Genomic DNA, 230,686 nt, shown 5'->3' with positions numbered 1-230,686 from the left:
CTGCGAAGTGCCGTATTCGAAAATGCCGGAAATTTTGGTTAGGCCGTCGATGATCTTCGCGATCTTCGGTCCAAACATCCGTTCAATATCCGCGATAGTGGCATCGGTATCTTCAACGACATCGTGCAGCAGGGCCGCCACGATGGCGGTGGTGCCTAAACCAATCTCCTCAACAGCAATCTGAGCCACCGCCAACGGGTGGTAGATGTATGGCTCTCCTGACCGCCTACGCATGTTCTTGTGGGCGTCTAGGGAGGTATTAAACGCTTTTTTTATGAGTTTGGCGTCGTTGTCTTTCAGTAGAGGTTTGGCGGCCCGTAACAGGCGCCGGTAGCGTTTCAGTATTTCTCTGCGCTCCTGTTCAAGATCAATAACGGGTTCCGCAGCTGCATTCATGGGGTAGGTCATTCGGACAATACGTCTCAGTTGTACTCATTACTAATATAACAAATAAATCATAGCCCCAATTACTAAACGGTAAAAAATAAAAAGGTATAGGCTGATGCTTTGCTCTAATCAAACTTCTTTTTACTTTTGCACTCCGAAATTTAGTAGGCAGTGCTCAGTAGGCAGCCGGCAGTCTCCAGTGGGCAGATTGCAGAAGGCAGTCTACCGAAAAATGCAGAGAAGCAATTGCCGACTGCAACCTGCCCACTGCCAACGCAAAAAGCGGGCGTGGCGAAATTGGTAGACGTGCCAGACTTAGGATCTGGTGCCGCAAGGCATGGGGGTTCGAGTCCCTCCGCCCGTACGAAGTCTTTGAATGGTTGAATGATTGAATGGTTGAATTGAGTCCGTCGATTGATTCAATCATTCTATCACTCAATCATTTTTTTATTTAAAACGGATACGATTGTGGATATCGCACTAGAAAAAGCCAGCGAAACCAATGCTTCGCTGAAGATCAAACTGACACCGGAAGACTACAAACCGGAAGTCGATAAAAAGCTGAAAGACTATGGCCGTAAAGTGGCCATGAAGGGCTTCCGTCCCGGCAAGGTGCCCGCTTCGCTGATTCAGAAAATGTACGGCAAGAGCATCCTGGTTGATGAAATTAATAACCTGCTCAGCCGGACGGTCAGCAGCTATATCCGCGACAATAAATTACAGGTGGTCGGCGACCCGATCCCGAACCGTGAGCAGGCCGACGCCATTGACTGGGATAATCAGTCAGAATTTGAGTTTAAATACGATCTCGGTCTGGCTTCTGATTTCGAGGTGTATTTTGACCAATTACCAGCTGTCCCTAATTACCAGATTGAGGCCGGTGATAAGGAGCTGAACGAAACCATCGAGAACCTGCAGAACCAGTTCCACGGCCACGAACATGCCGAAGAAGCCGCCGAAGGCGACATGCTGTACGGTGAGCTGACCCAGGAGCGGGCGGAAGGCGAACCCTTCTCTACCAAAACCGCGCTGCCGCTGAACAAAGTAGCCGAAGATGCGCTGCCGCAGTTTATCGGCAAGAAAAAAGGCGACACGCTTACATTCGATATTCAGGCTGCGTTTCCGGATGAAAAAGACCGGGCGCTGGCTACGGGCGTAAAAGGTGAAGAAGCTGCTGAATTACAGGGCGAGTTTACCTTCACAGTGGAAGATATCACGCGTAACAAACCCGGCGAACTGAACCAGGAGTTCTTTGATAAAGTGCTGGGTGCCGGCAATGTTGAGAATGAAGAGCAGTTCCGGACGAAGGTGCAGGAAATTATCGGTGGCAACTACGAGCGCGAAGCCAATACGCTGCTGCGCTTTACCATTGAAAAGACCCTGCTGGAGAATATTCCCATCACGTTGCCAGACGAGTTTCTGAAGCAGTGGCTGCTGGAGGTAAACGAAGGTAAATTTACACCGGAGCAGGTTGAGGAGCAGTATGATGACTTCACCCGCTCGGTGAAGCTGCAACTCATCAAGAACAAAATTGCCGAACAGGCCGACATTAAGGTTGATTTTGAAGAGGTAATGGGCGTAACCCGCCAAATGGTACGGGAGCAGTTCGGTTTCTACGGCGATGATAGCCAGATGAGCGAAACCATCGACCGCATCGCCCGCAATTACCTGATGGACGATAAAAACAATGGCCAGAACTACACCAATATGTTCAACCGCGTGTACGACGACAAGGTGATTGAATACGCCAAGACCCAGTTGGACATTCAGCCGCAGACCGTAACGCTGGAGGAGTTTAAAGAACTCGCAGCCGCCAATAACAATCGCTAATTGTGAGGGCCAGCAGTAATGCTGGCCCTTTCTTTTTTAAGTCTTTTTGTTTCGGAGAACGTTTACTGGGCAGAAGTCTGGATGGTAATTCGTGTGGCGTAATTTAGTATCTTTAAGTCTAACTCAACCGGAAAAAGCCATGATCTCAAATCCAACCGCCAACCCCGCCCTGCCGACGCACCTGCAAACCGTGGAGGAGTTTGAGCAGTGGCAGAAGCAACCTGGCAATGATGGCAACTTCGAGTTCGTCCGGGGGCGTATCATTCCTAAATCCATGAAACAGGACGAGATTGACATTGTAGCCTTTCTTCAGAGTCAGTTTTTAAGAACTTCTGCTGCCCAGGCCAGACACCTGCTTATGCCTGAGGCTGATTCGTATGTGGACGCCACCCGTAAGCGCATTCCCGACCTGACCTACTTTACCGCTGAGCAACGGCAGGCGATCCGGCGCGGTGAGCGCGTCAACACGCTTTTTGCCATTGAGATCCTTTCAGACTCGGAGAGCCACCAGGATGTGCTGGACAAGATTCAGGATTGTTTCGACGGCGGAGCGCAGTTGGTCTGGTACATCGTTGTTCCCAAACACCAGAAGATTTACGCGTACACTTCACCCGACAACGCCACTGTGTTTAAAGGTCAGCAAACGATCTCGGCCGCGCCTGTGCTGCCGGACTTTCAGTTTACGGTTGCCGACCTGTTTGCGTAAGCATTCAGTGGTTTGACTGGATTACTTGAACCCAATCCGTTCCCGTTCGCGGGGCAGCTCCACGTCGGTGCCGATAGCCCGGACCAGGTCAAGCATAACCCGCTCCTCGTATTTGCGCTTCCAGTGCTCAGCATCCAGCCGCAATTTATCCAGTTCAATCTGTTGTTTTTCCAGTCTTAAGCGCAGGGTTTCCAATTCGTGCCGTGTCTCGTTATCGAGTACCTCTACCGGCTGCGCGGTAATGGCTTCTTCGGTCAACAGTTCGGTTACCGACAGGTTCAGCACATCCGCAATTTGCTCTAAGCGGCTCAGGGTCAGTTCGGTTTTACCGCGTTCAATGTCGCCGTAGGCAGTGGTGGACAGATTCAGCAGATCTGCCATATTCTCCTGAGAATAACCCCGTTGCAGGCGCAGCAGCCGGATGCGTTCTCCTGGTAAGCGGTGGGTAGTTTTCGTCTTCATCTCAAGTCCAGTCGATAAAATCTTAACTCATACCGACAAGCATTTTTGTCAGGATCATGCATTTTTGTTGAAACTATATGTTTAACCAACATTTGTCTATTTTCGTTGCCAAATAAACAGAGAACTCAAGCATGAATTACGGACAGGAATTCCGCAAATACGCCGTTCATCACCTCGGCATGAACGGCCTGACGGTGGACGGTTACGTAAACCACACCGTTGAAAACATGACCCGCGCCGTGATCGAAGAGCGGCCGATGAACTTCCGGGAGGTTGACGTTTTTTCGCGTCTGATGGCCGACCGGATCATCTTTATGGGTATGGGTGTCGACGATAACATCGCCAACATTGTGGTGGCGCAGTTACTTTTTCTGGAGTCGGCCGACCCGAAGAAAGACATTCTGATGTATATCAACAGCCCCGGTGGCTCGGTATATGCCGGTCTGGGTATTTATGATACCATGCAGTACGTCCGGCCCGACGTGGCTACCGTCTGTACCAGCTTAGCGGCCTCTATGGGTGCCGTGTTGCTGGCGGGTGGTGCAGCCGGCAAGCGGTCGTCGCTGCCGCACGCCCGGATCATGATTCACCAGCCTTCTGGTGGTGCGCAGGGTCAGTCGGTCGATATTGAAATTACGGCCAAGCAGATTGTCCTGCTGCGTCGCGAGTTGTACGACATTCTGGCACAGCATACCGGCAAAACCTTCGAGCAGATCGAAAAAGATTCCGACCGCGATTACTGGATGAAAGCCGACGAAGCCAAGGAATACGGCCTGATCGATGAAGTACTGCGCCGGGATCGGCCGGCAACTACGTAATCGGTTTGGTAAACTGTTAGCCACATAATAAATTTGCTCTTCCGATACGACCTGGGGAAACTCAGGTCGTATTTTTTTGTTATATCAACTGCAACAATAGATTGCAAACGGGGTTTATTTTTGCATTTCGAACCAGCTTATTAATCCTATATAGAATGCCACAAATCAACTGCTCGTTCTGCGGACGACGTAAAAATGAAGTAGTCCTGCTGCTGTCGGGTATCGACGCCCACATCTGCAACTACTGCATTGAGCAAGGTCACCAGGTAGTGCTGGAGGAAACAAAGCCGCGTCAGAATGAAACTACGGCCGAGGCCTCGTTTAATCTGATCAAGCCTATTGAGATGAAGAAGTACCTGGACCAGTACGTCATTGGACAGGACGAGGCCAAAAAGGTGATGACCGTGGCGGTGTATAACCACTACAAGCGCCTGATGCAGCCCAAGACGGATGATGAGGTAACGATTGAAAAGTCGAACATCATCATGGTAGGCGAAACCGGAACCGGTAAAACCTACCTGGCCCGGACCGTCGCCAAAATCCTGCAGGTACCCTTCTGCATCGCCGATGCAACCGTAATTACCGAAGCCGGATACGTTGGGGAAGATGTTGAAACCATTCTGACCCGGTTGCTGCAGGCGGCCGACTACAACGTAGAAGCGGCCGAGCGGGGTATTGTGTATATTGATGAGATAGACAAGATCGCCCGCAAATCGGATAATCCATCCATCACCCGCGACGTCAGCGGAGAAGGTGTTCAGCAGGCTCTGCTGAAACTGCTGGAGGGCTCCGTCGTGAATGTGCCGCCCCAGGGAGGCCGCAAGCATCCCGACCAGAAACTGATTGCGGTGAATACCGAAAATATTCTGTTCATCTGCGGGGGAGCCTTCGACGGCATCGAACGGCATATTGCCAAGCGGATCAACACCCGGCCGATTGGTTTCTCCGGCGACCGTCGCCTGAACGAAACCTTCGAGAAAGGTCACCTGATGCGGTACGTGTCGGCGCAGGATCTGAAGTCGTTCGGCCTGATTCCGGAACTGATCGGCCGTCTGCCGGTCTTGACCTACCTGGAGCCGCTGAGCGAGAACGCGCTGCTCCGCATTCTGACCGAACCGCGTAACGCGCTGACCAAGCAGTACGAAAAACTCTTTAATATGGAGGGGATTAAGCTGTACTGGGATGATAGCGCGCTGGAGTATATTGTGGACCAGGCGATGCAGTACAAACTGGGTGCCAGGGGTTTGCGGTCTATTTGCGAATCGATCATCACCGATGCCATGTTTGAGCTGCCTTCCGACGAGAATACCAAAGAATTTACTATCACGCGGCAGTATGCCATGGACAAATTTGGTAAGTCAACGTTACACCTCTTAAAATCAGTAGCTTAACTGAAAGTTTGATCAGGTAAATACCGAAAGAAGATGAAAAAGCCTACCTGCATACAGGTAGGCTTTTTCATTGGCTCAGATTTTTATCTGTTTTTTTCATTTGTTTCTAACAAAGTGTATGTTTAGGCGTTCATGCAAAAAACCAATGTCCAACCAAAAAACCATGTGTAGCATGAGAACCTTGACTAAGAATGCTTTTTTTGCTCTCGCCACAGCCGCTTTACTGAGTGCCTGCAGCCGTCCGTACGCTACGTTCCAGAGAACACAGCACGAGAACTTCCACGCGCAGAAAGTAGAAGCCGTGGCTGCTCCGGTGCAGGCTGAGGTACAGGTTGCCCAGGTAACGGAATCGGCTACGGTCGCTGCTCCGGTACAGGCCGAGGTAGTACAGCCTGTCGCAGTCCAGCCTGAAGCGCTGGCGTCGGTAGAGAATAAAGCCGTTGCCAGTAAGAAGCTGGAAAAGCGGATGGCAAAGGTACAAAACCTGCTGGCCGTAGCCGCTGAGAAACAGGCCCTGTCGCCAACAGCAACCAACGCTCCCCAAAAGTTGAATATGGTGGAGAAGATGCTGCTGAAGAAGATCGACAAGAAGATCAAAGACAAAATGGGCCCGGATGCGACCAACGCACTGAACTCTAACATCCGTATTGGTCTGATTCTGCTGCTTGCGGCAATCGTACTGGCGCTGATTCCGGGTCTGTGGTGGCTGTCGACCATTGCCGGTGTAGCGGGCGTTGTATTTATCGTACTGGGTCTGATCAATATGGCTTAGCGACCTAAGCGTATGCCGGACAAACCAGTACTGGTATTGATTCACGGACACGGCGTAGATGCTTCCCTCTGGGACGGCCTCTACGCCGTTCTGTCTTCTGAATACCCCATCATCAAGCCGGATTTTTCCGGGCTGACCAGTCACGACACCGTTGAAGCCTATGCCGAAGAGTTGTATAGTCTGCTGATGGGGGCGGGGGGTAAGCAATGTGTCCTGATTGGTCATTCCATGGGCGGGTATATTGCCCTGGCGTTTGCCGACGCTCATCCCGAGATGCTGCTGGGCCTTGGGCTGTTTCATTCGACGGCGTTTGCCGACGATGAAGACCGGAAAGCTAAACGGCAGCAGGCAATTGAGAAACTGGAAAACGAAGGTAGTCGGGCCTTTATTGAGGATGTCGTGCCTAAGATGTTTGCCGACTCGAATCAGGAACGGATGGCCGATACGCTTCGTCAACTGGTCAACAAAAGCAGTGCGATACCGGCTGAGGCTCTGGTTGCCGGTATCAAAGCGATCCGCAGCCGTCCTGACCGGACGCATGTGTTGAAAAACGCCCGCTATCCGGTACTGCTGATTGTTGGACGGCAGGATAACCTGGTGCCGTTTGATAAAAGCCAGGCGTTGTTCGATATGCCGGCCGATGCTGAGACGCTGGTCCTGGAAAACTCCGGACACCTGGGTATGATTGAGCAGCCGGCAGAAACCACTCAGGCTATTCAGGAATTTTTGAGGAGAGTTGAACCGCAATGACCAGGAATCAGACACTGGGGTTACGCCGACACCGAAAACTGAAATACCGACAGAGGCTGTATGGCCTCTTTTTTCGTTTTTGAACAACCTAATTGCGGGTTATTGACTAAACTTGCAACATTATTCGACAGTCGCTGCCATCTTTTTAAACGGCGAAAGCTACGTAACGCATGTCACAATTATTTAATGTATATCCGCTGTACGATATTGAGCCGGTAAGGGCGTCAGGGAGTTATCTGTGGGACAGCAAAGGCGACCGGTATCTGGATCTCTACGGAGGCCATGCCGTCATCTCCGTCGGCCATACACATCCTCATTACGTACAGGCGCTGACGGAGCAGCTAAACCGGATTTCTTTCTACTCCAACTCGGTTCACATTCCGCAGCAGCAGGAACTGGCCGACAAACTGGGATCGCTATCGGGGTATCCTGATTTTGCCCTGTTCCTGTGCAACTCCGGTGCCGAAGCCAACGAAAATGCGCTGAAGCTGGCGTCGTTTCATACTGGCCGGACGCAGGTCGTCGCTTTTCGCAAAGGCTTTCACGGCCGTACCGCCGGGGCGGTAGCGGCTACCGACAACCCGGCCATTGTTGCGCCGGTCAACTTTAATCAGCATGTGACGTTCCTGCCCTATAACGATGTAGAAGCGGCCAGAGCAGCTATTACCGATCAGACCTGCGCGGTAATTATTGAAGGTATTCAGGGCGTGGGTGGTATTCATGTAGCTACCGATGCTTTTCTTCAAATGCTGCGGCAGCGCTGTGACCAGACCGGGGCGGTGCTGATTCTGGATGGGGTGCAGTGTGGCTATGGCCGGTCGGGGCGGTTCTTTTCGCACCAGTTCAGCGGCATTGAGCCGGATCTGATCACGATGGCCAAAGGCATGGGTAATGGTTTTCCGATTGGTGGCGTGCTGATTTCACCGAAATTTAAAGCCAGCTACGGGCTGCTGGGGACTACCTTCGGCGGCAATCACCTGGCCTGTACGGCGGCTATTGCGGTGCTGGATATTATGAGGGATGAGAACCTGATGGAGAATGCCACCCGGATGGGTAACTACCTGATGGATGGTATCGGGCAGCTTGGCGGTTATAAAGAACTGCGGGGCCGGGGACTGATGATTGGCATTGAGTATGATTTCCCGGTGGAGACGTTGCGGAACACGCTGTTGTTTGAGCATCATATCTTTACGGGCGTGGCGGGTAAAAATACAATCCGGCTCCTGCCTTCACTGGCTATCGGGAATGAGGAGGCTGATTTGTTTCTGGAGGCATTGAGCAAAGAGGTAAAGGTTACTCTTTAAATTAACCCGTTAACCCAGTCACATGTCATCTGTTTCTTTGCGCCTTTGCTGTATACAATGACCAACTTCATTTCACTTTCCGACGTCACCGATCTGAACGCCCTCATCCAGGAGGGGCTCTCTGTCAAAAAGAATCCCTTTGCCGATCAGGCGCTGGGAAAGAACAAGACCATTGGTCTGATCTTCTTCAACTCCAGCCTTCGCACCCGGCTTAGCACCCAGAAAGCGGCTCAGAACCTCGGCATGAACGTCATGATCATGAACGTTGGGCAGGACAGCTGGGGGCTGGAGATGGAAGAGGGTACCGTCATGAACGCCGATAAAGCCGAACACGTCAAAGAAGCAGCGGCCGTGATTGGCCGTTACTGTGACATGATTGGCATCCGGGCGTTTGCTGAACTGAAAGATCGGGAAAAAGACTACCGGGAGCAGGTGATGACCCAATTTCAGAAATACGCGGGCGTTCCTATCGTCAACCTCGAATCGGCTACCCGCCATCCGCTGCAATCGCTGGCCGACTGCATCACCATCGAAGAGTTCAAAGTGAAACGGCGGCCGAAGGTGGTACTGACCTGGCTGCCCCACTTTAAACCGCTGCCGCAGGCCGTGGCAAACTCATTCTGCGAGTGGATGAATCGCATCGATGTTGACCTGGTCGTGACGCATCCGGAAGGGTACGAGCTGGCACCAGCCTTTGTTGGTAACGCCTGCGTAACGCACAACCAGGAGGAGGCCTTTGAAGGTGCCGATTTCATTTACGGCAAAAACTGGTCGTCGTACACGCACTACGGACAGGTGCTGACGCAGGACCCGTCCTGGATGATGACCATGGAAAAATTGCAATTGACCGACAACGGTAAGTTTATGCACTGCCTGCCCGTGCGACGGAACATGAAAGTAACCGATGAGGTACTGGACAGCCCGCAGTCGCTGGTCATTGAGCAGGCTGCCAACCGGGAGTGGTCGGCGCAGGCCGTTTTGAAAACGATCCTGACAAATTTATAACGACTGAACCGGCTTTCGTACCACCTTTATGCATAACCTGACCGTTATTAAGATCGGAGGAAACGTCATCGACAACCCCGACGCCCTGAAACAATTTCTGACCAGTTTCGCCCAGATCAGGGATCACAAAATTCTGATTCACGGAGGAGGCAAGGTAGCGACACAAGTGGCCGACAAACTGGGGGTGCCTACGACCATGGTCGACGGCCGGCGCATCACCGATCAGCCCATGCTTGATGTCGTGACGATGGTGTATGGCGGCCTGGTAAATAAGCAGATTGTGGCGAAACTACAGGCGCTGGAGGTTAACGCCATCGGCCTGACAGGCGCTGATGCCAGTACTGTGCTGGCGAAGAAGCGGGCGGTAGGTGAAATCGACTACGGTTTTGTGGGAGATATAGTCGAAGTTGACTCCGGGCAGATTCAGTACATGCTGCGTCAGAAACTGGTACCTGTTTTTGCGCCGTTAACGTATGATGAGGAAGGTAACCTGCTCAACACCAACGCGGATACCATGGCTTCGGCTATCGCCGTCGATATGGCACACAAGAACACGGTAACGCTGGTGTACTGCTTCGAGAAAAAAGGTGTGTTGTCGGAGCCGGCCAACGACGACAGTGTAATTACTTCGCTGACCCCTGATCTGTACGAAACGCACAAAGCGGCCGGGGTCATCAACAAAGGCATGATTCCCAAGCTCGACAATGCCTTTAATGCCCTGCGCAATGGCGTCACTAAAGTCATTATCTGTCATGCCGATCAGGTGGTACAGGCCGTGACACAGGGTGGGGCCGGTACCACACTGACACTCTCCTGAACTATCAGGCCCTGATAACCCGGCGAATACCCAGCAGACGCTTCTGGTAATAACTCACACTTAGCCAGTCGTACCGGACGCCTTTGTGGGTAATGGAGTGGATGAACCGGATGCGGCCTTTTTTTACTTCTGTGACGATGCCTACGTGCTGAATCTGATTTCCCTTATTGATCTTCCCCCGAAAAAAGATCAGATCACCCGGTCTGGCCTTTTCTTTTTTTACCGAAACTCCCACTTTCCCCTGCTGCCAACTGGCGCGCGGGAGCCGGATGCCGAAGCGCTGGAAGCAGTATTTGGTGAATCCGGAGCAGTCGAAGCCCCTGGGTGTAGAGCCGCCCCAGACGTAGCGGACAGACACATACTTGTGGGCAAATTTAGTAACGTGGGGCGTCGTTGGCTTAGCCTGAATAGACGCGGACAAACATACAGCCGCAAAGGCTGACAAGAGAAGTTTTCTCGCCTTCAATGATAGATTAAGTCAAGTTACGGTGCCCAAAAGTAGGCCCTGAATCCCGGCAGGCCAAACACATGAAGACTTAATTACTCAGGGGCGCGATGAGGATTTTCGCTTACCTTTTGTTTGTGCAGCTTTTTGTGTCTTGATTTTCAGGATGTTATGTCGATATGTGGAAGCAGAAAAATTGTTTAAAAAATTTCGATAAATCTATAGGCTAAAAGGGGTTTTGCGTTGGGCTGACTGGCCGTATGGGCCACTTAATAGGTAAAACGCTATGCTCAACACCCGGAGGGGTTATACCGGAAATCTCCAACGCGACAAGATCTGTGAAAGCATTTGACGTAATCATTGTTGGCAGCGGCATCAACTCCCTCACCGCCGGGGCCATTTTATCAAAACAGGGTAAGAAAGTTGCCATTTTCGAACGCAATCACTGGCTCGGTGGTAATATCCTGACGGACGAAACGGTATTTCCCGGCTTCAGGACCGATGTGCTCTCCGCGTATCATACCTTGTTTGTGACCGGACCGGCTTATCAGGAATGTAAAGACGACCTGACGGCCCATGGATTGCGCTATCGGAATACCCCGGTTCCGACGGCGTCTATTGTTCCGGGCCGCGCTGCCGGCGATGCCAGAAGCATACTCTTTTATACGGACCGGCAGCGAACTATTGAGGAAATCAACCGGCATACCCCCGGCGATGGCGATTTGTTTGGTACACTGCTCGACGAATTTCAGGAATTGTACGCCGACCTGGTTATAAATACCTTAACCAGTGATGTCAGAGGCTGGGATGCGGTCAAACTGGGTACGAAGGGTATGTTTTCATTGGGGCCGTCCAACTCACTGGAACTGCTGGGGATGGCCATGCGGTCGGCGCGGATATGGCTGGATATGAATTTTAAGGGTGAAATGACCAAAGCATTGCTGGCACCGTGGGTGTTACACCTGGGTCAGAGTCCCGATGATGCTACCTCGTCGCTAATGATTCAGGTCGTTTTCTCATTGCTGGAGAAAGTTGGTCTGCCTATGCCCGAAGGCGGGGGTAGTCGCATGGCCGAAGCCTGGATAAAAATCATCCGGGATCACGGTGGGGTATTGTTCACCCGGGCCCAGGTGGATTCGATTACCGTCGAAAACGATAAAGTAACCGGTGTATTGGTCAATGGCGAACGGGTTGGCGCCGACTATGTCCTGGCCAACGTAACGCCTACCCAGCTATACGGCCAATTAATCCACAAAGACCTGGTGCCGGCCGCTATCAGTCGCGAAACCCGGGAGTACCGCTATGGTCGGGGCGATTTTGTCATTCATCTGACACTCGACGCTCCTCCACACTGGCCTGATGATCGCCTGCTAGAAGCGGGGGTGATACACATTACTGATGGGCTCGACGGTTTAAGCCAATCCTGTGTTGACGCATCCCGGCAGGTCCTGCCACACTGGCCAACGCTGACGCTTGGGCAGCATATGGCAGTAGATCCTTCCCGTGGTCCCCAGGGAACGTGGATTCTGTCGGTTCAGGCGCAGACGGTACCCAACGTACCCGTCGGTGATGCGGCCGGGCAGATTACCATTACCAACGGCTGGACTGATGACGTTAACGAAGCCTATGCCGACCGGATCATTGACCAGATTGAAGCGGTGGCTCCCGGATTCAGGCGGCAGATCACTGACCGGCTGATTATGTCGCCTACCCGGCTTAACGAACTGAATCCGAATATGGTAGGCGGAGATATTTATTCAGGAGCCTGCACCATTGACCAGTTTCTGATCTGGCGGCCGTTTAAGCGGATGATGCCGCACGAAACACCCTTTGCCAACCTTTTTCACATTGGAGCCTCCACGCACCCTGGTCCCGGATTGGCCGGCACATCGGGCTATCTGGTGGCAAAAGGCATACACTGAGAAACGATATTATCAGTAATCTTCAGCCTGACTTAGGTATGTAGGACTGCTTTTTGTCTTTACTGAGTATAAGCAGTCCGTTCAATGAATCAGTTATCAGAAAAAACGTCAGGTAACCAGGTTGCAAGCCTCTTCAGTTTAACCGAAAAAGTAATTGTAGTAACAGGGGGCACCGGCATTCTGGGTGGGTCGTTTTGCCAGGGCATCTGCGAGGCCGGCGGTCGCGTTGTGCTGCTGGGCCGCAACCGTGAAGTGGGCGAGGAGCGTACGGAGCAGCTGCGCCAGGCAGGGGGCGATGTCCTGTTTATCCAGGCCGATGTACTTAATGAAGACGAACTGAACCAGGCCTGCGAGGAAGTGCTGCAAACATACGGCCGCATTGATGGGCTGGTCAACGGAGCCGGTGGTAATATTCCGCAGGCAGTTATTGGCCCCGACCAGGATATTTTTCAGGTAAACCTGCCCGCGCTGAGGCAGGCATTCGACCTTAATCTCTACGGCACTATTCTGCCTACTGTCGTCTTCGGCAGGCACCTGACCGAAAAGGGGGGCAGCATCGTTAATATTTCTTCCATGGCGGCTCAGACGGCTATTACCCGGGTTTTGGGGTACTCCATGGCTAAAGCGGCCGTCGATAATTTTACCCGCTGGATGTCGGTGGAGCTGGCGCAGCGGTACGGCGACAAAATCCGCATGAATGCCATTGCCCCCGGCTTCTTTGTCACGCACCAGAACCGGCGGCTGCTCACCAACGAAGACGGCACGTATACCGCCAGGGGTGAGGCCGTAATCCGCAATACCCCCTACAAGCGATTCGGCGAACCAGACGAACTGATCGGAACACTGATCTGGCTGCTGAGCGATGCATCGCGGTTTGTCAGTGGCGAGGTGATCTGCGTTGATGGCGGCTTTCATATTTTCTCCGGTGTATAGGCCGGTCCGGTAAGTCTCTCTGTCTCTTTACAATAATTATTACGTAACCAACCTCTATTTATGACATCACAATCTATTGGCCGTTACCGCTGGACGATTTGTGGTCTTATCTTTTTTGCGACGACCATAAATTACCTGGACCGGGTTGTTATCAGCCTTTTAAAGCCAAATCTGGAGAAAGACTTTAACTGGACCGAAACGGACTATTCCAACCTGGTCGTGGTGTTCCAGGCTGCCTATGCCTTAGGGATGCTGGGGATCGGCCGGATTATCGATAAGGTGGGTACAAAAACCGGATACGCCATTTCACTGACTTTATGGAGTATTGTGGGCATGGCTACTGCTCTTGCCAAGACGACTTTTGGGTTCGGTATTGCACGGGCGGCCCTTGGCTTAAGTGAAGCCGGGAACTTCCCGGCCGCCATCAAAACGGTTGCCGAGTGGTTCCCCAAGAAAGAGCGGGCACTGGCTACGGGTATCTTCAACTCCGGCACCAACGTGGGGGCTATCCTGGCTCCGCTGACGGTGCCGTTTATTGCCGATAACTGGGGTTGGCAGTGGGCGTTTATCCTGACCGGGGCGACCGGTATTATCTGGCTGGTACTCTGGCTGACGATTTATGATACGCCGGCCCGGCACAAAAACGTGACAACCGAAGAGCTTAATTACATCAACAGTGATGTTGACGAGCGGGCCGAGGAAGAAGCTTCAGCCGGTGAGAAAGTTTCCTGGTTCAGGCTGCTGACCTTCCGCCAGACCTGGGCTTTTTTCTTTGGTAAGCTGCTGACCGACCCAATCTGGTGGTTCTATCTGTTCTGGCTGCCGGCCTTTCTGAAAGCCGAATACGGCCTTCAGGGTACAGACATGGCCCTGCCCGTTGCACTGGTCTATACTATTGCCAGTGTGGGGAGTATCTTTGGTGGCTGGTTGCCGCTGAACCTGATTAAGAAGGGCTTTCCGGTATTTCGGGCCCGGAAGACGTCTATGTTTATTTACGCTTTGTGTGCGTTGCCTGTCGTTTTTGCCCAGTGGCTGGGTAGCATGAACCTGTGGCTGGCGGTGCTGATTATTGGCTTTGCGGCCTCGGCTCACCAAGCCTGGAGCGCTAATATTTTTACGACGGTGTCGGATATGTTCCCCCGCCGGGCCGTGGCTTCGGTAACGGGTATCGGTGGTATGGCCGGAGCGTTTGGTGGTATTTTCATTGCCCGCTTAGCGGGGCAGTTATTTGACTATTACAAAGGCCAGGGCCATATTGAAACCGGCTATTATATCATGTTTATTATCTGCGGTTTCGCTTATCTCACGGCCTGGACCGTTATGCATTTTCTGGTACCTAAGTTTAAGATTGTGAATTTTTCCGGAGCACCAACGCCGGAGCCGGTTTCCTAAGTAGCCTGATGCAAAAGGGCTGAAGAGTAGATTACCGACTTTTCAGCCCTTTTTTATACACTGAGCGGAACTCCCTAACATCCTGAACCATGCAAGACAATAAAAAAACTGGTGTTTCAAGAAGAGATTTTCTGAACACAGCCGCCAAAGGAGCCTTGTCGACGGCAATCCTCAGCGGGTTCCCAACTATAGTGCCAGCCTCGGTATTTGGCAAGAATGCGCCCAGCAACCGGATTAATGTGGGGGCCATCGGTACCGGCCGGATCTCCCGCGACCACGATATGCCGGGCGTGTGGCAGTACGACAATGCTCTGATTATGGCGGTATGCGACGTAGACAGCAATCGCGCAAACGACGCTAAAAAGCTGGTGAATGGAGTCTATGCCAAGAAAACCGGCAAGGATTATGACGGTGTTCGGGTGTATACCGATTACCGGGAGTTACTCCAGAACAAAGATATTGATGCCGTACTGATCAGTACGCCTGATCACTGGCACGCACCCATCGCTATTCATGCGGTAGAAGCCGGGAAGGATGTTTACATGCAGAAACCGGCGTCACTAACGATTGCCGAAGGCCGGGCTATGGCCGATGCCGTGAAGCGGTCGGGCCGGATTATGCAGATTGGAAGCCAGCAGCGTTCGTCTCCGCAGTTCCGGTATGCCGCCGAACTGGTGCGTAACGGCCGCATAGGGCAGTTGAAGAAGGTCTACGTGGGTCTGCCCGGTGATCCGGCGGGCGACGAAGAGCCTCAAATGCCAGTTCCGAAGAACCTCAATTACGATATGTGGCTGGGTACCACACCGGAGGTATACTATACCGAAAAACGTGTGCATCCGCAGGTCGGCTACGACCGGCCGGGCTGGCTGCGCTGCGAGCAGTTTGGCGCGGGCATGATTACCGGCTGGGGCTCACACCATATCGACTGTTCGCACTGGGCCATGAACACCGAGTATACGGGTCCGGTTGAAATATGGGGTAAAGCTGATTTTCCGAAAAAGGGACTTTGGGATGTCCATGGTATCTTCCAGACCGAAGCCCTGTACGAAAATGGTGTCCATATGATCGTCAGCAATGAACTACCCAACGGCATTAAGTTTGAAGGTACAGAAGGCTGGATATTTGTGACCAGAGGGAATTACTCGGTAACCGCCAGTGATCCGGTGGCCAAGCAGGGAAACACCAAATCCCTGACGGCAAGTGATCCGAAGATCATTACCTCGGTTATCGGACCAAACGAAATTCATCTGCCTGTCAGCAAAGAGCACCACGGAAATTGGCTGGAGAGCGTTATCAGCCGTAAGGAGCCGATTGCACCGGCCGAAGTCGGTCACCGCTCATGCTCAGCCTGTCTGCTGCACCACGCAGCCATGAAGCTGAACCGCAAGCTCCACTGGGACCCGAAGAAAGAAGTGTTTAAGAATGACCCTGAAGCGAATAAATTACTGACTCGGACGCAGCGGGCCCCGTATGCGATCAAAGCCATTGCCAGTAGCAAAGTGAAGTAAAACCAACAACCTATGAAGTTTTTGTCTGTTGCGGCTCTTTTGGTTATGCCGGTAGTTTCTACAACGCTGTCTGTGCAGGCCCAAACCAGGGCAACCGGGAAGCCTGTCAAACTTATCACGCTCGATCCTGGGCATTTCCACGCGGCTCTGGTGCAAAAGAGTATGTATCCGGACGTCGATCCGGTGGTGCATGTATACGCGCCGGCCGGACCCGATCTGCAACTGCACCTGGATCGGCTTCAGACCTACAACGGTCGCCGGGAAAGTCCGACTACCTGGCAGGCGAAGGTATACACGGGTAAAGACTTCATGGAGAAAATGCTGGCCGCTAAGGCCGGTAATGTGGTCGTGATGGCGGGCAATAACCGGCTGAAGACGGATTATATTCATAAGGCGGTATCGGCTGGGTTCAACGTGCTGGCTGATAAGCCCATGGTGATCAATGCCGGTAATTTCGATAAGCTGAAGGATGCCTTTGCGGTAGCCGCCCGAAATAAGGTAATGCTGTACGACATCATGACCGAGCGCTTTGAGATTTCGACTATGCTCCAACGGGAGTTCTCCATGCTGCCGGATGTGTTCGGAACGCTGGAAAAAGGAACGCCCGATAACCCGGCCGTGACTAAGGAAAGCGTACACCACTTCTATAAGTACGTCTCCGGCAGCGTGCTGACGCGCCCGGCCTGGTTTATGGACGTAACCCAGCAGGGCGAAGGGATTGTCGACGTAACCACGCACCTGGTCGACCTGATCCAGTGGGAGTGCTTCCCGGATCAGATCATCGACTACAAAAAAGATATTAAGCTGACCGATGCCCGCCGGTGGACCACCGACATGACCCGCAGCCAGTTCAACGCCATTACCAAGCTGAACGGTTTTCCGGATTACCTCAAAAAAGATGTGGTGAAGGATAGTGTACTGAAGGTCTATAGCAACGGGGAGATCAACTACCAGGTTCGTGGCGTCAACGCTAAGGTATCGGTAGTCTGGGCGTACCAGGCACCCGAAGGGGCCGGCGACACCCACTACTCGATCATGCGGGGTACCAAAGCCAACCTGATCATTCGCCAGGGAGCCGAGCAGCAGTACAAACCGACGCTGTACGTGGAGCCGATTGCGGGCGGTGCGGCTTTCGAGTCCAGACTGATGGCTTCGCTGAAGACCGTTCAGCAGAAGTTTCCTGGTGTAGACCTGAAAAAGCTGGACAAAGGCTGGGAGGTTATCATTCCCGATTCGTACAAGGAGGGCCACGAAGCTCACTTTGCCCGGGTAATGGAAAATTTTCTGTCCTACCTGAAAGCGGGTAAGCTACCCGAATGGGAAGTGCCCAACATGATTGCCAAGTATTACACCACCACGCGGGCGCTGGAACTGGCGAAGCAAAACCAGCCTACGGCGAGTGGGAAGTAAAGAGACCCCCAACCCCCTGACCAATCTAAAAACATGAAAGAAGATCAAGCTAACCGGCGCGATTTTTTGAAGCAGTCCGTTGCTTCGGCCGCTGGTCTGGTCGCTATGTCAGCCCTGCCCGGTGAGGTAACGGCTACCCCCAAACTCTACAGTGGTAAACCCCTTGTGCGCAACATCGGTCGAAACGTCAAAGCTGCCCGCATCCGGTTCGGTGTTATCGGCATCAATCATGGACACATCAACTCGCAGGTGGAAGCGGTACGGCGCGGGGGCGGTGAGTTTGTGTCTTTCTACGCCAAAGAACCCGACCTGGCGGCTGCCTTCGCCAAGCGTTTCCCCATGGCGAAGCAGGCCCGGAGCGAAAAGGAAGTGCTGGAAGATAACAGCATCCTGCTTATCCTGAGCGCCGGCATTCCGGATGAGCGGGCTCCGCTGGGTGTCCAGGTGATGCGCCATGGCAAAGACTACATGGTCGATAAGCCGGGTATCACCACGCTCGAACAACTGGCGCAGGTACGGAAGGTGCAGAAAGAGACCAAACGCATCTACTCGATCATGTACAGTGAGCGGCTGGAAAACCGGGCTACCGTTAAAGCCGGCGAACTGGTCAAGGCCGGAGCCATCGGCAAAGTTATTCAGACCATCGGCACCGGTCCGCACCGGATGAACGCCAAAACACGGCCCGAGTGGTTCTTCGACCGGCAGCGTTTCGGCGGTATAATCTGCGACATTGGTTCGCATCAGTTTGACCAATACCTGTTCTTTACCGGAACAACGAAAGCCGATGTGGTCGCGTCGCAGGTGGGTAATGTGCACCACCCGCAGTACCCGAAGTTTGAAGATTTTGGTGATGTTATGCTGCGCGGCAACGGTGGTATGGGCTACATCCGCGTCGACTGGTTTACCCCCGACGGACTCAATACCTGGGGTGATGGCCGACTGACCATCTTGGGTACCGATGGCTATATAGAACTGCGCAAGAACATAGATATTGCCGGCCGGAGCGGAGGAAATCACCTTTTCCTGGTGGATAATAAGGGTACCCAGTACATCGATTGCAGCAAAGAGCCGCTGCCCTACGGTGAGCAGCTTGTGGATGATGTGGTTAACCGGACCGAGACGGCCATGTTGCAGGAGCATTGTTTCCTGGCTACCGAACTGGCGCTGAAAGCGCAGCAGCAGGCTCAGAAAGTTAACCTTAAGGTGTAAGAAGCGATGACTAGAATTTTCACGACGTTACTGTTGGGATTTTGTCTGCTGACGATGGTCGCTAGCCGGCAGAAGCAGGCACCGGTTAACTGGAAAAAGGTAAAAGTGCTGGTATATACCAAAAACGGCAAGGGATACGTCCACGACAATATTCCATTTGCCGCAGCCGCTATCCAAAAGTTAGGACAGACGCACGGCTTCAGTGTGGATGTTTCGGACCAGCCGGCGGTATTTACCGAGGGCAATCTGAAGCAGTACACCATGCTGGTATTTCCCAGCACCAATAACGATGTATTCGACACCAACGACCAGCGGCTGGCGTTCCGGCGCTACATTGAGGCCGGCGGTGGCTTTGTCGGTATTCACTCCGTGATGGGCACTGAGCGGAACTGGACCTGGTTCAAACGGATGATGGGCGGCACCTTTGCCTGGCACCCCCGCTTTCAAAAGCTGAAAATTCACGTGCTCGACCCCAGTCACCCGTCGATGGAAGGCTTACCTAAAGTCTGGGAGAAAGAGGATGAGTGTTATTTTGCCAAGGAGATGTCGCCTGGTCCTACCGTGATCATGGCCCATGACCTGACGGTGCTTAACCCGGCAGATGCCGAAAAAATAACTCAGAATCGGGGATCTTATACCGAGTTATACCCGGCGGCCTGGTATTACAATTACGACGGTGGCTATACCTGGTGTACGGCGCTGGGACATCACAAAAACGACTACCAGGACCCGACATTCGTGCAGCATATTTTTCAGGGTATGCGCTATGTTGCCAGTCAGGTAAAGAAGGTGGATTTCGGCAAAGCTTACGCTACCTCGCACGAGATGGCTATTCAGTAGTGGTGGTCTGGCTTGTCTGGCTTAGCAGCGATACATGCTTTACCTTCATTTCCATGACACCGGCAATGGCGTGGGCGCGCATTTTGAGTTCATCGGCAATCTCACCCGTGAACAGCTCGTCAATGGTTTCGTAGAATAACTCTTTCCACCGGCCGAAGTGCTCGGCCGTCAGTGGATGCTTACGGGTCAGTAGCATGTGTACGCCCATCGGCTGCCCTTTGTAATTGCCGGTTCCCCAGACAATGTTCTCCCAGAAGTCGACCATATGGGGCAGGTGGGTATCCCAGTCGATATGGGCTACATCGTTGAAGATAAAACTGAGTTGCGGGTCCTGGCGTACCTTATCGTAAAAGCGGTATACCAGCCGCTGAATATCATCTCTGCTTTGAATCGGGACAGGCATAATGGCTATTGTTAAACGTAAATGATCGGTTGCCAGGCAACCAATACAAAAATACAGCGGTGGCTGGCCAAAAAAACTGACAAAAATCAGGTGCCGACCTGACGACACTCATTTTCTCCGGCTGCGGGCCTGCTGTTCCAGCCGCTGGTATACGTCCTGAAAATCGTCGCCCTCCGCCACGTCTGCCGTCAACTGGGGTATACTCTGCCGGCCGACGCGCATTAGCCAACGGGAGACCTCCATACCGGCCGTCATATACGCCAGCATCACCTGCCGGTAACTACCTGAAAAAAAGTCCCTTGTGCTTTCCAGATTGGTTAATTTCACTACGCGCTGGCGGCCGTGGGTATAGTAAAGCCACTCATCGCGAAAGTCGCGGTAGCGCTGCACACTGTCCAGCGAACCGGAGTGGTTCGGGGGCGTAAACCGGTAATCGACCATCATGGCCAATCCTTCGTTGAACCACTGCGGAATCTGCCGTTTTACGGTTAGCCAGCCCAACCGGGCAAACAATTCATCGTGGCAGAGTTCGTGGGCAATCACATCGATGTTATTACCATCGGGGCCCAGCACCAGAAACGACGTACCCCAGGGGGTTCCCAGGCTGCAGCCGGCCCCTTCGCCCCCGACGCAATACTGGTTATAATCTTCCGGTGTGCGGCAGTAGATCAAAACGGCCCGCCCCTGTAGTGGGCTCCAGTACCGGCGCAGGCGTTCGTGCGCCAGCTTTACGTTTTCGCGCAGTTGCTGCTGCTGGGGTGCTGGCGTCCCTTCGCTGATGTAGATTGTGCGGGTAGTGTCGGCCAGCGGCACAAACCGGGGCGAATAGCCAATAAGGTGACAGCGGAGAATCTCCGGGTATAGCAGTACATAAGCGAGGGGGATAACAATAAGCAGGGGTAAACCATACCGGGTCAGTTTATTCTGTCGCATGAAAACAGTAACAATCCGCTTCATCAGGTTGTTGACCGTAAAAATAAGAGTTTCCATAACGCACTCCTATGCCGGCCGGATTGCCGGCCATTTTCTATGACCTCTGTACTGATTATCGGAGCAGGCCTGGCCGGGCTAACGGCTGCCCGCGAATTAACCCGTCATTACCGTAACGTAACGCTGCTGGACAAAGGACGTGGCGTAGGGGGCCGGCTGGCCACCCGCCGGATCGAGCAAAGCCGCGCCGACCACGGTGCCCAGTATTTCTCCGCCAAAACACCACCATTTCAGAAGCAGGTAAATGAGTGGATGCAGGCTGGTTTGGTCAACGAATGGCCCCTCCAAGAGGGCTCAACTGAGTTTCAGCACCCGCGCTATGTGGGTGCCAACGGTATGAACGCCATTGCCAAGCACCTGGCCCGCGACCTGGACATCCGAACGGGCGAACGGGCTGTTCGGCTGGTGGCCCAGGATAGCGGCTGGCGGGTTGAGACCGAAGTGGGCACCACTTATCAGGCCGATGCGCTGCTGATTACCATACCGGCTCCGCAGGTGCTGGCGTTGTTGTCGGAAAGCGGTATTGACCTGAATAGTACCGGGCTGTCGGTGCTGAAGTCGATTGAATACCAACCGTGCATCGCCGTAATGGCGCTGCTGAATCAGCCCAGCCACTTACCGGCACCGGGGTACTTGAAGTATGAGGAGGGGCCGGTGGCCTGGGTGGCCGATAATCAGCAGAAAGGCATTTCGCCCAATCAGCCGTCGGTGACCATTCACGCCAGTCACCCGTACAGCGAGGCACATCTGGAGGAGGATATGAACGCAGTGGGCCGGGAACTGGTGAACCACCTGGCCGACTGGATACCCGCCGGCAGCGTCGACTCCGTTCAGGTACACCGGTGGCGCTACAGCAACGCCGAACGCCGGCACCCGGAAGCGTATCTGGCGGCTGCTACATCCCAGCCGTTGCTATTCGGGGGCGATGGGTTTGGCATCGGCAATGTTGAAGGAGCGGTTTTGTCGGGGTTGGCCATGGCGGAGTCGCTGGTGAGTCGGTTACTGCCAACCTAAACGGGAGCGGGCAAGCCAGATCGGACTAGCGGGGCACAAGCGGCAAAACCAGTATAAGGTTAATGCCGTTCGGTCATTCTTTAGTACCTTTCGCGCTGGGCGGTGACGGTAGCCGTTACTTCCCTAACCCACACCATGATCCGATATCTTTACCTGCCTGCTTTATTGATTGCATCGATAACGGCAATGGCTCAGCCCCGCCACGAACTGCGCGGGGTAGTGCTGGAGTCGGTATCCGGCAAACCGGTCCGGGGCGCTAATCTGTACGTCAACCAGACCGGGGCCGGAACGACAACCGATTCACTCGGTCAATTTGCGCTTCAGCTGCGTGCCGGTACGTTTAGCCTTGATATTACGGCCGTTGGCTATGCTATGGGCCGCGAAAACATCACCCTGTCCGGTGACCGCGCCGTTACGTTCCGCATCGCCAGCCGGGTGTTTGAGCTGGATGAAGTGGAGATCCGGGCCAGAGAACCTGGCGGAAATTTTCAGGATGTGCGGATGAGCCAGATTCTGCTCAGTATGCCGCAACTGAAAAAGATGCCGGTGGTGCTGGGAGAGCCGGATATCCTGCGGGCGCTCACCCTGCAGGCGGGGGTATCTACCGCCGGAGAGGGCGCCGGGGGCTTCAACGTGCGGGGCGGCCGGGCCGATCAGAACCTGGTGCTGCTGGACGGGGCTCCGCTGTTCAATACGTCGCATTTGCTGGGCTTCTTTACCAATGTCAGCTCCGATGCGGTGCAGGATGTGACTCTTTTTAAGGGTGGATTTCCGGCGCAGTATGGCGGCCGGGTGTCGTCGCTGCTGCTGATGAACACCCGCGCCGGTAACCGGGAGGGCTGGCGGGTGTCGGGGGGCGTAAGTCCCATCAGCACCCGGTTGCTGGTCGATGGGCCGATCTCCCGAAAGCTTACCCTGCTGGCCGGTGGGCGCATTGCGTACCCCACCTATATCATGCGGCTGTTCCCGACCAACAGCGTTCAGCAAAGCCGGGCTTTTTTCTACGATGGCAATATAAAGCTGCAGTACTCGCCCAACGAGCGAAATGCTGTGTCTTTATCGGCTTACCGCAGTCAGGATAGCTTTCAGTTTCCGGGCGATACACTCTACGGCTGGCAGTCGAACGTAGCGTCGCTGAAGTGGAGCAGCCTGATCCGGCCAAATCTGCAACTCAACGTCAATGCCCTGTACAGTGGTTTTGCTTACCATATCGATGGCCTGGATGAGGGGCTCACCTTCCGGCTCAACTCGTACATTCGTCACCGCGAGGTAAAAGCGGATCTGTTTTATACCCTGGCCCGGAAACACCGTATCCAGGTCGGAGCCAATGGCATTCTGTATCAGGTGCAGAAAGGGGATTTACAGCCCATCGGTAGCGAGTCAAATGTGAATCCCCAGCGGCTGGAGCCGGAAAACGCCAGGGAGGGGGGGCTGTACCTTCAGACGGAGTGGCTGGTGAGTCCAGCCCTGACAGTGCAAGCCGGACTGCGGTATTCATTGTATAGTCAGGTGGGTCCGCAGACGGTTTATAAGTATGAACCCAGCGTGCCCCGTTCGCCGGAGACAATTACGGATTCCGTGCAGTATAAGGCAAACCAGCCTGTTCAGCCGTATGGTGGCTGGGAACCCCGGCTGGGCATACGGCTGCAACTCGGAGCGGCTTCGTCGCTGAAGGTAAACTACAGCCGCATGCGGCAGTACATTCACCTCATCTCCAATACCACCGCCATTACGCCCATCGATTTCTGGAAGGTCAGCGACCGGTACGTACCCAACCAGATTGCCGATCAGTTTGCCGTGGGCTTATTCCAGAACCTGCGCGACAATGCCATTGAAATGAGCCTGGAGGCTTATTATCGCTCGCTCAATAATCTGGTTGAATACCGGAACGGAGCCACGCTGCTGCTGAACCGCACCCTCGAAACCGACCTGTTACCCGCCAAAGGCCGGGCTTACGGTATCGAGTTCAGCATCAGCAACAGCCGGGGGCGTCTCACGGGGCAGTTCAACTACGCCTACGCCCGGTCGCTGGTAGCGGTGCAGACGACGTTCAGCGAGCTACAGGTTAACCGGGGAGCCTATTACCCTTCCACCATCGACCGGCCGCATATCCTGAACCTGCAGACCCGGTGGGCGCTGCCGTACAACTGGTCTTTCTCGGCCAATTTCGTGTACAGCACGGGCATTCCGGCCACCTATCCCGACGGGCAGTATCTGTTCAATGAGGAGCCGGTCCTGAATTATTCCCGCCGTAATGCCGACCGGGTTCCGGATTACCACCGGCTTGATGTGTCATTCTCAAAAGACACCCGGCGTAATAACCGGCAGACCCGGTATAGCATCTGGAACCTGGGTATCTATAACTTGTACGCCCGCAAAAACCCGTATTCCATTTACTTTACCCGGAATTACGGACAAACGCGTTCGTACCGGCTGGCGGTCTTTGGTACGCTGATACCGTCTGTCACCTACAACTTTTATTTCTGAATCCGGCCATGCAAAAATGGATAGTTATAGGACTAATGTTGGCAGGAATCCTGGTATCCTGCGTAGACGAGGTGCAGTTGCCTATCCGGCAGGAAGCGCCGAAACTGGTGGTAGCCGGGCTCATCACGACGGCTCCTCCGCCGTATACGGTCCGACTCTCGTATACCGGCGATTTTCAGTACATTGGTTTGCGGCCTAAAGAAACGCTGATTTTGAACGCCACCGTCCGGATTCAGGATGATGCGGGGCGGTCAACCCGGTTGACAACGATTACCGGTCAGCCAGGCTATTACCAAACTATTGACACCGCTTTTGTGGGAGAGATTGGCCGGACATACACTTTATCGGTCACCTTACCCGATGGAAAGCAGTATGTATCCCGTCCCGAACGGATGGTACCTGTTCCCGCTATTGATACGGTGTATTCCGAATTCATTAGCACGGATAATATACAAAACCCTTACCGTTATCGGGTATATGTTGATACCAAAGACCCGGCTGACCAGCAGAATTTTTACCGGTGGGAGGGCCTTTTTTACAGCCTTAGGCCTTCTACAGGTTCTCCGTGCACCCCTTTTAGCCGGGATATCTGCAACGACCGCTGCTGGGTGCCCGTTACTACCCGGACTGTCAATATCTTTTCTGATCAGCTTATCAACGGCAATACGGTGCAAAAACAGCCGGTTATGGAATCGCTGGTGTTTGCTACCGGACCGCAACTTTTTGAGATAAGGCAATATTCGTTGACTCGTGAAGCCTACCAGTTCTGGAAGCGCTTTGGCGAACAGCAGACCCGCGTCGGCACTATCTTCGACCCCCTACCGGCACCTATTCAGGGGAATATGGTCAACGCGGCTGATCCGGGCGATCTGGCGCTGGGCTATTTTGGTGCATCGGCGGTCGCCGTAGTCCGCAGCCGGATACAGGGCGAAGAAACTTACCAGCCGCGTGTCCAATCATTTCTCAACTCTATCATTGTCCCACCAGGGGACTGCCGGCTGGCATACGCGCCTATTGGCCGCTTGTTCGCCGACATTCCGGAAGGCTGGCGGTGAAGGAGTTAAGAATTGAGATTGGGCGGCAACTCTTAACTCATAATTATCCTCTCTGCTACTTCCCGGCCGGTCTGCATGGCGGCATTCAGGGATGGGTAGGCGGTGCGGTCGCCACATTGGTAGAGGTTTTCGGCGAGTTGGAGCGGCAGGTGAACAGAACCGGGACCGTAGTCGGGGAGCGCGTGTGGAATGTGATAGGTTTTCAGGTGACGCCAGGATTTAACGTCTTCACCAAACCACTCCAGCAGGTCTTTCCGGATGTTTTCGGTTAACAAGGCGGCATCCATCATCTCCAGACCCTGGGTGCTGACCGAAATCAGCGTCTGGCCTTCCGGAGCGTAGGCCGGCGCTACATCACTCATGATGGCAATGTTATGCACCGGCGATGCCCGTTTGGTATTCAGAATCAGCAGCCGTTCGCGGTTGGGCGAGTGATCGGCGGCAAAATACGTACAGGTGGTATGATTAAACGCTTCCTCCTCCGGATCCGGCTGGTTGAGGAGCCGCGCAACCTGAGCGGCATCAACCGCTAATACGACGGTACCTGCCTGTACCGTTTCTCCGGAGGCTAACGTGATCTGGTTTCCGGCAATCCGGTCAACAGCGGTGTTAAGCCTGATCTGTTCCGGTTTCAGTCTGCCGGCCAGTTGCAGCGGTATCTGTTCCATCCCCAGAGCCGGCACGGCCGCGTCGCCGGAGTAGAACATCTTGAAGCAGAACTCAAAGAAATTGCTGGAGGTATGAAGGGCATCTTCCAGAAAAATACCCCCGAAGAAGGGCCGGAAAAACCGCACGATCATTTCGTCCGAAAAACCAAAGTCAACCAGATAATCAATGGTAGTTGTGGCCGACTGCTGGAAAAAGTCGTGGGTAGACAGACCATGTACCCGCCGGATCAGTTCCACTATTTTCAGCTTGTCGGAAAGCGTACCCACGGGAGAAGCCAGCATCTGAAAGATGCTTTGGGGTTCCCGCAAGGGATTAATCATTCGCATCCAACGGTTCTCGTGGTGAATCAGTGCCCCTGACCGGAACGCCCGAAGGTTAAGCTGGCTGTAGTTGAGCAGGTGTTTCGTCTCAGGGTAAGCCGTCAGCAACACCTGAAAACCCCGGTCGAGCCGGAACCCTGCTACCTGATCCGTCCGGACGCGTCCGCCCACACGGTCAGCCGCTTCGAGGACAAGGGCTTCAATACCGGCTTGCTGCAGGTAAACGGCACACGTTAAACCGGCCATTCCGGCACCTATAATAACCACAGGGTGTTGTTCAGACATGAGAAAAGGGCTTGAATACAGCACCAAAAATAAGGACTTCCGGGTAAGCTGCCATAGCAACTAAAGATCAAATGAACAATTTGGTACTTTTTTTAGAAAAATTAAATTTTTCTAATTTAACAAAAAAATAATAGCCTGTAAAATAGATGGTTATGATTTTTGATGAATTCTTTTTCTTAGATTTTGTTAGTTTTACAGCGGGTTGCAACTAATTTGGCCTTTGAAACTGCTGTTGGTAGACAATCGGGATTCTTTTACCTATATGCTGGCAGACTACCTGAGGCAGACAGGAGCCGAGTGCTCCGTAGTACGTAACCAGGTGCCACCCGTTTTGTTAGACCGTGAGCGTTTTGATGCGGTAGTGCTGTCGCCCGGACCAGGTGTTCCCCGGCAGGCCGGCTACCTGATGGACATCATTGCCCATTACCACCAGAAGCTTCCCATGCTGGGCGTTTGTCTGGGACACCAGGCATTCGCCGAGTTTTTTGGAGCCCGGCTAACAACAGCCACCAGGCCCATGCACGGAAAGCTGTCGGCCATTCAGGTGCTAACCGGTGACCCGCTGTTTCAGGATTTACCCCGGCAATTTGCCGTTACCCGCTACCACTCGCTGGTGGTAAAGGATTTGCCGGAACAACTGCTTACGCTGGCCATCAGCCCGGACGAAGAGGTAATGGCGTTTCGCCATGTATCCTTGCCGCTCTGGGGCATCCAGTTTCACCCCGAAGCGGTTCTGACCGAGTTTGGTTTTGAATTGCTGGCTAATTGGATTAATTTGTTAAAAATTAGAACCTTTGAAATAGGTTCAGGTTTAAAGGAAACAACACTGTAAGTCTTCGAGCATTATGAATTATCAGGTTCGTGAGGAAGCGGGTTTTCGCTACGTAGATGAAGGGCAGGGTGACGTGCTGTTGCTGTTGCATGGCCTGTTTGGTGCATTGAGTAACTGGGATGAGGTAATTAAAGGCTTCTCAGACCGGTATCGGGTGCTCATTCCGGTTATGCCGATTTACACAATGCCCATTAAGGAAGCAGGTCTGGAGGGACTGGTTGCCTTTATCGAAGACTTTATAGCGTTCAAAAACCTCAATAACCTGACCCTGCTGGGTAATTCGCTGGGCGGTCACGTGGCGATCCTGTTCACGTTGAAACATCCGGACATGGTAAAGCGGCTGGTCCTGACCGGTAGCTCAGGGTTGTTCGAAAACTCAATGGGTGGGTCATTCCCGAAACGCGGCAGCTATGATTACATTGCCGAGCGGGTGGCGTATACCTTCTACGACCCTAATGTGGCTACCAAAGAACTTATTGACGAGGTATTCGAGATTACGAGCAGCATTCCCAGTTGTATGCGTATCGTAGCCATTGCCAAATCGGCTCAACGGAACAATGTGGCCAAACAAATTCCGGAGATCACTATTCCGACCCTGTTGGTCTGGGGACTGAATGATACCATTACCCCACCCGAAGTAGCCTATGAGTTTGATCGATTAATGCCGAATACGGAATTGCACTTTATTGATAAGTGTTGTCATGCTCCCATGATGGAACATCCGGGCCGGTTTAACAAACTCCTCCGAAACTGGCTCGAAAAGCACCCTATGTACGAAAGTGCGCTTACGACTGCCTGACGAAGTTGATCGATCGTATTTAGGCAGTAGTGAGAATTTTGGATAATATTTGTGAACTAAGGTAAATATTTCTTAGTTTTCTGACATACTAAAACTTACTGTCGAAGTGTATGCTTGCTGCCGAACTCATTGATCCGATGTTACCGGCTCTGAAACTGACCGATACGGTCGGGCAAGCGCTGGAATGGATGCAGGAACATCGCATCGGGCAGCTGGCCGTGACCGATCAGGGAGAGTATAAGGGACTGGTGAGTGAAGACCTGTTACTGGATGTTGCCGACGAGGAGCAGCTTCTGAGTGATGTCATGCGCCTGTACGAGCAGGTGTATGTATACGAGAATCAGCATTTACTGGAAATGCTGAGTTTGCTCCTGCAGAACCCGCTGGAAGTGCTGGCGGTGGTCAGCGACGTTAAAGAATTTCTCGGTAGTGTTTCTGCCAGCGAATTACTGAAACAATTTGCCCAGGTACTGGGCGTCCAGGAGGTAGGCGCTATTCTGATTCTCAACATCGACGAGCGGGACTATTCCATGGCGGAAATCAGCCGTCTGGTTGAGTCTAATAATATCAAAATTGTGGGTAGTTACTTTTCCAGTGCCGCCTACGGGATGCCCGACCGCTCGCGGCTGACCCTGAAACTCAACCGCCGGGATATTACGCCCGTGGTGTCGACCCTGGAACGGTTTGGTTACCATATCGAAGCGGCCTTTGCCAACACACCCATTGAAAGTATCGACCAGGAGCGGCTCGACTCATTGCTCCGGTATCTGAATACGTGACGAGTCGGGGCTAGACTGAAAAGCGGCTTAGCCCCGACTGATAACTATCTTATGAAAATTGCCATTCACGGACGAACCTTCTCCGAGCCGGCAAAGCCGTTTATCCAGGAAATGTTTGATGGACTGGCCTCCCGACAGGTAGAAGTACAATTATCCCACACCTACCGCCAGGTCCTCGAATCGGCCGGAATCCAACACAGCAGCCAGCATACCTATTATACACCCCAGGGCGTTTTCGACGCCGACTTTGCTTTCAGTCTGGGCGGGGACGGCACCCTGCTGGAGGTGGTTACGCACGTAGGAGCCCGCCAGACGCCCATTGTCGGGATCAACACCGGAAGGCTGGGCTTTCTGGCGACGGTCTCGCCCAATGAGATCAGTGCCATGCTGCACGCCCTCTTCAATACGCAGTATTCCATTGATGAGCGTTCCCTGGTAAGTGTGCAGTCTGACCGGGATGTGTTCGATGGGCTGCCGTTCGGCCTGAACGATTTCACCATTACCCGCACCGAAACGTCTTCTATGATTACGGTGCATACCTACATTGATGGTGAGTTTCTGAACTCTTACTGGGCCGATGGCCTGATCATATCCACGCCAACGGGCTCAACTGGGTATTCCCTGAGTTGCGGAGGACCGGTGCTGCTGCCGCATACCAACAACTTCATAGTTACGCCGGTGAGTCCGCACAACCTGAACGTTCGGCCAATGGTGGTAATGGATACCTGTCGGTTATCCTTTGAGGTAGAGAGCCGGAGCGGAAGCTTTCTGGCTGCACTGGACTCACGGTCCCGTACGGTTGATGTGTCGACGCGGCTGAGTGTGCAGAAAGAGACATTCTGTGCCCGACTGGTAAAACTAAACGCCGACAATTTCCTGAACACCCTGCGCAGTAAACTCAATTGGGGTTTCGACATTAGAAATTAAGTTCTGACTAATTTTACGGGCGCTGTTCCAATAAATCAAAAACTCAGCCGTTTCGTGAATAGGCCGGTTCTATAATCGGTCTTACGTTACGGAAACAGGATCTACCAATTTTTATGAAACATACTCACCTTGTTGCATCGGGTGTTCTGACGGCACTGCTGTTGGGTGGAAGTCTGCAGGACGGATTTGCGCAGCGCCGGATGAATAAGCAATTTCTACCATACTCCAAAGTAGGATTGGGCGTTGGAACGTCGCATTATTACGGAGATCTGGCGGGATACCGGAAGGTAATCAGATCCACTTACATTATGCCCCGCTGGAATGCCAGTCTGGCGTATACCCGGCAGTTTACGCCGAATTTTGCGGCCAGAGCTTCCTTTACTTGGGCCAGAATAGCCGGCGATGATTACACGTTTAACAAAAATAATATAGATAATGGGGCGGTTCAGTTTGTTCGGAACCTGCACTTTCGTAATGACCTGAAGGAGTTTGCCCTTACGGGAATTTACCAGGTTTTTGGCGATGGCCGCACCGCCAATCTGCGGACAAAATGGTCTCCTTATCTGTTTGCCGGTCTGGCCTTACTGGCTCATAGCCCCGAAGCCCGCACCCCGGTGGGTGGTGGAACGAATCCGGATGCAGAAGGTCAGCAATGGGTGAAATTACAGCCACTCGGAACGGAAGGACAGGGACAACCGGGTTATCCCAAGCCGTATTCGCTGGTGACGCTGGCGATTCCGGTTGGGGTGGGTGTGCGTTATAAATTCAACGATAATTTTGACATCGCGGCTGAGATTGGGTACCGCTATACCCCAACCGATTACCTGGACGATGTGGGAGGGCCCTACCCTGATCCGTCGATCCTCCAGAACCAGGTAGCAAGAGATATGTCAGATCGCCGTCTGGAGCCGATTGCCGCCCGTAAGAACAGAGACCGTAGCGCTGAATTGGCACAGGCATTGGCGGCTGGTGGAAACCCCCCAGATGTGCCACGTGGGGTGAAGGGCATGTTACAGGATTCGTACCTGCTGACCAGCATTCAGATTCATTACATAATTCCGGGTCGGATCAAATGCCCACCCGTCAAGTAAGGGACCGGAGGACAGCGATCCCGGAATAGACAGGAGTTGCTAATCAGCCTATATAGGTGTTATCTTTGAAGCAACAGAATAAACAAGCGTGAAGTCATATCCGAAATTTACAGCCTGGTTTCTTATAGCCGGGCTTTTTGTCAGTGTTACCACAAAAGCACAGAAAGTGGAGCTGGGAGGGAGTTTGGGCGGAATCCTGTACAAAGGTGACGTGGCACCGGCCTTGAACCCGCTATTTTATCGGCCTGCCGGCCAGTTATTCTTCCGGTATAACGCTACGCCCTCACTGTCGCTGCGGGCCAGTGGTCTGATTGGTCAATTTGGAGCCTCTGACAGCCGGTCGAATGATCCGTTTCAGCAGGCCAGAAATTATGATTTCAAGACCAGCGTGGGTGAGGCATCCATTGATCTGGAATACAATTTTCTGGACTACAAGCCGCTTCGGAAAATTAAAAACTGGACGCCCTACGTGTTCGGTGGCGTAGCACTGTACAACGTAAACCCCCGGGATCGTGTTGACCGGTCCAAAGGGATATCCGGCAAGATTGCCTATCCCCTGGGCGTGGGCATCAAATACGAATTTAAGCTTCCCTGGAGCGTGGGCTTCGAGTTTGGCACGCGTTTTACCAACAACGATTACCTCGACGGCCTGGGCGATGCAACCAACCGGGATAAATTTCAACAAGGTAACCCGTCGCTTAAAGATCATTATACCTACACGGGTATAAGCCTCTTCTATACCTTCTATCGCATCACCTGTCCGGACGGCAGCCAATTTTAGGTTAAAAACTATTTCTCTTTTCCTGAGGAGCCATGCTTTACATTAAGGCCCATCTTTCTGTATTTTTGGCCCTAAATACAGTAAATGAGTGAAGGCAGATTCATATTTGGTCAGGCGATGTGCAGGTCTCTTGTGTTTACTCTGGCTGCTGAGCGGAGGTGACCTTGCCGCTCAGGTCAGATTATCAAATAATCCCGAGGAAACCGTCTATAATTTGTGTCAGGATTTTCAGGCCCTGTACACGCATATTCGGGAACAGAGTATCTCACCCGATTCGGCTCGTACCCGCTTCAGTGCCATTATGCGGGCGCTGCGGAGCCGCTTCCCTTCTGTTGAATCTTTGCAATCGGATAGTTCAGTTGTCAACTCAGACAGCCTGCACAAGCCGGTTTCTCCCTTTGTGTTTCCATTACGGGGGCATTCGGCAAGCTCTATTGGCGGAAGCCGGGGAGAAGGGTACCGGGCCCGCGGCTTCGATCTGTTCGACTTCAACGTGCAGGGAAGCCACCCCGCCCAGGATATCTTTGTTCGCGACCGGGATCAGGATAGTATCGAAGACCGGACCGGTCAGCCTGTGGACGTACTGGCGATGACCAGTGGGCTAGTTATCGGTATTGAAACGGCGTGGCTGCCGGGGAGTGAGTACCGGGGTGGCAACTGGATCTGGCTATACGATCCGCTGCAGCACGGCCTGTTTTACTACGCCCACAACAATGCCGTTGAGGTCCTGCCGGGGCAGTGGGTAAAAGCCGGACAGAAAATTGCGGAAGTGGGGCGCACGGGGTATAATGCCTTCAAAACCCGATCCCCCACCCATCTCCACCTGATGTATCTCCGGATCTTGCCGAATGGGCTACCCGAACCGCGCAATACCTACGACTGGCTGGTGGTGGCTCAGGTAATGCCCTAACTATGGCTTTACAGCTGCCGGATCAGGTTGATGCCGGAGAGCAGGAAAACCAGCCCCACAAAAAAAGGAAAGAGCGACTCCCACTTGGTAATCCGCATACCCATAATCGGATTATTGTCGGAAAGGAATGCCACGCAGGCAAAAAGAACCACAATCGTACCTAAAATTGTCAGAAGTGCGCCAAAAAAGCGCCGGAAACTGCTATTATCCATTATCAGAAGTTAAAAGACTGCTTTTGTTTTTACTAACTAATGCCCGCTGTTGACTGAGAACTGCCTGCTGCTAACTCCCAACGGCCAGCTTCTTCACCACTGCCAGCCCCCGCTTCCGGCCTTCTTCAACCATAAACGGGTAAGCCGCTTCGAGCGTGTTCGGCACGGTTCCCTCCAGAATGGCTTCGCGAACGGTTTCTTTGATCTCACCAACTTCGCGGGAAGGCTTCAGGCCAAAGGTCTCCATGATGAGTTCCCCCGTGATTACGGGCTGGAAATTGCGTAGTTTATCGCGTTCTTCCAAATCATGCAGTTTTCGCTCGACCTTATCGAAATTCCGAAGGTGCTTTTGCACTTTTTCGTAATTCTTCGAGGTAATATCGGCGCGGCAGAGGGCCAGCAGGGGTTCCAGATCCTCACCAGCTTCCACCAGCAACCGCCGGAGTGCCGAATCGGTGATGGTTTCTTTAACGAGCGCAATCGGGCGCAGGTGCAGCCGCACGAGCTTTTTTACAAACCGCATTTTTTCGTTCAGCGGCAGTTTCAGGTTGCGGAAGATCGTCGGCACCATACGGGCTCCCAGGTCTTCGTGGCCGTGGAAGGTCCAGCCCACTTTCGGGTCAAAGCGTTTGGTAGCCGGTTTGGCAATATCGTGCAAAATGGCAGCCCAGCGGAGCCACAGGTCATCAGAGCGAGTGGCTACGTTGTCGAGCACCTGCAGCGTATGGTAGAAATTATCTTTGTGCCCTTTGCCTTCAATGGTTTCCACGCCTTTGAGTTCCAGCAACTCCGGAAATATAGATTCCAGCAGACCGGCATGGTACAGTAGCTTAAAGCCGTACGAGGGGGTCGGTGACAGAATGATCTTGTTCAGCTCGTCGGTTATCCGCTCTTTTGATACAATCCCAATCCGCTCTTTCATCTGGATGATGGCATCAAAGGTGTTGGGTTCTATATCAAAGTTGAGTTGCGACGCAAACCGGATGGCCCGCATCATGCGCAACGGATCGTCAGAAAACGTGATGGTGGGCTCTAAGGGTGTCCGGATTAGTTTCCGTTTCAGATCGGAAATACCATCGAATGGATCGAGCAACTGCCCAAAACTACCTTCGTTGAGGCTGATGCCCATAGCGTTGATGGTGAAGTCCCGGCGGTTCTGGTCGTCGGCCAGACTGCCGTTTTCCACGATGGGCTTCCGGGAGTCAGCGCGGTATGATTCCTTACGGGCACCGACAAATTCAACTTCCCAGTCATCGACCTGGAGCATGGCCGTCCCGAAGTTTTTGAACACCGTCACCGGCACGGCAAACGCCTGCCCAACTGCTTCGGCCAGTTCGATGCCGCTGCCGAGACAGACAACATCAATGTCTTTGGAGGGGCGTTTCAGGACCAGATCGCGCACAAAGCCGCCGATCACATACGCTTGCACGTTCAGCACGGCCGCCTGCCGGGCAATCTGCTCAAAGATTGGGTTGGTATGTAACGTATCTGCAAAATTCATTATTTCCTGATAAATTCAATTTCTCCGTTGAAGCCCAACCGCATAATGCGGGGCTTACGGAGCGAGGTGGCCGGTGTGCCGTAGGTGCCGGCGGTCTGTTCAGCTGCTGCCGGGGGCAGGCTGGCCGCTTCGAACGGCAGGGTCAGCAGGCCCCGGCCAAAACTATTGATAAGGCGCTGTACCTCCGTGCTCAGTACCCGTCGAACGGCAACGGTGGCCTGTTGGTTCAGCAATACCGGCGACAGATTTTTGCCCTGCTCATACCACACCAGCAGCGGGTTTTCCGCAAACTCCACAATATCCCAGGCTACCTCCGGCACCTTCTGTACATACATGCCTAAATGGTCGGCTTTGTCTATGAGCACGGTCAGGGGTAACGAGCCGGGCGTATGTTGGTGCAGTTGCAGAAGGCGTTCCACGGCAGCGTCGCTGATTGGATCGGCCGCTACCGACCAGCCGGTTTCGTCGGCGAGTCCAATCAGTTTTCCCTGCCGGAGCAGAAAGGCAGTATCGCGGGGAGTTGGCATCATAGGTTTATAACCCGCAAAGGTACGGCAAGTTTTGAAAACTCAGGTTGGGAAACTCAGTTTTAGGTTTTGCAATACGTCTCACAGAGAAGGACAACTTACGGGCTAACAAAACCAGGTTGCTTTTGTCGCCGTTACGTCTTAGATTACATCTGGTAAATATCTGTTACGGCTATGGATTATATTGCGAATCGGATCACTGTTGATGAAAACCTATGTAATGGAAAGCCTACAATTAGAGGCTTGGGTATAACGGTAAAAACAATATTGGAATACTTATTTGCAGGAGAAACCCGTGAAGAAATCCTGTACCAGTACCCGGATTTAGAGCCTGAAGATCTGGACGCCTGTCTGCAATTTGCCCTCCAAATGGCAGATCGGAAGCATACTATACAACCAGTAGCGGCCTAATGTATGCCTACGTATCTTATAGACACTAACCTCCCTTATTATTTTTCAATCTGGAGAACCGAGGAGTTTTTACACCAGCGAGACAGAAGTCCTACTGCTTCCGATACAGAAATCTGGAATTATGCCAGGAACAATAATTTAACCATTGTTACAAAAGATCGCGACTATTCTGACCGAATGCTTCTGGCGTCCCCTCCTCCCAGGGTAATTCACCTGAAGATAGGGAATATGAAAATGCGTGAATTTTATACGTTTATTGGTGATAACTGGAGTAGTATTGAAAAACTAAGCCGTACCCATAAATTGGTGTATGTCTTCCGCGATAAACTAGAAGGAATAGATTAAAACGCACATCCTAGCTCCTGCCCAATGGCCTCTTTTCAGCGGCTGAGCGATATTGATTTTGCTCAGCTCACCAACCGTCCCTTTTACCCGTCGCCCCTCGCCTGGGAAGATCAGGTGCTGTACTTTCTGATGCTCGACCGCTTCTCCGATGGTAACGAAAGCGGTTACCTCGATAATGAGGGAAATCCCGTTGCTGCCGGAACTACACCCCTGTTCCGCCGGTCTGACGATTACGAAAATGCCATAGGCACCAGGGCGGAGGCCGAGACCTGGCGGGATGCGGGCGGGCGGTTTGCCGGCGGCACACTGAGAGGGCTCGAAAGCAAAATTGGTTACCTGAAGCGGCTGGGGATCACGGCCATCTGGATCAGTCCGGTCTTTAAGCAGGTCGTTTCCCAGGAAAGTTACCATGGCTACGGCATTCAGCACTTTCTGGACGTAGAGCCTCGTTTTGGCACCGCCGATGAGCTGCGCCGGGTGGTGCAGACCGCTCATGACCACGGCATCTACGTTATTCTGGACATTATCTTCAACCATGCCGGTGATGTGTTTGGCTATAATGCCGACCGCTACGATACTTTTGACGAACACCGTAACATCACCTATATAGATCCGCGCTGGGATGGCCGTCCTTATGTCGTTGCGGGATACCGCGATAGCCGCGGAGATACGTCACTGCCGTTTCAAACCATCGATCTGGCCCAGCACCCGGATGCCTGGCCTGACGGAGCCATCTGGCCCGCCGAATTTCAGACTCCGGACACGTTTACCCGCAGAGGGCGTATCAACAGCTGGGATCATGATCCGGAATACCTGGAGGGTGATTTCTTCACCTTAAAGGACATTCTGCACGGTAGCGGTCAACTGGATGACTATCAGCCATCGCCTGGCCTGAAGGCCATTTGTGAGGTGTATAAATACTGGATTGCCTTTGCTGATCTGGATGGCTTCCGAATCGATACGGTTAAGCATATGGATCTGGGAGCCAGTCGCTACTTTACGGCCGTGATCAAGGAGTTTACCATGAGCCTTGGTAAAGAGAATTTCTACCTGATCGGGGAGATCACCGGTGGCCGGCAACGGGCCTTTACTACGCTGGAACTAACGGGGATTGACGCGGCTCTGGGCGTCGACGATATTCCCGATAAAATGGAGTACCTGGTAAAGGGTTACCGAAACCCGACCGAGTATTTCAGTCTGTTTCGTAATTCAGAGCTTATCCAGAAAGAGTCGCACATCTGGTTTCGGAATCGGGTGGTCACTATGGTTGATGACCACGATCAGGTGCGGAAAGGGGAAAACAAAGCCCGTTTCTGTGCCGCTGCCGGAACAGACCAGCAACTGGTAGCGGTTGTCGCCCTAAACGTGACAACCCTCGGTATTCCCTGCCTGTATTACGGGACCGAACAGCGCTTCGACGGGCATGGTAAAAACGACCGTTATCTGCGTGAAGCCATGTTTGGCGGAGAATTCGGCGCGTTTCGGAGCCGGAACCGCCATTTTTTTGACGAAGACAACGAAGCCTATCGAAAAATTGCCGACATACTGGCGGTGCGGAGGCAGCACCTGGCCCTGCGACGCGGCAGGCAGTACCTGCGGCCGATTTCCGGCGACGGCCTGTCGTTTGGTTTACCTCAGATGCTAGGCGGTCAAATCCGGTCTGTAGTACCGTGGTCGCGGCTGTTCAACAACCAGGAACTGCTCTGCGCCATTAATACCGATGCGGATCAGCCCCGGACTGCCTGGGTGACCATCGACAACGAACTCCACCGGGCCGGCGAGCGGTTACGCTGTATTTACTCGACGGACCTGACCGTAAGCGCACCGGATGTCGAGGTGGAAGCCCGCAACGGAAAAGCTATCCGGATAACCGTACCGGCAGCGGGCTTCGTGATTTACGGATAATAACGGTTTACCGGCCATAGCATACACATGCCAGTAAAACCAGGCGGATAAATTTGAGGTAAGCAAGTCAGAACGTGAAACGATTCAGCTTCTTTGCTGTTGACGACATAGAAGCGTATAAAGCTAACGTATGAATCCGTCAACTGGCAAACTTATTATGCTGATCGGTGCTGGTGTTGTGCTGATTGGTGTTGTAATCTTTTTCTTCGGTGACAAATTAGGCTGGTTAGGCCGGTTACCGGGCGACATCCGGATTGAAGGCCGCAACGGCGGTGATTTCTATTTCCCGATTGTCACCTGCATTGTGCTCAGCATTCTGCTGAACCTGATTATCGTTCTGATCCGGAAATTTTTCGGGTAGACTGCTGGCTGGAGGTTCCGGGCTGGCTGGACCCGCGATCTTTGGGCGGCAGGGCGTCGGTGGTGGAGCCAGCCGGCAGATCATTCAGGCTGTAGTTCAGCTTTGTGATATAGAATACCTCCCTGGGTGGACCGCTGTATCCTTTCTCTCCGATCTTCTGAAAACCGCAGGCCAGGAAATAATGATCGTACCAGGCGGCCAGGTTATCGTGCGTGGAGTAAAGAACTTTCTCGTTGTCAGAATTAGGCTTCAGCGTATAATTTTCGCGGGGTTTCAGCACTTTACTACCCCGGATTACCTCCGTATGAATTTCTCCATCCTGCGGATAAGCCAGAACCATCAGGTCGCCCTGCTGCGATACCTGCACCATCTCTGTCAGTTCCGGGCTATTCAGGTTTTGTATGGCCAGGCAGTTATCCCACAGGAGCTTGCCCTGCTTATCGAAACCGCACAAAAAGGCGTGCGTGTAGCGATACCCTTCGAAATAGCGGTCGGCCGAGCGCATCATGCCTGCTTGGTAGGGAAGCGTAGTACCCCGGTATTGCGGATAATATACTTCGGCCAGCAGCGTCAGGCCGTCTTTGGTCGGGATAGGATCGTGGACCAGCAGCCGGTAGCGGAACTTAACGTCCTTGCCTTCTTCCTTTTTTTTCAGAATCCGGGCCAGCAGCCGCTCCTGACGCTTGGGCTTCAGGTAATTGAAAAAATTCTGTAGCTGCGAAAATTCGATATACCGGATGTCGTTAGTATGCACCGTTATGGCATCGGGCCGGGGCGTATCGACGGGCTTGATCCGCGTAATGTAAATACCCTGCGAATACGGGGTGCAGTCGGTCGAGTAGTTTCCTACCAGCAGTAGTTCATTATCGGTGGCCGGTACCAATTTTCCCGAGATCAGACTGTATTTGGAGCCGTCGAAGTTGACGGTCCGCAGCGGCTTGCCTTCGTAGGTATAGGACCGGATAGAGAACTGGCAGTTTCGCTTCAGGGAATGGGCCAGCACATGGACCTCCTGGCGGTTTTCGTCAATCTCCAGGCTGTTGATCTCCATATGATTCACGTACAAACCCGGCAGTACCCGGTTGGTACGGTCGAAAAACGAAAAGGTCATCACCACCGGCCGGTTGCGGTAATACCCCCCTACGTAGGCCGTATTGCCCAGAACCTTGAAGTGCTGCATATCCATCTGATTGAGCAGATCGCCGGTAAACTGCTCGGTCAGCCCATCTTCCATACTCACCCGGATGATCTGGATGGCCGCCGACTCTTTTTCCCGGAACAGCCAGTACAGGTGGTGGTCATTATGGTAAGACAGGACCGGCTCGAAGCGCGGGTCCTGCTTGAACTCGTTGGTCCAGACGGGTTTCAGGTCTGTGTCGTATTTGCTGAAATGAAACCGGGCGGGGCTTGTATCGTAAAAATCGCCCCGGCGAACGGTGACCAATACACCCCGGTCGGCCAGCGGGGTTACGTCAAACGATTCTTCGATATTCTGGTTGGTGGTCAGTTCAAGCCTCACGGAGTGGGCCAGTTGTGCCCGGGCGGGTGCCAGCAGCGTGCTCAGCACCAGCAACCACCCGATGACCTTGGATGAATACATAATGTAATCTGAATGAGTGGCTTAAATCTACACAATGGCCAGTGATTTACAAACAGGATTGTCTATCCTTTCAAACGGTAAAACGGCATAAAGGTTGTGCAATTCCGCAATCAATTTACCGGAGTTGCCGGTTTTCAGCTACTTTTGCAGCCGGAAAACAGGCTATAGCCGAATGGATATACAAGCGCAACTGAAACAGGATATACAACAGGCAATTGCTGGCCTTTTTAGGGTTGAACAACCAGAAGAGGTAGCGTTGCAGCCCACCAAAAAAGAATTCGAAGGACTTTATACGTTCGTTACCTTTCCGCTGACCAAAGCGCTCCGTAAATCACCCGTTGAGATTGGGCAGGCGATTGGCGCGTATCTGCAGGAACAGTCGCCGGTCGTCAGCCGCTTCAACGTGGTACAGGGCTTTCTGAACATCAGCATTGCCGATTCGGTATGGCTCAATGTACTCAACACCATGCTGGGTGACGCGTCTTTTGGTACGCTACCGGCAAAAGAGCAGTCGGTGATGGTGGAGTTTTCGTCGCCCAACACCAATAAGCCGCTGCACCTGGGCCACCTGCGCAATAATTTTCTGGGTGCCTCGGTCGCCGAAATTCTGAAGGCCAACGGCTACGATGTGGTAAAAACCTGTCTGGTCAACGACCGGGGTATCCACATTTGCAAGTCAATGCTGGCGTACCAGCACTTCGGCAACGGCGAAACGCCAGAGTCGGCCGGTCTGAAAGGTGACCACTTTATCGGCAAATATTACGTCATGTTCGACAAGGCCTACAAGCAGCAGATTGAAGAGCTGGTAGCCGGCGGAATGGCAAAAGAAGAAGCCGAAAAGAAAGCGCCCCTGATACTGGAAGCTCAGGCGCTGCTGCGGAAATGGGAGCAGAGCGATGTCGAAACGGTAGCGCTCTGGAGACAGATGAACGAGTGGGTGTATGCCGGCTTTAACGCAACGTATCGCACGATAGGCGTGAGCTTCGACAAGACCTATTACGAGTCAAATACCTATCTGCTGGGCAAAGATGTTATTGAAGAGGGGCTGCAGAAAGGTGTTTTCTACCGGAAAGACGATGGCTCGGTCTGGATTGACCTGACTGAAGAAGGCCTGGATCAGAAACTGGTGCTGCGTTCCGACGGCACATCGGTCTACATGACGCAGGACCTGGGCACCACCGACCTGAAATTTCAGGATTTCCACAACGACCGGTACATCTGGGTGGTGGGCAACGAGCAGGACTACCACTTTGCGGTATTGTTTGCCATCCTGCGCCGGCTGGGCCGCTCCTACGCCGACGGCCTGTACCACCTATCCTACGGCATGGTAGACCTGCCCAGTGGTAAGATGAAATCGCGCGAGGGAACCGTTGTGGACGCCGACGACCTGATTCAGGAAATGTATGACACGGCCGAAACCCGCACGCGTGATCTCGGCAAAATTGAAGACTTTGAAAGTGAAGAAGCCCGCACGCTGTACCATATGCTGGCAATGGGCGCGCTGAAGTACTTTCTGCTGAAGGTTGACCCTAAGAAGCGAATGCTCTTTAACCCCCAGGAATCTGTCGATTTCCAAGGGCATACCGGACCCTTCATTCAGTACACCCACGCCCGGATCTGTTCGGTGTTGCGGAAGGCTGAACAGCAGGGTATTCATCCGGCAGGCTCATTACCTGCGGTTGACTTACATCCCACCGAGCAGCAACTGATTTACCTCCTCAGCCAGTACCCGCAACGCTTAGCCGAAGCCGGAGCCGATTATGCCCCTTCGTATCTGGCACAGTATGCGTATGAACTGGCAAAGACCTACAACCAGTTTTACGCCGACGTATCGATCCTGTCGGAGCCGGATGCGCAGAAAACGGTAACCCGCGTAGCGCTGTCCAAAGTTGTGGCGGAAACGATTCAGAAAGCGATGGGGTTATTATGCATCGACGTGCCAACAAAAATGTAGGACAATTTGTTGATGCAACTGAGCGAACGGTATGCTTAACTGCCGTAAACTTTATCTGATCACAATTTTAACCTAAAAGAGATGAAACGAGCCCTGTTGCTTGTATCGGCTGTACTTATGATTTCCACCTTACTCGGCCATGTCTTTGGCAACAAAAAAGAGGCTTTAGCGCGTCCGGTGGATGTGAATGCGCCGGCTAAAACGCTGCATGACTTCACTATGACGTCTATTGACGGTAAACCGGTGTCGCTGAGCGGTTTCAAAGGAAAAAAAGTAGTTATTCTGAATGTGGCCTCCAAGTGCGGCTACACCCCCCAATACGCCGATTGGGAGAAGTTCTACAAAGAACATGGCAGCAAGGTTGTGGTGCTGGGCTTTCCGGCCAACAATTTTATGAGTCAGGAGCCGGGCAGTAACGAAGATATTGCGGCCTTCTGCCAGAAGAATTACGGCGTAACGTTCCCGATGTTTGAGAAGGTTGATGTAACTGGCGACAGCCAGCACCCGCTGTACAAGTGGCTTTCGACCAAGTCGCTGAACGGCTGGAACGATAAAGCGCCGAGCTGGAACTTCTGCAAGTATGTCGTTAATGAAAACGGTCAGTTGACCCACTTCTTTGCCTCCGGTGTAAAACCCAATGATCCGGAGTTTAAGAAAGCAGTAGGGATTTAATTTGTTTCAAGTTTCAGGTTCCATGTTTCAGGTTTACGCCCCTTAGAACATGGAACCTGAAACTTGAAACTTGAAACATTATGAAGAGTTGGATTGCGGCTGCGCGGCCGCGCACGTTGCCGCTGGCGCTGGCCAGTATTATTCTGGGAAGTTTTCTGGCGCTGGCTGCCGGGCAGTTCAGTCAGCGGATTTTCATGCTGGCGGCTCTCACGACGATCTTCCTGCAAATTCTCTCCAATTTTGCCAACGACTACGGCGACGCTATTTCCGGTAAGGATACTGCCGAGCGCGTAGGCCCCCAACGAGCGGTAGCAACCGGTCTGATTACCCGAAAGGCCATGCTGTGGGGAATGATCATCACGGCCTTGCTGGCGTTGGGGTCTGGTATCTGGCTCCTGATCGAAGCTTTCCGCGACGCTTCGCCCGAAACGTTCTACCTGTTTTTAGGGCTGGGCTTTCTCAGCATTGGTGCGGCTGTGGCGTATACCAACGGCAAGCGTCCCTACGGCTATAGTGGTTTAGGAGACATTGCCGTGCTGATTTTTTTTGGCTGGGTGGGGGTGCTGGGTACTTACTTTCTTCATACCCTTTATTTCGACTTTGCTACCATATTACCGGCCACTAGCGTCGGCTTGTTTGCAACGGGTGTTCTGAACGTAAATAATATACGTGATATTGAAACCGACGCAAAAACCGGTAAGTACTCGATTCCGGTGCGACTGGGCCGGGAGCGGGCTACGGCCTACCACTGGGTGTTGTTGATTGCCGGCATGGTCTGCGCCGTTGCCTATACGCTGTTGGTGGGCTGGGACAATTACCTGGACTGGCTTTATCTCCTGAGTTTCCCGCTGTTTATCCTGAACGGCTACAAGGTAGCCACCCACCGGCAGCCGGCTGAACTGAACCCCCGCCTGGGTCAGTTGGCCATGACTACGCTGCTGTTTGTGCTACTCTTTGGCGCTGGTATCATACTTTAATAATCCCGATCAGTCTCTACTATTCTTTTGAATACCTGTGCGTCTTCAGTCATGTAGCTATTGTTGAAGAAAACGTAAGCGCGCCTGTCCGGTGGCAACAGCTCGGCCAGGTCCGATAACTCCTGAGGTTCATACTTATAACGCCAGCCATTCCGGCCGTGTAAGCGAAAGTAACACTGCTCAGGCGTCATGGTTGTGCTGACAAACGGATCGACAACATGCCATAAGTTCAGATCCTCGCACAAGGCTTTTACCACTTGCCTGTCCCACGGTCCGCGGGGCTCCCAACAAAGTGTTAGCCCATTACGCTCAATCCCTGAAAAGAACCGGACCATGTTTGAAATGTGCTCCCGTGTCTGATCAAAGCTGGCAGGGCATTGAAACAAAATAACGTTTGCCCGCAACGCATCCGCGCACGCACGAGTGGTTTGCCAGGCTTCTTCCACAATCGGTGTGGGTTTGAAAAAACCGGTCCCGGTCCGCTCCTGATCAGACAGATTTCGTTTCAGGCGTTTATACGTGGGACTTTTAGCCTCATGGGTAATAAGCTGCCAGGCTTTCAGCGTAAACTCGAAATCGAGTGGTACTTCCGTGCGCCAACGCTCCAGGGTAGGCACTCGTGGCGGCTGATAAAAGGTTTGCTGTACCTCAACGCTTGAAAAAAGCGCAGCATACCGGCTTTTTGTTCCGTTAAACCCACAAGTGCCAATCCTGACGTCGCGCTGCATCGTTATTTCTTCACGATGGTAAACTCGTCGCGTACAACACCGTCGCTGCAAACCCAGCGGGCGTTCAGCCGTTTGCCGGCCACATCGATCAGCATGGAGCCGCCTTCGGTATTGTTGGAATAGACCATCGCCGGGTGAGGATAGCCGTTTGCCTTGCCACCCAACTGTCCGCCGGAGCCGGCCACGATGTAGATGATACCCTGCTTCTTCCGGCCTAGCCTGTACTCATTGTGCTGATCCGACGTCGCTGCACTGACCACATGCTTATTCTTATCAAAAGTTTGCGCTAAGCCATAATGCCCCACCAGCGGAAACGTGCGCTCATACACATGACTGTGCCCGCCCAGAACCAGGTCAACGTTGTAGCGCTCCAGAATGGGCAGCAGGTTCTGGCGAATTTTAACCAAAGCCGTTTCCTTATCTGAGTCGTGAGAGCCTTTGGTGTACGGCGGGTGGTGGAAGAACACAATTGTCCAGGGCTGCTTATTGGCGGCCAGATCCCGCTTCAGCCAGTCGACCTGTCGGCCGGTAGTGTCGTACAGCCAGTGCTGCCCGTCGAGTTTGCCGTAGGAGTCCAGCGAGACAAAGTGAATGTTACCGTAATCGAATGAGTAGTAGGATTCGCTGCCGGAGGGTACGCCACCCGCTTCCGCTTTCTCGGGCATTGTAAAACTTTTGAAATACGGGATGTCGAACTGGTCGGGTTTGCCGCCATAATCATGGTTGCCGGGCGTGGCGTAGGAGGGCGTATTGGGTAGAAATGAATTCTGGTACTGCGCAAACAGATGCCGCTGAAATTCATCGTCGAAACCTTTTGAATAGGCGTTGTCGCCCAGCATGAGCCACACATCGGGACGGTGATCCGTCGTAGCTTTCAGAATCTGATCCCGGCCGTTGATCTGGTTATCCGAGCTGTTGCCAAAATCGCCAATAGCCCAGATCCGCACCTTTGTTTTAGCTCCCGTTTTGGGAGCCGTATGAAAGAACATATCTGAGCCTACCGCCAGAGGTATATTATCTGTACCAATTGCGTAATGATAACTGGTGGCTGGTTTGAGGCTGCTCAGGGTTATTTCGTGTTCGGTGGTCAGGTTGGCGCTGGTAGCCGTGAGGTTTAGCTTATCCTGCTTTTGGCCATACAGGACTTTGCTGCTAGTAGGCATATCTGTACGCCAGCGCACAATTATAGATGAAGGGGTAACTACCTGTAAGTAAGGTCCTCGGGTAATTTTAGGCGTTTGGCCCAGGAGAGAACTCCAGCCGGTTACAAAAAGAATAAGCGCAAAGAATCTAATCTTAAAAAGCTTCATGGGAACAGGAAGTACAGTAGCGTTACAGCACCAAAGTTACCGCCTTAGCATTAAAAGTCATGCTGCTTTACCAGTAGTTTTAACTGTCTGAGAGCACTCATGCGGTAATTGCCTCAACGGCGCATTACGGTTCGGGTAATCGTATGCGGTCCGAGTTGAACCGTAATCAGGTACAGTCCGGCCGGCTGCGGTAGTGCAATCGGGTAGCGGGTTTGGGTACTCTGTTTATACGCTGCCTGATAAACCTGTCGGCCGGTTGGATCTGTCAGACGCAGCATGACATCTTCCGGGCGGGTCAGTTTCAGTTGAACGGTAATCTGATCGGTGGCAGGGTTTGGATATACAGCGACCTGCTGCTCCAGGATTGGCTCCAAACCAGTAGGACCAGTCACGTTTACCGTATAAACGTCCTGCAGACAGCCTTGTTGATCGTTAACGGTATAGCGATAAGTGCCGGGTGCGTTTGGCCGGACAGAAATGGAACGGCTCGTTTGTCCCTCAGACCAGCTATACTGACCCGGCCACGAGGCTGTCAGGCGCAGGGTGTCACCGAATGAGATTGTTGATGTTGAATTCTTATTGACATTCTTGAGCAGCGTAAACTGATCCCGGACGACTCCGTCGGTGGCCAGCCATTGGGCAGTAAGCCGGTTGTCATTAACGTCGAGAATAAGTGAACCTCCAAGGTCCCGGTTCGCGTACACCGTAGCCGGATGCGGATAATCGGTGGCTTTCCAGCTTAGCGCACCACCCGAACCGGCTACAACATAGACGGTTCCCTGTCCTTTAATTATAGGGCAGGAGTTAGCAGAACCATCGTAACGGCCCGTCGTGTTCGACACCATATGCCGGGCTGGATCAAATGTATTCGCAAAGCCTGTATGCCCCTTGATCAAATACGTTCTCTCATAAATATGACTGTGTCCGCTGAGCACTAGATCCACATTATAACGCTCCAGAATAGGCAGCAGATTCTGACGAATCAGCACTAGCTCCGCTTCTGTATCGGAGTCACGGGAGCCTTTGGTGTAGGGCGGGTGGTGGAAAAACACGACGGTCCAGGGCAGTTGGTTAGCGGCTAAATCCCGCTTCAGCCATTGAACCTGGGTGCCGGTGGTGTCATAGAGCCGGTGTTTGCCGGCCTCATTGCCAAAGGAGTCCAGAGAAATGAAATGGACGTTCCCGTAGTCGAATGAATAATACGATTGGGAGGCAGAAGGAACTCCACCAGCCTCGGCCTGGCGTGGCATGCTAAATAGCTTGTAGTAATCAATATCGAAGGCATTGACATCACCGTTGTAATCGTGGTTACCGGGGGATGGCCAGACAGGCGTAGTAGCAAACAGTGATTTCGGATAAATATCGAATACATACCGTTGAAATTCATCATCCTTTCCGCAGCAATAGGCGTTATCTCCCAGCCATAGCCATATATCCGCTGGCCGATTTTTTGTGAAAGTCAGGTATTGATCCCGTACAGCCATTTGGTTTTCGCTGCCGATGCCAAAATCGCCGAGTGCCCATACCCTGAACGGGGTGGTACTCCCTTTCGGGGGAGCTGTTGCGAACTGGAAGGTCGACCAGTCTCCGGCTTTATTATTGGCATGCCCTACGCTGTATGCGTAAGCTGTTGCGGGTTGTAAGCCCGTAAGGGTAACGATATGCTCCCGGGTCAGTACCGGGTCGGTTGTTTGCTGGTTAATTGGGCCATTAGCCCGCCCGAAGAACACCCGGCTGTCGGTAGCAACATTCGTACGCCAGCGGACGATAACCGATGTTGGCGTAACTACCTGAAGGTACGGCCCCCGGATTAAGGCCGGCTCCGACTGGCCGATTGCCTGAAGGCTAACGAGTAGGAGAAAGATTTTAATCCAATAAACAGGTTTCATAGGTGGTGATTATGCCGTTCGGGGTTGTAAAGGTATCTAATGTCCCAAATCAGCAAACGATACACCGGCAGATTACTCTCTGTTTCGCCGTATTTTATTCTTTTAAGCACCATAAACGATTTATCGACAAACGGTTTTGTCTAGTTCCTGCAACAATATACATTTATCCGGTTATTAGTTACTCTAAATCAATTCATTTGGTGATATGCTCTATCTATCCACTCATTTACGGTTAACGGCCACATCCGGTACTTTAGTCCGTCTGCTTTTTCTCTTTTTGGTTTGCCATGGAACGCCCTCCGTCTGGGCGCAGGCGATTACCCAGCAGATTATTGTGGATCAGTTTGGCTGGCGTACCAACGCCCGAAAAACTGCTGTTTTTGCCAATCCGGTCAGCGGGCAGAACAGCGGTACCCCCTATACGCCAGGAACTCAGTATCAGGTGCGCCGGTCATCGGATAATAGCGTGGTCTTTACCGGCAACACGGTGATCTGGAACAGCGGCAATACGCATACCGACTCGGGTGATAAGGCCTGGCATGGCGACTTTACCAGCGTAACCACACCCGGTACGTACCATATCTACGACCCGACCCGCAACCTGCGTTCGTACGATTTTGAGATCCGGGATAATATTTACGGCCCGGTTTTGCAGGCGGCTGTGAAGGTATTTTATTACCAGCGCAGCGGAACGGCCATACCCGCGCAATACGGCGGTAACTGGAACCATGCACTGGCCCACAGCCAGGATGCTAATGCCTTGTTGTATACCTCGGCAGCCCAGCCAAACACTACCCGCAACGTGACCGGAGGCTGGTACGATGCTGGCGATTATAACAAATATGTACCATTTCTGGTCAGCCCAATGTGGGATCTGCTGATGGCGTATGAACTGCGCCCGAATGCGTTCACCGATGCCACCAATATCCCGGAATCCGGCAATGGCGTACCCGATGTGCTGGATGAACTAAAGTGGGAACTGGACTGGATGCTGCGCATGCAGGCAGCCAACGGCGGAGTACACAATCGCGTAGCCGTAACCAGCTACAGCAATGGCACCGACGATCCGTCGACGGATACCCAGCCCCGCTATTACACCAACATCACTACCTGGTCGACGGCAACGTTCGCGGCTATCATGGCGCATGCTTCGCGGGTGTTCGGCGCCTATGGTACGCAGTTTCCGAATTATGCCAATACCCTCCGCACGGCAGCCGAAAGTGCCTGGACGTTTCTGGAAGGCAATCCGAACATGAGCCCATCCACCGGCACAGACGGTGCGTCAATGGCCGCTGCCGATGCCGGTTCCAATCCTAACCAGGACCGGCGACTACGTATTCTGGCGGCCGCTCAGTTGTTCCGCACGACTGGTACGGCTAAATACAAATCCTACTTCGAAAGTAATTACAGCAATACGAGTGCGACAAGTGAGAACGGATTTCACCCCCTGACAAACTTCATGGACCCCTCGCTATGCTGGGATCTGAACCAGGCGTTTATCATCTATTGGAGTACACCCGGTGCCGACGCTACCATTGTATCGAAGTTGAAGGCAACCCTCAAAACAACGATGGACTGGTTCCATGATCCCTATTATGCACAAAAAAGCGACCCGTACCTGGCGTATATGTTTTCGGGCCACTATACCTGGGGCTCCAATCAGTTAAAAGCCCGATGGGGGCAACTGGCGGTTATTGCCCTGGAGGCTAATGTAAATTCGGCGAAAAACAGCCTTTATCGTGAGATCGCTGAGGAGTATCTGCATTACTTCCACGGCCGCAACCCACTGTCTTGGGTGTACCTGAGCAATATGGGTACACGGGGTGCCAATGTGGGTGGCGATAAGAATATTGAAGAGTTTTACCATAGCTGGTTCCGCCATGGCTCCGCCCGGTACGATGGTCCTGCTTCTCAGTTTGGTGGCGCACCCGGTTATGTGGTCGGTGGTCCGAACCAGAACTATACGGGTACCACTTCTCCTCCAAAGAACAACCCGCCAATGAAAGCGTTTGCAGCCTGGAACAGCGACTGGCCTGACCCGTCGTGGGAGGTTACCGAACCGGCCATTTACAACCAGGCAGCTTATGTGTTTCTGTCCTCGTATTTTGCGGAACCCGCCAGCGTACAGCCTACGCTGAGTGCATCCAGTAACAGCCCCGTTTGTATCGGTCAAACCGTCAATCTGGCGGCTACTCCCACTAATCTGAGTGGCACCATTTCTTACGCCTGGAGCGGACCAAACGGATTCTCATCAACGGCCCAGAACCCAGCTATTCCGAATGCGACCACGGCCCTATCCGGCACGTATTCGGTAACGGCTACCAGCAACGGCAGTAGTTATATCGCCAGTACGTCTGTTTCGGTCAATCCGGCACCAACCGCTTCGGCATCAAGCAATAGCCCGGTGGCGGCCGGACAGACGCTGAACCTGTTTGCCACCAGTGCCGGTTCGGGTGCCAGCTATACCTGGAGTGGACCGAACAATTTTAATTCGACGGTACAGAACCCGTCCATCACCAACGTCACTACATCTGCTTCGGGTACGTACACGCTTACGGTGGGCCTGAATGGCTGTTCGGGTACTGCCACAACCAGTGTAACGATAACCGGCGTCTCGGCCAGCACGTACATCATTTATGACGATGCCTTACAGGCCGGCTGGGAAAACTGGTCGTGGGGCACAACCGTTAATTTGAGCAATACGTCGCCAGTGCAGAGTGGTACCCGATCAATCGCGGTGAAATACAATCAAGGGTGGGCCGGCTTTTACCTGCATACGGCATCGCCCGTGAACCTGAGTGGACTTTCGCATCTAAAATTCTGGGTAAATGGGGGGAAATCGGGCGGACAAAAGATTACGGTGAAGATGAATGGGGACAATACCAACATTTATTCACTGACTATTCCTAAAAACACCTGGACGCAGGTTACTGTACCGCTGACCACCTTTGGCAGCCCGACTACGCTATACGATCTGTACTTCCAGGAGGGTATCGGATCGACCAAGCAGGCGGTGTACTATCTCGACAAAGTTTATCTGGCCAATTCGGCTACGGCACGGGCGGGGGCAGAACTGGCGTTGGGCACAACTACTGAGGTGAAGCCGGAAGTACGGGTGTATCCGAATCCGGTAGACGGGCATCAGGGAACGCTTACGCTTCAGTTCATCGGATTTAGCCCTAATGAGGAGGTTCAGCTTACACTTACAGATCTTCAGGGGCGGTCCCTGAAGCACATGCAGCTAACGCTGACCACACCGGAAAAAGATGTACCGCTGGGGCGGCTGTCGCCGGGTCAGTACTTTATACGGGTGCTTGGCGAACGGGGACAGCAGATTAAGAAGGTGCTGGTAAAGTAACGGGAAACCTGTTTCGTATTGTCGGGTCGCATGGAGTCATTCCGTGCGGCCCGACATGTTTTTGGGCCACCGAACTGCCAGAAAATTGCCGGTTTTGCTAACCATTTTGTGTTTAGCGAGTAGTATAAATACTTGATATTAAACGAAAACCGGCCATGAGAAGTGTATGGATACTAATGGTGTTGGGTTGGCTGTTGGGCGTATCCTGCCAACGTAAAGAGGACGTAGAGCCGCAACGTGTCTCCTGTGACGATTTTGTGAAAAGCGGAGATGAGGCCAACCGCCTGATTCTGGGTCGCTGGCAATGGGAGCAGACGTTTACCCAACTGCGGGGAATGACCTCACCCAAAATCGAAACACCCCAATCAGAAGGTTATTCGGAAGAACTGGTGTTTAAACCGGAGGGTATTGTGGAAGTTTACCGGAACGGACAGCTTGTGGAGACACGCCGGTATATTATTCAGGATGTTCCGGGCGAAATGACGTTATATATCCATTTTACGGAATTGAACGGAACCGCTATGCCCCGCTCCGTTGATTTACCGTTATTACGGCTCTGCACCGACCGGCTCACGCTGAATCATACCTACAATGACACCGGCGGAGATATAACGTACAAGCGTATCTGACAAAAAAAGACCCTGACCGTTGAGGTCAGGGTCTTAATAATTTATAAGTTGTTTACATCAGGCTACATCAACCTTCACCTTCAGCAGAAATTCATCCATTTCTATTTCAGTGGCATTTCCGTTCAGATCGCTGACTAAGTCGAGAGACAGCGCCTGAACTTCCTGGCAGATGTACGGCTTGTTGGCTTCAATGGCTTCGGCCAACTCGGCACTATTGTTCTCTAATTGAATGTTGATTTTATCGGTTACCTCAAAGTTCTGGTCTTTGCGCAGGTTCTGGATGCGGTTGACAAAATCGCGGGCGATCCCTTCACGACGCAGTTCGTCGGTGATGGTGATGTCAAGTGCAACCGTAATGCCGCCTTCACTGGCTACAATCCAGCCCGGCACATCTTCTGTCATAATCTCTACGTCAGCCAGTTCAATGCTTCCTATTGGTAACTGCAGACTGCCCGCTTGCTCTAACTGGCGGATGTCGTCGTCAGACATCGCCGTAATGGCAGCGGCTACGTCTTTCATCTGCTTGCCGAACTTAGGCCCAAGCGCTTTGAAATTGGGCTTTATTTTCTTCTTCAGAATGCCCGACGTATCGTCGATAAACTCAACCGCCTTTACGTTTACTTCCGACTGGATAATCGGCGCGACGTGCTCAATCTGCTGACGAGTCGTTTCGTTCAGCACCGGCACCAGAATACGGGTCAGCGGCTGACGAACTTTAATCTTATGTCCTTTCCGCAGTGAGTGAACCAGTGAACTGATCGTTTGACCCAGTTCCATAGACGTCTCCAGATTACTGTCGATCAGGGCACGGTCGGCCCTGGGGAAGTCTGTCAGGTGAACCGACGCGGCTGCCTGACTATTGTTGGCGTTCAGGTTACCGTACAGCCAGTCGGCAAAGAACGGTGCAATCGGTGACATCAGTGTGGCAACCGTAGCCAGACACTCGTGCAGCGTCTCGTAAGCGGCTTGCTTATCAGCCGTCAATTCACCTTTCCAGAAACGCCGGCGTGACAGGCGGACGTACCAGTTCGATAGCTGGTCGTTCACAAAGTCCTGTATGGCCCGGCCCGCTTTCGTCGGGTTATAATCGTCCAACTGCTGCTCTACTTCCAGAATCAGCGACTGAAGTTTCGAAAGAATCCAGCGGTCCAGTTCCGGCCGTTGCTCAACCGGAACAGTTCTTGTGCCTGTAGTCGTAAACTTGTCGAGGTTGGCATACAGCGCAAAGAAGTTGTACGTGTTGAACAACGTACCAAAGAACCTACGCTGCACTTCGCCGATACCGTCGATGTTGAACTTAAGGTTGTCCCAGGGCTCGGCATTGGTGATCATATACCAGCGCGTAGCGTCGGGGCCATATTTATCCAGCGTCTCAAACGGATCAACGGCATTGCCCAGCCGCTTCGACATTTTGTTGCCGTTTTTGTCCAGTACGAGGCCCGTCGACACCACGTTTTTGAACGCCACCGAGTCGAACAGCATACCGGCAATGGCGTGGAGCGTAAAGAACCAGCCACGGGTCTGGTCAACACCCTCGGAGATAAAGTCAGCCGGGAAAGCCTTCTCAAAGGTCTCCTGTCCTTCAAACGGCCAGTGCCACTGGGCGTACGGCATGGCTCCGGAGTCAAACCAGACGTCAATCAGGTCCGGCTCGCGCTGCATGAGTTTGCCGGATTCCGAGACGAAGTATACCTCATCGACGTAAGGCCGGTGCAGATCAAATGTAGAGTTATTGAATGAATGAATGAATGAATTATTCTTGTCGAGGTAAGCCTGCCAGCCTGTATCACCTTGTCGAACAAATTCAATCATTCTCTCATTCGATAATTCAACCTTCTTCTTCAGTTCCGCTACCGAGCCAATGCAAATTTCCTCACCCGTTTCGGAGCGCCAGATGGGCAGGGGAGTACCCCAGTAGCGGCTGCGGCTCAGGTTCCAGTCGACGAGGTTTTCGAGCCAGTTGCCGAAGCGGCCCGTACCAGTGCTTTCCGGTTTCCAGTTGATGGTTTTGTTCAGCTCAACCAGTTTATCTTTCACGGCCGTGGTGCGGATAAACCAGCTATCGAGCGGGTAATACAGCACCGGCTTGTCGGTACGCCAGCAGTGGGGGTAGGGGTGTTCGTATTTCTCCACCCGGAACGCTTTGCCCTCTTCTTTCAGCTTGATGGCGATCAGCACATCCGTTGGCTTGAAGTCCGGGTCGGCCTGCTCTTCGTCGGTGTAGTACTGCTCCTTGACATAGCGTCCGCCAAACTCACCAATCTCCTTTACAAAACGCCCCTGCCGGTCAACAATCGGTACTTCTTTGCCTGTTTCGTCCTTGACCATAATGGGCGGTATACCGTTAGCTTGAGCTACCCGGAAGTCATCGGCACCGAAGGTAGGGGAGGTATGCACCACGCCCGTACCATCTTCAGTCGTTACGAAGTCGCCGAGGAGGACGCGGAAGGCCGGTTGGTCTGGCTGAACGTAAGGCAGCAGTTGTTCGTATTCGATACATGCCAGGTCAGACCCCTTAAATTCCTGTACAATCGTCCAGGGCAACAGCTTTTTGTCACTGGCTGCATACCCCTTAAAGTCGCCCTCTTTGCCCTTCTCCGAAAACCAGCGGCCGACCAGCGCCTTGGCTAGCACTACATGCACCGGTTCGTGGGTGTACGGATTGAAGGTTTTTACCAGTGCGTAATCGATGTTGGCACCGACGGTCAGCGCTGAGTTCGCAGGCAGTGTCCAGGGAGTAGTCGTCCAGGCCAGCACATATACCGGCGTACCGTCGCTCTGGCTGGTGAGGAACTCCGCCTTGCCGGTATTTTTCACTTTAAACATCGCTACAATGGTCGTGTCTTTTACGTCCTTGTAGGTGCCGGGCTGGTTTAGCTCGTGCGAGCTAAGGCCGGTTCCGGCTTTCGGCGAGTACGGCTGGATGGTGTACCCTTTGTAAAGCAGGCCTTTGTCGTACAATTGCTTCAGCAGGTTCCAGAGCGACTCGATGTAGTCGTTGTGGTAGGTAACGTACGGATTGTCAAGATCGACCCAATAGCCAATGCGCGTGGTAAGGTCGTCCCACATACCGGTGAACTTCATCACCGCTTCGCGGCACTTCTGGTTGTACTCTTCAACCGTAATGGTCTTACCAATGTCTTCTTTGGTGATACCGAGTTCTTTCTCCACCTGCAGTTCGATGGGCAGGCCGTGGGTATCCCAGCCTCCTTTGCGCTTCACCTGAAAGCCCTGAAGGGTTTTGTACCGGCAGAAAATATCTTTGATGGCCCTGGCCATGACGTGGTGAATACCCGGCTTGCCGTTGGCCGACGGCGGGCCTTCGTAAAATGTAAACGTAGGCTTCCCTTCGCGGAGGGCAACGGACTGCTCAAACGCCTGTATGTTATTCCAATGTTGCAACACCCCGGCCGCAACCTGTGCGTAGTCGAGGTTTTTATACTCTTTGTAGTTCATCTGGATGGCCTCCCGCTGGTAACAGGGACAATAATTGAGGGGCAAAGATACGGAATTTTGATGGTCTGGTGAACGCTAAACAATAAGGTCACACAGCCGCATAGGCTATACCGGGCAGCCCCACTACTATAATCTGAACAATGCCTGCCCGACGATTAGTTTCCATTCCCGCGCCCGCAACCGTAAACTGGATTAGACACTACCCGAGCATCCGGGACGCGGATTTATTTGTGTTTCTATTAACTTGCCACGCGTTTAACTGCGCTGAAAAACTCATAGTCAAACCCAGTTACTTTATGAAATTCAAACGCTATGCAACTGCCCGCTGGGAAGGGTCCGGCAAAGATGGCAGCGGTAAACTGACCTCCCAAAGTACCGTTCTACAGGATACCCAGTATTCATTTAACACCCGTTTTGCCGATGGGGTGGGCACTAATCCGGAGGAACTTGTGGCGGCCGCCCATGCCGGTTGTTTTGCCATGCAACTAAGCTTCAACCTGAGCGGCATAAACACCCCACCCGACTACCTCGATGTGCGTTGCGACCTGACCTTCGAGGATGGCAGCATTACCAACTCCCACCTTACGTTGAAAGCCAGCGTACCGGGGGTGAGCCAGGAGCAGTTTGATGAGCAGGTAGCGAATGCTGAGAAGAACTGCCCTATCTCTAAATTGCTGAACACCAAAATCAGCGTGGATGCTTCTTTAGTTTAACCCAGGCGTATACAGAGTTCTGTTGAGCTTTGGACAACAAAAAAGACCTGTGCAGCACAGGTCTTTTTTGTTGAAAGGGGGTTGTTATTGCTGTTTCTGGCTATTCAAAAACTTAATGGTTGTTACCGACATCAGCGGCTGTATGGCTTTGGTCTGCTCATTTTTGAAGACGAAATACACGTCCTGAACGCCTTCGGTGGGTTTCAGCGAAATAAAGACGGGCGGCCGGGCAAACGGACTGGCCGGTGGTGTGGCAGGTTTTGGTGCCTGACCAGCGGGCGCTGACGTGCCAGGAGTCGAAGCACTGGGTGCCGAAGTACCGGCTGCCCCCTGGGCTCCACCTGCCGGAGTGCCGGATTCCATCTGGGCCATCAGCTTCGCCATGTCTACCTCCGGAGCCAGCGGAACAGCCACTTCACCAATGAGCGGTCCCGTTGGCGAGCCCAGCCGGACTTCAATGGTTCCGCCGGCGCTGCCTTCCCGGCGCTGAGCTGCGGCAGCCAGTTCGAGTTGTTTTACGCCCGTCAGGTCAAACTGCCGGAAGGCTATATGCGAATTCGGATACGCCATGATCTTCTCGCCCCGGTCCGATTTTACATCTACGCCCTGCTTCACAGGAGCCGACGCGGCATTGACCTGCGGACTGCGGAGGATCAGGAGGTGTTCGGCCGTTTGCGCCGGAACGCCTTTGCCACCACTCACCGCGCTACCCCGGTCGGTATAGGCCGCCCGCACCAGCACCGAGCCCCGGCCGTTATCCCCCGCCGGGATCTTTACCGAATGCTCACCCTGCAGGGGCAGGCTGCTGAGGGTTTTGTCGTTGACGTGCAGGATATAGTCCACAATGGCGCGGGCGTCGGTCACCGACATGGCCGGGTGGCCGGGCATGGCTACTTCACCCCAGACACCGACACCGCCCTGGCGGACTTTACCGATCAACCGGTCGATTGCCCCGGCATCGCCTTGGTATTTGGTTGCGATGGCTGCAAACGCCGGACCCACTGATTTTGTCGCTGTCTGGTGACATACCTTACAGTCGCTCTTGCCGATCAGTGATTGGGCCACGGCGTACTGAGTAGTGGCATCGACGCTGCGCTGGCCCTGTTTTACTTCGGCATAATCAAAGCCTTCTGAGGTATAGTCGATGCTCATGGCGACACGGTCGGCCGGAATGCTGCCTTTTTTCAGGTTGCCGTCTTCTTTATCATCTACCTCTACCGTGTACCGGATCGGCTGATCAGGAAAGAAGAAAGTCTGGTTTCCGGCTACCTGTACGCGCACCGCCGGTGCTTCGTTGCCCGCAATGATGCGCACCGACTGGCTGTTGGCGGCTCCTTTGGCATCGGTAACCGTCAGCGTAGCCGTATAGACGCCAGCTTTGTCAAATTTTACCGTCGGATTGGGGCCGCTGAACGCCCGGGCGGGCAGACCAGCACCGGCCACCGACCACTTATACGTCAGCGCATCGCCGTCGTAGTCTTTACTGCCGTCTGCCGACAAGGTCAGTTGCAGGGGCACGCTACCGCCGGGTTTGCTGGCCGATGCCTGCACAAGAGGCTTCCGGTTACCGCCATTGTATTCAATGCGCACCAGTTGTGAGTTGTTGCTCTTCCGGAACCAGTTGTTGCCGTACTCTAGTACGTAGAGATCGCCGTCCGGACCGAATTTCATATCAATCGGTTCTACCGGCCGGTAACTGGGCAGGAAGCGTTCCATAGATTTGTAGTTCCCCTGGCTGTCCATAGAGATGAGCATGATCCAGCCCCGCGAGAAGTCCGTAGCGATCCATTTGCCTTCAAAATAAGCCGGCCAGGAGCGTTTGGCTCCTTTAAAGTCAGCCTGCCGGAATACCGGTCCACCCGTAGCGGAACGAGAGCCGGTACCCACCAGCGGAAACTCTTCGGAAACGCCGTACGGATAGTAGATAAACGAAGGCGCTACCGGCGGAAGCTCCCGCAGACCCGTGTTGTTGGGTGAGGAATTGACGATCTTGTCCGGATCCTTTTTCTCCAGGGGCTTCTTGTTTTCGTAGTCAAAGACCGGGAAAGCCTGCCGGTTGCCGACAAACCACGGCCAGCCGAAGTTACCGGGCTTGCGGGCCTGGTTTAGCTCGTCGTAGCCGCGTGGGCCAATTTCGGTATCGCTGGTTGCATCCGGCCCAACTTCACCCCAGTAGAGGTAACCGGTCTGGCTGTCAATGGAAATCCGCCAGGGGTTACGGTGGCCCATCGAGTAGATTTCGGGGCGGGTTTTGTTGGTTCCCTTTGGGAAGAGGTTACCGTCCGGAATGGTGTAGGTACCATTGGGTTCGGGGTGGATGCGCAGGATTTTTCCCCGCAGGTCCATGGTGTTACCCGCGTGTCCCTGGTCATCCCAGCTGCTGCGGCCGGGGCGCTCGTCGGTCTGGGCTGCCTGCTGGTTACCGGTATTATTCCCAACGGTCAGGTACAGGTTACCGGCCTTGTCCCAAACCATGCCACCACCGGTATGGCAGCAGACTTCGCGCTGGGTATCTACGGCCAGCAATACTTTTTCTGAGCTTTTCACCAACTGTCCGTCTTTCAGCTCCCAGCGCGTCAGCAGGTGCTTCGACTCGGTCGGGTGGGCGTAGTAGAGATAGACCCAGTGATTTTTTTCAAAGTTAGGGTCCAGTGTCAGACCCATCAGCCCCTCTTCGGCCTCTGTCACCTTACCTTCTTTAGAGGTGTATTTGGTGTTGACGGGAATGGTGGCAATCAGGTCGACAGATTTAGACGAAGGATTGTACGTCTTCAGAGCCCCCTTTCGTTCGATGATATAGACGATGCCGTCTTTGGCTACCTCAAAGGCCATCGGCTCGTCCAGATCCTGCGCCAGCACAACGGGCGTAAAGCGGGTTTCGTCCAGTTTCGACGGATCATCCTGCATCACAAACGATGCAAGACCAACGAGGAGCGTTACCGGCAGGATCAGCGCCGGCCACCGCTTCCCCGACAAACGGGTAGTTATTTTCATAATAGGGTAAAAACAGAATTAGCAAACAATACTATAAGTTTATTAACTGGTTATCAAATCAAATCGACTGTTGACGGGGTTATCCCGACCAACAGTCGATTTTAGACGATGATATATAGTTTATTTATCGTCACCGCCACTTTTTACGTCGTCGTTGTTGACCGACCGGCTTTTCTTACGGGGGGCGTCGAAGCTCATTTTGCCGATGCGGTAGGCAAACGTCACTTTTACGTTTGAATTGTGCAGGTTGTTGACGTATTGCTGCGACAGTACCGGCGACTCTAGGCTGGTGCGCATGGTTACCCCACCGCCGAGGAAGTTTTCGGCCGCCAGCCCGATGCTACCCCGCTTGTTGGCGAATTCTTTGCGCACGCCCAGCGAATACATATAGAAGCTGCTCATGGTGCCCTGCAACTGCGGCATTGGCCCCCGGAAGAAGCTGAACGCCTGGGCACTCCAGCCTTTGTTGAGCTGCAACTGGCTCATCAGCCGCCCGCCGACGCTTACACCCGAATTGCTGATCAGCGTGGACTTACCATCGGCACCGGCCGCCATGCCCTGCATGTATACGTAATAACTGTCCAGTCCTCCGTTGACACTCCATTTCGGCGTCAGGTTGGTGTTGAAGAACACATTGGCTCCTACGGTCCGCTGCACTCCGATGTTCTGGAAGGTGGTAATAATACCGCCGATGAGGGAATCAGAGGGTAACCGTACCATGGTGATAGCGTTGTTGGTCAGTCGCCCAAACAGTGACGCATTCAGGTACGTCTTTTTGATGCTGGTACTCAGGCTCAGTTCAACGTTGTCGGTCAGTTCCGGTTTCAGCGTGGGGTTACCCACCATGATCATCTGCGGATTGGCTGCGTTTACGTTCGGGTTCAGCTGCTGCAGACCCGGCCGCTGGATACGGCGGTTGTAAGCGGCTTTCAGGGTTGTTCCGCCCGACAGGCTTTTCGAAACGTTTATGCTTGGTACCAGGTTGCTGTACGACGGGATATTCAGACTGACATTTTCGTTCGACTGCGCCGTAATATCTGTATGCTCATAGCGGGTGCCCACTTTAAAACTGTACTTGCTGGGTGTCACGTAAGTGTACGAAATATACCCGGCTCCGATGTTCTGCTGATAGTTAAGCGATCCTGAAGGGTTGAACGGATCGAACAGGTAGCCACCCGTCGGCGACGCTATCTGGTACTGAAACCGGCTGTCGACCTGGCGCATGATGGCTTTGCCGCCAAACTCAAGCAATTGATTTTTACTGATGGGGGTCTGGTAATCGGTCTGAAAGGTCAGCTCACTGTTGGTGTTGTTGTTGAGGTTACGCTGGCGGTTGGTTAACTCACCGGTACCATTCAGCCAGTCGGCGTAGAAGTTGTTGGTCAGGCCCGTACGGCTGTACTGCGTGGAGATGCTCCATTCCTGCTGGGGTTTGAACGTGCGGATGTAGTCAACGTTCACGTCTACGGAGTTCGACAGGTCCCGGCGGTTTACATCCCGGTTCGTTACCCGCAGCAGGGAGTCACCCAGATAGGTACTGGTCAATTGATTCTGCTCCTGAATGAAATTGCGGGTACCGAAGCGGACGTTAGCCGACAGTGACTGGTTTTTTGCCAGATCATAATCAAAGCCCAGGGTGTACTGCCCGAACATCGGGGTATCGAAAGCGGTGCCCTGCTGGCTGGTCCGGAGCAGTTGGGAGCCAACCAGGGTGGTTTGGTTCAGTGTGGAGGAGGCCCCATTGTACATCGCCCGCCCGAAACCGCCGAGGGTAATACCTAATTTGCCCTGCCGGTACGAGCCGTTCAAGCCCAGGTTGGAACCGCGAATACCGGCTCCGGCATCAACGTTCAGCGTCAGGCCGTGCAGGGTGTTTTTCTTGGTAATGATGTTGATGATACCCGCGGCACCTTCAGCATCGTATTTAGCGGAGGGGCTGGTAATTACCTCTACCGATTTGATCATGTCGGCGGGCAGCTGTTTGAGGGCATCGGCCACGTTGGCGGCTACGATCGTTGAAGGCTTATTATTGATCAGCACCCGGATGTTGCTGCTACCCCGCAGGGACACGTTACCGTCCAGGTCAACCGAGAGCATCGGTACGCGCTTAAGTACATCGGAGGCATCGCCCCCTTTGGTTGTCATGTCTTTGTCGGCGTTGAACACCAGCCGGTCTACTTTCTCTTCGATCACGGCCGCCTGACCGGTTACGACCACTTCGCCCAGCATCCGTACATCAGGTGCCAGTTGAACCGTACCCATATTCAGTTCCGTACCTTTACCGATAACGAAAGCGCGGGAGTCGCTGGTCTTGTAACCGATAAAGGAGTATTGGAGCCGGTATTCGCCGGGAGCCAGTTTGGCAATGGAGAATTTACCTTTGTCGTCCGACGTGGTGCCGTCGACCGGTTTACCGGTGTTGACGCTGATCAGGGCGACCGTGGCAAACTCAACAGGCTTGTTAGTAGTAGAGTCCATCAGCAGGCCGGCGATTTTACCGTTGCCTTTGGGGGTTTCTTCCGCAACGCCCGTAAATTCTTTTTTCTGTTTTTCCTGCGAAGCGCCGAAACCACCCGGCCCACCGGGACCGAACTGGGCGTATCCGGTTGAGAAACTACCGGCCAGCAGGAGGGCGGTCAGTAGATTCCGGGAATGGGTAAGGGCTGTATGTGTGTTCATGGCTCAGTTTGCGTTGTGATTTGATGAACCAAAGTTACAGCCTGCTCCAGGGTGGTCTAAATCAAGGTTGGCGAGTGCCGGTTTTTCGTGGGTAAATCCGGCGAATCGGGTGGTGAATGCCCGCCCGCAAACCCCGCTTATTTACCCAGCCACTCCTTAAAATCGGTGATGCGGTCGCCACTGACAAACACCTCTTCGCGGGGATTCGGTTTAAGTTCTACTTTGAGCTTGCTGCCCGAATACGTATGGATGTTCTTAATGGCCATCAGCGAAACCAGAAACGCCCGGTTCACCCGGAAGAAGTCCTTCGGGTTGAGCAGGGGAATCAATTTGTCCAGGCTGTACTCTATGGAGATGTGCTGCCCGTCGTAGGTAGTGAGCCAGGTGGCTTTGTCTTCGTAGGAGAAATAGGCAATATCGATGGTGCTGATGCTGCGGATTTTGGTGCCAATGGTGACCATAAACCGGTCTTTGTAATCCTGTTTACCGGCGCTGTTGAGCAGACTCATCAGAGCGGAATAGTCCGGCTGACCGGTTGCTGCGGTCGAAGTGGTCTGCCGAAGGGCCTTGAACTTGTCGATGGCCGCAGCCAGTTCGTCTTCATCGATGGGCTTCAGCAAATAGTCGATACTGTTGGCTTTAAATGCCTGGAGGGTATAGGTATCGTAGGCGGTGGTGAAGATAATGGGTACCGTCAGTTTCGATTGTTCAATAATCCGGAAGGCAATATCGTCTTCCAGGTGAATATCCATAAAGACCAGATCAGGCGGATTAGGCTGGCCGGTGAACCACTGGACTGCTTTGGCGACGGAGGGGATTTTGGCAATTACCTGAATAGTGGGATCATAATCAGCCAGCAGTTTTTCCAGCCGCTGGGCGGTCAGCGATTCGTCTTCAATGATTACAACATTCATGAAAGCAGTGGTAGTTTAATGACAAAACTGTTGTTCTCTTCCCCGATACTGACCGGACGGTCGGTCAGCAGCCGGTAGCGGTTGGTGATGTTCTCCAGCCCCATGCCCGTAGAATCCTCCGCCTGTGGCCGGCGCTGGAGCGGATTGCTCACCAGCAGGTAGTCGTCTGAGGTTTCAATGGAAACGATCAGGGGCTGTTCTGCCGACATCTGGTTGTGCTTTACGGCGTTTTCCACCAGCAGTTGCAGGGTCAGTGGCGCAATGCCGTAGCGCATGGCTTCGGGCGCAGTTACTTTATTGAGCACCTGAAGTTTTCCTTCAAAACGGATGTTGAGCAAAAAGGAATAAGCCTCCAGAAAGTCCAGCTCGGTTTTCAGGCTTACCCGTTCGGTATCCCGCTGGTCCAGGATGTAGCGGTACACCTTGGAGAGCTGTTTGATAAACCGCACGGATAGCTTCTGATCGACCTCGACCAGCGAGGCCAGAATACTGAGGCTGTTGAACAGAAAATGGGGGTTCACCTGGTTACGGAGCGCCACAAACTGCGCCTGGGTGGCCTCACGCTTCAACTGCTCGGCGTTGATGCGCAGTTGGGCCAGTTCCCGGTACCCGCGCCGGTTGGCCGACAGGTAAAACGCCATCAGCATAGCCAGCACGGTGAGGCCATTGTTGGCTTTGTCCCGACGGCGCCGGTCGGCGTTCCAGCCGGGCGACGGGGGTGTTCGCTGCTCCTGGGCCGGAATAGTCCGCATGGCAACGGTCCGTATTCCCTGCCGGCCTACCACGAGGTCGAGCTGGCGCAGCAGGAGATGAAAGCCCACATTGAACATGACGGCCAGTGCACCGGCCGTTAGAAAGGTGGCGAGTTGAGCCGACCACTTTACGTCGATGAGATAGTCCCGTCTGGATTTGCTGAAGAATTTTTCCTCTAACCACTCCGTCACGCTCAGCCAGCCCGTAATGAACAGTATGGTCAGGGGGATCTCCAGCAACCAGAGCACCCAGACGTACCGAAACGTTGTCCAGCTCCAATGGTCAATGTTCAGGTATAGTCGGATAGGCCAGTAGATGGCAAACACGCTGGCGGCCAGCCGGACTTTCTGGCTTAGGGTCAGGTTTAGCGGAACGGTGGACTCCATCAGGCGGGAATGGTTGGCTGGCATAAGCTACGAAGGATAGACAAAACAATAACGGAACCGGCATAAAATTCCGGTTCCGTACGTTGGTATCGTTTTGGGGCCGTAATCAGGCTTCCAGGGTGATTTGCTTCTGAGCGGGCACCGTCTCGACCACTACCGTTTTCTGAGTCGTCTGGCCGTCTTTTACCACACTCAGTCGGTAGGTACCTGCTTCCAGGTTGGTCAGGTTGAAGGTCTGCCGTACACCGTTGGCAGCATTGGCCGTGTTGACGTACAACAGGTGGCCGACTGCGTCGTGCAGTTTGATGGTAGCGTTTGCGGTCTGGGGCGCTACGTAGAGGTGCAGTTTCTGGTTGGCCGATGTGATAACAACATCCGGCGTCTGGTCAATGGTCTGTTGGGCGAACGATGCGGTACCGGCTACCAGTCCAAGCATTAGGGCGATTATCTTTTTCATGTCTCAGTTGTTTTTTTGGTGTTTGACCGCTTCGGCGGTCCGATGAGACAAAGTTGCACGCCTTCGTTCGCCCCTGAAAAACGTTCAGGTCGAATGCCGGAAAAGGCCGGTCAAACCGGGTGTTTAGGGGGTCGAACGCCGGATCATTACGGGTGATTTGCGGACGCTAGGGTTTGGGGGTTGATGCGGTGCTGACTTTCATGTTGACCACATTCCAGCAGGATGTTGTTTCGTCGCTCTTGCATTCAAACATGGCAAATTCCTGTACATCAGTGTCCAGGCGCTTAAAGTACAGCACAAAGTCCACTTTTTCGGCGGCATGAACCTGGCGGTCCTGGGGGGAGAGCGGGATGCCTTCGGCCTTTACGAAGGAATAGGTTCGTACGCCATCGGCTGCTACCAGTTTAGCGTCGGGACGGAAAGATATGCTGCTGGCGCCGGATGAGTAAGGACTACCGTTGGTGTAGGTCATGTACAGCACCGTATAGTTGCTGGTAAGCCGAATATCGTTGACCCGGATGCTGGGGTCGTTGGTCTGACCCAAGCCGTTCATGGGGTCGGGCAGCAGGCGTTTCCGGGCGACCTCCCGCGAACCGGAAGGCATATAGTATTCGCCCTCATCGACGGGCGTGTTCTGGGGCAACTGCTGCGTAGTGCTACAGGCCGACAGCAGCGCCAGGAGAAGGATGCTAATACGCTTCATATGCCTCGTTATTTGGTTAATTAGCAGAGTGGTTCATTGGTTGATTAGTTAACCAGGACCAACCAGTCAACCAATTAACTAATAAACTAAAACAAGTACAAATTGCTGCTGGGGAGGCTGGAAACTTTATTTTAAAGCGAGCCGCCAGAGCTTGTTATTGAGAAAACGAAGAATTTCTGCCGGAAGCTGGTTATGGAATTGCTCCCGATCAAAGCCGGCAGGATCGGTTGAGGGTAAGAAACCGGGATTCTGCATCGCGGGAGGAAACGGGCTGATAAACGAAAAGTGCCCGGCATTCTCAATTACCCGCAGGGTCACCTGCGATTGATCAGGAACACCCTTGACAACAACATCGGCATTCCAGGCTGGAGTATACGGATCGTGTTCGGCCATCAGCAGCAGAATTGGTACTGTTACCTTGGCTAATGAATCCACTGGAATAAAATAACCCGCAGCAGGAGCCATCAACACCAGCGCTTTTATGCGTGAATCATGCTGAACGGCAACCGGCTGACCAACCTGCTTCCACGGCTCACCACCGGCTAATGCCAACGCTGTGTACCCACCGAAGGAGTGACCTACAACCGCAATCTTGTCGGAATCGATCTGCTTGCCGAACGTCTCGTTCGCTAGTAGCGCGTCAATAGTCATGCTGACGTGTCTGGGTCTGTATTGCAGATTCTCAACCTTGTCGCCCAGCGAGTTGTCGTTACGATTATTACCGTAATGCTGAGGCATGGCTACAATATACCCATGCCGCGCCAGATGCAGGCTGATGGTCCGGTACAGCAAATGCGAACCGCTATTGCCATGCGAAATAATCACGAACGGAAACGGCCCCTCACTCACCGCTGCCTGCGGACTAACATCCATCATATACGGCCCAAACGCGGTTGGTGCTGATGGCGTATGGGTAGGATAGTGGACTAAGACCGGAAAGGAGAGGTTATTTGCTTCATCAGTTACCTTTAATTGGCGGCTACCGACGTACGTTTGGGATGGGACGAAGGGCATTGTTTAAAATGTTCTTAGGATCAGCATTGTCATTGTTTAATTAGCATTTGGTGCTTATACGTTTTACGTTCCGTTACTTTTCTTCAACAAAGCTGTGAAGTGTACAAGTTTGTACTATCTACTATTCAGATTTGGGTTTTAAATGCAATAGGTATCTTATTACTTCTTTGTCTATTCCCTGAGTAATGGATTTTAAAAGACTGGAGTACTTAATTGGATATTCTTGTTTTTTTATTTTTTCTAACCAGTTTACTTCTTCATTTGAAAACGCTCTAACAAGACGCAATGGGACAGATTGTGCAAACGCAGATTTATCTGGAGAAGGAACATAGCTTTTTACTATATGAGTATCGGTCTCTACTGTTATGTCATTCATTGAGAATGAGAATAGAAATAAAAATAGTTCAGAGTCAATCTCTTTTATTTCTTTGCCGTCTTTTCCTGTAATATAGATTTCCTCCGAAATACTGTTCCAAGTGGTTTCATACTCGTTTCTCTCAGCTACATCAACTTTCTTAAAAGAAAAGTGTAAACCGATTTCATCATAAGGAATTATTACGTAATCTCCTAAGAGTTTAGACATCAGGTTTTCAAAATGGGCTTTCTCTATTTCTATTTTATAGTTAGATACTGCTTTTTTAAAATGCTTCAGTTCAAACAATGTCCAAATATCAAAACTTCTCCATTTCCAAGCGACTAAAATCGGAACTCCAGTCAGCTCTGAGTAGTTAATAAGTCCTTGATAATATGTCTCAGTCCAACTCAGTTTGTTTTTCTTAGTTGTTTTAACTTCAATGAAGAAGGGCTTTTCCTTACCATTATCATTGATTAAAACAAAAAGATCTGGTATAGTGTATTTTCTCTTTGCAGTTGGCGGAATATGGAATTGATCAAGTTTATGAGCTAAAGAGCACTTTTCGCTCCAGTATAATAGATAAGTAAATTCATCTTCCTGCACTAAACCACTGTCTAACTGCTTATAGAGGAGTGCATTAGTCTGTAATAAACACTACCTCCTTCTTTCGGAAGAAACTCCTGATCAGTTTAGGATCTTCTCTCATAAGCTTGATCTGCTCCTCAACAGCTTCCTGTAGGTCAGCTAATTTGCAAAATACCTGATTTTTCAAACTACGCTTCAGATGACTCCAGACCAACTCCACTGGATTCAGTTCCGGACTATAGGCCGGTAAACGCTCCAGATGAACTCGACCCGGTCGGGCCGCTAAGAAGGCTTTGACCGCTTCACCACTATGGGCTTTCAGCCCATCCCAGATCACCAGCAAATTCCGCTTGCGATAGCGGCTACAGAGCTTTTCCAGAAACCAAACCAGGTCTTCCCCCGTGAAGGCCTGATTCTGATAGCCTACATAGATACGACCGTTGGGCGCTATGGCCGCTATCAGGTTCCAGTGGTCTCGACCAGCTTTCTCTTTGACCACTGGTGTTTCACCCCGTGGTGCCCAAGTGTGGGCTAGGAGCGGCAGCAGGTAACAAGCGGCCTCATCTATGTACACAATTACCCGGTTCTCCTGCTGCGCTTTTTTTTAGTTCCGGTAGGCGCTCGTCTTGCCACTCTTGCACGGCTTCTGGCTTTTGTTGGCGGGCCTTCTTTTGAGGCTTCTGCCGAACGCCCCGGCGTCCCGGTCCAACCCACTTTCTTCAGAATTCGCCCGACCTGAGACACATCATAACTCACCTCAAATAGCTGCTCGATAACGGCTTTAACCCGTTTACGGGTCCAGACTTCTCCAGCAAACCCATGGTGCTGAGGCCCTTTACTTAGTTCCTCAACCAGTTGGGCTACCTGCTCCTGAGTCAGCCGAGGAGGAGCGCCAGTTGGTTTGCGGTATTGCAGGGCCGCTTCGCCTTGTTGTTTGAACTTAGTCAGTGTGCGGCTTACGCCACCTTGGGTAATACCTAAGGCCGCAGCGATGGCTTTCTGTTTTAAGCCGTCTTGCCAAAGGGCCACACAGCGACGGCGAAGCACTTCGTAGTCTTTTGGTTTATATTTTGCTCCCATCAAGAGCAAGATACAAATATTACAGGTTTATACTTCCCTCTATAACTCTGTTAACAAGTGAGTTAATGTCGGAATTCCAACCAAGCTTGTTTGCAATTTCTTGAATTTTCCTTGCTTTATCGTCAAGGTTGTTTGGAGATGTCATATTCCATCGGTATGAGTGCACATCGTCAGCAAATAGATGTAGAACAAAAGTTAGCTACTTTGCTCCCAAATTGTTCTAATATTTTACTTGCTAAATACCTCATCTTTTGTTGCGAGTACTATTCGTTCTGCCACTGCCTGCGCAATCATAATTCTATCAAAAGGGTCGCGGTGATGAAAATCGAGGTGAACTAAGTGTTGCAGATGTTCAAATGTGATAGGCAGGATTTCAATATCATTGTCGTTTAAGAAGCCTGCTATTTGGTCAAAGCTTCCTTTTAGCTCAAGTTTGTTCAAGCTGCTCTTGATAGCTATTTTCCAAATGCTGGCTATGCTGAGAAGGCACCTGTTTGCAGGGTCCGAAATGATACTTCTAAGATGTGGACTCAGTTGGTTATCGCCGTTTAGAAACCAGATAAAGGTGTGCGTGTCTAAAAGCAAGTCCATTACATATATTCTTTGAAGTCCTCCAAAGGCTCGTCAAAATCGTCGTGCATGACAAAGAATCCTTTGGCGGCACCAAACTCCCGTTGCTTAAGTGGTTTCTGCTTTTTGGACTTGGTTTTTAAAAACTCAATAAAGTCCTGCACCTCTTTTTTGAGGTCATCAGGGAGGAGAGTTCGGTATATAGTTGCAGGTCTGTCATGAGAAAACTAGGCTACCGCTATCTTCAAATATACATTTTATTTAACGATTTGTTTGCTGCTCGCCAGCACCCCAGCGCCCATCGTTTCCCAAATCCTGCCGTATACATCAATAGCCGACAAGGGTTTACCGTCGGAGTGGTTGCTGACGAAAACGGGGCGGTGTTCGGAGGCGGTGCCGATGCGGCCGTGTGAGCCTTTGATGAGGGTAGCATCCAGTGAAATGACGTTCATCAGGTAGCGGAAGCCGAGCTTTTTGCGCATCAGCTTGTAGCCGGCTTTCATCTTAATTAGCGGATTGGCTTCGTCCATAAACATCTCCACCGGGTCATAGCCGGGCTTTTTGTGGATCTCCACAGTACGGGCATAATCCGGTGCTTTGCTATCGTCGAGCCAGTAGTAGTAGGTGAACCAGCTATTGGCATCGGCCATCAGCACCAGGTCGCCGGCGCGTTCGTGGTCAATGTGGTGCTGGCGTTTGCCGGCTTCGTCCAGGATGAGTTCAATGCCGGGTGTTTTTTCCAGAATGGAGCGGACCTGCGCCGTGCAGGCCTGATCGTTGATGTAGATATGCGCTACCTGGTGGTCGGCTACGGCAAAGGCGCGCGAGGCTCCAGCATCCAGCAACTCCAGTCCGCGCTCTTCGCGTATCTGGATTAAGCCAGCTTCGCGGAAGGCGCGGTTCAGGTGAATAGGCTGGCTGACGTTGGTAATGCCGTATTCCGAGAGGACAATAACTTCGGCACTCTGCTTTTCGTAATATTGAATCAGGTCGCGGCAGACATCGTCAATCTCCCGCAGTTCCTGGCTGTTTTTCGAGAGGTTCTGCCCGAACTTTTGCAGGCAGTAGTCCAGGTGGGGCAGGTAAATAAGCGTCAGTGTGGGGTTGTGCCACTGGTCCACCAGCATGGAGGCATCGGCAATCCAGCGCGTTGATTTGATATTAGCGCCCGGTCCCCAGAACTGAAACAGCGGGAACGTGCCTAATGTCTGCTGAAGCCGGTCGCGCAGGTCGGCGGGGTAGGCGTAGCAGTCGGGCATTTTACGGCCGTCGGCCAGGTACTGCGGGCGGGGCGTTACCGAAAAGTCGGCGGTGGAGTACATGTTGTACCACCAGAACATCTTCGACACGGTAAACGATGGATCAACCTGACGGGCTTTGTCCCAGATTTTCTCGCCCTGCACCAGCTTGTTCGATTGTTTCCAGAACTTTACCTCGCTGTCGGTGCGGTCGTACCAGCCGTTACCCACAATGCCGTGGTCGCTGGGCCATTTTCCCGTCACGTAGGTAGACTGCACCGACGTGGTAACCGCCGGCAGCATCGGGGTGATGGTAGACAGTTTCTTACCGGCTACCCAATTTTTTAAAAAAGGGGTATGCTCGCCAATCAGCGATGACGACAACCCTACTACATCGATGACGACCGTTTTTTTCATTACGCTTTAAGCCTTTTGCATTTCGTCCAATACCCACTTCAACTCCCGCACAATGGAATCGTTAATAGGCATTTTCAGCTCTTGGGGTAAGACCTCCCAGGTATAAGTTTCGGCTTCCAGTTGCTGTGTAAACGGCTGCTCCTTCTGTAGCCGGAGCACCTCCGTAATGTCTGACTGGGTCGATTGTAAGCGGCCAAAATCTGACACAAAAATTGGTACGTGAAAATGTGACCGCCATTCGGTATGGTTCGGCCTAAAGGCAGCCAGTGCTTCGGGCAGATCGGGGTAGCGGGACAATTTGCCGGCGGCATCACTGGCTACTACCTGGTGAAGGTACGTTGGCTCGTTGAACCGGGAAAACTCCTGCCGGAGCGCTTCACGGCCTTCCTGATCCGGCGGAAAAGATGCCTTAAGGGCCGCACTGATCTGTATTTTCCCTACGCGCAGCTTATGTTTCTTTAATTTACTCAGCACATCGGCCGGCCGTTCAAAACCAACGGCAAAGTGGCATACATCATAGCATAACTGCACGTGTTCGCGCAGGGCTTCTTCCGCTTGGTCCACCGTCATGCCGAAGATGGCATTCAGCCGTTCGATGCCGATGGGGCGCAGGTATTGGTTAAACCAGTCGATAAACTCATCGGCCGTTTCCAGTGCACCGTCCGGCTCCGGCTCAATATCAATGTGCATACTAATGCCTTTGCCCTGCTTCAGCCGCACCAGCTCTTCCACCACATCCATCAGGCTTTGCGTGGTAGCTTCATAAATCCGGTCGCGCTCCCAGCGATCCGTCCACTTGAACCAGTATCGGTAGGAGAGGGGCGACGTAGACACTCCACCCGACATACCTGCCGGTAGCAGTTCGACCAGCAGCCGGAACAGGCGGATGGTGTACTGCACTCGGTCTTCGGTCGTCCAGTCGGGGGTATGCACTTCATCTTTTACCCGTACCCGGTGAAAACCGCCATACGGGAAGCCATTCATGGTAAAGACGTAGAGGTTATTATCCGTGAGCCACTGCTTGAATTCATGCAACCGTTCGCTGTATTCTAATTCCCGGCTGGCTACATCAGATAACCGCAGCCCCAGGCCAAAAGGTGCATTGGGCGACAGTTGCTGCTTAATGCCGGGTAACGCCTGCTGCAGGGCCATGAAATGATCGGACCAGTGTTCGCCGGCGTGTATGTTGGTACAGTAACTCAGGTGTCCCAGGGACGTCTTCATACCGGTTGCGTTTCGGTTTCGCGTAAGAAAGCAATCGACTGCCGGACCAGTTCGGCATCAATGTCGTGAACCTCGACACCGCGGCCGATGGTTTTCAATAAGAGAATGGTCAGGCGGCCCCCCAAATGCTCCCGGAACTCAGTGAGCCCCCGTAATACGCCCTCGCTGTTGTCGGTATCGAGTGCGGGATGGTAGAGTGAGAAGCCCAGTGTCCGCATCAGATTGAGAATACGGTCCGTTTCATTGTCGGACAACCAGCCGATGCGGTTGGCGTACAGGCAGTCGAGGGCCATGCCGATGGCTACCGCTTCGCCATGACGCACTTCAAAATCAGTCAGGTATTCCAGTTTGTGAGCACTCCAGTGGCCGAAGTCCAGAGGCCGCGACGAGCCCATCTCGAACGGGTCGCCCCCGGCAATGTGCTGCATGTGCAGCTCGGCGCAGCGGTGTACCAGGTATTTCATGGCTTCCAGATCGCGGTGGGCCAGCGCATTGGCGTCTGCTTCCATACGTTCGAAGAATGCCGGATCTTTGACAAGCGCTACCTTGATAGCTTCCGAGATCCCTGCCCGCCAGTCGCGGTCGTCGAGGGTCGTCAGAAACTGAAAATCATTGAATACCGCGACTGGTGGCGCAAAGGTGCCCAGGAAATTTTTTTTGCCCTGGTAGTTAACGCCATTCTTTACACCGACGCCGGAATCATTCTGCGACAGCACGGTAGTTGGTATACGAACATGCCGGATGCCCCGATGCGAAATGGCGGCTACGTAACCCACCAGATCCAGTACAGAGCCCCCGCCGACGGCCACCACGTACGAATGCCGGTCGATACCATAATTGTCGATGGCGTCGATCAGCCGTCCGATCAGTGCCGGGTCGTTTTTGGCCTGCTCCCCACCCGGTACCGTAATCAGGTCCGGAATCAACTGGACGAAGGACTGCGTCTTAAAATAAGCAGCGATCTGTGCCGGCAGATTCGGATGATGCTGAGTAACGCCCTCATCGAGGATGAATAACGCTTTTTTCTGAAACCCTTCTGTACGCTGTTGTTCAAAGAAACTAAGAAGCAGCGGGTTGGCCTGGTCGAACAGGTACTCGGTAAAGTGTACCGGGTAGGTAAACCGAACGCTGAACGACTGCTGTATGGAATCCATATGCTGGTGTCTATCTATTAATCCTCAAAAATACCCAAAAAATAAACGGTTTTCCACTCCTCAACAGTTCAGATGAATGACCATAAATCTTTAAAATAGCTAAGACAGGGATTAAACCTTTTTACTCAATCGCCATCCAAGAATACGAAAAGCGACAGGTTCGCTTTCAGTAGACAACCTAATGAACAGAGCATGAGAACCCAATTTTTGATTGCCGCCGTAACCGCCACCTTCTTCACCGTAGGGGCCTATGCACAAACACAACCAACTAATGATAATAACCGGGTCGGTCGCGAAGACCGGACTGAAGCGCAAAAAGAACGTAAAGAAAAGCTGAAGGCTATGTCTCCCGCAGAGCGGAAAGCGTTTCTGGAGACTCGCAAAAAGCAGCGTGAAGAACGCATAGCTTCCCTTACGCCCGAGCAGCGTGACATGGCTAAACGCCGACAGGAAATGCGTGAGAAATTCAAGAACATGACTCCCGGGGAAAAAGAAGCGTTCCGGCAGCAGCTAAAGGCGCAGTGGGAAGCCATGACGCCTGAGCAGCGTGAGGCCTATAAGCAGGGCCACCGGAAGCAGCGCGAAGAGCAGTGGAGTTTGATGACGCCCGAACAACGTGAGCAAGCTAAAGCCAGAAGAGAGGAGCGTCGGGCAAAGCACACCCACCGTAACGACTAAGGGGTGATTGTTGCCATAGTGAGAAGGTGAAAATCCCGCCCGGCTTCCGGGTGGGATTTTTTGTTACGTTACCGCAAACGCCTTCGCCAGGAGTCGGGACAGGGGCAGCAGGCAGGCCACCAGCAACGCCAGCGGAAACGAAGCAAAAGCCGCTACCCAGGCTGCGTTCATTACAATCAGCGACAGTACACCGGCTTTTACGGCCATACCAATGTTTCGTCCCACCGGCTCCCGCACGGCCCGCCAGAGCGGAGGGAAAATAAAATACCCGAAGATCAGCAGGAAGGGAAACGCTGTGCCGAGTTGTTGCTGCTGCTGGGCAATGGCCGCAATGCTGGCAATGACCAGCCCGTACAATAGTCCCGCCAGGCGCAGAATACCGGAATTGCCGCCATGCACCTCACCCCGGCTGATCATGGTAATGGCGGCAATATACACAATAGGTATTATGCCAACCCAGGCGTAGGGCTGTACCTGTGCAGGTATCACGCTAACCCCAAGCAACAAGTTAAGACCCCGGCAAAGCCCCATGTTCAGTGGCCCCAGAACCGGATGGTGTTTGCCGTACCGGTCGTATACCACAGCGGCAATGGCAATGGCAATGGCCAGAACCCCGGCTATGGCGTTTACCAGAAAAGCCGCTGCAATGCCGATTAGTAGCAGCAGGACGCCCCACCCGGCAGCCGTACTTTTACTGACTACTCCGCTGGGAATGGGTCGCTCCGGGCGCTCCACCGCATCCAGGTCTGCATCAAAAACATCGTTCATGACGACCCCACCCCCGTACAGGCCAATCGTTGCCAGACACAGCCATAACATAGGTCCGAACGTGGCATCGGGGGCGGTCAGGAAACCGGCGATGGCCATTCCCGCCAGCACATCGGCAACGGCGGTGATCAGGTTAGCCGGGCGGGTCAGCCGGAGTAAGGCAAGAAACATACGCGTACAACAGGTAGGTCAGGAATGACTTAAACAAAAAGGCTGCCTTGTTGGGGGCAGCCTTCCATAAGCTAATGCGGTTTTTACTGATTCGGTTGCTGCGTCGGGGCCGGAGCCGGCTGCGCATTCGGCGTGGCAGAGCCCGGAGCAGGAGTTCCCTGATTGGCTGCTCCCGGTGCTGCGGCTCCGGGAGCCGGTTGGGCCGGAGTCAGGCCACCACCCGGCGCACTCTTGGTTTGTGCCCGCTCTACGTTCACACTGTTGATTTGAGCCTCTGCCGAGTCTTTATCAATCATGATGTACGAAGCCAGGGTCAGGACCATAACGCCCACGCCCAGACCCCAGGTGATTTGCTCCAGCAGGTCTGTGGTTTTCTTCACACCCATCAACTGGTTAGAGCCCAGACCGCCGAATTCGCCGGACAAACCTCCACCCTTGGAGTTCTGAATCAGCACGATGAGAATCAGCAGTACAGTAAGAATACAAATAATGACGATAGTTGCCGTTACCATAAAATTGTTAATGCTTTTCTTTTTATCAGTAAATCAAGCCTTCTTACCTACTTCTTGGAGAGCGCCTGGCTTTCTTTTAATTCACTGATTTTTGCCGCAAAGTACGCGCTTTTCTCCGGATTTTTCAACATTAGTTTCTCATATATTTCAATTGCCTTCCCGGTCTTGCCCTGCTTGAGCATAATCTTGGCCAGACTTTCGGTGGCTAATCCGTCGAGGGTTCCCTGATTACGGCGGGTCAGATCCTCCTGTTCGGGCTGTTCCTCGAGTTTGGACCGGATGGGCGTGATACGGGGCTCATTCTTAATAAACATCTCGATGATCTCTTTCTGAACCGCCAGCACCGGATCAGCGGCCGGTACCTCCTCAACGGGAGCCGGTTCGGGGGCCGATTGCTCCAGATCGTTTTGAAGGGCTGTTTCCGTCAGCGTCGACTCATCAACAATGGGTACAGGCTCGGCCGGTTCGGCCTCTTTGGTAAACACCGGTTCGGCAAACTGAAGCAGCGGGAGTCTGGGAAAGCTGTCCTTCAGACCGGCACCGGATTTGGATTTAAAGAGGGCATAACTTTCCTGCTGGTAATCCTCCGGAATGGGTACGTGCCGCTGCGAAAGCTCGTTCAGCTTCGACAGCAGGTTATCCGACCACTGAAACTCGTTATCGATCAATTTGCGGAGCGCATTCCGGCTCAGGGCATGGGCGGCCGCCTGGCGGACAAACGTAATCGTGTGGCCTTTCTGGTGAAGCGATGCCGCCTTGGCGGTGAGGGTGTGTAGGGACTGACAATATGGGTAGGCCTCCAGACTTTCCTGTAGCAGCCGGAAATCGGTAACGGTCAGGTCATCGGGGTGAGTTACCCAATAAGAGAATGTTTCCTTATCGAGGGGTTGCATGTACAAAGATCGGTGTCGGGTTGGGCGAATGCGCTACCCGAAAATACGGATAATTAGCGGAAAATTACCAGTCGGCGGCTGTTTTATTAAAAATATCCAGGACGATCTGATCCAGAATTTTCGGTACCAGGCGACCTTCATTCTGGTCAAGTGTCTGATTCTGCGGAAAGTCCTGATAGAACGAGAATGACTGATCAAAGCTTTTACTTTCTTCTTTGTTGTTGACGAAGCGGGCCTGAACCGTAATCTGGAGCCGGTTCAGACCGGCCTGGTCCTGGGCGGTGGGAGCAATGGCCAGCAGGTCATAGCCGGTAATGGAGCCTTCCAGCAACAGATCGCCCCCGCTGGGTACAACCTTCAGGTTGGTATAACGCTGGTAGTATTCTTTCAGCCGTTCGTTAAGGTTGATCGCTAGGTTGGCCGGGCCACCCGCCGTCTGCATGGAAAAGTTTGTAATGGTAATGCTTTTCAGATCCGGCGACAGCGTGGTACCGGTAAAGGAGTATATGCCGCAGGAGGAGAGGAACAGACAGAGGGCTACAATAAGTAGGCAGTTGGCAGTTCTCAGTAGGCAGTAGGAGTAGGTCAGTCTATCAAGAGCAAAATCTGCCAACTTAAGTTTATTCTTCATCAATCTCATACTGTTTAATTTTCCGGTATAACGTTCGCTCGGAGATGCCAAGTGCCTGAGCGGCATACTTTCGCTTGTTGTTGTTGCGCCGGAGGGCTTTGATAATCATTTCTTTTTCTTTGCGTTCCAGCGAGAGCGAATCGTCCTCTTCAGTTTCGTGGGTGATGTCTTCGACCGTTACCTCGTTTTTATCCTCAACGTCTTCATAGTTGCCGTAGGGCTCTGGAGCTGCATTGGCCGTTGGTGGGGGTAGCAGTTTGGCAATATGGGCCGCATCGTCGGCTTCCTGAGCGGTAGCGTAGGACTTATCGGCGGGCCGGTCGGTTTGCAGCGTGTCGAACAGGTCTTTGTGGTTGTTCAGGATTTGCCGACCGTATTGCTCCTGGTTGAGTACATCCAGGACCAGTTTTTTCAGGTCGTTCATGTCCCGGCGCATATCGAACAGGACTTTGTAGAGGAGTTCCCGCTCGCTGAACCCATCGTTGCCGCTGCCCTGAGCCTGCGGAAACACCATCGGCATCCGGCTGGTTTGCTGCGGTTGCGGCAGGTAGCGGGTCAGCGTTTCGGCGTCGACGGGTTTGGCATGGTCCGTCTCCAGAATCGAGATCTGCTCGGCAATGTTCTTTAACTGCCGGATATTACCCGGAAAGGGATATTGCAGGATCAACTGTTTGGCCGGTTCAGTCAGCTGGATGGGACTGATGCGGTACCGCTCGGCAAAATCCGTCGTGAACTTGCGGAACAGCAGTTCAATATCATCTCCGCGCTCCCGCAACGGTGGCACGTAAATGGGCACGGTGTTGAGCCGGTAGTAGAGGTCCTCGCGGAACTTGCCTTTGCTGACGGCATCCAGCAGATTTACGTTGGTAGCGGCTACCACCCGCACATCCGTCTTTTGCACCTTCGACGAACCCACCCGGATAAACTCACCATTCTCCAGCACGCGCAGCAACCTGGCCTGGGTGCCGAGGGGCATCTCGCCGATCTCATCCAGGAAGATGGTACCGCCATTGGTGGTTTCAAAATAACCCTTCCGCTGGTCGACTGCACCGGTAAAGGAGCCTTTCTCGTGACCAAACAGTTCGGAGTCGATGGTGCCCTCCGGGATGGCCCCGCAGTTGATAGCAATGAACTGACCGTGCTTGCGGTGACTAAGCGAGTGGATAATCTTGGAAAAAGACTCTTTCCCGCTGCCGCTCTCCCCCGTAATCAGCACCGTCAGGTCTGTACCTGACACCTGAATGGCTACATTGATGGCGTAGTTCAGCGCCGGCGCGTTACCAATAATACCGAAGCGCTGCTTTACGCTCTGGACCTCTTGTAAATTCATAATAAAAGTCTTCAGTGGGCGGTGGGCAGTTTGCAGTCTGCCGATCTCTGCCTACTGCCCACTGCCTACTGCAAACTTAATCCACCACTTCACCAATCAACGTGGCCGCTGTGCACTCGGTGACAAGCACGCTGACGTACTGGCCTTTCCGGAGATTGCCTTTGGGGAACACAACCATTTTGTTCTGGTCGTTACGGCCGCAGAGTTGTTCATCCGACCGTTTCGATGTGCCCTCAACCAGCACCTTCTGCACCTTACCGATATGCCGCTGATTACGCTCCAGCGACATATTACGCTGAAGAGCAATGATTTCGTTCAGCCGGCGGTTTTTTACCTCGTGCGGAATATCGTCGGCGTACTTCTTGGCCGCCAGTGTGCCGGGACGCTCTGAGTAGGCAAACATATAGCCGTAGTCGTAACGGGCATATGCCATCAGGGAAAGTGTATCCTGGTGTTCCTCCTCCGTTTCGGTGCAGAAGCCGGCAATCATGTCGTGCGAGATACCACAGTCTTCACCCAGAATAGCGCGGATGCGGTCAATCTTCTGGATATACCACGCCCGGTCGTAGGTACGGTTCATCAGCTTCAGAATCCGGCTGTTGCCGCTTTGGGCAGGCAGGTGGATGTACTTGCAGATGTTATCGTACTTTGCCATGGTGTACAATACCTCGTCGGTAATGTCTTTGGGATGCGAGGTGGAGAATCTGACCCGCAGGTCTGGATGCACCAGCGCCACGCGCTCCAGCAATCCGGCGAAATTGACGTGCTCGGTGTCGTCGGCATGGCTCCACTTATAGCTGTCTACATTCTGGCCGAGCAGCGTTACTTCCCGGTAGCCGTTTTCGTAGAGATCCCGTGCTTCGCTGACGATGGAGTAGGCATCACGGCTGCGCTCGCGGCCCCGCGTAAACGGCACTACGCAGAACGAACACATGTTGTCGCAACCCCGCATAATGGAGATATAGGCCGTTACGCCGTTGGAATTCAGCCGAATGGGTGAAATATCGGCGTACGTTTCCTCACGTGAGAGGAACACGTTTACGGCCTTTTGCCCCGATTCAGCTTCCTCAACCAACTTCGGAATGTCGCGGTAGGCGTCTGGACCGGCCACAATGTCCACAATCTTTTCCTCTTCCAGCAGCTTTGCCTTCAGACGCTCAGCCATGCAGCCGAGCATCCCGACCAGCAGGGCCGGTTTCTGCTTTTTCAGCACGTTCAGCTGCTTAAGCCGGTTGCGGACTTTTTGCTCGGCATTGTCGCGGATCGCACAAGTATTGAGAAAGATCAGGTCAGCCTCCTCGGCAGTGCCGGTAGTGGCAAAACCGGCGTTCCGCATCACTGCCGCTACGATCTCGCTGTCGGAGAAATTCATCTGACAGCCGTAACTTTCGATATACAGGCGCTTTTTGCCAATTGCCAGCTCCTCTTCCGACACCCGCGGCAGGTCGCAGGCCTCTTTATCTTCTGGTTGTAATATGGTTAATGTTTCAGCTACGCGTTCCATACTCAGTACAGTACCCCGGAGTACAACTCCGGTTTTTAACAAGTAATCCCGGGAGGGAATCGCTTCGGCGATCCGATCCGGGGTACAAACTCCCGCAAAATTACGAGAAAAATCAGAGAATTGCTGACAAATTGTCAGAAAGGATAACCAATTCCGAAGTTGACCACGATGGGATTGGGGCCGCTAAATGGTCGATCCAGCGCAAATTTTGGTAATATAAAGCGCTCATCTATGTAGGTTCCATCGGTGGTAATAAAACGCCGGGCCGGGTCGTACACTTTAACGGCTCCGTCAAACCGGATGATGAAGAAGGAGAAGTCCAGCCTTATACCCACCCCGGTGCCTACCGCCATTTCGGTAAGGAAGTTGTTCAGGTAAAATCGGTCTTCGGGGCGACGGGAGTTCTGCCGAAACCGCCACACATTTCCGGCATCCACAAAAAAGGCACCGTTGATATCGGCTCCCAGGTGAAACAACCGGCCGCGAAGTTCCGCCGAACCTTCCAGCAGGATATCGCCCGGCTGTTCAAAACTATAGTCGAACCGGTAATCATCATTGGTTGGGATCGGCAACGGCTGCCCGGAAGCGTCGGTGCGCGGGTAGGCTGAACCGGGCCCCAGCCGGCGCGGGCGCCAGGCGCGTACGCTGTTGCTGCCGCCCGCAAAGAACAGCTTTTCGTAGGGGGCGGTGCCGTTGGGGCCATAGCCGTAAACAAGACCGGAGTTTACCCGAAACGCAAGCGTGTTGTGTGTGCGAAGGGGGATGTAGTGTCGGAAATCGGCATTGACCCGTAAGTACTTGAAAAACTGTAAATTGTTGAAGGTCCTGGACAGAGCCTCAATCCGCTGATTACCCAGCAGGTTCAGCGTTGTGCCGCCCGATTCCACAGACAGGCGGAGGAAATTGGCTTTCCGGTTCTGCCCGACCACATTGGTATTGTAGGTGTAGGTTAAGCTGATGTTTGAGGCAAAGGCGTTGATAAAGCTGTTTAGAATAGTGCTGCCCTGCTCGGCCTGTTCTCGTAGGAAAGTTTCAAACGTCCGGCCAAACTCATCGTTCTTAAAGCTGGCCCGGAGCAGGTTTATATCGGCCGCCAGAAACGTGAACTGCCGGTTGGGCGCCGGTTGCCAGTTATACGCCAGCGTGGAGCGGAGGTTGGTTCGGATAAATTCCGGACGGTTGGTGTAATTGTAGCCTAGACTAACCTGCGTACGTGGGTTGGAGTTACTGAACAGGAACCGGTATTTGCCCGGAAACAGAATCTGCGGAAAAATAAGGGAGGTGTTCAGCCCCAGCTCCTGCGCAAAATACGCCTGATCCGTGCTAAAACCGGCCTGAGCTTCAAACCCGTACCGGAACGAGGTTTCCAGGGTTTCCAGCCCGCCCAGAAAATTGCGGACCCGTAGCGATAGGTTGCCAAAAGGTCCCGGAATTCCCTGCCCCTGGTATAGTACGGATACACCACCTTCCACCGTCATTTCGTATTTATCGAGCGGGGTCGCCACAATTTCGGTTCGCAGCATTCGGTTGGTGGTATCTGTAATATTGATGTTGGCAAATTTGAACTGGTTAAGCAGAAACAACTGTCGTTGCGTTTCGCGCAGATCATCCTGCCGGTAGAGCTGTCCTGGTCGCAGCCGGATCTTGGTATCCAGCAGACGGGTAGCGTACAGCTTTCCGTCCAGCAGGTAGCGGATACCGTTGCGGCTGACTGTATCCAGCGTCTGGGTAGAAGGCGTTTGGGTTTCATCACGGGTAATCACAAACCGCATATCGCCGATGTGGTAGGTATAATGCTGCGACTGGCCGGGTGGGTTCAGGATTTTCACCCACATATCCACAAACCGGCCGGAGGTGTCCAGGCTGTTGTTGACCGACGAATCCGGTTCAAACTGGATGTATTGCCGGCTGAAGGTATAATAGCCGTTGTTGCGGAGCAGTTCTTCAACCCGAACCCGTTCGTTGCCCAGTTTAGCTTCGTCGTAACGTTCACCAACTTTCAGCAGGGAGTTGGGAGCCGATTTTTTTACCAGGGAATCTACGCGAGGATCATCAATTTCGTACGCGATTCGCCGGAGCCGGTAGGGTGTGCTTTCGGAGACCAGGTAGATCACGCGGATGCGCCGTTCCAGCAGCGTATCCAGCCGGTAGCTGGTCTGGGCGTTGAAGAAGCCCTTGCTGAACAGGTAGGTTTTCAGTTTAGCGGCATTGGCCTGCGCATCGCGTTCATAAAAATAAACCGGTGGTTCGCCCAGGGCCCGCATGACCCAGTTTCCTTCTTCGGCCTTTCGGCGCAGGCGTTTAATCTCCTGGGCGTATCGTTTTTCGAGCCGTTGCCGTTCGCGGGAGTCTTCGGGATATTGCTGTTTTTTCTGCTCAAATTCGGTAGTTTTGGCCTGTAGCTCCTGCAGCGCGGCCTCGCGGTTATAGCCACGGGCACCGAGTTCGTAAAACCAGAGGGCCGGCGTAAACGGCAGGCGCAGTATCCGCCGGTTGGGCTTTTGGGGGATCAGGCTCTCCAGCTCGTCGCTGGAAATGACCCGGTTTCCCCGTACGGTCTGGTTGTATAACAGGTATTCTTTCTGCGTCAACTGTTTGCTGCTGATGCAGCCGGATATGCTTAGCAGCAGAACGCCCAGGAGTGCCCAGGTCTGAATCACGAGGTAAGGCGCACGACCGAACGAGTGGCCTAAGCCTCTTTGGTCGTGCGCTACCCGTACTTTATCGCTATTCATGCTGTCTAAAAATCTGTCCAAGTTTATCCAGTCACTGCACCAGAAAAAGTACCGACAGGAGCACGGGGCTTTTCTGGTCGAAGGAGCCAAAAGTGTCCGGGAGGTGCTGGCATCCGGATTTCAGGTCGATATCCTCCTGGCGACTGAAGCGTTTTACAAAGAAAATGACCGGCTCTCAGACAACCAACGTCCCCGAATCGAAATTGTTACACCCGCCGACCTGGAGCGGGCCGGTACGCTGGAGAGCAACAACACGGCGCTGGCCGTCGTAAAAATAAAGGAAAACCGGCCGCTGATCGCAGAGCCCAACGAATGGGTATTGGTTCTGGACGATATTCGCGATCCCGGAAACCTGGGTACTATTCTCCGCATTGCCGACTGGTACGGCATTCGCAAGATCATCTGTTCCGATACCACAGCCGATGTGTATAATCCCAAGGTCATCTCCGCCAGCAAGGGCTCTTTCACCCGCGTTGCATGGTGGTACGGCGATATTGCCGGCCAGCTGAAACAGCACCCGGATGTACCCGTGTATGGCGCGTTTCTGGACGGCAGTGATGTTCACCGGATCACCTTTGGGCGAACGGGTTATCTGGTGATGGGCAACGAATCAAACGGCATTGGCCCGGAGGTAGCCGCCCTGGTGTCGCAGCGAATTACCATTCCCCGCTATGGCGAGGCTGAGTCGCTGAACGTCGGCATTGCTACGGCCATCATTCTGGATAACTGGCGGAGGAGTCTTACATAAAACTACTCATAGCTGCTTCATTCGCCAGTTCCTCGGCGTGTTCTTTGCCTAGATACCGGTCAATAAAATAATGCGCCATATACAGCAGGGGCGTGAGCAGAATGGCCGTGATGAACTTATAAATGTAGTTGATGATCCCAACCGCCAAAACCTGCTGCATGGACCAGTTGCCAAACACAAAGAAGGCGATGTAAAGCACCACAAAGCTATCGACGAGTTGTGAAACCAGGGTAGAGCCCGTTGCCCGAAGCCAGATTTTACGGCTGCCGGTGATCTTGCGCAGCGCCTGAAAAATGGAAGCATCCAGCAGCTGCCCAATCAGGAAAGCCGTGAGCGAGCCGATGATGATGCCCATTCCCTGCCGGAATATCATGCCAAAGGCGTTGTTGATATTGATGGGCTGCCCGGCTGAATCCGTTGCGTTGACCTCCAGCCAGAACTGCGCCGGGGGCAGCGATGTTACAGCATAGATGATAAAAAAGCTGTAGGCAATGAACCCAGCCGTCAGGAACGAAATGCGCCGGACGCCGGCCTTGCCAAAATATTCATTGATTACGTCGGAGGTAATAAACACAAACGGCCAGATAACCGCTCCGGCTGTCAGGTTAAAATCCAGCACAAAATCGCCAAACAGGTGAATTTGTGCGGGTTTGGTTCCCATCAGCGACTCGACCGAGAAGATTTTTACGCCAATGATCTCCGCCACCAGCGCATTGGTGAGGAAGACGGCGCTCAGAAAGATGTAGAGGGTAGTACGTTTGTTGGTAAAAGTAGCAGCCGCCATTTAATTCGTTAGAGGTTTAACCGTGTGAGGTTTAAAGTTAACAAAACAACCTTTTGCCTTCATTTTCTCTTACTTTCCAGAAAGGCGCTTATCCGATCCATGGCAATGTTCATTTCATCCAAAGACGGAAGGCAAACGATGCGGAAGTGATCGTTGTAGACGTAGTTGAAACCGGTTCCGGCTACGACCAGCACTTTCTGCTCGGCCAGCAGATCATACACAAAGGCGTTGTCGTCGGCGATGGTAAACTGCTCCAGGTGTATTTTAGGAAAGAGGTAGAGCGCTCCTTTGGGCCTGGTACAGCTAATCCCCGGAATGGCCGTGATGCGTTCGTAGGCCAGATGAATCTGTTTGTAGAGCCGGCCCGCCGGTGCGACCAGGTCGTGAATACTCTGGTAGCCACCCAGGGCCGTCTGAATGGCAAACTGCGTCGGTACGTTGGCGCAGAGCCGCATACTGGCCAGCAGCGTGAGCCCCTCGATATACGATTTGGCTTTGTGTTTGGCTCCGCTCATAATCAACCATCCGCCCCGAAAACCGGCGGCCCGGTAGTTTTTCGATAAGCCGCCCATCGTAATGCATAGGGTATCGTGTACCATTGTAGCGATAGGGTAATGGACGGCTCCGTCGTACAGTATTTTGTCGTAGATCTCGTCGGAGAACACAATCAGCTTATGCCGCTCGGCAATGCGGGCAATGCCTTCCAGCACCGAGCGGTCGTACACCGCGCCGGTTGGGTTGTTGGGGTTTATAACCACTATGGCGCGGGTCCGGCTGGTAATCTTGCTTTCCAAATCGGCCAGGTCCGGGTTCCAGTCGGCGGCTTCGTCGCAGATGTAGTGAACCGGCTTTCCGCCCGACAGGGCCACCGAAGCCGTCCAGAGCGGATAGTCCGGTGAGGGAATCAGCACCTCGTCGCCTTCATTAAGCAGTGCCTGCATGGAAAGCAGAATGAGTTCACTAACCCCATTGCCGATGTAAATATCGTTGATGGCCACACCGGGAATGCCTAAGTTCTGGGTGTGGTGCATCACGGCTTTACGGGCGGCAAACAAACCACGGGAGTCGGAGTATCCCTGGGCGTTACGGATATTCAGGATAATGTCGTGAACGATTTCATCGGGGGCATCAAAACCAAACGGCGCGGGATTACCGATGTTGAGGTTTATGATCTTGTACCCCTGGCTTTCCAGTTCCAGGGCTTTTTCGTAAACGGGTCCGCGTATGTCGTATTTAAGGTTATTGAGCCGCTCGCTTTTTAAAATATCCATCCGAAATCTGCACTAATGAAACGATGGGGCAAAGGTACAAAAAGTGAGGGGAGTACGTACCGATGCGTTAAAGCCAGGTTGGATTTATGACAACTTGACAAACGGGCTAAAGCCCGCTGGTACGGTCAACGGCCTCCAAAATCATCTTCCGCACAAGATTGGGGTGAGATTCGGTGATAAGGTGACCAGCTTCGGGCAGAAAGATGAATTTGGTCTGGGTATCGGCCAGTACCTGCCTGGCATAATCCAGATTGGCCGGGTCGACCAGCCAGTCGTTGCCGCCCTGCATCACGGTTACCGGCAGACATATACCCGACCAGCAGGACTGGAGTTGTTTGAGTTCGGCCACATGGGCGTATTTCTCGGCCGTGGCGGTATTGAGAGACCGGGGCAGAAACAGCTTAACCAACGGTAATTTACCCCACCAGGAAAACCAGAAGAACTTTTCCCGGTCTGGGTCGATAGGCGGAGCAACCATCAGCAGGTGCTTGACCAGGCTGGGGTACAGCATTGCCAGGCGGGCGGCAATGGGGGCACCATAGGAGCGGCCCAGCACAATGGCTGGCTTGCCCGACTTATTCAGCTTTAGGGCTTCGGCGATCCAGGAGGCTTGCTGGTTGATGGAAGTGATCGGATGCCGGCGCTTTTGGGACTTACCGTAGCCAGGTCGGTCTACGGAGATCAGGTGAAATCGCTGTTGCAGCAGGCTGTCATCGAGCAGAGGCAGGTAGCCGTACCAGGAGCCGGGCGCCCCGTGAATAAACAGGAGCGGAGGCAGCGTATCGGGCCCGAATGAAGCACAGAAGAGCTTCATCGTATCGTTTTCAACGGTATGATAAACCGGTTTTGTAATCCGGTTAGCGTAGTGTTGCCGAAGGTCTTTCTCGGTCATTGTCCACCGGCGAAAACAGCCGGTAAGACTAGCCATCAGCAGGGTAAGCAGCAGGAAGTGAAAACGTTTCACAAACGGAACGGCTGACAAGTTACAGAGTAAAAAGCAGGTAATCAGAACGAAATACTCAACTGGGCCGAACCGCGTTCGTGTTCCAGCAGCCACTTTTTTCGCCACAAACCTCCGGCATAACCCGTCAGTTCGCCGTTGGACCCGATAATACGGTGGCAGGGAATCACGATCCACAGTGGGTTTTTGCCGTTGGCGGACGCTACCGCCCGAATGGCTTTTTCGTCGCCCAGCCGGCGGCTCAGGGTCAGGTAGGAGAGGGTTTGCCCGTAGGGTACCGCCAGGAGGGCCTGCCAGACCTCTTGCTGGAAAGGAGTACCCCTGGGGTTCAGTTTCAAGTCAAACTGCTGGCGTGTGCCGGCAAAATACTCCCGTAGCTGCTCAACACCCGCCAGCAGCGGTGCCGGAAGATCTGTCTGGATGGTATCAGGTATCAGTTCATCGGTGCAGGCGATGGCAGCGATTCCGTGCTCGTCGCCCGATACGCAGATAGTGCCCAGAGGGCAGGTCAGGTATGCCCGCTGCGCCGTAATCATTGAAAATACCTGGTTACAACTTCGTCAAGCATAGCCTGCGTAAGTGGCTTGCCATGGTACCCCCCCACCGCCTGGAAGCGCGTTGCTTTGTCTTTGTCGACCGGGTTCAGCGATGTGGTTAACATTAGGACAACCAGGCTGCTTTTTAGCTCCGGAGGAAGTTTTTCGTATTCTTCCAGAAACTCAAAGCCATTCATGCCGGGCATATTGATGTCGAGGAAAATCAGATCCGGTCGAAGATAGTATGCATCATCAGGCTGCGTCAAATACCGCAACGCTTCCGGGCCGTTTTCGGCTACCCGGACCTCCTCGCACAAATCTGACTCTTCAATAACCATTCGATGCAGAAAATTGTCATCCGGATCGTCATCAATTAACAGAATGCAACGAATAGGTTTGGGCATAGTGGTGTACGGTTTTGATTACCTTAGGAATGATGAAATAGAAGGTAGAGCCTTCGCCAACGACACTGTCAATCCAGATCTTCCCGCCGTAAATATCGATTACCTTTTTACAGGTAGCCAGCCCGATACCGGTTCCGGAATAGTCGTTGCGATTATGCAAACGCTGAAAGATCTCAAAAATACGATCGTAGTACTGCTTGTCAATGCCGATGCCGTTGTCTTTAATAGAAAATAAGTAGTAGTCAGCCTGCTCTTTTACCTGTAGCGAAATCTGGGGAGGTACGTTTTTGCGCCGGTATTTGATACCGTTCGAAATCAGGTTCTGAAACAGTTGCTTCAGGTCAGTCTGGTGTCCGTTGAGAATCGGCAACGGGCCTATGTGGAGTTGCGCGCCGGACGATTGAAGCTCATCGTGCAGGTCTTCCCTGATTTCCTCAATTACTTTATTGAGGTCTACCGGAACAAATTCAGTGACACTACCGACGCGGGAGAAATCCAGCAGATCCTTAATCAGAACCCGCATCCGGCCGGCTGCGGCCGCCGATACCCCAACCAGCTTGCGGGCGTTATCGTCCATCCCGTCGCCGTATTTAACATCCAGCAGGCTCAGGTAATTTTCAATGGTTTTGAGCGGTGACTGCAGGTCATGCGAAGCTACATAGGCAAACTGCTGGAGTTCCCGGTTCGACCGGCTCAGTTCCTGCAGCGCCTGCTGACGGAACAATAGTTCGTGTTCAAACTCCTGCGATGTCCGAAGGCCCACGGCCTCGTTGAAATACTTGATCAGCGCCAGGACCGTACCAATCGAGACAATCCCCGTAAGAAAGCGAATGAGGGCATTGATCCGGTATGCCGGAATATAAAACATGGCGGCATCGATTAGGTGCGTCAGGCCACACAGCAGAATGAAAGCGCCGAATAACCAGAAAACCCGGTGAAGCGGAACTCCCCTTTTGACAAAAAGAAAGCGAAGTAAAATTACGGGAATAGCCATATAAGCCATCCAGATCGTCAGGTCAGAGATGATGTACAGCCAGCCATGAAAATCGGTCCAAGTGCCGCACTGCCAGCGCGGAGGCCAGTCACTGGTGTCTCCCAGCCGCCGGAAAAAATCAAAAACCTGCTCCATTATATCCCCTTCGTAACGGTAGGGTTAAGTTTAGTGGTGAACACGCGTATCCTATGCGTGTAAAACAGATAAAGGTACAGGAAACTACCGAAATTTGAGCCGCTGCCAAATTAAAGAACGCTTAAAAACACGAATGGCCGGTCGCTTGGACTGGCCATTCGTGCTGGTAATATTACGTAGTTTGTTGAACCACTGACCGACCTGATTCAGACCAGCCTTCCCAGATAAAAAGTGTAGGTTAAGAAAACATTGCAAATTAACGAATTTTCTTAACAAAGCAATCCCACACAAAAGAGCCGGCTGCCTCTTTGACAAACCGGCTCTGGCGTATATTTAAAGTACCTGAGGCTGCTGGTGTGGCTGTTATCTAGTCGAGGCTAGTTTCAACACCCGGCCGCTTCCGTGGTCCAGGAGGTACATTTCACCGTTGGCATCTTCGCCGAAGGCCGAGATAGTACCGGCCCGATTTACGAGTACCTGATTGTCGGTAGCTTTAGTGCCGTTGTAGGTCAGCGCCCATACCCGGCCACTGGCGTAATCGGCGTAAATATACTTATTTTGCAGGTCCGGCTGCGCTTTACCCCGGTACACTACACCACCTGTAACCGAAACGTTACCATTTTCATGCGGGTACTGCCAGACCGGCCCTACCAGATTACCCTGGTCGCAGTTGTTTTTCGGGTTGTAGCAATCGCGTCCTTCTGTTAGCCGCCAGCCGTAGTTGCCGCCTTTTTCAATGATGTCAATTTCCTCCAGTTCGTTCTGCCCGACATCACCCGCCCAGAGCCGGCCCTGGTTGTCGAAACTGATACGCCAGGGGTTTCGCAACCCATAGGCGTAGATCTCTTCCCGGACCCCATCACGATTGCCTTTAAACGGATTGTCCGCCGGGATGCCGTAATTTCCTTTTTCGGTGCTGTTTACGTCGATGCGCAGAATCTTGCCGAGCAGTGTATTGCGGGTTTGTCCGTTGTTTTGCGGATCACCACCACTACCCCCGTCACCGGTAGCAATATACAGGTGACCATCTGGACCAAACAGAATTTTACCCCCGTTATGGTTGGAGTAGGGCTGCGGGAAAGTCAGCAGGACAACTTCCGACCCGGCGTCGACCTGACTGGCGTTTGCCGATGAAGCCTTAAACCGGCTGATTACCGTTTCGCGGGGATTACTTTTTGTATAGTTTACGTAGAAGTAGCCGTTCTGCCGGAAATTGGGGTGGAATGCCAGTCCCAGCAGGCCCATTTCACCGCCCGATGCTACTTTACTGCGAATGTCGAGGTAAGTACCGGCTGACTGTGCCGATTCAGTATTGTCAAATACCCGGATGCGGCCGGCTTGCTCGACCACAAACACCCGGTTGCTGCCGTCATTGGCGTGGGTATATTCAACCGGTTGCGAAAAACTCAGATTCGGGTAGGCGTTTACTACCTGAACAGCCGCCGATCCACTTTGTACCACCGTCGCTTCTTTCTCGGCAGGCTGGCAGGCCATCGACACCAGGAACGAAAATCCGGCGGTGGCTGCCATGGAGAAACATAGGGTGGATATTGCTTTACCTAACATGATTTCTACTAATTTGAGACCTTTCTTCTGCTTATGGATAGGCAATATTGAGGCCAAAATGGGTAAACGAACTTTTCGGGTGTCTTTTTGTTCTCAGAAACATAAATTCATGGCTAAAAAACATGGGTAAAGGTAGTAACGCCAGAACGGCGTTGTTGTGTGACTTCCTCAATTCGGGGAGGACCGGCAACTGTTCTGATTATCCATTAGGTTAGCGCTCCTGTCTTGCCATGAGGGCTTTTCGATATAATGACGTATAGTATGACTTCCACCGAGTCTGCCTTTTTAGAGCGCCTGATGGCCCAGCAAGCTCAGTTTCGTTACCGGCTGCCATCCAAGCCCGAAGCCGGGCGTTTTATCGACCAGCTGATGCGTTTTTTGTTTCCGGTTACACAGGATTGTCACTCCATGGCGTTTGATCCGGAGCAGTCATACCAGCGGTTACACAATCAGTTGGTGTGTTTGCTGAAGCCCTTGCAGACAAACCTGGGCAGGCCGGAGGAGTCGCGCTCGCCCGAGGAGGTAGCAGACCTGTTTTTCGCGGAGTTACCGGCTATTTTCGATCACCTGCTGTTCGATGCGCAGGCTATTACCGATAATGACCCGGCTGCGGTGGGTATCGAGGAAGTTATTGCCGTGTATCCGGGTTTTTACGCCATTGCTGTGTACCGGATTGCCCATGTGTTGCTGTCGTTCAACGTCCCGCTCTTACCCCGGATGCTGACCGAATATGCACATAGTCAGACGGGTATTGATATCCATCCCGGTGCTGCAATCGGAAAGTCGTTTTTTATCGACCACGGTACGGGTGTTGTTGTCGGGGAGACTACCGTGATCGGCAATAATGTAAAACTATACCAGGGTGTAACCCTCGGCGCTACCCATGTGGCTAAGTCCCTGGCCTCGAAAAAGCGCCACCCAACTATTGAGGATAATGTAGTCATTTACGCAAATGCCACCATTCTGGGGGGAAAAACGGTGGTGGGGCATGATTCGGTGATCGGCGGTAACGTGTGGCTTACCCAGAGTGTAGAGCCGTTTTCCCTCGTCTACCACCAGAGCGAAATCGATGTTCGCCAGAAGCCAACCGAATCTTCTGAACCGATCAATTTTGTTATTTAGGAGGATAGTTGATAGTGGCTGACGCCTGTTTTCACTATCGACTATCTACCCACTTATGAAAGCCTATTCCATCTTAGATACGATTGGCGGAACTCCGCACGTCCGCATCAACCATCTGTTTCCCGGCTATGAGGTCTGGATGAAGCTGGAGCGGGCCAATCCGGGCGGAAGCATCAAAGACCGCATTGCGCTGGCCATGATTGATGATGCCGAACAGCGGGGTATCCTGAAGCCCGGCAGCGTAATTGTTGAGCCCACATCGGGTAACACCGGTATTGGCTTGGCCATGGTGGCGGCCGTTAAAAAATACCGGCTGATTCTGGTCATGCCCGAATCTATGTCCATCGAACGTAGGCGGATCATGGCCGCCTACGGAGCTGAATTTGAACTGACCCCTCGGGAGCGGGGAATGAAAGGAGCCATAGAGCGGGCCCACGAACTGCTGGTAGAGTTACCCGACGCCTGGATGCCGCAGCAATTTGAGAACCCGGCTAATATTGAGATTCACCGACGTACTACCGTCCGGGAAATAGTAACTGATTTTCCCGAAGGATTTGATGCGCTCATTACGGGTGTCGGTACCGGTGGGCACATTACCGGGGTGGCCGAAATCCTGAAAAGGCAATTTCCGAACCTCCGGGTTTTTGCCGTGGAGCCGGAACTGTCGCCGGTTATCAGTGGCGGAGAACCGGGTCCCCATCCGATCCAGGGTATCGGCGCGGGGTTTATCCCCGATAACCTGCATACCGATGTGCTGGATGGCACCATTCTGGTCAGCCGGGAAGAAGCCTTCCGTATGGCCCAGCGGGCTGCCCGCGAGGAAGGTATTTTTGTGGGTATATCCTCCGGCGCGTCACTGGCCGCGGTTGCCCGTAAGCTACCGGAACTGCCGAAAGAGTCGCGGGTGCTGACCTTCTGTTACGATTCTGGTGAGCGGTACCTGTCGGTAGATGGTCTGTTTACGCTAACCCGATGATGGTCGCTTAGGACTCAGGCCTGTCTGGCAAAGTCTTTAATGGTTAGGGTAGGCTTTCCCAGATCCTGCCAGGTTTTTTCGGCGGTAAACTGCTCCCGATAGTTATTCAGGGCTTCGGTGATGTGGGCTCCGTAACTCATCAGGGGCGAAAGCTGTCCGGCCATTTTCATAACCCAATGGGGTGTCGTCATTACAAAAAGCTTTGCTTTGGTATAATGCTGAGAAAGTTGCCGGGCGGCTTCGGTTTGGGTGACCGGCTCCGGCCCCTGAATGACATACTCCTGATTTTGTCCGTCTTCCGCCAACTGAAACGCCCGTGCTACCTGACGGCCATAATCCTGCCCGGCAATGTAATAAAGTTGTACCGGCGATGTGCCGGCCAGCATGATCAGCCTGCCCTGGCGCTGGGTATGAAGCAGGCTTTCCATAAAGGTAGAGGGGTAAAAGATGCTGTAGGGGATGCCCGACGACTTCAGTAGCTGTACAGCCTCGTGTTTAATGCCGAATACCCACCAATAGAAGTCGTTTATCCCCTGGTAATTCATCACCAGCGAAGAGAGGTACCCGATCCGTTTTACGCCGGTTTGCCGGGCCGCATCCAGCAGGTTCCGGATGCCGTCGGTTTCTGTGTGAAAATCAGTGGGGCGCTCGGTTTGCCGCACCGATAGATTGAGGTAGACCGCGTCCTGGCCCTGCAGTGCCGGTACCAGGCTGTTGACATCGGCTAAATCGCCGGTGACTATGTCGGCCTGCGGAAAGAGACGTCTGGCTTCGACCGGGTTACGGGCAATGATTCGAACAGAAAAGCCAGCGTTGATCAATTCATGCGTTACGGGGCGGCCCAGCATACCTGTGGCCCCAATTATGGCAATTGTGCGGATAGAGGACATAAAGGAGTAAGGTCAAGAAGGTTGAATCGGTTAAGTTGGCTGGTACATCAAATTCAGCCAACTTAACCGATTCAACCTTCTCAAAATACTTTATCGGAGACTGCGGACGAACCGGCGCATTGATTCCCGGTATACCTGTTCAGATTTATCAAGAGGCTGCTGGTCTTTCAGCATGGTTCCCAGCATAATCATGCCATGAGAGAGAGACCACCACTCAAAGTATAATTTCTGTATGCTCTCTTTTGATTTAGGGATAAATGAGAAGATAATATCGCACACGATACTGCTGACCGCCTGCATCTCTTCCGATTGGTATACCGGCATGGTACAGTAGGCACCGTTCAGGTTATACATGACCTGATACATCTCCGGCTGTTGCACAGCAAATTGCCATTGAATAAGAGAAATCTCGAAAAGCCGCTTCTCCGGGTCTCGAAACAACTTGTTAATGCGCTCGTACTCCTGACGTAAATGCCGGAAGCCTTCGGAACGAATCTCATCCAGCAAAATATCTTTGCTGTCAAAGTATTCATAAACGATGGGTGCGCTATACTCGATAGCATCGGCGATTTTACGTATCGATACGGCCTGCCAGCCTTCACGGCGGGCAATGTCTTTTGCGGTAAGAACAATACCCATGCGGGTCTGCTCACGAGTACGCGGTTTGCGTTCGATAGCCTGCATAGATTAGGTTAATTAGTTAACGGTGTTAAAGTCTGTGAAAGATAGTAATTTAACCTAATTCGCCCCAAATTCTGTGCAATTTTTCTTGAAATCGTTCAATAGCTATGTCTAAATATACATAAGTGTATTGATTGACAAGGTATTATGAACATAGTCTATGAATACCATATAACAACTAATTTTCGCCTTGCCCGTATCGCATTTACCTGAGCGATTCTGGTGTTAACTACTTACCTCTGCGAGAATCCATACGCTTTCGTCGCCTAGGGCAAACGGTTGTCCATCGGTGGTGCCGTACAGGTCTATAACCCGAAGGCCGGCTTTTCGGAGCAGGCGCCGGAGTTCGGCTATGGTATAAATATAATGACGGGCGTGTCGGGTTTCAGTTACGCCGTTGCGAATGTAGGTCAGGTGTGAATCAATGCAGCTCCGCTCTGGATTGTAGTCGTGCTCGGCCAGGTAGAAAATGTCTTCGCCTACGGGCATCCAGTTGCGCTCCTGGTAATCGGGCAATACGGTTTCGGCTACCATACCCGAATGAGCCAGAAACCGGCCGCCGGGTCGGAGCTGGCCGGCGATCTGCTTCAGAAAACGGAGCATAGTAGCATACGGAAAAAAGCTGAAACTGTTGCCGATGCAGTAGGCGGCATCAAAAGGCCTGGTCAACACGGTTTGCAGAATATCAGCCTGAATGGCGTCAATGGCCAGTGACTCGGCATGGGCGGCAGACTGAAGTTCGTGCACATACTCGGTAGAAATGTCGACGCCGGTTACACGGCAGCCCAGCCGGGCCAGGGGTAACGCGTGGCGGCCATAGCCGCAGAAGACATCCAGCAGGTGATCGTCCGGCCCGATCTCCAGCGACTCGACCAGCAGTTCCAGTTCCTGCCGGGTTTGCTCCTCTGTCTGCGCCGTTTTCCAGGCCACCTGGGGCAAGCCGTGGAAGAAGTGATGGTACCAGGGCATGGTACGCCTACTTTATTTTCTCCAGCGTTTCCTTCACCGCGTCAAAGTTGGGTATTTCGCCGGCGTTTTCGAGAACCTCTGCGTGCTGGATGATACCGTTGTGGTCGATGACAAAAGCAGATCGTTTACTGACGCCGGTATCGTACAAACTCTCGTAAGCCTGTGACACGGTTTTGTCGGCATCAGACAGCAGGTTAAACGGTAATTGCTGGTCTGCTTTGTAGGCGGCCAACGTAGACGGTGGGTCTACCGATATACCAATTATTTCTGCGTTTAGGCCGGCGTAGATATTGATCTCGTCGCGCATCAGGCAAAGTTCAGTCGTGCAGACGCGGGTGTAAGCTTTCGGAAAAAAGAGCAGAACCACATTTTTGTTCTGAAAATCGGCTAAGGAAATCTCTTTTTCTTCAGTATTCAGCAGGGTAAATTCGGGGGCTTTCTGGCCGGGTTGCAGTGGCATAATGAGATCGTTTTGCGTTTTTGGAACCTTATGTTTTTAGGAGTCCGGTATAAAATGCAGTTCAAATATCCGGACTTTGGTGGGATTTAGATATTTTCCCGTTCAAAAAACATAACCTGTTCCTATTTGTTCATGCAAACCTACTGGGGTATTGATTTGGGAGGTACCAAAATTGAGGGCGTTATTCTGTCTTCTCCATCACCTGAGTCTGTTATTATCCGCAAGCGAATCGACACGGAGGCCGGCAAAGGGTATCAGCACATCGTCAGCCAGATTGCCCGCCTGGTTGACTTGCTCAAATCAGAAACTGGCTATCAACCGGTGAAAATTGGTTTTGGTACGCCGGGCACGCTCGATCCGGCCACGCAGACTATGAAAGGCTGCAATACCACCTGCCTGAACGGAATGCCCCTCAAGCGGGATCTGGAGCAAACCCTGGGGGTTCCTATTGAGATCATGAACGACGCTAACTGCTTTGCGCTGGCCGAAGCGACTATGGGCAGTGTGCCGGAAGTAGCCCCCGATTTCCGGGTAGTGTTTGGAATCATTATGGGCACCGGCGTAGGAGGTGGCGTCGTCATCCGGGGCCGCGATGGGCAGCCGTTTGTGCTGGGCGGGCGGCAGGGTATTGGTGGGGAATGGGGGCACTTTATCCTTGAAGAGAACGGATACCCCTGCTACTGTGGTAAGCGCGGCTGCAATGAACAGGTCTTGTCGGGACCAGCCCTGCAGAAGTATTACGAAGATATTAGTGGCGAAAAGCGGAAGCTGCAGGAGATTGTGGAGCGGCATAAAGCCGGCACCGATCCCTACGCGACGCAGACGATTGAGCGCCTGCTGGAGTATTTCGGCCGGGCCGTGTCTATCCTCGTTAATATTCTTGATCCGGATGCCATTGTGGTCGGCGGGGGGGTCGGGAACATCGACCTGCTGTATACCGAGGGCGTTGAGCGGGCAAAGAAGTACGTGTTTAATTGGGGGAAACTGGAAACCGCTTTTCTAAAGCCGAAGCTGGGCGATAGCGCCGGGGTATTCGGTGCCGCTATGCTCAGCGTCTGACCGTTAGGGAAGGGGCGTAAATTTCTTCCAGGCACAAACCCTGTTTTTGGCCAAAAACAGGGTTATAACTGCATAAATGATGATAGGATGCTTCCTTAAAACTTCTTTTGGGCCTCTATAAGTATTTTCAAAAAAATGCGTAGAATTGTGGTAGTCCCAATCTTTTACCGTTTAAACTAAACCTTTTCTCCGTTTCATCAAACTGTACACTTAACTATGACCTTAGACGTTAACCGAACCCGGCTATTCAACGCCAGTTGTTTCGCCTTGATTACCACCGCCTTTTCATTCAGTATACGGGCTGGTATTTTGCCTCAGTTGGGCACCGCATTTAATCTGACGGCCGAGGAACTTGGCTTTATCAACTCCATGTGGTTTGTCGGTTTTCCGATTTCCATGATCATTGGCGGGTTGGTTTATCATACCGTAGGGCCTAAAATCATTATGTGGGTAGCCTTTGTATGCCACACCCTGGGTATCCTGCTGACGATTTACGCAACGGGTTATTCTACGCTGCTTATTTCAACCCTATTTATCGGTATTGGTAACGGTTGTACCGAAGCGGCCTGTAACCCATTGATCGCCGATATGTATACCGGTGCCCAGATGAACAAAATGCTGAACCGGTTCCATATGTGGTTCCCCGGTGGTATTGTGATCGGTAGTCTGGTTTCCAAGTTTATGACGGATGCCGGTCTGCCCTGGCAGGCTCAGATCTGGGTCATTATGATTCCTACAATAGTATATGCATTCCTGTTCTTCGGTCAGGCGTTCCCGCAGCCGCGTGTCGAGGGCGTAACATCGCTGTCTAAAAACTTCCAGGCGATGCTGACGCCCCTGTTCCTGTTTATTCTGGCCTGCATGGCGCTGACAGCTATTTCTGAATTTGGTCCGCAGCAGTGGGTAGGTCTGATTATGAGCAAGAGCGGAGCCAGCCCGATGCTGATTCTGGCGCTGGTAACCGGCCTGATGGCGGTGGGCCGGTATTTCGGTGGTCCCATTATTCATAAACTGGATCAGACTGGTGTCTTGCTGGGCGGGGCTATCTTTGCTACCATCGGTATCTACCTGTTCAGCACCCAAACCGGGGCTATGGCTTACGTGGCTGCTATATTCTTCGCTATTGGCGTATGTTATTTCTGGCCGACCATGATTGGGTTTGTGGCTGAGCGCATTCCGCTGAGTGGTGCCCTGGGTATGTCTATTGTTGGTGGTATGGGGATGTTCTCTACGGCTATTTTCCAACCCATTATCGGTGGCTGGATTGACAGCGCAAAGGCATCGATGTCTGGTACCTTATCGGGTGATGAACTGGAACTGGCGGCTGGTCAGGCTACCCTGCTCAAAATGACTACATTCCCCATCATCCTGATTGTGGCGTTTACCCTGTTGTATATCTTCATGCGTAATCGCCGGGTTACGTACGTTACCGAAGAGAAAGTACTGCAGCAGCCAAACCTGTAGTCTATTACTATTAACTATTAATACAGATACCCCGCAGCCCAATGGTTGCGGGGTATCTGTATTAATGGGCTACCGCTTCTTTTTCGTCAACAGTTCGTTCAATGTCCCCCGGATCACCGTCGATTGATTGCTGTTTTTAAACGGATCGTCGCTTTTCCGGCTAATGGTCTGGTACTCAATCCGGATCTCAAACGGAGTTGTTTTCTTGGCAAAGAGCGTTTTAAAAGCCGCACCGGTAAATTTACCAGTCTTCACCTCCAGTGGCAGATCAACGGGGGTAATGCTCTCGGGCTTCATATAGACCGGATCAGGGTGGCTGCCTTCGGCAATAAGTTTGTCGTCTACCTTCAGGGCATACTTAGCCAGTTTGAGGTGGGTTGGAAAGATGTTCTGGTTGTTTAGTTCCAGCGTCAGGCTTACGTCAGATTCCTTCAGTCCAAATTTCTCGACATCAACGCCCCCTACTTTCATTTTCAGCAGGTGATATACCGGGTACGTCTTGCGGGTGTTAATGGTCATGGTACGCTCACCCAGCACAGGCACATCCAGGTTGGCCGTAAAGCGGAGCCGATACAGGGCGCTGTCCTGGTTCCGGGCTGCCAGCCGGTCGTTTACTTCCTTCAGCCGTTTGGCCCGTAACACACAGGGGAGGGTAACAGAACTGCTATCGTTGGGCTGTATATCAATAGATTGAGCATACCGGTCTTCGAGGACCAGTGTATTATCCATATACAAGGCAAAGTCGGCAGCGCTGGCCTTCAGGCCCACCGGCAGCGGGTTTACGATCTGGAAGGTCAGGTTCAGATTCAGCGTTTCATCGTCGATGTCGGAAAACTGGATGCGCTGGATGCGCATTTTGGGTTTGAGCTGAATTGTCCCCGCCGACGAATCATCGGATTCAGAAGCCGGTTGCCTGTCGGGTCGTAAAAAGCCGAAATAAGCAATAGCCGCTCCGGCTACAAGTAATCCCAGTATGATCCACCAACCCTTTTTCATCTGATCGCCTTTACGTTTTGACGTAAACGTAACTGTCAGGCAATCGGTTGTGTTTTGGCTACTGCACCGCCTTTATCTGCGTGCGAAACTCTTTTTCTTCGACCATCCCCATCGTCTTCCAGTGTACCTTCCCGTCTTTATACATTAAGAAGGCCGGAATGCTGTCGATGCCCAGTTGCTGGGCCAATTGTCGGTTCTGGTCGTAGTCCAGCGTGATGATCCGGACCTGACTGGCCATTTCTTTTTCCAGCTTCTTAACGGTAGGCAGCATTTTCTGGCAGGGGGCGCACCATTTAGCGTAAAAATCGACCAGCACCGGTTTACCAGCCGCTGTCAGGCGAGTGAATTCGTCCAGCGTCATACCTCCTTTGGGCGGAGTAGCGCCCTCTTCGATAGGCATGCCGCTGCCCGACCATTTGGCAAAGCCCCCCTGCATATCGTACACCAGCGTAAAGCCGGCTTTGGCCAGGGTTTCGGCGGCTTTGGCGCTACGCCCCCCCACCAGGCAATAGACCACCAACGGCCGTTTCGGATCAAGCTGAGCCAGCTTTTTTTCGAACTCCGGGTCGCGAACGTCCAGATTGCGGGCGTTGCGGAGGTGACCACTGGCAAATTCGCCGGCGGTTCTGACATCCAGCAATTGAATGGCCGGTACGTTCCGCAGCAGCGAATCGGCCGTTTGCGGGCTTACCAGGACCGGCTGCTGGGCAAAGACAGCCCAGGAAAGCAGACTGCCCGCCAGCATTGTAAAAAGCATTATCGAATTTGATAGGCGCATGATGAAAAAACTTAACTGTTACAAAAATGCAAGATATAGCGGTAATTTGAACCTGTTCTTCTTTTTAAAACGTGTTATGCGCCCCAGACGTATAAGAAAACCCGGACGGAGCCGGGTTAGACAATAGCAGAAAAGAATCTGCCTCACCTGGCATCGCCAACCAACCGGTTGATCCGATCTTTGGACGCATCAATATCACGGCGTATTTGCCGTTTGGTGTTAGACCAGGTAGCCTGCGTGGCGGCAATCACATCTTTTGACCGGCTCTCCAACTGGTTTCGTTCCTGCCGCAGGTCCGAAATAGATTTGAGGTATTTGTCACGGGCATTGGCGTCAGCTTTTTGCATATCCTGCTCCAGCCGGGCAATCGACTGGTCTATACGCTGAACACCTTCGTTGATCTCATCTTTGATTTTGTTGCGTTCCTCCTCCCAGGTTTCGACATAATCCTGACGGGCCTGGTTTAGTTCCTGCCGTTCTTCCTGTATCTTATCGGGTTCGGCCCCTTTTTCTTTTGCCTGTACAACGTCTTTGTACTCATTCTGGACGTCTTTGGTTGCCTGCTTTACTTTCGACTGGCAACTATACTGGACCGTACTGACCACGAGACTGAATACCAGCAGCATGCCGGTAGTTTTTGCGTTCGTTTTCATGCGTAGAGTTGATGAAGTTGGTACTGAAAGTATTAACTCCATACCGCAGGTTCCGTTTTTACAGAAGCCCTTTTTTTATTTCATCTTCACGATTGTGACGCCGGGGCCGCCCCGGTCGGCGTGTTCGTCTTCCATCCGGGCTACCTGTGGGTAACCGCGCAGGTGATTACGCACCAGGGTACGCAGAATACCGTCGCCTTTGCCGTGAACGATGCGGAGTTCAGGGTAGCCCAGCATCAGCGCGTTGTCGATGAACTGGTCAAGTTCGCCCAGGGCTTCTTCACCCCGCTTGCCACGAATGTCCAGGTTGAAGCTGAAGTTCATCATCTTCTCATTGATGTCTACCCCCTGCACCCGTGGTCTTTCTTCCTTGCCGGTCGCTTCGCGGAAGACTTTGCGGCTTACCTTCTCCAGCCGGTTCAGTTTAACGGTCGATTTCAGGTCGCCAATCCGGATCTCGGCGTCTTTGCCCCGCAGCGAAAGCACTTCTCCCACGGTGTTCTGGCCTATCAGCCGCACGTAGCTACCAACGGTAATGGCACCGTCTGAAGCTTCGAACTCTTCCTGTTGCTGGGGTTTGGGTTCGTCAACCAGGATTTCGGTTTTCAGCGTCTGCTTCTCAAACTGCTCCAGGTTTTGCCGCACCTGCCGGGTAGCTTCCCGCTCAGCTTTGTTTTCTTTAATTTCCCGGATGGTGTTCTCAATGCGCTGATTGGCCTCCTGCACCAGGGCTTTGGCTTTTTGCTTGGCATCATTAAGAAGTTGCTTCTGCTCGTTCTCCAGCTTCGTCTTAAGCGCGGTATATTCCGCCAACTGCTGGGCCAGTTTCCGCTGGTTAATACCCACCTCCAGGTTTTTCTCCGCAAAAACGCGCTTCTCAATATCCAGCTCCTTCAGCAGCTTTTCGAAGTTGACCTGCTGGCTGCCCAGTTTCTCTTTAGCCCGGTTGATTACCGCATTAGGCAGGTTGATCTTGGAAGCAATTTCAAACGCAAATGAACTGCCGGGCCGGCCCATCTCAAGCGCGTACAGCGGCTCCAGGTGTTCGCCATCAAATCGCATGGCCCCGTTGATAAGACCATCTGTTTTATCGGCAAACACTTTCAGGTTGGTGTAGTGGGTGTTAATGACCCCGTACGCTCCTGATTTATTTAGTTCCTCCAGAATGGCTTCGGCGATGGCTCCGCCCTGGCCGGGTTCAGTGCCGGTACCAAATTCGTCGATCAGAAACAGCGTTCGTTTGTTGGCACCGACTAGAAACTGCCGCATGGCTGTCAGGTGCGAACTGTACGTACTCAGGTCGTTTTCAATGGACTGCTCATCACCGATGTCGATAAACAGATTCTGGAAAACGCCCATTTCGGAGTAGTCGGTAACGGGTACCAGCAGCCCGCATTGCAGCATATACTGGGTCAGGCCAATGGTTTTCAGCGCCACCGATTTGCCGCCGGCGTTGGGTCCGGAGATGATCAGAATCCGTTGTGTTTCGTCCAGTCGCACCGTAAGGGGAATTACTTTCTTTCCCTGCTTCTGAAAGGACAGGTACAGCAGCGGGTGCCGGGCATCGGTCCAGTTGACCAGCGGTCGGTTTACCAGCTTCGGCATACCCGCATCCAGCTGAGATGCCAGCCGGGCTTTGGCCCGAATGAAATCAATCATCGCCAGAAAGTTGACGGCTTTCTGAACATCCGGCAGGTGAGGGCGCAACTGATCCGTCAGTGCCAGCAGGATGCGGTAGATCTCGCGCCGTTCTTCGTACTCCAGTTCCCGAACCTCATTATTGGCGTCGAATACCTCGGCGGGTTCAATAAATACCGTCTGTCCGGTGGCGGATTCGTCGTGGATAAACCCCTTGATCTTGCGCTTGTGCTCGGCCGCCAGCGGAATAACCAATCGGCCGCTACGCACGGTCAGGCTCAGATCGTCGGGAATCCAGCCCTGGGCGCGGGCCTGTTTCAGGATGCTGTCCAGCCGCTTGCGCAGGTTACTATTCTCGGCAATGATCCGCCGGCGAATGTTGGCCAGTTCGGGCGAGGCCGTATCGCGCACATGCCCGCGGTCGTCGATTACCCGCTCCAGCGCTTCGGTCAGCTTTTTGTCAATGGCTACCGGACCCGCCAGTTCGGTCAGGAACGGGTAGCTGTTGGTCTCGCGCTGCTCCAGAAACTTCAGGCATTGTTGAATGGTCCTGAGCGATAACTTAATGTCGAAAAACTCCGCTTCCGAGAGCGCCATACCTTCGATGCGGGCTTTGCTCAGGTGCGGTCGTACATCAATGTAGTTCGACGACGGAAAGTCGGGTTCATACTGCACAATCTGCTTAAACTCGGCTGTTTGCCGCAGCAGTTTGTCAATGAGTTGAAAATTATCGGTATACCGAATTTTATCGACATAATCCTGCCCCAGCGGACTGATGCAGGCCTGCTTCAATAATTCGCGTATTTTATCGAAACCTAATTTGGATTCTACGGTATTGGGGTAAAGCATTAATGGTGTTTTTTGCTAATTTGATAACATTATTAAATTGAACCGGGTTCTATCCCTCCATCATGAAACTAATCGAATGTCCCCGCGATGCTATGCAGGGGCTCGCCCACTTTGTGCCGACCGACCTAAAAATCCGGTACCTGAATACGCTGTTGCAGGTCGGCTTTGATACCCTGGACTTTGGCAGCTTCGTATCGCCGAAAGCGGTACCGCAGATGCAGGATACGGCGGAGGTGCTAGCCGGGCTCGATCTCCGCAACACCACGACCAAACTGCTGGCGATTGTGGCCAATCTGCGGGGGGCTGAGCAGGCAGCGGGTTACGACACCATTCGCTTTCTGGGTTTCCCCTTGTCGGTATCCGAAACGTTTCAGCAACGGAACACCAACAAAAGCGTTGCCCAGGCATTTGAGGAGGTGGCACAAATGCAGACGCTGTGCGAACAACACCGTAAGAAGCTGGTCGTCTACCTCTCCATGGGCTTTGGCAACCCCTATGGCGATCCTTACAGTCCCGCGCTGGTAGGTGAGTTCACCGGGCGCCTGGCACAGCTGGGCGTGCGCATCATTGCGCCTTCCGATACCGTTGGCACGTCTACGCCACAGGCTATCGAAAGCCTCTTCAGTCACCTCTTACGCACGTTTCCGGATATCGAGTTTGGTGCCCACCTGCATGCCCGGCCGGGCGAAGCCGCCGGTAAGGTAAAAGCCGCCATGCGAGCCGGCGTCCGGCGCATCGACGGAGCCTTACGGGGTTTTGGCGGGTGCCCGATGGCTGCCGACCAACTCACCGGCAATCTGCCGACCGAAGAGATTATTCAGGTGCTGGCGGAAGAAGGGTATCCCTCGGCGCTTCAGATGAATGTGCTGCAGCAGGCCATGCAGCTTTCGCAGGAAGTATTCGGCGAACGGTAACCCTCAGGTGGTTTTTGGTTGCTCCATAAACATCACCTGAATCTCGCTTTTGACCACCCGCAGGGCCTCGGCCGTTGGCTGCTGACCCTGATCGATGATCTGTCCGAATATTTTCTTTGATAGTTCGATCGGAGCGGCATCGGCTGCCACATTGGCGGCTGCCTGATTCACCAGTGACATGACTTCGTTGAGTGCCAACTGAATGTGATCCCAGGCATGCTGGCTCATATACACCTGCTGCGACAGGTTATGGTTAAACTCTTCCCGTATTTCCTGAAGCAGCAACTGCTGAAACTCCAGCGCTGTGGTCGCGCTGTTACCGAGCCGGGGCAGCAGGTTATTAGGGCTGATACGTTCCAGAAAGAGAACCATCCGCTCATAGGCCTGCAGGCGTATCGGAATCACGGCCTCGGTGTAGCGGTTCTGCACCTCGTAGCGGTAGCGGTCGGCGTCGCGTTCGAGCAGCAGTTTTACGGTCAGGTACATGCCGTATAAAACCAGGCCGGCAGGAATTACCAACTTTAATAACTCACTCAATAACTCCATACATTTGGTATATTAATATGCCCAAAATTAGCTAATTTTGATGTATTGCTTTATTTTACTGGCGTTAAGTCTGTTGCCTCCCCTTGGACTACGGGCCTGATGGCGACGTCATCAACATAATTATTTTGAAAACAGCAATTGATATTGAGCAACCGGTGCAGATCCGGCCCGAAGCTAGGGCGCAGATCCTGGATACACTGAGCGCCAATAAGATCCCGTCGGAGTACGGGCTGCGCGTAGGCATACGCGGAGGTGGGTGCGGGGCATCGTGGCTGTTGGGATTTGACATGCCGGGCGAATCCGACGAAACCTACCTGCTGGACGACGTACGGGTAATCATCGACAAAAAACACCTGCTTTATGTACTTGGCCTCACGATTGGCTATGAGCAGCACGTCGATGGAAGCGGATTTACCGTTGAACGGACCTAGCGTCCGGTTCGGCACCCTTACTTACTGATTTAATATGCTTAAGCAGAGTTATCGCTATGTGTTCCTGTGGTTGTCGGCTATTTTTCTGCTGTTGGCGGCCATACACTATGTTTGGCTAGACCGGGGGGTAGGCGGAGATGCGGGCGTTCAGTATCAGTTTAGTGTGCAGAATCGGGTCCTGACGGGCCTTCGGCAGAGCAAACAGGATCTGGAAAACCTGGAGAGACGGTTACAAAAGAGTGGGGTGGCTTCGTTTGATGCCCTGCTGTTTCAGACTCAGTTTCCGTACTATGTGTTCCGGAACGGTCAACTGGTGTTCTGGTCCGACCACCGCTTTGTACCTGATTACGTAACTATCTCCAGCGTAGGCTCACAGCCCAAACTGCTGGATTTTAATCAGGGGCAGTTCCTGACGAGCCGGCGGCAGGTTCGGCATGCCGGGGAGACCTATGACCTCGTTTCCCTGATCAATCTGTTCCGACGCTACCAAAAAGCCAATAACTACCTGCGCTCGGGTTATAACCCCGCTATTTTTGTCAGTGATCCTGTAGCCATTTCTGCCCGAAAACAGGCGCTTAACCTGAACATATTCGACGGCACTCCTTCGTTTTTGTTTTCGGTCGGACCACCCCAGGCCTCGTCCTTCCGCAACTATTTTGCTTCTACGGAAACCATCGTGCTGGCGCTGGGTAGTATCCTGCTGCTTGGCTTGTTTGTACTCTGGCAAATCAGGCATTTGAGACGAAACCGGCGGGCAGATACCGGTTTTCTCTGGCTGCTGGGCTACCTGGTTATGCTGCGGGTTTTCCTTCTCTACTTTGAGATACCGTTTGTATTCGGAAACCCGGAGGCTTTTAACCCAAAATACTTTTCTTCACTAGTAGCACCCTCGCTGGGCGATATGCTGATTAATGCCGCTTTTCTGGCTGCCGGCTTATTCTACCTGACCCGTTTTTACTTCCGCTTCCGGAGCTATCAATACCTGCTTCAACAGTCTCAGGCCGTGCAAATCAGCCTGTCGGTCCTGGGTGTGGTTCTGAGTTACCTGGTGTTTGCTCTGGCTTACAGCCGGTTGGTCACCATCTGTGCCAATCCGCGATTTGGCGTTGACATTACGCTGAGCATCCGGTTTACCGATCTGAAAATCGTGGGGTTACTGATTATCATCGGCATTGCCACTAGCTACTTTCTGGTAATGCATTTGCTCAGCAGCCTTTTTATCCGGTTTAACAAACCTGCGTCCAAAGGATTGATCTGGTTTATGGTCGGAACGGTAGTGTCCATGCCGCTGTTGCTGGGTTTCGGTCTCCTATGGGAGCCGGTCTGGCTGCTCAACAGCCTTTATTTTGTCATGTTGTTTTTGGCCCGTTTCCCCCGCGCTCTGTATCGGTTCCGGTATCAAACGTCATTGTACCTGATTTTTAGTGCCTTGCTCTGTGCGCTACTGCCGGCTTATGTGGTTTTCGATCAGGGTTTACGCAAGGAAGTGTTTCTCAAGCAGGAATTTGGCCGGCGGTTGCTTAAAACAAATGATGAACTGGGTGAACTCCTGTTGGATAAAGCCCTAAAAGCCGCAGCTATCGATCCCCAGATACGGCGTTCCTTCCTGAATGACCCGCTTTTTGCACGGGAACGTATCCAGCAACAGGTTAAGAGCGTGATCCTGGACCGGTATTTTGATACATATGATGTTCAGGTACTGTCGTTTGGTGCCAATGGATTGCCACTCGATCAATCCGATACTGACGAGCAGTATGCGACACTGGCTGCCCGATACCAGCTTCAGCGTTACAAAACGCAGTACCGTAGTCTGTTCCTGATCAACGAGTCGGCCGGGAGCTTCGCCAGACACTATGTAGGTTTTGCGCCGGTCGTGGGCGCCGGTGGAGAGCTTTTAGGGTATGTTGTGCTCACCCTGAAGAACATCAACGATATTCCCAGAAGTGTTTACAAGGAACTGCTGGTGGATAGTAAGTTTATCCAGACCGATGAATCCCACGACTTCAGCTACGCCTTGCTGGGGCCCGACCAGCAGGTCTTGTACAGCAGCGGCCAGTTTAATTATGAGGCTGAGCAGTCGGCCCGGTGGTTCGGCAACCCTGAATTATTCAGTAAAGGGATCACCTCAGAGGATTACCGGCACCTGGGCCTGATGGGAAAAGACGGTCGTACGATTATCGTTTCTTCGCCCAACCATCCCTTGTATACGCTGTTTGCCAATTTCTCGTTTCTGTTTTTGCTGCTGGTGCTGACGGTAAGTGCCGTTATTATTTACTATGCCATGACCTATGGCATGTCGCAGTTCAGCATCAATTATACCACGCGTATTCAGCTCATGCTGAATATGGCTTTCTTTATTCCCTTACTCCTGGTCATTACCATCAGCCTGAGTACGATCAAAGCCAATAATACGCAGGATCAGGAGCAGGCTTACGTTAAAAACACCAGTCATATCGCCTTCATCGTCAAGAGCTTTCTGGACGAACACCGGCAGGGAAAACGAAGTCTGGCGTCGCTGGAAGAACAGATAAAGGGCATAGCCAGTGAGGCTGATCTGGACATTAACTTGTTTGATGACCAGGGTCACCTCTATACGACCACCCGCCCAATTATATACGAGAGCAGGCACCTGTCCCGGTATATAAATCCATTGGCGTATACCCGCCTGGTTGAACACAAAGAGAAAGGGGTGTTGCTGAACGAGTCCCTGGGCAACAAAGAATATTACACCACGTATGTTCCCCTCAGAGCCGCCGATGGCCGAATGCTGGGTACGCTTAGTATTCCCTATTTTCTGGCCCGTCCTGAGCTTGACCGGCGGATCATTACCATTACCACCTCGGCGCTGAACGTCTTTACCCTGTTATTTCTGCTGTTCCTGATACTTTCTTATTTTGCCGCCAATCTGCTTACCCAGCCACTCCAGATCCTGACGCAGAAAATCCGCCGGACGAGCCTCAACAAGTTGAATGAGCCGTTGCCGTGGAAATCAGACGACGAGATCGGGCTGCTGATCAGTGAGTATAACCGGATGCTGATCAAGCTGGAGGAAAATAAACAGGCTCTGTCGCAGAGTGAAAAGGTATCGGCCTGGCAGGAAATGGCCAAACAGGTTGCCCACGAAATTAAAAACCCGCTGACGCCGATGAAACTCACGCTCCAGCACCTGCAGCGGAAAATTGCCGATCCCAATACCGGCAATCACCAGCTGTTCCGCCAAACGTTTGACTCGCTGCTCGATCAGATAGAAAACATCAGCGACATTGCCACGTCGTTCTCCGATTTCGCCAAAATGCCGCTGCCCCGTAACGAGATTTTTGATCTGACGCCGGTGGTCCATAAAGTGGTTGATCTGTACATGGAGGATACCCAGATTCATATCCACCGGCAGATGACCCCGTTACCGGTGATGATCCGGGGCGACCGCCAGCTGATGAGCCGGATACTGACCAATCTGATCCTGAACGGTATTCAGTCGGTACCGCCTGACCGCACTCCGCAGATTACCGTACGGTTATATACGGATTCGGTAAATGTGCATCTGGAGGTTCACGACAACGGAGCCGGCATTCCGAAGAGCATTCATACGAAAGTTTTCCTGCCCAACTTCAGTACCAAACACAATGGGTCGGGTTTGGGGCTGGCCATTGCCAAACGGGGTATTGAACACGCCGGAGGTAGTATCTGGTTTGATTCGGAGGAGGCCATCGGGACAACGTTCTACATCAGTCTCCCGCAGGTGGTAGTGGCTCCCACGCCAAACAGCCATTCCAAAGCCAAGGCATAAAAAGAACACCGTCCCTGAATCAACTTAGAAAGGAATCAGGGGCGGTGTTGTAGTTATGCGGGAATCAGACTTCCTCTTCAATCGTCACGTGTTTCCAGTTCTCGCCTGATCGGATGCGGTTCAGTTGTGTATGAGTGATGCCGAACTGCTTGGCAATCATTTTAAGACGGTTTTTATCGTTTCGCAGCAGTTTCTTGATAATCTTTACCTTGCTCTCAGTTAGCTTGTAATTGCGCGTACGCCGGGGAATAGTCCGGTTTTTCAGGTTCGGATTATTGCGGTTGTGCTCAATCATTTCTTCTTTACTAACCCACTGCAGATTCTGGTAATAATTGTTTTGCTTGTCGTGGTCCAGGTGAATGACAAACGTCTGCCCGTCTGTTTGACGGGAAAGGAAATGTTCGGCAACCAGTTTATGAACGTAGCGGTTTAAGGTCTTTCCACCGGAGCGGATGTTCAGCGACCGGTACCCTTGAATAGTTGAGCCTTTAATGATAGTTCCGTCACCTCCTGACTGAAAACTTCGTAAACGGCCATAGTTGGAAACTTCATATCGGGGCGGGTTTTCGACGCCTTCGAATACAATAAGCACCCATTTTTCATTCCAGAAGCTTTGGTTTTTTTTCTCAATCATGGGTTTGAATGGTTCAAATAGTAAGTAGTACGGCGGCTCGTATGGTGGCCATTTGTTAAACTAACATTAAACAGAATTGTTGCATTAAATTTTATCGAAGGTAACATAAAATTGCCTTGACAGTCAATAGGTTCCCACCCGTACAACCGTGGGAATAGCCAAAATTAACTAAAATTTAAGCGGAAGCGGTATGGAGAAAGTTAAATTTGTTGACAAAAGGTTACACAAAGCGGTGGTAACTGAGGAGATATGAAAACATTTTTGCTCCTGAGTAGTAATTTTCTTACAACCAAAAATAGCACAATGTCAGAGAAACGCAATAAAACCTTAGTGATAGGGGCCAGTGAAAAGCCAGACCGGTTTGCCTTCCGGGCGGCTAACAGCCTGCTGCGCCATGGGCATGATATTGAGTTGATTGGCCTGCGATCCGGTCAGATCCAGGGTCACCCGATTCAAACTGGGTTGCCGGATCTGGAAGATATAGATACGGTAACTATGTACGTAGGGGCCCGCAACCAGGGCCCATATTATGATTACCTGAAAAAATTAAAGCCACGACGCGTCATCTTCAATCCCGGTGCTGAAAATCCTGATCTGGAGCGGCAGTTGCAAAAAGAAGGCATTCAGCCCATCGAAGCCTGCACACTCGTTATGCTGGCGGTGGGAAACTATTAGAATTAAGAGTTAAGAATTAAATTCTTAACTCTTAATTCTAAATTACCATTTAATTAGTGCGGAGGCCCAGGTGAAGCCACTGCCGAAGGCCGCCAGGCAGATCAGATCGCCGGGCTTGACGCGGCCGTGTTCCCATGCTTCGCTGAGGGCTATCGGAATAGAGGCTGCGGTGGTATTGCCATAGCGCTGAATGTTGTTAACAATCTTTTCCTCCGGCAAATTCAGTTGTTGCCGTACGTACTCCGAAATGCGAATGTTGGCCTGGTGGGGTACCAATAGGGAGATATCTTCTTTGGTCAGTCCATTAGCGGTGAGTGACTCCTGAATCACTTCCGTAAACCTCACTACCGCATGTTTAAATACCGCATTGCCGTTCATAACCACATCAAAGCCTCCCTCGTCGATCATCTCTTTGGTGGCCGATCGATCGGGGCGGCTGCTGCCTGGCTCCTTCACGTACAGATCTTCGGCGTAGCGCCCGTCGGCATGAAGGTGGGTCGATAAGATGCGGTGCTCCGGGTTATCGGTAGCCTGAACCACGGCGGCACCGGCACCATCGCCAAAAATAACCGCTACACCGCGCCCTTTAGTGCTTTTGTCAATCCATGTCGACTGAATTTCGGAACCCACTACCAGAATAGTTTTGTACATACCGGTCCGGATAAACTGGTCAGCAATAGACAATGCATACACAAAGCCGGAGCATTGGTCACGGATATCAATGACGCCGATACCATCAACCCCCAATTCGCGCTGCATCAGAAAGCCGGAACCGGGGAAAAAATAATCGGGGGTAATGGTGGCGTAGACGATGAGATCAACGGCTTTGGCATCGACACCGGCCCGTTCCAGTGCCATGCGCGATGCGGCCGTGGCCATGCTGGCATTGGTATCTTTGCCGTAGGTAAAGTAGCGACGCTCCCTGATTCCGGTCCGTTCCTGAATCCAGGTGTCGGAGGTCTCCATATACTGGGTCAGGTCGTCGTTGGTAACGATGGTTTCGGGGACATAATAGCCGAGTCCCGTTATTTTAGAATAGGTCATGATCTTGCCGAAAAAGTCGGCAAAAATAGCACTTTTTTCGGTGGGTATGTCAGTATTCCGCTGATTATGCGGTATGGAGTGAGAAGGTATACTCTTCCATAATAAGATTGGCCAGCAGTTGACGGCAGGCTGAGTCAACGGTCTCGCGGGCCTTTTCTTCCGATTCGGCTTCTACCTCCAGGCGGATGTGCTTCCCGATGCGAACGTCGCCCACGGAGTCGATGTGGAGATTATGTAAGCCCAGACGAACGGCCTTGCCCTGCGGGTCCAGAATCTCTTTTTGGGGCATAATGTCAATTTCTGCAATGTATTTCATTGAATGACTGAATGGTTGAATGACTGAGTGATTGAATGACAGGTCAACCCTCATGCGTTTTGTTTTGGCGCAAATACCGATAACAGGATGTATAAAAAGATAATGAGCGGTACGGCTGCGAATCGCAAAATTAACAACAACAGCGCCGATACAATCAGAAAAATGAATTTTATCCGGTTTTTCCGCCAGCTGAATGTTTTAAACTTCAGCGCAAACAGAGGTAACTCCGCTACCAGCAGATAGGACATCAGCAGTGTATAGGCGTACAGCACATAGGGGTTAAGTACCCAGTTGGCATATTCAGGCTGGTAGGCCAGAATGAGAGGGAGGGCGGCAATGACCATGGCGTTGGCCGGCGTTGGCACCCCGATAAATGAATCACTCTGCCGGGTATCAATGTTGAACTTGGCCAGCCGCAGCGCGGAAAATACAGCCAGCGAGAACGACAGATAAGGCAGGAGGGAGGCAGTGTCTCCCTTCATTATCTCCGTGTCTGGACTCCGGAGCAGGCTGAACATAATAAAAGCAGGTAGCACACCGAATGTAACGCAGTCAGCCAGTGAGTCGAGTTCTTTGCCGATGGGTGACTGCGCCCGCAGGGCACGGGCCACAAAACCATCCAGGAAGTCCAGCACAGCCGCCAGCAGAATCAGCCACGAAGCTATGGTCAGTTCACCCTCAAAGACCTGAACGATACCCAGACAACCACACAACAGGTTGGCGCAGGTCATTGCATTGGGGAGGTGCTTTAGCATAATAATGAATGATTAATCATTCTCTGACAAAAGGGTTAGACCGCTTCTCGCGGCCGATGGTGGTCGATTCCATGTGGCCGGCGTAAACGGTATAATCGTCCGGTAGGGCGTACATTTTATTTTTAATGCTGCTGATCAGGTCGGCATGGCTGCAAAAGGGAAAATCGGTCCGGCCGATACTATCCCGGAAGAGTACATCTCCGCTGACAACATACCGCCCGGCATGGTTGACGAAAGCCACATGACCCGGCGCGTGGCCCGGTACGTAGATCACCGACAAGGTAGTGTTGCCAAAGCGGATAATATCGTGCTCATGCAGGTATTCATCCACTTCCGAGGGCTCGAAACCACGCAGGCCGTACAGCTGGCATCGCACCGGCACGTCGTTGAAAATGACCAGGTCGCGTTCGTGCAGGTAGAGTTTTACGCCGTATTTTCGCTTCACAAACGCACAGCCAAAGACGTGGTCGAGGTGGGCATGGGTCAGCAGCAGGTGTTTTACGGTCAGCTTATTGTCTTCGATGTACCGCGCCAGCGTTTCTTTTTCGGTTTGCTCGTAACAACCGGGATCAATTATGACCGCTTCGCCCGTATCGTCGGAGAGGACGTAGGTGTTTTCCTGAAATGGAGAGAAGACAAACGATTTGACCATGTCACAAAAGTAAAAATACCGTTGGTTTTTTATGTAAGTCCGGCTGAGCTGCTTTCCATTCCCGAATCGTCAGCGTGCGTACCAGCGCATCCGGTGCCGTCAGATTGCAGGCGATGCACAGGCGGCTGTCGGGCTGGCAATTCGTCAGAATGTCGCTTAGCAGTTGGTTATTGCGGTAGGGTGTTTCCATAAAAATCTGCGTCTGCTGCCGCTGCCGTGCTTCTTTCTCCAGGTGCCGCAGCGTTCGGCCCCGGTCCTGCCGGTCGATGGGCAGGTACCCGTGAAAAACAAAGGACTGACCGCTCATCCCCGACGCCATCAGCGCCAGCAGGATAGACGATGGCCCCACCAGCGGCACCACCTTAATGCCAAGCCGGTGCGCGAAACCCACCACCACCGCACCGGGGTCGGCTACACCCGGACAGCCTGCTTCCGACATAACCCCGGCGTTACGGTTCTGTTCGAGCACGGTCTGGAGTTGCTGGCGGGTTTCAGCTTCGGGCGTGTCTTTGCTCAGCTCGTAGAACGTCAGGTCATCAATGACTTTCCCCAGTTTCAGGCTGCTGATAAACCGCCGGGCGGTCCGGATATCCTCCGCAAAAAACACATCGGTGTGGCCGATCACTTCCCGCACCTGCGTAGGCAGCACCTGCTCTGCCGTTTCTTCGGCCAGTACAGTTGGGATGAGGTATAGGGTTGGCATTATAGTTGGCTTGAGGGATTGAGTTTTTTGTCATCCCGACAAAGGAGGGATCTTCGGGTGAGGCCCAAAAACCTCCGGTTACCAAAGATCCCTCATTCTTCGGGATGACAAAACGACCGTCGGGATGACAAAAAGGCCCAAGATTTAATCTAAAAATTTAATCAGCGCCTGCACAAAATCGTCGGGCTTCTCCGCCTGCACCCAGTGCCCGGCCCCGGCGATGGTAGCAACCTGGGCGTTGGGAAAGATGCGCCGTATGGTAGGAATATCTTCGTCCAGCACGTATGACGATTCGCTACCCCGTATAAACAAGGCAGGTTCGGTGACAATGCGCGGATTGGTTAGCTCCTCGCCGATGCCGTGAATCTCCCGCTCAATGATGGGCAGGTTGATACGCCAGTCGAACTGTCCCTGCTCATTTCGGTACAGGTTTTTCAACAGGAACTGCCGCACACCGACCGAGGGTTCATGGCGGCTCAGAATCGCATCAGCCTCGTTGCGACTTTTCAGGGTAGTCAGGTCAACGGCGTTTAGGCCCCGCAGAATATCACTGTGATGAACCGGGTAGAACTTGGGCGCAATATCGACCACTACCAGGTGGCTAAAGGTATCCGGATAGTTAATGGCATACTGCATCACCGTTTTGCCGCCCATGGAGTGGCCCATCAGTATGGGTTGACCGAGCTCCAGATCATCCACCAGTTCTTTCAGGTCGGCGGCCATGTTCTGGTAGTCAAAGTCACTGCTGCGGGGAGAGCGGCCGTGGTTGCGCTGGTCGGGCAGGATAACGCGGTAGCCCTGGTCGGCAATGGTTTTACTGATGGTGAGCCAGTTATCCGACGAGCCGAACAAGCCGTGTAAAATAAGGATAGGAATGCCGGTCTCGCCGACGGTACGATAGTAGAGCTTCATGGATCAGATCAGGTAAACTGTTTTTTCCCGTTGCTCGACCAGACGCCCGAACGTTTGGAGGGAAAGGCCATTTTCGGCGGCTACCCGCTCAAATTCGGCGGTGCTATCGGGATCAACGGCAATCAACAGGCCCCCCGAGGTCTGCGGATCGGCCAGAACGAAACGGTGGTGGTCGGAGAGGTTAACAATTTTATGGCCGTAGCTGTCCCAGTTTCGGTGCGTACCACCGGGTACACTCTTCTGGGCGAGGTATTCATCCAGCACCGGTAATTTCGGCACCCGGTTAAAGTCGATTTCCGCGCTTAATCCGCTGCCTTCGGCCATTTCGGTGAGGTGGCCCAGCAGGCCAAAACCCGTTACGTCGGTCAGCGCTTTGACATAGGGCAGGTGACCCAGCACAGCCCCGAACTTATTGAGTTGCGCCATTTGCGCGGGAGCGAGATCAGCGTGTTCGGGCAGAAGAATGCCTTTCTTTTGCGCCGTGGTCAGGATGCCGACCCCCAGCGGTTTGGTCAGGTACAGCCGGCAACCAGCCGTGGCGGTGTTATTTTGCTTCAGGTGCTGGAGCCGGACCTTGCCGGTGACGGCCAGTCCGAAAATCGGCTCCGGGCTGTCGATACTGTGGCCACCCGCCAGCGGAATACCGGCTTCCTGACAAATGGAGCGGCTGCCTTCCAGCACCTGACCGGCTACTTCGGGCGGCAGTTTGTCGATGGGCCAGCCCAGGATGGCAATAGCCATGATGGGTTCTCCACCCATAGCATATACGTCACTGATGGCATTGGCCGAGGCAATCCGGCCGAAATCGTAGGGATCATCCACGATAGGCATAAAAAAGTCGGTTGTGCTGATGATCGCTTCGCCATTGCCCATATCCATCACAGCGGCATCGTCGCGGCTGTCATTCCCCACCAGCAGGTTCGAAAAGTTCGGTTGGTCTGCTGTAGCGTTGGTATGGAGTATTTTGTCCAGGATCTTCGGAGAAATCTTGCAGCCGCAGCCGGCCCCGTGGCTGTATTGCGTGAGTTTATAGGTTTCTGTCTGTTGCATGTTGCTACAATATTAGCAATAGTCTGGGTTCAATAACAAAGGAAGAGCATTGGAAAACTGCCTGGCATGGCAAGCACTGATGCCTGATAATTGTTAAGCTTCCCAAACAAACCAAACGGGCAAAAGTTAATATAAGGGTTATAATAAAAGCCCATAGAATATGTGGGGTATTTCATGCATCCCCTTTATCAAACAACTAAATCAATGCCGTTATGTCTAAAAAATTACCGCGATTTCGGGCAGCCTTCCTGCTGCTTGGCAGTATGCTAGTGGTCATGCTGGGTAGCAGCGGGGCATGGGCGCAGGGTGTTACTACATCGTCTATCAGTGGCCTTGTCACCGATGCCAATGGTGAGGGCTTACCCGGCGCTACGGTCGTTGCGGTACATACCCCTTCGGGAACACGCTACGGAACCACCACCAATACCAGCGGCCGGTTCAATTTACCGGCGGTACGGATTGGCGGACCTTACCGGATTACGGTCTCTTACGTTGGCTATCAGGAGCAGGTCCGGGAAATCGTATCGGCAGAACTGAACACGCCCGTTGCCGCCGACTTCCGGTTAGCTGAAGAAGGGAGGCAGTTGACGGAGGTGGTAGTAACGTCGCAGCGGGGGGGAGTGATCGACTCCGAACGAACGGGGGTGGCTACCAACTTCAAGCGCGAGAATTTTGAGCGGTTACCAACCATCTCCCGGAGCTTTACCGATTTTAGTACGCTGACGCCCCAGGCCGGACCGGGATTTTCGTTCGGTGGCCGCAGTAACCTGTACAACAACTTTTCGATTGACGGATCAACTTCCAACAACGTATTCGGTCTGTCGGCTTTGCCGGGTGGTGCTGCCGGAACGCCCATCAGCGTCGATGCCATTGACCAGTTAAACGTGTCCATTTCCCCTTTTGATGTCAGCCAGGGTTCGTTTACTGGGGCTGGCGTAAACGCGGTGACCCGGTCCGGCACCAATGAGTTTCAGGGGTCGGTCTATGGCTTTTATCGCAACCAGAACTTTGTGGGTCGCAATGTAGAGGGCCAGCGGCAGGAACAGTTAAACTTCAACTTTTACAATGTCGGCGGGCGCCTGGGCGGTCCCATTATAAAGAATAAACTGTTCTTCTTCGTCAATGTGGAACAGGAGCGTCAGGCCGACCCGGCGGTCTTGTTCCCCGTTGGTGGCACCAACTCGCAGGGGCAGCCGTTTCAGCAAACAGCGGCTCGGGCCGATCTGGAGCGCCTGTCTACCTTTCTGCAGAATACTGGTACGAATAAACCCTGGACCTTCGATCCCGGTTCGCTGGGTACGTTTGACCAGCTAACGCAAAACTTCAAATTTCTGGCCAAGATCAACTGGAACATCAACGACCAGCATAAGCTGGTTGTACGCTATAACCAGTTGAACGCGTTCCGCGATACCCCTCCCAGTAACTCCGGTGGTTTTACATCGGCTCCTCCGGGTGGCCGTCAGAATAACAACAACGCCATTCCTTTCCAGTATTCCTGGTACCGACAGAACAACAATCTCCAGTCTATAATTGCTGAGTTGAACTCAACATTCGGTAATAAGTTTGCCAACAACCTACAGGTTGGCTATACCGCTTTCCGGGATTTTCGCCAGGCCGGTGGGGGTGCGGAAACGCCAAACTTCCCGTTGGTGGATATTGTTGGACCAAATGGCAATACCCTCACCTCCTTCGGTGCTGAAGCCTTTACGCCGAACAACCGGCTGGATCAGGACGTAATCCAGGTAAACGACCGGTTTGATATTTTCCTGGGTAAGCATACAGTCTCTTTAGGGACGGCAAACGAGTTTTATAAATTCTACAACGCGTTTACACCGCAAATCCGGGGTGTGTATCAGTACAACAGCGTCGATGATTTTATTAATAACGTTACGAGCCCGTCGGCGGCCAATGCCCCTACGCAATATGCGTTACAGTATTCGGCCGTTCCGGGGACGCCGGTGCCGACGGCCGAATTCAGCGCGGCTCAGCTCGGCTTTTATGCACAGGATAACATCAACCTTACCCGGACTTTCCGGTTAACGGCCGGTATCCGGTTAGACGTCCCTACGTATGATGACAGCAAACTGCTCCGTAACGTGGTAACCGATACCATGCGGTTTGCCGGTGGCGAGCAGATTCGGGTCAACCAGTTACCCAGAACCAATTACCTGTGGTCACCCCGGATTGGGTTCAACTGGGATGTGCTGGGTAACCGGTCTTTACAGATTCGTGGGGGAACAGGTATCTTCACCGGTCGCGTACCCTTCGTCTGGCTGTCGAATCAGGTTAGCAACAATGGGGTATTTTTCGGAACAGTCCTCCGCCAGGGGCAGGCTAACAATGCTAATTTTCCGTTCAATCCAGACCCGGCTGCGTATGTTCCCCAGCTAACCGGCGAGCCGGGCGTACCGCTGGCACCTACTTTTACCATAAATGCCACGACGCCAAACTTCAAGTTTCCGCAGGTATGGCGGACGAGCTTTGGGGTCGACAAAACATTACCCGGCGGCTGGATAGCGACCTTTGATGCCGTGTATTCCAAAGACATCAACGCTGTTTTCATTCGGGATGCCAACCTGGCTGAGCCTGTAGGTACCCTGGCCGGCGACGGCCGGCCTATCTGGGGCAATGCCTCCGGGACCGCTGGTGTTAACCCCCCGTTTGATCGCCGGATCAACGACCGGATCGTGCAGGCGCTGGTGCTGGACAACGTTAACCGGGGATACTCCTTAAGCATGACGGCGCAGATCCAGAAGCGGTTTGCCCGCGGCCTGGAAGGGTCACTGGCGTATACGTTTACGGACTCCAAAGATGTAAATGCACAGTCGGCGTCTACGGCAGGTAGTCTGTACACAGGTCAGGCCATTGTAACCAGCCCGAACCAGCCCAACCTGTCGTATTCAAACAACCTGATCCCCCACCGGGTTGTCGGGTTTATTCAATACCGGATGGAGTATCTGAATTTTCTGGCTACCACGGTGTCATTGACGTACCAGGGGCAGACTCGGGGTAACTACTCTTATGTGTATGGGGGCAATCCAAACAACGAGGGCATCAGCAACAATGACATGATTTATGTACCTCGCAATCAGAATGAGGTGATCCTGGTAACGACCAATGCTGCCGATACCCGGACCACCCAGCAAATCTGGGATCAGTTGAATGCTTTTATTGAGCAGGACCCCTATCTAAGCAAGCGTCGTGGCCAGTATGCCGAACGGAATGGTGCTTACCTGCCCTGGCAGCATCTGGTAAACCTCCGTCTGTTGCAGGATGTATTTACCAATGTCGGTGGTAAGCGCAATACCATTCAGTTGTCGGTCGATGTGCAGAATCTGCTGAACCTGCTGAACTCCAACTGGGGGCTGGCGCAGAGTGCCGCCCGGACCAACCTGCTGAACTTTGTCGGCTATGAAACGCCCAACACAAACACGGCAGCCACCACGGGACGGCCTATTTATTCGTTCGCTGAGCAGTCGCAGAATGTGGCACTGTCCAATCCTTTTATTAACAACCTGACACTGGCTTCGCGCTGGCAGTTGCAGTTGGGCCTTCGGTATATTTTCAACTAATCGAGCCAACGTTAAATCGATCAAGATTGACCGTATGAAGACATATCTGAATCATATAGGAACCTTTGCCACAACCGGTATTCTGACAACGGCGTTGTTTATCGGGTGCCAGTCTACGGAATATCCCGATCCGCAGCCGGCTACCGGTGCATCGACCAACCAGGCCCGTTTTCTGTTCGTAAATGCCGCTCCGGGGGCTCCGGCCCTCAACTTTCTGGTTGAAAACAATCAGGCTGGTCAGTCGGTCGCGTATGGCCAAAACTCAACCGGCTACACGGCCGCCCAGGCAGGAACCATTCAACTGCGGGCGCGGGCAGCCTCGGGCAACATTGGTGGCGTATTGGGGAGCAATGACATCCTGTTCCGGGCGGGAGCTACCAACCAAAACAATTTTGCGGCTGCGGCCAACACCAATTATACGGTGTTTGTGACGGATACACTGAATCGTCCCCGGCCTGCCACTTCCGGTGGTACCAATCTGGGCGGGCCTCAGTTTCTGGTGGTGACCGACAACCTGACGGCCCCGTCGGCCGGAAATGTCGGGGTACGATTCTTCCACCTGGCACCCGATGCACCGGCCGTTTCGGTCCGGCTGCAACCGCAGGCAACCGGCCAAACCACTCCGACGTTTCTGAACCGGGCATACCGGGCCATATCAACGGGTAGCGGAACGACGGCCGTTAACTTTGCCAGCTTTACCCAGGTACCGGCCGGTACTTATACGGTGCAGGTTTTTACCGGTGCGACCATCCCGGCAACGGCCAATCCGGCCCTGAGCCAGTCTGTGACCCTGGAAGCCGGCAAATTGTATACACTCTACGCTCGTGGTCTGGTGCGGGGTACTGGAGGTAATACATTAGGCCTGGGCCAAATTATTCATAACTGAAACGTACAGACATTCATTTGATTGTCAGGCTATAGCGTCGCTCCTAGGGGTGACGCTTTCCTGTTTTATCTCTGTTTGTTATATAGATTATATGCAATTGAGCTAATTTTCAGATATGTCCCGGAGTCTTAATAATTTCTTAATACATAAAAATAGGCTTAATATCATAAAGAAATGAATTTTTCCCAAAAAGGTATTCATTTATAGAACTTTCCTAAGAATACGCTGCTTGCATACCGTCCGAAATTGTCTTTCCTTTGCAGCGAAATCCGTACTTGAGTCCTGAACATGGACCACTGCTTAAAAAACACAAACAAACCAATCACTTTTATGTCTAAAAAACTACTGCGTTTCAGGGCAGCTTTTATGCTGCTTGGCAGTATGCTATTGGCTGTACTCGGCGGGAGCACAGCCTTAGCCCAGGTGACTTCATCAGCAATTTCCGGTCAGGTCCGGGATCAGAAAGGGGAGGCCCTCCCCGGCGCTACGGTGGTTGCCGTACACGTACCTTCTGGTACACGCTACGGTACGGTTACGAACACAGAAGGTCGTTTTAACCTGCCGAACGTTCGGGTGGGTGGTCCTTACCGGATTACTACCACGTTTGTCGGGTATAAGGAGCAGGTAAAGGAAGGGTTTACCGCCAACCTCGGTACGGCGGTGAACGTAGACTTCTCGCTGGCCGATGAAAGCACACAACTGGCTGAAGTTGTGGTTTCCGGCAGCCGGAGCGACATCTTCAGTTCGGATCGTACCGGTGCCGCTACTACCTTCGGCCGGGATGCCATTAACAGTATTCCCACCATTGGTCGTACGGTAAACGATATTACCAAGTACAACGCCTACGGCAATGGCCGCTCGTTTGCCGGTCAGGACAGCCGTTTTAACAACTTTACCATCGACGGTTCGGTGTTCAACAACGGTTTCGGTCTGGGTTCATCAGCACAGGCTGGTGGTCGTACGGGTACCACGGCCGTTTCCATCGATGCATTGGATGAAGTTCAGCTGAACGTGGCACCTTTTGATGTTCGTCAGTCGGGCTTTGCCGGTGCCGGTATCAACGCCGTAACGCGCTCAGGTACAAACGATTTCTCGGGTTCGGCTTATCACCTGTTCCGCAGTAGCAAAGATCCCCTGCGACTGGTCGGCAGAAAGGCAGACGGCCGGGAAATTGCCCCGGTCAACATCAATGAAAAAACGTATGGCTTCCGCGTGGGTGGTCCCATTATCCGGAACAAACTGTTCTTCTTTGCCAACGTAGAGCAATTTACCAGTAGCACCCCGGCGCTGGACTGGAACGTGAACCGTGGACAGACTTCGGGTAACATTTCCCGCGTGTCGCAGGCCGACGTTGACGATATCACCAGCTTTATGCAGACCAACTTTGGTCGCACGCTTGGGCCGTTCGACAACTTCAATAATGAAGTAAAAAGTATCAAGGGCTTGCTGCGTCTGGATTACAACATCAACGACAGTCACAAGCTGACGCTGCGTTACTCGCACCACAATTCGGAGTCGGGCGTACCCATCAGCAACAGTAACAGTAGTAACACGGCCGGTAACGGTAACCGGACCAACTCGGCTCTGGCGCTGTCGCCCGAAAGCTCTGGCTATCTGATTGCCGACAATACGCGCTCCATTGCGGCCGAGTTGAACTCGAACTTCCAGGGCCGGTTTGCCAACCAGCTGGTGGCTACCTACAACAAGCAGATTGAGGACCGGACGTATAAGTCAGATCTGTTCCCCTCTATCGATATTCTGAAAGACGGGACGACCTATATGTCTATTGGCTTCGATCCGTTCACCCCGAACAACAAGCTGAACTATTCGACGCTGAATATTACCAATAACCTGAGCTACTTTGCCGGTAAGCACACGTTGACGCTGGGTCTGGCCTACGAGCACTTTACCTCGAATAACCTGTTCTTCCCGGCTTCCAATGGGGTGTACGTCTACAACTCATTGGCTGATTTCAAAACGGCCGCTCTGGCATCTATCAGCAATCCAACGTCAACCACCTCACCGGTGTCTGTAAACCGGTACAACCTGCGTTATTCGCTGTTACCGGGTGGTGCTGAACCCTGGCAGCAATTGCAGTCGCGGACCTACAGTGCCTATCTGCAGGACGAATACCAGGCAACGCCTAACCTGAAGGTTACACTGGGTTTGCGCGGGGATATCTTTGCCTACGACCAATCACTGGCCGAAGACTTTAACAACCCGGTGGTAGCAGGTCTGACATTCCGGGATGAAAACAACGCCAACTACAAGGTAAACACCGGTGCATTCCCGAAAAACCGGCTGTTGCTGTCACCACGTCTGGGTTTCAACTGGGATGTAACCGGCGATAAGTCGACACAGGTACGCGGTGGTACGGGTATTTTCGTGTCCCGGGTTCCGCAGGTACTGGTATCGAATCAGTTAGGTAATAATGGGGTAAATACGGCGGTTATCAACCTCCAGAATGTCACAACAGTACCGTTTGTAACGAATCCAAGCCAGTTGCCGGCGGCCCTTCGGCCCAATCCGGACCAGGTTGATATTACCAGACTGTCTCCGTATGTGGTGAACGCTACCGATCCGAACCTGAAATATCCGTCGGTTTGGAAAACGAACATTGCCGTTGACCAGCGACTGCCTTACGGCCTGATCGGTACGGTAGAATTTATCTACAACAAGGTGATTAACGGAGTACGCTACATCGACGCCAACCTAAAGGCTCCGGATCGTACGCTGAGCGGTGCCGATACCCGCGACCGGTTTCCGGCATCCGGCGTTTCTGGTTCGGGTGTAAATGCTGCACGCTTCTACAACACGGCCGTTACCAACGTGTTTGTGCTGAAGAATACGAACGTGGGTTATGCCTATACCGCGACGGCCAAGCTGGAAAAACCGGCTGTGCGCGGTCTCGGTGGTATGCTGGCCTACACGTACGGGTATGCGAGAGATCTGCAGTCGGTGGGTAGTACGGTACAGGCTAACATCCCGACTGTGGGTGGTCAGAACTACATGGTTGAAGCGTACGGCGACAACGACCTGCGTCACCGGATTATCGGTTACGGAAACTACCGTCTGAATTACGGCGGCAAGTTTGGTGGTTCAACTATGTTTACGCTGGGTCTGGTATCCAACAGCGGTGGTAAGCTTTCATACACGTACGGAAACGACCTGAACGGCGATGGTCAGATTAACGACCTGATCTTTGTGCCAAGAAATGCGTCTGAGACTGCATTTACTTCCCTAACGGTAGGTTCAGGTACTTCGGCCCAGGTGTTTACGCCGGAGGCTCAGCAGGCTGCTTTCAATGACTATATTGAGAACAACCCGTATCTGAAAACCCGCCGGGGTATGTACGCGGAGCGGAACGGTGGTTACTTCCCGTGGCTGACCCGCGTTGACCTGACCGTTACGCAGGAATTTTTTGTGAAAGTTGGCCCGAAAGGTGTTCGTAACACCATTCAGTTACGCGCCGACATCCTGAACTTCGGCAACATGCTGAACAACGCCTGGGGTGTAGGTAACGTATCCACAACGGTTAACCCGCTCACAGTAGCGAGTGTCAACGCGGCCGGTGTACCAACCTACCGCCTGGCTACGCAGGTAATTCGCGAAAACAATGCGAACCGAACCATTCTGCTGCGTGACTCTTTCGTAAAAAGCGTCACTATCGACAACGTCTGGCAGGCGCAGCTTGGTATACGCTATATTTTCAACTAATCGGTTGATTTAACAGCAAAAGCCCCCGCCGGAGCAATCCGGCGGGGGCTTTCTGTTTGTCATCCCGACAAAGGAGGGATCAGGCCCGCATTTTCAGCTCCTCGGCCCGCAGCACGTCTGTGGCGGCCTGGTACCCTTTTACAATCAGGTCGCCGATGTCCTGGGAGGTAAAGCGCAGCAGGTTCAGCGAAAGCGGTTCGGTAGGTCGGACCACCGTCAGGCGCATGTCGCGGCCGTGCATCCGTTCCCGCTCCGCAAAACGCTCGGCCCAGGAGATGTCGTTGTTGACGATCTGGTTAACGGTGATATCTTTTACCCGGTCCATCAGGTTCAGCAGATTCCTGCAGTTAAACTTTTCGTTATAGATCCGGCGCGACTGACAGGTCACGCAAACGATCTCACTGGCACTGTCTTCAATTGCCACGCGCAGTGGGGCTACCTCCCGAAGGCCCCCGTCCATAAACAGTTTTTTGGTATCACCGCCAATGTGTACGCCCGGCATCAGAAACGGCAGCGAGCTGCTGGCGTATACGAACTCCATAAAGTTCGGGTCGTTTGCATCGGCGTAGATAATATCGCCACCAACCACGTCAACGGCACCAACTTTTATCTTAACCGGGCCATTCCGAAGCACCTCCATATCAACATGGTTGGTGATCAGGTTCCGAATAGGCGCGTTATCCAGAAAGCCGTCGAACCGGCTCATGAGCGTATTGAACCCCGTGCGGAACCGCGACCGGATGGTAGCGATGTCCTGCGGACGGGTGATGTTGCGAATCCAGAATTCGAGAAGATGCCGACCTGCCTTAGGCCAGTTAACATAGCGGGTTTCTTTGTATTGCTTGGCTGCTTCGTACGCTAAAAACGTAGCATTGAGGCTGCCGACGGAAATTCCGTACACCGCATCGGGTTCGTACCCTGCTTCGAGTACCGCCATGACAGCACCTGCCTGAAACGCACCTTTCAACGAACCTCCACCGAGTACCAGGGCTTTCATATCTTTACTATTTTCAGGTTGGTATTTTTACTTAGAAATACTTCTATGTCAGGAATATTGTTCAAATAATCCTATTTAACAAATTAGGCTGCAGGAGATTTAACGAACGGTACCGCTTTGGCCCTCCCACATTTCCTTACTATACTTGCCGTAGTTTTGCAATAACCCCCGTTGAATGGCTCTGACCGTCGCTGCTATACAAGCTCCCATTGCCACCGAAATGACGCTTTTTGAGCAGAAATTTCGGGATTTGATGAAAAGTGAGGTGATGCTGCTGGATCAGATCATGAACTACATCGTGAAACGGAAAGGCAAACAGCTCCGACCGATGTTTGTCTTTCTGACGGCGGGTGTCTGCGGTCCCATTACCGAGTCAACCTACCGCGGGGCCGCCCTCATAGAGTTGTTACATACAGCTACGCTCGTCCACGACGATGTGGTGGATGACTCCAATTACCGCCGGGGATTTTTCTCTATAAACGCCCTCTGGAAGAACAAAATTGCGGTGCTGGTGGGTGACTACCTCCTGTCGCGGGGTTTGTTGCTATCGGTCGATAACGGCGACTATGAATTGTTGCAGATCGTATCGCGGGCGGTGCGGGAAATTAGCGAGGGGGAGTTGCTCCAGATTGAAAAAGCGCGCCGGCTGGATATCACCGAAGATGTTTATTACGAGATTATCCGCCAGAAAACGGCCTCGCTCATCTCCGCCTGCTGCGCGGCAGGAGCCCGCTCCGCCGATGCAACGCCGGACGTTGTTGAAAAAGCCCGGTTGTTTGGCGAGAAAGTAGGTATTGCCTTTCAGATCAAAGACGATTTGTTTGATTATGGAACGGCCGAAGTGGGCAAGCCGCTGGGTATTGATATAAAAGAGAAAAAGATGACACTGCCGCTCATCTATGCCCTCCGGCAGGCCGGCTATTGGGAAAAACGCCGGATGATTAATATAGTCAAAAACGAGAGCGAGAACCCAAAGAAAGTAAACGAGGTGATTGCTTTTGTGAAGCAGTCGGGCGGTATTGAATACGCTACCACAGCCATGGAGCAGTACGTCACCGAAGCCCAGACTATTCTCTACAGCTTTCCCGAATCCCCTTACCGCACCTCGCTGGAACAACTGGTGCAGTACACCATTGAACGCAGCAAATAGCAACCGATAAAAAAAGCCGTTGCACGCTAAAAGGTGCAACGGCTTTTTTAGCTATTCCGCTGTTGCGGATTGTAAATCCGCGATACACACGTTACGCTTCTACCAGCTCGGCTTTGGTCGATTTCTCCTTCCGGCTGAACTTTGCCTTAATGGTATCGACAACCAGGTACATCGACGGGACAATCAGCAGGGTCAGCAGCAGGGAACTGGTCAGCCCACCGATGATTACCCACGCCATACCGTTCTTGGTTTCGGCACCGGCACCACTCGCCAGGGCAATCGGCAGCATACCGAACACCATCGCCAGGGTCGTCATCAGGATTGGGCGGAGACGCTCGCGACCGGCTTCGATCAATGCTTCGACTACCTCCTTGCCTTCGGCTTTCAGGTGGTTGGTGAAGTCAACAATCAGGATGGCGTTCTTGGCCACCAGACCCAGCAGCATAATCATACCGACAATGGCAAATACGGTAAGGCTTTCCATCGACAGCGCCAGCGCCAGCAAAGCACCAATCAGCGCGACCGGAATAGAGAACAAGACCACAAACGGATACACTACACTCTCGTACAGGGCCACCATGATGAAGTATACCAGCAGGATAGCGGTAATCAACGCCAGGCCAAGGCTGCCAAAGGCATCGGACTGCTGCTGCAACTGACCCAGGTACTGAATGGTCACGCCTTCCGGCAGTTGCACGTTGGCCATCTTGGCCTGAATATCGGCACCAACCGTACCCACTGGCCGACCAACTACCTGCGAGTTAATCGTGATGGACGACAACCGGTCAATCCGCTCCAGTACACTCTCGCCAACTTTTTGCTCGACGGTAGCAAACTGCGATAGTTCGAACGCGCGGCCCTGGTTGTTGACAAACGTCAGGCGGCTAATGTCAGCAGGGTTGGTCCGGTCAAAGCGGTCAAGGCTGATCAGAATGTCGTACTCATTGCCGTTCTGCTTGAACTTGGACCGATCATCACCCCGGAAAGCATTCTGCAACGCCATCCCGACTTCCGAGGCATTGATACCGAGTTGGGCCATACGCTCGCGGTTGAGGTTGACGGTCACTTCTGGCTTCGGATCTTTAACCGAATACTTCACGTCCTGCGTACCTGGTGTTGCCTTGGTAACCTCCATCACCTGCGCGGCTGCCTTGCGAATGCTCGCCAGATCGGTTCCTTTTACGGCAATCATGATGGGAGCCTGCTGAGCGCCCACAATACCCACCGGAGCAACGCTTACCTTCACCCCCGGAATCTGCGCCACTTCTTTCTTAAGCAGCTGGCCAAACTCTTCGGTCGAGATTTTCCGCTGCTTTTTGTCGACCAGCTTTACGTTCAGGTCGGCAATGTTGCTGTTGGACGAGGTAGCGATACCGCTGCTGGTATAGCCAACGTTGGTAAAGACATTGGTTACCTCCGGGTGCTTCATAATGAGCTGCTCGGCCCGTTGCGCTACTGAGTTCGTCTGGTTGATCGATGCCGTTGGGGCTAGTTCCAACTGCACGTTCATTTCTCCCTGATCACTCTGCGGCATAAAGGCTGCGCCGATGAAACCCGCCGGTACCAGGGCAATGGAGCCAACCAGCAAGGCTAATATACCCAGGAATACCCACCGCTTACGTCGTAAGATGACACTCAGGCTACGTCCGTAGGCTTCACTCAACCGGGTCAGCATATTTTCAAAGCCAATGTTCAGCTTACCCCACAGCGAGTTCGAATTCAGCACTTCCAGCTTACCGAAACGCGATACCAGCAGGGGCGTCAGGGTAAACGATACCAGCAAGCTCATCAGCGTCGAGAATACCACCACTAGGGAGAACTCCCGCAGGATATTGCCAATCAGACCGCCGGTCAAGGCCAGCGGTACGAATACCACTACGTCCACCAGCGTGATCGCGAGGGCGGTAAAGCCAATCTCGTTCCGGCCTTCCAGCGCGGCTGTTCGCTTGTCTTTGCCCATCTCCAGGTGCCGGTTGATGTTTTCCAGCACCACAATGGAGTCGTCGACCAGGATACCCACCACCAGCGACAAAGCCATCAGCGTCATCAGGTTGAGCGAGAAGCCGGCCAGGTTCATCAGCACGAATGTCGGCAGCATCGAAGACGGTAGCGCCACCAGGACAAACAGCGAAGACCGGAAGCTATGCAGGAACAGCAGCATGACCACGGATACAATCAAAACAGCCAGGAACAGGTCATCAACTACCGCATTGGCGGACGCCAGGGTATAAGTTGACTGGTCGGCGGCAATGTTGAAATTCAGGCCGGTTGACGCATACTGCTTCTCCAGCGCAGCAATCCGCTCCCGCACCAGTTTACTGACTTCCACGGCATTGGCGTCCGACTGCTTCTGGATCTGCACACCCACCGACGGCTTACCGTTGATGTGGTTAATGGCCGTCGGCTTAGCCGTGGCATCCACTACTTCGGCTACATCGCTTAGCAGAATCTGAGCCCCACTGGTCCGCCGGGCTACAATCAGCTGCCGCATCCGGTTCAGCGTCTCCACCGACGCATCAAAACGAATCGAGTACTGAGACTCCCGCGTTTCAAGCTGGCCGGCCGGGTAGCTGGTATTAGCGCTGTTAATCGCCTGTGATACCTGGCCGATCGACAAGCCGTAGGCCCGGAGTTTTTCCTGATCAACGTTTACCTGAATTTGCCGCACGGTACCACCAATAACGTTAACCTGACCGACACCGGCCACGTTTGCCAGTTGAGGCTTCAACTTATCGTCAAGCAGATCATACAGTTGAGTAGGTGACAGATTTGCCGTTACGCCCATCCGTAAAACCGGCAGTTCATCGGTCGAGAACTTGTTCAGAATCGGTCGGTCGGCCTCATCGGGTAGCAGGTTGGCAATCTGGTCGATTTTACGCTGGGCATCCTGCTGCGCCTTGGTCACATCTATCCCGTTTTTCAATTGAATGATAATGATCGATGCGCTTTCCTGCGAGGTAGACTGGATACGATCCAGCCCCTCCAGCGCCGACACGGCATCTTCAATCCGCTTGGTGACGTTGGTTTCAACCTCATCCGCCGACGCCCCCCGGTATACGGTAGCGATGCTGATCACGTTAGCTTCGAACTTGGGGAGTAGGTTATAAGACAACTGCTTATAGCTGACCACCCCAAACAGGACCAGCACGGTGAAGATCGTCGTCACCAGCAGCGGTCGTTTTATGGATAGTTCGGTAATTGACATTTCTTTATTAGTGAAAGAGCGAATGAGGGAAAGAGTGAGCGGGTGAAATCGTGAACAATTCACTCATTCGCTCTTTCAGACTTTCGCTATTTATTTTGTGATTTGTACTTGGGCACCGTCGGTCAGGTTGATCTGGCCGGTGGTAATTACCTGCTCACCGGCGGTAAGGCCGCTTAGAACTTCAATGGAGTCGCCGAACTCGCGACCGATTTTGATCGGACGCTGCTTTGCTACATTACCGTCAACTACGTACACGTAGGGGTTCTTCACGCTCTCGACCAGCGCCGAACGCGGAATCTGCAGGGCTTTCTCGTTGGATGTCTTTGAAAAGTCAACATTCACGTAGGTACCGGCTTTCAGCAGGTTACCATTATTCAGCGTAATCTCAACCGGGTAATTGTGTTCGGCATTACCCTGCGGAGAAATAAACGTGATCTGTCCATTGAAGGTCTTGCCCGGAAATACATCGGCCGCAACCTTTACCGACTGTCCTTTGCGCAGTTCATATACGTCTTTTTCGTTGACGAGCACTTCTACTTTCAGGCGGGAAATATCAACAATGGAGCCGATCACGGTACCCGTGTTGACAAACTCACCGACTTCAACGGTACGCTTCACAACCTGTCCATTGATGGGGGCTTTCACCGTTGCATCCTGAATCTGCTTCTTGATCTGCTCGGCCTGGTTCTGCGCATTCTCGTAGTTATACTTAATATCGTTCACCTGCACTTCCGTAGCGGCATTGCCAGCCAGCAGGTTGTTGTAGCGGTCGACGTCTTTCTTCAGTTTATCAATGCTCAGGTTGGTGGCCTCCAGCGACAACTCTTTGAGCCGGTTATCTACCTGCACCAGGGTCATGCCCTGACGCACCGTAGAGCCGAGATCAAAATTGACGCGGGTCACTTTACCCGGAGCCGTAGCCATAATATCAGCTTCTCTGAACGGAATCAGGTTACCGGTCTTTACCAACTGCTGCGTAACGGTACCGGTCTCAACCTGAGCCACCGTTACGGGAATGGTTACATTCGTGCTGGTTGGTAGCTGGTTCTTCTCATCAATCTTCTTCTTGTTGGAAGCCAGTCGAAAACCGATTAACGAGACGATGGCCAGTACAGACACGATCACGATAAGGGCTGTCTTTTTCATAATCTTTGGGTGTATGCTTATAGTTGGTTAAAGAAATTTGTTAAGGTGCCCTGCGACTGTTCGAGGTCTAACCGGGCCTGGTAAAAGTTGATCAGCGAATTGACGTAATTCGTCTGTGCCTCGCGGTATGAGTTTTCGGCATTGATCAGGTCGGTCAGCGGCTTGGTGCCCTGCCGGTACTGGAGCGTTGTTATGTCGTATACCTTACGCGCCAATTGCACGGTACGCTCGTCGTTCTGCACGCTTAACTGAGACCGCTGTATCTGCGACTGGGCGTTGTTGAACTGAAGCTGGTACGATGACACATTTAGTTTCTGCTGTTCTTCCAGCGTTTGCACGTTCAGCTGCGTGCGCCGGATCTGCGCATCGCGCCGGAAGCCGTCGAAGATGGGCACCGATAAGCGCAGACCCACCGAACCGAAACCGGTAAACTTGCTCAGTGAAGGAATAAATTCGTTGCCTAGGGTCAGTGTACCGTAGCGGGCATATGCACTCAGTCGCGGCAGGTAGCCGGCTTTGATGCTCTCCAGGTTCAGCCGCTGCAGGGCAATGTCGGTATCCGATAGCCGGACTGCCGTCAGATTTTTTGGGTCAAACTGGGTCGGACCTACATTCGGTAATCTGGTCAGCACCGTAGAGTCTGTTAGCGTAACGGCTTGCTCCAGTGGCATACCCATCTGGAATTTCAGTCGGTTCAGCGCCAGGTTCAGATTGTTCTCAGCCAGCGTCAACTGCGAGCGGGTATTGTTAATGTTTACCTCCGTGCGGTCGTAATCGACCTGCTGAATAACGCCATTGTCGCGCTGCAGCTTCAGGATGTTGAGAACCTGCTGTGTCCGGTCCAGGTTATCGCGCAACAGCCCGATCTGCTGCTGGACCACAAATACCTGGTAGTAGTTGCTGGCGATGTTGTAAATGACCTCTTCTTTGGTTTGAAGTTCGTTCAGCTCTGCCCGCTGCTGGTTCGGCTTATTCGCCTTAATGCCAATCAGCAGCGATTTGTCATAAATCACCTGGTCGGCCTGGGCCGATGCGGTGGTCTGATATTTTGAGCCAAAAGCAACGCGCCGTGGTTCAGGACCAAATACACCGGCGGGCAGCAGGGTCGATTGAAGTTTAATGTTGTCGTCAACTGTTCCGGAACCCGTTACCTGCGGCAGATAACCGGCTACGGCTTCGCGTCCCTGCTGGCGGGCAATTTCGGTCTGGTTCTGCGCAATGCGTACGGTGCCAAAATGCTGAAGCCCATAGTCAATGGCCTGCTTCAGACTCAGCGGCTGCTGCGCTGAACTCTGAAAGGGCAGGATCCCGGCTAACAGAATACTCAGTGTGATTAGCTTTTTCATTATTGTGCTTACTCAAGTTAAAAGTGGACATATCAACGGTTGATATATCAACCCATAGTCCAAAAAAATAGGTGTTAGTTCGTAATAGCGATATTAATCTTGTTCAGGATACGCAGGAGCGACGTTGTTTCTTCCGGGGTGAGGTGATCAGTTATCTCTTTATCCAGCGATTGCGCCGTTTCAATGGCTATATCGCAAACGGCCTTACCGGCATCAGTCAGGCAAACCGAATTTTTCCGGCGGTCACCGGCATCCTGGACCACCCGCACGTAATTGTTCTTTTCCAGCGTCCGGATCGACCGCAGGATACCTGATTTATCCTTTTGCAGGGCATTGGCTATTTCCTGCTGCGATTTGCATTCGTCACTGTACAGGTACAGCATAAATAAAATAGGCAACTGCTCCATCAGTACCGGCATTGGCAACTTGGCTAACTCCCGGTTGGTATGCCGGAACAGTTTATGGTTAACCTGAGCCAAATTAAAGCTGACAAGTTGCTGTACCCGTTGTTGTGCTTCGTTTACGCTCATGGTGCAAAGTAAAGGTCTGTTGATATGTCAACCAAATATTTTACAAAAAAGTTTTTTGGGTTTTAGTAAAGTTTAATGTGGAAAAAGGCCCCTCAGGCTCCACAGAGACTTGTTAGACGAGATTCTTGTTAAAGCCCAAAAAAATATTTAAATAAGAAAAGTGAAATTAAAATTCGGCCCACACCCTAACTCTATATAGAATGTATTTGCTGATGTGCAAATGATTAGCCATATTTGCACGCACTCCATCAATAAGCGGCACTATGAGGTGCCGTTTTTCATAAAAAGATAAGTCTACAAAGTATATATACTTTATTCACTAATGACGCCATCATCGGATATTGGCCTCGACGAAGAGCCTACGCCGGTTGAACCAACGGCTTCTGATCTCAAGTTAAAAGGCTTGACAATCAGAATAGAAGGAGAGGCAACGCCCGCACAGGTAAAGCTGATCCAGGAAGCGTTGCCGTATGTGGAGGTGCAGATTGCCGAAGCCGAAACGCCATCCCGATTTGCTGCGCTCTTACGTCGCCGGACCCGGACAGAGGTAGCCGTTTATGCATTTGCCGCGCTGTCGCTGATGATCGTCGGTCACCTGATTTTCAGCTACCTGACTTGGGATCAGATGACGCTTCTGGTCACATCCGTTGAAGTAAATCCCGATATTTTTTACTTCCTGATGGCCGGTTTTATCGCCCAGATGATTGATGGAGCACTGGGCATGGCCTACGGAGTTACCGCTACAACATTTCTCATCAACGTAGGAATCAGTCCGGTTTTTGCTACTGCCAGCGTACATAGTTCCGAGATTTTTACCAGTGGTGTTTCGGGCTATATGCACCTGAAGTTCGGGAACATCAACAGCAAGCTTTTCAAAGCGGTGCTGATTCCCGGCGTCATCGGGGCTGCACTGGGAGCCTTCCTTATTTCCAGTCTGGCTGAAGTGGAGGTGGTAGCCAAGTATTTACAGCCTGTCATATCAGTTTATACCGCAATTCTGGGTATTCTGATTCTGAAGAAGGCACTAACCAAACGGACAAAGAAAAAGCCTATTCGCCGGATCGCCCCTCTGGCCTGGTTTGGCGGCTTTGTCGATGCCATCGGTGGTGGAGGTTGGGGGCCCATTGTTAATTCAACCCTGATTGCGGCAGGCCGGCACCCTCGTTACACCATCGGTTCGGTCAACCTGGCTGAGTTTTTTGTTTCGTTTGCTAGCTCGGTGGTTTTTGCTTTTTACGTGGGTCTGGGTAATTACGGGCTGGTTATTCTGGGCCTGATTCTGGGTGGAATGATAGCTGCTCCGATAGCCGCCCATTTATCGCGCCGGTTGCCGGTAAAAACGATGATGGTGCTGGTCGGCATTGTCGTAATCATTGTAAGTTTGCGGAAGATATTGATGTTTATTCTTTAATTGTTTCGCCAGCAGGTATGCTGGCCTAGAGTATTCAGCGCCGGCCGGTATGCTGGCCGGGACAGTAGCATGAAAAAACAAACCAAAGCGATACGCACCCAGACGAAAAAATCGCAATACCGGGAACACTCGACGCCATTGTACCTGACATCGAGTTTTACGTTTGACAGCGCCGAACAGGGCCGTGCCTTGTTTGCCGAAGAAGAAGAGGGTAATATCTACTCCCGCTTCTCGAACCCCAACGTTTCGGAGTTCGTTGAGAAGGTGTGTATGCTCGAAAATGCCGAGGAAGGTATTGCCACGGCAACCGGTATGGCGGCCGTATTTGCTAGCATGGGGGCGTTGCTGAAGTCGGGCGATCATATCGTGGCCTGCCGTGCCTTGTTTGGCTCGGCCCACCAGATTATCTCGCAAATCCTGCCCAAATGGGGCATTACCTACACCTACTTGGATGCTAACGCGTCGGAAGCTGAGTGGGAAGCGGCCATTCAGCCCAATACCGGCGCTCCGGCCGCAAGGATGGTGTACCTGGAAACCCCGTCAAACCCCGGTCTGGAACTAGTCGATCTGGAGATGCTGGGCCGGTTGAAGCAGAAGTACGGCTTTATCCTTTCGGTCGACAATTGCTTTGCTACCCCTATCCTGCAAACGCCCATCGACTTCGGTGCCGACCTATCGATTCACTCGGCAACCAAATACATGGATGGCCAGGGTCGTGTATTGGGTGGTATCATTGTTGGTCGCGCCGATCTGATGGCTCCAATTCGCTTCTTCGCCCGGCATACCGGACCGTCGCTATCGCCGTTCAACGCCTGGGTTCTTTCCAAAAGTCTGGAGACGCTGGACCTGCGGATGGAGCGTCACTGCCGCAATGCCCTGCAACTGGCCGAAGCGCTGGAGCAGCACCCGGACGTAAAAGCGGTGCATTATCCGTTCCTGCCGTCGCATCCGCAGTTTGAACTGGCCAAACGCCAGATGTCGGCGGGTGGTGCTATCGTCACCTTTGAGGTTGACGGTGGTTTTGAGCGGGTGAAAGAGCTGTATAACAACCTTACGATCGTATCGTTGTCGTCGAACCTGGGCGATACCCGGACCATCGTGACCAACCCCTTCACGACAACCCATTCCAAGTTGAAGCCGCAGGAAAAAGAATCACTGGGCATCACGGAAGGATTGATTCGGGTATCGGTGGGTCTGGAGGACATCGACGATCTGATTAAAGACTTCACGCAGGCCATTGCCAAATCGGCGGAGGTGCTGCAAACAACTGAACGTTAGTACGTGCTGTTCGTGTTTAGCAGGTAAACGGTAATACCATGAAAACGCTGACGATTAACATACCGGATTCTGTTAATGAGAAAGACTTGCTGTTTCAACTAGCGGGTATGCTGTTTGAAAAAGGAATTCTTTCATCAGGTCAGGCAGCAGAAATGGTTGGTGTCAGTAAAGTCGAGTTCCTGGAGACAGTGGGTAAGTATGGAGTTAGCATTTTTGGTGAGTCAGAAGAGGATATTAGTAATTTGTAATGCAGAAGGTAGTCATAGCTGATACAAGTTGCTTAATTGTTTTGCGAAAGATTAACCGTTTAGACTTATTACAAAATTTATTCGGTAGCATAACCATCACCCGCACCATTGCAGCCGAATATAAATTGCCATTGCCAAACTGGATAGTGGTTGCCCAGCCGGTTGAAACAGAAACTTTCCTGTATTTAACGGGCCGATTAGACGCTGGAGAATCAGAAGCGATTGCACTAGCAGCCGAAACCCAGGACAGTTTACTGGTTATCGATGAGCATAAGGGTAAAGCTGTTGCGAAGCAGTTAAAGTTAGATATAATCGGTACGTTAGGCGTCATTCTGAAGGCCAAAGAGGCTGGTGTAATTGAATCGGTCAAAGATGTACTAACTGAACTACGAACGCAAACAGATTTTAGGTTTTCAGCAGCTATAGAAGCAGTCGTATTAAAGAAAGCAGGTGAATGATATGAATAGTATCTTCTCTTATGTCGGTGTATTGACTCTCTTCCTTTCTTTGGCTAAAGGACAATTCGCTATTGCCCAACCAGTAAAGAAGCCGGTTCGCGTCGGGGTAGTCGGACTGGTCCACTCGCATGTACATTGGATTCTGGGTCGGGCGAAGCAGGGTGATATTGAAATTGTTGGCATTGCCGAGCCGAACCGGGATTTGGCCGAGCGTTTTCTGAAGCGGCACAATCTGCCGATGAGTCTGGTGTATCCGACCATCGAAGAGATGCTGGATAAGACCAAACCGGAAGCGGTCACCGACTTTGGTAAAATTGTTGACCACCTGAAAACGGTGCAGGTCTGCGCTCCCCGGGGCATCCACGTCATGGTCGAAAAGCCGCTGGCCGTCAGCCTGAATCATGCCCGGCAGATGGAAGCTCTGGCGAAGAAGCACAACATCCACCTGCTGACCAACTACGAGACTACCTGGTACGGCAGCAACCACAAGGCCTACGCCATGATTCACGGCGACAAAGCCATTGGTGATATTCGCAAAATGGTAGTGCATGATGGTCACCAGGGACCTAAAGAAATTAACGTAAACCCCGAGTTTCTGGAGTGGCTGACCGACCCAGTCGAGAACGGGGCCGGTGCCCTGTTCGACTTCGGCTGCTACGGTGCCAACCTGGCCACCTGGCTGATGAAGGGCGAGCGTCCGCTGACGGTCACCGCTATCACGCAGCAAATCAAGCCGGACATTTACCCGAAGGTCGACGATGAGTCGGTTATCATTCTGACCTATCCGAAAGCACAGGCAATTATCCAGGGTTCCTGGAACTGGCCGTTCAGTCGGAAGGACATGGAGGTTTACGGCCAGACCGGCTACGTCTTTACCGTCGATGGTACACGCATGCGGGTGCGGTTGAAGGATGACAAGGCCGAACAGCCGCTGGAAGCCGCCAAGACGGATGCACCGGCCGCTGATCCGTTTGCGTATCTGGCGAGTGTAGTGCGTAACGAAACTAAAAAAGAAGACGAGTTGTCTTCCCTGAAAGTGAACATGATTGTGATGGAGATTCTTGACGCAGCCCGGCAGTCGGCTAAAGAAAAGAAGCCCATTGCGCTCAAGTAAAAAAGTACAACGGTCCGGGTCGCCGGTGCGATTGTAAACCGTTCCAGACATAGCATACAACCGTACACAGTAATCTAAAAACGGATTGCAATCGCACCGGCGACCAGGTCCGTTGTAAAAAACGGTTTACAAAACCGTTGTACAAAGATGATAGCAGAACCCGCATACACGCTCGAATCCTTATCGGAGTTGCTGGCCGGCAAAAATGAAGTAGAGAGCCTTCGTACACTGGCTGAGTTATTTCCGGGTCAGGTAGTTTTCTCGACCAGCCTGGGTTATGAAGACCAGGTCCTTACCGACCTGATTGCGAAAAACAACATACCCATCCGCATCTTTACGTTGGATACCGGCCGACTGTTTGGTGAGACCTACTCCGTTTGGCAGAAAACAAATAACCACTACGGCATCAGGATTGAGACCTACTTTCCGAAGCAGGAAGCGGTGGAGAGCATGGTCACTGAAAAGGGACCGTTCAGTTTTTATGAGTCTGTCGAAAACCGGAAAGAGTGCTGCGGCATCCGCAAGGTGGAGCCGCTGAACCGGGCACTGGCCGGCAACAAAATCTGGATTACGGGCATCCGGGCTGAGCAGTCCAACAACCGTCAGGGTATGACTCAACTGGAATGGGATGGTAGCCATAATCTGTTCAAATTCCATCCCCTGATGGACTGGTCCTTTGAGCAGGTAAAAGAATACGTGAACGTAAATCACGTACCGTACAACCCGTTGCACGATCGCGGCTTTGTCAGCATCGGCTGTGCCTCCTGCACGCGGGCTATTCGCGAAGGCGAAGACTTCCGTGCCGGCCGCTGGTGGTGGGAAGACAACTCGAAGAAAGAATGTGGATTACATGTAAAATAATTGAGTGATTGAATGATTGAGTGATTGAGCGATAGAGGCCCATTCACTCAATCACTCAATTGCTCATTCACTCAATCACCATGAAACTAGATTACCTCGACCAGCTTGAATCAGAAGCCATCCACATTATGCGGGAGGTAGCTGGTCAGTTTGAGCGCCCAGCCTTGTTGTTCTCGGGCGGAAAAGATTCCATTACCCTGGTTCACCTGGCCCTGAAAGCTTTCCGGCCGGGTAAATTTCCGTTCCCGCTGGTGCATATTGATACCGGCCATAATTTCCAGGAAGCCCTTGACTTCCGGGATTGGCTGGCCGAGAGTATTGGTGAAAAGCTGATTGTGCGCTACGTTGCCGATACCATTCGCGAGAAAAAGCTGAAGGAACCGACTGGCCGCAATGCCAGCCGCAACGCCCTGCAAACCTTTACGCTGCTCGATACCATCGAAGAGTTTGAGTTCGATGCCTGTATCGGCGGTGCTCGCCGGGATGAGGAGAAAGCCCGCGCCAAAGAGCGGGTGTTCTCGGTTCGCGATGAGTTTGGCTCCTGGGACCCCAAGCGCCAGCGGCCGGAACTCTGGAACATCTATAACGGCAAGATTCATAAAGGCGAGAACGTACGGGTATTCCCCATCTCGAACTGGACCGAGCTCGACGTCTGGAACTATATCCGCCGGGAGAACATTGCCCTGCCCGGCATCTACTTTGCTCACGAACGCGAATTGATCCTGCGCGACGGCCGCTTCCTGGCAACGGCTGGTAACGTAATCCAGCGCGAAGAAGGCGACCAGATTGTCACCCGCAAGGTTCGCTTCCGGACCGTCGGCGATATTTCCTGCACCGCTGCGGTTGAATCAGAAGCCGACACGCTGGAATCCGTTATTACCGAAATTCAGGCAACCCGCATCAGCGAACGCGGAGAAACCCGCATTGACGACCAGATGTCGGAAGCCGCTATGGAAGATCGGAAAAAGGGCGGGTATTTTTAAGTTATAATGAAAATGGACCTACTCAGATTTATAACCTGCGGCTCGGTGGACGACGGCAAAAGCACGTTGATCGGCCGCCTTTTGTACGATTCCAAATCTATTCTGGCCGACCAGCTGGAAGCTATCGAGCGGGCTAGCAAAAGCCGCAACGATGGTGAAGTCGACCTGGCGCTGCTGACCGACGGTTTACGCTCCGAGCGAGAGCAGGGCATTACCATCGACGTTGCCTACCGGTATTTCCAGACGCCGAAGCGTAAGTTTATCATCGTTGATGCACCAGGCCATATTCAGTACACCCGCAACATGGTGACCGGAGCCTCCAATTGCCAACTGGCGATTGTGCTGGTCGATGCTCGTAATGGCGTGGTGGAACAAACCCGCCGGCACTCGCTGATTGCCTCCATGCTGGGCATCCCGCACCTGGTGGTGGCTATCAACAAAATGGACCTGGTCGATTACTCGCAGGACGTTTTCTCCAACATCTGCATCCAATACAGCGAGTTGGCTCGTAACCTGAACGTTCAGCAGGTAACGTTTATTCCAATGAGTGCGCTGAATGGTGATAATGTGGTTGACAAGTCAGCCAGGATGCCGTGGTACGAAGGACCGGCCCTGCTGGATTACCTGGAAACGGTGGAGCTGGACCATGACATAAACCTGACCGACGCTCGTTTCCCGGTTCAGTACGTGATTCGTCCGCAGACAACGGAACTACACGACTACCGGGGGTATGCCGGTAAAATTACCAGTGGCATCTTCCGCAAAGGCGATGCCGTAACGGTGCTGCCGTCTGGTGAAACCTCTACGGTGCAGGCCATTGAGGTATACGAGAATGAGCTGGAAGAAGCCTTTGCGCCGATGTCCGTCGTGTTACACTTGGCCGATGATGTCGATATCAGCCGGGGTAACCTGATTGTCCGCTCCGACAGCCAGCCGGTAGTGTCGCAGAACGTTGACGCCCTGCTATGCTGGATGGACACTAAAGAACTGAAAATTGGCAGCAAGTACACGCTGCAGCACGGCACGTTCCGTACCCGCTGCGTGGTTCGGGATATTGTCTACCAGCTCAACGTCAACACCTACGAAGAAACGCAGGGTGTTGAAAGCCTGAAGCTGAACGATATTGCCCGCGTGGTCCTTAAGACGGCTCAGCCGGTTAGTTTCGACCCGTATCACTACAACCGCGTCAACGGTGGGGCCATTCTGATCGACGAAACCTCCAACGTAACGGTTGGGGCGTTAATGCTCCAGGGCGAAGCCTGATTTTAACGATTATTCCGGCAGCGTTATATCGTTTTTGGCGGTATAACGCTGTTTTTTTGTAACACGCCTTACTGTTTACCAAACAAAGCCGTTAAACTCGCTGTACTGCCTATATTGACAAACGATACAGCCTTGAGAGCCTTTAGCGACATCGAGAAAGATAGAATTATTGAAATGGCCTGGGAAGACAGAACACCGTTTGACGCCATTAAATCCCAGTTTGGCCTGTCGCAGGGTGAGGTGGAGAAACTTATGCGTAAAGAGCTGACCAACTCCGGTTTTAAACGGTGGCGCAAACGGGTATCGTCGGGGGTAGGCGTTAAACACGGCTATAAGGCACAGGCTGATATGCTTCGGTTTAAGTGTTCCCGACAAAGCGCCATCAGCCTGAACAAAATAGCTAAACGAGGATAGGTATACCTCATTATCCTTCGGTACCTTTACGGCATGCTCCGGTATTTTCCCTTTCAGCAGCAATTCAACGATAAAATGGGCACGATGTTGCTACTTCCGACTGACCCGTTGATAGAAGCCGATGAGCATTACGGCCATGAAGTGCAGTTAAAACGCCGGCTTCTTACGGAGTTTCCTCAATACTACTATCAGTCGCTGCCCGGCTATCAGACCGCTCAATGGGAAGTACTGGCAATGGTACTCGAAAGTCTGGTGCAGCACAACCCTGAGCATTTTTGCCTGACCAGGCCCGGCCACCACTGGCACTGGCAGAACCGCCTGCTGAACGAAGAAGTAGTTTTTACGTTCGGTGATGCTGCTTCGTTACCCCTTGAGCCGCTTGACTGGGCTGGGCGACAGGTGCAGGAAGATTTGCTGCTGCTGGCCGGTGATGAACCCCACCTGGTAGCCGGCCAACTGTGCTTCGGCAATGGCTGGAGCCTGGACGAGAAGCTGAGCCTGTCGTTCTGGAATTTGCACGGGCCGGTCAGCTCTATTGTAAAACCCATGATGCAGGCCGCCCAGAAATTCATGGAACGTCTGCCCGCCGGTCGGCCGGTGTGGCGATTGAACTGGAGCCTTAAACTAACCGACCAGTTAGACCTGACCAGCCGCCATACGGCTGACCTGAACCAACAACTGGCCGAACTGCTCCCGAACCTTACGCCAACCAACATCGGGCAGCACCTATTCGTCCGTATTGAGCGGCAAACGCTGACCCGATTGCCGCAATCGGGTGCGATTTTGTTCGGTATTCACACCTATCAGAACCGCCTGGACAACGAAGCCGCCGACCCTGAACGGGCGCTGCGTATAGGGCAGGTAGTGAGTACAACCCCGCCGGCTATGCTTGAATATAAAGGAATAACCCCGTTTTTGGAGCCGCTACTGGCTTACCTGCAACTTTCAGTGCGTGAACTGGCTGAAAAATCAATTCATTAAGTTAACTTTGCAGTCTACTCTTTCGATAGGGTAATCCAGGGTTTTCTGCCCTCCTTCACTTCATCCGATACATCAGCCAAATTTTACGAATTATGGCCCTATACTCGAAAGAATTGGGGTATATTTCTATTCTTTACGGCTTTTTTGTATGATTTTTGTAAAATTTTCCAGTTGTCGTTATTAACAAGAGTTTTTATGTCTCAATCCTCCACTTTATTTGACAAAGTTTGGGATGCCCACGTGGTTCGCAAAATCAATGACGGTCCGGATGTCGTATTCATCGACCGTCATTTTATTCATGAAGTAACCAGCCCGGTTGCATTTCTGGGGCTGGAAACCCGGGGTCTGCAGGTGATGTTTCCGGAGCGCACCTTCGCTACCGCCGACCATAACACCCCGACCATAAATCAGCACTTACCGGTGGAAGACCCACTGTCGGCGAATCAGCTTGCCGCGCTGGAGCGAAACACTGCCAAACACGGCATTTCGCACTGGGGATTGGGACATCAGAAAAATGGTATTGTGCACGTAATTGGCCCCGAAAACGGGATCACCCTGCCGGGCATGTCTATAGTGTGTGGTGACTCGCACACGTCCACCCACGGTGCGTTCGGTGCCATTGCCTTCGGTATCGGTACGTCGGAGGTGGAGATGGTGCTGTCGTCGCAGTGCATCATGCAGTCTAAGCCGAAGAAAATGCGGATTACCATTAACGGTAAACTACAGCGTGGGGTAGTGCCGAAAGATGTGGTGCTTTACATTATATCCAAAATATCGGCCAGTGGTGCGACGGGGTATTTCGTGGAGTATGCCGGTGAGGTGTTCGAGAACATGAGCATGGAGGGCCGCATGACCGTCTGCAACATGAGCATCGAAATGGGGGCCCGTGGCGGTATGATTGCGCCCGACGAAAAAACGTTTGACTACCTCAACGGGCGCGAAATGGCCCCCAAAGGAGAGGCCTGGGACAAAGCTCTGGCTTACTGGGAGACGCTTAAAACGGACGAAGGTGCCACTTTCGATCTGGAATACACCTACGACGCGGCCGACATTGAGCCCCAGATTACCTACGGCACCAACCCCGGTCTGGGGACTGGCATCAGCCGCCAGATCCCGACCGCCGATCAGGTGCTGGACGGAGCCGCTTCGTATGCCAAAGCCCTCAACTACATGGGCTTTTCCGAAAACGATTCCATCCTGGGCAAACCCATCGATTACGTATTCCTGGGTAGCTGCACCAACGGCCGGATTGAAGATTTCCGCGCCTTTGCCTCCATCGTAAAAGGTCGTAAGAAAGCTGATAACGTAACGGCCTGGCTGGTGCCGGGTTCGCATATTGTCGAAAGCCAGATTAAGGAAGAAGGTATTCTGGATATTCTGAATGAAGCCGGTTTTGAGCTGCGTCAACCGGGCTGCTCTGCCTGTCTGGCCATGAACGACGACAAGATTCCGGCTGGCAAATACGCTGTCAGTACCTCAAACCGCAACTTTGAAGGGCGCCAGGGTCCCGGTGCCCGTACGCTGCTGGCCAGCCCCCTGGTAGCCGCAGCCGCAGCCGTCACCGGTGTTGTCACCGACCCAAGAGAATTGTTATAATCTGTTTCAAGTTTCAGGTTCTAAGTTGGCAAACTGATACACTAACCTGGAACCTGAAACCTGGAACCTGAAATATATAAAAAATGGCTTACGATAAATTTACCATAGTAAGAAGTACGGCCGTGCCGATGCCGATTGAAAATGTTGATACGGATCAGATTATACCGGCACGATTCCTGAAAGCCACCGAGCGAAAAGGCTTTGGCGATAACCTGTTTCGCGACTGGCGTTATAATACCGACGGTACGCCGAAACAGGATTTTATACTGAACAATCCCATATACAGCGGTCAAATCCTGGTGGGTGGTAAAAACTTCGGGAGCGGGTCGAGCCGGGAACACGCAGCCTGGGCGATCTATGATTATGGTTTCCGCTGTGTAGTATCGAGTTTTTTTGCCGATATTTTCAAGAACAACGCCATCAACGTCGGTATTCTGCCGGTAACGGTTACGCCCGAGTTTCTGGACAAAATCTTTCGGGCCATAGAGGCTGACCCAAAGACGGAGCTGGAGGTAAATCTGCCGGAGCAGACGATTACCATCCTGGCTACCGGCGAACAGGAGTCTTTTGTCCTGAACGGCTACAAGAAACATAACCTGATGAATGGCTTTGATGATATTGACTTCCTCCAGGCCATGAAAGACGAAATCAGCGAATTCGAAGCGGCCAGACCTTACTAATGAAATGAGTGAATGAGTGATTGAGTGGATTCACCATTTAAAAATTATAGGTCTTTTATCCACTTTTTAGGCTGTGTGCCCCACTCATTCACTCAATCACTCATTCACTCAATTTCAAATGAGACGCTACATTGAAATTATGGACACCACACTCCGGGATGGTGAGCAAACCTCCGGGGTGTCCTTCTCTTCTGCCGAAAAGCTGACCATTGCGCAGTTGCTGCTCCGGGAGGTTCGGGTAGACCGGCTGGAGGTTGCCTCGGCGAGAGTATCGGACGGCGAGTTTCAGGCGGTGAAGAAAATCACCGAATGGGCCGAAGAGCACGGGTGTCTGGATAAAATTGAGGTGCTGACCTTTGTGGATGGCCATACTTCGGTCGACTGGATGCTGGCGGCCGGTGCCCGGGTGATGAACCTCCTCACCAAAGGCTCCCTGAACCACCTGACCCACCAGCTCAAGAAGACGCCCGAAGAGCACTTCGACGATATCGAACAGGTTATCGCCTTAGCGCGCTCGAAGGGGATTCAATGTAACGTTTACCTGGAAGACTGGAGCAACGGCATGCGTAACTCCCGCGACTACGTCTTCCAGTTTCTGGACTTCCTAACCCTGCAACCGATCGAGCGGGTCCTGCTTCCGGATACCCTCGGTATACTGACACCCCGCGAGACTTACGACTACATCAGCTCCATTGTTAAGCGTTACCCAAACACGCATTTTGATTTCCACGCCCATAATGATTACGATCTGAGCATTGCTAATGTTATGGAAGCTGTTCGGGCGGGGGCGCAGGGATTGCACCTCACGGTCAATGGTATGGGTGAGCGGGCCGGCAATGCGCCACTGGCATCGGCCATTGCCGCGCTGAACGACTTTATGCCGGATGTGCGGACATCGGTGGTGGAGAAGTCTCTGTATTCTGTCAGCAAGCTCGTCGAAACGTTCTCGGGCTTCCGGATTCCGGCGAACAAGCCAGTGGTGGGTGAAAACGTCTTTACCCAAACAGCGGGTATCCACGCCGATGGCGATAGCAAAAACAACCTATATTTCAATGACTTGATGCCGGAGCGTTTCGGACGGAAGCGCCGGTATGCTCTGGGTAAAACTTCGGGTAAGGCTAATATTGAGAAAAACCTTCAGGACCTGGGTATTAAGCTTTCCCCCGACGATCTCAAAAAAGTAACGCAGCGCATTATCGAACTGGGCGACCGGAAAGAAATGGTAACGCGGGAAGACTTGCCGTATATCATCTCTGATGTGCTGGACAGCAGTTCGTTTGAAGAAAATGTGGTGGTGCTGAACTACGTGCTGACCCATTCCAAAGGGCTGCGGCCGTCGGCTACGTTACAGGTGAAAATAGGGGAAGAGGTGTTCGAGGAAAACGCGCAGGGCGATGGTCAGTACGATGCCTTTATGAACGCCCTGAAGAGAATCTACGCCCGCAAACAGATCATGTTGCCTATGTTGACCGACTACGCCGTCCGGATTCCGCCAGGGGGAAAGACCGATGCCCTCTGCGAAACGATCATTACCTGGAACATTAATAACAAAGAAGTAAAAACGCGAGGTCTTGATTCTGACCAGACGGTTTCGGCCATTCAGGCAACACAGAAGATGCTGAACCTGATGGCCATCAGCTCGGAAACCAGCAAACCGGTTATGGTCGCAGCTGAGGTTAGTGTTTAAAAGACTACTACGAAGACCGGGCAGCCCGGTCTTTGTAGCACCGTTATTTCCTTCCCGACCGCTTTACCCGGTCAATTACCGCCAGCAATCCATTTGGCTTATCGTGCAGCAATGCCCAGAACATAATGCCGTTCAAGCCTTTCTGGATGGCATATTGCGTTTTTAGTTCCACTGAGCGCGGGTTGTCGTAGGACACATATCGTTTGCGGGACGGATGGTAGAAGTAAGGAGCTTTGGCAGTATCGTCCCAGAACGCCTTATAGCCAGTTTGAGGACCAAAATCGCGTTGCACATTTCGGTAGGCAGTACTACTTTTAAACTTACCCGGCTGGTAGCGGCCATTGTACCCGGCCGGTACATTCTCCCAAATCCGGGTGTAAAAGGCGGCCCCAATCACCAGTTTATTGGCCGGAATACCCAGCCGTAGCAGTGTCTGCACCGCGTTGTCGGTCGATTCATGCTGCAGGGGTGTTGAATACAGGCCGGTATGGTGCCCCGTGGTGGGTGAGTTGCCATGCACCAGGTCGTACGTCATCAGGTTAACCCGGTTTACCAAGGGCATAACCGCTTTCCAGTCTACGGCTTCATCGAGGTATTTCTGGAAAGCTCCAGCGGCAAAACTCAATTCCCGGTTTGGCCCCAGCTCCCGGCGCAGCTCCCGGATCAACTCTGTAAAATTGGGCTTGTCTTCGGGGCCGTACGGATGCCCCGGGTATCCTTTAACTACCGGATATTCCCAGTCCAGGTCGATGCCGTCAGCTTTGAAAGCGTCGAGCACTTCCCGGACGGAGCGCGCAAAGGCTTTGCGGTTGTCGGCAGAGGCAAATACTTTGGAGCAGGTGGCGCAGCCGCCCCAGCCACCCAGTGAAAGCATGACCTTCAACTTCGGATATTTCTTCTTTAGGGCAACCAGGTTTCTGACCGTTTGGGTCGGTTTGCCTTTGCCTATATAAAATCGATTACCGCTCAGGTGGCCAAAACTGTAAATAACGTGGGTCAGTTTACCGGCATCAATGGTGGCGACTTTCTCCGGCGAGCCGGCATAATAGCCGATCACGGTTATCGGTTCGGCCGGATGAGCCGGGTAGGGGAGAACCAGGCCAATAAGAACAGCAATAGTTACAAGAGCGCTGTGGTACCTCATAGCGTTGCGGTAGTTGAGTAAAACGGCAGTCTGTTCGTCTATACTCAACTACGATACGCTGGCCAGCATCAAAAAAACTTATCGAAAAAGGGGAGAGGGACGAGGCTTTCCATTACTTTTTAATCGCTACCGCCGACCGTTTTACCCGGTCTATCGTGTCCAGCAGCCCGCCCGGCTTGTCGAGCGACAGTTCCCAGAACATAATTCCTTTCAGGCCTTTCTCCATGGCATACTTCGTTTTTAGCTCAATGGACCGTGGGTCGTCGAAGGTGACGTAAAGCTGCTTTTCGGCATTGTAGAGGTAAGGTGCCTGCGCCGTATCGTCCCAATAAGCCTTAAAGCCATTTTCCGCGTTATATTCTTTCTCCAGATTACGGTAATTGACACTGCCTTTAAATTTGCCGCTCTGATACCGGCCATTGTTTTCAGCCGCTACCCCCTCCCAGGTACGGGTATAAAAGGCGGCCCCAATTACCAGTTTATTGGCCGGAACGCCCATCTTCAGCAGCGACTGTACGGCGTTATCAGTCGATTCGTGCTGCTGCGGGGTCGAGTACAAGGGGGTATGATGACCGGTTACCGTGGCGTATCCATTGACGAGGTCATAGGTCATCAGATTCACGTAGTCGACCAGGGGGATCACGGCTTTCCAGTCGACGGCCTCGTCCAGAAACTTCTGGAAGCCACCGGCCGCGAAGGTTACTTCTCGGTTCCGGCCTAATTGCCGGCGCAGTTCCCGCACCAGTTCGGTAAAATTGGGTTTATCTTCCGGCGCGTACCGATGTCCCGGATGTCCTTCAATCGCCGGATATTCCCAATCCAGATCAAGGCCGTCGGCTTTAAAGTAATCCAGCGTTTCGCGAACCGAGCGGGCGAAGGCTTTGCGGTTGTCGGCCGACGCAAAGACTTCGGAGCAGGGCGCACAACCGCCCCAGCCGCCCAGCGACAGCAAGACCTTGAGCCGGGGGTTCTGTTGTTTCAGCGCAACCAGCTTTTGGATGGTGGTAGTGTCTTTGGCTTTGTCGATGGAAAACCGGTTGCCTTTCAGATGGCCGAAGCTGAAAATAATGTGCGTCAGTTTACGGGCGTCAATGTCCGCCACTTTTTCGGGTCCGGCCGAGTAATAGGCAATTACGGCGAGTGGTTCAGCTGAAAAGGCAGAAGAAACTTGCACGAAACAAAAAAGAAGCGCCACAAACAGTTTGATGCAACGCGTCTTCGATTGAATAAAACCGGCTGGACAGTAGAAAATGTGGGGTAGGACTGGCATAAGAGCATATGGGTCGTGAACGGGAGCAAGTTCGGATTTTGGGACCAAACGCACAACTTAACCCTATACCAAATACCTGTTACGAAATGTCAACACACCAACACTTCATCAATTAGGCTTTCACCATTGGGCTACCCTGCTCTAGACCTTCATTGATCTCCCGTGCCTTCGCCAGTCGCCACCAGGGCAGGTACGGATAGGCATGGTGTTCGTGGTGATAGCCGAAGAAGTAGCAGGTCAGGAACGCAACCGTATGGTTCAGCGGCTGACTGCGAGCGTTGTGGGGTGGGTTATGGTGCTCGCCCCGGTGCGGCAGGTAGGTGCCGAAGTAAAACAACTGAAACGTGCTGAGTACCGCCGGGATCATCCAGAACACAATCAGGTTCTCCATCGGAAACCACAGCTTCAGGATGTTGTAGGTAACGGCCATCAGCACAATCTGGCCAATTGAAATGTACTCTTTCAGGAAGCTGTAGTACCAGGCGAAAAAGTTGGGGTTGCCGTCGTGATAATCGGGGTCGTCGCCGGTAGCTGAGTGCTTATGGTGCAGGTGGTGCTTGCGCGACAGCTTATTGTAATTGTTAAAGGCAAAGAGCGTAGCCGACAGGAAGCCGATCCAGTAATTCAGTCGCTTATGGTTAGGTGCCACTACACCATGGATAGCGTCGTGGGCGGTGATAAATACGCCGGTATACAAGTGCATCTGGACCAGCACAAACAGATAAACCAGCGGGTCAGCAAAGTTAACCGGGTAGTGAAGCAAAAAAGCCAGCATCGCAAACCAGCTTACCAGTACGGTGGCGGCAATCCAGAGACCCTTCCGGCCGATGGGGGTAGGCTTTATGGTGGTGGATGAAGACATATCAGGTTACGTATTTCGTTATCAGACAAACGGCATGTGCCGAAAAAATGTTCGCTATCTTTGGCGCGGATTCAGTTGATTCACCTGATTCTTTGTTTTAACAAGTATGTCTTTTATGATCAGAGGGTTTTCCTCTTCGCTTCTTTCTCTCTTGCTGATGGCCGGTAGTGTAACCGCCCAGCCCCAGAATACAATCCCGAATGTCCGCTTTCCGAATCGTCCCAAACTGGTTATTGGCATTGTGGTAGACCAGATGCGGTATGATTACCTGTATCGGTATTACGACAAATTTATAACCGGCGGTTTCCGTCGGATGATGGACGACGGTTTTAATTGCCGGAACAACCACTATAACTACGCGGCAACGTATACAGGTCCGGGCCATACGCATATTTACTCGGGTTCCGTGCCGGCACTCAGCGGCATCGTAGGCAATGAGTTTTACGACCGGAATATTGGCCGGCTGGTATACTGTGCCGAGGATACCACCGTGGCCACGGTCGGTAATACCGGTTCGGCGGGTAAGATGTCGCCCCGAAACATGCTGGTCACCACCGTAACGGATCAGTTGAAGCTGGCTACCGAAGGACGCGCCAAGGTAATCGGTGTGGCTTTGAAAGACCGGGGGGCTATCCTGCCGGTTGGTCATGCCGCTAATGCCGCCTATTGGTTCGATTCAAAAGACGGCAACTGGATTTCCAGTACCTTTTACCTGAAAGAACTGCCCCGGTGGGTGCAGGACTTCAACAGCCGCAAGTTACCGGATCAGTTTATGGCCCAGAAGTGGGAACTGTCGCGTCCATTAAGCCAGTATACTGTCAGCACTACGGATGATCAGCCCTACGAAGCGTCTCTCCCCGGTGAACCCAAAGCGGTATTTCCCCATGAGTTTATTTCCACCGCAGGCGGTCTTAAATATGAAGTGCTGCGGGCTACTCCCTTCGGCGACCAGCTGACCAAAGAATTTGCGCTGGCTGCCATTAAAGGTGAACAACTCGGAGCCGACAATGTGACCGATTTCCTGGCCGTCAGCTTTTCGTCGCCCGACTACGTTGGCCACGCGTTTGGTACGCACGCGGTCGAGACGGAAGACAACTATCTGCGGCTCGACCGGCAACTGGCCGATCTGTTTGCGCAACTGGATGCGACCGTCGGCAAGGGTAACTACCTGGCGTTTCTGTCGGCCGACCACGGCGTCGCTGATATTCCCGGTTTTTCCCATACCTACCGGATTCCGGCCGGCGTAAAGCCATATGGCGCATTAGGAGAGGTAGTAAAAGCTATGCTGGAAAAAGCGTACGGACCGGGACAGTGGATGCTGTCATTTTTTAACCAGCAGGTGTACCTGAATCACGCCTTGCTGGCTGAGAAGAAGCTGGCTGTAGCAGACGTGTACGAAACGCTAAGACGAACACTGCTGACCCAGCCGGGCGTTGTCAACGTCATCAACTTTCACCAGTTGAATACTCAGTCTATTCCCGAAGGTCAACTCACTATGCTGCGGAATGTATATCACCCGAACCGGAGTGGCGACTTTTACGTCCTGCTTCAGTCTGGCTGGATTGAAGGTCGGAGCAAAGGCACTACCCACGGCTCCACGTATGCCTACGACACCCATGTGCCGCTGCTCTTCTACGGCTGGGGTATCAAACCCGGTCAGACCGTCCGCCGGAATCATATCTCCGACATTGCGCCTACCGTGGCTGCCCTGCTCGGTATCCTGGAACCCAGTGGGACGGTGGGGAATCCGATTGAAGAAGTAGTTAAATAGTTTTGTTGTTTCAGGTTTCCTGTTTCAAGTTAACAGCCATACCTAGACTTGAAACAGGAAACCTAGAACAGTCTTAAATCACAAACTCAACTTCTTTGAAGCCAAAGTAGCGTAACTGGCTGTTGGTTTGAATGGCTAACCGGCCGGTGGCGTCTATGCCAACAATACAGCCGCGGAAGTGTTCGTTATCCGCAATGAAGCTATGTTCTTCCTGGTACCGGAATAACCGTTGCAGGTAGGAAGCTCTGAGCAGGTTACGCTGGCCGGTACGCAGTTGCAGGTACCGTTGCTCCAGGCTTTCTAAAATGATAGTCAATAGCGCCGGCCGGTTGTATTCTTCCTCCACCGGAAAGCGCTGAAGCAGAGAGGTAGCCGTTGGGAAACTGAATTGGGTCTGGTTAATGTTAACACCTATGCCAATCACCGACCAGGCAATCAGATACCCCTGCAAGGTATTTTCAATCAGGATACCCCCAAGTTTTTGGTTTTCCAGATAAAGATCGTTGGGCCACTTGATGCGTAATAATTCGCCCGTTAAGGGTTCCAGGGCGTCGGCAATACCCAGCGAAACTGCCATATTGAGCCAGAACTGTTCGGTGGCATTTAAAAAGGAGGGCCTTAAAATCAGCGAGAATGTCAGATTATGGCCTGCCTGAGCTTCCCATTGATTACCACGCTGGCCCCGGCCGGCTGTTTGGTCGTCAGTCAGGATTACCAGCCCTTCATCGGGTTCAGATTGGGCAATGTGATCGGCGGCTACGTCATTGGTAGACTGACACGTTGGCAGATATTCAAATTTTTGGCCAACAAATAGCGTTTTGGGATAAATTTTGTACAAATAATTGTTAATTTACATAGAACGAGGTAGGTTATGGGGCGTCGGAATTCCGGTTCCGGTTTGGCAACGCTCCCGCTTTCGCTACCGATTTGCAATTTTAACACGTTAGCATGAGAATAAACAACGCCGTGGAAACGGCTCGCCAAGAAATAACCGCAGAGGAACTGCGCAATCTGGTTGTCAGGGGAATGCTGGAAAAGAAAGCGCAGGATGTGGTAGTGATGGACCTCCGCGGAGTCAAAAACGCCATTACTGACTTTTTCGTCATCTGCTCCGGTAATTCCGATACCCAAATAGACGCCATTGCTTCCTCGGTGGAGGAAGAAGTATACAAGGCTATTCACCTCAACCCCTGGCATAGAGAGGGCAAACTCAACCGCGAATGGATTCTGCTTGACTACGTAGACGTTGTGGCGCACGTTTTCAAGAAAGACCGCCGGGCTTTCTATGACCTTGAGCAGTTGTGGGGTGACGCCGAGATTCAGCATATTGATGAGGAGCCAATAGCCTCATCAGCCCTTTAAGGCCCGGCGGTTGCCGGCCTGCGTGGTAAACAGCCGCTTAAACCGGTTGTTTACCACCTGTCAAAACCATTTCCGGTGTGAAACATTAGCGTTTGAAATGGTGTTTTCCAGTGAAACCCCTTTGTACAACCTGCAGAAATGTCAGAGAATAATAATAGAAATCCGTTAACACCCCGTGGTGGTCCACGAAAACCTAATTTTCAGGGGTGGATTGTTGCTTTACTGATTGCTGCCATTCTGGGCATTACTTTCTTTAACAAGAGCAGTGCTGTCCGTGAAACCTCCCAAAAGCGCTTTGAGCGCATGGTGAAAGACCGAGAGGTAGCCGAAGTCGTAATTGTCAACGACAAAATTGTAGAAGTATCGCTGACCCAGCAGGCACTGCAAAGCAGCAAATACCGTGGCTTGTTTTCCGATAAGCCTTATTTCAACCAGGATACCGGCCCGCATTTTATGTTTCAGGTGGCCTCAGCCGAGACCTTCCTGAAAGACCTCGGGCGTATGCAGGAAGGACTGGCGGACAACGAAAAAATAGAATACCGCATTGAACAGCGAAACGACTGGGGTAACTTCATTGGAACCTGGGGGATCTTTATCGTCATGATTCTGGCGATGTATTTTCTGCTGGGCCGGATGTCGGGTGCCGGCGGTCCCGGTGGGCAGATCTTCAACATTGGTAAATCGAAAGCCGCCCTGTTTGATGCCGAAAACCGCGTGAAAATCACTTTCAGCGAAGTAGCCGGTCTGGAAGAAGCGAAGGAGGAAATTAAGGAAATTGTTGATTACCTGAAGAGTCCCACCAAGTTCACCAAGCTGGGGGCCAAGATTCCGAAAGGGGCGTTGCTGGTAGGCCCTCCGGGTACGGGTAAGACCCTGCTGGCCAAAGCCGTTGCCGGTGAGGCCGGTGTGCCGTTCTTCTCATTGTCGGGTTCCGACTTTGTTGAGATGTTCGTCGGGGTGGGTGCCGCACGGGTACGTGACCTGTTCAAGCAGGCAAAAGAAAAAGCCCCTTGTATCATCTTTATTGATGAGATAGACGCGGTAGGTCGTTCACGGGGCCGTGGCTCGATGCCGGGTGCCAACGACGAACGCGAAAACACGCTGAACTCCTTGCTGGTGGAAATGGACGGTTTTGCAACCGACTCCGGTATCATCATTCTGGCGGCTACCAACCGGCCGGATGTATTGGACCCAGCTTTGCTTCGTCCCGGTCGTTTTGACCGTCAGATTAGCATTGATAAGCCGGATATCGTCGGTCGTGAGGCTATTTTCAAGGTTCACCTGAAGCCGCTGAAATTATCAATTGACGTTGATCCGAAAGATCTGGCGGCTCAGACACCGGGTTTTGCCGGAGCCGAGATTGCCAACGTATGTAACGAAGCGGCTCTGATTGCCGCCCGTCGGAATAAGGAATCCATCGATATGCAGGATTTCCAGGATGCGATGGACCGTGTTATTGGTGGTCTGGAGAAGAAGAATAAACTGATCTCTCCGGAGGAAAAAGAAATTGTGGCGTATCACGAAGCCGGCCACGCTGTAGCCGGCTGGTATCTGGAGCATGCCGACCCCCTCGTGAAGGTGACGATTGTACCGCGTGGGGTAGCCGCTTTAGGCTATGCGCAGTATCTGCCCCGCGAGCAGTATCTGTACCGTATGGAGCAGCTACTGGACGAAATGTGTATGGCACTGGGTGGTCGTGCGGCTGAAGACATCGTATTTGGTAAAGTGTCGACAGGTGCCTTAAGTGACCTGGAGCGTATTACCAAGCTGGCCTATAGTATGGTGACGATGTACGGTATGAATGATAAGATCGGGAATATATCTTTCTACGACTCCAAGCAATCGGAGTACTCATTTAACAAGCCATATTCGGAAGAGACGGCTAAATTTATTGATGAAGAAGTGAGGAAGATTGTCGATGAAGCCTATCGACGCACGGTAGGCTTGCTATCAGGTAAGCGTGAGCAACTGGAAACAATTGCCCAGGAACTGCTGAAGAAAGAAATCCTGTACCAGAATGATCTGGAGCGTCTGATTGGGAAGCGTCCGTTTGAGCGCGATACAGCCTACCAGGCGTATAAGAAGCGGGGCGAGGAGGTTAAAGAAGGTATTGGCACGGAGAGCAAACCTTCGGAGATTGAACCCCTGCCGCATCTGACCAGCGAATAACAAAAAAGCCCCCCGAAATCTCGGGGGGCTTTTTTGTTATTGCCCACTGGTTTATTTCCAGACATCACCGTGGGTGAGCTCATTAGTGATAAAGTTAGCCAGATTCACCGCCTGTTGTTGTCTTACCTTCTCATTGCCGGGAGTCTGCACCTTAATACTGATGATGTGGTTCAGATACAATACCCGCAGTATTTGGGTACCCGGTTCCCAGACGGCTTTATCCCCTACACCCATAATACCTACAAAATTTGCGGTGGTCTTTGGGGGCAGGACAAATTGCGTAGCGGCTGGTGATGCGGTAGGGCTTTGTTCCGTCGTTGTGGTATCGTTAGGGAGCGTTGACTCCTCCGTCATACCAGCCTCTACCTGCATGGTCGAAGGTCGCTCAGCAGCCCGTCCTTCTGTAACCGGTCCAAACATAGATGGCTTCTGATTGGCCCGGCCCGATTGGCCCAGTACCTGCGGATCACCCGGCTGGAACAGCTTATTGAATATATACTCAGCATGGTACATCGATTCGTAGGGGTTTGAGCCGCCAAAGGCTATGCCTACTTTATTGTTCTCCCAGTGGAACTCGCAGCCATTCGGAACATCAATCGTTGTAAACTGAGTAGTGAGGGGTATCTTGAACATGTTCTTCATGAACTGGTCAGACAGGTAATTACAGGGCTTATCGTACTGGTGGTCAGGGCTTATCAGATAAATACCAGACACGTCCTTAGCGACAAGATCGCCTGCTGTACCGGCTGCGTCATTGGCATCGTCGGTATAGTGGCCATATTCTCCGCAGGACATCAATGCCCCCGATAGCATAAGGAGAAGCAAGGAATTCTTCATACAATATAGATTGAGGTGTTAATTATTAAGCTAATACCAATTTGTCCCCTGTCTTGTTTACAATCTCTCCGTTTACTGAACCGCCGGGCTTGTGTCGTTTCGTCTGGCGCAAAAGCTGATGGGAATCTGTACCTTTGTGGCGAAATTGATTGTAGATGTCCGTAATTGAACAGATTTCCCTGCCGGAGGGACAGAAAGTTTATTTCGCTTCCGACTTCCATCTAGGCACTCCTTCTCTCCCGCAAAGCCGCGACCGTGAGCGCGTAATCGTCAACTGGCTGGATACCATTGAGACCGACGCCGAAGTTATTTTCCTGGTCGGTGACGTGTTTGACTTCTGGTTTGAGTATAAACGCAGCATTCCCAAAGGCTTTATCCGGTTTCAGGGCAAACTGGCCGAGCTGACCGACGCCGGCAAGCAAATTATCCTCTTTACGGGTAACCACGATATGTGGATGCACGATTACTTCACGCAGGAAATGGGCATACCCGTATACCGCCGGCCCCGCGTATATGAGATTGCCGGTAAACGCCTGTACATCGGGCACGGCGACGGGCTGGGTCCGGGCGATTTTGTGTACAAACGGCTGAAGCAGGTATTTGAAAATGGTCTGGCCCGGCGGCTATTCCGGTGGCTGCACCCCGACGTGGGTATCGGCCTGGCCCATAGCTGGTCGCGCCGGAGCCGTATTAGTAACCAGAAAAAAGAGGAGGATCGGTTTATGGGCGAAGATCGTGAATGGCTGTTTTTGTACTGCCGGGAAGTAGAGCAGCGCCAGCACCACGATTATTACATCTTTGGTCACCGTCACCTGCCCCTGGACATGACCGTTTCGGAAAACAGCCGGTATATCAACCTGGGTGAGTGGGTATCGGCCCGGACGTATGCGGTCTTTGACGGTAATAACCTGCAACTGAAAACGTGGGAGTAGCTATCAAAAAACGGGTACTGTGTTTTGCGGAGCCGGAATTTAACCACAGGCCCGGATTCATTGCTGGCTGTCAGTAGCACAGTACGAAGTTTACAAAAGCTGGTCAGTACCTGTCCATCCTTTGGTAATATCTCCTGAACTTTCTTGATTCTTCCTGGAAAATCTTGACAGTATAACCTGCATTTATACTTTTGTTTAAAATTAGTCTAAATAAACTATGCAAACAAGAGTTATATACTTTGTTCAGATGTTGCTTAGCTGCTGGTTGGTTGGATTTGTTCAGCCAGCATCTGCCCAGCCGACCGGTAGCCTCAGCGGCCGGGTAGTTACCAGCAACGGGTTGCCGCTTCCACAGACAAGTGTCCGCATTATGTCATCCAGGCTCGGGACGCAAACCGATGAACAGGGGCGATTTTTACTGGATAGGATACAGGCTGGTCAGTACACATTGGTGATGACCCATATCGGGTTTGACCGGTACCAGCAGGTTATCACTGTTACCGCCGGTGAGACGACGCAGTTGAGTGACCTTGTTCTGGCAGAAGCCGCACAGCAATTGCAGGAAGTAACAGTCGACGGGCGAAATCCGTATAAAGCCGATGTGCCATCGTATAGTCTGCGGGTGAAAACACCTTTGCTCGAACTGCCCCAGAACGTACAGGTGGTGAGCCGTCAGATACTGGCTGATCAGCAGATCTTTGATATGCTCGAAGGGGTTTCGCGAAACGTCAGTGGCGTTACCAAACAGGAGCACTGGGACAATTATGCCCGGCTGAACATGCGGGGTTCGCGCATTGCGCCGTTCCGTAACGGCATGAACGTACAGTCGACCTGGGGACCGCTGGCCGAAGATATGTCGATGGTCGACCGGGTGGAGTTTGTAAAAGGCCCGGCCGGGTTTATGATGGCCAATGGCGAACCCAGCGGATTTTATAATATCGTTACCAAAAAGCCGACGGGCAACAGCCGGGGAGAGGCCACCATGACTATGGGCAGTTTTGATACCTACCGGGCTACCATTGACTTGGACGGTAAGCTGCGTCAGGATGGTAAGTTGCTGTACCGGTTCAACCTGATGGGCCAGACCCGGGGCTCCCACCGCGACGTTGAGTTCAACAACCGCTATACCATTGCTCCGGTCCTGACCTATAAGATCAGCGAACAGACATCGATTACAGCCGAGTATACGTACCAGTTCTCGCGAATGTCGGCCATTGGGTCGGCGTATGTGTTCGGCAAAAACGGGTTTGGCGGTTTGCCAGTCAACGCTACCACCGCTTCAGCTAATCTGGACCCCTCAAAGATCAACGACCATAGTGCCTTTCTGATCCTGAATCATCAATTGAGTCCAAACTGGAAGCTGACCGGCCAGCTTGCTTACTTCAACTACAAGCAGGTGGGCAGTTCGCTCTGGGCCGACTCGACCAACGCCAGGGGTGATATTTTCCGCCGGGTCAGCATCTGGGATGCCTTCAACGAAGGCCGGTTTGGTCAGCTTTTTGTCAACGGTGACGTCACCACCGGACCCGTTACCCACCGCATTCTGGCTGGTCTCGACCTCGGCACCAAGCAGTACATTGCCGACTGGAACCAGTCTTTCCCGCTCTACGACAGTACGTTCGTGTTTAACAGCCTTCAGCCCAATTACTACCTGCCGACCCGGCTGCTTCCCCGGTTTGACCGTTCCGCCAGTCTGCGGTACCGCGCTGGTATCAATGTGCTGAGTCAGTCGTATTCGGGGCTGTACGTACAGGACGAGCTCCGTTTCTGGCAGGATCGGGTACGGCTTACGCTGGCAGGCCGGATGACTTCAGCCAGAGATAGCCAGTACGGGGCCGGCACCAACGAAACAGTTTTTACGCCACGAGTGGGCATTAGTGGGTCGGTCAATAAGCAAACGTCCGTGTACGCCCTCTACGATCAGTCGTTTGTGCCGCAGGCCGGCGTCGATGCCCAGGGCAATGCCTTCCAGCCGATTCGGGGAAACAACCTGGAAGCCGGGGTGAAGAAAGACTGGTCCGACGGTCGCTGGAGTTCGACCGTTTCGGTGTACCGCATTACCAAGAACAATGTGCTGACCACCGACCCGACCAATCCTAATTTTTCCGTGCAGCTCGGGCAAACCCAAACCAGTGGGGTAGAGGTTGACCTGCGGGGCGAACTCCTGCGGGGGCTGAACCTGATTGCCAACTACGCGCTCACCGACTCTAAAATCACCAAAGATACCCGCTCCGAAAATGTTGGTAACTACGTGCCGGGCTTTGCCCGCCATGTCACCAACGCCTGGTTGTCGTACCGCCTGCCCGAAGGAGCCCTGCAGGGCCTGGGCGTGTCACTTGGCTACCAGTGGCAACTGGAGCGGTTCGGCTGGTTTGTCGACCCGGTATCGAACCAGTCCAACCTGCCGAATTACCTCCGGGCCGACGGAGCCGTGTCGTGGCAGAACAACCGGGTGAGCCTGGCGCTGAACGTCAATAATATGCTGAATGCTTACCTATTCTCGGGCGCTCCGTACCCATACGCCGGCTATTACTACTGGCAAACAGAAGCCCCCCGTAATTTCCGGCTAAGCCTGGGCTACCGCTTTTAACCTATGCATGTGAAAAACGTCATTGTCTCACGAATTATCAGACCTGTACACCTCTGGCTCGGCCTTGCTTCCGGGCTGGTGGTGTTCGTCATCAGCATTACCGGCTGCCTCTACGCCTTTCAGGAAGAAATCCAGAATCTGACGCAGCCGTACCGGTTTGTGGAGCCTCAGCAGCGGGCGTTTATGCCGCCATCGGCGCTGAAAGCCATTGCGGAGCAGCAACTGCCCGATAAGCACCTTCACGCGGTGATGTATGGCAAAAAAGACCAGGCCGCCCAGGTGATTTTCTACCAGTTTGAGCCGACGTATTACTACATTGTATACCTGAACCCCTACACGGGGGCAGTGCAAGGGGTAAAGGATGTGGAGGCTGATTTCTTCCGGATTGTGCTGATGGGCCATTTCTACCTGTGGTTGCCGCCCGCCATCGGACAGCCGGTGGTGGCATCGGCCACGCTCATCTTTCTGGTGATGCTTATCACGGGTCTGGTGTTGTGGTGGCCCAAGAACCGGCACACGGCCCGGCAGCGGTTCACCCTGAAATGGAACGCAAGCTGGCGACGGACCAACTACGATTTGCACAATGTGCTGGGGTTTTATGCTACCTGGGTCGTTATCGTGCTGGCGCTGACGGGGCTGGTGTGGGGCTTTCAGTGGTTTGCCGGCATGGTCCATCAGGTGGCCGGGGGCGACAAATCCCTGCTGTATCACGAGCCGGTGTCGGCTCGTGGCCCGGTCGCGCTTTCTGCATCAGAACCGGCCATCGACCGGGTGTGGCAGCGGATGGTCCGGGAATATCCGCAGGCTGCAACCATCGAAGTACATACTCCCGAAACCGATACCTCGGCCATAGCCGCCAACGCTAACCCGGAGGCCGGTACGTACTGGCAGACCGACTACCGCTACTTTGATCAGCATACCCTACGCGAGCTGCCGGTGGCCCACATCTATGGCCGCTTTACCGAAGCCGGCCGGGCCGATAAACTGATCCGGATGAATTATGACATTCATACGGGGGCGATTCTGGGACTGCCGGGCAAGCTACTGGCTTTCTTTGCGTCTCTGATTGCGGCTAGTCTGCCCATCACCGGTTTTCTGATCTGGTGGGGACGACGCAAAAAGAGCAGTGTAAGCCGGCGGTCGGCTCCGGCGCGCAAAAAAACAGGAAAAGCCAATTTGCAGACAGCGCGGTAAGAGGTTTGGGGATGTGTTGCAATCGGCCCGGCATTGGAAAGAACCGTGCCGGGCTACGACAGTAAGAGGCAAATGGTTAATTCTTCAGCATGTCTTCCCGCGTCATATTCTCCCTCGGGGCCTGGTTCAGCTCTTTCCGCCAGTCTTTCTTGCTGAGGTCGCCGTTCTTAACGGATTTTATGAAGTTAGCCCAGGCAAACGGGTTCAGGAAAGGTAGAGTTGTGGCCTGCCCCCGGTTTGTAATGGCTTCGCGGCCAAAGTACTGCTGATTCATAAAATACTGGTGGTTGGCCACGGCCCCCATCGGGGTAACCGCTGCCAGCCGCATCAGGTATTCCGGATCGGTATTTTTGGCCAGAGCTTCCCGTTGCTTCTCGTCCGGCAGCTTCATGTTTACAAAGGCCTGTTTGAACAATTCTTCGGTGGCGTAGGGGTAAACCTTTACTTCTGCCAGCGTTTTTACATCTTCCTGCAACGCAACAATGGCCGAGTACGTCACATCCGTCAACCGGCGGGGAATTATATGATACTGCGGTTTGAAGCCAAGGTAAGTAAATACGACACTATCACCGGGAAAAACGGGCAGGACAAAATAACCGTTTGACGCTGACAGGACACCCCGACCTGCTTTGTGGATAGAAATGGCGGCACCGGGCAGGGGCTCGTTGGTTTTGCCGTCGGTAATAAAGCCTGTAAACGTAATCTGGCGCTCCTGTCCCTGCGCCAAAGCGGCAGAGAACAGGCCCGTCAGGCAAAACAGGCATCCGATCAATATCCCTTTTATAAGCAAGTGTCTCATCTCATCAAAACGCCGGGCGATTGGCTCCTATTTTAATTAAGTAAATATTTTAAGAAATGTTACGATAAACGGTGCCGCCAGCAGCAAACCATCAAACCGGTCAAGAAAACCGCCATGCCCCGGAATACTGCTCCCGGAGTCTTTAATGGCGATACTACGCTTAAACAACGACTCCACCAGGTCACCGTAGGTACCCGTAACCACAATAATAGCCCCGATACTATACCACTGCCAGGCTGTTAACTCCGGGGAGAAAATGCCCAGCAACAGCGCGATAATGCCGGCCGCAATGGCTCCGCCGACGCTCCCTTCCCAGGATTTTTTCGGGGACACCCGCTCAAATAACTTCCGGCGGCCGAACTTCGTTCCCGCAAAGTAAGCCCCGATGTCGCTGGCCCACAGCAGCAACAGACAGCCAAACACGATCCAGGGATGATACTGCCCGCCCCGTAACGCGATTACATTCATTAAGGCAAAAGGAACGGCCACGTAGATTATACCCAGAAAGGTAAAGCCGATATTAGTGAAGGGTTTGGCGTCTTTCTTTTTGTAAAGCTTGATCAGAAAGATCATATTGGCCGCCGGGCAGATGAGGTAGTAGGCCTGTTCGTTGATAAAGCCTTTCTCAACCAGAAACGTCAGGGCAACGATCAGGCTGCCGACCAGGGTGCCGTAGTAGGTAAGGGGCTGATTGCCGTCGAGGCCGAGCAGCCGGTAAAATTCAATCTGGGTTAGGGCGCTGATCACTAGAAACAGCAGCGCACAGGTCCAGTCACTATACCAGATGGCTAACAGTATTACTAAAACCCCCACCACGCCCGCAATAACCCGCTGCTGGAGGTTCGACATTTCAGCCAAACGTTGTTTCATGCTCTAATATGATTTTGGCAATTAACAGAGCAGGGTTCGTCTATTCTCTTGCCGGTCAGGTGATTAAGCCTGAGTTTAGGGTTTATCGCTGTCTGAATACTGAAAAAGTTCGCAGCAGGTTCGTGTTTTGTTTGTCCCCTGTGCTCAAAGATACAAAACCAAGGATAACAAAAAATCCCTCAGCCCAGTAAGCTGAGGGATTCCATACCCACCGTAACTTGTAATCTGAAATGCTTTCGACTCTCTCCCGTCCTGAGCGATGTCTACAGTACTATAACCCCCAGGATGGAAAGAGTGTTGACGGAACTGAGCGAGCGGGACAGGGTACAATGCTAGTCAAATGCGTTGTTGCCAAATATGTCTGTCAGCTTCAGTTTAACCGCTTCGTAGGTCTCCTGCGTCAGAATCGGACCCGGAATGCCGACTACGTGGATAGCCGCCTGCCCGTCGACATCTTCCACGGTGACGATATGAGCCGCCTGAATCAGCAGCTCGGCGGTGGAGTCGGGGCGGTGGAGCTTCAGAAATTGTTTCATAGGGTAGCTCGTCTGGTCTGCCTTGAATTTACCTGTTATTCATGGTCAATGTGAAGCCCGGAAACAGACTTTCTGCCGCATGTACTACTTGCTCCAGGTGGTCACGCCTACTCTTCAGCCTCTACTTCGAGCAGGCCCATGTCTAAGATCACTTTGGCGATAATGGCCTGTTTTATGGGTACATACACCTCGCAATTGCCAAACGGAGGATAACTGCTGCTTTGTTTGTTAAGCACCACGGCATCAATTTCGTTCTCGGCCAGAATGGCCTTGGCCAGCTCGGCCCGGTATGGCATCGGGGTGGTGAGTACCTTCTCCCAGTTTTCAAACATACGGTTGTGCATTGGAGGGCCGTTGGTTGACCCTTCGGAAATATACCAATATTATGGCAGAAAATACCAGCGACACCAGTGCGCCCAGCAGCGGTACCGTCTTGGTGTTCTCAATATCGATGGAGGTCAGTTTCTGGTGATACATAAAAACCATCAGTACCGTGAAGCCATTGTTGATGAAGTGTGCCAGAATGGGTACCCACAGGTTCCCGGACCAGGCATATAGATAGCCGAACATGGCCCCCAGCAGTACCCTGGGGATAAACCCGTAGAACTGCACATGAATGGCACTGAAGATAAAGGCAGCCAGCCAGATGCCGGCGTGTACGTTGCGGGTCCAGGCCACAAACTTCCGCTGCAGTATACCCCGGAAAAGCAACTCTTCGCCGATGGCCGGCAGCACGGCTATAACCAGCATGGCTACTGTCAACTGACCAGTGGTTCGGAACGACGTCAGGTATTTGGTCAGGTTAGCCAGTTCATCTTCTTTCCGGCGCATCCACTGTTCTACCGGTGCCAGCGTCTCCGGCAGTTTCAGTTGCTGGTTCCATTCAATGATCAGGCCGTTGAAGGGCATAAACGCAATGACCAGCAGCACCACCAGCCCCAGCGCCGATACGGTAACGAGCGGGCGGGTATTAAAATCGGACCAGCGCCGGCGGTCGATCAGGTACCAGTAGGCCAGGCAGGGCAGCAGAAACGTACAGGCATGGCTGATGCCCTGCACCGTCATGAGAATATACCAGCCGTTGGGGTATGCCGCCGGATTCTGGAGCAGGGCCGCCAGGTTGGTCAGCGACGTATCTCCGCCGGTGGACGATAGCGCGACTACGACCAGGGCCGCAATGAGACTGCCCAGCGACATACCCAGAATAACAAAACCCGTCAGCAGCAACAGCGTGCGCAGGGGATGAGGTTCCGGCGTAGTGCGTAAATCAGTAGGAACAGGTTGCATAATTCTCGTAAATTTACAGGTTAAATGCGAGCTTTTGCGCATCTGATCCGTTTGTTTCTTTTTATAATGATAAAACTTACGGCTTCCGGTTGTTGTTAGCTCATTACCGGGCATTCAAGATAATATGGTAAAGATTGGACCTATAGAATTGGGCGAGTTTCCGCTGCTGCTGGCACCAATGGAGGACGTCAGCGATCCGCCGTTTCGGGCGGTGTGCAAAGCCAACGGAGCCGACCTGATGTACACCGAGTTTATTTCGTCGGAAGGGCTTATACGCGACGCAGCCAAAAGCGTACAGAAACTGGACATTTTCGAGTACGAGCGGCCCATCGGCATTCAGCTCTTCGGGAGCGATATAGAAACCATGGGCTCCTGCACCGAAATCGCCAGCCGGGTCAGTCCGGACCTGATTGACATTAACTACGGCTGTCCGGTCAAAAACGTGGCCTGCCGGGGAGCCGGAGCGGCCTTATTGCAGGATATTCCGAAAATGGTGCGGATGACCGAGGCTGTTGTTAAAGCCACTCACCTGCCCGTAACGGTAAAAACCAGGCTTGGCTGGGACGATAGCACCAAAAACATTGAAGACGTAGCCGAGCGGCTCCAGGACATTGGTATCCAGGCGCTGACCATTCACGGCCGGACCCGTGTGCAGATGTACAAGGGCGAAGCTGACTGGACACTCATTGCCAGAGTACGGGAGAACCCACGTATTAAGATTCCGATTTTCGGGAATGGTGACATCGACAGCCCCGAAAAAGCGCTAGCGTACAAGAATCGCTACGGGGTCGATGGCATTATGATAGGCCGGGCGTCGATCGGTTATCCGTGGATTTTCAACGAGATTAAACATTACCTCAAAACTGGTGAACACCTGCCGGCCCCAACCATTGCCGACCGGGTTGAGGTTTGTCGCAATCACCTCGATTTCTCCATCCGATGGAAAGGGGAGAAGGTGGGCATCTTTGAAATGCGCCGGCATTACGCCAATTACTTCAAAGGGCTGGAAAATTTCAAACCGTTCCGGGCCGAACTGGTGATGGCTGATACTTACGGCGAAGTAACCGAAATTCTGGGCCGGATTACGGAGCAGTACGAAGGGGCTTTGGTATAACTCAGGGAGAACGAAATACATGAATACTGCTCCTGCCAAACCTGTTGTGGTTCACCGGCCACGTCCGTTATTAGCCTGGGTATTGCTGGTGCTGATGGCCCTGGTATGGGGCAGCTCTTTCATTCTCATTAAGCGCAGTCTGGCTGTTTTTCCGGTCGAGCAGGTAGCGGCCGGACGTATCTTTTTTGCCTTTCTGTTCTTTTTGCCGATGATGCTGGGGCAGATACGCCGGGCCGAAGTGCGGCAAACGCTCCGCGACCGCTGGTGGGCGTTCCTGGTGAGTGGAACTCTGGGTTTTCTGGGACCGGCGTTCCTGTTTGCCGAAGCAGGAGCGCACATCAATAGTTCACTCGCCGGCGCTTTAAACTCGCTGAGTCCGCTTTTTACCCTGATCATTGGTACGCTGTTTTTCCGGCAGCGGGTTTGGTGGATGCAGGTAGTGGGCATCCTGCTCGGCTTTACCGGAACGGCTTTTCTGATTTTCTATTCGGCTTCGGGAACGCTCACGATCAACGGCTACGCGCTGCTGGTCGTAGTGGCAACGGTCATGTACGGGATCAACATCAACAACATTGTCCGGTACCTCAGTCATTTGCCCGCCCTGGTATCCACCACCTGGATTTTTGCGTTTGTGGGGCCGCTGGCGTTGGGTATCTTGCTCACCACCGATTTCTTCAGCCGGGTGGCGGCTACCGGGGCTTCATTTTCCTTCTTTGCGCTGTTGTTTCTGGGCGTGATGTCGTCGGGCGTTACCTCCATTATTTTCAACCGGGTGGTGCAGTTGTCGTCGGGGATTTTTGCGTCGTCGGTGACGTACCTGATGCCGATTGTGGCCCTGATGTGGGGCATGCTGGACCATGAGCGCATTGCGCTGCCGCATTATGTGGGTATGGCCGTTTGCTTGTTTGGCGTATATTTGGTCAACCGAAAGAAGTGACCCTTCATCAGACAACATCCTATTATGTTCCAGACCAGCGTCAACGACCGTGATCCCTTCAAGATTGAATTTACCCCGCAGGGACCTACCCTGAACGACTCTCCTTTCGAATGGGATCTGGTCCGGCTCTCCGACCGGACATTCCATATTATCCGCAACAACCAATCCTACACGGCAGAATTAATATCTCTGGAAACTGATGCTAAAGCGGTAACGCTCAAGATCAACCAGGCGCTGTACCGGGTGCAGTTGAAGGACCGCTTCGACCTGCTGCTCGAACAGATGGGGATGAGCAGTGCCGCCGGTTCCAAGGTTAACGACATCAAGGCCCCCATGCCCGGTCTGATCGTTGGCGTCAGCGTGGAGCCGGGGACCACCGTGCAGAAAGGCGATATTGTGGTGATTCTGGAGGCCATGAAGATGGAGAACGCCATCAAAGCACCCGGCGACGCTACCGTTCGTACCATTCGCGTAGGCAAAGGCGACCGGGTAGAGAAGAACCAGGTGTTAATTGAGTTTGAGTAAACGGCTCAAACTAAGTTTTCTTTATCTTTGCGGGCAAAATCGTAAACATGGCTCAACAACTAAAGTACAAGCGCATACTGCTCAAGCTAAGCGGTGAGGCTCTGGCCGGTCAGGGCGGATTTGGTATTGATCCGACCATTCTGGAGCAGTATAGCAAAGAAGTTAAAGCAATTCGGGACCTGGGTGTTGAAGTTGCCATCGTGATCGGCGGGGGGAATATCTTCCGGGGTATCACGGGCGAGCGGTCGGGTATGGACCGCGTGCAGGGCGACTATATGGGCATGCTTGCTACGGTTATCAACGCCATGGCGATTCAGAGCTCGCTGGAGCAGCATGGGATGTACACCCGTGTGATGTCGGCCATCAAGATGGAGCAGGTCTGCGAGCCCTATGTCCGCCGGCGGGCGGTGCGTCACCTCGAAAAAGGCCGGGTGGTCATTTTTGGGGCCGGAACCGGTAACCCATACTTTACAACCGATACCACGGCCAGTTTGCGGGCCATTGAAATTGAAGCCGATGTGGTGCTGAAAGGGACCCGCGTGGATGGCGTATACACGGCCGATCCGCTGAAGGACAAAACCGCTACCCGCTACACGACTATTACCTTTAACGACGTTTACGAAAAGAAATTGAGTGTTATGGACCTGACCGCCTTTACGCTTTGTCAGGAAAATAACCTGCCGATCATCGTATTCGATATGAACCGGCCCGGGAATCTGCTGCGGCTGGTGCAGGGCGAAGACGTAGGCACCCTGATCACGGTAGATATTCCCACCTGATTCGAATAGAACATTTTAAAATAACTTGTCCGCTTAAATTCTTAATCTGACGAATGGAAGAGATTGAACTATATCTCGATGACGCGAAAGATACGATGGAGAAGGCGCTGAAGCACCTGAACATCGAACTGGCTAAGATCCGGGCCGGTAAGGCTTCTACCAATATGCTGGACGGTATTCAGGTCGAGTATTATGGTGTGCCTTCACCCCTGAATAACGTGGCTTCGGTCACGACACCCGACGCCCGGACGATTGCGATTAAGCCATTTGAGAAAAAGATAATCGGTGAAATTGAAAAGGCCATCCGCAACAGTAACCTCGGCCTTTCTCCCACCAACGACGGCGAAATCATCCGGCTCAACATTCCGCCCCTGACCGAAGAGCGTCGGCGTGACCTGGTGAAAAAAGTGAAGCAGGAAATTGAAACCGCCAAGGTGAACGTTCGTAATATTCGCAAAGATACCAACGACGGCATTCGGAAGCTGACCAAAGAAGGAGTGTCGGAAGATGATGTAAAGCGGGGCGAAGAACGCGTCCAGAAACTAACCGATACATTCATAGCCCGTATCGATGAAATTTTTGAGGCCAAAGAGCGGGATATAATGGCCGTTTAATAAAAAAAGTGAACCAGAAAAAAGCCGGTCGGATGACCGGCTTTTTTGTTGAAATTATTTAAAACCCTATTTCAGATTTTTTGTTAGTAAACAGCGCATTTTTAAGGAGGTATGTCCGTTCAACTTGGCATAATTCATGTACTCTTATAAGAGTACTTCCGGGTAGTCCGTGCCAAATTAATCGAAGTACCAGCTTGACGAATGCCTTTTTCGTATTTCAAACGACACCAGACCAGAAGAGCGGAAAATATGTCCAGATGGCAGGCAACGATCCAATGCCATTTTTTGCCCGATTTGGACGATGGGCTTGCTGAGGTTGAGCAAAGTCTGCGTTTTTTGCGCGGATTATACAACCTGGGCTGGCAAAGCGTGGTGGCTACTTCCTACATCATGCAGGACTACTATTTGCCGGATCCCGCGTTAATTATTCAGAAAACTCAGCAGTTGGAACGACTTTTGCGACAGGAGCATATCCCGGTAAAACTGGAGCCGGCTGCCGAATACTACTGGGATGAGGGACTGAGCAACCTGCTTGAATCGGACCAGGAGCTGATGTGCTTTACAGGGAATGAACGAGCGCGAAAATTTGTGCTGGTGGAGACTTCTCTGGTGCATCGTCCGGAGAATTTTGGTGTCGTTATGAACATTCTCAAACAGAAAGGATATTCACCGGTATTGAGTCACGCCGAACAATATGTTTTTCTGCAGCAGATGCCGGAACGGGTGTCTATCCTGCGTGAGGCCGGTGTATGCTTTCAGGTTAATCTGCGGTCGCTGACGTATGAGGCATCGCCGGAGGCCCGGCGCTTGGCCCAGTGGCTGATCCGGGAAGATATGGTTGATTTCTGGTCGGCTCCCCCACGTCTGGATTTAATTCAGCAAGCCATGGAATCTCCGTTGTTCCCGCAAATCCGCTGAAGCCAGCGAACCTTACTTTTCAAAAATCTCCTCCAGCACTTTCCGGCCTACCTTCCGGCTCGACAGCGGATTTTGACCCGTTACCAGCCGCTCATCGACCTCAATATACGGCAGAAAAGGAATCAGGCTTTTGCTGTAGAGCGCGTTTTTCTTTTTTAGGGCATCCTCCAGTAAAAACGGCACCTCCTCGTCGAGTCGGACGAGTTTTTCTTCCAGATTGGAGTATCCGGTCACCTGTCGGTTATCGACCAGCAGGGTTCCGTCCGACAAAGTAACATTGAGCAGGGCGCATACGCCATGGCAAACGGCGGCTACCATACCACCGTTGTCGTAAATCTGCCGGGTTGTTTCCTGTAAGGTTTTATTTTCCGGAAAGTCCCACATAGTTCCATGTCCCCCGGCAAAATAAATAATCTGATAGTCGGCAGGATTTATTTCTTCAGGGCGGAGAGAATTTTCCAGCTTATGCCGGAAATCCGGATTGTGGTACCACTTGTCGTTGATGTTGTCTTTCAGGTCCAGGCTTTTCTGATCAATCGGAATGTGGCCACCCTGGGGACTAACCATGTCGTAGCCAATGTTACGGTCGGCCAGTTCGTCGTAGAAATGCGTGGCTTCGCTCAGCCAAAGGCCGGTTTTGTGTGGCCTGGATGGGTAATCAGTGTGGTTGGTACAGACAATGAGCACCTTTACTTTCGGGTCCATAAGGGTAAAGGTAAAAAAAAGAGTTATGCGTATAAGTGAAGCGGTAAGAATTAGCTGGCGTCTGTTTCTTCACCCTTCGCCTATAACTCTACTTTTCTGCGGCCCCAGTTCCAGCTTCAGGACACCGCGGGGGCAGACGGCCGAGCAGATACCGCAGCCAACGCAGGAGGCCCGGACAATGTCTTGGCCGCGCTGGGCGTACCAGCGGACATCGATACCCATTTCGCAGTAGGCCGAGCAGTTGCCGCAGGAGATACACTGCCCGCCGTTGGTGGTGATCCGGAACCGCGATTTGAACCGCTGCACCAGCCCAATATAAGCCGCCAGGGGGCAACCAAACCGGCACCAGACCCGGTTACCCATCAGGGGGTAAAATCCGGTACCGACCACGCCGGCAAAAATGGAGCCGATCCAGAAGCCGTACGCTGACCGGACGCTGTACGAATCCAGAAAACCCAGCACCGTTGACTGGCCACTAAAATAGGTGTATAAAACGAGCAGGGTCATAACCACGGCAAAGACCAGGACACTATGCACCATCCAGCGTTCAATTTTCCAGGCGGCCAGTCGTTTGTCGGACAGGTGGCGGTAGGGGTCGCCCAGGGTTTCGGCCAGCCCTCCGCAGCCGCAGACCCAGGAGCAGTACCAGCGTTTGCCAAGGAAATAGGTAAGCACCGGCACCGCAACCAGCGACAGTGCCGTACCCCAAACCAGCATGAAGATGCCGAGGCCACCGGCCTGTATTTTCTCGTTGATCCGGTAGTCGAAGAAGAAGGTGTAGTCGAGTGGCCAGATGTTTTTCAGATCCTGGTAGGGCTGATTGAGCAGCGTCAGTATTTCCGGAATCAGAAACGCAAAGGCGGTCTGGAAGAAGATCACCGATACCGTTCGGACCTGCTGGTACCGATTATGCCGGTAATTGATGAGCATCCGGATGCCCATTACCCAGATGACCAGCGTATAGAGAAATCCGTACAGAAACCACCGGCTGGCCGCTCCGCCATTTATACTCCGGCTGATCGGGTCGACCAACAGCACCCAGTTGGTGAGGTATTCGGGGTAAAAATAAAGAACAACGTAAAAGCCGATGAGAAAGGCTCCGACGATGATGCCAATCCAGCCCCGGTCGGTAGCGGGATGGCGGTAAAGAAGATTGTTTTTGATGCCTGGTAACTGCCGCAGACCGGTTGTTATGTATACCAGCGCTCCCAGAGTGGCCAGGCCAATGCTCAGCCAGAACCAAAGCCAGGAGCTTCCCTGGAGTACCCCCAGTGAGGCTGCTTTGGTGACGTCAAACGCATAGTCGTCATAAATTACCTTATCCCATTCCTGACGGGAGCGAACTTCTTCATTATAACCGGTAATTGCTTTTTCAAAGTCGCCGATAAAGGCAACGTTCGAAGCGTAAAGCCGGCCGTTCATAAAGGCGGTTCGTTCCTGAACGATCGCCCGGTGTTCCGGTTTTATCGTCTGCTCAATAATGGCAGACGAAAGTTGGTACTGCCCAAAACCCAGCGTGATAACAAAAGCAACAAACCCGGCAAAAAAAAGGCTTAACCCCACTAAACGAATTCCTTTCATATACATCTAAGATATAGAAAATAGTAAAAGTACGGTTGTTTTTAATTGTACGAATACCGGTTGGCCGATAGACTTAGCTTAGAATTGTACAAAAAACTGAAAGACAGTATATTATTCTAAGCTATGTAAGAAAGTCGAATTAAAATTCGTATAAACGTGAGAAAACCTGAATTTTCTATTTGATATATTGTTATAATTGTAAAAAAACACCGTAACTAATATGACAACTACTGTAACGTACCAATCGTTGCAGGCGGAACAGGCCTGGATGGTTGTATCGGACCAGCTTCAGCAGCGTAATTCAATCCTATCGCGGGGCATTGCCCAACTAGAGCGGAACCCTAAGGAATTACCCATGGCCAGCCGCCTAATGATTTTACGTTATCACCTCCGGATCAGTCTGCGTAAGCTGACGTCGGAGGCCAGGAAATTTCCGCAAACAGCCGATGATGCCCAACGGATGCATCAGCAGTGGATGCATATTCAGCAGCTTTTCTTTCTGCTGCGCCAGATCGATGCCGAGCTGAACAACGCCAAAGAAGAGAGCGAAGCGCTTCGCGGCTGGCTCGATTCACTCGAAACCCGTATTTATAAATCGGCGCTGGTTCACCTGAATTAAGATCTTTATTGCATAACGCTTTATCTACAAAAAAAGCCCTCTACACGAGGGCTTTTTTTGTGCAGTAGTCTCACGCCTGTTAGTTGCTGCGGCTGGCCGAAAAGCTTTCCGCCTGCTTATCCATCGCTTTCTCACTATCGGCATTCGAGGTAACCACCACCCGGTACCGGAACGTTACCGATTTGCCGGCGGGCAGGTTGTAGTTCATGGCCGGATCCTTGCCTTCACTCATCACTTTAGCTCCCAAAGGATTGGCTGCATAGAGGCCGTAGCCGCGGGAATGCCAGTAAGTGGGATAACCAACGTTTTGCGGATGGTCGAAGATGGCTACCGAAATGTTCTCGCCGTTGATAGTGCCCGTCAGGTTCATCCATTTGGCGCGTTTTCCCCAGACGTTTTCGCCTTCTACCCCTTCGCTGCTTTTGTAGCGGCCGGTTACGCCAGCGTTGTTCATCGTTGGTACTTTGGTGGCTACTCCGCTGGCGTCGGTAAATACTTCGGGCTTATTGGACGGGTGTTCCAGCTGGCGGGCCAGCCGGATGGCAATCATACCTTCTTTGTTATCCTTGAAGAGTACGTCTTTATCAAGCGCCGTCAGCGTGGTTGCCCGGTCGATGGTGCGTTCGTTGCCGGTGCCCCGGAACGTAAACGTCGTTGTCTCCTTCAGCATGGGTTTGCCGTCTTTGTCGAGCCAGTTGGCGGTTACGGTCAGTTCGCCCTGGTCATTGCCGCTCTTCATCGACTTAACGCCGGTATGCACAATGGTGCCGAATGGGCCGCCATGGCCTCTTACATCGTTGGAGTTGTTCCAGAAGTCGTGGCCGTTTACGTCGCCGTAGTTAAACCACATACCCACATGGTGCGGGTGGTCGACGCGCTCACCGGGTCGAGGGTCGATGGGCCAGCCACGGGTAATGGCGGTGCCGTTGGCGGTTAGAATAGGGTAGAGGACGGGCTTTTTCAGGACATCAGGGCCGGGGTAGAAGTAGGCCGTAAAGGGCTTGCCGTCGATGCTGACGTCTATTTTCTTCTGTGTCTCGTTGGGCGTCAGTTGAACGCGGGCCCCTTTCTTCTGCGCCAACCCGGCAGAAGTAATCAGGACACCGGCGAGCAGCAGAGCCGTAATTCGGGATGTTTTCATAGCTTAAATAAAAAGCCCCTCTCCCGTACCGGGAGAGGGGTTGGGGTGAGGTTGATTAGCTCAATACCACATCCTGCTTCTTGTCGTCAAACGTTACGCGCTTGCCGGTTTGCAGGGCCGTCGTCGCCATAATATTAGCGACTGAGTGATTAAAGCCGGCACGGGCGGGCGCATTCGGCTCTTTGCGGCTGCGTACGCACTCCATCCAGTTGCGCATATGGCGCGAGGTCATATCGTCGGCACCGGTGTTGGCCGAGGTTTCAACCGGCGCACCCTTTTCCAACTGAATAGTCGGCAGCAGATTGGCCTGCATATTCATTTCTTTAGCAGCTCTGGCCTGCAAACCACCTTCAGAAGTAATCTGGTTGGTGTCGAGGTTGATCATACCCCCGTTTGAGTAATAATATTCCTTAACACCGCCGGCTTCGTTGTGCATCCGCGAGTGATAGGTTACCTGGAAACCTTTCGACTTGTCATTTTCCGGACCGTAATCAAATACAGCCGTGAATGTATCGGCGTTGGTGCGGCCGTCTTTCCAGACATACACGCCCCCGTTGGCCACAACGCTGCGCGGGTGATCGTAGCCGCTGAACCAGTGTACCGTATCGATCTGGTGCGACATCCACTGGCCTGGAATACCCGACGAGTAGGGGTAGAACAGACGGAATTCCAGGTATTTACGTGGGTCCCACTCCGTTTTTGGCCGGTTCATCTGGTAACGTACCCAGTCGGTATCTTCCTTCCGGATTTCGGATACCAGTTTCGGACGGCGCCAGCGGCCCGGCTGGTTTACGTTCCAGGTCATCTCTACCATGGTGATATCGCCAAACTTACCTGAGCGGATAAACTCATTAGCCGCATGGTAGTTGGGCGCACTCCGGCGCTGCGAACCGATCTGTACGATCTTCTTTGTCTTTTCAACGGCTTTCAACGCCTTACGGGCATCTTCCAGCGACTCGGCAAAGGGCTTCTCGACATAGGCGTCGCGGCCGGATTCTACAGCTTCCACGCAATGAAGGGCGTGCTGAAAGTCGGCTGTACTGATGATGACGGCGTCAATATCTTTGCGGTCGTAGAGTTCTTCGTTGTTGCGGCACTTTACAAAGTTATCGCTGATCAGGCCTTTGCCTTTCAGGTACTGCTCGGCTTCGTCACGCCGGCGGTTCCAGATATCCGAAACAGCCACGAACTGAAAGTTCATGTCTTTGGCATGGGCGGCAAAGCTGGGCACCAGTGAGGAGCGGAAGCGGTCGGAGAAGCCGACGATGCCCACGCGCACGCGTTCGTTGGCACCCAGAATGCGGGCGTAGCTGCTGGCTGAGAAGCTCATGCCAAGGCCGGCAAGGGCCGATTTCTTTATAAAGTCTCTACGGGTATCCATTGAGGTATTACGTTTAAGGTTGGCTTACGAAGATATTGGACATTAGATACTAGACTTTAGATAAAGACAATGCCTATAAAAGTCTAATGTTCAATGTCTAACATCCAGTGTCTTTTTTACAATTCTCTGATTTTTAGGTTCCGGAACGATACTTTGTCGCCGTGGTCCTGTAGCAGGATGTGACCTTTTGGGGCTTCGCCGAAGCGACCGTTGGTGTTGTAGCTGGCGGCTTTGTATTTGCTCTGGCCTACCAACTGGCGGAAGGCTTCGCTGCCGCGCTCGTACTCCACTACCTTTTTTCCGTTGAGCCAGTGCTCCACGTGGCTGCCTTTGGAGAGCACACGGGCCTGGTTCCATTCGCCGATGGGTTTGGCCGCTTTCTCGGTAGCCGGAATCAGGTCATACAGAGAGCCCACCGTCCGGTTGCCGTTCCGTCCCATTTTGGCGTCCGGATGCTTATCGTCATCCAGCACCTGGTACTCAAGACCGTAAGCGGAGCCGGCCGGTTTGGGGGTATGCTCCGCCACAAAATACTTCAGGCCACTATTGGCACCTTCGGTCAGTTTAAATTCAAACGTCAGGTCGAAATCGCCGTACTCGCCGGTGGTGACAATATCCCCGGCATTGCGCGACTCCCGGCCGTCGGCTTTCTCAATCGTAATGGTACCGTCCTCCACCGACCAGCCACCGGTGGGAAAGGTTTCTTTATAGGCACCGCGCCAGCCGTTGGTTGTTTTGCCGTCAAACAGCAGTTTCCAGCCGGCCTTTTTCTCGGCATTCGTCAGCGTATTCGGCGCTTGCGGTTTTTCGGCCGCGATGAGGAGCAGGAGGGCTCCAGCGGCTATGAGGAGGTTTTTCATAATTGTTGGATGATTGAATTGTTGAATGACGGAATGTCGGAAGGGCAGGGCCTATTCAATCATCCAATCACTCGATCATTCAATTCAAATCGGATGATTCAGCGTTTTCGTAATATATTCCTTATTAATCTTCGCGCACTCAAGTGGCGTTTTGCCGGGTTCGGGAACGCCGTCCAGCTCGATAACGCCCCAGCCGTTGAACTTAATGTCTTTCAGGGCGGCAAACACCGCCGGTACATCCACGTTACCCCGGCCGAGTTCGACAAACCGGTAGGCTTTCGGGTTGTCCGGCTTGTCGGGGAGTGGGCTCATGGTGTCTTTCAGGTGCAGGGTATGCAGAATGTCTTTGTACTGGCGTACGGCTTTGGCCGGGTCGCCACCGCCCTGTCTGTAATGGGCAATATCGAGCAGGAGTTTTACGTATTTGGGGTTCATCTCCTGCACCAGAACGTCTACTTCTTCCGGCGTTTCGCCCCACTGGTTCATGTGGTTGTGGTAAGTAGCCTGGATACCCATATCGGCGGTTTGTTTACCAACTTCGTTCATTACCCTGGCCAGCGCTTTCAGTTCGTCGGTAGTCGGTGCCACACCTCCTTTACGGAGGCTGTTGGTCATCTGAAAGGCCGAACCGCCCAGGGCTTTCACAAAGCTGGCGTGCGCTACATGCGTATCAATGGTACTCTGCACTTTGGCGGGATCAACGTCGACGTTACCGCTGGAGAACATAGCCAGCGTCAGCTTATGCTCTTCCAGCAAGGCTTTTAGTTCAGAGACTTTGTTGCGGTAGGGGCCGAAGGTATTGGCGCGGAGCTGAATGCCTTTGTAGCCGAGAGACGCCAGGTCTTTAATGGCCTGCTCGTCTTTGCCGCCCCAGGTAATGGCGGAGTAACCAATCTTTAAACCGGATTTTTTGGCCAGGTCGGCCAATCGTGGCCCGGCCAGCGCGTCAACTCCGGCGCTCAGCGCCAGAGCCGACAAGCCAGCCATTTTCAGAAACTGCCGTCTGCCGACTGTTTCTGCGGTATGGGTTTGGGAGTAATCAGTATAAGCCGACATTTAAATGTATAGATTTTGTGGGTTAAGTCCTATCTTATTAAAGTAATGGTTACCATTAATCTACTGAACGGCCCTCAAACTAAAAAAGGCAGCCCTGTTGACACGGCTGCCTTTTTTAGTTTGAGGGCTCATTCTGGTTGAACCTTGAAACGTAAATTAATTAATACCCCGGATTTTGCGGATACTTGGAAGCACCACCGGCAGTCCGGTCGATCTGATCCTGCGGAATGGGCCGCAGAACATGAAAGTCCTTGATATTCGGGGCTCCGTCCGGATTATACTTTTTGACCCGCTCAACCAGGTTACCCCAGCGCTTCAGGTCGAACCAGCGGAACATCTCACCGGCCAGTTCGCGCTCACGTTCTTCCATGATAAACTCCATGGTGGCCTGATCGGCAGTGATTTCCATTTCCTTCTCCTTACCCGGCCAGGCAGCCCGGCGACGAACCGCATTGATAAACGGCACCGCTTCGGCCGGTTTACCCTGCTTGATCAGCGCTTCAGCCGCAATCAGGTAGGTTTCGGCCAGACGCATCATGATAAAGTCACGGCTACCTGGTTCATACGTACGGTCAGGGCGCAGGGGGTCAAGAAACTTCTGCAGGGTTGGGAATAGATTAGGCCGGTACATGCTGGGCGTTAAAACCTGATACTTCTTGGCTGCCCGTTGCTCCATTGTCCACTCAACACCAGGGATATAAATAGTGGTATCCCCGGCGGCAAATGTTACCGACTTTTTCGACGTATCGAACAGGTTCGTGAATGTACCCGGACGGTTTGACAGCCAGGTATCCTTATACGTTTTCTTATAGCGTGAGTCGATGGACCGTTTCGCCGGATCGAAAACCGTATTCAGCATATAGGTGGTCGGCATGAACCGCTTAAACGGCCGACCATTCAGTACGTCGCGCTGCATCCCGGCCTGCGTGTCGTACTCCATCCCAAAATACAGGTGCGTCTGGTTACCGTTGATGGTGACGTTGCTCGTGGTCGTACTGTTGTAGCCTGAACCAATGTTCGTGATAGGCTCAGACGTATACTGAGTCGAGAATATGACTTCGTCATTAATTTCACCGCCACCCTGCGCAAAGACACTTGAGAAATCCGGCAGCAGTTTATAGCTGTAATTCTTAATTACATTCTGTGCCAGCGTAGCTGCTTTGGCAAAATCGTCGGTGGCAGCGGCATCCTTATCTGTTCCTTTGGTCAGGTATACCCGCGCCAGCAGGTGTTCGGCGGCTCCTTTGGTAGCCCGGCCATAATCGGTCGTCGGCGCTGCCAGATCAGGGATGGCAGCTTCCAGGTCAGCAATAACCTGAGCGTATACATCTTTGACCGGAGCACGGGTGTATTCCTTGCTTGGTACCAGGTTACCTTTCGTTAATAAAGAAACCGGACCAAACATCTGCACCAGAAGGAAGTAGTGGTGTCCGCGCAAAAATTTCAACTCAGCAATCCGGCGCTTCTTGATGGCCGGATCAAGACCCTGAATACCATCCGCAGCATCCAGCGCTACGTTGATCGTATTGATAGCCTTGTAGAAAGCATTCCAAATCTCATTGGTTGGTCCTAGTCGTCCGTCAATCTGCGAGGTGTACTGATTAACAAACTTAAAGCTGCCATCAGCTCCCATGGTATAGGTATCGGTACCAAATACGCTTAGGGTCATGGCTGATTCGCGGCCGTAGTATTCGCGAAGAGACGCATAGGCTGCCCGAACAACAGATTCAAAGCCGGTTGGTGTGGAGGCATACTGGCTCCCAACCTGCGAAATCGGGGTTTCCTCTAACAAGTCTTTACAACCAGTCGTACTGGTCAGCAGAGCGGCAACCAACAAGCCCGCTTTGCTAAGTGACCGTGCCGTGGCACGCGTACTGCTTAACTTATATGTTTTCATTGTCAAATTCGTTCAATTTATTCGTAAAGGATTAGAATTTCAGGTTAAGACCGAAGGTAGTCTGCCGTATAGCCGGTGACTGATCTGCGTTTACGTCACCATCCGTCTCGCTGTCGATACCTTTGTATTTGGTGCGGTATTCAGAGAAGATGAACGGCTGCTGCATACTGACAAATGCCCGTAATGAACCGATGCCCAGTCTCTCTGTTAGTTTCGCCGGGAAGTTGTAACCTAAGTTGATGTTACGAATCTTCACGAACGTACCGTCGAAATACAGCAGTGTCGACCGGAACGGCGGGAACTCCTGGTTCTGGTTTGGCCGTGGGAACTCGTTGGTCGGGTTATTCGGTGTCCAGTAGTCAACATCCAGACTGTTGTAGCGACCAGCCAGGGTCAGGAAGTCCTGGTGGAAGATACTGCGGAACATGTAACCGACACGGGCAAATACGAAGAACGACAAGTCAAAGCCTTTAAACTCAAAGCGGTTGGTGATACCCGCGCTCCACTTCGGAACCTGTGAACCAAGGATTACGCGGTCTGCCGGGTCAATTTTACCGTCACCATTGGTATCCTGAATCTTGATCTGGCCCGGTGCACTCTGGTATTTTTTGGCTTCTTCGGCTTCGTTCAATTGCCAGATACCGACCTTCTTATAGTCGAAATAAGCCGTCAGCGGCTGACCGATAAAGCGGGAGTTTCCAACGTCGTCCACCTTACCGTTGAACAGTTCCAGAATCGACTCACGGTTACGGGTAAACTGAAGATCGGTGGTCCAGCGGAAACTGTTAGCCGCATCAACGTTAACCGTCGACAAGGTTAACTCGAAACCTTGGTTCCGTGTCTTACCTACGTTACGCAATACCCGGTCAAAGCCACTCGTCAGCGGAAGCTGGTCGAATAACAGCAGGTCGCGGGTATCGGCGCGGTAGTATTCCATTGAACCCGAAATGCGGCCTCTGATCAGGCTAAAGTCTAAACCGATGTTTGAGTTGGTGGTTGATTCCCACTTCAGGTCCGGATTACCGATCGTGAAGGGGCGGTAGCCAAACGCACCGGCGTTACCAAAGGCATAGGCCGTACGGGCCAACTGCGCCTGCGTCTGATACGGATCGATAGCCGTGCTACCAATGGAACCGTAGCTGGCCCGGAGCTTTAACTGATCAACCCAGGTGACATTCTTCAGGAACGGTTCGTTGCTAATGTTCCAGCCTACAGCCGCCGAGGGAAAGAAACCATATTTAGTGTTTTCACCAAACCGGGAAGATCCATCGTATCGGGCGGTCAGCGTCAGCAGGTACTTGTCGTTGTAGTCGTAGTTAACCCGGCCCATGTACGAATTAAGAGTCCACTGGCTGAAGTTTGATCCGACACTATTGATAAGTGATGCCTGACCCAGGTTATAGAATTGCTGAGTTTCGGCCGGAATACCCGTCACGCTGATTTCACCCCGCTCAAACTGATCTTTCTGAATCGATTGCAGCGCGGTAAAATTCAGGTTATGGATTTGATTAAACGTCTTGGTGTAATTAAGAATGTTCTCCAGTGTCCAGTTGAAGCCGAAATCGTAGCGGGTAAAACCGGTTGGGTCGGCACCCCGGCGGGCATTCGTCTGGCTGCCGACAAAGCGGCCGATGCGGGTGTTGGTCAGGTCGGGACCAAAGTTTACACGGTACTTTAACCCGTCAATGATGTTCCATTCGCCGTAGAGGCTATTGAAGATCCGCATCCGCTTGGTCAGGTCAATCTGCGCTCCCGGAATAACTTCAGCAATTGGATTAGTACGCAAACCGTCTGAAGTGGGCAGGAAGATCAGGTTACCATTGTCGTCGTATGGCCTCCCCAGGGGGTTCTCTGCATAGGATCCTCCTAGTGGGTTAAAGTTCTCGCCATTGCGAAGGCTATATACCCCCAGCGTTGAGGTACCGACCTTAATATTCTTGCTGATCTGGTGATCGAGGTTGATCCGGAAGGTGTACCGGGTAAAATCCTGGTTTTTAACAATACCTATATCGTTAAAATAGTTGCCGGAAATAGCAAACTGCGTTTTCTCGCTACCACCCTGCACCCCAATCTGATGGCTTTGGATACGCCCCTGACGAAGCAGGTATGACTGATAGTCAGTGCTCCGGTTTTTGGTAATACCGTCCAATTCGATGGGTTCAAAGAGTTTGGCGTCCGCATCGGCAGTCGCTGCTCCGGCCGGATAGGTACCTACCGCCCGGCGAGACTCGCGCTTGTACTCGGCAAACTCGGTTCCGTTCATCACATCTATCTGGCCTAACCGGTCTGAGAAACCATAGTAGCCGTCATAAGCTACTACTGTTTTACCCGGTTTACCACGCTTGGTGGTGATCAGCACGACCCCATTAGAACCCCGGGAACCATAGATCGCCGTAGCCGACGCATCTTTCAAAACCTCCATGGAGGCAATATCATTGGGGTTGATATCATCAATACCACCAGCCAGCGGGATACCATCGACTACATATAGCGGGTCGTTGGAAGCGTTGATTGACCGGCGGCCGCGGATACGTACCACCGGACCAGCACCAGGCTTGCTGCTGGCCTGCACGACGTCGACCCCGGCCGCACGACCCTGTAGAGCCTGTCGGGCATTCGTAATCGGAAGCTCAGCAATTTCTTTTGAACTGACAGAAGAGATAGCACCCGTCACCTGGCTTTTCTTCTGAGTACCGTACCCAACTACGACGACTTCGTTCAGGGTACGCTGGTCAACGGCCAGCTTGATGTCGACGGTCGAGCGGTTGCCAACACTTACTTCCTGCGACATAAAACCGACGGAAGAAAATACCAGCACGGCATTGTCGGCCGGGATGGCCAGCCGGTAACGGCCTTCAGCATCGGTGGTGGTACCGCGGGTGGTTCCCTTCACCGCAACGTTTACACCCGGCAGACCGGTGTTGTCTTCGGACGACACGATGCGGCCGGTCACGGTGCGTTCCTGCGCGGGTTGTTCAGTCGGATTCGCCGGCGGTGTTGTGCCGGTACCCGGAGCGGCAAAGCCCGGAGTCGCGGCCATAAGCAGAGCGGAGAGCCCCAATGCCGACAGCCTGAGTCGGAACTGATTGGGATCAGTAGATAATTGGCTCATAATTAGGGATTAAACGGTTGGTTTGTATTTAGAATAAGGAATTGAAATTGGAATTGCTTGCTTAATCTCGTTCTGCCAGGGAACGGCGGTCAAGTGGCTGAATACGGCCGGACGATACATCGACCGAATCACCAGGACGGAGCTGAACCGGTTCCGGATAATGACTCAATAATAATTTTACATGCCCTTCTTTCAGTACCACACGAGTCCCCTGCTGTCGTTGCCGCACCCGGAACGTGGTGCCGGTTGCCTCTACAGTCAGGTCTGTGGTGTGGACCCGGAACAACCCTTCTTCCCGGGCACCTTTTGTGTGAACTACCATAAAATCGGCCTGGCCCTGGAGCCACACGGCGCGGGGAGCCTCGGAGGTCCATTGCCGCGAAAATCGCAACTGGCTGTTTGCATGCAGGAGAGCCGTAGATCCGTCGGGCAGCCGTACCATCTGGGTCAGATTGGGGGAGGTACGGATCGTTTGCATACCTTCTTCGGCATACTGCATCCAGAGCGCCCAGCCGATGAACAGGATAATGCCGGCCGCTGCGCCAACCGTACGGATAAAATACCACCAGGCCACAAACGATCTTACCTCAGGCTGCAGGGGCCGGACCTCTTCCATGTCCTGCAGCGACTCCCGGATACGGCCCCAGAGTGACGACACTTCGTCATGGCCCATCCGCCGGAGCCGGGTCGAAGAAAGCTCCCGAACCAGCACCCTGGCGGTGTCTACCGTATCACTGCGGTGCGGGTGCTGGTTGAGCCAGCCCTGCCAGAAGGAGTCTACTTCCGCATCACCGGGGTGCTGCACCCACCGGACGAACAGGTCGTCGAGGGCGAGTTCCTCAGCGGTGTAGGCGGAATAAGGCTTCATTTAGTACTTTTAAGGGATAAATTTTAATTACCCACAAAAGAGCAGCGCTTAAGCCATTCTACTTATGGGCCCTAGAATTTCGTTGTAACTTTTGGTTGACAAGAATAAGCGAAGAAGGCGGTTAAATGTGAATTTTGCGGCCAGCAGGCCGCAGTGGGCATTCCGACCGGGAAACACCGGTTCAGTTAAAATCTGATTAAACCAGTTCCGGGACTGGGAACGTCATGCTGAAACCCTGGATTGACAAGATAGCGAGGGGCCTAATCTGGCTGAAATCAGGAAAATAGACTGGATCAATTAGCATACTTTTCCGGGAAGCCAGCCGGGCTTTTCCGGAGGCTGTCAAATGGGTAAACAGCAGATCCCGGTCACGCTGCTGGATTACGCCCAACCGGGGAATCAGCTTCGTTGTGACCGGAAATTCCGGGCCCCACGAACGTACCCGAAGCTGGAAAAACAGGTGCCTTCCCCGGCTGACGCGGTACAGCGTTGAGCCATCGGGCGTGTGTACTATCTCAAAATCGGCTAACTCCTTTGGGATACCCCAATTGGCAATCCCGCTCTCTACGCTGTCCTGGGTAGAGACATAGATCTTCGATATTGAAAAACTCCGCCGGCGACCAAAGCCAAACAACCCTGGCATAAAAAGTAACTCCCGGTACGGACCAACGCCGGAGGTATCGTAGTCGGCAAGAATGACTGCGCCAAGCCAGCCTTTATAGGTCAGCCGCTGGTAGCCAGCCAAAAAGCCGTGGTTGCGCACGAAGGCTTCCGGAAAATGATAAATCAGCACCAGGCCGTTACCGGTCAGCGACCAGGGGGGAGGAATAATGGGCATGTAGCTGCCTCGTGGGAGGTGTTTGGGATTTAAGGTACACAAAAGTCAGCAAAGGCAGGGCACCCCCAGACCTGTAGATTACCAACTGGCATAAGATTTGACTTTCCCTTCGGTGATGAGATGATGATTTGTGGGGAATTAAAGCAGGAAGGAGTACCAGATATGTGGCGGAGTATTACATATAGTTTCTTTATTTGCTGGCTGTACAGCATAAGTGGGTGGAGTCAGACCGTTTCTGATACGCTTGATAAACAGCAGGAGCCAGCTCAAAAGATCAGTCTGACGGCGGGTCTGGACCGGCGTTTTCTTTTTCTAAAGGACACCAAAGACCTGGAGGGGCTTAAAATGCCGATACGGGTAAATGGGGCCAGAGTGGGTTTATGGCTCAATAACCGGCACCAGGTAGGTATCGGGTATAGTTTTATCCGGCAGCCGCTGCGGCAGCACAATCTGCTGGAAGAACCCATTTCGTTTTCGGCGGGTCTGCGCCGGCTAAACTTCTTTATGATCTACTACGAGCCTTTTCTGGTCAGGAATGATCGCTGGGATGTGAGCCTGCCGGTCGATATTGGCTGGGGCACCTCCCGGTATGAATTTGCGACGGAATCGGTGCGGGGTACGCTGGTCAAAACGGGGAATTTTATACCCGCCGGTATTGGGATATCCGTTACCGCAAAACTGCCCGCCTTGCCCAAGTTCAAAGCCCTGCACTGGCTGGGGGTAAACGCGTATGCCGGCTACCGCACAGCGCTCAAACAGGATTTTCCCGATAGCAGGGCCAGCTACAGGGGAGCCTTCTATAGCATTGGGCCGACGTTTTTTCTGGGCCGGTTCTGGGACGATGTGCGGGACTGGCACCGATCCCGCAGGCAGGCCCGGTCCGGGGGTAAGTGAGAGAATGTCTATACGCTAAGTTTCGGGCCGGTGTATGGATAAAACCACTAAATTGGTCATATTAGCGGCCATAAAGTAACGCTAGTTTGGCCTTCTTATGAAGTTTTTACCCTTGGGCTTTTTAGGCCTGTTCATTACGGTGCAGCAGACGCTGGCGCAGTCTGCTCCCAACTACACCTATGTGGAAGCGGGAGGGGCAGCAGCCAGCACGGATCGAACTCCATTTTGGCTGCACGCCAATCAGTTTGGCATCGTTCCTAAGGAAGGGCCGTTCGGAACGGCGCGGGCCGGTATCTACCGGGATTATCGACTCCCCAGTGACAGTGCCGGCCGCCTGTACCCGAAGCGCCTGCGGCTGGACTGGGGATATGGGCTAAGTGTGGTGTCCAATATTGCTTCTAAATCCTCACTGCTGCTGCCTGACGTCTATGCGAAAGCGCGGGTTGGCATTTTCGAGGCCCGGGCTGGCCGGTGGCGGCAGGTAATCGGACTGGCCGATTCTACACTGGGCGTTGGCCCTTATAGCTGGTCGGGCAATGCCCTGCCTATCCCCCGAATTGAAGTATCCATTCCTACATTTACCCCGATTGGCTTTACCCGAGGTTTGCTGGCGGTGCAGGGTGCTTATGCCCATGGCTGGTTCGATAACCAGGGAGGCATTAAAAACTTTTACCTGCATCAGAAAGCTCTGTACCTACGGCTCGGCAAAGAATCCTGGCCAGTCCGCTTCTACGGTGGGCTGAACCATCAGGCGCAGTGGGGTGGACGTTCCGACATCAATAATCCGTTGTTTGTCAAAAGCGGCCGGTTACCATCTACATTCCGGGATTATATCGATGTTGTCCTGGGAACATCATTGCCGGCCCGTGCAACCGTTGATACGACCCGGTTACCTACCATCGATTCCAATAACCGCATTGGCAATCATCTTGGGTCGGCCGATGTGGGGGTAGAGATCCAGAATGCCGGGTTTTCTGTTATGCTGTACCGGCAGTTCCTGTTCGATGATGGGTCGCTCTTTTACGGCAATAACATTACCGACGGTCTGACGGGCGTACGCTTTCGCAACCGTAAGCCGGTGAACCAGGGCTTTCAGCTCCGCCAACTGGTGCTGGAGGTGCTGGATACCCGCAGCCAGGGCGGCCCGGAGTTTACGTTTGTGGATAAGACGCGGGGACAGGACGAGTATTTCAACAACTACCAGTACATAGACGGCTGGGCGTACCTGGGCCGGACCCTGGGTACGCCGTTTATTACGCCCCAGACCGACAGCCGCGCCGGCCTGCCCAGGATGGTGGCAGGCCCGAATGATCTTCGCCGGTTTACCAACAACAACCGGGTGCTGGTATTCCATGCCGGGCTGGCCGGTACGGTCCTGCGCGACTACACCTTCCAGCTGAAATGTTCGGTGAGCGATAACCGGGGCCGGTACATAGCCCCTTTCCCGTATCATACCTGGCAGGTATCTTCGTATGCCCGGTTTGGTATTCCGCTGAATGCGTCGCAAGGGCTGTGGGCTCATCTGACTGTTGCAAGTGACAATGGATTACTGTATCGGAACAGCACCGGCTTTTATTTCAGCATCCGCAAAGAGTGGCTGAACGGAGATAACACCCGGCTGATCGAACGCCAGCGGAACTGGTAATCTGCAGCAAATAAAAACAGGGCAGCCCCTACCTGAGGCTGCCCTGTTTTTATTTGCTGCGGGCTCGTTTCCAGATAATGTTGTAAAGGATCTTTAGCAGATACCGGCCATCGGTTCGTAGGGGAGCCTGACTGTAGGCCCTCAGGTAGCGGAGTTCCGAGTCAACAATCTCGTCGAAAGTCTGGGGCAGGTCGGCATAGTAGGGGGGAAACAGACCTGGTTTGTGCCTGATACGTTCCTGTTTGGCCGCTTCGGGGTAGAGATTGAAGTATTGGCTGCTTAATGGACGGACGCCCACCAGTTTGATGTCCCCTTTCAGCAGGTTGATGAACATCGGAATTTCGTCAAGCCAGTATTTTCGCATGAAGCGGCCGGGCGCGATAATCCGGAAGTCATCTTTAAACTTGCCCCCGGCTTCCAGGCCGTTCAGTTGGTGCATGTATTCCTGCAGATATTCAGAATACGGATGCATAGTCCGGATCTTATACACCCGGAATGGCCTTCCGCTTTGCCCCACCCGCCACATGGTCAACAGGATACCCTCCGGTGAGGGTGGGCGCTGTACCAGTTCGGTGGTGATTTTCTGTGCTTTGATATACAACTGGTCGCCCGTATCCAGGGTGGACGTGAGGGTGTAACCCGCATGAATGATCCGGCCCAATGCCTCCGCGCGCGACAAGACGCGTTCCGTCGGAAAAAACTGTTTGTAGAGTCGGCGCGTCAGGCTAAATCGGGGGGCTACCCGATGCAGGAGGTAATCAACAACATACCAGAGGTAGGCGAGACCTGACGGAGACAGTCCAAACAGGCGGTTTTTTCGCTGTTCGGAAGTTTCCAGCCGGCAAATCAGAAAGCCACCAGGCTGAATCAAGGAGAAGGACTTGCGTAAAGATTCTGTAATGTCGGAAGTCTGGTTTAAGGCATGGCCTAAAAACAGGGTCTGGTACGGCGGGGCCGATGGGAGTGGGGCCGGTTCGGTCAGTTCCTCCAGCAATGCCGGGGAGTTGCTCAGCCAGTTGGTCAATCCATTGATCCGGCGCAGTATCTCTTCGGTATAGGTAAATTGAGCCAGCCTGTCTGACAGATTCAGACTGTGGTGGCTGATTCTTGCTGACTCTACCTGTAAAACGGGAAGTGGAAAGGTCATAAGTCCGTTAGTTAGACACTATACCTGCTCAAGGGCCAATTTAAAACGGTACTGATACGCCGGATTCTCCTGCAAGGTACGAAAACTGGCGGGGTAGTTCTCTACCAGCCAGACCATAAATGAGGTTACGTCGATCTTTTCTTCAAAGATCTGCCGCCGGCGCTCCTGCCAGTCGGCTCGGGCGTCCTGATCTAGCAGCGATTCGGCCCGTTCCAGCACGCCTTCAAACGATACAAACAACTCCTGTACTCCATACCGTTCCAGTTCGGTGTGAACACCGGGTCGGGTATCTGGTGCCAGTAAACTATTCACCAGAATGTTAGGAACGCCCAATAAGGCGCATTCGCTGGCGGTAGTGCTGCCTTCGCCGATGTACAGGCTGGCATAGGCCAGAAAGTGATGCAGGTTGTACGGGGCTAAGGTAAGCCGGTAGGGCTCCAGTTCGGCGGGCAGTTTTCCCTCTGACGAAATAAACACCCGGCCGTAGCGCTGCAAAGTATTGACGAGCTCTAGTTTTTGCTGATACGTAAGCCCCTGCTGACCCACATCATGGCTGGCCTCCCAGGACACAAAACGCAGGAGTATAAACCGATCCGATGTACTCAACCCCACCTCCCGGATCACTGCCGGGTCGGGCTGAAAATAAGCCGGAGCAAGGTGACATAGCTCAATGAAGCCGTCGAAGCAGATCTGTTTGCTACCGAATCGCCTGCGGTAAGCTTTAGGCGTGACAATGGTATCGGTAAACGGACGATACATCAGGTGGGCCAGCCGGGCGTGCTCGGTATCGTCGAAGGCAATATGCGGCTTGCCCACCAGGCGGGCTGCGTGGGCCGCGTACGGCGACGCAAAACTGAGAAATAGGTCCGGCCTGAAGGCTCGGGCCACCCTCAGCATATGGTAATCGCCTTTCAGAATATACAGCAGCTTACCTAGTAATCCTTTACTGCCCGTGCCGCGGGAGGTATACGGAATGCCGTAGGCCTTTAATAAGTTGAAGGTTACCTCTTTGTCACGCGCTACCACGGCAACCTGATGTCCACGCTGCTCCAGCAGCCGGATGGCGTTCCGGAAGTAATGCACGTGACCAGGATGACCAATATCCAGTAAAATTTTCTTCATTCAATCAGGGTTGACTTAACAGTTGGTGTAGTTCGGGTTGCGTCGGAAAATTAATGAGCACGGCCCGGCGCGGACCATGGTAAACAAACAGACTGCCTGCCGAAGCCGCCGACGCCTGTCCTTCGGTAACGATCTGACGGATATCGGCGAACGAGCCGCAACCGCCCAGCGCTACCACGGGTACATCTACCGCCCCGGCTATTTTTTTAACCAGGTCGACGGCATAACCGGTCATCATCCCGTCCTGCTCTACCGACTGAACGATCAGTTCGCCGACGCCGTAATCCGCCAGTTGCCGGGCAAAGTCCAGCGGGGAGAAGCTTGTCGACCGGCCATGAACGTGGTCATATACCTGCTCCTTCTTCCACCAGTTACGTCTGACATCAATACAGGCTACTATAGTTGAGGAGCCGAACTCGTCGGCGGCCTCCCGGATAAATGCCGGATTGGCCAACGTATAGGTATTTATACAAACGCGTTCGGCACCTGCTTTGATTAGTAATTCGATAGATCTTAGGGAACGGACCCCGCCACCGACGGTAAACGGCATATTCGTCTCGTCGCCGATCTTCTGCACCAGTTCCGGATCGATGGTACGATTTTCGGCGCTCGCCCGGATGTCGAGAAAAATCAATTCGTCGGCGCGGAGGTCATTAAACAGCCGCACGGCGTTGATCGGGTCGCCGATGTAACGATGGTTGGTAAACTGCACACTTTTAACCAGGCCGGTATGCTTGAGCAGCAGGCAGGGAATCACGCGGGGTCTATACATAGGCCGGTGACTGGACAAGGTTTACAAAATTCCGGAACAGGGTCACGCCCGCATCCTGACTTTTTTCGGGATGGTACTGAAAGCCAAAGATGTTATCCCGCTGCACCGCCGACACGAACGGATACCCGTAGTGGGTGCGGTGAAGGGCATCGGCCGGGTCGGCCAGGTCAACGTGGTAGGAGTGAACAAAGTAAAATAGCTCGTCGGGCTGCAGTCCTTCCAGAATCGGGTGTGGCCGGACGTTTTCAACGCTGTTCCAGCCAATGTGGGGCACTTTCAGCCTTGTTTGGTCAAACCGGAACCGCACGGTATTACCCCTTATCCAGCCAAGGCCAGCGGCATCGCCTTCTTCGCTATGCTCCATCAGTAACTGCATGCCCAGGCAAATGCCCATAACGGGAACCTGTTCGCCCAGCACCCGGTCGTGGAGCAGTTGAAGCAGATCGAGTTGTCGTAGTCGGTCCATGGCTTTACCGTAGTGTCCTACCCCCGGCAGAATCAGTGCCTGAGCCTGCTGAATGACGGTAGGGTCGGCGCTGAGGCAGCAGTCAACGTCCATCCGCCGGAACTTGTTATGAACCGACCGCAGGTTACCCATTCCGTAATCAACGACAACAACTTTCAACATGATGTGGTATGGCTTAGGCCGGTACGCTAAGCCGCCCGTTCCTCCATTTCGTAGAAGATTTTGGGCTTTACGGCAAATAGTTGTTTCAGCACGGGAGCCGACAGACGAAGCATGCGCTTCATCAGCGGGTAGTACGACGGGTAATCCAGAAACGTTTTGTTTGGACCCTCCCAGATGGCGTCAAATTCGGCCGGGCTTAAATCCAGCTTTTTAATGACGTACGCTTTGTCTGCCTCCATCCGGTCTGTCGCATACGGCGGCTGGCTGATCATTGCCAGAGCCTCTTCACGGGTGATTTCCCCACTGAGCACCTGCGCCGACAACGTAATGCGCCTTTTGTCGATGTTAAACTTGCGGGGCAGCCAATAGGCGACCGCAAATTTGGTGAACAGGTTCTCGTGATGGTGGCCGCCGTAGTATTCCCATGCGTATAATTCCTGCAATATAGCCTGAGCATTTTTCTTCTGGTAGGGCAAGTGATTAAACGGCGCAACGAGCCTGATTTTCTTGCCATAACCCAGGTACAGAAAGTCCCAGAGCGTCATGGTTGGGTAAGTTTTCAGCTTAACCCGGCCAAACTGTCCGTGTACATGCTTTAGTTGCCGCAGGTCGGTGTAGGTCCATTCGGAAGGCTGCTTACCCTCGGAGCGGAAATCGCTGCCGATCAGCACGTATTTCAGGTTTTCCTGGTCGGCCAGCTTGTAGAGGATTGATTTGATGGCCAGATCGGTAGGGGCGTCAATCCAGGGTAGCCCGGCAAACATGTACGACCGCAGAATGTCCTTGATCTCTTCGTAGTCGATGACGTAGGTTTCCAGGTCGATGTTCAGAGCGGTCGTGACCTTTTTAATGTTTTTAACGGCGATATCGGAGTTCCAGCCGTTGTCGAGGTTAACGGCCAGCGGGTTCAGACCGTATTCTCGGGCAATATGCAGCAGGTAGGAACTATCAGTACCGCCACTGACGCCGATGAGGCAGTCGTAGCGGGAGCCGGCCGGCTTCTGCTTCCTGATCCGGGCAACAGTCTGCTCCCAGGCCGACTTGCCTTCCGCTCCGCGTGGGAAGCTGGCCGACAGCTTTTTTTGAATAGTGGCATAGTTGGATACCCCCTGCGCATCGAAGCGAATGCCCGGCACCGAGGTATCCCAAATTCCCTCCTGACAAATCTGATAATCACTCATACGTTGATGGACCCGGCATATTCGGGCCGGCTGTTTACTGTTGAAAATTTGCCCAGAAAATGGGCGACTTCGATCCACTTCCAGATGTCGCGGGCAATATTGATGGACCCCTGCTGATGGAGCTTCAGCCGCTTCCGGCATTGCGCCATATCAAAATACCCCGAACCAATAAGGGCAGGGTTGTTTAATGCTTCTTCCGCTTTCTGCTGGAACAGGGCGGATCGCATCCAGTCATCGGCGGGGTTTTCGAAGCCGACTTTGTCCTGCCGGGTACGAATCCGCTCCGGCAGCCGGTTGCGCATGGCCTCGCGCAGAATCCATTTGGTGGTGCCGTTGCGAATCAGCAGGTTCGACGGCGACGCGAGTGTTTTCTCGACGAGCCGGTAATCCAGGAACGGCTCGCGCAGTTCTATGGAGAAATACATGCTGTTCAGGTCGTTCCATTTCAGGTTATGCTCCAGTTTGCTTTCAAAATGCTGGAGCAGCGACTCTCTCAGCGACTTTGGATTGAACAGCTCATCGGCAATACTGGATACGGACGCCTGCTGCCGGTAAAAATCGGCGTTGATGCCATTGGCTTTCCGGTAAGAAGCAGCCGCTTTCAGGCGTTTCGGAGCCATGTAGTAGCCCAGATACGCTAGCGCCCGGAACGACCGGTGATTTTGGTAATAGGTCCGGCTCTCGTGCAGCAGCCGGGCAAACTGCCCCGTCAGCAGCAGTTCCCTAAAGAAACTACCGAAAAAATAAGAATACCCGCCCAACTGCTCATCGGCACCCTGCCCGTCCATCAACACCTTCAGGTAACGGGCGGCATCTTTCATCACTTTAAACTGCGAATAGATACTCAGACCCCCAAACGGCTCAAAATGGCAGCGCATCAACTCATCGAAATCGGCCAGCAGGCTTTCTTCTGTCGGGTGAACGTATACCAGATTGGGCAGTTGCCGCTCATACTCCCGGATAAAGCTGCGCTCGTCGCCGGTGCGGCCGTCGCCGTACACGGCAGAAAACGCGTAGTAATCTTTTTTATGCAGGCCGGTAATCAGGGTGGAGGCTACCGAAGAGGAGTCTAGCCCCCCGCTCAGGCAGATGCCTACGGGTACATCGCTGCGCAGTCGCAGTTTGACGGATGATTCGAAGGTTTCGTAATAGTCCTCCGGGCTTTCCCAGCCTTTGTACAACTGCTCCTCAAGCCGGTACCAGCGATTAATTGCTACTTTGTGCTGCCGGATAGTCAGGCAATGTCCATGCTTAAGCTTCTTGATCTGCCGCACAAAGGTGTTTTCGTCCAGGTCGGTGCGGCCGTGCAGCAGGTAGTTGTACAACACGGTATCGTCGGGGTCAAGCGATTGATGCAATCTCTGAACGTGTTCGAAGATGGGGGGTATCTCGCTGGCAAACACAAACGTATCGGCTGCCGGGTAGTAGTAGAACGGCTTGACCCCGAAGCGGTCGCGGGCGGCAAACAGGGTTTTCTCCCGCCGGTCGTAGATCACAAAGGCCCACATGCCGTTAAAGCGGTGCAGGCACTCTGGTCCCCAGTGGCGGTAGGCGTTGAGCAGCACTTCGGTATCGGTCTGGGTGCGGAAGGTAAAGTGCGCCTGTAGCTCCTGCCTGATCTCCAGGTAGTTGTAAATCTCCCCGTTAAAGACCAGCACGTAGCGCTCATCATCCGATACCATTGGCTGGTGCCCGGCACTCGACAGGTCAAGGATGCTGAGCCGCACAAAGCCTAACCCAACATTCCCTTCTACGAATGTACCGGTATCGTCGGGCCCCCGGTGCCGCTGGCGCAGCATCATGGCCTCGACCGCCGGTAAGGCTACCGGCTTTTCGGATAAGTTGACGATGCCTGAAATGCCGCACATAGTGTGTTAACGAACGGTTGAGTTTGTCGGATGATTGGATCGTTTACCCGTCAGTCGCCGAAGCAGGTAGGCTTTCTGTTCTTTGCGCACCTGTTGCGAGACAAAATCGGGGAATGGCCGTTCCTTTCGGATAAAACGGGTTTGAATATAACCATAAAGCTGGACAAACGGAGCCAGAAAAAGTGGAGGCTCCAGGGCTTTGGAAAACGCTTTGGCCATAAAGTAAGCCCCGACGTAGGGAATCCGTCCGTTGGACAGCCCAGTCCGGTAGTGATTAAAGAGCAGCGAACCAGCCCGTGATCCTTCCGGTTTCAGGTGTTCAAACTCATACGGCAGCATCCGGGTCTCCCAGCCTTTGGCACGGGCACCGGCATTATCGACGGTATCCCAGCTGGTGTATGGGTATACGCCCCCGATGTCGGTGAGGCAGGCCTTCCGGTAGCATTTGGTAGCCCCGCGCGTGTTGCCGGCGCTTAAATCGGCTTTTTCCCGGACGCCGTTGATGGTCAGGTGGCCGGAGGCAATGCCCAGCCTGGGGTTCTGCTTAAACTCCGATAGGATGCTGGCAAAGAAGTCGGGCTTGAAATAGACGTCGCCATCCAGCTTAACTACCACATCGTAGGTAACATCGACCAGGCCAAGACCGTAGTTAAACAGCTGCACCACGCGGGAGCTATAATCATCTCGCTTCAGCTCCGGGCCGGTAACGACTTTGATCCAGTGATGCTGTCCGGCGTATCTCTGTAAAATTTCCGGAGTTCGGTCGGTTGAGTGGTCATCAACAATGACCCACAGGAGCGGTCTGGTCGTTTGCGCGACGACCGATTGCAGGGTGGCTTCAATATGCTCGCCTTCGTTCCGGACGGGCGTAACGATAGCATACGTAAGTTCTCCGGTTGCCCTGGTCTGTTGCGCAAAGAAGGTGTTATGCCACAGCGCCAGGTTCAGCAGCCGGAGCATCGTTTTCATGCTTTTGTGGTCGGTATAGGGTTGGTCCAGTTGCTGGCGAATGTCGCTGCCCAGCCCCATCGATTGCAGGTATCTGGAGTTTTCAATAGTGCTGCAAAACCACTCTTTCAATTCACCACGGAACCAGTAATCCTGCGGAATCTCCCAGCCCATTTTATCTTTCCGCCACGTAATCTGGTCCGGCAGCAGGCTATTCATGGCCAGCCGGGCTACGTATTTCGTCCAGCCCTCATGAACTTTGTAGACCCCCGGCATACCATGCCAGAACTCGGCCAATCGGTAGTCCAGAAACGGGTAGCGGGCCTCAACCGAGTACGCCATAGCGCTATGGTCGCCGTAGTGCAACAAGGTGACCATGTGGTTGAAATAGTCATGGTGGAGCCGTTCGTTTACCGTCACAAACGGGTCAGACAACTTGCCCAGCTTTTTCAAGCCCTGCCGGGTGAGATTTTTGAACCCTAACTGCCGCAGAATATTGAACGCTACCCCCAGCCGGGCAAAGGACCGGCTGCCCGGCATTTTGGCGAACGTAGCGTATTCTTTCCGGAGTGCGCTTGCCGAGACATTGGCCAGGTGGTTGGTTATGTAGTACTTGTAACCACCCTGCAGTTCGTCGGCACCCTGGCCGTCGAGTGTGACGGTAACGCCGTTTTGCCGCACCAGTCCGTAGGTAAACATGTACGACATGAGGGTGCTTTCCTGCGGGTTTTCCATCGCCCATACCATCTGCTGCATCTGCTCCGGAACCTGGGCGGGCTGCGGCTCTACACCATAGGCTTCCAGGTGATAGCGTTCGGCCATCAGGTTGATGAATTCGCTCTCGTCGCAGTTTTTAACACCGTCGCTGGGGTACACTGTAGAGAAGACTTTCAGCTTCTGCATAACCTGGTTCTCCCGGTGAAGCTCATTAATGTAATGAACGATCGACGAACTATCCAGCCCCCCCGAAAAGGCCGTGCCGACCGGCACATCTGACCGCAACCGCAACCGAACGGCATCCCGCAGCAGGTCCCGGTACTGCCGGGCATACTGCTCCGCTTTGTACGGGTCAAAGGACTCCGTGGAGGGATTGATGGGCACGGTCCAGAACGTGGTGGCGGGCAGGCTGGCCGCCGGCATCTGCGCGATGCTTCCCCGCCAGTACGACGCCCGGCTGAACCGGTATATATTGGTAAACGCCGTTTCCTCCTGAAACTCGTTCACCCCTTCCTGGAGAAAGCGGTTGATGTAGCCGGTATTCGGAGCCGTCTCCACGTCGGGGTGAGCCAGTATGGATTTGATCTCTGATGCGAAGATGAAGGTGCCGTTATGATGGTAGTAGTACAGCGGCTTGATGCCCATGCGGTCACGGCTCATAAACAGCTCACGGCGCTCCTGATCGTAAATGGCAAAGGCCCACATGCCGTTGAACCGGTTCAGGCAATCGGTTCCCCAGTAGTCGTACGCAGCCATGATGACCTCCGTATCCGACTGCGACTGGAATGAATAACCGGCACCCGCCAGCTCCTCCCGAATTTCCAGGTAATTGTAGATTTCGCCGTTGAAAACGATCCAGTAGCGGTTTCGGAAGCTCATCGGCTGGTGCCCGAACGGTGACAGGTCAATAATCGCCAGCCGCCGGAAACCAAACGCCAGCGCAGACCGGAGCGCATACGCTTCCGTTATCGGGTCAGCGGGATAGTAATCCGGTAAGGCATCGGCAACCACCAGCGACTCGCCCCCGAATACGGAGACCGTTTGCTGATCGGCCAGCAGAAAACCCGCATCATCGGGACCCCGGTGCGCGATCACATCGGTCATACGCCGTATGCATTCCGCCAGCGGCCGGGCCTCGTGATTGGTTTGTATGATGCCAACTATTCCGCACATAATCTTAAACTCTAATATTCCGGTATTTCCAGAGATACGCCCTGAACGTACCTAGTATAAAAATCAGGGTTGCCAGCGGCCATAGGGGCGCTATGCCGTGCCGGCGGTAAAAGGTTATCTGTTTTTGTAGTGAATTGATCGAGTATCTGTTCCGAAAGCTTTTCAGAAATACCGGTAGCTTTTGCTGGCGGTGGGCCGTTCCGTCGGAGGTTAGCTGCTCACTGGTATACACCCTGGCATCCCAGGAAATATATACCGGAATACCCTGCCGGTGGGCGGTTAAGGCATAATCATCATCAGAACCATACTGCGGGAAGGCTGCTTCGTCCAGATACCCGATCCGGCGAATGACCGCCTGCGGAATCAGCATACCCCGACCGACCAGCCCATACGTAGGGTAGACACCCGTCATGGTGTTTGAATCGAATGGGCAAAAGTGCGGCAGGTAACTGGTGGATTTCAGCCGCCAGCGTGTCAGACTCTTGTTGCCGGAAAACGTCACCATCGGCGGTTGCGTATTGGCCAGCGCCAGGCTGCCCATCAGGGCCGGCTGTTCAACGGCCTGCGCCGATTGATAGAGTTTTATCAGGTAATCCGGCTCAATCTCGCTGTCGTCGTTCAGGATCAGGAACGCGTCTGGCTGCAGACTCTCCTCCGCGTACCGGATACCCTCGTTGACCGAGCGGGTAAACCACCAGGAGCCGTCGCCCAGCACGCGGTGGACCTCCGGAAACTCCTGCGCCAGCATCTCCAGGGTTCCATCGGTAGAGCCATCCACCACGACCACAATCGCCACGCGGCTGCTGACCGGTTGCTGGGAGGCCAGTTGGTGCAGCAGCGCCCGAAGGCAGGCCTGTCGGTTGAAGGTTGGTATGATGATGGCTAGGCTTTCCATACGTTAGCCGTCTCTGGTTTTTTCGGAAAGGGACAATTCCGGCTGCGGTGGGGGAGCCGTTTCCAGTGGCAACCGGGCGGTGGCGGTTTCCATATACCGCAGGCGGTCGGCCAGAAACAGGAAGGACAACAACAGCGCCCGGTCGAAGATACCCTGCGAGAAGCCGGCCGACATAATAGCGATAAAGGCGTAAAGCGTAAATCGGGGCGAAAACTGGACCAGCCGGCAGTAACGCCGGACAAAAGCAAACAGCGTAATGAAATACAGGATAGCCGCCGGAACCCCGTAGGTAGCCATCAGGAACGTAACCCCGTTGTTGCGGTGGATGGACGCGTCCAGCGATTTGGCCAGTTGCCCGAACCGGTTCTCGCTGCGCCGGCCGTAGCCGATCAACGGGTTTTTAATGATATCAATGATGTCAAGGTAGGCACTGCCGAACCGGGAGGTATTGTCTTCTTTCGCCAGACTGATGTTTTCCTGAATCTTGCTGCCCAGAAACGCAAACTCATCGTACGCCGAAATCGCCCCAAACAGCAGCAGCGTTACGTAAAACGCCTTGACGCCCCGCCCGATGGACTGGCTGGTCAGCACATACCCGATGAGGATAATGAACAGGGTAACATAGCCGGCCGTCGAGAATGTGGTGATAATGGAGATGATGAACAAGTTGTTTTGGCGGTTCAGCAGGGTTTTGCGGTAGGCCAGGTTGAAAATCAGAGCCAGGTTCAGGAAAACGGCAAAAGCCCCCGGTTCCCAGAATGGCCCGGAGTTCCGGATAATAACCTCCTTGGCATACGGGTTGAAGGTATAAATGATGATGTTGGAGCTCGTCTCATACAAGCTCTTGCCCAGCGCGAAGAACGGTTTGAAGAATACTTCGGCTACATTCTCAATCAGAAAACCTTCAACGGCCGGGATAAACGTCAGAAAATAGATAGGCAGCGCCAGCAGGGCGCTTACGTACATGATATCTGTGTAGTATTTGATAAGCCGGATGCCGCAGATCTGGACGACGAAATAGATCAGGAACAGCTTGACCAGCAGGCTCAGTAATGAAGTAAAGACGAAGTTGTTGAAGTACAGCGCCTGCACGAGTTCCAGCAGGAAGAAAGCGACAATAATGCGCAGCGGCCGGACCGTGGTGGTCACATTCCGGGTAAGCACGATAAAGCCCGCTATGAGGAACAGCAGGATGCTGAACTCCTGCGACCGGTAAAAGTACTCGATGCCCGTTATGGCAACCAAACCGTAGGCTAATACATATTGCGTGCGAACAGAAGGCATAGTTTGTTGTTGACGTTATCGGCTCCAGAGTCCGCCTGCTTTTGCGTTCATCAGTTTCAGATACTGGAGCGGAGCCTGTATGGAGAACAGCGCCAAGCATAGGCAATTACCCCAGACAATTCCCTCGACGCCGATACCGGCCACTACTGCCAGCCCATACGTAAGCGGAAAAAACAGGATCAGCACGAACAGGGTCACCAGAAACTGAAGCCTGATTTTGCCCGTGCCGTTCAGGAACGTAATAAATATGTTGTTCCAGGCGTACAGGCTCACGTAAACGGCGTTGGCAATGGACAGGCTCAGCGGTATATCGGTAATAGTGCCGGTCCAGGCTTTATACACCCAATCGGCATTGAGCACCATCACGACCAGGGCCAGTTGCAGCACTCCCCAGAGTTGCACCGACCGGCGGATGGCCGCCCGTATCCAGCTATAATCCTGCCGGGTATAGGCCTCCGTGAACGATGACCAGAAGGGTGCCGTAATAATGCTGAAGCCCATGGTGATGACGTTGAAATACCGGAACGAAACCGTGTAGTCGGTAACCTCGTCCGGACCAAACCACCTCGAAATTAATATAGAATTGGTTTGGTAAAGCAAAACGGCGGCAATTTGCATGATAAAGAACTGGAGCCCTAGTCCCATGACGGCCTTCAGTTTTGTCAAATCTACATACGCCAGCGCCGGGCGCAGTTCCGGAAAGGTATAGGTGAAACAGTACCAGGTAAAGGCCAGGTAGCTGCCGAGCGAGATCAGGCTCTGAACCACACAAAACAGCGCAAAGGAGGATTGCGTAGCCACCGTAAGCGTATACACCCCCAGCAGCGAACCCACATTGATGGCCAGAATGATCAGCCCGGTCTTGCTGTTCTGCTGGTACGCATTCAGCACCGGATTGATGAGCGACAGCAGCAGCTGGGCAAAAAAGAAGCTGACAACCACGGTACCCACCAGGCTGAGTTCTGCTTCCCGCAGGTCAGATGCGTTAACGAGCCAGGACCAGTTGATAAACGGCGACGCCAGTAGAAAGATCAGCCAGAGCGTTACCATCAGCGCACCGACTACCGCGTAAGCTGTGCTGACCAGCTTGCGGGCTTCGGTAAGCTGATTGCGGGCGAGCGCTTCGGTCAGGCGGTTGCGGAGGCCGTTGCCAATACCAATGTCAAAAAAAGTAAGCCAGGCGGTGAGGGAGCTGAGCGTAATCCAGATGCCATACCGCTCTTTGTCCAGGTACTGGAGAGAAAGCGGCACCAACAGGAGCGTAGCGATAATAGACGCGCCCTTGTACAACAGCGAGCGGTAAATGTTCTGTAAAACATTGACTGTCCGTTCCGATACGTTAACGCCCGTAAATAATCTCACATTCATGCTGCTTCCGTTACGTTATCGGTTGCCGGTCACAACCGGCTTACTGCCATCCGGCCGCTTTCTGCGGGTACGTGATCGGTTGAGGCTCGGGAATAATACGCACCGGCGTTTTAATAAACTCCCGGTTGGCCGACTGGTAAATCCGCTCGATGATATCAACTACCTTCAGCCCTTCCATGGCGTTGGTAGTAATAGTAGCCTGGTTCTGCAACACCTTGACCACGTTCTCAAAAACAAAGTTATGGTTCTGCGCTGAGCCGGTATAACTACCATAGTCGTTACCCGGATTGGTGGGGGCCAGCGTTGGCATTACGTAGTCGCGGATATGGCAGTACTCCACCCGGTCCATGTATTGCCCGCCCACTTTGATACTGCCGTTCTCGGCAATGATGGTGATGCTGCTTTCCAGGTTTTTCTGCCAGACCGAGGTCGAAAAGTTCAGCGTACCCATGCCGCCGTTCAGAAACTGGAAAGAGACAAAGCCGCTGTCTTCAAAATCGGTGAGGTGCTGGTGGTTAAAGTCCATCAGCCGGGCCTGAATGCCCGTGATGTCGCCGAACAGCCAGTACATGATATCAATGAAATGCGAGAACTGCGTAAACAGGGTTCCTCCGTCGAGGTCACGCAGGCCGTGCCAGCTCCCGGCGGTATAGTAGCGCTCGTCGCGGTTCCAGTAGCAGTTCATCTGGACGATGTAAAGTTTCCCTAAAATGCCCGAATCAACCACTTCTTTCAGCCATTGCGACGGCGGTGAGTAACGGTTCTGCATCACGGCAAACACATCCCGCCGTCGGGCCAGGGCCTTGTGCAGTACCCGCTCAGCGTCCTGACGCGACAGGGCCAGCGGTTTTTCGATAACTACGTGCTTACGGGCGTCCAGACAAGCCAGCGCGTGGGTGGCATGAAGGCCATTGGGCGTAGCCACCGAAATGACGTCCAGATCAGGATCAGCCCGGAGCATCTCCTCCAGCGACGAAAAGAAAGGGACGTCGTATTGCTCAATACCTAGCTCCTCAACCGGTTTTGTATCGGCCAGCGCGGCCAGTTCGGCACCGGGCTGGCGTGTAATCATCTCGGCATGACGTTTTCCAATATGGCCGCAACCAATAACCCCAAAGCGAATCAATTTCTGTGTAGACAGCATACCGTGTAAACGTCCAAGTGTGAATAAGTAACTGTTGGCTTAAGTAAGCCGCAAAATGCCTTTTTCGGTTAATTGATAGACCTGCCCACTCTCCGGGCAGACTGCTTCTTTGTTTTCATCGAATTGGAGCCGGTGGCCGTATTCACTGACCCAGCCGATCTGCCGGGCCGGATTGCCCACAACCAGGGCGTATGCCGGTACCGGTCTGGTAACCACCGACCCGGCCCCAATCAGGGCATACGGTCCAATGTCATTACCGCAGACGATGGTAGCGTTGGCCCCGATGGACGCGCCTTTGCCTACGTGTGTCCGCTGGTACTGGTTCCGGCGGTTAACGGCACTCCGGGGGTTAATCACATTGGTAAAGACCATCGACGGTCCCAGGAACACATCATCGTCGCAGGTGACACCGGTATAGATCGAGACGTTGTTCTGCACCTTCACGTTGCGGCCCAGCACTACCTCCGGCGACACCACCACGTTCTGTCCGATATTGCAGTCGTTGCCGATCACGCAACCCGGCATGATGTGCGAAAAATGCCAGATGCGCGTACCCTGACCGATGGTGCAGCCCTCATCAACGACGGCGGTGGGGTGTATATGTACGGTTTCGCTGATCATTTACCGTTTGTGCATGTAGTCTGCAATGACCGAACCAATGTATTCCTGCTCCCGCTGCGTCAGTTCCGTATGCATCGGCAACGATAGGACCTGCCGGCACAGGGCTTCGGCTACGGGAAAGCTGCCAGCCGGGGACTTACTACTGGCATAGGCTGGTTGCTGGTGCATGGCCATCGGGTAGTAGATCATCGATGGAATACCCTGTTCACGCAGATACCGCTGCAGACCGTCACGCTTATCGTCGGCCACCCGTATGGTGTATTGATGAAAGACGTGCGTTGAATACGGAGCCCTGGCAGGTAGTTTAATACCGGGTATGGCACTCAGCAACGAGTCATAACGTGAGGCTGCCAGTTGCCGGTGTTGGTTAAACTCGTTCAGGTGGCGGAGCTTGACGGTCAGCACGGCCGCCTGAATGGTGTCCAGCCTGGAATTTACCCCAACCAGTTCGTGCTTATACTTCACCCGCTGGCCGTGGTTGGCAATCATCTGCAACCGGTCGGCCAGTTCGGGATCGTTGGTGCAGAGCGCACCGCCATCACCGTAGCATCCCAGGTTCTTCGACGGGAAGAACGACAGCGAGCCTGCGTCACCCAGCGTACCGGCCATTTTAACGGTTTGGTCAGCACTTGTATACGTACTGCCGATGGCCTGCGCCAGGTCTTCCACCACAAAAAGGTTATGGGCGCTTGCCAGTCTGAGCAGCGGGTCCATATCGGCGCATTGCCCGAAGAGGTGTACCGGTACAAGGGCTCGGGTACGGTTTGTCAGTGCTCGTTCGGCGGTTTCGGCGGTCAGCGTAAAGGTATCGGGATCGACGTCGGCCCAGACGGGGACGAGGCCAAGGAGCATAAGCACTTCGGCGGTGGCTACGTAATTAAAAGCCGGCACAAGTACCTCGTCGCCCGGTTGCAGGCTCAGGGCCATAAACGCCAGCTGCAGGGCATCCGTGCCGTTGCCGCAGGTAATCACCCGCTCCGCCTGTAAATAGGCTGCCAGATCCTGCTGAAACTGCCGGACAAAAGAGCCATTGATAAAATCCGTCTGGTCGAGGCACTGCTGAATAGCCGCATCAATGTCGGCCTTGAGCCGCAGGTACTGCCCGTGCAAATCGACCATCTGGATGGACGCGATCTTCATAACATCAAGTGGTTTAGGGTCGCCGGTACCCAAACGCTTCAGGGCTTTTAGTTCAGACGCTTTCGCGAAGGGACCAGAAAGGTCCGGAGTCGCTGAATCATCTTATTGCCCTCATCCGGGTGCGGCTCATAGTAGCCGTATCCGTACATACTCTCACTTTCGACGGAGTTCAACACCAGGCTCAGTTTGCGCAGTCGCTGTTCCTTGTACAGGGTTTCAATGCTCCGGAGCGACTGTTTCGGCGTGACATTGTACCGGACCATGTACAGGGTAGCATCCGTATGTTCGCCGATGATCTGCGCGTCGGTTACCAGCCCGACTGGTGGTGCATCGACCAGAACAAAATCGAACAGTTCGCGGAGTTTGACGAAGAGTTCTTCCAGGCGCGGACTTGTCAGCAATTCGGTCGGGTTGGGCGGTATCGGACCGCAGGGAATCAGCCAGTAATTGTTATAGCCCGGAATCGGCACCAGAATGTCGTCCAGTTCGGCCTGTCCCACCAGGTAGTTGCTAAGGCCTGTCTGCATCGGCAACCCGAATTTGGAGTGCAGCGTTGGCCGGCGCAGGTCCATCTCCAGAATAACCGTCGGTCGTTTAATCAGGGCCAGGCTCGCGCCGAGATTTACCGTCACAAACGATTTGCCCTCCCCGCTGATGCTGGAGGTAACCAGCAGGGCCAGGTTATTGCTGCCCGACCGCAGAAACTGCAGGTTGGTGCGTAGGGCCCGGATCTGTTCGCTTACCGCCGAGCGATCGTTGCCCGAGACCACAATCGGGTTTTTGTGCCTGACGTGGGCAATTTCGCCGATCACCGGCGCGTTGGTCATTTCATCAATATCAGTCCGGCTGGCCACCCGCTTGTTCAGCAAATCACGCAGGGTGATGCCAATAACCGGAATCAGCAGGCCCACCGAAGCAAACAACAGCATGATCAGCGGCTTAATCGGCTTCACCGGCCTGGAGCCGCTGCGGGCTTTATCAATGGTCCGGCTGTCGGCCACCGTGGCGGCATACGACAGGGCGGTTTCCTCCCGCTTCTGGAGCAGGTAGGTGTACAGGTGATTTTTGATCGACTGCTGGCGGGTAATGTCCATCAGCGCCCGCTCTTTTTTGGGTACACTCCGGATCAGGGATTCAAACCGGCCATTGGTGGCCAGTAGTTGCTGACGGGTGCCATTGAGAATCTTTTTATGATTCTGGATAGTCTCGTAGACATTTGTTTTAGTCGCGGTAATCTGGTCTTCGAGCGCGCGCAGGAGGGGGTTGGCCTCCGAGGTAGTACGGGCCATGGCATCCCGTTGCAGTTCGAGTTCGGTGAGCTTACCAATCAGCCCGACCAGCACCGGATCACTCAGACCCAGCGTAACCGGTATATTGCCTTTGGCCGCCCCACTGCTGAGTACATACCGCTCAATGTCGGCCAGAGCGCCCAGCTGGATGTTGGTCTGGCTAAGCTGCGCGTCGTTCTGTTCCACTTTGCTTAGCAGCACCTGTGCTTCGGCGCTCATGTCGGTGATGCCCTGCGTCGACTTATAGGACTCGATATCCTTTTCGACCGAGGAGAGTTCTCCCGAAACGAGCTTGAGCCGGGTTTCGATAAACTGCAGGGTATTGGCTACAATGCGGTTCTTGTCTTCAACGGCGGCCGCGTTGTAGGCGTCGATCAGGTGGTTCAGAATGTCCACCCCTTTCTGCGGAACAGCGTCTTCCAGCGACAGCAGCAGCACGGTAGAGGCTTTGCTGCTGGGCTCAACGTTCAGTTTCTTCAGGTAATCCTGCACCGTTTCCGCCAGGGGGTCGGCCTGGATAATAACCGGTTGGGTTGTGTCGGAAAAAGGTTTCGTGGCGATGAACGTCAGCCGGCCGTATGGCGTATTGACAGCCTCGTTCAGCGGATACGTGGTATTGTCGATCCGAACCTTACCGGTGTTTACAAAATCAACCTGTATCTTTTCTTCGTACAACGGGGGCAGGGCCTCCTGCACGTCCATCTTAATGGGAGCCCGGTTGTAGATTTCCCGGTTGCCGAAGGGCGTTTTCTGGTAATAGCGTACGTCGAGTCCCAGTTGCTCCGCCACTTTTTCCATGAGTGTGTAGGAGCGGAGGATCTCGACTTCGTTCTCGATGACCCGCTTCGGGGTAAAGAAGTCCAGTTCTTTCAGGACGTTCTCTTCCGAAATGCCTTTGTTCTCGTCTTTGACCAGCAGGCTCGACTGGATTTTGTACAGAGGAGTAGCGTACAGCAGGTATACATAGCCTGCGATGAGAGCAACCACCAGGGAAAAAACAAACCACCGCCAGTTTTTCAGGTAGTGGTGCAGTGTTACCTGAAAATCGGATTTGATCGGTTCCTGGCTTGGATAGGTATAGGGAATATTGTTACTCATTCCGTGTGCGCTTACAAAAATGGTGTCAGTTGTTCATGCCGTTACCTCCCCGTTAATGCTTACCCTTAAACGATAAAATTACCATTCGCTGAAAAATACTTATCGAATGGTGCATTTAAACGTAACCGTTCAGGGTGTTCCCGGATCTGCCAAACAGACTGGCTGTCTTTATTGAGGTAGCAATTTACAAAAATTAAATAAATTGCAGGCTCTTCATATTACTTCCGGCTTATGACAGACCACCGGCCGGCGGTTAACGGGTGTATTGCACAACGATGGCAATAAAGGATAAGGCACTCAGGGCAGCCGGTACCAACTGGTACAGGCGGTCGGCGGTGGCCACCCGGCCCCGGCCCGGTTCTACGTAGACCACGTCGTTGGGGTGCAGGTAATAATAGGGCGACTGAAACAGATCCCGGCGGTTCATGTTTACCCTGGCAAATTCCCGCTTGCCGTTGGTCTCCCGGATGATCAAAACATTATCCCGGCGGCCATAGATCGTGATGTCACCGGCCAGACTGAGTGCTTCGGGCAGGGTTATCTTTTCGTTGGGTACATTGAACAGCGAAGGTCGGGCAACCTCGCCCAGCACCGAAACTTTGTAGTTCAGGAACCGGATATTGACGGTCGGCTCCTTCAGGTAAACCTTTAGCTTCTCCCGAACTACCTCCCGGGCTTCTACCGTAGTCATACCCGCTAGTTTAATTTTGCCCAGCAGCGGCAGTTCAACCATACCCTCATTGTCAACCAGATACCCGACGGAGGTGCTGATCTGCCCCGGTTGGGTTGGTGCCGAAGCGACGCGCTCAGCAGGGGCATACGGATTAAAGAAATTTGTCGCTTCCGGATTCAGGCTGCTCACGTAGATGGACAGGATGTCGGAGGGCTGAATGGTAGGTACATACCGATTGGTGATCGTCAGAACCTGCTCCTGACTTTCCGGACTCTCATCCTGAAAATACGCTATTTCTTTCTGGGATATGCAGGATACCAGATTGAGGCACAAGAGGCTAAGTACTAGCCATGTTAAATTTCTCATAAATAATTAAAGACCTCCTGACCGGAGGCACCTACATGGAGGATAGTTTTCAGACCGGCTACAAGGCCGGGTCTGCAAAATTGGCGCAACAATATTACTCATAAACGAGAGAAACATGTATATCCTGATGTATTCAGGTGTGGGGAGAGATTCGCTAAGCAGAAACGGCCATCAGCGTAACGCGGTCTTTTACTGGATTTTTTGCAATTTTTTATTATAATTATTTAATTTAGAGGAGAAAAGGTATCATCCGTGCGTCCTATGGAAGCTATACATTCTCTTCAGACCGATCTGGCAACGCATGCCCATCATTTCTACCACTGGGAGCGACAGCAGCCCGCCAAAATCTACCTGCGCCAGCCCGTCGGCAATCACTATATCGATTATAGCTGGGGTGAGGTTGGCCGCCAGGCCCGCATCATGGCTACCTACCTGAACTCGCTGGGACTGCCGCCCCGCAGCAATATTGGATTGGTCTCGAAGAATTGTGCACACTGGATCATTGCCGACATCGCTATTCTGCTCAGTGGGCACGTATCCGTACCGTTTTACCCGACCCTGACCGCCGACCAGCTCCGGCAGGTGATGGAGCATAGCGGCTGCCCGGTGCTGTTTGTCGGGAAGCTGGACAACTGGCCGGCCATGAAGCCGGGGGTGCCCAACGGGGTTCATGGCATTAGCTTCCCGCCCTACGGACCGGCGGCCCCGGCCCCTGATCCGGGCCTGATGCCCTGGGAGGACGTACTGAAGAACTACGAACCCATGCTGGACAGCCCGCTGCGGAGGCCAGACGATATATACACCATTGTGTATACCTCCGGCACCACGGGAAGCCCTAAAGGCGTGATGCTGGACATGAAAGCGGCCGCTACGTTTCTGAAGGCCGTAGCGCCGGTGGCCCGGCTGGACGTAAAAGACGCCCGCTATTTTTCGTATCTGCCGCTCTGTCATATTGCCGAACGCAATGTGGTAGAAGCCGGTAGCCTGACCTCCGGGGGAACCATTTACTTCGCTGAATCGCTCGACACGTTCGCTAAAAACCTGGTGGCGGCCCGGCCGACGCATTTTCTGGCGGTGCCGCGTATCTGGACCAAGTTTCAGTTGGGTATCCTGGCCAAACTGCCGCAGAAGAAGCTAGACCGGCTGCTCAGGATTCCGCTTCTGTCGGATTTTATTAAGCGAAAAATACGGAAAGGCCTGGGGCTGAACGATGCCGTGTTTATTCTGACCGGCGCGGCACCCATGCCCATCTCGCTCATCCAGTGGTTCCGTCGGTTGGGTATTACCATTCAGGAGGCTTACGGAATGACCGAAAACCTGGGAGCCGTGTCGATGATGCCTGTTGACGAAATCAAAGACGGCACCGTCGGTAAGTTGTACGACGGCATGGATGTGAAGATTGATCCCGACACGGGCGAGGTGCTGACCCGCGCTGACTGGCTGATGCGGGGCTACTACCGGGAGCCGGAGATGACGGCCGCTGTGCTCCGTGACGGCTGGCTGTATACCGGCGATGTAGGCGAACTGGACGAAAATGGCTATCTGAAGATAACCAGCCGGGTAAAAGATATGTATAAGACCCCTAAAGGAGAATATGTGGTGCCGGCACAGATTGAGTTTGGCTTTGCTGATAACAACTTTGTGGAGCAGATCTGCGTAGCGGGTCAGAACCTGCCCCAGCCGGTGGCGCTGGTCGTGCTGTCGGAGATGGGCCGCCACGCCGACCGGATGCTGGTGGCGCAGAGCCTGGAGCAGACGGTAAGCGCGCTGAACCCGCGCTTACACACCTACGAGCGGATCAGGAAAGTGGTGGTGGTGAAGGATACCTGGACGGTAGAAAACAACATGATGACGCCGACGATGAAGATTAAACGCAACGTGGTAGAAAAGCAGTATGAGCCGCGTCTGGAACCCTGGTATAGCCGGGAAGAAACCATTGTCTGGGAGGAGTAAACACAAAAAAGTGCTACCTTCCGTCCATGCGTCATATCGTTATTGTAGGCAATGGCATTGCCGGTATTACGGCTGCCCGGCACATTCGTAAACAGAGTGAAGATAGAATTACGGTAATTTCCTCAGAAACCGACCATTTTTTCTCCCGCACCGCCCTGATGTATATTTACATGGGGCATCTGGAGTACCACCATACCAAACCGTACGAAGACTGGTTCTGGCCCAAAAACCGCATCAACCTGCTACGCGGTTATGTGGAGCAGGTCGACTTTACCGCCAAAAAACTGGTCCTCTCCAACCGCTTTGTGGAGGAATACTCGGCCCAGACGCGGGGCGAGAAAAACTCACGGACCAGCCCCTGGTTCCGGAAGGTCAGCGCGGATGAAATGCCACAGTCGGTGGAGACACTGGACAATCGGGAGCTTTCGTACGATGTGCTGGTACTGGCGGTGGGCTCCAGACCCAACTTTTATGACTGGCCAGGACAGGACCTGAAAGGGGTACAGGGTTTATACGGTATGCCGGACCTGGAGCGGATGGAAGCCGGCACCAAAGACATCAGACAGGCGGTTGTAGTAGGAGGGGGGCTCATTGGCATCGAAATGTGTGAAATGCTGCTGTCCAGGGACATTGCCGTCACGTTTCTGGTGCGGGAAGAAAGCTTCTGGGATTCTGTATTACCACCTGAGGAATCGGCCGTGGCGACCCGGCACATCCGGGAGCATCATGTCGATCTGCGGCTGGAGACTGAGCTACAGGAACTGGTGGACGATGGCACCGGCCGGGTGGGGGCCGTACTAACTACCGCCGGGGAGTGGATTCCTGCGCAGTTTGTGGGCATTGCGGTAGGCGTAAGCCCAAACATAGACTTTTTAAGAAATACGGATCTGGCCGTAGACCGGGGTATTCTGGTAAACGAGTACCTCGAAACGAACCTGCCGGACGTATACGCCATCGGTGATTGTGTGCAGCACCGCAGCCCGCCGACGGGCCGGAAACCCATTGAGCAGATCTGGTACACCGGCCGCATTATGGGGGAAACGCTGGCGCAAACCCTGCTGGGTAAACGGACGCCCTACCAGCCGGGCGTATTTTTCAACTCCGCCAAGTTCTTCGACATCGAGTATCAGACGTACGGCTACGTGCCCACTCACGTACCCGACGATGGTAGCCGGCAAACGTTTTACTGGGAGCATCCCGACGGGCGGAAGTCCCTGCGCATCAACTACCGCACCGACACGGGAGCCGTCACCGGGGTCAATGCCCTGGGTATCCGGCAGCGACAGGAGGTCTGGGAAACGTGGATCACCGGGGCGCGTGACATCCGCTATGTACTGGCCCATCTGCCCCATGCTAACTTTGATCCTGAACTGTTCCGGCAGTATGAGCCGGCCATCGTGGCGAAGTTCAACGCCGGGCATCAGGGGCAGGCCGTCCAGATCAGGGCAAAAAAAGGTCTTTTGGGTTGGCTGGCCGCCAGGGATTAGCGGGTAGAATTCGAAATCTGTGTACCTTTAAGGCACTAACCTAACCTTGTTTCAACCTAACTGTACCCGACGCTCATGTCTTCCCGTCGATCGTTTTTCCGGCAATTGGGGGTAGCGGCAACCGGCTCGTTGACCCTGCCCGCGTTTTTTACCGAAGCCGAAGCGCATACCGTTCAGCACTACCAATCCTACGCGTCTGGTGTGTCTCCGCAGGCCCTGGCGCAGGACGAAGACTTCTGGTGGCGAGTCAAGCAGGACTTTACCGTCTCGCCCACCCTGCTGAACCTGAACAACGGGGGCGTGAGTCCGCAGCCGAAAGTGGTACAGGACGCTCATATCCGTTTTTACCAGTACGCCAACGAAGCCCCAACTTATTATATGTGGCGGATACTGGATCAGGGCCGTGAAGCCCTGCGTGCCAAGCTGGCCGATCTGGCGGGCTGCTCCCCGGAAGAGCTGGCTATTAACCGCAACGCTACCGAAGGGCTGAATACTATTATCTTCGGGCTGAACCTGAAAGCCGGTGACGAGGTGATCCTGACCAAACAGGATTACCCTAACATGATCAATGCCTGGAAGCAGCGCGAGAAGCGCGACGGCATCAAGCTCGTCTGGCTGAACCTGGACCTGCCTTCTGAGAGCGACGATTACCTGGTCGGTCAGTTTGTGAAAGCGTTTACCCCGCGTACCAAAGTGGTACATATTACGCACATCATCAATTGGGTCGGACAAATCCTGCCAGTGCGGAAAATAGCCGATGCGGCCCGGCAGCGCGGTATCGAGATTATTTGTGACGGTGCTCACTCCTTTGCGCATCTGGATTACAAAATACCCGATTTAGGCGTTGATTATTACGCCACCAGCCTGCATAAGTGGCTTTGTGCGCCCTTCGGCAGCGGGATGATGTACATCCGGCGCGATAAGATAAAAAACGTGTGGGCGCTGCTCTCCAATACCGAACCCGACGGTGCCGACATCCGCAAGTTCGAATCCCTAGGGACCCGCTCCTTTGCCTCGGAAATGGCCATTGGAACGGCGGTGGATTACCACAACGCCATTGGTTCGGCGCGGAAGCAGGCCCGGTTGCAGTACCTGAAAAACTACTGGGCCGAAAAGGTGCAGGGCATTCCCGGCGTCCGCCTTCATACCTCGCTCAAACCCGACTACGCCTGCGCGCTGGCGTTCTTCTCCATCGACGGCCTGAAGCCCGGCGAAGTGGAAGGCCCGTTGCTGAACACGTACAAGATCCATACCTCACCCATTCAGTGGGAGAGTTTCAGCGGCCTCCGCGTTACCCCACACATCTACACCTCGCCCAAAGATCTCGATCGGCTGGTAACGGCCATCGGCGACATTGCCAGTAAGCGAAAAAAAAGCTGATTTGGGAACAAGGCCTGTTTGGGCAAACTAACCTGAGCGTTTATGAAACAGCGAATTGTCCAGTTAAGCTTACTTGTGGATGATTATGATGACGCTATCCGTTTTTACACGCAGAAGCTCAGGTTTGTGCTCCTGGAGGATACCGTCCTTAGTGAGACTAAGCGGTGGGTGCGGGTAGCACCACCCGGCTCAGAGGAGTGTGCGCTCCTGCTGGCTAAAGCCGCTACCGAGCAACAGCGTACGCGGATTGGCAACCAAACGGGCGGGCGCGTTTTTCTGTTTCTGCATACGGACGATTTCTGGCGGGATTACCGAAACTTATTAGCCAACAAAGTTCAGATTATCCGGGAGCCGTCGGAAGAGCCGTATGGTACCGTAGCGGTATTTGCCGATTTATACGGCAATCTGTGGGACATGATTGAGCCCAAAGTAGCCGAGGGCTTTTGATTTTGAGCCTTTCTACTTTAGCTATGTAACAAAGCCAATAGTACCTATAAATTGTAACTGCTTTGGAACAATAATTTTAAAAAAAAAGTAAAACACCCTTCTACTGTAAGTCGATATGAAAAAGGTGAAAGTGATTTATAAAACAAGCAGCCAATTGTTGGTTGGCTGCCTGCTGAGTTTAAGTTCATTCGGCCAATTACATGAAATAGAAGCCTCCAAAACTAACTGGACAACAGTTGGCGAAATAAAATGGTTGGCAAACACAAAAGCCAGTTTAAAATACTTTGTCAGCAAAACGGATACTACTTACCATTTATACCTTCAGGATGATCAAAAGTTAAAGAACAGTTCAGATATGACTGTGTATAAACATTTCAGCATCTTCTTTAGTGGTATAGATAATACAATCGGAAATTTATACGACCTGCTAAATACTTTTTTTACAGCCGAAAACAGGAAAAACAAAGAATTGGAAAAGATATTTAAACTGGGGAACGAGATGGTACATGTACAGCATTATCCTAAACTTACAGCGCCGGCTATTATGGTTTCCACCAAAGAAAACCATATTGTGCTTACACAAAAAGAGATAAAGAAGCTGTTTAACAGGTAAGGGAGAATACGCTTAGGAGAGCCCCAAAAGGTTATTTTTACTTCCAATGCTTCATCAGGCCACCCAATCATCTAGCCTTGTCGACGGGACGCTTCCGGGCCTGAAAAAATCGTTTCTGGAGCCTTTTCAGAGATATTGTACAAGGTCAGTTACACGCCCGAACCAATAAAAGAATAATAGCCTACTTAAAGATTTGGTCAACGGAACAGGTGCTAAAACAGTTGGAAGCGCTGGATATTTCAAAAGAAACCCAGCGATAGCTCGCTGGGCTCTCCAACCCTTAATCCCTAACCTAAAAATTATCTATAATGCCGGGCGTACTGCTGTCCTTCGCTGTTGGTGGCGGCTTTCTGCTGAACCAGTTGTTGAAGGGGGGCAGAATTGGTGCCAACCAGCCAGTGCTTCTTACCACTTATCTGCAGCGGAGCCAGCGCTTTCATGTCTCCGGACAGGTGAATGCCGCTTTGGGCCGAACGCAACGGCCGGAACTCACCCTTTCCGTTACCCAGCATCAGCAGGCCACAGGTGGCATCGTAACGCCCCGTCAGGTAGTCGGGGCTAAACTGATTGCCAATGGTAAGGACATCCAGATTTCCATCGGCGTTAAAATCGCCGAGTCCCATGCCCGTTATTGGTGCCAATTGAGCCGGCATCGGCAGCGGACGAACGTTCCAGTTTAGCGCCCCGTCGCTTCCTTTTCCGGTATTCTCCATGTACACCGACGCAAATGAGTTAGCTTGTAGGGTGTTTTGTAACTCCTCTTTCCCGAACAGGTCAGAAACGGCAGCTTTGGCAAATTGGTTATAGGTTAGAAATTTCTTCTTAACCACCGGAAATCGACTAACCAGCGCGTCGCGTCCCAAAACCGGCACTTCCTCCCCGTTGAGGTAGTAACTGAGCAGGGGCTGAACACCGCCTGGAAAAGGTACCGCGTACAGGCTTACCGGCTGCTCTGCAGTAGGCTTTAGCCGGTTGTTCAGGCCCCAGTTGCCGACTACCAAATCAGGGTCGCCGTCCTGGTCGAAATCCCCGGCGGCTACGCTCATCCACCAGCCCGTCTGAGCCGACTGGTACCAGCGTTTTAGTCGCCCTGCTTCGTTGTGGAATATGGTCACCGGCATAAATTCACCCACCACGACCAGGTCGGGCCAGGTGTCCCGGTCTATATCCACCCAAACCGCATCTGTCACCATGCCAACATACGACAGATCGGGCGCAGCTTCTGCCGTAGCGCTCTCAAAACGCCCCTGACCCTTGTTGCGCAGCAGAAAGCTTTCGGGTAGTTCGGGGTAGCGGTTCGGTACCACGCGCCCACCCACAAACAGGTCTAAATCGCCGTCTTTGTCGTAGTCAGCCGCACGGGCACAGCTGCCACTGGCGTATTCGACCGGAACGGCCGCTTTGTCGCGCACAAAATTGCCCTTACCGTCATTCATGTACAGCCGGTCCTGGTAAGCAGCCGTCAGCGGGTTGTACTCGTTACCACCACTGACCACGTACAGGTCCAGGTCACCATCCCCATCGGCATCGAGCAGCGTACCGCCCATGTCCTCAAACCCAGGGTCGGGCACCGGTCGGGTCGTAAACTGCCCGTTGGCCTGCTGAAAAAACAGGCTGCCACTGGTGCGGGCCGGCCCTCCTATCCATATATCATCCCGCCCATCACCGTTCAGGTCGCCGGTGGCCAGGTACGGGCCGTTGCGGGAAAAGCGGTGCGGCAGCAGGGGTTCATTGTTAAAATCTTCGTATTCGTTCTCCTGATGGACAAATGACAAGCCATTCGCCAGCGGCAGTGTCTTAAACAGAGCCGGCTCCTGCGGCTGGGCCCATCGCCCAAAGGCAAAATCACTGGTCAATTCTCCGGCCTGCTGATAAGCTAGTGCCAGTAGCGTGTCAGCCGGAATAGCCGTTTGGACTTGCCGCCGGCCGTCGGGCCAGATGACCTCCAGCGTATCTACCTGAGCCGCCTTTCCCAACCCGAAATGCAGGTATGGCTCCTGGCTGGACTGAAAGCCCCGGTACGGATTGTACTCGGCAAACTGTTCGTTTCGGCCCGTCACCACCCGCACCTTAGCACCCGCAGCCACATGACCACTCAGCTTCAGCCGGAAGAAGTGGTGCTTACTGAATTGTTCGCTGCGGTTCTCAAACACGGAGGCCGGCTCGTTGAGGTTGTTGGTCACCAGGTCCAAATCCCCGTCGTTGTCCAGGTCGGCATAGACAGCTCCGTTGGAGAAGCCCCGCTTGGCCAGTCCCCAGGCCTCACCCTGGTCGGCAAACGTCAAATCCCCTGCTTTATCACCACCCTGGTTACGAAACGCGAAGTTCGGCTTATCAACGGGCTCCAGTTCCTCTACCCGCTTCAGCAGCCGCTCCCGCACGACCTCGTAGCTGCCGTCCATCATCTGCGACTCGGCATCGCGGAAAGCCGTGAAGTCATTGTCCGTAATATCGCGGGGGATACCATTGGTGATGTAAATGTCTTTCCAGCCATCGTTGTCCAAGTCAGCAAACAGCGCCGACCAGCTCCAGTCTGTTTTAAAGATGCCGGCCAGTTGCCCGATTTCGCTGAAGCTGCCGTCGCCGTTGTTGAGCTGCAGCATGTTGCGGGCGTACTGCGGCAGATATCCCTGGCGCAGCGACAGATTGAACAGGTCGTTGGTGGTACCCATGCCCATCAGTTTCTGCCGCTTGTTGTCATCCGGCATCATATCCACGGTCAGTATATCCGGGTACGAATCATTGTTAAAGTCGGCTACGTCACAGCCCATGGAAAAGCGGGAGGTGTGGCGCAGGTGACGGTGCGCACTCTCGATAAAGGTGCCCTGCTGATTGAGGTACAGGTTATCGTCGTACGCAAAATCATTGGCTACGTATACGTCCGGCCAGCCATCGCCGTTGATGTCGCTGACGGCGATACCCAGCCCAAATCCCTCCGTCGTTACGCCCGCCAGTATGGTCACATCGGTGAAGCGACCGTTGCCGTCGTTGCGGTAGAGCCGGTCGGTGCTGGGCGCGGAGCCGTCGGTGATTCTGAACTTGGGGTAGTTGGGGTTTACCTTTTCGTGAAAGTGCGTGAGCAGGTATAAGTCCAGGTCGCCATCTTTGTCGTAATCCAGAAATGCGGCCTGGGTGGTAAAGCCTTTGTACGCAACGCCATAGGCGGGCGCTTCGTCGCGGAAGCGGATGGAGCCATCGGGTTGCTTCCCCTGGTTGATGAATAGCTGGTTGGGCGTGTTGTTCAGCCCGGCATGGCAGACGTAGATATCGGCCCAGCCGTCGGCGTTCACATCGGCCACGGCTACGCCCGAACACCACGCGCTGGTGGTCACCCCGGCTGATTCAGTAATGTCTTCAAATCTCAGCTTCCCGGTATTGCGATAGAGCTTACCCGATACCTGATTACCGGAAAAATACAGGTCTGTCAGCCCATCGTTATCGAAGTCGGCAGCCGCTACGCCCCCGCCCATGTAGAAGTAATCGTACTCCAGAATATTGTTCGTCGAAACCGGCTGCAACTGATTCGTAAACGTAATGCCGGTTTGCGAAGAAGAGACTTCTTTAAAGAGCGTAGGACTGGACTGTTGCCAGCCGCAGGCGCTCATCAGGCCGCTGATTACCAAACCGGAAAAGACCGCTCTACAGTTCATGGGCCAAAGGTGGGTAGGACATGAATGGCCGACACCCGGTTGTCGGGTGTCGGCCTAATTTCAACAATAACTCACTAATAGCCGGGGTTCTGGGTGAGCGCCCGGTTCACGTCCAATTCAGATTGGGGTATCGGAAAGACAACCTGGTGCGGCTTGAAATCCCGTCCGTATTCTTTTTTGAGGAATTCGGCGGCCTTACCGGTTCGGGTGAGGTGATACCACTGATTGTATTCGCATAAGGTTTCGACCCGACGTTCCTGCATAATATCGTCCAAGGCCTTTTCTTTCGTACCCGCTGTTTTAGGCGGAAGCTTTGCCCTGGCCCGCACCCGGTTGATGTGCGTGTAAGCCTCAGCCGTACGGCCCAGCTCGTTCAGAATCTCGGCATAGTTCAGCAATACTTCGGCATACCGCAACTGCTTCAGGTTGATGGCACTGTGGTCGTTAGCCGAAGGTCCCTGCCACCACTTTGTATAGGCATAGCCGGTGGTGGTCCACTTTTTCTCCATCTCAAATCCGTAGTAAGGCTCGTCGCCTTCCACCAGAATCTGCGCTTTGCGACGAACATCACCCGGTTCAAAGGCTTTCACCACCTGCTCGGTCGGAAGCTGGTTCCCCCAACCGCCATATGGGGCGTACTTCTCGCCAATTCCACGGGGGGCCAACTGCTGCGGCAGATAGTGGCCGTTACGGGAGGCTCCCCAGCCCAATTGTGAATCGCGGTATTGAACCTCAAACACCGTCTCCTCATTATTCTCATTGCTAATGGCAAAGGTTTTCTTGTAGTCGGGCGTCAGGTCGTAGATACCCAACGCCATCAGGTCTTCGGTGGCTTTGGCGGCTTTCTGCCAGTCTTTGAGGTACATATAGGTGTAGGCCAGGTACCCCAGCGCGGAACCCCTGGTAGCCCGCCCCACATTGACGGCATCGTACTTAACCGGCAGATTAGTCGCAGCATCCGTAAAATCTTTGGCGACCTGCGCCCACACCTGCTCCACCGGCGCGCGGGGCACATCAGTAGGCGAGGTTGCCGTCTGCTCGTCCAGAATCAGGGGCACGCCCCCGAACTGACGGGCGAGCTGGAAATAGCCAAAACCCCGCAGGAACTTGCCTTCGCCCACCAGGCGCGTTTTCAGATCGGCCGTCAACTCCGAAGGCTGAGCTTTCTCCATCCGCGACAGCACCAGATTGGCGCGGGTAATGATCTCATAACCAGCCGACCAGGAGCTGACAAGCTCACTATTAACAGCCTGGAAGTTCAGCGCTTCGAGGTTAAAGTGATTGGCGTTCTCGTTGGGCTTCAGGTCACCCGTTGGCATACCCGCCAGCGCGTACCACGGAAACGAAGCCCCGTTCCACTGCAGGGCAAAATAGGCCGCGTTTACACCAGCCTCAAAGTCTTTGTCGCTTTTCCAGTAGGCAACGTCAGTAATGGCATTTTGCGGGGTCAGGTCCAGAAACGTCTTCGTACAACCGTAGATGGTAAGCAGGCCTACCATGCTCAGAATGGCTATCTTTAGCTTTTTCATATAAAGCGAATGGTTTTGTCTGGTTTGTCAGTTAAAAGCTCAGGTTTAAACCGCCCATCAGCGTACGGGCCACGGGGTAGCGTCCCATATCAAATCCGGTATTCAGCACATCCTGGTTAAGACTGCCCACCTCCGGATCGTAACCGGAGTATCGGGTGATGGTAAACAGGTTCTGGGCCGCTACATACACCCGCAGGCGATCGCCACTGAGCCGCTTCGTCAGATTCTGCGGCAGGGTGTAGCCAATCTGGAAATTACGGCAACGCACGAAACCACCTTCCTCGACGTAAAAATCGGAGAAGCGGTTGTTGTCGGATGCCGTGAAATACGCTACCCGCGGAATGGTGTTGCTCGTACCCGGTCCGGTCCACCGGTTCATCATCTCCTTCGCTACGTTCTGTACCCCCTGGCCGTTGTAGTTCCGGATGTCGTACAGGTGCCGGCGGTTGTTGTTGGCAATTTTATTGCCCGCCTGTCCCTGCAGAAATAGGGTTACATCGAAGTTTTTATAATCGGCCCGGACGTTTCCGCCAAAGATGAGTTTAGGTAAACCACTGCCGAGGTTCGTTCGGTCGTTGCCGTCAACTTTACCGTCGCCGTTGATGTCGATGTACTGCCGGTCGCCGGGAATCGCCTGCTCTTTCATCGGGGAACCGTCTATCTCCTGCTGACTCTGAAAGATACCCGCTGTCTGGTAACCCCAGAAATAGGCAATCGGCTGGCCCACTTCGGTGCGTGAGTTGGCGTTGTTCTGCCCTACGTCCATGTTCCGGACAATCGGCCGGCCACCGTCACCCAGCGAGGTTACCCGGTTCCGCAGCGTAGCCAGGTTCACATCGGCACTCCACCGGACTTTGCCGCTGTTGGCCCGGTAGCCCACGGCAAATTCAAAGCCACTGTTGCGCATACCCCCGGCATTGCGCAGAATGCTGTTGTTGGGCGCTCCGAGGGACATTGGTACCGGAATCCGAACGAGCATATCCCTTGTTTCGCGGTCGTAGTAATCGGCTACGATGTTGATGCGGCCCTGCATCAGCGACGCATCGATACCGACATCAATCTGCGTGGTCGATTCCCATTTGATAGCCGGATTGGCCAGACTTCGTACCGTAATACCCGTAGCGGCAGCTTGTGCCCCGGTGCCCAGCGAATATTCGATTTCGTTGGACGACAAGGTATTCATGTACTGAAAGTTAGGAATGTTCTGGTTGCCCAGCACCCCCCAGCTCGCCCGGAGCTTCAGGTCGTTGACAAACGAGTTGTTGCGCAGGAACCCTTCGCGGGAAAGCCGCCAGCCGGCCGACACCGAGGGGAAAAGACCAAACTGGTTCTCGGGGCCAAAGTTGGGTGAACCGTCGCGCCGGATGTTAAACTGAACCAGGTACTTATCGTCGTAGGCGTACGACAGACGGCCGATGTAGGAAAGCAGGGCAAAATCGCCGAGGCTGTTCCCCACATTCCGGTTCTTCTGCTCCGTAAAGCCAAACGCCCGCACATTGGGGTTGACGAACGTATTGGCGTTTCCGCTGAGGTACGAAGACTGTCCTTTCAGCGCGTCGATACCGGCCAGCGCACTCACTACATGACGTTCGTTGAACGTCCGGCTGAAGTTCAGCGTGTTAATCCAGTTCCACTGGTAGCTGCGGCTCATGTCCTCGTTGGCATCGGCGCGGGTCGTATTCCCAAAGATGTTGGCCGAGATAAAGGGGGTATAACCCGTACTGCCGGAATTGCCCAGTTCAATTCCCAGGCTCGTACGGAACGTTAACCCCTGGATTATGTCTAACTCGCCAAATACCAGGCCCAGCATCCGCAGGTTAACCCGGTCATTTTCGACTACCTTCGTCCGGTACAGCGGATTGTACAACTGGCGCGGGTAATACCGGGGTTCGGTTGTCAGAGGGAAATGGGAATACCCGCCCAGGCCGAACAGCGTGGGGCTCTGTAAGCCATCGGCAGCGTAAATCGGTTGCATCGGGTGCATTTGGTAAGCCGTTTGCAGGATACCGTCGTAATCGCGGTCAATGGGTACCACCTGCTGGTTATCCCGCGCAATATTGAGGGTATGCCCGAAGCGGAGCCGGGAGCCTACCTGATAATCGCTGTTGATACGACCGGTAAAGCGCTGGTAGAAGGAGTTTATAATTAAGCCATCCTGCCGAAAGTAACTGAACGAAGCCGCTGTACGGGACTTGGCCGTGCCGCCCGACAAGGTAAAATTGTAGTTCTGGATAGCCCCGTTCTGGAAAATCGCATCCTGCCAGTCGTAGGTTGGCAGTGAGGACGGGTTAGCCCAGAGCGGGTTCAGCGGGTTATTTTTGGGAACGGTTGTCCGCGGGTCGTTATTGGAATTGGTTACCGATTCGTTCGCCAGCGTAGCAAACTCCGGGCCGTTGAGTACTTCTATCTTCCGGGCCGGCGTCTGCACACCCACGTAGCTGTCGAATTCGATGCGCGTGCGTCCTTCTTTGCCCCGCCGGGTGGTTACCAGCACTACGCCATTGGCCGCCCGCGAACCGTAGATGGAGGCAGAAGCCGCATCCTTTAAAATTTCGATGGATTCAATATCGTTGGGGTTAATGGCATTCAGGCTACCCGTAGGCAGACCGTCTACCACGTACAGCGGCTCGTTGGCGCTGCTTCCCTGGCCCCGGTCGGTGGTGGTGCCTACGGTACCTACCCCGCGAATCCGCACCGATACGCTTCCGCCCGGTGCCCCGGAGTTCTGGGTTACCTGCACGCCGGCTGCCCGGCCCTGAATCGCCTGGTCAAGCCCGGTCAGGGGCAACCCTTTGATTTCGTCGGCTTTCACCTGCGATACCGCCCCGGTTACATCCCGCTTCCGCTGCGTACCGTATCCAATCACCACGACCTCGTTGAGGCTCCGGACGTCAACTTTCAGGTTAACGTCGACCACCAGGCGGTTTCCCACCGCCACCTCCTGCGTTTCGTAGCCGATGAATGAGAAGATAAGCGTTACGGCATTATCCGGTATGGCCAGGGAATATTTCCCGTTTACGTCGGAGGTAGCTCCCCGAATACTGCCTTTCACGATGACATTCACTCCCGGCAGGGGGGCTCCGTTTTCTTCGGCGGTAATGGTGCCGGTAATGGTCCGGTCGACGCGCGTGGCCAACTCCTGCGCCATCCGCATTGTCAGGTTAGACAGGTTCAGCGAGGTACTCACCGAAGTCAGGACGACTTTATTGCCGATGAGTTCATACTGAATGCGGAGGGGTTTCAGGAGCCGGTCAAGGACCTCACCCAGGGGCTCATTAGCCACGTGGAGCGACACTTTCGGGTTCCCCTGTACCACCTGGGAGCTGTACATGAAGCGCACCTCGGTTACCTTCTCCAGCAGGGCAAGGACCTTTCTGATTTCCTTTTCCTCCAGATTCAGGGTAACACGCCGGTTCAGGTACTCCTGAGCGTGGGTATCATGGGCAAACGAGGTTCCCACAATAGCCAGCATAACAACAAATTGAATTACAGAAACCTTCATAATCTGCCACCAGATTTGGCCTGTACATGGTTGTTTCATAACTTTAATCAGGTTTTGAGAAATCCATTTCTTAGAAGAGTTCCTCTGCATAATCCCGAGAGGGAGGCTGACAAACAGGGAGGGGCTTGACCTATCGGCAGTAGGACCAGTACTGCCGATTTTTTTTGCCTTAAAACTGAGTCTTAGCGAGTCTTATTTTGGCATAGCGTACAAGGGGTTTAGGTGAGTTCAGGAAAAAGAATTAGCAACCGCGGACGTTGAGCACAATCTGCCCGTCCACAATTTCGTACGTGCCGCCGACCATCTTGCAAATCAGGTCGAGCTTCTCGAAGAGGCTCTCGTCGTTGAAGGTCGCCGTAATCCGGCAGGTCGTAAACGCATCGGCATCGTACTGTAAATGGATACCGTAGGCCTGCTGTAGCTGTTGCAGGACCTCCGCCAGGGGCGTATCGTCGTACACAAATTCGGCAGGGCGGATCACCACCGGCTTCGCTACCAGTGTTTTGGTAAACTGCTGAATGGCCTTATCGTAGATAGCCGCCTGGTTTGGCAATAGCACAAATCCATTGAGACTATTTCCGGAATGCTGCCGGGGTCCGGCCTTCCGGGACTCGGCCTCCCGGTACACCGACACCTTGCCGGTACGCACCTGCACGGTCACTTTTTTGTCGGTTTCGTAAGCCCGCACCACAAAGCTGGTACCCAGCACTTTAGTAACAACATCTCCCGCGTATACCAGAAACGGAGCCGAGGTGTGTACTACCTCGAAAATTGCTTCGCCGGTTAAGTATACCTGCCGGGATTCACTGCCGAAATGGGGCGCATACCGGAGGGCGCTCGAAGGCCCCAGGTGAACGGTAGATCCATCGCTGAGCACCAGTTTCAGGGTTTTACTGGTCGAATTCACCGTTTCGGCCAGTGCCGCCGTCGCGGCCGGCTTTGTCGGCTGTGGCTTTTTTGACGCGACTATTTCCGCCGGCCGGCGCATCAATCCGAACACGGCAGCGCCCAAACCTACCATGATTACCATAGCAGCTGCGGCCCACCACCAGCTTCGGCGCATGGGGCGAACGGGCTGACTGGTCTCCAGCGTTTGAAGCTGCTGCATGAACTGGTTTACCTCCGCCCGTACCTCCTGCTCACTGACGGGGGTCGGGTTGATGTTCATCGCCCGGATGATTCGTTCCGCCTGCCGGATGGTGTCGGTTTTTTCGGGATGCTGGTGCATGAAAGCCAGCCAGAACGTCTCGTTGTTGATGTTGCCCTGCACCCAATCGCGGAAGTGGTCATCCATCACAAAGTCTTCGACGCTGAACGTTTCGTATTTTTTCATGGCAGCCTGCAGAATCGTAGTAGTATCTATATGATATGGATAGTGGCGTTTTATAACCTTCAATTCTGTTTAATCTACAATGTGCCCTGACATTGGGTGGTTTTGCCGAATCAGAAGTAGAGCGTGTAGGTCTTACCCGGCTGGGTGTTGAAGCGAATCAATCCATCGGCTTCTTTGGTAAACGCCACCGCTCGGCCATCTGCGGTTACCCTCACAACCGGGTTGAGTCCTTTCAGCCGGCAGGGCTGACCCGCTCGGGAAATAACACTCGCTGACGTCAGGCGTTTCTTATCCCAACTCATCGCTACCTCAAAGCCGCTGGTCGCCCGGAAACCCTTCACCTGGCCACTGGACCAGGCATCCGGTAAGGCGGGCAACAGATTGATGAAGCCATCCTGGCTCTGGATGAGCATCTCTGAGGTAGTGGCGGCATTGCCAAATACATTGTCGATTTGAAACGTACCGTGAGCAATGCCCAGCAGGTTCGGCAGGACAAAATTGGACTGTAAGATACGGTGGTGCTTAAGTGCTTCATTGCCCATGCCCAACCGGGAATAGAACAGACTTACCCAAACCCGACCCCAGCCGGTGCCACCCTTGCCATTCAGATAAGGATCATACGAGCCATATCGGAACTTAGGCTGGCTGGGGTTGCCCTTCAGCCTCACCTCCAGTGTGCGCAGGGCTGCCTGGGCTAACGCGGGAGTCTTTACCAGCGAGAAGGCATTATCCGGGTACAGGCTGTAGAGGTGCGAAATATGACGGTGTCCCAGTTCCGGCTCTTTATAGTCTTCCATCCACTCCTGAATCCGACCCGACGGACTGATCTGAATCGGCACTAGCCGGCTTTTGGCCGCCAGCAACTGCTGCTTAAAGGACTCATCAAACGAAGGGTCATCCTGGCTGAGGATGTCAATGGCTTCCAGACAGTTGTCGAATACATCCTGAATAATCTCGGTGTCCATGGTAGCCCCATAACCCAGCATGAGTTGTTTTCCGTCCGGCTTTTCGTAGGTGTTTTCCGGAGAGTGAGACGGATTGGTCACCAGCCGTCCGGCAAAGGGCAGGCCTTCGGGAATCTCTACCAGGAAGTCGAGCATAAACTGAGCGGCTCCTTTGATTTGGGGGTATACCTTAGTGCGCAGCAATTGCTTATCGTGCGAGAACAGAAAATGTTCGTATGCATGACGGCTCAGCCAGGCTCCCCCCACCGGCCACACGCCCACTCCGCCCTGGTCCGGTGCCGTTCGACCGAAGACGTCCATGGCGTGGTGCATGACCCAGCCGCCGGCCCCGTACTGGTTGCGGGCGGTCTGCTGCCCGTAAGGTATCATCTGCTGCATGTATTCGATCAGGGGTTTGTGGCAATCGGCCAGATTAGCCGTTTCAACAAACCAGTAATTCATCTGCAGGTTAATGTTCGTATGATAGTCGCTGGCCCAGGCCGGTTTGAGGTGTTCGTTCCAGAGCCCCTGCAGGTTGGCGGGCAGATCGCCCGGACGAGAGCAGGCAATCATCAGGTAACGGGCGTACTGGTATTGCAGCACCGTCATGAACTCATTGCCGGTACTGTCTTGCCGAACCGATTCGACCAGTTCGTTGGTGGGTCTTCTCCAGGCTTCCTCGGTACCTACTCCGTTCAGGGTCAGTTGCAGCCGGCTGAAGAGCTTCTGGTAGTCGGTACTGTGCTCCTGCTTCAGCGTTTGGAATGGTTTGGCCGTTGCCTTACTCAGTAAGGCCGAACAAACCTGGATAGGATCCTGGGGGGTGTAGCTGGTTGCCTGGGCAATGTACAGCACCACTTCGTCGGCTTGCCGGATAACGATTGAATCGCCCCTGGCCACTAGCGTGCCTCCTTTCACCAGTGGTTTTACCTGGGTCTCAAACCGCATACCCCGGTTGACTTGCTGCTCATCGGGGAAGTTTACCTGCCCTCTCAGCACTAACTTACCCTGTTCGGTCAGGGAGACCGCATCCTGTTCGCGGGTAATCTTCAGGGTAGTGGAGATCTGACCGGGGGCGGAGGCCGTTAGTCGCAGGACCAATACGTTCTGAGGGTGCGACGCAAAGGCTTCGCGCTGATAGCGCACCTTGTTGATGGTGAATGAGGTGGTGGCAACGGCTCGTTCCAGATCCAGTGAGCGCTGGTAATCAGTAGCCTGACGGGCATCGATGCCCTCAAAGTGCAGCCACAGATCGCCCATTGTCTGATAAACGCCCAGTTTGGTAATGGCCCCCAGGGCGTTCTTGCTCAATACTTCCGCTTCGTCTTCTTTTCCTTCAAACATGAGCCGGCGTACCGTGGGCAGCGCCGATAGTGCTTTGGGATTATTAGCGTCGGCAAAGTAGCCCGCCCACAAGCTTTCCTCGTTCAACTGAATGCGTTCGCGGGCTATACCGCCAAAGACCATGGCTCCCGCTTTGCCGTTGCCAATGGGCAGGGCCTCAACCCAGCCCTGCCGGTTGCGGTTATCCCAGGGATTGGTGGTTTTTCCAGGGCCATAGGGCAGCCCCTTAGGTAGCGTGGCCGGCTGTTTATACCATAAAGCCAGCTTGGGAAACGGTATTGACTGAGCAGTTGCCAGCAGGTGACCACACCACAGGAGAAGGCTAATAGCCGCTGTTTTCACAAAACGCATATGCAGTTACAAGCAGTAGTTGGCTAAATTTTTGAGAAGCCCAACAGGCCCAGCAGAAAAACAGACGCTACCCAATAGGTACGCAGGTTGTGCAACGCCTTGTACAACAGGTTGTAAACCGGTTGCCGCCCAATGTGCATAATATCAGCAATCTGCTCGAAGTCGAGCTGTTCGTAAAAACGCAGATAAATAATTTCCTTCTGGCGCTCCGGCAGTTGGTTAAGGGCCTGTTCCAGCCGGCGAATCTGGTATACTTCGTGTTCCTCTTCGATCAGTCGCAGGTCGGCCGAGAACTCCACCGAAAAAACATAACCTTCGGGCAGTTCAAAGGAGAACGCCTGGTGTTGTTTGCCGGTTAATTCCTTCAGCAGGCGGGTCTTGATACTTTTGAGCAGATAAGCCCGGACGTTCTCCACCTCAAGCAGGGAGGTTCGTTTGGTCCACAGGCTGAGGAATGTATCCTGAATGCTGTCTTTGACCATTTCGCGGTCGGGACATAACCGCATGCCCCAATGAAGCAGGTCGGGATAGTAGACCTGCATCAGTTTGGCTAAGGCACACGAGTCTCCGGCACGAAAGTCCTGCCAGAGTTTCTTGGCTTCAGGTAGTGTTAAGCGCTGCCTTTTGGACATAAAGCTGCTTGTCCGTTCGTGAATGGGTACTACTCCACAGAAAATGAATCGGGTACTCTTCTATTGCAATGAGAGTGAGAAGCAGCAGATATAACCTCGCTATTCTTAAATTATATCTCAAAAAAATATAAAAATCCAGAAATGGTCTGATTACCAGCCTATTTTGTGAATTCTTCAGTTAACGAACCCTTTCAAAAAAAGAATAGAGTGTAAGAAGTAACAAGTCGCGCCGGCGAACCGACTGTTTTTACAATCGGCCCGCCGACGCGACTTGTCCAGCCATTCAAGAGCCAAGCCATTTTAACATTCCAAAGCGGGCAGCTATTTAGCTAGTTGTGGTGATTGCGGTATGTATGGCCAGAAGTACTCCCGGTTAAAAATGTATTACGTGTTTGGCTTCAACTCCAGGCTTCATCAAAATAGTATAGATCAGCGGGATACTCCTCAAACGAATCCAGTTTGCCGTCTTTAATCCTGTAAATATGCGCAGTGTCATACTTGAAGCTCCGGCCATTCCGCTCAAATTCATGGGTCGCTAATACGACACCACGGTGATCATTTGCCACAATATCATTAACCGTTTCCCGAAATGTTCCCTTAGTTAATTCCATAACCCCGCTAACCCAAGGCGAAATGAATTCATCTTTTTTGAAGAGGCCCGATATTTTACCGTGTCCTGGTACACTAAAAGTAATATTGTCAGTACAGTACTGTAGATACCCCTCTAAATCCCCTTTTACAAACGCCCCGTAGGCTGCACGAATAGTTTCTTCATTTGAATGTGTCATGATGTTGATTGAGTTTATGGTATAAATTCTTCGTATATCTGCGCATTATCGCCTTCGGCTGTCATGGTTACTTCGATGTTCTCCGGAGTGCTCTGCCCGAAAGAGGCCAGATCGATTATGGGAAAGTATTTGTCCCCCTTACGAGTATTGGTTTTCATGATAGAGGGGGTTTGATGGGTGGAAGCGTACCCGAATAAAGGAAGCGTTCAGTATGCAGTACTGAATTGATTATCAGTTAAGTTATAGCTTTTGTAAACTGATGCCTAATTATTTTGAGCGAACGGTTGAAGTCGGTAGCTATTAAATCTCTAAAAACTGGGACTGGAAATGATGTCTTCTCCGGAATCGTTTGGGGAGATATAACAAAATGTAAATTTTACAGGAACTGCCCATGAACGACTAAAGAGTTTCTCAAAAGTTGTTGAACAAATGAGGGCCTGAGGCAGATCCAGTCTCAACTGGTGCTATGGCTGCTTTTGTGTTGCTCCAACCAGGTCCGTATAGGCAGCGCATCTGGGTGAATCGTGTAGAGGGCTTCCGTACTGGTCTCAAGTGGTACCCTGCCCAGCCAGCGCCACATGCTGGTTAAATCCTGTCCAATCAGACCCATCCGCTCAAATAACCAAACCGGCAGGGGGAATCGGGCAGGACTCTTACCCATTACCTGCTGATAAATCGTTCGACATTCCGCTATCGAGCGGATATCGCTGGCCAGCGGTAACACCTCACCCAGGAAGCGGTGGGGATCGGCGAATGCTTTGGCAACGATGATTGCCAAATCCTGAGTATTAACCCAGTAGACCGGAGTTGAACTGCCCATCAACTTAGGCATTACCTGCCAGGTTGACACGGCAGGAAAGAACTTTTTCTCCGTCAGGAGTTCCATGAACGCCATTGGCCGCAAAATGGTCAGAGGAAGATCCAGCGTTTTCATATAGTCCTCTACTACCAGTTTTGACTCCCAGGAGGGCACGCCGGTGTCCCTGACAGTGGGTCCGGCCGAACTGTATATCAGGTGTTTAACACCCACTTGTTTGGCTACCCTGGCCACATTTTTGCCCTGGTCGATTTCGCCGTTAAGGCCGCTCAGATATGGATTCTGCACGCTGAATACCCCGTAGGCCCCATCAAACACGGAGATTAATGTATTTGACTGAGCCATATCACCCTGAACGATTTCCGCTCCCAGGGCAGCTAAAGCCTGTGCACCTGGGCTGTTGCCGTTACGGGTTAAGGCACGCACCCGCCACCCGCTATTGAGCAACTGACGAGTCACCGCACGGCCTTGCAGACCGGTGGCCCCGGTAACCACGATAAATTGGTTTGGGCTAGTGGTCATAGTGAATTGGATCTTCTTGTCAGACAGAGGGAAAGAGTCAATTAACCAGCTAAAGAAGCGGCTTGTCTACAGGAGCGACAGCTATTCAGACGTGTTACAACCTTGAGAGGCCGGTTGCTACTGTTGACGATTCTTCCGATACGAATTCTTCACAGCGATTTTACCCTGCTGAAAGGTAAACAAATCACACCCGGTTACTTCCACTTTGCTGCCATCCTGCTTAGTGCCGGTAAACACCCACTCAGAGAAGCCTCGGTTGCCAACAATGAAGTGTTTAGCATGGCCCCAATGCGCATCGGGGAAGGTAGAAAAAACGTCTTCAAAGGCTTTCCTGACCTGCTCTTGCCCCGTGAATGTCTGGCCATCAGCGTCGGTCCCGGCCGAGGCCTGGAACACACAGTCCTGAGTCATATGTGCCATGATGGCGGTTAGATCATGGGCATTAAAGGCTTCTGCAAACGATTGCAGAAAAGCTTCGGTAACACGCTGAGTGGATTGCGCCATGAGAAACAAGGGGAAATGGAGGAGAAAAATCAAAAGTCCTGTTTTCATACACGTTTCAATTGGAGACAGACTAGTAAAGAGCCGCTTAACTGACCGATTAAGGAACATTGACCGCCATTAATTTATGGCCCGGGAAACACATGCCAACAAGCTCTCTAAGCTAGCAGGTATGTTGATAATAAGCAAATTAGGTCAAAAAATTCGTGATGTGTTGTTTGAAAAGGTGAACATTTTGGATTCCTGCTTCGCTGATTGACCAAAATTGAGATGAGAAATCATGACTCCCCCGTGAGCTTTTTGTGAGAAGAGGCTTGGTACGGGTTACAAGCCCGATCTGACCTATGAGCCAAACGACCACAGGTTTTATCCAGCTATCGAAGTACAGGACAAAAAGTAGGGAGAAGCTGGTAATCAGGTAATTTTGGTCGGATCGCCGGGGCGGCCGCTAAACTCAAAAGCTGCCACTACTCCCCATACAAAGTAACGAACAAGCGCTCTATAATGCTATGCGGCCTCAGTTCGCCCGCGATTGCATCGCGTGGCGGGCGAGGTTCGCGTCTGTGACGCGATTTTAGCACGGATGAAATTCCTAATCGCGTTACACACGCTCGTCCTCGCCCGTCGCTCGCCACAGTCGAAGACGAGCGCGTGATAGCACGCTGATTGTTCCGGAGACTGGTTTGATAGCAGGAGTCGGGTGGAAGCGGAGAAGGTCTTAATCGCGCCAGCCCTCGGGTTTAAATGGGGTTTGCTGATCGTTTTGCAGGCAGGGTGCCAGCGGGGGACGGTCGTTGGTAGGCCATAACCGTACCTTGGGTCTTGCCCGTTCGCCCAGGTAAGGCGGGGACGGTTCCAGATTTGGCATACGCTGGTGAATTGCATAAAATAAGCCATCTCCACCACTGCCATAGGTGCCTTCCGGCCGGGTGGTATCAACCGTACTGAGCGCTCCATAGGAACCGTAGGATAGTCCCTCAGCATCTTTGCGGTCCAGCCAGAAGTGAACCAGCGAGACCGCAGACGCTGAGAAGTAACCCACAACACTACCTTGCGGATCGTTAACCTGCCGCACGTTACCGCCTAAAACCGTGGGTGGTGTATCGGCTAATCCCCCCGTATGCTGCGTCTGCTCCTGGAAGAGTTTGTAGTAACGATACGCATCCGGTGTTAATGACGTTTGGCGGATGTCGACCAGACATGGCGCGGCATCGTAATAGGGAATCTGGGCCACGCGCTGCTGGTTGATTAAGCGGCCATTGATAAATTGGTCATCGAGCACGACAATGTCATATCCGTAGATAATCTGCCAGCATGGGGTGCGGCACCCATAATCATACGTCCAGTCTTCCTGGGGTACCTCAGGCGCTTCTTCGGCGGCCTTACCGGCCGGGGGACGAAAGCAGTCTTCATAGCGTTCATCGCCCGTTACAAAGTAGTCTCTGCCCCGATACGTGTTCGGCAAAACTTTGTAAACCGAGTATACACCTTGTCGACAGCTATGGCACCAATACTGGCGGCCCCAGAGTTTCCATTCCCAGCGGTAAAAGTTTTTTTGATCAGCAGGGTCCTGGCTGTCGATAAAGATGTCGTGGGCTGCGCGGTAGCCTTTTAGGAGTTGCGCAGATAAGCTGGTTGGGTTGAAACGGGCGGTCACTCTGTCAATGGACGGGACATCAGCCATCACCTGCTGGTTAGATTGGTACTTTGACCCATCGCTGAGGGTAAAGCGAAGCTGGTAGGAGTGGCCGACTTTTCCTCTGAAATCATTAGGGAGCTGATAATGACCCTCCAGGGTCTCGTGGCAGGCCACCACCTCCGATGCGTTTACGACCACCTCCATAACGGCTTTGGTTACGGGCACATTCCGAAACAAACCCGTGGCCGGGTCGGCCTGCGCACGGCTGAGTTTTATTACCTGAGGTTCGGGTAGGTTTGTGAGCGTGCCTTCTACCAGGAGAATGTCTTTGTTGTTGACCTGAGGCAGTTCTATCAGGTCAACACAGGCGAAGACGACTGTAAATAAACCGATGAGTACCGATAAAGTAACTGACCGCATACAGGAGGTTTAGTTAGCTGAAGCCCATGTTACAAAACTATTGTATTATGGTGTTCTACTCTTTGCCGGATGGTTCATTATATCGCTGTAGGGCACGGCTTTTACCGGAAAACTGAGCACCGGCCGGGGTATACTGGCGCAGCACCCGGAATTAGCTTAAACTTATCTTCCAAAAGAGAGCGCCCCAGCTATCTAATTGCCTGGGGCGCTCTCTTTTGGGCGGTAGTTGTAACGGATTAATGCTCCACCATGGGCGGCAGTTCTTTGGCCTGGCTCACAAAGTCCTCGATCTGCGCGAGGGTTGGCGGCCGGGAAGTTAACTGCTTTGATTGGTTAATTTCCAGCATTTTAGCGTGTAGGTTCTGCGGACTGCGCCGGGCGAGTTCTTTCACGGTGTCCACCCCGGCTTCTTCCAGCAGGTCAGAAATAACCCGGCCGACGCCTTTGATGCGGGAGAGGTCGGCCCGGTTTACCAGTTCGAGAATGTCGCTGGTCGGAACGCCGGCTTCGTCCGCAATTGTTTTCCGGCCTTTGGCGGTTTTAGCCACCTCCAGCAGTTCATCGCTGTTATCAATGCCTTTTGTCTTTAGCGCTTGCACCAGGCTTTCGCTGATGCCTTTCATCTGACTAATTGAAACTTTCATAATGTTGGGGTTTACGTTACTTACTTCATGCGTGAAATGCATTAACAACCCAAAAGATAAACGTTTGTTTGTAAGATTATTGGTTGAGTGTTAGGTAGACGCATAGGGATAACCGGCACCGGCCGGGTTCTATACGACACTACGCCAGCGCATGGATAAAATGCTCGAATTCCAGGAAGTCTTCTTCCTTCATCACCCTCGGGATTTTGGTCTGCCCTCCCAGCTTTTTGTATTCTTCACTCCAGCGGTAAAACTTCTCCACCGGAATTACGTCGGCTTCTACACCTTTCAGGGATTTGCTGCGGGCGACCTTGTAGTTCTTGTTGTTGGCGCATAGCTCAGTATCCAGCGCAGCGGCAAAGGCCTCGTTGTTGACTTCCTTATCGGAGCCGATCACCCATTTATTAATGTACTCGCCGTTTTTACGGATGGCTGCCACCACAAACTCTTTAATCTCCATGTCGTATTGCTGCTGCATTTTTTCCATCGCCTTGTTCATTTGATACACCGGCAGCTGTTCGCCTACCACGTTCAGAAAGTGCTTGGTGCGGCCGGTGATCTTTATTTCGGCCCGGGCTTTGTCGGTAAGCATGACCGTATCGCCGATCATGTACCGCCAGGCGCCCGATACTGTGGTAATCAGCAGGACGTAATCAACCCCTTCTTCGGCATCTTTCAGTGACAGTACAGTGGCGTCCGGTCTGACCCGCCCTTCTTCATCCATATTGGCATCGGTAAACGGCACAAATTCAAAGAATATGCCATTGTCGACGATCAGCGCCATGGCCGTGGTATCGGGCCGTTTCTGCGTGGCCAGGTAACCCTCCGAGGTCAGGTAGGTGTCGATGTAGGTCAGCGGCCGGGCCAGCAACTTCTCGAAGCTCTTCCGGTAGGGCTCAAATGCTACTCCGCCGGAGGTGTAGACCTGCAGGTTCGGCCAGATGTCGTGGATGGTGTCTACCTTATTATGAGCGATGACTTCTTTGAGCATCATTTCAATCCAGGACGGAATGCCGCTGAGGCTGCCGATGTCCCAGGTGGGAGCTTCCTGGGCAATGCGGTGGACTTTTTCGTCCCAATCCTTAATGGAAGCAATTTCAATCCCCGGCTTATAGAAGCCCCGGAACCAGGCCGGCAGGTTGGCCGCGCTGATGCCGCTGATTTCGCCTTCCTGATGGTCGTCTTTTTCGATCAGGCTCACGCTGCTGCCCAGCATCATGATCTGCTTGGTAAAAAAATCGGACGGCAGGTCGAAGTTCTTCAGGCTCATCACCTGCTGAATGCCCGACCGGCGGATGGCGTCGAGCATATCGTCGGTCACCGGGATGTATTTACTATGACTGGTGGTGCCGCTGCTGAGCGCAAAATAATTCTGACCACCCGGCCAGGTCACGTTCTGGTGGCCTTCCAGCAGGTAATGCCACCAGTCGTTGTGTAGTTTATCGTAGTCGTGAACCGGTACTTCCTGCTGGAAGGCCGCAATGGGGTCGCCACTGTCCAGGATCTTACTGAAGGTATGTTTTTTGCCGAAGGCGGTAAGTTTTGCTTTGGTAAGAAGCTGTTGAAGCACTTCCCGTTGAGCCTCGGCCGGATCAGGATCGGAGGTAATTAACCCGTATACGTCGATTGCCCGCTTTATTAGTTCACCAATAACTGCCATAGAAATAGTTTAGTAACATTGCTAAGCGGTTAACCCCGGTGAACAGACTTTGTTACAGAACCCTACTCTGGCGGCAGGGAGCCGGTCTGCATCAACAGCCAGCCGGCGATACCGGCTACCAGACCGGCCGCTATGGCCGGGGGCAGGTTGTTCTTCAGGATCTGTTTGTAGTCGCTGACATTGGCCACCGAGGCTGCCGCAATGATGTTGAAAAGGCAGATGCCATTACCCAGCGAGCCTCCGCAGAGCTGCAGCGACAGGATTAGCGATTCATTCAGCCCCAGGTTCTGGGCCGTCTGGAGCTGGGCCGCGCCAAAGACCAGGTTGGAGACGGTGGTGCTGCCGGTGATAAACGCCCCGACAATCCCCAGCAGGGGAGCAAACAGCACATACAGCGGACCGGTTTGCTGCAGCATCATCGCGAGGTGGTCGACCATAGAAGGCCGGTCGGTGCCGGAATTGACCATAAGCTGAGAAATGGCGATGGCCGGATACAGAATGATAAAGACCGAGCCGACTTTTTTCAGAATGCTGTTCAGGTAAAATTCACGGCTGCGTTTGGTCCACATGACGCCCAGCCCGACCACCACGAACGGAATCAGCGGCACCACCAGGGGTTTAAAGGTAGCATCGATACTGGTCGACAGCAGGTTATGCAGTTCCCACTCCCAGTTGATCATGTTCTTCAACGGGGCGATCAGTTTCGGCAGCAACAGCAGCGCAATAAGGGTCAGGTAGGGTAGCCAGGGTTTCAGCGGCAGCGGCTGATCGCCCTGTTTCAGGACCAGCGCCGACAGGATCAGCATGGCTACAGCCGCCAGAATAACGCTGAACTCGCCGGCGAAGAACGAAAAAAGAATAAGTGGCCCCACAAAGAAGGCATACATCAGAAAAACCTGCTTAGTATACTTAAGGTCACCCGCCTGCCGGCGATACAGCCGGAGGATGAACAGCAGCAGCACCAGGCCGGCAACGGAGATGATGATGGATGCGTGGCGGTAAATGGCCGACACCATAGCCGGTGGCAGATCGAGCGGGAGTTGCAAACCGGTCAGTACGGGCGTACCGACTGCCCCGGCAATTCCTACGAGGCTGTTCAGCAGAAGAACGACGGATAAGGCCAGTATTGCATCAAAGCCCATGGCCATCAGCAGCAGGGGCACAATGGTGCCGGGCGTACCGAAGCCGGCAACGCCTTCAAAAAAGGCTGTCAGTCCGATGGCCACCAGGAAAAAGCTCACTTCTCTGGCCGGGTGAATCTGCTGCATTGACGTACTGATGGCGTTGATATAGCCGGTACCTTCCATGACGCGGTACAGAAATATGGCCCCGACCACGATCATCAGGATGGTCACCGTCGACAGCAGCGCCGTAATCAGTGACGCCAGGAAATAAGAAACCGGTGCCTGCCAGACAAAAAACAGCGCTGCCGTGACGATAAAGCTGACGCTCACCGCCAGGGTCAGGCTTTTCCAGAGGGAGAGAACAATCAGCACCAGCAGGGGTAATAACGCAAGTAGTGAATAGAGTATCGGTGAATTCATACAACAGTAACGCTGAACAAACCCAAAAGGCTTATAATCCAGCCCGCACTGAGTATAAGCGCCCCGGTTTGTGTTTTTAACGGAAGTGCAACTCCTGGACCCGATGCAAGCTAATTCTGACATTATCCTGGCCAAAGCCCGCTGGTACCGCCTTATTCCCATTGCCTTTATCACCTACAGCCTGGCGTATCTGGACCGGGCCAATTTTGGCTTCGGGGCCGCCGGCGGCATGGCCGAAGATCTGGGCATTACTCCGGCTATGTCGTCGCTGCTGGGGTCGCTGTTCTTTCTGGGGTATTTCTTCTTTCAGGTGCCCGGTGCCATTTATGCCGAAAACCGCAGCGCCAAAAAGCTGATCTTCTGGTCGCTGATTCTGTGGGGTGGTCTGGCCATGGCCACCGGCATTGTCAGCAACATCAACGCCTTGATCGTGATCCGCTTTATGCTCGGAGTGGTCGAGAGTGCGGTGATGCCGGCCATGCTGCTGTTCCTGAGCCGGTGGTTTACCAAATCGGAGCGGTCGCGGGCCAATACGTTTCTGATTCTGGGCAACCCAGCCACCATCCTGTGGATGTCGGTGCTGTCGGGGTACCTGATCAATGCCGTGGGCTGGCGATGGATGTTTATCTGGGAGGGCCTGCCGGCTATTATCTGGGCGTTTTTCTGGTGGCGGCTGGTGCAGGATAAACCCCAGGACGCCACTTGGTTGACCACTCCCGAAAAGCAGGCGCTGGAAGCGAAACTGCAACAGGAGCAACAGGGCATTAAGCCGGTGAAGAACTACGCCGAAGCGTTCAAATCCCGCATTGTGATTCTGCTCAGTCTGCAATATGCCCTGTGGAGCGTCGGCGTTTATGGCTTTGTGATGTGGCTGCCCTCCATCCTGAATGCGGCTCCCAACATGAATATCGTCAAAACAGGCTGGCTATCGGCGGTGCCGTATGTGCTGGCGATCATCGGTATGCTGAGTGCCTCGTACTTCTCCGACAAGACCCTGAACCGCAAAGCCTTTGTCTGGCCGTTCCTGCTGATC

Annotated in this window: 198 protein-coding genes and 1 tRNA gene (2 of these 199 running past the window's edge); 85 read left to right on the top strand and 114 right to left on the bottom strand. The window is 53.0% G+C overall.

Annotated features, from left to right (window positions below):
* Positions 1-396 carry the beginning of a RelA/SpoT family protein gene (locus ABD949_RS14815; RefSeq protein WP_345244624.1) on the bottom strand. 1,854 nt of this gene lie to the left of the window's left edge, so the window shows 396 of its 2,250 coding nt (coding positions 1-396); its start codon is at positions 394-396; the stop codon falls past the left edge of the window.
* 273 nt (positions 397-669) lie between these two features.
* Between ABD949_RS14815 and ABD949_RS14810 the strand changes: the two genes are divergently transcribed.
* The 3 genes from ABD949_RS14810 to ABD949_RS14800 all read left to right on the top strand — a co-directional run bounded on the left by ABD949_RS14810 (position 670) and on the right by ABD949_RS14800 (position 2,923).
* Positions 670-751, top strand: a tRNA-Leu gene (locus ABD949_RS14810).
* A gap of 104 nt (positions 752-855) precedes the next feature.
* Positions 856-2,217, top strand: a complete 1,362-nt coding sequence (tig, locus tag ABD949_RS14805; RefSeq protein WP_345244623.1) for a trigger factor — start codon at positions 856-858, stop codon at positions 2,215-2,217.
* Positions 2,218-2,356: 139 nt separating this feature from the next.
* The gene (locus ABD949_RS14800; protein ID WP_345244622.1) at positions 2,357-2,923 is read left to right on the top strand and encodes a Uma2 family endonuclease; all 567 of its coding nucleotides are present in this window, start codon (positions 2,357-2,359) and stop codon (positions 2,921-2,923) included.
* 21 nt (positions 2,924-2,944) lie between these two features.
* Here ABD949_RS14800 and ABD949_RS14795 read toward each other — a convergent pair whose 3' ends face one another.
* Positions 2,945-3,385: a helix-turn-helix domain-containing protein gene (locus ABD949_RS14795; protein WP_345244621.1), complete on the bottom strand. Its 441-nt coding sequence runs from the start codon at positions 3,383-3,385 to the stop codon at positions 2,945-2,947.
* A gap of 131 nt (positions 3,386-3,516) precedes the next feature.
* On the opposite strand from ABD949_RS14795, the gene ABD949_RS14790 reads away from it, so the two are divergent.
* From ABD949_RS14790 to argB, 7 genes are all read left to right on the top strand, one after another.
* Positions 3,517-4,203: a ClpP family protease gene (locus ABD949_RS14790; protein WP_345244620.1), complete on the top strand. Its 687-nt coding sequence runs from the start codon at positions 3,517-3,519 to the stop codon at positions 4,201-4,203.
* Positions 4,204-4,358: 155 nt separating this feature from the next.
* Positions 4,359-5,594, top strand: a complete 1,236-nt coding sequence (gene clpX / locus ABD949_RS14785; RefSeq protein ID WP_345244619.1) for an ATP-dependent Clp protease ATP-binding subunit ClpX — start codon at positions 4,359-4,361, stop codon at positions 5,592-5,594.
* Between the two features lie 172 nt (positions 5,595-5,766).
* Positions 5,767-6,366: a hypothetical protein gene (locus tag ABD949_RS14780; protein WP_345244618.1), complete on the top strand. Its 600-nt coding sequence runs from the start codon at positions 5,767-5,769 to the stop codon at positions 6,364-6,366.
* A gap of 12 nt (positions 6,367-6,378) precedes the next feature.
* The gene (locus ABD949_RS14775) at positions 6,379-7,116 is read left to right on the top strand and encodes an alpha/beta fold hydrolase (protein ID WP_345244617.1); all 738 of its coding nucleotides are present in this window, start codon (positions 6,379-6,381) and stop codon (positions 7,114-7,116) included.
* Positions 7,117-7,286: 170 nt separating this feature from the next.
* On the top strand, positions 7,287-8,420 hold the full coding sequence (locus ABD949_RS14770; protein WP_345244616.1) for an aspartate aminotransferase family protein: 1,134 nt from the start codon (positions 7,287-7,289) through the stop codon (positions 8,418-8,420).
* A 57-nt stretch (positions 8,421-8,477) separates the two neighbouring features.
* Positions 8,478-9,425, top strand: coding sequence for an N-acetylornithine carbamoyltransferase (locus ABD949_RS14765; protein ID WP_345244615.1), 948 nt, complete (start codon positions 8,478-8,480; stop codon positions 9,423-9,425).
* Between the two features lie 28 nt (positions 9,426-9,453).
* Positions 9,454-10,242: an acetylglutamate kinase gene (argB, locus tag ABD949_RS14760; protein ID WP_345244614.1), complete on the top strand. Its 789-nt coding sequence runs from the start codon at positions 9,454-9,456 to the stop codon at positions 10,240-10,242.
* A gap of 4 nt (positions 10,243-10,246) precedes the next feature.
* Here argB and ABD949_RS14755 read toward each other — a convergent pair whose 3' ends face one another.
* Positions 10,247-10,663, bottom strand: a complete 417-nt coding sequence (locus tag ABD949_RS14755) for a C40 family peptidase (protein ID WP_345244613.1) — start codon at positions 10,661-10,663, stop codon at positions 10,247-10,249.
* Between the two features lie 362 nt (positions 10,664-11,025).
* Between ABD949_RS14755 and ABD949_RS14750 the strand changes: the two genes are divergently transcribed.
* The 7 genes from ABD949_RS14750 to ABD949_RS14720 all read left to right on the top strand — a co-directional run bounded on the left by ABD949_RS14750 (position 11,026) and on the right by ABD949_RS14720 (position 19,901).
* A complete protein-coding gene (locus ABD949_RS14750) occupies positions 11,026-12,609 on the top strand; it encodes a phytoene desaturase family protein (RefSeq protein WP_345244612.1) in 1,584 nt (527 codons plus the stop codon).
* Between the two features lie 84 nt (positions 12,610-12,693).
* Positions 12,694-13,542 (top strand): SDR family oxidoreductase, encoded by an 849-nt coding sequence (locus ABD949_RS14745; RefSeq protein ID WP_345244611.1) that lies wholly within the window; start codon positions 12,694-12,696, stop codon positions 13,540-13,542.
* A gap of 60 nt (positions 13,543-13,602) precedes the next feature.
* Complete coding sequence (locus ABD949_RS14740; RefSeq protein WP_345244610.1) at positions 13,603-14,934, top strand: MFS transporter; 1,332 nt, start codon at positions 13,603-13,605, stop codon at positions 14,932-14,934.
* An 89-nt stretch (positions 14,935-15,023) separates the two neighbouring features.
* Positions 15,024-16,442 carry a Gfo/Idh/MocA family protein gene (locus ABD949_RS14735; RefSeq protein ID WP_345244609.1) on the top strand — a complete coding sequence of 473 codons (1,419 nt, stop codon included), beginning with the start codon at positions 15,024-15,026 and terminating at the stop codon, positions 16,440-16,442.
* 12 nt (positions 16,443-16,454) lie between these two features.
* Positions 16,455-17,852, top strand: a complete 1,398-nt coding sequence (locus tag ABD949_RS14730; protein ID WP_345244608.1) for a putative oxidoreductase C-terminal domain-containing protein — start codon at positions 16,455-16,457, stop codon at positions 17,850-17,852.
* Positions 17,853-17,885: 33 nt separating this feature from the next.
* A complete protein-coding gene (locus ABD949_RS14725) occupies positions 17,886-19,061 on the top strand; it encodes a Gfo/Idh/MocA family protein (protein WP_345244607.1) in 1,176 nt (391 codons plus the stop codon).
* A gap of 6 nt (positions 19,062-19,067) precedes the next feature.
* Positions 19,068-19,901: a ThuA domain-containing protein gene (locus ABD949_RS14720; RefSeq protein WP_345244606.1), complete on the top strand. Its 834-nt coding sequence runs from the start codon at positions 19,068-19,070 to the stop codon at positions 19,899-19,901.
* On the opposite strand, the gene ABD949_RS14715 is transcribed toward ABD949_RS14720, so the two are convergent.
* Together ABD949_RS14715 and ABD949_RS14710 are read right to left on the bottom strand one after the other, a co-directional pair.
* A complete protein-coding gene (locus ABD949_RS14715; RefSeq protein ID WP_345244605.1) occupies positions 19,891-20,304 on the bottom strand; it encodes a group III truncated hemoglobin in 414 nt (137 codons plus the stop codon). The two genes, ABD949_RS14720 and ABD949_RS14715, sit on opposite strands and share 11 nt — an antisense overlap.
* 108 nt (positions 20,305-20,412) lie before the next feature.
* A complete protein-coding gene (locus ABD949_RS14710) occupies positions 20,413-21,294 on the bottom strand; it encodes a hypothetical protein (RefSeq protein ID WP_345244604.1) in 882 nt (293 codons plus the stop codon).
* A 39-nt stretch (positions 21,295-21,333) separates the two neighbouring features.
* Between ABD949_RS14710 and ABD949_RS14705 the strand changes: the two genes are divergently transcribed.
* The 3 genes from ABD949_RS14705 (at position 21,334) to ABD949_RS14695 (ending at position 25,850) form a co-directional block, all read left to right on the top strand.
* Positions 21,334-22,308, top strand: coding sequence for an NAD(P)/FAD-dependent oxidoreductase (locus ABD949_RS14705; protein WP_345244603.1), 975 nt, complete (start codon positions 21,334-21,336; stop codon positions 22,306-22,308).
* Between the two features lie 135 nt (positions 22,309-22,443).
* Positions 22,444-24,795 carry a TonB-dependent receptor gene (locus tag ABD949_RS14700; RefSeq protein ID WP_345244602.1) on the top strand — a complete coding sequence of 784 codons (2,352 nt, stop codon included), beginning with the start codon at positions 22,444-22,446 and terminating at the stop codon, positions 24,793-24,795.
* Between the two features lie 35 nt (positions 24,796-24,830).
* Positions 24,831-25,850, top strand: coding sequence for a DUF4249 domain-containing protein (locus ABD949_RS14695; protein ID WP_345244601.1), 1,020 nt, complete (start codon positions 24,831-24,833; stop codon positions 25,848-25,850).
* A gap of 32 nt (positions 25,851-25,882) precedes the next feature.
* Here ABD949_RS14695 and ABD949_RS14690 read toward each other — a convergent pair whose 3' ends face one another.
* Entirely contained in the window at positions 25,883-27,124 is a 1,242-nt protein-coding gene (locus tag ABD949_RS14690) for a protoporphyrinogen/coproporphyrinogen oxidase (protein ID WP_345244600.1), read from the bottom strand.
* Positions 27,125-27,344: 220 nt separating this feature from the next.
* On the opposite strand from ABD949_RS14690, the gene ABD949_RS14685 reads away from it, so the two are divergent.
* The 7 genes from ABD949_RS14685 (at position 27,345) to ABD949_RS14655 (ending at position 33,243) form a co-directional block, all read left to right on the top strand.
* Entirely contained in the window at positions 27,345-27,956 is a 612-nt protein-coding gene (locus ABD949_RS14685; protein ID WP_345244599.1) for an anthranilate synthase component II, read from the top strand.
* A 13-nt stretch (positions 27,957-27,969) separates the two neighbouring features.
* Positions 27,970-28,755: an alpha/beta fold hydrolase gene (locus ABD949_RS14680; protein WP_345244598.1), complete on the top strand. Its 786-nt coding sequence runs from the start codon at positions 27,970-27,972 to the stop codon at positions 28,753-28,755.
* Between the two features lie 110 nt (positions 28,756-28,865).
* A complete protein-coding gene (locus tag ABD949_RS14675; RefSeq protein ID WP_345244597.1) occupies positions 28,866-29,534 on the top strand; it encodes a CBS domain-containing protein in 669 nt (222 codons plus the stop codon).
* 51 nt (positions 29,535-29,585) lie between these two features.
* The gene (locus ABD949_RS14670; protein ID WP_345244596.1) at positions 29,586-30,461 is read left to right on the top strand and encodes an NAD kinase; all 876 of its coding nucleotides are present in this window, start codon (positions 29,586-29,588) and stop codon (positions 30,459-30,461) included.
* 113 nt (positions 30,462-30,574) lie between these two features.
* The gene (locus ABD949_RS14665) at positions 30,575-31,552 is read left to right on the top strand and encodes a DUF6089 family protein (protein ID WP_345244595.1); all 978 of its coding nucleotides are present in this window, start codon (positions 30,575-30,577) and stop codon (positions 31,550-31,552) included.
* Between the two features lie 88 nt (positions 31,553-31,640).
* Complete coding sequence (gene porG / locus ABD949_RS14660; protein WP_345244594.1) at positions 31,641-32,333, top strand: type IX secretion system protein PorG; 693 nt, start codon at positions 31,641-31,643, stop codon at positions 32,331-32,333.
* A gap of 214 nt (positions 32,334-32,547) precedes the next feature.
* Entirely contained in the window at positions 32,548-33,243 is a 696-nt protein-coding gene (locus tag ABD949_RS14655) for a M23 family metallopeptidase (protein ID WP_345244593.1), read from the top strand.
* Positions 33,244-33,251: 8 nt separating this feature from the next.
* Here the strand turns inward: ABD949_RS14655 and ABD949_RS14650 are convergent, their stop codons facing one another.
* The 3 genes from ABD949_RS14650 to ABD949_RS14640 all read right to left on the bottom strand — a co-directional run bounded on the left by ABD949_RS14650 (position 33,252) and on the right by ABD949_RS14640 (position 35,486).
* Positions 33,252-33,455, bottom strand: a complete 204-nt coding sequence (locus ABD949_RS14650) for a hypothetical protein (protein ID WP_345244592.1) — start codon at positions 33,453-33,455, stop codon at positions 33,252-33,254.
* Between the two features lie 70 nt (positions 33,456-33,525).
* Positions 33,526-34,956 (bottom strand): CCA tRNA nucleotidyltransferase, encoded by a 1,431-nt coding sequence (locus ABD949_RS14645; RefSeq protein WP_345244591.1) that lies wholly within the window; start codon positions 34,954-34,956, stop codon positions 33,526-33,528.
* Entirely contained in the window at positions 34,956-35,486 is a 531-nt protein-coding gene (locus ABD949_RS14640) for an L-threonylcarbamoyladenylate synthase (protein WP_345244590.1), read from the bottom strand. The genes ABD949_RS14645 and ABD949_RS14640 overlap by 1 nt, the downstream gene beginning before the upstream one ends.
* A 171-nt stretch (positions 35,487-35,657) precedes the next feature.
* Between ABD949_RS14640 and ABD949_RS14635 the strand changes: the two genes are divergently transcribed.
* From ABD949_RS14635 to ABD949_RS14620, 4 genes are all read left to right on the top strand, one after another.
* A complete protein-coding gene (locus ABD949_RS14635; RefSeq protein WP_345244589.1) occupies positions 35,658-35,894 on the top strand; it encodes a DUF433 domain-containing protein in 237 nt (78 codons plus the stop codon).
* Positions 35,895-35,897: 3 nt separating this feature from the next.
* Positions 35,898-36,239, top strand: coding sequence for a DUF5615 family PIN-like protein (locus tag ABD949_RS14630; protein ID WP_345244588.1), 342 nt, complete (start codon positions 35,898-35,900; stop codon positions 36,237-36,239).
* Between the two features lie 24 nt (positions 36,240-36,263).
* On the top strand, positions 36,264-38,144 hold the full coding sequence (locus ABD949_RS14625) for an alpha-amylase family glycosyl hydrolase (RefSeq protein WP_345244587.1): 1,881 nt from the start codon (positions 36,264-36,266) through the stop codon (positions 38,142-38,144).
* 130 nt (positions 38,145-38,274) lie between these two features.
* Positions 38,275-38,505: a DUF2905 domain-containing protein gene (locus ABD949_RS14620; protein WP_345244586.1), complete on the top strand. Its 231-nt coding sequence runs from the start codon at positions 38,275-38,277 to the stop codon at positions 38,503-38,505.
* Here ABD949_RS14620 and ABD949_RS14615 read toward each other — a convergent pair.
* Positions 38,474-40,105: a hypothetical protein gene (locus ABD949_RS14615; RefSeq protein ID WP_345244585.1), complete on the bottom strand. Its 1,632-nt coding sequence runs from the start codon at positions 40,103-40,105 to the stop codon at positions 38,474-38,476. The two genes, ABD949_RS14620 and ABD949_RS14615, sit on opposite strands and share 32 nt — an antisense overlap.
* 172 nt (positions 40,106-40,277) lie before the next feature.
* On the opposite strand from ABD949_RS14615, the gene argS reads away from it, so the two are divergent.
* From argS to ABD949_RS14600, 3 genes are all read left to right on the top strand, one after another.
* Entirely contained in the window at positions 40,278-42,059 is a 1,782-nt protein-coding gene (gene argS, locus ABD949_RS14610; RefSeq protein ID WP_345244584.1) for an arginine--tRNA ligase, read from the top strand.
* 81 nt (positions 42,060-42,140) lie between these two features.
* Positions 42,141-42,731: a glutathione peroxidase gene (locus ABD949_RS14605; protein WP_345244583.1), complete on the top strand. Its 591-nt coding sequence runs from the start codon at positions 42,141-42,143 to the stop codon at positions 42,729-42,731.
* 80 nt (positions 42,732-42,811) lie between these two features.
* A complete protein-coding gene (locus ABD949_RS14600; protein WP_345244582.1) occupies positions 42,812-43,708 on the top strand; it encodes a 1,4-dihydroxy-2-naphthoate polyprenyltransferase in 897 nt (298 codons plus the stop codon).
* Here the strand turns inward: ABD949_RS14600 and ABD949_RS14595 are convergent.
* From ABD949_RS14595 to ABD949_RS14585, 3 genes are all read right to left on the bottom strand, one after another.
* A complete protein-coding gene (locus tag ABD949_RS14595) occupies positions 43,705-44,436 on the bottom strand; it encodes a DUF72 domain-containing protein (RefSeq protein ID WP_345244581.1) in 732 nt (243 codons plus the stop codon). The genes ABD949_RS14600 and ABD949_RS14595 overlap by 4 nt on opposite strands.
* A 2-nt stretch (positions 44,437-44,438) precedes the next feature.
* Complete coding sequence (locus ABD949_RS14590) at positions 44,439-45,746, bottom strand: purple acid phosphatase family protein (RefSeq protein WP_345244580.1); 1,308 nt, start codon at positions 45,744-45,746, stop codon at positions 44,439-44,441.
* A gap of 113 nt (positions 45,747-45,859) precedes the next feature.
* Positions 45,860-47,635, bottom strand: coding sequence for a metallophosphoesterase (locus tag ABD949_RS14585; protein WP_345244579.1), 1,776 nt, complete (start codon positions 47,633-47,635; stop codon positions 45,860-45,862).
* A gap of 205 nt (positions 47,636-47,840) precedes the next feature.
* Here ABD949_RS14585 and ABD949_RS14580 point away from each other — a divergent pair, with 205 nt between their 5' ends.
* Positions 47,841-50,993, top strand: coding sequence for a glycoside hydrolase family 9 protein (locus ABD949_RS14580; protein WP_345244578.1), 3,153 nt, complete (start codon positions 47,841-47,843; stop codon positions 50,991-50,993).
* Between the two features lie 155 nt (positions 50,994-51,148).
* On the top strand, positions 51,149-51,622 hold the full coding sequence (locus tag ABD949_RS14575) for a hypothetical protein (protein ID WP_345244577.1): 474 nt from the start codon (positions 51,149-51,151) through the stop codon (positions 51,620-51,622).
* Between the two features lie 57 nt (positions 51,623-51,679).
* On the opposite strand, the gene ileS is transcribed toward ABD949_RS14575, so the two are convergent.
* Positions 51,680-55,078, bottom strand: a complete 3,399-nt coding sequence (ileS, locus tag ABD949_RS14570) for an isoleucine--tRNA ligase (protein ID WP_345244672.1) — start codon at positions 55,076-55,078, stop codon at positions 51,680-51,682.
* A 296-nt stretch (positions 55,079-55,374) separates the two neighbouring features.
* On the opposite strand from ileS, the gene ABD949_RS14565 reads away from it, so the two are divergent.
* Positions 55,375-55,791, top strand: coding sequence for an OsmC family protein (locus ABD949_RS14565; protein ID WP_345244576.1), 417 nt, complete (start codon positions 55,375-55,377; stop codon positions 55,789-55,791).
* 84 nt (positions 55,792-55,875) lie between these two features.
* On the opposite strand, the gene ABD949_RS14560 is transcribed toward ABD949_RS14565, so the two are convergent.
* From ABD949_RS14560 to ABD949_RS14490, 15 genes are all read right to left on the bottom strand, one after another.
* Positions 55,876-58,785, bottom strand: coding sequence for a PQQ-dependent sugar dehydrogenase (locus ABD949_RS14560; protein WP_345244575.1), 2,910 nt, complete (start codon positions 58,783-58,785; stop codon positions 55,876-55,878).
* Positions 58,786-58,905: 120 nt separating this feature from the next.
* Entirely contained in the window at positions 58,906-61,464 is a 2,559-nt protein-coding gene (locus tag ABD949_RS14555; protein ID WP_345244574.1) for a TonB-dependent receptor, read from the bottom strand.
* Positions 61,465-61,601: 137 nt separating this feature from the next.
* Positions 61,602-62,378, bottom strand: a complete 777-nt coding sequence (locus tag ABD949_RS14550; protein WP_345244573.1) for a LytR/AlgR family response regulator transcription factor — start codon at positions 62,376-62,378, stop codon at positions 61,602-61,604.
* On the bottom strand, positions 62,375-63,541 hold the full coding sequence (locus ABD949_RS14545; RefSeq protein ID WP_345244572.1) for a sensor histidine kinase: 1,167 nt from the start codon (positions 63,539-63,541) through the stop codon (positions 62,375-62,377). The genes ABD949_RS14550 and ABD949_RS14545 overlap by 4 nt, the downstream gene beginning before the upstream one ends.
* Before the next feature lie 82 nt (positions 63,542-63,623).
* Complete coding sequence (locus tag ABD949_RS14540) at positions 63,624-63,974, bottom strand: T9SS type A sorting domain-containing protein (RefSeq protein WP_345244571.1); 351 nt, start codon at positions 63,972-63,974, stop codon at positions 63,624-63,626.
* A 166-nt stretch (positions 63,975-64,140) separates the two neighbouring features.
* On the bottom strand, positions 64,141-64,677 hold the full coding sequence (locus ABD949_RS14535) for a hypothetical protein (RefSeq protein ID WP_345244570.1): 537 nt from the start codon (positions 64,675-64,677) through the stop codon (positions 64,141-64,143).
* Between the two features lie 126 nt (positions 64,678-64,803).
* The gene (locus tag ABD949_RS14530; RefSeq protein WP_345244569.1) at positions 64,804-65,691 is read right to left on the bottom strand and encodes an alpha/beta hydrolase family protein; all 888 of its coding nucleotides are present in this window, start codon (positions 65,689-65,691) and stop codon (positions 64,804-64,806) included.
* Between the two features lie 121 nt (positions 65,692-65,812).
* On the bottom strand, positions 65,813-66,649 hold the full coding sequence (locus ABD949_RS14525) for a hypothetical protein (RefSeq protein WP_345244568.1): 837 nt from the start codon (positions 66,647-66,649) through the stop codon (positions 65,813-65,815).
* Positions 66,650-66,683: 34 nt separating this feature from the next.
* Entirely contained in the window at positions 66,684-67,205 is a 522-nt protein-coding gene (locus ABD949_RS14520) for an IS630 family transposase (RefSeq protein WP_345244567.1), read from the bottom strand.
* Positions 67,206-67,207: 2 nt separating this feature from the next.
* Entirely contained in the window at positions 67,208-67,711 is a 504-nt protein-coding gene (locus ABD949_RS14515; protein ID WP_345244566.1) for a helix-turn-helix domain-containing protein, read from the bottom strand.
* A gap of 228 nt (positions 67,712-67,939) precedes the next feature.
* Positions 67,940-68,302, bottom strand: a complete 363-nt coding sequence (locus tag ABD949_RS14510; RefSeq protein ID WP_345244565.1) for a type II toxin-antitoxin system VapC family toxin — start codon at positions 68,300-68,302, stop codon at positions 67,940-67,942.
* Entirely contained in the window at positions 68,302-68,445 is a 144-nt protein-coding gene (vapB, locus tag ABD949_RS14505; RefSeq protein ID WP_345244564.1) for a type II toxin-antitoxin system VapB family antitoxin, read from the bottom strand. The genes ABD949_RS14510 and vapB overlap by 1 nt, the downstream gene beginning before the upstream one ends.
* A 93-nt stretch (positions 68,446-68,538) precedes the next feature.
* The gene (locus tag ABD949_RS14500; protein WP_345244563.1) at positions 68,539-69,936 is read right to left on the bottom strand and encodes an alkaline phosphatase family protein; all 1,398 of its coding nucleotides are present in this window, start codon (positions 69,934-69,936) and stop codon (positions 68,539-68,541) included.
* A gap of 6 nt (positions 69,937-69,942) precedes the next feature.
* The gene (gene eboE / locus ABD949_RS14495; RefSeq protein ID WP_345244562.1) at positions 69,943-71,160 is read right to left on the bottom strand and encodes a metabolite traffic protein EboE; all 1,218 of its coding nucleotides are present in this window, start codon (positions 71,158-71,160) and stop codon (positions 69,943-69,945) included.
* Positions 71,157-72,314 (bottom strand): 3-dehydroquinate synthase, encoded by a 1,158-nt coding sequence (locus ABD949_RS14490; RefSeq protein ID WP_345244561.1) that lies wholly within the window; start codon positions 72,312-72,314, stop codon positions 71,157-71,159. Before ABD949_RS14490 ends, eboE begins: the two co-directional genes overlap by 4 nt.
* 192 nt (positions 72,315-72,506) lie before the next feature.
* Between ABD949_RS14490 and ABD949_RS14485 the strand changes: the two genes are divergently transcribed.
* Complete coding sequence (locus ABD949_RS14485; RefSeq protein ID WP_345244560.1) at positions 72,507-72,992, top strand: hypothetical protein; 486 nt, start codon at positions 72,507-72,509, stop codon at positions 72,990-72,992.
* 63 nt (positions 72,993-73,055) lie between these two features.
* On the opposite strand, the gene eboC is transcribed toward ABD949_RS14485, so the two are convergent.
* The 7 genes from eboC to tamL all read right to left on the bottom strand — a co-directional run bounded on the left by eboC (position 73,056) and on the right by tamL (position 81,536).
* Positions 73,056-73,931, bottom strand: coding sequence for a UbiA-like protein EboC (eboC, locus tag ABD949_RS14480; protein ID WP_345244559.1), 876 nt, complete (start codon positions 73,929-73,931; stop codon positions 73,056-73,058).
* An 83-nt stretch (positions 73,932-74,014) separates the two neighbouring features.
* Positions 74,015-74,443, bottom strand: coding sequence for a preprotein translocase subunit SecG (gene secG, locus ABD949_RS14475; protein WP_345244558.1), 429 nt, complete (start codon positions 74,441-74,443; stop codon positions 74,015-74,017).
* 47 nt (positions 74,444-74,490) lie between these two features.
* The gene (locus ABD949_RS14470; protein ID WP_345244557.1) at positions 74,491-75,336 is read right to left on the bottom strand and encodes a hypothetical protein; all 846 of its coding nucleotides are present in this window, start codon (positions 75,334-75,336) and stop codon (positions 74,491-74,493) included.
* A gap of 64 nt (positions 75,337-75,400) precedes the next feature.
* Positions 75,401-75,967: an LPS assembly lipoprotein LptE gene (gene lptE / locus ABD949_RS14465; protein WP_345244556.1), complete on the bottom strand. Its 567-nt coding sequence runs from the start codon at positions 75,965-75,967 to the stop codon at positions 75,401-75,403.
* Positions 75,957-77,297 carry a sigma-54 interaction domain-containing protein gene (locus tag ABD949_RS14460; protein WP_345244555.1) on the bottom strand — a complete coding sequence of 447 codons (1,341 nt, stop codon included), beginning with the start codon at positions 77,295-77,297 and terminating at the stop codon, positions 75,957-75,959. Before ABD949_RS14460 ends, lptE begins: the two co-directional genes overlap by 11 nt.
* 76 nt (positions 77,298-77,373) lie before the next feature.
* Entirely contained in the window at positions 77,374-78,801 is a 1,428-nt protein-coding gene (miaB, locus tag ABD949_RS14455; protein ID WP_345244554.1) for a tRNA (N6-isopentenyl adenosine(37)-C2)-methylthiotransferase MiaB, read from the bottom strand.
* A gap of 134 nt (positions 78,802-78,935) precedes the next feature.
* Positions 78,936-81,536, bottom strand: coding sequence for a translocation and assembly module lipoprotein TamL (tamL, locus tag ABD949_RS14450; protein WP_345244553.1), 2,601 nt, complete (start codon positions 81,534-81,536; stop codon positions 78,936-78,938).
* Here tamL and ABD949_RS14445 point away from each other — a divergent pair.
* Positions 81,535-82,284: a TrmH family RNA methyltransferase gene (locus ABD949_RS14445; protein WP_345244552.1), complete on the top strand. Its 750-nt coding sequence runs from the start codon at positions 81,535-81,537 to the stop codon at positions 82,282-82,284. The genes tamL and ABD949_RS14445 overlap by 2 nt on opposite strands.
* On the opposite strand, the gene ABD949_RS14440 is transcribed toward ABD949_RS14445, so the two are convergent.
* The 7 genes from ABD949_RS14440 to ABD949_RS14410 all read right to left on the bottom strand — a co-directional run bounded on the left by ABD949_RS14440 (position 82,277) and on the right by ABD949_RS14410 (position 88,899).
* Entirely contained in the window at positions 82,277-83,068 is a 792-nt protein-coding gene (locus tag ABD949_RS14440) for a queuosine precursor transporter (RefSeq protein WP_345244551.1), read from the bottom strand. The two genes, ABD949_RS14445 and ABD949_RS14440, sit on opposite strands and share 8 nt — an antisense overlap.
* Positions 83,069-83,127: 59 nt before the next feature.
* The gene (locus tag ABD949_RS14435) at positions 83,128-84,339 is read right to left on the bottom strand and encodes a pyridoxal phosphate-dependent aminotransferase (RefSeq protein WP_345244550.1); all 1,212 of its coding nucleotides are present in this window, start codon (positions 84,337-84,339) and stop codon (positions 83,128-83,130) included.
* Positions 84,340-84,445: 106 nt separating this feature from the next.
* Positions 84,446-85,303: an alpha/beta fold hydrolase gene (locus ABD949_RS14430; protein WP_345244549.1), complete on the bottom strand. Its 858-nt coding sequence runs from the start codon at positions 85,301-85,303 to the stop codon at positions 84,446-84,448.
* A gap of 41 nt (positions 85,304-85,344) precedes the next feature.
* Complete coding sequence (locus ABD949_RS14425; protein WP_345244548.1) at positions 85,345-85,836, bottom strand: methylated-DNA--[protein]-cysteine S-methyltransferase; 492 nt, start codon at positions 85,834-85,836, stop codon at positions 85,345-85,347.
* Positions 85,833-86,240 carry a response regulator gene (locus tag ABD949_RS14420; RefSeq protein WP_345244547.1) on the bottom strand — a complete coding sequence of 136 codons (408 nt, stop codon included), beginning with the start codon at positions 86,238-86,240 and terminating at the stop codon, positions 85,833-85,835. The genes ABD949_RS14425 and ABD949_RS14420 overlap by 4 nt, the downstream gene beginning before the upstream one ends.
* A complete protein-coding gene (locus ABD949_RS14415) occupies positions 86,206-87,369 on the bottom strand; it encodes a sensor histidine kinase (protein ID WP_345244546.1) in 1,164 nt (387 codons plus the stop codon). The genes ABD949_RS14420 and ABD949_RS14415 overlap by 35 nt, the downstream gene beginning before the upstream one ends.
* A 363-nt stretch (positions 87,370-87,732) precedes the next feature.
* Positions 87,733-88,899 carry a PQQ-dependent sugar dehydrogenase gene (locus tag ABD949_RS14410; protein WP_345244545.1) on the bottom strand — a complete coding sequence of 389 codons (1,167 nt, stop codon included), beginning with the start codon at positions 88,897-88,899 and terminating at the stop codon, positions 87,733-87,735.
* A 297-nt stretch (positions 88,900-89,196) separates the two neighbouring features.
* Between ABD949_RS14410 and epsC the strand changes: the two genes are divergently transcribed.
* Together epsC and cysK are read left to right on the top strand one after the other, a co-directional pair.
* Positions 89,197-90,057, top strand: coding sequence for a serine O-acetyltransferase EpsC (gene epsC / locus ABD949_RS14405; RefSeq protein WP_345244544.1), 861 nt, complete (start codon positions 89,197-89,199; stop codon positions 90,055-90,057).
* A 55-nt stretch (positions 90,058-90,112) separates the two neighbouring features.
* Positions 90,113-91,033: a cysteine synthase A gene (gene cysK, locus ABD949_RS14400; protein WP_345244543.1), complete on the top strand. Its 921-nt coding sequence runs from the start codon at positions 90,113-90,115 to the stop codon at positions 91,031-91,033.
* 14 nt (positions 91,034-91,047) lie between these two features.
* Here the strand turns inward: cysK and ABD949_RS14395 are convergent, their stop codons facing one another.
* From ABD949_RS14395 to ABD949_RS14380, 4 genes are all read right to left on the bottom strand, one after another.
* Positions 91,048-91,923 carry an SDR family oxidoreductase gene (locus ABD949_RS14395; protein WP_345244542.1) on the bottom strand — a complete coding sequence of 292 codons (876 nt, stop codon included), beginning with the start codon at positions 91,921-91,923 and terminating at the stop codon, positions 91,048-91,050.
* Positions 91,924-92,013: 90 nt separating this feature from the next.
* A complete protein-coding gene (locus ABD949_RS14390) occupies positions 92,014-92,607 on the bottom strand; it encodes a TetR/AcrR family transcriptional regulator (RefSeq protein WP_345244541.1) in 594 nt (197 codons plus the stop codon).
* Between the two features lie 222 nt (positions 92,608-92,829).
* A complete protein-coding gene (locus tag ABD949_RS14385) occupies positions 92,830-93,573 on the bottom strand; it encodes an SAM-dependent methyltransferase (RefSeq protein ID WP_345244540.1) in 744 nt (247 codons plus the stop codon).
* A gap of 7 nt (positions 93,574-93,580) precedes the next feature.
* Positions 93,581-94,033 (bottom strand): peroxiredoxin family protein, encoded by a 453-nt coding sequence (locus ABD949_RS14380; protein WP_345244539.1) that lies wholly within the window; start codon positions 94,031-94,033, stop codon positions 93,581-93,583.
* Positions 94,034-94,165: 132 nt separating this feature from the next.
* On the opposite strand from ABD949_RS14380, the gene ABD949_RS14375 reads away from it, so the two are divergent.
* Together ABD949_RS14375 and ABD949_RS14370 are read left to right on the top strand one after the other, a co-directional pair.
* Positions 94,166-95,092, top strand: coding sequence for an ROK family protein (locus ABD949_RS14375; protein WP_345244538.1), 927 nt, complete (start codon positions 94,166-94,168; stop codon positions 95,090-95,092).
* A 216-nt stretch (positions 95,093-95,308) separates the two neighbouring features.
* Positions 95,309-96,556 carry an MFS transporter gene (locus ABD949_RS14370; protein ID WP_345244537.1) on the top strand — a complete coding sequence of 416 codons (1,248 nt, stop codon included), beginning with the start codon at positions 95,309-95,311 and terminating at the stop codon, positions 96,554-96,556.
* Between the two features lie 69 nt (positions 96,557-96,625).
* Here the strand turns inward: ABD949_RS14370 and ABD949_RS14365 are convergent, their stop codons facing one another.
* From ABD949_RS14365 to ABD949_RS14350, 4 genes are all read right to left on the bottom strand, one after another.
* The gene (locus ABD949_RS14365) at positions 96,626-97,552 is read right to left on the bottom strand and encodes an LEA type 2 family protein (protein WP_345244536.1); all 927 of its coding nucleotides are present in this window, start codon (positions 97,550-97,552) and stop codon (positions 96,626-96,628) included.
* Between the two features lie 58 nt (positions 97,553-97,610).
* Positions 97,611-98,309 (bottom strand): thioredoxin domain-containing protein, encoded by a 699-nt coding sequence (locus ABD949_RS14360; protein ID WP_345244535.1) that lies wholly within the window; start codon positions 98,307-98,309, stop codon positions 97,611-97,613.
* Between the two features lie 164 nt (positions 98,310-98,473).
* Positions 98,474-98,983 (bottom strand): hypothetical protein, encoded by a 510-nt coding sequence (locus ABD949_RS14355; RefSeq protein ID WP_345244534.1) that lies wholly within the window; start codon positions 98,981-98,983, stop codon positions 98,474-98,476.
* Between the two features lie 75 nt (positions 98,984-99,058).
* Positions 99,059-101,470 carry an endonuclease MutS2 gene (locus ABD949_RS14350; RefSeq protein ID WP_345244533.1) on the bottom strand — a complete coding sequence of 804 codons (2,412 nt, stop codon included), beginning with the start codon at positions 101,468-101,470 and terminating at the stop codon, positions 99,059-99,061.
* 62 nt (positions 101,471-101,532) lie between these two features.
* Here ABD949_RS14350 and ABD949_RS14345 point away from each other — a divergent pair, with 62 nt between their 5' ends.
* Positions 101,533-102,384 carry a hydroxymethylglutaryl-CoA lyase gene (locus ABD949_RS14345; protein WP_345244532.1) on the top strand — a complete coding sequence of 284 codons (852 nt, stop codon included), beginning with the start codon at positions 101,533-101,535 and terminating at the stop codon, positions 102,382-102,384.
* A 3-nt stretch (positions 102,385-102,387) separates the two neighbouring features.
* On the opposite strand, the gene ABD949_RS14340 is transcribed toward ABD949_RS14345, so the two are convergent.
* Complete coding sequence (locus ABD949_RS14340) at positions 102,388-102,930, bottom strand: DUF7935 family protein (RefSeq protein WP_345244531.1); 543 nt, start codon at positions 102,928-102,930, stop codon at positions 102,388-102,390.
* A 125-nt stretch (positions 102,931-103,055) separates the two neighbouring features.
* Between ABD949_RS14340 and ABD949_RS14335 the strand changes: the two genes are divergently transcribed.
* Positions 103,056-103,361, top strand: a complete 306-nt coding sequence (locus ABD949_RS14335; RefSeq protein ID WP_345244530.1) for a HesB/IscA family protein — start codon at positions 103,056-103,058, stop codon at positions 103,359-103,361.
* Between the two features lie 34 nt (positions 103,362-103,395).
* On the top strand, positions 103,396-107,148 hold the full coding sequence (locus tag ABD949_RS14330) for an ATP-binding protein (RefSeq protein ID WP_345244529.1): 3,753 nt from the start codon (positions 103,396-103,398) through the stop codon (positions 107,146-107,148).
* A gap of 64 nt (positions 107,149-107,212) precedes the next feature.
* Here the strand turns inward: ABD949_RS14330 and ABD949_RS14325 are convergent, their stop codons facing one another.
* Positions 107,213-107,782 (bottom strand): HNH endonuclease, encoded by a 570-nt coding sequence (locus ABD949_RS14325; protein WP_345244528.1) that lies wholly within the window; start codon positions 107,780-107,782, stop codon positions 107,213-107,215.
* 303 nt (positions 107,783-108,085) lie between these two features.
* Between ABD949_RS14325 and ABD949_RS14320 the strand changes: the two genes are divergently transcribed.
* The gene (locus ABD949_RS14320) at positions 108,086-108,457 is read left to right on the top strand and encodes a CoA-binding protein (RefSeq protein WP_345244527.1); all 372 of its coding nucleotides are present in this window, start codon (positions 108,086-108,088) and stop codon (positions 108,455-108,457) included.
* A gap of 42 nt (positions 108,458-108,499) precedes the next feature.
* Here the strand turns inward: ABD949_RS14320 and ABD949_RS14315 are convergent, their stop codons facing one another.
* From ABD949_RS14315 to selD, 7 genes are all read right to left on the bottom strand, one after another.
* Positions 108,500-109,501 carry a 3-oxoacyl-ACP synthase III family protein gene (locus ABD949_RS14315; RefSeq protein ID WP_345244526.1) on the bottom strand — a complete coding sequence of 334 codons (1,002 nt, stop codon included), beginning with the start codon at positions 109,499-109,501 and terminating at the stop codon, positions 108,500-108,502.
* A 64-nt stretch (positions 109,502-109,565) separates the two neighbouring features.
* Positions 109,566-109,817, bottom strand: a complete 252-nt coding sequence (gene purS, locus ABD949_RS14310; protein WP_345244525.1) for a phosphoribosylformylglycinamidine synthase subunit PurS — start codon at positions 109,815-109,817, stop codon at positions 109,566-109,568.
* A 50-nt stretch (positions 109,818-109,867) separates the two neighbouring features.
* Positions 109,868-110,572, bottom strand: coding sequence for a CDP-diacylglycerol--serine O-phosphatidyltransferase (pssA, locus tag ABD949_RS14305; protein ID WP_345244524.1), 705 nt, complete (start codon positions 110,570-110,572; stop codon positions 109,868-109,870).
* A gap of 16 nt (positions 110,573-110,588) precedes the next feature.
* Complete coding sequence (locus ABD949_RS14300) at positions 110,589-111,224, bottom strand: MBL fold metallo-hydrolase (RefSeq protein ID WP_345244523.1); 636 nt, start codon at positions 111,222-111,224, stop codon at positions 110,589-110,591.
* A gap of 1 nt (position 111,225) precedes the next feature.
* The gene (locus ABD949_RS14295; protein WP_345244522.1) at positions 111,226-111,927 is read right to left on the bottom strand and encodes an SAM-dependent methyltransferase; all 702 of its coding nucleotides are present in this window, start codon (positions 111,925-111,927) and stop codon (positions 111,226-111,228) included.
* Between the two features lie 144 nt (positions 111,928-112,071).
* Positions 112,072-112,839 carry an alpha/beta fold hydrolase gene (locus ABD949_RS14290; RefSeq protein ID WP_345244521.1) on the bottom strand — a complete coding sequence of 256 codons (768 nt, stop codon included), beginning with the start codon at positions 112,837-112,839 and terminating at the stop codon, positions 112,072-112,074.
* 3 nt (positions 112,840-112,842) lie between these two features.
* A complete protein-coding gene (gene selD, locus ABD949_RS14285) occupies positions 112,843-113,889 on the bottom strand; it encodes a selenide, water dikinase SelD (RefSeq protein ID WP_345244520.1) in 1,047 nt (348 codons plus the stop codon).
* Positions 113,890-114,101: 212 nt separating this feature from the next.
* On the opposite strand from selD, the gene ABD949_RS14280 reads away from it, so the two are divergent.
* The 3 genes from ABD949_RS14280 to ABD949_RS14270 all read left to right on the top strand — a co-directional run bounded on the left by ABD949_RS14280 (position 114,102) and on the right by ABD949_RS14270 (position 122,064).
* A complete protein-coding gene (locus ABD949_RS14280) occupies positions 114,102-117,461 on the top strand; it encodes a TonB-dependent receptor (protein ID WP_345244519.1) in 3,360 nt (1,119 codons plus the stop codon).
* A gap of 34 nt (positions 117,462-117,495) precedes the next feature.
* A complete protein-coding gene (locus ABD949_RS14275; protein ID WP_345244518.1) occupies positions 117,496-118,347 on the top strand; it encodes a DUF4397 domain-containing protein in 852 nt (283 codons plus the stop codon).
* 330 nt (positions 118,348-118,677) lie between these two features.
* Positions 118,678-122,064 (top strand): TonB-dependent receptor, encoded by a 3,387-nt coding sequence (locus tag ABD949_RS14270; protein WP_345244517.1) that lies wholly within the window; start codon positions 118,678-118,680, stop codon positions 122,062-122,064.
* A 79-nt stretch (positions 122,065-122,143) separates the two neighbouring features.
* On the opposite strand, the gene ABD949_RS14265 is transcribed toward ABD949_RS14270, so the two are convergent.
* A complete protein-coding gene (locus tag ABD949_RS14265; protein WP_345244516.1) occupies positions 122,144-123,061 on the bottom strand; it encodes a patatin-like phospholipase family protein in 918 nt (305 codons plus the stop codon).
* Between the two features lie 175 nt (positions 123,062-123,236).
* On the opposite strand from ABD949_RS14265, the gene ABD949_RS14260 reads away from it, so the two are divergent.
* The gene (locus ABD949_RS14260; protein WP_345244515.1) at positions 123,237-124,211 is read left to right on the top strand and encodes a polyprenyl synthetase family protein; all 975 of its coding nucleotides are present in this window, start codon (positions 123,237-123,239) and stop codon (positions 124,209-124,211) included.
* A gap of 91 nt (positions 124,212-124,302) precedes the next feature.
* Here the strand turns inward: ABD949_RS14260 and ABD949_RS14255 are convergent, their stop codons facing one another.
* The 4 genes from ABD949_RS14255 to ABD949_RS14240 all read right to left on the bottom strand — a co-directional run bounded on the left by ABD949_RS14255 (position 124,303) and on the right by ABD949_RS14240 (position 130,438).
* Positions 124,303-127,416, bottom strand: a complete 3,114-nt coding sequence (locus tag ABD949_RS14255) for an efflux RND transporter permease subunit (protein WP_345244514.1) — start codon at positions 127,414-127,416, stop codon at positions 124,303-124,305.
* A 90-nt stretch (positions 127,417-127,506) separates the two neighbouring features.
* Complete coding sequence (locus ABD949_RS14250) at positions 127,507-128,562, bottom strand: efflux RND transporter periplasmic adaptor subunit (protein WP_345244513.1); 1,056 nt, start codon at positions 128,560-128,562, stop codon at positions 127,507-127,509.
* Between the two features lie 17 nt (positions 128,563-128,579).
* Positions 128,580-129,908, bottom strand: coding sequence for a TolC family protein (locus tag ABD949_RS14245; RefSeq protein WP_345244512.1), 1,329 nt, complete (start codon positions 129,906-129,908; stop codon positions 128,580-128,582).
* A gap of 74 nt (positions 129,909-129,982) precedes the next feature.
* Entirely contained in the window at positions 129,983-130,438 is a 456-nt protein-coding gene (locus tag ABD949_RS14240; protein ID WP_345244511.1) for a MarR family winged helix-turn-helix transcriptional regulator, read from the bottom strand.
* 322 nt (positions 130,439-130,760) lie between these two features.
* Between ABD949_RS14240 and ABD949_RS14235 the strand changes: the two genes are divergently transcribed.
* The 13 genes from ABD949_RS14235 to ABD949_RS14175 all read left to right on the top strand — a co-directional run bounded on the left by ABD949_RS14235 (position 130,761) and on the right by ABD949_RS14175 (position 143,412).
* Positions 130,761-131,849, top strand: a complete 1,089-nt coding sequence (locus ABD949_RS14235; protein WP_345244510.1) for a sulfite exporter TauE/SafE family protein — start codon at positions 130,761-130,763, stop codon at positions 131,847-131,849.
* 69 nt (positions 131,850-131,918) lie between these two features.
* Positions 131,919-133,127, top strand: a complete 1,209-nt coding sequence (locus ABD949_RS14230) for a trans-sulfuration enzyme family protein (protein WP_345244509.1) — start codon at positions 131,919-131,921, stop codon at positions 133,125-133,127.
* A 38-nt stretch (positions 133,128-133,165) separates the two neighbouring features.
* Complete coding sequence (locus ABD949_RS14225; RefSeq protein WP_345244508.1) at positions 133,166-133,375, top strand: UPF0175 family protein; 210 nt, start codon at positions 133,166-133,168, stop codon at positions 133,373-133,375.
* The gene (locus ABD949_RS14220; RefSeq protein WP_345244507.1) at positions 133,375-133,833 is read left to right on the top strand and encodes a PIN domain-containing protein; all 459 of its coding nucleotides are present in this window, start codon (positions 133,375-133,377) and stop codon (positions 133,831-133,833) included. The genes ABD949_RS14225 and ABD949_RS14220 overlap by 1 nt, the downstream gene beginning before the upstream one ends.
* A 1-nt stretch (position 133,834) precedes the next feature.
* Positions 133,835-134,947 (top strand): Gfo/Idh/MocA family protein, encoded by a 1,113-nt coding sequence (locus tag ABD949_RS14215; protein WP_345244506.1) that lies wholly within the window; start codon positions 133,835-133,837, stop codon positions 134,945-134,947.
* Between the two features lie 147 nt (positions 134,948-135,094).
* Complete coding sequence (locus tag ABD949_RS14210) at positions 135,095-135,808, top strand: phosphoadenylyl-sulfate reductase (protein WP_345244505.1); 714 nt, start codon at positions 135,095-135,097, stop codon at positions 135,806-135,808.
* An 80-nt stretch (positions 135,809-135,888) separates the two neighbouring features.
* Positions 135,889-136,791 carry a sulfate adenylyltransferase subunit CysD gene (gene cysD / locus ABD949_RS14205; protein WP_345244504.1) on the top strand — a complete coding sequence of 301 codons (903 nt, stop codon included), beginning with the start codon at positions 135,889-135,891 and terminating at the stop codon, positions 136,789-136,791.
* Positions 136,792-136,803: 12 nt separating this feature from the next.
* Positions 136,804-138,054, top strand: coding sequence for a sulfate adenylyltransferase subunit CysN (cysN, locus tag ABD949_RS14200; protein ID WP_345244503.1), 1,251 nt, complete (start codon positions 136,804-136,806; stop codon positions 138,052-138,054).
* A gap of 132 nt (positions 138,055-138,186) precedes the next feature.
* Positions 138,187-138,468, top strand: a complete 282-nt coding sequence (locus ABD949_RS14195) for a TIGR03643 family protein (RefSeq protein WP_345244502.1) — start codon at positions 138,187-138,189, stop codon at positions 138,466-138,468.
* A gap of 33 nt (positions 138,469-138,501) precedes the next feature.
* Entirely contained in the window at positions 138,502-139,449 is a 948-nt protein-coding gene (locus tag ABD949_RS14190; protein WP_345244501.1) for a heme-dependent oxidative N-demethylase family protein, read from the top strand.
* 195 nt (positions 139,450-139,644) lie between these two features.
* The gene (leuC, locus tag ABD949_RS14185) at positions 139,645-141,045 is read left to right on the top strand and encodes a 3-isopropylmalate dehydratase large subunit (protein WP_345244500.1); all 1,401 of its coding nucleotides are present in this window, start codon (positions 139,645-139,647) and stop codon (positions 141,043-141,045) included.
* Positions 141,046-141,128: 83 nt separating this feature from the next.
* Entirely contained in the window at positions 141,129-141,725 is a 597-nt protein-coding gene (leuD, locus tag ABD949_RS14180) for a 3-isopropylmalate dehydratase small subunit (RefSeq protein ID WP_345244499.1), read from the top strand.
* 118 nt (positions 141,726-141,843) lie between these two features.
* Entirely contained in the window at positions 141,844-143,412 is a 1,569-nt protein-coding gene (locus tag ABD949_RS14175) for an alpha-isopropylmalate synthase regulatory domain-containing protein (RefSeq protein ID WP_345244498.1), read from the top strand.
* A gap of 43 nt (positions 143,413-143,455) precedes the next feature.
* Here the strand turns inward: ABD949_RS14175 and ABD949_RS14170 are convergent, their stop codons facing one another.
* From ABD949_RS14170 to ABD949_RS14160, 3 genes are all read right to left on the bottom strand, one after another.
* Positions 143,456-144,556: a glycoside hydrolase family 18 protein gene (locus tag ABD949_RS14170; protein ID WP_345244497.1), complete on the bottom strand. Its 1,101-nt coding sequence runs from the start codon at positions 144,554-144,556 to the stop codon at positions 143,456-143,458.
* Positions 144,557-144,668: 112 nt separating this feature from the next.
* A complete protein-coding gene (locus ABD949_RS14165) occupies positions 144,669-145,730 on the bottom strand; it encodes a glycoside hydrolase family 18 protein (RefSeq protein ID WP_345244496.1) in 1,062 nt (353 codons plus the stop codon).
* A 208-nt stretch (positions 145,731-145,938) separates the two neighbouring features.
* Positions 145,939-146,688 carry a fatty acid desaturase gene (locus ABD949_RS14160; protein ID WP_345244495.1) on the bottom strand — a complete coding sequence of 250 codons (750 nt, stop codon included), beginning with the start codon at positions 146,686-146,688 and terminating at the stop codon, positions 145,939-145,941.
* A 115-nt stretch (positions 146,689-146,803) separates the two neighbouring features.
* On the opposite strand from ABD949_RS14160, the gene pafA reads away from it, so the two are divergent.
* Positions 146,804-148,459 carry an alkaline phosphatase PafA gene (pafA, locus tag ABD949_RS14155; RefSeq protein WP_345244493.1) on the top strand — a complete coding sequence of 552 codons (1,656 nt, stop codon included), beginning with the start codon at positions 146,804-146,806 and terminating at the stop codon, positions 148,457-148,459.
* A 73-nt stretch (positions 148,460-148,532) separates the two neighbouring features.
* Here pafA and ABD949_RS14150 read toward each other — a convergent pair whose 3' ends face one another.
* Positions 148,533-149,297: a biotin--[acetyl-CoA-carboxylase] ligase gene (locus ABD949_RS14150; protein ID WP_345244491.1), complete on the bottom strand. Its 765-nt coding sequence runs from the start codon at positions 149,295-149,297 to the stop codon at positions 148,533-148,535.
* A 110-nt stretch (positions 149,298-149,407) separates the two neighbouring features.
* Here ABD949_RS14150 and rsfS point away from each other — a divergent pair, with 110 nt between their 5' ends.
* Both rsfS and ftsH read left to right on the top strand, forming a co-directional pair.
* On the top strand, positions 149,408-149,821 hold the full coding sequence (rsfS, locus tag ABD949_RS14145; RefSeq protein WP_345244489.1) for a ribosome silencing factor: 414 nt from the start codon (positions 149,408-149,410) through the stop codon (positions 149,819-149,821).
* A gap of 138 nt (positions 149,822-149,959) precedes the next feature.
* Positions 149,960-151,990, top strand: a complete 2,031-nt coding sequence (ftsH, locus tag ABD949_RS14140; protein ID WP_345244488.1) for an ATP-dependent zinc metalloprotease FtsH — start codon at positions 149,960-149,962, stop codon at positions 151,988-151,990.
* Positions 151,991-152,041: 51 nt separating this feature from the next.
* Here ftsH and ABD949_RS14135 read toward each other — a convergent pair whose 3' ends face one another.
* Complete coding sequence (locus ABD949_RS14135) at positions 152,042-152,827, bottom strand: hypothetical protein (protein WP_345244487.1); 786 nt, start codon at positions 152,825-152,827, stop codon at positions 152,042-152,044.
* A gap of 155 nt (positions 152,828-152,982) precedes the next feature.
* Between ABD949_RS14135 and ABD949_RS14130 the strand changes: the two genes are divergently transcribed.
* The 3 genes from ABD949_RS14130 to ABD949_RS14120 all read left to right on the top strand — a co-directional run bounded on the left by ABD949_RS14130 (position 152,983) and on the right by ABD949_RS14120 (position 157,543).
* Positions 152,983-153,759, top strand: coding sequence for a UDP-2,3-diacylglucosamine diphosphatase (locus tag ABD949_RS14130; protein ID WP_345244485.1), 777 nt, complete (start codon positions 152,983-152,985; stop codon positions 153,757-153,759).
* Between the two features lie 217 nt (positions 153,760-153,976).
* A complete protein-coding gene (locus ABD949_RS14125; RefSeq protein WP_345244483.1) occupies positions 153,977-156,349 on the top strand; it encodes a TonB-dependent siderophore receptor in 2,373 nt (790 codons plus the stop codon).
* A 3-nt stretch (positions 156,350-156,352) separates the two neighbouring features.
* Positions 156,353-157,543: a PepSY-associated TM helix domain-containing protein gene (locus ABD949_RS14120; RefSeq protein WP_345244481.1), complete on the top strand. Its 1,191-nt coding sequence runs from the start codon at positions 156,353-156,355 to the stop codon at positions 157,541-157,543.
* A gap of 76 nt (positions 157,544-157,619) precedes the next feature.
* Here the strand turns inward: ABD949_RS14120 and ABD949_RS14115 are convergent, their stop codons facing one another.
* The 5 genes from ABD949_RS14115 to ABD949_RS14095 form a co-directional block, all read right to left on the bottom strand.
* The gene (locus tag ABD949_RS14115; protein ID WP_345244480.1) at positions 157,620-158,342 is read right to left on the bottom strand and encodes a carboxypeptidase-like regulatory domain-containing protein; all 723 of its coding nucleotides are present in this window, start codon (positions 158,340-158,342) and stop codon (positions 157,620-157,622) included.
* 36 nt (positions 158,343-158,378) lie between these two features.
* Positions 158,379-159,212 carry a phosphatidate cytidylyltransferase gene (locus tag ABD949_RS14110; protein ID WP_345244478.1) on the bottom strand — a complete coding sequence of 278 codons (834 nt, stop codon included), beginning with the start codon at positions 159,210-159,212 and terminating at the stop codon, positions 158,379-158,381.
* Between the two features lie 332 nt (positions 159,213-159,544).
* A complete protein-coding gene (locus ABD949_RS14105; RefSeq protein ID WP_345244477.1) occupies positions 159,545-159,748 on the bottom strand; it encodes a hypothetical protein in 204 nt (67 codons plus the stop codon).
* 107 nt (positions 159,749-159,855) lie between these two features.
* On the bottom strand, positions 159,856-160,080 hold the full coding sequence (locus ABD949_RS14100; RefSeq protein WP_345244475.1) for a DUF2007 domain-containing protein: 225 nt from the start codon (positions 160,078-160,080) through the stop codon (positions 159,856-159,858).
* Positions 160,073-161,035, bottom strand: coding sequence for a CPBP family intramembrane glutamic endopeptidase (locus tag ABD949_RS14095; protein ID WP_345244473.1), 963 nt, complete (start codon positions 161,033-161,035; stop codon positions 160,073-160,075). Before ABD949_RS14095 ends, ABD949_RS14100 begins: the two co-directional genes overlap by 8 nt.
* 124 nt (positions 161,036-161,159) lie before the next feature.
* Here ABD949_RS14095 and dusB point away from each other — a divergent pair, with 124 nt between their 5' ends.
* The 6 genes from dusB to ABD949_RS14065 all read left to right on the top strand — a co-directional run bounded on the left by dusB (position 161,160) and on the right by ABD949_RS14065 (position 165,922).
* Positions 161,160-162,149, top strand: coding sequence for a tRNA dihydrouridine synthase DusB (gene dusB, locus ABD949_RS14090; RefSeq protein WP_345244471.1), 990 nt, complete (start codon positions 161,160-161,162; stop codon positions 162,147-162,149).
* Positions 162,150-162,168: 19 nt separating this feature from the next.
* Positions 162,169-163,086: a DMT family transporter gene (locus ABD949_RS14085; RefSeq protein WP_345244470.1), complete on the top strand. Its 918-nt coding sequence runs from the start codon at positions 162,169-162,171 to the stop codon at positions 163,084-163,086.
* Positions 163,087-163,110: 24 nt separating this feature from the next.
* Entirely contained in the window at positions 163,111-163,611 is a 501-nt protein-coding gene (locus ABD949_RS14080) for an acyl-CoA carboxylase biotin carboxyl carrier protein subunit (RefSeq protein WP_345244468.1), read from the top strand.
* Between the two features lie 47 nt (positions 163,612-163,658).
* Positions 163,659-164,390 (top strand): UMP kinase, encoded by a 732-nt coding sequence (gene pyrH / locus ABD949_RS14075; protein WP_345244467.1) that lies wholly within the window; start codon positions 163,659-163,661, stop codon positions 164,388-164,390.
* 53 nt (positions 164,391-164,443) lie between these two features.
* Positions 164,444-165,004, top strand: a complete 561-nt coding sequence (gene frr, locus ABD949_RS14070; protein ID WP_345244465.1) for a ribosome recycling factor — start codon at positions 164,444-164,446, stop codon at positions 165,002-165,004.
* A 249-nt stretch (positions 165,005-165,253) separates the two neighbouring features.
* Positions 165,254-165,922, top strand: a complete 669-nt coding sequence (locus ABD949_RS14065) for a CpsB/CapC family capsule biosynthesis tyrosine phosphatase (RefSeq protein ID WP_345244463.1) — start codon at positions 165,254-165,256, stop codon at positions 165,920-165,922.
* Positions 165,923-165,934: 12 nt separating this feature from the next.
* On the opposite strand, the gene ABD949_RS14060 is transcribed toward ABD949_RS14065, so the two are convergent.
* Positions 165,935-166,627, bottom strand: a complete 693-nt coding sequence (locus ABD949_RS14060) for a type 1 glutamine amidotransferase domain-containing protein (RefSeq protein ID WP_345244461.1) — start codon at positions 166,625-166,627, stop codon at positions 165,935-165,937.
* A gap of 69 nt (positions 166,628-166,696) precedes the next feature.
* Complete coding sequence (locus tag ABD949_RS14055; RefSeq protein WP_345244459.1) at positions 166,697-168,208, bottom strand: 4Fe-4S binding protein; 1,512 nt, start codon at positions 168,206-168,208, stop codon at positions 166,697-166,699.
* Positions 168,209-168,428: 220 nt separating this feature from the next.
* Between ABD949_RS14055 and ABD949_RS14050 the strand changes: the two genes are divergently transcribed.
* Positions 168,429-168,827 carry a hypothetical protein gene (locus ABD949_RS14050; RefSeq protein WP_345244457.1) on the top strand — a complete coding sequence of 133 codons (399 nt, stop codon included), beginning with the start codon at positions 168,429-168,431 and terminating at the stop codon, positions 168,825-168,827.
* Positions 168,828-168,906: 79 nt separating this feature from the next.
* Here ABD949_RS14050 and ABD949_RS14045 read toward each other — a convergent pair whose 3' ends face one another.
* The 8 genes from ABD949_RS14045 to ABD949_RS14010 all read right to left on the bottom strand — a co-directional run bounded on the left by ABD949_RS14045 (position 168,907) and on the right by ABD949_RS14010 (position 179,980).
* On the bottom strand, positions 168,907-169,968 hold the full coding sequence (locus ABD949_RS14045) for a DUF6807 domain-containing protein (RefSeq protein ID WP_345244455.1): 1,062 nt from the start codon (positions 169,966-169,968) through the stop codon (positions 168,907-168,909).
* Positions 169,969-170,023: 55 nt separating this feature from the next.
* Positions 170,024-171,349 (bottom strand): Gfo/Idh/MocA family protein, encoded by a 1,326-nt coding sequence (locus ABD949_RS14040; protein ID WP_345244453.1) that lies wholly within the window; start codon positions 171,347-171,349, stop codon positions 170,024-170,026.
* A 116-nt stretch (positions 171,350-171,465) separates the two neighbouring features.
* A complete protein-coding gene (locus ABD949_RS14035) occupies positions 171,466-172,209 on the bottom strand; it encodes a 3-keto-disaccharide hydrolase (protein ID WP_345244451.1) in 744 nt (247 codons plus the stop codon).
* An 84-nt stretch (positions 172,210-172,293) separates the two neighbouring features.
* On the bottom strand, positions 172,294-173,265 hold the full coding sequence (locus ABD949_RS14030) for a sugar phosphate isomerase/epimerase family protein (RefSeq protein WP_345244450.1): 972 nt from the start codon (positions 173,263-173,265) through the stop codon (positions 172,294-172,296).
* Between the two features lie 160 nt (positions 173,266-173,425).
* The gene (locus ABD949_RS14025; RefSeq protein ID WP_345244448.1) at positions 173,426-175,162 is read right to left on the bottom strand and encodes a RagB/SusD family nutrient uptake outer membrane protein; all 1,737 of its coding nucleotides are present in this window, start codon (positions 175,160-175,162) and stop codon (positions 173,426-173,428) included.
* 31 nt (positions 175,163-175,193) lie between these two features.
* A complete protein-coding gene (locus ABD949_RS14020; protein WP_345244446.1) occupies positions 175,194-178,274 on the bottom strand; it encodes a SusC/RagA family TonB-linked outer membrane protein in 3,081 nt (1,026 codons plus the stop codon).
* Between the two features lie 61 nt (positions 178,275-178,335).
* On the bottom strand, positions 178,336-179,142 hold the full coding sequence (locus tag ABD949_RS14015) for a FecR family protein (RefSeq protein WP_345244444.1): 807 nt from the start codon (positions 179,140-179,142) through the stop codon (positions 178,336-178,338).
* Between the two features lie 196 nt (positions 179,143-179,338).
* Positions 179,339-179,980: an acetoacetate decarboxylase family protein gene (locus ABD949_RS14010; RefSeq protein ID WP_345244442.1), complete on the bottom strand. Its 642-nt coding sequence runs from the start codon at positions 179,978-179,980 to the stop codon at positions 179,339-179,341.
* 162 nt (positions 179,981-180,142) lie between these two features.
* Here ABD949_RS14010 and ABD949_RS14005 point away from each other — a divergent pair, with 162 nt between their 5' ends.
* Together ABD949_RS14005 and ABD949_RS14000 are read left to right on the top strand one after the other, a co-directional pair.
* Positions 180,143-180,874 carry a hypothetical protein gene (locus ABD949_RS14005; RefSeq protein ID WP_345244440.1) on the top strand — a complete coding sequence of 244 codons (732 nt, stop codon included), beginning with the start codon at positions 180,143-180,145 and terminating at the stop codon, positions 180,872-180,874.
* A gap of 97 nt (positions 180,875-180,971) precedes the next feature.
* Positions 180,972-182,519 carry a capsule assembly Wzi family protein gene (locus ABD949_RS14000; protein WP_345244438.1) on the top strand — a complete coding sequence of 516 codons (1,548 nt, stop codon included), beginning with the start codon at positions 180,972-180,974 and terminating at the stop codon, positions 182,517-182,519.
* 49 nt (positions 182,520-182,568) lie between these two features.
* Here ABD949_RS14000 and ABD949_RS13995 read toward each other — a convergent pair whose 3' ends face one another.
* The 15 genes from ABD949_RS13995 to ABD949_RS13925 all read right to left on the bottom strand — a co-directional run bounded on the left by ABD949_RS13995 (position 182,569) and on the right by ABD949_RS13925 (position 201,953).
* Complete coding sequence (locus tag ABD949_RS13995; RefSeq protein ID WP_345244436.1) at positions 182,569-183,666, bottom strand: sugar transferase; 1,098 nt, start codon at positions 183,664-183,666, stop codon at positions 182,569-182,571.
* Positions 183,667-183,684: 18 nt separating this feature from the next.
* Entirely contained in the window at positions 183,685-184,788 is a 1,104-nt protein-coding gene (locus tag ABD949_RS13990) for a DUF354 domain-containing protein (protein WP_345244434.1), read from the bottom strand.
* A gap of 4 nt (positions 184,789-184,792) precedes the next feature.
* A complete protein-coding gene (locus tag ABD949_RS13985) occupies positions 184,793-185,560 on the bottom strand; it encodes an AglZ/HisF2 family acetamidino modification protein (protein WP_345244432.1) in 768 nt (255 codons plus the stop codon).
* On the bottom strand, positions 185,553-186,188 hold the full coding sequence (gene hisH, locus ABD949_RS13980; protein WP_345244430.1) for an imidazole glycerol phosphate synthase subunit HisH: 636 nt from the start codon (positions 186,186-186,188) through the stop codon (positions 185,553-185,555). The genes ABD949_RS13985 and hisH overlap by 8 nt, the downstream gene beginning before the upstream one ends.
* Positions 186,189-186,214: 26 nt before the next feature.
* Positions 186,215-187,369, bottom strand: coding sequence for an adenine nucleotide alpha hydrolase family protein (locus ABD949_RS13975; RefSeq protein ID WP_345244428.1), 1,155 nt, complete (start codon positions 187,367-187,369; stop codon positions 186,215-186,217).
* Entirely contained in the window at positions 187,366-189,237 is a 1,872-nt protein-coding gene (gene asnB, locus ABD949_RS13970; RefSeq protein WP_345244426.1) for an asparagine synthase (glutamine-hydrolyzing), read from the bottom strand. The genes ABD949_RS13975 and asnB (ABD949_RS13970) overlap by 4 nt, the downstream gene beginning before the upstream one ends.
* A 6-nt stretch (positions 189,238-189,243) precedes the next feature.
* The gene (asnB, locus tag ABD949_RS13965) at positions 189,244-192,075 is read right to left on the bottom strand and encodes an asparagine synthase (glutamine-hydrolyzing) (protein ID WP_345244424.1); all 2,832 of its coding nucleotides are present in this window, start codon (positions 192,073-192,075) and stop codon (positions 189,244-189,246) included.
* Positions 192,076-192,079: 4 nt separating this feature from the next.
* Positions 192,080-192,970: a glycosyltransferase family 2 protein gene (locus ABD949_RS13960; RefSeq protein WP_345244422.1), complete on the bottom strand. Its 891-nt coding sequence runs from the start codon at positions 192,968-192,970 to the stop codon at positions 192,080-192,082.
* A 3-nt stretch (positions 192,971-192,973) separates the two neighbouring features.
* Positions 192,974-194,254 (bottom strand): hypothetical protein, encoded by a 1,281-nt coding sequence (locus tag ABD949_RS13955; RefSeq protein WP_345244420.1) that lies wholly within the window; start codon positions 194,252-194,254, stop codon positions 192,974-192,976.
* Positions 194,255-194,269: 15 nt separating this feature from the next.
* Positions 194,270-195,622 (bottom strand): lipopolysaccharide biosynthesis protein, encoded by a 1,353-nt coding sequence (locus ABD949_RS13950; RefSeq protein ID WP_345244418.1) that lies wholly within the window; start codon positions 195,620-195,622, stop codon positions 194,270-194,272.
* Between the two features lie 40 nt (positions 195,623-195,662).
* The gene (locus ABD949_RS13945; protein WP_345244416.1) at positions 195,663-196,766 is read right to left on the bottom strand and encodes a Gfo/Idh/MocA family protein; all 1,104 of its coding nucleotides are present in this window, start codon (positions 196,764-196,766) and stop codon (positions 195,663-195,665) included.
* 39 nt (positions 196,767-196,805) lie between these two features.
* Positions 196,806-197,387 (bottom strand): acyltransferase, encoded by a 582-nt coding sequence (locus ABD949_RS13940; protein WP_345244415.1) that lies wholly within the window; start codon positions 197,385-197,387, stop codon positions 196,806-196,808.
* Positions 197,388-198,527, bottom strand: coding sequence for a DegT/DnrJ/EryC1/StrS family aminotransferase (locus ABD949_RS13935; RefSeq protein ID WP_345244413.1), 1,140 nt, complete (start codon positions 198,525-198,527; stop codon positions 197,388-197,390).
* 47 nt (positions 198,528-198,574) lie between these two features.
* Entirely contained in the window at positions 198,575-200,914 is a 2,340-nt protein-coding gene (locus ABD949_RS13930; protein ID WP_345244411.1) for a GumC family protein, read from the bottom strand.
* 253 nt (positions 200,915-201,167) lie between these two features.
* Positions 201,168-201,953: a polysaccharide biosynthesis/export family protein gene (locus ABD949_RS13925; protein WP_345244410.1), complete on the bottom strand. Its 786-nt coding sequence runs from the start codon at positions 201,951-201,953 to the stop codon at positions 201,168-201,170.
* 261 nt (positions 201,954-202,214) lie between these two features.
* On the opposite strand from ABD949_RS13925, the gene ABD949_RS13920 reads away from it, so the two are divergent.
* The 5 genes from ABD949_RS13920 to ABD949_RS13900 all read left to right on the top strand — a co-directional run bounded on the left by ABD949_RS13920 (position 202,215) and on the right by ABD949_RS13900 (position 207,833).
* The gene (locus ABD949_RS13920) at positions 202,215-203,906 is read left to right on the top strand and encodes an AMP-binding protein (protein WP_345244409.1); all 1,692 of its coding nucleotides are present in this window, start codon (positions 202,215-202,217) and stop codon (positions 203,904-203,906) included.
* 26 nt (positions 203,907-203,932) lie between these two features.
* On the top strand, positions 203,933-205,393 hold the full coding sequence (locus ABD949_RS13915) for an NAD(P)/FAD-dependent oxidoreductase (protein ID WP_345244407.1): 1,461 nt from the start codon (positions 203,933-203,935) through the stop codon (positions 205,391-205,393).
* A gap of 75 nt (positions 205,394-205,468) precedes the next feature.
* Positions 205,469-206,773: an aminotransferase class V-fold PLP-dependent enzyme gene (locus tag ABD949_RS13910; protein ID WP_345244405.1), complete on the top strand. Its 1,305-nt coding sequence runs from the start codon at positions 205,469-205,471 to the stop codon at positions 206,771-206,773.
* A 42-nt stretch (positions 206,774-206,815) separates the two neighbouring features.
* Entirely contained in the window at positions 206,816-207,220 is a 405-nt protein-coding gene (locus ABD949_RS13905) for a VOC family protein (protein ID WP_345244404.1), read from the top strand.
* 115 nt (positions 207,221-207,335) lie between these two features.
* Complete coding sequence (locus tag ABD949_RS13900; protein WP_345244402.1) at positions 207,336-207,833, top strand: hypothetical protein; 498 nt, start codon at positions 207,336-207,338, stop codon at positions 207,831-207,833.
* 299 nt (positions 207,834-208,132) lie between these two features.
* Here ABD949_RS13900 and ABD949_RS13895 read toward each other — a convergent pair whose 3' ends face one another.
* The 14 genes from ABD949_RS13895 to ABD949_RS13830 form a co-directional block, all read right to left on the bottom strand.
* Positions 208,133-211,483 carry a VCBS repeat-containing protein gene (locus tag ABD949_RS13895; RefSeq protein ID WP_345244400.1) on the bottom strand — a complete coding sequence of 1,117 codons (3,351 nt, stop codon included), beginning with the start codon at positions 211,481-211,483 and terminating at the stop codon, positions 208,133-208,135.
* Between the two features lie 74 nt (positions 211,484-211,557).
* On the bottom strand, positions 211,558-213,012 hold the full coding sequence (locus ABD949_RS13890; protein ID WP_345244398.1) for a RagB/SusD family nutrient uptake outer membrane protein: 1,455 nt from the start codon (positions 213,010-213,012) through the stop codon (positions 211,558-211,560).
* Between the two features lie 31 nt (positions 213,013-213,043).
* Positions 213,044-216,514 carry a TonB-dependent receptor gene (locus ABD949_RS13885; RefSeq protein ID WP_345244396.1) on the bottom strand — a complete coding sequence of 1,157 codons (3,471 nt, stop codon included), beginning with the start codon at positions 216,512-216,514 and terminating at the stop codon, positions 213,044-213,046.
* A 241-nt stretch (positions 216,515-216,755) separates the two neighbouring features.
* The gene (locus ABD949_RS13880) at positions 216,756-217,847 is read right to left on the bottom strand and encodes a FecR family protein (RefSeq protein WP_345244394.1); all 1,092 of its coding nucleotides are present in this window, start codon (positions 217,845-217,847) and stop codon (positions 216,756-216,758) included.
* 110 nt (positions 217,848-217,957) lie between these two features.
* Positions 217,958-220,486, bottom strand: a complete 2,529-nt coding sequence (locus ABD949_RS13875; protein WP_345244392.1) for a glycoside hydrolase family 95 protein — start codon at positions 220,484-220,486, stop codon at positions 217,958-217,960.
* A 23-nt stretch (positions 220,487-220,509) separates the two neighbouring features.
* On the bottom strand, positions 220,510-221,118 hold the full coding sequence (locus ABD949_RS13870) for an RNA polymerase sigma factor (protein ID WP_345244390.1): 609 nt from the start codon (positions 221,116-221,118) through the stop codon (positions 220,510-220,512).
* Between the two features lie 398 nt (positions 221,119-221,516).
* Positions 221,517-221,906 (bottom strand): nuclear transport factor 2 family protein, encoded by a 390-nt coding sequence (locus ABD949_RS13865; protein ID WP_345244388.1) that lies wholly within the window; start codon positions 221,904-221,906, stop codon positions 221,517-221,519.
* A gap of 14 nt (positions 221,907-221,920) precedes the next feature.
* A complete protein-coding gene (locus ABD949_RS13860) occupies positions 221,921-222,064 on the bottom strand; it encodes a hypothetical protein (protein ID WP_345244386.1) in 144 nt (47 codons plus the stop codon).
* Between the two features lie 296 nt (positions 222,065-222,360).
* Complete coding sequence (locus tag ABD949_RS13855; RefSeq protein WP_345244384.1) at positions 222,361-223,245, bottom strand: NmrA/HSCARG family protein; 885 nt, start codon at positions 223,243-223,245, stop codon at positions 222,361-222,363.
* A gap of 117 nt (positions 223,246-223,362) precedes the next feature.
* On the bottom strand, positions 223,363-223,797 hold the full coding sequence (locus ABD949_RS13850; RefSeq protein WP_345244382.1) for a nuclear transport factor 2 family protein: 435 nt from the start codon (positions 223,795-223,797) through the stop codon (positions 223,363-223,365).
* Positions 223,798-224,464: 667 nt separating this feature from the next.
* The gene (locus ABD949_RS13845) at positions 224,465-225,805 is read right to left on the bottom strand and encodes a DUF4249 domain-containing protein (RefSeq protein ID WP_345244380.1); all 1,341 of its coding nucleotides are present in this window, start codon (positions 225,803-225,805) and stop codon (positions 224,465-224,467) included.
* A 236-nt stretch (positions 225,806-226,041) separates the two neighbouring features.
* The gene (locus ABD949_RS13840; RefSeq protein WP_345244379.1) at positions 226,042-226,449 is read right to left on the bottom strand and encodes a DUF4332 domain-containing protein; all 408 of its coding nucleotides are present in this window, start codon (positions 226,447-226,449) and stop codon (positions 226,042-226,044) included.
* Between the two features lie 139 nt (positions 226,450-226,588).
* The gene (locus tag ABD949_RS13835) at positions 226,589-228,109 is read right to left on the bottom strand and encodes a GH3 family acyl-acid amido synthetase (protein ID WP_345244377.1); all 1,521 of its coding nucleotides are present in this window, start codon (positions 228,107-228,109) and stop codon (positions 226,589-226,591) included.
* A gap of 62 nt (positions 228,110-228,171) precedes the next feature.
* Positions 228,172-229,653, bottom strand: coding sequence for an L-lactate permease (locus ABD949_RS13830; protein ID WP_345244375.1), 1,482 nt, complete (start codon positions 229,651-229,653; stop codon positions 228,172-228,174).
* 103 nt (positions 229,654-229,756) lie between these two features.
* Between ABD949_RS13830 and ABD949_RS13825 the strand changes: the two genes are divergently transcribed.
* On the top strand, positions 229,757-230,686 hold the 5' portion of the coding sequence (locus tag ABD949_RS13825) for an MFS transporter (RefSeq protein WP_345244374.1). 366 nt of this gene lie beyond the right edge of the window; 930 of the gene's 1,296 nt are visible here — the first part of the coding sequence; the start codon lies at positions 229,757-229,759; the stop codon falls past the right edge of the window.

This window comes from Nibrella saemangeumensis (assembly GCF_039541915.1).
Classification (GTDB): Bacteria; Bacteroidota; Bacteroidia; order Cytophagales; family Spirosomataceae; genus Nibrella; species Nibrella saemangeumensis.
This window is presented reverse-complemented; position numbering and strand designations above follow the sequence as displayed.

Coding starts and splice junctions, on each gene's coding strand:
- ABD949_RS14800 (WP_345244622.1), top strand. CDS start 2,357: ATGATCTCAAATCCAACCGCCAACCCCGCCCTGCCGACGCACCTGCAA.
- ABD949_RS14795 (WP_345244621.1), bottom strand. CDS start 3,385: ATGAAGACGAAAACTACCCACCGCTTACCAGGAGAACGCATCCGGCTG.
- ABD949_RS14790 (WP_345244620.1), top strand. CDS start 3,517: ATGAATTACGGACAGGAATTCCGCAAATACGCCGTTCATCACCTCGGC.
- clpX (WP_345244619.1), top strand. CDS start 4,359: ATGCCACAAATCAACTGCTCGTTCTGCGGACGACGTAAAAATGAAGTA.
- ABD949_RS14780 (WP_345244618.1), top strand. CDS start 5,767: ATGAGAACCTTGACTAAGAATGCTTTTTTTGCTCTCGCCACAGCCGCT.
- ABD949_RS14775 (WP_345244617.1), top strand. CDS start 6,379: ATGCCGGACAAACCAGTACTGGTATTGATTCACGGACACGGCGTAGAT.
- ABD949_RS14770 (WP_345244616.1), top strand. CDS start 7,287: ATGTCACAATTATTTAATGTATATCCGCTGTACGATATTGAGCCGGTA.
- ABD949_RS14765 (WP_345244615.1), top strand. CDS start 8,478: ATGACCAACTTCATTTCACTTTCCGACGTCACCGATCTGAACGCCCTC.
- argB (WP_345244614.1), top strand. CDS start 9,454: ATGCATAACCTGACCGTTATTAAGATCGGAGGAAACGTCATCGACAAC.
- ABD949_RS14745 (WP_345244611.1), top strand. CDS start 12,694: ATGAATCAGTTATCAGAAAAAACGTCAGGTAACCAGGTTGCAAGCCTC.
- ABD949_RS14740 (WP_345244610.1), top strand. CDS start 13,603: ATGACATCACAATCTATTGGCCGTTACCGCTGGACGATTTGTGGTCTT.
- ABD949_RS14735 (WP_345244609.1), top strand. CDS start 15,024: ATGCAAGACAATAAAAAAACTGGTGTTTCAAGAAGAGATTTTCTGAAC.
- ABD949_RS14730 (WP_345244608.1), top strand. CDS start 16,455: ATGAAGTTTTTGTCTGTTGCGGCTCTTTTGGTTATGCCGGTAGTTTCT.
- ABD949_RS14725 (WP_345244607.1), top strand. CDS start 17,886: ATGAAAGAAGATCAAGCTAACCGGCGCGATTTTTTGAAGCAGTCCGTT.
- ABD949_RS14720 (WP_345244606.1), top strand. CDS start 19,068: ATGACTAGAATTTTCACGACGTTACTGTTGGGATTTTGTCTGCTGACG.
- ABD949_RS14715 (WP_345244605.1), bottom strand. CDS start 20,304: ATGCCTGTCCCGATTCAAAGCAGAGATGATATTCAGCGGCTGGTATAC.
- ABD949_RS14710 (WP_345244604.1), bottom strand. CDS start 21,294: ATGGAAACTCTTATTTTTACGGTCAACAACCTGATGAAGCGGATTGTT.
- ABD949_RS14705 (WP_345244603.1), top strand. CDS start 21,334: ATGACCTCTGTACTGATTATCGGAGCAGGCCTGGCCGGGCTAACGGCT.
- ABD949_RS14700 (WP_345244602.1), top strand. CDS start 22,444: ATGATCCGATATCTTTACCTGCCTGCTTTATTGATTGCATCGATAACG.
- ABD949_RS14695 (WP_345244601.1), top strand. CDS start 24,831: ATGTTGGCAGGAATCCTGGTATCCTGCGTAGACGAGGTGCAGTTGCCT.
- ABD949_RS14690 (WP_345244600.1), bottom strand. CDS start 27,124: ATGTCTGAACAACACCCTGTGGTTATTATAGGTGCCGGAATGGCCGGT.
- ABD949_RS14680 (WP_345244598.1), top strand. CDS start 27,970: ATGAATTATCAGGTTCGTGAGGAAGCGGGTTTTCGCTACGTAGATGAA.
- ABD949_RS14675 (WP_345244597.1), top strand. CDS start 28,866: ATGCTTGCTGCCGAACTCATTGATCCGATGTTACCGGCTCTGAAACTG.
- ABD949_RS14670 (WP_345244596.1), top strand. CDS start 29,586: ATGAAAATTGCCATTCACGGACGAACCTTCTCCGAGCCGGCAAAGCCG.
- ABD949_RS14665 (WP_345244595.1), top strand. CDS start 30,575: ATGAAACATACTCACCTTGTTGCATCGGGTGTTCTGACGGCACTGCTG.
- ABD949_RS14650 (WP_345244592.1), bottom strand. CDS start 33,455: ATGGATAATAGCAGTTTCCGGCGCTTTTTTGGCGCACTTCTGACAATT.
- ABD949_RS14645 (WP_345244591.1), bottom strand. CDS start 34,956: ATGAATTTTGCAGATACGTTACATACCAACCCAATCTTTGAGCAGATT.
- ABD949_RS14640 (WP_345244590.1), bottom strand. CDS start 35,486: ATGATGCCAACTCCCCGCGATACTGCCTTTCTGCTCCGGCAGGGAAAA.
- ABD949_RS14635 (WP_345244589.1), top strand. CDS start 35,658: ATGGATTATATTGCGAATCGGATCACTGTTGATGAAAACCTATGTAAT.
- ABD949_RS14630 (WP_345244588.1), top strand. CDS start 35,898: ATGCCTACGTATCTTATAGACACTAACCTCCCTTATTATTTTTCAATC.
- ABD949_RS14625 (WP_345244587.1), top strand. CDS start 36,264: ATGGCCTCTTTTCAGCGGCTGAGCGATATTGATTTTGCTCAGCTCACC.
- ABD949_RS14620 (WP_345244586.1), top strand. CDS start 38,275: ATGAATCCGTCAACTGGCAAACTTATTATGCTGATCGGTGCTGGTGTT.
- ABD949_RS14615 (WP_345244585.1), bottom strand. CDS start 40,105: ATGTATTCATCCAAGGTCATCGGGTGGTTGCTGGTGCTGAGCACGCTG.
- argS (WP_345244584.1), top strand. CDS start 40,278: ATGGATATACAAGCGCAACTGAAACAGGATATACAACAGGCAATTGCT.
- ABD949_RS14605 (WP_345244583.1), top strand. CDS start 42,141: ATGAAACGAGCCCTGTTGCTTGTATCGGCTGTACTTATGATTTCCACC.
- ABD949_RS14600 (WP_345244582.1), top strand. CDS start 42,812: ATGAAGAGTTGGATTGCGGCTGCGCGGCCGCGCACGTTGCCGCTGGCG.
- ABD949_RS14595 (WP_345244581.1), bottom strand. CDS start 44,436: ATGCAGCGCGACGTCAGGATTGGCACTTGTGGGTTTAACGGAACAAAA.
- ABD949_RS14590 (WP_345244580.1), bottom strand. CDS start 45,746: ATGAAGCTTTTTAAGATTAGATTCTTTGCGCTTATTCTTTTTGTAACC.
- ABD949_RS14585 (WP_345244579.1), bottom strand. CDS start 47,635: ATGAAACCTGTTTATTGGATTAAAATCTTTCTCCTACTCGTTAGCCTT.
- ABD949_RS14580 (WP_345244578.1), top strand. CDS start 47,841: ATGCTCTATCTATCCACTCATTTACGGTTAACGGCCACATCCGGTACT.
- ABD949_RS14575 (WP_345244577.1), top strand. CDS start 51,149: ATGAGAAGTGTATGGATACTAATGGTGTTGGGTTGGCTGTTGGGCGTA.
- ileS (WP_345244672.1), bottom strand. CDS start 55,078: ATGAACTACAAAGAGTATAAAAACCTCGACTACGCACAGGTTGCGGCC.
- ABD949_RS14565 (WP_345244576.1), top strand. CDS start 55,375: ATGAAATTCAAACGCTATGCAACTGCCCGCTGGGAAGGGTCCGGCAAA.
- ABD949_RS14560 (WP_345244575.1), bottom strand. CDS start 58,785: ATGAAAATAACTACCCGTTTGTCGGGGAAGCGGTGGCCGGCGCTGATC.
- ABD949_RS14555 (WP_345244574.1), bottom strand. CDS start 61,464: ATGAACACACATACAGCCCTTACCCATTCCCGGAATCTACTGACCGCC.
- ABD949_RS14550 (WP_345244573.1), bottom strand. CDS start 62,378: ATGAATGTTGTAATCATTGAAGACGAATCGCTGACCGCCCAGCGGCTG.
- ABD949_RS14545 (WP_345244572.1), bottom strand. CDS start 63,541: ATGCCAGCCAACCATTCCCGCCTGATGGAGTCCACCGTTCCGCTAAAC.
- ABD949_RS14540 (WP_345244571.1), bottom strand. CDS start 63,974: ATGAAAAAGATAATCGCCCTAATGCTTGGACTGGTAGCCGGTACCGCA.
- ABD949_RS14535 (WP_345244570.1), bottom strand. CDS start 64,677: ATGAAGCGTATTAGCATCCTTCTCCTGGCGCTGCTGTCGGCCTGTAGC.
- ABD949_RS14530 (WP_345244569.1), bottom strand. CDS start 65,691: ATGCCCTTCGTCCCATCCCAAACGTACGTCGGTAGCCGCCAATTAAAG.
- ABD949_RS14515 (WP_345244566.1), bottom strand. CDS start 67,711: ATGGGAGCAAAATATAAACCAAAAGACTACGAAGTGCTTCGCCGTCGC.
- ABD949_RS14510 (WP_345244565.1), bottom strand. CDS start 68,302: ATGGACTTGCTTTTAGACACGCACACCTTTATCTGGTTTCTAAACGGC.
- ABD949_RS14500 (WP_345244563.1), bottom strand. CDS start 69,936: ATGAAAAAAACGGTCGTCATCGATGTAGTAGGGTTGTCGTCATCGCTG.
- eboE (WP_345244562.1), bottom strand. CDS start 71,160: ATGAAGACGTCCCTGGGACACCTGAGTTACTGTACCAACATACACGCC.
- ABD949_RS14490 (WP_345244561.1), bottom strand. CDS start 72,314: ATGGATTCCATACAGCAGTCGTTCAGCGTTCGGTTTACCTACCCGGTA.
- ABD949_RS14485 (WP_345244560.1), top strand. CDS start 72,507: ATGAGAACCCAATTTTTGATTGCCGCCGTAACCGCCACCTTCTTCACC.
- eboC (WP_345244559.1), bottom strand. CDS start 73,931: ATGTTTCTTGCCTTACTCCGGCTGACCCGCCCGGCTAACCTGATCACC.
- secG (WP_345244558.1), bottom strand. CDS start 74,443: ATGGTAACGGCAACTATCGTCATTATTTGTATTCTTACTGTACTGCTG.
- ABD949_RS14470 (WP_345244557.1), bottom strand. CDS start 75,336: ATGCAACCCCTCGATAAGGAAACATTCTCTTATTGGGTAACTCACCCC.
- lptE (WP_345244556.1), bottom strand. CDS start 75,967: ATGAAGAATAAACTTAAGTTGGCAGATTTTGCTCTTGATAGACTGACC.
- ABD949_RS14460 (WP_345244555.1), bottom strand. CDS start 77,297: ATGAATTTACAAGAGGTCCAGAGCGTAAAGCAGCGCTTCGGTATTATT.
- miaB (WP_345244554.1), bottom strand. CDS start 78,801: ATGGAACGCGTAGCTGAAACATTAACCATATTACAACCAGAAGATAAA.
- ABD949_RS14445 (WP_345244552.1), top strand. CDS start 81,535: ATGCTGTCTAAAAATCTGTCCAAGTTTATCCAGTCACTGCACCAGAAA.
- tamL (WP_345244553.1), bottom strand. CDS start 81,536: ATGAATAGCGATAAAGTACGGGTAGCGCACGACCAAAGAGGCTTAGGC.
- ABD949_RS14440 (WP_345244551.1), bottom strand. CDS start 83,068: ATGGCGGCTGCTACTTTTACCAACAAACGTACTACCCTCTACATCTTT.
- ABD949_RS14435 (WP_345244550.1), bottom strand. CDS start 84,339: ATGGATATTTTAAAAAGCGAGCGGCTCAATAACCTTAAATACGACATA.
- ABD949_RS14425 (WP_345244548.1), bottom strand. CDS start 85,836: ATGATTACGGCGCAGCGGGCATACCTGACCTGCCCTCTGGGCACTATC.
- ABD949_RS14420 (WP_345244547.1), bottom strand. CDS start 86,240: ATGCCCAAACCTATTCGTTGCATTCTGTTAATTGATGACGATCCGGAT.
- ABD949_RS14415 (WP_345244546.1), bottom strand. CDS start 87,369: ATGGAGCAGGTTTTTGATTTTTTCCGGCGGCTGGGAGACACCAGTGAC.
- ABD949_RS14410 (WP_345244545.1), bottom strand. CDS start 88,899: ATGGCAGCCACCGCCGGATTTTCGTTCCTGGTGTCGATGGCCTGCCAG.
- epsC (WP_345244544.1), top strand. CDS start 89,197: ATGACTTCCACCGAGTCTGCCTTTTTAGAGCGCCTGATGGCCCAGCAA.
- cysK (WP_345244543.1), top strand. CDS start 90,113: ATGAAAGCCTATTCCATCTTAGATACGATTGGCGGAACTCCGCACGTC.
- ABD949_RS14395 (WP_345244542.1), bottom strand. CDS start 91,923: ATGTCCTCTATCCGCACAATTGCCATAATTGGGGCCACAGGTATGCTG.
- ABD949_RS14390 (WP_345244541.1), bottom strand. CDS start 92,607: ATGCAGGCTATCGAACGCAAACCGCGTACTCGTGAGCAGACCCGCATG.
- ABD949_RS14385 (WP_345244540.1), bottom strand. CDS start 93,573: ATGCCCTGGTACCATCACTTCTTCCACGGCTTGCCCCAGGTGGCCTGG.
- ABD949_RS14380 (WP_345244539.1), bottom strand. CDS start 94,033: ATGCCACTGCAACCCGGCCAGAAAGCCCCCGAATTTACCCTGCTGAAT.
- ABD949_RS14375 (WP_345244538.1), top strand. CDS start 94,166: ATGCAAACCTACTGGGGTATTGATTTGGGAGGTACCAAAATTGAGGGC.
- ABD949_RS14370 (WP_345244537.1), top strand. CDS start 95,309: ATGACCTTAGACGTTAACCGAACCCGGCTATTCAACGCCAGTTGTTTC.
- ABD949_RS14365 (WP_345244536.1), bottom strand. CDS start 97,552: ATGAAAAAGGGTTGGTGGATCATACTGGGATTACTTGTAGCCGGAGCG.
- ABD949_RS14360 (WP_345244535.1), bottom strand. CDS start 98,309: ATGCTTTTTACAATGCTGGCGGGCAGTCTGCTTTCCTGGGCTGTCTTT.
- ABD949_RS14355 (WP_345244534.1), bottom strand. CDS start 98,983: ATGAAAACGAACGCAAAAACTACCGGCATGCTGCTGGTATTCAGTCTC.
- ABD949_RS14350 (WP_345244533.1), bottom strand. CDS start 101,470: ATGCTTTACCCCAATACCGTAGAATCCAAATTAGGTTTCGATAAAATA.
- ABD949_RS14345 (WP_345244532.1), top strand. CDS start 101,533: ATGAAACTAATCGAATGTCCCCGCGATGCTATGCAGGGGCTCGCCCAC.
- ABD949_RS14340 (WP_345244531.1), bottom strand. CDS start 102,930: ATGGAGTTATTGAGTGAGTTATTAAAGTTGGTAATTCCTGCCGGCCTG.
- ABD949_RS14330 (WP_345244529.1), top strand. CDS start 103,396: ATGCTTAAGCAGAGTTATCGCTATGTGTTCCTGTGGTTGTCGGCTATT.
- ABD949_RS14325 (WP_345244528.1), bottom strand. CDS start 107,782: ATGATTGAGAAAAAAAACCAAAGCTTCTGGAATGAAAAATGGGTGCTT.
- ABD949_RS14320 (WP_345244527.1), top strand. CDS start 108,086: ATGTCAGAGAAACGCAATAAAACCTTAGTGATAGGGGCCAGTGAAAAG.
- ABD949_RS14315 (WP_345244526.1), bottom strand. CDS start 109,501: ATGACCTATTCTAAAATAACGGGACTCGGCTATTATGTCCCCGAAACC.
- purS (WP_345244525.1), bottom strand. CDS start 109,817: ATGAAATACATTGCAGAAATTGACATTATGCCCCAAAAAGAGATTCTG.
- pssA (WP_345244524.1), bottom strand. CDS start 110,572: ATGCTAAAGCACCTCCCCAATGCAATGACCTGCGCCAACCTGTTGTGT.
- ABD949_RS14300 (WP_345244523.1), bottom strand. CDS start 111,224: ATGGTCAAATCGTTTGTCTTCTCTCCATTTCAGGAAAACACCTACGTC.
- ABD949_RS14295 (WP_345244522.1), bottom strand. CDS start 111,927: ATGCCAACCCTATACCTCATCCCAACTGTACTGGCCGAAGAAACGGCA.
- ABD949_RS14290 (WP_345244521.1), bottom strand. CDS start 112,839: ATGAAGCTCTACTATCGTACCGTCGGCGAGACCGGCATTCCTATCCTT.
- selD (WP_345244520.1), bottom strand. CDS start 113,889: ATGCAACAGACAGAAACCTATAAACTCACGCAATACAGCCACGGGGCC.
- ABD949_RS14280 (WP_345244519.1), top strand. CDS start 114,102: ATGTCTAAAAAATTACCGCGATTTCGGGCAGCCTTCCTGCTGCTTGGC.
- ABD949_RS14275 (WP_345244518.1), top strand. CDS start 117,496: ATGAAGACATATCTGAATCATATAGGAACCTTTGCCACAACCGGTATT.
- ABD949_RS14270 (WP_345244517.1), top strand. CDS start 118,678: ATGTCTAAAAAACTACTGCGTTTCAGGGCAGCTTTTATGCTGCTTGGC.
- ABD949_RS14265 (WP_345244516.1), bottom strand. CDS start 123,061: ATGAAAGCCCTGGTACTCGGTGGAGGTTCGTTGAAAGGTGCGTTTCAG.
- ABD949_RS14260 (WP_345244515.1), top strand. CDS start 123,237: ATGGCTCTGACCGTCGCTGCTATACAAGCTCCCATTGCCACCGAAATG.
- ABD949_RS14255 (WP_345244514.1), bottom strand. CDS start 127,416: ATGTCAATTACCGAACTATCCATAAAACGACCGCTGCTGGTGACGACG.
- ABD949_RS14250 (WP_345244513.1), bottom strand. CDS start 128,562: ATGAAAAAGACAGCCCTTATCGTGATCGTGTCTGTACTGGCCATCGTC.
- ABD949_RS14245 (WP_345244512.1), bottom strand. CDS start 129,908: ATGAAAAAGCTAATCACACTGAGTATTCTGTTAGCCGGGATCCTGCCC.
- ABD949_RS14240 (WP_345244511.1), bottom strand. CDS start 130,438: ATGAGCGTAAACGAAGCACAACAACGGGTACAGCAACTTGTCAGCTTT.
- ABD949_RS14235 (WP_345244510.1), top strand. CDS start 130,761: ATGACGCCATCATCGGATATTGGCCTCGACGAAGAGCCTACGCCGGTT.
- ABD949_RS14230 (WP_345244509.1), top strand. CDS start 131,919: ATGAAAAAACAAACCAAAGCGATACGCACCCAGACGAAAAAATCGCAA.
- ABD949_RS14225 (WP_345244508.1), top strand. CDS start 133,166: ATGAAAACGCTGACGATTAACATACCGGATTCTGTTAATGAGAAAGAC.
- ABD949_RS14220 (WP_345244507.1), top strand. CDS start 133,375: ATGCAGAAGGTAGTCATAGCTGATACAAGTTGCTTAATTGTTTTGCGA.
- ABD949_RS14215 (WP_345244506.1), top strand. CDS start 133,835: ATGAATAGTATCTTCTCTTATGTCGGTGTATTGACTCTCTTCCTTTCT.
- ABD949_RS14210 (WP_345244505.1), top strand. CDS start 135,095: ATGATAGCAGAACCCGCATACACGCTCGAATCCTTATCGGAGTTGCTG.
- cysD (WP_345244504.1), top strand. CDS start 135,889: ATGAAACTAGATTACCTCGACCAGCTTGAATCAGAAGCCATCCACATT.
- cysN (WP_345244503.1), top strand. CDS start 136,804: ATGGACCTACTCAGATTTATAACCTGCGGCTCGGTGGACGACGGCAAA.
- ABD949_RS14190 (WP_345244501.1), top strand. CDS start 138,502: ATGCTCCGGTATTTTCCCTTTCAGCAGCAATTCAACGATAAAATGGGC.
- leuC (WP_345244500.1), top strand. CDS start 139,645: ATGTCTCAATCCTCCACTTTATTTGACAAAGTTTGGGATGCCCACGTG.
- leuD (WP_345244499.1), top strand. CDS start 141,129: ATGGCTTACGATAAATTTACCATAGTAAGAAGTACGGCCGTGCCGATG.
- ABD949_RS14175 (WP_345244498.1), top strand. CDS start 141,844: ATGAGACGCTACATTGAAATTATGGACACCACACTCCGGGATGGTGAG.
- ABD949_RS14170 (WP_345244497.1), bottom strand. CDS start 144,556: ATGAGGTACCACAGCGCTCTTGTAACTATTGCTGTTCTTATTGGCCTG.
- ABD949_RS14160 (WP_345244495.1), bottom strand. CDS start 146,688: ATGTCTTCATCCACCACCATAAAGCCTACCCCCATCGGCCGGAAGGGT.
- pafA (WP_345244493.1), top strand. CDS start 146,804: ATGATCAGAGGGTTTTCCTCTTCGCTTCTTTCTCTCTTGCTGATGGCC.
- rsfS (WP_345244489.1), top strand. CDS start 149,408: ATGAGAATAAACAACGCCGTGGAAACGGCTCGCCAAGAAATAACCGCA.
- ftsH (WP_345244488.1), top strand. CDS start 149,960: ATGTCAGAGAATAATAATAGAAATCCGTTAACACCCCGTGGTGGTCCA.
- ABD949_RS14135 (WP_345244487.1), bottom strand. CDS start 152,827: ATGAAGAATTCCTTGCTTCTCCTTATGCTATCGGGGGCATTGATGTCC.
- ABD949_RS14130 (WP_345244485.1), top strand. CDS start 152,983: ATGTCCGTAATTGAACAGATTTCCCTGCCGGAGGGACAGAAAGTTTAT.
- ABD949_RS14125 (WP_345244483.1), top strand. CDS start 153,977: ATGCAAACAAGAGTTATATACTTTGTTCAGATGTTGCTTAGCTGCTGG.
- ABD949_RS14120 (WP_345244481.1), top strand. CDS start 156,353: ATGCATGTGAAAAACGTCATTGTCTCACGAATTATCAGACCTGTACAC.
- ABD949_RS14115 (WP_345244480.1), bottom strand. CDS start 158,342: ATGAGACACTTGCTTATAAAAGGGATATTGATCGGATGCCTGTTTTGC.
- ABD949_RS14110 (WP_345244478.1), bottom strand. CDS start 159,212: ATGAAACAACGTTTGGCTGAAATGTCGAACCTCCAGCAGCGGGTTATT.
- ABD949_RS14105 (WP_345244477.1), bottom strand. CDS start 159,748: ATGAAACAATTTCTGAAGCTCCACCGCCCCGACTCCACCGCCGAGCTG.
- ABD949_RS14100 (WP_345244475.1), bottom strand. CDS start 160,080: ATGTTTGAAAACTGGGAGAAGGTACTCACCACCCCGATGCCATACCGG.
- ABD949_RS14095 (WP_345244473.1), bottom strand. CDS start 161,035: ATGCAACCTGTTCCTACTGATTTACGCACTACGCCGGAACCTCATCCC.
- dusB (WP_345244471.1), top strand. CDS start 161,160: ATGGTAAAGATTGGACCTATAGAATTGGGCGAGTTTCCGCTGCTGCTG.
- ABD949_RS14085 (WP_345244470.1), top strand. CDS start 162,169: ATGAATACTGCTCCTGCCAAACCTGTTGTGGTTCACCGGCCACGTCCG.
- ABD949_RS14080 (WP_345244468.1), top strand. CDS start 163,111: ATGTTCCAGACCAGCGTCAACGACCGTGATCCCTTCAAGATTGAATTT.
- pyrH (WP_345244467.1), top strand. CDS start 163,659: ATGGCTCAACAACTAAAGTACAAGCGCATACTGCTCAAGCTAAGCGGT.
- frr (WP_345244465.1), top strand. CDS start 164,444: ATGGAAGAGATTGAACTATATCTCGATGACGCGAAAGATACGATGGAG.
- ABD949_RS14065 (WP_345244463.1), top strand. CDS start 165,254: ATGTCCAGATGGCAGGCAACGATCCAATGCCATTTTTTGCCCGATTTG.
- ABD949_RS14060 (WP_345244461.1), bottom strand. CDS start 166,627: ATGGACCCGAAAGTAAAGGTGCTCATTGTCTGTACCAACCACACTGAT.
- ABD949_RS14055 (WP_345244459.1), bottom strand. CDS start 168,208: ATGAAAGGAATTCGTTTAGTGGGGTTAAGCCTTTTTTTTGCCGGGTTT.
- ABD949_RS14050 (WP_345244457.1), top strand. CDS start 168,429: ATGACAACTACTGTAACGTACCAATCGTTGCAGGCGGAACAGGCCTGG.
- ABD949_RS14045 (WP_345244455.1), bottom strand. CDS start 169,968: ATGAAAACATCCCGAATTACGGCTCTGCTGCTCGCCGGTGTCCTGATT.
- ABD949_RS14040 (WP_345244453.1), bottom strand. CDS start 171,349: ATGGATACCCGTAGAGACTTTATAAAGAAATCGGCCCTTGCCGGCCTT.
- ABD949_RS14035 (WP_345244451.1), bottom strand. CDS start 172,209: ATGAAAAACCTCCTCATAGCCGCTGGAGCCCTCCTGCTCCTCATCGCG.
- ABD949_RS14030 (WP_345244450.1), bottom strand. CDS start 173,265: ATGTCGGCTTATACTGATTACTCCCAAACCCATACCGCAGAAACAGTC.
- ABD949_RS14025 (WP_345244448.1), bottom strand. CDS start 175,162: ATGAAAACATATAAGTTAAGCAGTACGCGTGCCACGGCACGGTCACTT.
- ABD949_RS14020 (WP_345244446.1), bottom strand. CDS start 178,274: ATGAGCCAATTATCTACTGATCCCAATCAGTTCCGACTCAGGCTGTCG.
- ABD949_RS14015 (WP_345244444.1), bottom strand. CDS start 179,142: ATGAAGCCTTATTCCGCCTACACCGCTGAGGAACTCGCCCTCGACGAC.
- ABD949_RS14010 (WP_345244442.1), bottom strand. CDS start 179,980: ATGCCCATTATTCCTCCCCCCTGGTCGCTGACCGGTAACGGCCTGGTG.
- ABD949_RS14005 (WP_345244440.1), top strand. CDS start 180,143: ATGTGGCGGAGTATTACATATAGTTTCTTTATTTGCTGGCTGTACAGC.
- ABD949_RS14000 (WP_345244438.1), top strand. CDS start 180,972: ATGAAGTTTTTACCCTTGGGCTTTTTAGGCCTGTTCATTACGGTGCAG.
- ABD949_RS13995 (WP_345244436.1), bottom strand. CDS start 183,666: ATGACCTTTCCACTTCCCGTTTTACAGGTAGAGTCAGCAAGAATCAGC.
- ABD949_RS13990 (WP_345244434.1), bottom strand. CDS start 184,788: ATGAAGAAAATTTTACTGGATATTGGTCATCCTGGTCACGTGCATTAC.
- ABD949_RS13985 (WP_345244432.1), bottom strand. CDS start 185,560: ATGTATAGACCCCGCGTGATTCCCTGCCTGCTGCTCAAGCATACCGGC.
- hisH (WP_345244430.1), bottom strand. CDS start 186,188: ATGTTGAAAGTTGTTGTCGTTGATTACGGAATGGGTAACCTGCGGTCG.
- ABD949_RS13975 (WP_345244428.1), bottom strand. CDS start 187,369: ATGAGTGATTATCAGATTTGTCAGGAGGGAATTTGGGATACCTCGGTG.
- asnB (WP_345244426.1), bottom strand. CDS start 189,237: ATGTGCGGCATTTCAGGCATCGTCAACTTATCCGAAAAGCCGGTAGCC.
- asnB (WP_345244424.1), bottom strand. CDS start 192,075: ATGTGCGGAATAGTTGGCATCATACAAACCAATCACGAGGCCCGGCCG.
- ABD949_RS13960 (WP_345244422.1), bottom strand. CDS start 192,970: ATGGAAAGCCTAGCCATCATCATACCAACCTTCAACCGACAGGCCTGC.
- ABD949_RS13955 (WP_345244420.1), bottom strand. CDS start 194,254: ATGCCTTCTGTTCGCACGCAATATGTATTAGCCTACGGTTTGGTTGCC.
- ABD949_RS13950 (WP_345244418.1), bottom strand. CDS start 195,622: ATGAATGTGAGATTATTTACGGGCGTTAACGTATCGGAACGGACAGTC.
- ABD949_RS13945 (WP_345244416.1), bottom strand. CDS start 196,766: ATGCTGTCTACACAGAAATTGATTCGCTTTGGGGTTATTGGTTGCGGC.
- ABD949_RS13940 (WP_345244415.1), bottom strand. CDS start 197,387: ATGATCAGCGAAACCGTACATATACACCCCACCGCCGTCGTTGATGAG.
- ABD949_RS13935 (WP_345244413.1), bottom strand. CDS start 198,527: ATGAAGATCGCGTCCATCCAGATGGTCGATTTGCACGGGCAGTACCTG.
- ABD949_RS13930 (WP_345244411.1), bottom strand. CDS start 200,914: ATGAGTAACAATATTCCCTATACCTATCCAAGCCAGGAACCGATCAAA.
- ABD949_RS13925 (WP_345244410.1), bottom strand. CDS start 201,953: ATGAGAAATTTAACATGGCTAGTACTTAGCCTCTTGTGCCTCAATCTG.
- ABD949_RS13920 (WP_345244409.1), top strand. CDS start 202,215: ATGGAAGCTATACATTCTCTTCAGACCGATCTGGCAACGCATGCCCAT.
- ABD949_RS13915 (WP_345244407.1), top strand. CDS start 203,933: ATGCGTCATATCGTTATTGTAGGCAATGGCATTGCCGGTATTACGGCT.
- ABD949_RS13910 (WP_345244405.1), top strand. CDS start 205,469: ATGTCTTCCCGTCGATCGTTTTTCCGGCAATTGGGGGTAGCGGCAACC.
- ABD949_RS13905 (WP_345244404.1), top strand. CDS start 206,816: ATGAAACAGCGAATTGTCCAGTTAAGCTTACTTGTGGATGATTATGAT.
- ABD949_RS13900 (WP_345244402.1), top strand. CDS start 207,336: ATGAAAAAGGTGAAAGTGATTTATAAAACAAGCAGCCAATTGTTGGTT.
- ABD949_RS13895 (WP_345244400.1), bottom strand. CDS start 211,483: ATGAACTGTAGAGCGGTCTTTTCCGGTTTGGTAATCAGCGGCCTGATG.
- ABD949_RS13890 (WP_345244398.1), bottom strand. CDS start 213,012: ATGAAAAAGCTAAAGATAGCCATTCTGAGCATGGTAGGCCTGCTTACC.
- ABD949_RS13885 (WP_345244396.1), bottom strand. CDS start 216,514: ATGAAGGTTTCTGTAATTCAATTTGTTGTTATGCTGGCTATTGTGGGA.
- ABD949_RS13880 (WP_345244394.1), bottom strand. CDS start 217,847: ATGAAAAAATACGAAACGTTCAGCGTCGAAGACTTTGTGATGGATGAC.
- ABD949_RS13875 (WP_345244392.1), bottom strand. CDS start 220,486: ATGCGTTTTGTGAAAACAGCGGCTATTAGCCTTCTCCTGTGGTGTGGT.
- ABD949_RS13870 (WP_345244390.1), bottom strand. CDS start 221,118: ATGTCCAAAAGGCAGCGCTTAACACTACCTGAAGCCAAGAAACTCTGG.
- ABD949_RS13865 (WP_345244388.1), bottom strand. CDS start 221,906: ATGACACATTCAAATGAAGAAACTATTCGTGCAGCCTACGGGGCGTTT.
- ABD949_RS13860 (WP_345244386.1), bottom strand. CDS start 222,064: ATGAAAACCAATACTCGTAAGGGGGACAAATACTTTCCCATAATCGAT.
- ABD949_RS13855 (WP_345244384.1), bottom strand. CDS start 223,245: ATGACCACTAGCCCAAACCAATTTATCGTGGTTACCGGGGCCACCGGT.
- ABD949_RS13850 (WP_345244382.1), bottom strand. CDS start 223,797: ATGAAAACAGGACTTTTGATTTTTCTCCTCCATTTCCCCTTGTTTCTC.
- ABD949_RS13845 (WP_345244380.1), bottom strand. CDS start 225,805: ATGCGGTCAGTTACTTTATCGGTACTCATCGGTTTATTTACAGTCGTC.
- ABD949_RS13840 (WP_345244379.1), bottom strand. CDS start 226,449: ATGAAAGTTTCAATTAGTCAGATGAAAGGCATCAGCGAAAGCCTGGTG.
- ABD949_RS13835 (WP_345244377.1), bottom strand. CDS start 228,109: ATGGCAGTTATTGGTGAACTAATAAAGCGGGCAATCGACGTATACGGG.
- ABD949_RS13830 (WP_345244375.1), bottom strand. CDS start 229,653: ATGAATTCACCGATACTCTATTCACTACTTGCGTTATTACCCCTGCTG.